Origin of the sequence: Streptomyces chrestomyceticus JCM 4735 (genome assembly GCF_003865135.1) — a bacterium.
Taxonomy (GTDB): domain Bacteria; phylum Actinomycetota; class Actinomycetes; order Streptomycetales; family Streptomycetaceae; genus Streptomyces; species Streptomyces chrestomyceticus.
In genome coordinates this window covers 6,796,333-7,025,717 of the sequence record NZ_BHZC01000001.1, presented here as the reverse complement: position 1 = coordinate 7,025,717, position 229,385 = coordinate 6,796,333, and the positions used below count along the sequence as shown (strand labels likewise).

The 229,385-nt window shown below is 72.3% G+C and carries 205 protein-coding genes, 2 pseudogenes, 1 CRISPR repeat array and 2 riboswitches (2 of these 210 only partly in view); of the genes and pseudogenes, 83 read left to right on the top strand and 124 right to left on the bottom strand.

Annotation, left to right across the window (positions count from 1 at the left end; genetic code table 11):
- The 10 genes from EJG53_RS43430 to hisI form a co-directional block, all read right to left on the bottom strand.
- Positions 1-269 carry the beginning of a DsbA family protein gene (locus EJG53_RS43430; RefSeq protein WP_125047628.1) on the bottom strand. The gene continues 859 nt to the left of window position 1, outside the view, so only the first 269 of its 1,128 coding nucleotides appear in the window; the start codon lies at positions 267-269; its stop codon lies beyond the left edge, outside the window.
- 139 nt (positions 270-408) lie between these two features.
- Positions 409-1,227, bottom strand: a complete 819-nt coding sequence (gene trpA, locus EJG53_RS30800) for a tryptophan synthase subunit alpha (protein ID WP_125047626.1) — start codon at positions 1,225-1,227, stop codon at positions 409-411.
- On the bottom strand, positions 1,227-2,531 hold the full coding sequence (gene trpB, locus EJG53_RS30795) for a tryptophan synthase subunit beta (protein ID WP_125047624.1): 1,305 nt from the start codon (positions 2,529-2,531) through the stop codon (positions 1,227-1,229). Before trpB ends, trpA begins: the two co-directional genes overlap by 1 nt.
- Positions 2,532-2,880: 349 nt before the next feature.
- Positions 2,881-3,114, bottom strand: coding sequence for a tryptophan biosynthesis modulator TrpM (gene trpM / locus EJG53_RS30790; protein WP_125047623.1), 234 nt, complete (start codon positions 3,112-3,114; stop codon positions 2,881-2,883).
- Between the two features lie 7 nt (positions 3,115-3,121).
- Complete coding sequence (gene trpC / locus EJG53_RS30785) at positions 3,122-3,931, bottom strand: indole-3-glycerol phosphate synthase TrpC (protein ID WP_125047621.1); 810 nt, start codon at positions 3,929-3,931, stop codon at positions 3,122-3,124.
- 321 nt (positions 3,932-4,252) lie between these two features.
- Positions 4,253-4,615, bottom strand: a complete 363-nt coding sequence (locus tag EJG53_RS41565) for a DUF2752 domain-containing protein (RefSeq protein ID WP_174856484.1) — start codon at positions 4,613-4,615, stop codon at positions 4,253-4,255.
- Positions 4,616-5,051: 436 nt separating this feature from the next.
- Positions 5,052-5,291 carry an HGxxPAAW family protein gene (locus tag EJG53_RS30775; RefSeq protein ID WP_125047617.1) on the bottom strand — a complete coding sequence of 80 codons (240 nt, stop codon included), beginning with the start codon at positions 5,289-5,291 and terminating at the stop codon, positions 5,052-5,054.
- An 87-nt stretch (positions 5,292-5,378) separates the two neighbouring features.
- Positions 5,379-6,041 carry a TIGR02234 family membrane protein gene (locus EJG53_RS30770; protein ID WP_371858746.1) on the bottom strand — a complete coding sequence of 221 codons (663 nt, stop codon included), beginning with the start codon at positions 6,039-6,041 and terminating at the stop codon, positions 5,379-5,381.
- Between the two features lie 60 nt (positions 6,042-6,101).
- Entirely contained in the window at positions 6,102-7,625 is a 1,524-nt protein-coding gene (locus tag EJG53_RS30765) for an anthranilate synthase component I (RefSeq protein ID WP_125047614.1), read from the bottom strand.
- Between the two features lie 10 nt (positions 7,626-7,635).
- Positions 7,636-8,001, bottom strand: coding sequence for a phosphoribosyl-AMP cyclohydrolase (gene hisI / locus EJG53_RS30760; RefSeq protein ID WP_125047613.1), 366 nt, complete (start codon positions 7,999-8,001; stop codon positions 7,636-7,638).
- Between the two features lie 353 nt (positions 8,002-8,354).
- Here hisI and EJG53_RS30755 point away from each other — a divergent pair, with 353 nt between their 5' ends.
- Complete coding sequence (locus EJG53_RS30755) at positions 8,355-8,987, top strand: TIGR03085 family metal-binding protein (RefSeq protein WP_125047611.1); 633 nt, start codon at positions 8,355-8,357, stop codon at positions 8,985-8,987.
- A 46-nt stretch (positions 8,988-9,033) separates the two neighbouring features.
- Here the strand turns inward: EJG53_RS30755 and EJG53_RS30750 are convergent, their stop codons facing one another.
- The 6 genes from EJG53_RS30750 to EJG53_RS30725 all read right to left on the bottom strand — a co-directional run bounded on the left by EJG53_RS30750 (position 9,034) and on the right by EJG53_RS30725 (position 14,729).
- Positions 9,034-10,290 carry an ATP-grasp domain-containing protein gene (locus tag EJG53_RS30750; protein WP_125047609.1) on the bottom strand — a complete coding sequence of 419 codons (1,257 nt, stop codon included), beginning with the start codon at positions 10,288-10,290 and terminating at the stop codon, positions 9,034-9,036.
- Positions 10,271-11,206: an EamA family transporter gene (locus EJG53_RS30745; protein WP_125047607.1), complete on the bottom strand. Its 936-nt coding sequence runs from the start codon at positions 11,204-11,206 to the stop codon at positions 10,271-10,273. Before EJG53_RS30745 ends, EJG53_RS30750 begins: the two co-directional genes overlap by 20 nt.
- 9 nt (positions 11,207-11,215) lie before the next feature.
- A complete protein-coding gene (locus tag EJG53_RS30740) occupies positions 11,216-11,914 on the bottom strand; it encodes a YggS family pyridoxal phosphate-dependent enzyme (protein ID WP_125047605.1) in 699 nt (232 codons plus the stop codon).
- The gene (locus EJG53_RS30735; protein ID WP_174856483.1) at positions 11,911-12,879 is read right to left on the bottom strand and encodes a PLP-dependent cysteine synthase family protein; all 969 of its coding nucleotides are present in this window, start codon (positions 12,877-12,879) and stop codon (positions 11,911-11,913) included. Before EJG53_RS30735 ends, EJG53_RS30740 begins: the two co-directional genes overlap by 4 nt.
- Positions 12,880-12,983: 104 nt before the next feature.
- Positions 12,984-13,550 carry a phosphoribosyltransferase family protein gene (locus EJG53_RS30730; protein WP_031003932.1) on the bottom strand — a complete coding sequence of 189 codons (567 nt, stop codon included), beginning with the start codon at positions 13,548-13,550 and terminating at the stop codon, positions 12,984-12,986.
- Positions 13,551-13,826: 276 nt separating this feature from the next.
- Positions 13,827-14,729 (bottom strand): LysR family transcriptional regulator, encoded by a 903-nt coding sequence (locus EJG53_RS30725; protein ID WP_125047601.1) that lies wholly within the window; start codon positions 14,727-14,729, stop codon positions 13,827-13,829.
- A gap of 95 nt (positions 14,730-14,824) precedes the next feature.
- Between EJG53_RS30725 and EJG53_RS30720 the strand changes: the two genes are divergently transcribed.
- From EJG53_RS30720 to EJG53_RS30710, 3 genes are read left to right on the top strand one after another with little or no spacing between them, the layout of a single operon-like run.
- On the top strand, positions 14,825-15,529 hold the full coding sequence (locus tag EJG53_RS30720) for a succinate dehydrogenase cytochrome b subunit (protein ID WP_125047599.1): 705 nt from the start codon (positions 14,825-14,827) through the stop codon (positions 15,527-15,529).
- Between the two features lies 1 nt (position 15,530).
- Positions 15,531-17,480 (top strand): fumarate reductase/succinate dehydrogenase flavoprotein subunit, encoded by a 1,950-nt coding sequence (locus EJG53_RS30715; protein WP_125047598.1) that lies wholly within the window; start codon positions 15,531-15,533, stop codon positions 17,478-17,480.
- Positions 17,477-18,223 carry a succinate dehydrogenase/fumarate reductase iron-sulfur subunit gene (locus EJG53_RS30710; RefSeq protein ID WP_125047597.1) on the top strand — a complete coding sequence of 249 codons (747 nt, stop codon included), beginning with the start codon at positions 17,477-17,479 and terminating at the stop codon, positions 18,221-18,223. Before EJG53_RS30715 ends, EJG53_RS30710 begins: the two co-directional genes overlap by 4 nt.
- A 16-nt stretch (positions 18,224-18,239) precedes the next feature.
- Here EJG53_RS30710 and EJG53_RS30705 read toward each other — a convergent pair whose 3' ends face one another.
- From EJG53_RS30705 to hisD, 11 genes are all read right to left on the bottom strand, one after another.
- Positions 18,240-19,007, bottom strand: coding sequence for a M23 family metallopeptidase (locus EJG53_RS30705; RefSeq protein ID WP_174856482.1), 768 nt, complete (start codon positions 19,005-19,007; stop codon positions 18,240-18,242).
- Positions 19,008-19,170: 163 nt separating this feature from the next.
- Positions 19,171-19,545: a hypothetical protein gene (locus tag EJG53_RS30700; protein WP_125047596.1), complete on the bottom strand. Its 375-nt coding sequence runs from the start codon at positions 19,543-19,545 to the stop codon at positions 19,171-19,173.
- Positions 19,542-19,760, bottom strand: a complete 219-nt coding sequence (locus tag EJG53_RS30695) for a hypothetical protein (protein ID WP_125047595.1) — start codon at positions 19,758-19,760, stop codon at positions 19,542-19,544. Before EJG53_RS30695 ends, EJG53_RS30700 begins: the two co-directional genes overlap by 4 nt.
- A 98-nt stretch (positions 19,761-19,858) precedes the next feature.
- Positions 19,859-20,614, bottom strand: a complete 756-nt coding sequence (hisF, locus tag EJG53_RS30690; protein WP_125047594.1) for an imidazole glycerol phosphate synthase subunit HisF — start codon at positions 20,612-20,614, stop codon at positions 19,859-19,861.
- Entirely contained in the window at positions 20,611-21,006 is a 396-nt protein-coding gene (locus tag EJG53_RS30685; RefSeq protein WP_031003947.1) for a RidA family protein, read from the bottom strand. Before EJG53_RS30685 ends, hisF begins: the two co-directional genes overlap by 4 nt.
- Entirely contained in the window at positions 21,003-21,728 is a 726-nt protein-coding gene (priA, locus tag EJG53_RS30680; protein ID WP_125047593.1) for a bifunctional 1-(5-phosphoribosyl)-5-((5-phosphoribosylamino)methylideneamino)imidazole-4-carboxamide isomerase/phosphoribosylanthranilate isomerase PriA, read from the bottom strand. Before priA ends, EJG53_RS30685 begins: the two co-directional genes overlap by 4 nt.
- Positions 21,729-21,739: 11 nt before the next feature.
- A complete protein-coding gene (gene hisH / locus EJG53_RS30675) occupies positions 21,740-22,393 on the bottom strand; it encodes an imidazole glycerol phosphate synthase subunit HisH (protein WP_125047592.1) in 654 nt (217 codons plus the stop codon).
- Entirely contained in the window at positions 22,384-22,548 is a 165-nt protein-coding gene (locus EJG53_RS41270) for a hypothetical protein (protein ID WP_030679859.1), read from the bottom strand. The genes hisH and EJG53_RS41270 overlap by 10 nt, the downstream gene beginning before the upstream one ends.
- Complete coding sequence (gene hisB / locus EJG53_RS30670; RefSeq protein WP_003984418.1) at positions 22,545-23,138, bottom strand: imidazoleglycerol-phosphate dehydratase HisB; 594 nt, start codon at positions 23,136-23,138, stop codon at positions 22,545-22,547. Before hisB ends, EJG53_RS41270 begins: the two co-directional genes overlap by 4 nt.
- Positions 23,135-24,250, bottom strand: a complete 1,116-nt coding sequence (locus tag EJG53_RS30665) for a histidinol-phosphate transaminase (RefSeq protein WP_125049703.1) — start codon at positions 24,248-24,250, stop codon at positions 23,135-23,137. The genes hisB and EJG53_RS30665 overlap by 4 nt, the downstream gene beginning before the upstream one ends.
- A gap of 8 nt (positions 24,251-24,258) precedes the next feature.
- Positions 24,259-25,581 carry a histidinol dehydrogenase gene (hisD, locus tag EJG53_RS30660; RefSeq protein ID WP_125047591.1) on the bottom strand — a complete coding sequence of 441 codons (1,323 nt, stop codon included), beginning with the start codon at positions 25,579-25,581 and terminating at the stop codon, positions 24,259-24,261.
- A 522-nt stretch (positions 25,582-26,103) separates the two neighbouring features.
- On the opposite strand from hisD, the gene EJG53_RS30655 reads away from it, so the two are divergent.
- The 3 genes from EJG53_RS30655 to ybaK all read left to right on the top strand — a co-directional run bounded on the left by EJG53_RS30655 (position 26,104) and on the right by ybaK (position 29,380).
- A complete protein-coding gene (locus EJG53_RS30655) occupies positions 26,104-27,669 on the top strand; it encodes an oxidoreductase (RefSeq protein ID WP_241267819.1) in 1,566 nt (521 codons plus the stop codon).
- A gap of 301 nt (positions 27,670-27,970) precedes the next feature.
- The gene (locus EJG53_RS30650) at positions 27,971-28,780 is read left to right on the top strand and encodes an LON peptidase substrate-binding domain-containing protein (RefSeq protein ID WP_125047589.1); all 810 of its coding nucleotides are present in this window, start codon (positions 27,971-27,973) and stop codon (positions 28,778-28,780) included.
- A 75-nt stretch (positions 28,781-28,855) separates the two neighbouring features.
- Positions 28,856-29,380: a Cys-tRNA(Pro) deacylase gene (gene ybaK / locus EJG53_RS30645; RefSeq protein WP_125047588.1), complete on the top strand. Its 525-nt coding sequence runs from the start codon at positions 28,856-28,858 to the stop codon at positions 29,378-29,380.
- 252 nt (positions 29,381-29,632) lie between these two features.
- On the opposite strand, the gene EJG53_RS30640 is transcribed toward ybaK, so the two are convergent.
- The 4 genes from EJG53_RS30640 to EJG53_RS30625 all read right to left on the bottom strand — a co-directional run bounded on the left by EJG53_RS30640 (position 29,633) and on the right by EJG53_RS30625 (position 33,908).
- Positions 29,633-30,217 (bottom strand): DUF2567 domain-containing protein, encoded by a 585-nt coding sequence (locus tag EJG53_RS30640; protein ID WP_174856481.1) that lies wholly within the window; start codon positions 30,215-30,217, stop codon positions 29,633-29,635.
- A gap of 265 nt (positions 30,218-30,482) precedes the next feature.
- Positions 30,483-31,280: an ABC transporter permease gene (locus EJG53_RS30635; protein WP_244955693.1), complete on the bottom strand. Its 798-nt coding sequence runs from the start codon at positions 31,278-31,280 to the stop codon at positions 30,483-30,485.
- Between the two features lie 74 nt (positions 31,281-31,354).
- Complete coding sequence (locus EJG53_RS30630) at positions 31,355-32,362, bottom strand: ABC transporter ATP-binding protein (RefSeq protein ID WP_125049701.1); 1,008 nt, start codon at positions 32,360-32,362, stop codon at positions 31,355-31,357.
- 205 nt (positions 32,363-32,567) lie between these two features.
- Positions 32,568-33,908 carry an NYN domain-containing protein gene (locus tag EJG53_RS30625; RefSeq protein WP_125047587.1) on the bottom strand — a complete coding sequence of 447 codons (1,341 nt, stop codon included), beginning with the start codon at positions 33,906-33,908 and terminating at the stop codon, positions 32,568-32,570.
- A gap of 273 nt (positions 33,909-34,181) precedes the next feature.
- On the opposite strand from EJG53_RS30625, the gene EJG53_RS41265 reads away from it, so the two are divergent.
- On the top strand, positions 34,182-34,358 hold the full coding sequence (locus EJG53_RS41265) for a hypothetical protein (RefSeq protein WP_167515193.1): 177 nt from the start codon (positions 34,182-34,184) through the stop codon (positions 34,356-34,358).
- Between the two features lie 226 nt (positions 34,359-34,584).
- On the opposite strand, the gene dnaE is transcribed toward EJG53_RS41265, so the two are convergent.
- A complete protein-coding gene (gene dnaE / locus EJG53_RS30620; RefSeq protein WP_125047586.1) occupies positions 34,585-38,127 on the bottom strand; it encodes a DNA polymerase III subunit alpha in 3,543 nt (1,180 codons plus the stop codon).
- Positions 38,128-38,373: 246 nt separating this feature from the next.
- Here dnaE and EJG53_RS30615 point away from each other — a divergent pair, with 246 nt between their 5' ends.
- The 5 genes from EJG53_RS30615 (at position 38,374) to EJG53_RS30595 (ending at position 44,155) form a co-directional block, all read left to right on the top strand.
- Positions 38,374-39,717: a DUF2252 domain-containing protein gene (locus EJG53_RS30615; protein ID WP_125047585.1), complete on the top strand. Its 1,344-nt coding sequence runs from the start codon at positions 38,374-38,376 to the stop codon at positions 39,715-39,717.
- Positions 39,718-39,804: 87 nt separating this feature from the next.
- On the top strand, positions 39,805-40,464 hold the full coding sequence (locus tag EJG53_RS30610) for a hypothetical protein (RefSeq protein ID WP_125047584.1): 660 nt from the start codon (positions 39,805-39,807) through the stop codon (positions 40,462-40,464).
- A 61-nt stretch (positions 40,465-40,525) separates the two neighbouring features.
- Positions 40,526-41,368, top strand: coding sequence for a thioredoxin domain-containing protein (locus tag EJG53_RS30605; protein ID WP_125047583.1), 843 nt, complete (start codon positions 40,526-40,528; stop codon positions 41,366-41,368).
- 170 nt (positions 41,369-41,538) lie between these two features.
- Complete coding sequence (locus tag EJG53_RS30600) at positions 41,539-42,393, top strand: thioredoxin domain-containing protein (RefSeq protein WP_125047582.1); 855 nt, start codon at positions 41,539-41,541, stop codon at positions 42,391-42,393.
- A 106-nt stretch (positions 42,394-42,499) separates the two neighbouring features.
- The gene (locus EJG53_RS30595) at positions 42,500-44,155 is read left to right on the top strand and encodes an alkaline phosphatase D family protein (RefSeq protein ID WP_125047581.1); all 1,656 of its coding nucleotides are present in this window, start codon (positions 42,500-42,502) and stop codon (positions 44,153-44,155) included.
- A gap of 34 nt (positions 44,156-44,189) precedes the next feature.
- Here EJG53_RS30595 and EJG53_RS30590 read toward each other — a convergent pair whose 3' ends face one another.
- Positions 44,190-44,804 carry a dienelactone hydrolase family protein gene (locus EJG53_RS30590; protein ID WP_125047580.1) on the bottom strand — a complete coding sequence of 205 codons (615 nt, stop codon included), beginning with the start codon at positions 44,802-44,804 and terminating at the stop codon, positions 44,190-44,192.
- A 105-nt stretch (positions 44,805-44,909) separates the two neighbouring features.
- Here EJG53_RS30590 and EJG53_RS30585 point away from each other — a divergent pair, with 105 nt between their 5' ends.
- A complete protein-coding gene (locus EJG53_RS30585) occupies positions 44,910-46,031 on the top strand; it encodes a mechanosensitive ion channel family protein (protein WP_241267695.1) in 1,122 nt (373 codons plus the stop codon).
- Positions 46,032-46,143: 112 nt separating this feature from the next.
- Here EJG53_RS30585 and EJG53_RS30580 read toward each other — a convergent pair whose 3' ends face one another.
- From EJG53_RS30580 to EJG53_RS41260, 4 genes are all read right to left on the bottom strand, one after another.
- Positions 46,144-47,745: a Na+/H+ antiporter gene (locus EJG53_RS30580; protein WP_031003976.1), complete on the bottom strand. Its 1,602-nt coding sequence runs from the start codon at positions 47,743-47,745 to the stop codon at positions 46,144-46,146.
- Between the two features lie 163 nt (positions 47,746-47,908).
- Positions 47,909-48,850, bottom strand: coding sequence for an RluA family pseudouridine synthase (locus tag EJG53_RS30575; protein ID WP_125047578.1), 942 nt, complete (start codon positions 48,848-48,850; stop codon positions 47,909-47,911).
- Between the two features lie 80 nt (positions 48,851-48,930).
- On the bottom strand, positions 48,931-49,602 hold the full coding sequence (gene lspA, locus EJG53_RS30570; RefSeq protein WP_125047577.1) for a signal peptidase II: 672 nt from the start codon (positions 49,600-49,602) through the stop codon (positions 48,931-48,933).
- A 394-nt stretch (positions 49,603-49,996) separates the two neighbouring features.
- Positions 49,997-50,836, bottom strand: coding sequence for a TraR/DksA family transcriptional regulator (locus EJG53_RS41260; RefSeq protein WP_167515192.1), 840 nt, complete (start codon positions 50,834-50,836; stop codon positions 49,997-49,999).
- Positions 50,837-51,452: 616 nt separating this feature from the next.
- Here EJG53_RS41260 and ileS point away from each other — a divergent pair.
- Positions 51,453-54,593 (top strand): isoleucine--tRNA ligase, encoded by a 3,141-nt coding sequence (gene ileS / locus EJG53_RS30550; protein WP_125047575.1) that lies wholly within the window; start codon positions 51,453-51,455, stop codon positions 54,591-54,593.
- Between the two features lie 429 nt (positions 54,594-55,022).
- Here the strand turns inward: ileS and EJG53_RS30545 are convergent, their stop codons facing one another.
- The 16 genes and pseudogenes from EJG53_RS30545 to rsmH all read right to left on the bottom strand — a co-directional run bounded on the left by EJG53_RS30545 (position 55,023) and on the right by rsmH (position 73,657).
- Entirely contained in the window at positions 55,023-56,153 is a 1,131-nt protein-coding gene (locus EJG53_RS30545; RefSeq protein ID WP_125047574.1) for a DivIVA domain-containing protein, read from the bottom strand.
- Between the two features lie 49 nt (positions 56,154-56,202).
- Positions 56,203-56,496: a YggT family protein gene (locus EJG53_RS30540; protein WP_030676138.1), complete on the bottom strand. Its 294-nt coding sequence runs from the start codon at positions 56,494-56,496 to the stop codon at positions 56,203-56,205.
- 70 nt (positions 56,497-56,566) lie between these two features.
- Positions 56,567-57,187 carry a cell division protein SepF gene (locus tag EJG53_RS30535; RefSeq protein WP_030024677.1) on the bottom strand — a complete coding sequence of 207 codons (621 nt, stop codon included), beginning with the start codon at positions 57,185-57,187 and terminating at the stop codon, positions 56,567-56,569.
- Positions 57,188-57,311: 124 nt separating this feature from the next.
- A complete protein-coding gene (locus tag EJG53_RS30530; RefSeq protein WP_125047573.1) occupies positions 57,312-58,043 on the bottom strand; it encodes a YggS family pyridoxal phosphate-dependent enzyme in 732 nt (243 codons plus the stop codon).
- 3 nt (positions 58,044-58,046) lie between these two features.
- Complete coding sequence (pgeF, locus tag EJG53_RS30525; RefSeq protein ID WP_371858745.1) at positions 58,047-58,796, bottom strand: peptidoglycan editing factor PgeF; 750 nt, start codon at positions 58,794-58,796, stop codon at positions 58,047-58,049.
- 13 nt (positions 58,797-58,809) lie between these two features.
- Positions 58,810-60,039 carry a cell division protein FtsZ gene (gene ftsZ / locus EJG53_RS30520; protein WP_030024674.1) on the bottom strand — a complete coding sequence of 410 codons (1,230 nt, stop codon included), beginning with the start codon at positions 60,037-60,039 and terminating at the stop codon, positions 58,810-58,812.
- A gap of 274 nt (positions 60,040-60,313) precedes the next feature.
- Entirely contained in the window at positions 60,314-61,195 is an 882-nt protein-coding gene (locus tag EJG53_RS30515) for a cell division protein FtsQ/DivIB (protein WP_218041935.1), read from the bottom strand.
- 65 nt (positions 61,196-61,260) lie between these two features.
- Positions 61,261-62,346 carry an undecaprenyldiphospho-muramoylpentapeptide beta-N-acetylglucosaminyltransferase gene (murG, locus tag EJG53_RS30510; RefSeq protein WP_031003984.1) on the bottom strand — a complete coding sequence of 362 codons (1,086 nt, stop codon included), beginning with the start codon at positions 62,344-62,346 and terminating at the stop codon, positions 61,261-61,263.
- Positions 62,347-62,352: 6 nt separating this feature from the next.
- On the bottom strand, positions 62,353-63,693 hold the full coding sequence (ftsW, locus tag EJG53_RS30505; RefSeq protein ID WP_031003985.1) for a putative lipid II flippase FtsW: 1,341 nt from the start codon (positions 63,691-63,693) through the stop codon (positions 62,353-62,355).
- Positions 63,694-63,754: 61 nt separating this feature from the next.
- Complete coding sequence (gene murD, locus EJG53_RS30500; RefSeq protein ID WP_125047571.1) at positions 63,755-65,173, bottom strand: UDP-N-acetylmuramoyl-L-alanine--D-glutamate ligase; 1,419 nt, start codon at positions 65,171-65,173, stop codon at positions 63,755-63,757.
- Entirely contained in the window at positions 65,170-66,234 is a 1,065-nt protein-coding gene (gene mraY / locus EJG53_RS30495; RefSeq protein WP_030024670.1) for a phospho-N-acetylmuramoyl-pentapeptide-transferase, read from the bottom strand. Before mraY ends, murD begins: the two co-directional genes overlap by 4 nt.
- Positions 66,231-67,664, bottom strand: a complete 1,434-nt coding sequence (locus EJG53_RS30490; protein WP_125047570.1) for a UDP-N-acetylmuramoyl-tripeptide--D-alanyl-D-alanine ligase — start codon at positions 67,662-67,664, stop codon at positions 66,231-66,233. The genes mraY and EJG53_RS30490 overlap by 4 nt, the downstream gene beginning before the upstream one ends.
- Positions 67,665-67,726: 62 nt before the next feature.
- A pseudogene (locus EJG53_RS30485) lies at positions 67,727-69,489 on the bottom strand (Mur ligase family protein).
- An 18-nt stretch (positions 69,490-69,507) separates the two neighbouring features.
- Positions 69,508-71,901: a peptidoglycan D,D-transpeptidase FtsI family protein gene (locus EJG53_RS30480; protein ID WP_244955409.1), complete on the bottom strand. Its 2,394-nt coding sequence runs from the start codon at positions 71,899-71,901 to the stop codon at positions 69,508-69,510.
- A gap of 119 nt (positions 71,902-72,020) precedes the next feature.
- Positions 72,021-72,701 carry a cell division protein FtsL gene (locus tag EJG53_RS42870; RefSeq protein WP_244955408.1) on the bottom strand — a complete coding sequence of 227 codons (681 nt, stop codon included), beginning with the start codon at positions 72,699-72,701 and terminating at the stop codon, positions 72,021-72,023.
- Complete coding sequence (gene rsmH, locus EJG53_RS30470; protein WP_125047568.1) at positions 72,698-73,657, bottom strand: 16S rRNA (cytosine(1402)-N(4))-methyltransferase RsmH; 960 nt, start codon at positions 73,655-73,657, stop codon at positions 72,698-72,700. The genes EJG53_RS42870 and rsmH overlap by 4 nt, the downstream gene beginning before the upstream one ends.
- A 505-nt stretch (positions 73,658-74,162) precedes the next feature.
- Between rsmH and EJG53_RS30465 the strand changes: the two genes are divergently transcribed.
- From EJG53_RS30465 to EJG53_RS30450, 4 genes are all read left to right on the top strand, one after another.
- The gene (locus tag EJG53_RS30465; protein WP_125047567.1) at positions 74,163-74,720 is read left to right on the top strand and encodes a beta-class carbonic anhydrase; all 558 of its coding nucleotides are present in this window, start codon (positions 74,163-74,165) and stop codon (positions 74,718-74,720) included.
- 413 nt (positions 74,721-75,133) lie between these two features.
- A complete protein-coding gene (locus tag EJG53_RS30460) occupies positions 75,134-76,192 on the top strand; it encodes an AAA family ATPase (RefSeq protein ID WP_244955407.1) in 1,059 nt (352 codons plus the stop codon).
- The gene (locus EJG53_RS30455) at positions 76,192-77,625 is read left to right on the top strand and encodes a DUF58 domain-containing protein (RefSeq protein ID WP_125047566.1); all 1,434 of its coding nucleotides are present in this window, start codon (positions 76,192-76,194) and stop codon (positions 77,623-77,625) included. The genes EJG53_RS30460 and EJG53_RS30455 overlap by 1 nt, the downstream gene beginning before the upstream one ends.
- Positions 77,622-80,189: a transglutaminase TgpA family protein gene (locus EJG53_RS30450; protein WP_125047565.1), complete on the top strand. Its 2,568-nt coding sequence runs from the start codon at positions 77,622-77,624 to the stop codon at positions 80,187-80,189. The genes EJG53_RS30455 and EJG53_RS30450 overlap by 4 nt, the downstream gene beginning before the upstream one ends.
- A 709-nt stretch (positions 80,190-80,898) precedes the next feature.
- Here EJG53_RS30450 and EJG53_RS30445 read toward each other — a convergent pair.
- The 3 genes from EJG53_RS30445 to EJG53_RS30435 form a co-directional block, all read right to left on the bottom strand.
- Positions 80,899-81,312, bottom strand: a complete 414-nt coding sequence (locus EJG53_RS30445; RefSeq protein ID WP_031003996.1) for a DUF3040 domain-containing protein — start codon at positions 81,310-81,312, stop codon at positions 80,899-80,901.
- 256 nt (positions 81,313-81,568) lie between these two features.
- Positions 81,569-82,324, bottom strand: coding sequence for a methyltransferase (locus tag EJG53_RS30440; RefSeq protein ID WP_125047564.1), 756 nt, complete (start codon positions 82,322-82,324; stop codon positions 81,569-81,571).
- Between the two features lie 101 nt (positions 82,325-82,425).
- Positions 82,426-82,911 (bottom strand): SAV_6107 family HEPN domain-containing protein, encoded by a 486-nt coding sequence (locus tag EJG53_RS30435; protein WP_125047563.1) that lies wholly within the window; start codon positions 82,909-82,911, stop codon positions 82,426-82,428.
- 227 nt (positions 82,912-83,138) lie between these two features.
- On the opposite strand from EJG53_RS30435, the gene EJG53_RS30430 reads away from it, so the two are divergent.
- The 5 genes from EJG53_RS30430 (at position 83,139) to EJG53_RS30410 (ending at position 89,459) form a co-directional block, all read left to right on the top strand.
- Positions 83,139-83,966 carry an ATP-binding cassette domain-containing protein gene (locus tag EJG53_RS30430; protein WP_125047562.1) on the top strand — a complete coding sequence of 276 codons (828 nt, stop codon included), beginning with the start codon at positions 83,139-83,141 and terminating at the stop codon, positions 83,964-83,966.
- On the top strand, positions 83,938-86,145 hold the full coding sequence (locus EJG53_RS30425; protein WP_125047561.1) for a YhgE/Pip domain-containing protein: 2,208 nt from the start codon (positions 83,938-83,940) through the stop codon (positions 86,143-86,145). Before EJG53_RS30430 ends, EJG53_RS30425 begins: the two co-directional genes overlap by 29 nt.
- Positions 86,146-86,180: 35 nt before the next feature.
- Positions 86,181-86,792: a TetR/AcrR family transcriptional regulator gene (locus EJG53_RS30420; protein WP_125047560.1), complete on the top strand. Its 612-nt coding sequence runs from the start codon at positions 86,181-86,183 to the stop codon at positions 86,790-86,792.
- A gap of 395 nt (positions 86,793-87,187) precedes the next feature.
- Positions 87,188-87,808 carry a DUF4126 domain-containing protein gene (locus EJG53_RS30415; protein ID WP_125047559.1) on the top strand — a complete coding sequence of 207 codons (621 nt, stop codon included), beginning with the start codon at positions 87,188-87,190 and terminating at the stop codon, positions 87,806-87,808.
- 112 nt (positions 87,809-87,920) lie between these two features.
- The gene (locus tag EJG53_RS30410) at positions 87,921-89,459 is read left to right on the top strand and encodes a phytoene desaturase family protein (RefSeq protein WP_125047558.1); all 1,539 of its coding nucleotides are present in this window, start codon (positions 87,921-87,923) and stop codon (positions 89,457-89,459) included.
- A 127-nt stretch (positions 89,460-89,586) separates the two neighbouring features.
- Here EJG53_RS30410 and EJG53_RS30405 read toward each other — a convergent pair whose 3' ends face one another.
- From EJG53_RS30405 to EJG53_RS30385, 5 genes are all read right to left on the bottom strand, one after another.
- Positions 89,587-90,705, bottom strand: a complete 1,119-nt coding sequence (locus EJG53_RS30405) for a hypothetical protein (protein ID WP_125047557.1) — start codon at positions 90,703-90,705, stop codon at positions 89,587-89,589.
- A gap of 53 nt (positions 90,706-90,758) precedes the next feature.
- On the bottom strand, positions 90,759-91,676 hold the full coding sequence (gene metF, locus EJG53_RS30400) for a methylenetetrahydrofolate reductase [NAD(P)H] (protein ID WP_031004008.1): 918 nt from the start codon (positions 91,674-91,676) through the stop codon (positions 90,759-90,761).
- 210 nt (positions 91,677-91,886) lie between these two features.
- A complete protein-coding gene (thiE, locus tag EJG53_RS30395) occupies positions 91,887-92,537 on the bottom strand; it encodes a thiamine phosphate synthase (protein WP_125047556.1) in 651 nt (216 codons plus the stop codon).
- A 156-nt stretch (positions 92,538-92,693) separates the two neighbouring features.
- Positions 92,694-93,059, bottom strand: coding sequence for an Rv2175c family DNA-binding protein (locus tag EJG53_RS30390; protein WP_030679750.1), 366 nt, complete (start codon positions 93,057-93,059; stop codon positions 92,694-92,696).
- A 178-nt stretch (positions 93,060-93,237) separates the two neighbouring features.
- Positions 93,238-94,518 (bottom strand): NAD(P)/FAD-dependent oxidoreductase, encoded by a 1,281-nt coding sequence (locus EJG53_RS30385; RefSeq protein ID WP_125047555.1) that lies wholly within the window; start codon positions 94,516-94,518, stop codon positions 93,238-93,240.
- A gap of 156 nt (positions 94,519-94,674) precedes the next feature.
- A riboswitch (TPP riboswitch) is annotated at positions 94,675-94,790 on the top strand.
- On the opposite strand from EJG53_RS30385, the gene thiO reads away from it, so the two are divergent.
- The 6 genes from thiO to EJG53_RS30355 all read left to right on the top strand — a co-directional run bounded on the left by thiO (position 94,788) and on the right by EJG53_RS30355 (position 100,815).
- Positions 94,788-96,092 (top strand): glycine oxidase ThiO, encoded by a 1,305-nt coding sequence (gene thiO, locus EJG53_RS30380; protein WP_174856480.1) that lies wholly within the window; start codon positions 94,788-94,790, stop codon positions 96,090-96,092. Its footprint overlaps the riboswitch before it by 3 nt.
- Positions 96,089-96,307, top strand: a complete 219-nt coding sequence (gene thiS, locus EJG53_RS30375; protein ID WP_030020888.1) for a sulfur carrier protein ThiS — start codon at positions 96,089-96,091, stop codon at positions 96,305-96,307. The genes thiO and thiS overlap by 4 nt, the downstream gene beginning before the upstream one ends.
- Before the next feature lie 10 nt (positions 96,308-96,317).
- Positions 96,318-97,112 carry a thiazole synthase gene (locus EJG53_RS30370; protein WP_125047554.1) on the top strand — a complete coding sequence of 265 codons (795 nt, stop codon included), beginning with the start codon at positions 96,318-96,320 and terminating at the stop codon, positions 97,110-97,112.
- A 196-nt stretch (positions 97,113-97,308) separates the two neighbouring features.
- Positions 97,309-99,297: a Stk1 family PASTA domain-containing Ser/Thr kinase gene (gene pknB / locus EJG53_RS30365; RefSeq protein WP_244955406.1), complete on the top strand. Its 1,989-nt coding sequence runs from the start codon at positions 97,309-97,311 to the stop codon at positions 99,295-99,297.
- Positions 99,298-99,417: 120 nt separating this feature from the next.
- The gene (locus EJG53_RS30360) at positions 99,418-100,317 is read left to right on the top strand and encodes a deoxyribonuclease IV (protein WP_125049696.1); all 900 of its coding nucleotides are present in this window, start codon (positions 99,418-99,420) and stop codon (positions 100,315-100,317) included.
- Between the two features lie 21 nt (positions 100,318-100,338).
- Entirely contained in the window at positions 100,339-100,815 is a 477-nt protein-coding gene (locus EJG53_RS30355) for a DUF4396 domain-containing protein (protein WP_125047552.1), read from the top strand.
- 49 nt (positions 100,816-100,864) lie between these two features.
- Here the strand turns inward: EJG53_RS30355 and EJG53_RS30350 are convergent, their stop codons facing one another.
- Entirely contained in the window at positions 100,865-101,488 is a 624-nt protein-coding gene (locus EJG53_RS30350; protein WP_371858744.1) for a sulfite oxidase-like oxidoreductase, read from the bottom strand.
- A 155-nt stretch (positions 101,489-101,643) separates the two neighbouring features.
- On the opposite strand from EJG53_RS30350, the gene bfr reads away from it, so the two are divergent.
- Positions 101,644-102,123, top strand: coding sequence for a bacterioferritin (gene bfr, locus EJG53_RS30345; RefSeq protein WP_030020883.1), 480 nt, complete (start codon positions 101,644-101,646; stop codon positions 102,121-102,123).
- Positions 102,124-102,217: 94 nt separating this feature from the next.
- On the opposite strand, the gene EJG53_RS30340 is transcribed toward bfr, so the two are convergent.
- From EJG53_RS30340 to EJG53_RS30330, 3 genes are all read right to left on the bottom strand, one after another.
- On the bottom strand, positions 102,218-102,541 hold the full coding sequence (locus EJG53_RS30340) for a (2Fe-2S)-binding protein (protein WP_125047550.1): 324 nt from the start codon (positions 102,539-102,541) through the stop codon (positions 102,218-102,220).
- A gap of 144 nt (positions 102,542-102,685) precedes the next feature.
- A complete protein-coding gene (locus EJG53_RS30335) occupies positions 102,686-104,035 on the bottom strand; it encodes a class II 3-deoxy-7-phosphoheptulonate synthase (RefSeq protein WP_125047549.1) in 1,350 nt (449 codons plus the stop codon).
- Between the two features lie 119 nt (positions 104,036-104,154).
- Entirely contained in the window at positions 104,155-105,537 is a 1,383-nt protein-coding gene (locus tag EJG53_RS30330; RefSeq protein ID WP_125047548.1) for an aminotransferase-like domain-containing protein, read from the bottom strand.
- A gap of 136 nt (positions 105,538-105,673) precedes the next feature.
- Here EJG53_RS30330 and EJG53_RS30325 point away from each other — a divergent pair, with 136 nt between their 5' ends.
- Entirely contained in the window at positions 105,674-106,495 is an 822-nt protein-coding gene (locus EJG53_RS30325; protein ID WP_244955405.1) for an alpha/beta fold hydrolase, read from the top strand.
- Between the two features lie 166 nt (positions 106,496-106,661).
- A complete protein-coding gene (locus EJG53_RS30320; protein WP_125047546.1) occupies positions 106,662-108,617 on the top strand; it encodes an anthranilate synthase family protein in 1,956 nt (651 codons plus the stop codon).
- Here EJG53_RS30320 and EJG53_RS30315 read toward each other — a convergent pair.
- The 5 genes from EJG53_RS30315 to EJG53_RS30295 all read right to left on the bottom strand — a co-directional run bounded on the left by EJG53_RS30315 (position 108,583) and on the right by EJG53_RS30295 (position 113,909).
- Positions 108,583-109,599, bottom strand: a complete 1,017-nt coding sequence (locus EJG53_RS30315; RefSeq protein ID WP_125047545.1) for a 2-hydroxyacid dehydrogenase — start codon at positions 109,597-109,599, stop codon at positions 108,583-108,585. The two genes, EJG53_RS30320 and EJG53_RS30315, sit on opposite strands and share 35 nt — an antisense overlap.
- Positions 109,600-109,840: 241 nt before the next feature.
- Positions 109,841-110,869 carry a 6-phosphofructokinase gene (locus EJG53_RS30310; RefSeq protein ID WP_125047544.1) on the bottom strand — a complete coding sequence of 343 codons (1,029 nt, stop codon included), beginning with the start codon at positions 110,867-110,869 and terminating at the stop codon, positions 109,841-109,843.
- A 232-nt stretch (positions 110,870-111,101) separates the two neighbouring features.
- Complete coding sequence (locus EJG53_RS30305) at positions 111,102-111,746, bottom strand: response regulator (protein WP_241267844.1); 645 nt, start codon at positions 111,744-111,746, stop codon at positions 111,102-111,104.
- A gap of 23 nt (positions 111,747-111,769) precedes the next feature.
- Positions 111,770-113,005: a MacS family sensor histidine kinase gene (macS, locus tag EJG53_RS30300; protein ID WP_125049695.1), complete on the bottom strand. Its 1,236-nt coding sequence runs from the start codon at positions 113,003-113,005 to the stop codon at positions 111,770-111,772.
- Positions 113,006-113,111: 106 nt separating this feature from the next.
- Positions 113,112-113,909, bottom strand: coding sequence for a lysophospholipid acyltransferase family protein (locus EJG53_RS30295; protein WP_167515191.1), 798 nt, complete (start codon positions 113,907-113,909; stop codon positions 113,112-113,114).
- 225 nt (positions 113,910-114,134) lie between these two features.
- On the opposite strand from EJG53_RS30295, the gene EJG53_RS30290 reads away from it, so the two are divergent.
- The 3 genes from EJG53_RS30290 (at position 114,135) to EJG53_RS30280 (ending at position 117,025) form a co-directional block, all read left to right on the top strand.
- Entirely contained in the window at positions 114,135-114,932 is a 798-nt protein-coding gene (locus EJG53_RS30290; protein WP_125047541.1) for an alpha/beta hydrolase, read from the top strand.
- Positions 114,919-115,611 (top strand): hypothetical protein, encoded by a 693-nt coding sequence (locus EJG53_RS30285; protein ID WP_125047540.1) that lies wholly within the window; start codon positions 114,919-114,921, stop codon positions 115,609-115,611. Before EJG53_RS30290 ends, EJG53_RS30285 begins: the two co-directional genes overlap by 14 nt.
- A 226-nt stretch (positions 115,612-115,837) precedes the next feature.
- Positions 115,838-117,025: an SGNH/GDSL hydrolase family protein gene (locus tag EJG53_RS30280; RefSeq protein ID WP_125047539.1), complete on the top strand. Its 1,188-nt coding sequence runs from the start codon at positions 115,838-115,840 to the stop codon at positions 117,023-117,025.
- Between the two features lie 19 nt (positions 117,026-117,044).
- Here the strand turns inward: EJG53_RS30280 and EJG53_RS30275 are convergent, their stop codons facing one another.
- From EJG53_RS30275 to EJG53_RS30250, 6 genes are all read right to left on the bottom strand, one after another.
- Positions 117,045-117,794: an endonuclease/exonuclease/phosphatase family protein gene (locus EJG53_RS30275; protein WP_125047538.1), complete on the bottom strand. Its 750-nt coding sequence runs from the start codon at positions 117,792-117,794 to the stop codon at positions 117,045-117,047.
- A gap of 6 nt (positions 117,795-117,800) precedes the next feature.
- Positions 117,801-118,742 carry an ROK family glucokinase gene (locus EJG53_RS30270; RefSeq protein WP_125047537.1) on the bottom strand — a complete coding sequence of 314 codons (942 nt, stop codon included), beginning with the start codon at positions 118,740-118,742 and terminating at the stop codon, positions 117,801-117,803.
- 100 nt (positions 118,743-118,842) lie between these two features.
- A complete protein-coding gene (locus EJG53_RS30265; protein ID WP_125047536.1) occupies positions 118,843-119,382 on the bottom strand; it encodes a DUF5304 domain-containing protein in 540 nt (179 codons plus the stop codon).
- Between the two features lie 266 nt (positions 119,383-119,648).
- On the bottom strand, positions 119,649-120,857 hold the full coding sequence (locus tag EJG53_RS30260; RefSeq protein WP_125047535.1) for an ArsA family ATPase: 1,209 nt from the start codon (positions 120,855-120,857) through the stop codon (positions 119,649-119,651).
- A gap of 2 nt (positions 120,858-120,859) precedes the next feature.
- Positions 120,860-121,333, bottom strand: a complete 474-nt coding sequence (locus EJG53_RS30255; RefSeq protein WP_125047534.1) for an SRPBCC family protein — start codon at positions 121,331-121,333, stop codon at positions 120,860-120,862.
- A gap of 174 nt (positions 121,334-121,507) precedes the next feature.
- Positions 121,508-122,284, bottom strand: coding sequence for a metallophosphoesterase family protein (locus EJG53_RS30250; protein ID WP_125047533.1), 777 nt, complete (start codon positions 122,282-122,284; stop codon positions 121,508-121,510).
- Between the two features lie 312 nt (positions 122,285-122,596).
- Between EJG53_RS30250 and EJG53_RS30245 the strand changes: the two genes are divergently transcribed.
- Positions 122,597-124,393, top strand: coding sequence for an AMP-dependent synthetase/ligase (locus EJG53_RS30245; protein WP_125047532.1), 1,797 nt, complete (start codon positions 122,597-122,599; stop codon positions 124,391-124,393).
- A 120-nt stretch (positions 124,394-124,513) separates the two neighbouring features.
- On the opposite strand, the gene EJG53_RS30240 is transcribed toward EJG53_RS30245, so the two are convergent.
- Entirely contained in the window at positions 124,514-125,656 is a 1,143-nt protein-coding gene (locus EJG53_RS30240) for a glycosyltransferase family 4 protein (protein ID WP_031004070.1), read from the bottom strand.
- A gap of 177 nt (positions 125,657-125,833) precedes the next feature.
- Here EJG53_RS30240 and EJG53_RS30235 point away from each other — a divergent pair, with 177 nt between their 5' ends.
- A complete protein-coding gene (locus EJG53_RS30235) occupies positions 125,834-127,093 on the top strand; it encodes a glycosyltransferase family 87 protein (protein ID WP_125047531.1) in 1,260 nt (419 codons plus the stop codon).
- On the opposite strand, the gene EJG53_RS30230 is transcribed toward EJG53_RS30235, so the two are convergent.
- From EJG53_RS30230 to EJG53_RS30210, 5 genes are all read right to left on the bottom strand, one after another.
- Positions 127,050-128,327 (bottom strand): hypothetical protein, encoded by a 1,278-nt coding sequence (locus EJG53_RS30230; protein WP_125047530.1) that lies wholly within the window; start codon positions 128,325-128,327, stop codon positions 127,050-127,052. The two genes, EJG53_RS30235 and EJG53_RS30230, sit on opposite strands and share 44 nt — an antisense overlap.
- Before the next feature lie 40 nt (positions 128,328-128,367).
- Complete coding sequence (locus EJG53_RS30225; protein WP_125047529.1) at positions 128,368-129,396, bottom strand: C40 family peptidase; 1,029 nt, start codon at positions 129,394-129,396, stop codon at positions 128,368-128,370.
- 261 nt (positions 129,397-129,657) lie between these two features.
- Entirely contained in the window at positions 129,658-130,707 is a 1,050-nt protein-coding gene (locus EJG53_RS30220) for a C40 family peptidase (RefSeq protein WP_031004078.1), read from the bottom strand.
- Positions 130,708-131,125: 418 nt separating this feature from the next.
- Positions 131,126-132,502: an NYN domain-containing protein gene (locus EJG53_RS30215; RefSeq protein WP_125047528.1), complete on the bottom strand. Its 1,377-nt coding sequence runs from the start codon at positions 132,500-132,502 to the stop codon at positions 131,126-131,128.
- 31 nt (positions 132,503-132,533) lie between these two features.
- Entirely contained in the window at positions 132,534-132,773 is a 240-nt protein-coding gene (locus EJG53_RS30210; protein WP_031004082.1) for a hypothetical protein, read from the bottom strand.
- A 273-nt stretch (positions 132,774-133,046) separates the two neighbouring features.
- On the opposite strand from EJG53_RS30210, the gene EJG53_RS30205 reads away from it, so the two are divergent.
- Positions 133,047-133,766 carry a rhomboid family intramembrane serine protease gene (locus EJG53_RS30205; RefSeq protein ID WP_125049694.1) on the top strand — a complete coding sequence of 240 codons (720 nt, stop codon included), beginning with the start codon at positions 133,047-133,049 and terminating at the stop codon, positions 133,764-133,766.
- On the top strand, positions 133,763-134,044 hold the full coding sequence (locus EJG53_RS30200) for an Lrp/AsnC ligand binding domain-containing protein (protein WP_031004087.1): 282 nt from the start codon (positions 133,763-133,765) through the stop codon (positions 134,042-134,044). The genes EJG53_RS30205 and EJG53_RS30200 overlap by 4 nt, the downstream gene beginning before the upstream one ends.
- 75 nt (positions 134,045-134,119) lie before the next feature.
- Here the strand turns inward: EJG53_RS30200 and EJG53_RS30195 are convergent, their stop codons facing one another.
- The 6 genes from EJG53_RS30195 to ctaE all read right to left on the bottom strand — a co-directional run bounded on the left by EJG53_RS30195 (position 134,120) and on the right by ctaE (position 141,315).
- Complete coding sequence (locus EJG53_RS30195) at positions 134,120-135,523, bottom strand: aminotransferase class V-fold PLP-dependent enzyme (protein ID WP_125047527.1); 1,404 nt, start codon at positions 135,521-135,523, stop codon at positions 134,120-134,122.
- 174 nt (positions 135,524-135,697) lie between these two features.
- A riboswitch (SAM riboswitch) is annotated at positions 135,698-135,815 on the bottom strand.
- 85 nt (positions 135,816-135,900) lie between these two features.
- Positions 135,901-136,965 (bottom strand): anthranilate phosphoribosyltransferase, encoded by a 1,065-nt coding sequence (trpD, locus tag EJG53_RS30190; protein WP_125047526.1) that lies wholly within the window; start codon positions 136,963-136,965, stop codon positions 135,901-135,903.
- 145 nt (positions 136,966-137,110) lie between these two features.
- Positions 137,111-138,748, bottom strand: a complete 1,638-nt coding sequence (gene qcrB / locus EJG53_RS30185; RefSeq protein WP_125047525.1) for a cytochrome bc1 complex cytochrome b subunit — start codon at positions 138,746-138,748, stop codon at positions 137,111-137,113.
- Positions 138,745-139,809 carry a cytochrome bc1 complex Rieske iron-sulfur subunit gene (gene qcrA / locus EJG53_RS30180; RefSeq protein WP_125047524.1) on the bottom strand — a complete coding sequence of 355 codons (1,065 nt, stop codon included), beginning with the start codon at positions 139,807-139,809 and terminating at the stop codon, positions 138,745-138,747. The genes qcrB and qcrA overlap by 4 nt, the downstream gene beginning before the upstream one ends.
- Positions 139,806-140,615 carry a cytochrome bc1 complex diheme cytochrome c subunit gene (qcrC, locus tag EJG53_RS30175; RefSeq protein ID WP_030020851.1) on the bottom strand — a complete coding sequence of 270 codons (810 nt, stop codon included), beginning with the start codon at positions 140,613-140,615 and terminating at the stop codon, positions 139,806-139,808. Before qcrC ends, qcrA begins: the two co-directional genes overlap by 4 nt.
- Positions 140,616-140,694: 79 nt before the next feature.
- Positions 140,695-141,315, bottom strand: coding sequence for an aa3-type cytochrome oxidase subunit III (ctaE, locus tag EJG53_RS30170; protein ID WP_031004096.1), 621 nt, complete (start codon positions 141,313-141,315; stop codon positions 140,695-140,697).
- 298 nt (positions 141,316-141,613) lie between these two features.
- Here ctaE and EJG53_RS30165 point away from each other — a divergent pair, with 298 nt between their 5' ends.
- Complete coding sequence (locus tag EJG53_RS30165) at positions 141,614-142,015, top strand: hypothetical protein (RefSeq protein ID WP_031004098.1); 402 nt, start codon at positions 141,614-141,616, stop codon at positions 142,013-142,015.
- A 31-nt stretch (positions 142,016-142,046) separates the two neighbouring features.
- Here EJG53_RS30165 and EJG53_RS30160 read toward each other — a convergent pair whose 3' ends face one another.
- The 4 genes from EJG53_RS30160 to ctaC form a co-directional block, all read right to left on the bottom strand.
- Positions 142,047-143,321 carry a L,D-transpeptidase gene (locus EJG53_RS30160; RefSeq protein ID WP_125047523.1) on the bottom strand — a complete coding sequence of 425 codons (1,275 nt, stop codon included), beginning with the start codon at positions 143,319-143,321 and terminating at the stop codon, positions 142,047-142,049.
- 110 nt (positions 143,322-143,431) lie between these two features.
- Entirely contained in the window at positions 143,432-143,830 is a 399-nt protein-coding gene (locus EJG53_RS30155; RefSeq protein WP_125047522.1) for a cytochrome c oxidase subunit 4, read from the bottom strand.
- Complete coding sequence (ctaD, locus tag EJG53_RS30150; RefSeq protein ID WP_125047521.1) at positions 143,827-145,557, bottom strand: aa3-type cytochrome oxidase subunit I; 1,731 nt, start codon at positions 145,555-145,557, stop codon at positions 143,827-143,829. The genes EJG53_RS30155 and ctaD overlap by 4 nt, the downstream gene beginning before the upstream one ends.
- The gene (gene ctaC, locus EJG53_RS30145) at positions 145,554-146,516 is read right to left on the bottom strand and encodes an aa3-type cytochrome oxidase subunit II (protein WP_030022068.1); all 963 of its coding nucleotides are present in this window, start codon (positions 146,514-146,516) and stop codon (positions 145,554-145,556) included. The genes ctaD and ctaC overlap by 4 nt, the downstream gene beginning before the upstream one ends.
- A 279-nt stretch (positions 146,517-146,795) precedes the next feature.
- Between ctaC and EJG53_RS30140 the strand changes: the two genes are divergently transcribed.
- Complete coding sequence (locus EJG53_RS30140) at positions 146,796-148,184, top strand: cysteine desulfurase/sulfurtransferase TusA family protein (RefSeq protein ID WP_125047520.1); 1,389 nt, start codon at positions 146,796-146,798, stop codon at positions 148,182-148,184.
- Positions 148,185-148,272: 88 nt separating this feature from the next.
- Here EJG53_RS30140 and EJG53_RS30135 read toward each other — a convergent pair whose 3' ends face one another.
- A complete protein-coding gene (locus EJG53_RS30135) occupies positions 148,273-149,247 on the bottom strand; it encodes a carbohydrate kinase family protein (protein ID WP_031004109.1) in 975 nt (324 codons plus the stop codon).
- Between the two features lie 141 nt (positions 149,248-149,388).
- Between EJG53_RS30135 and EJG53_RS30130 the strand changes: the two genes are divergently transcribed.
- Positions 149,389-149,610, top strand: a complete 222-nt coding sequence (locus EJG53_RS30130) for a hypothetical protein (RefSeq protein WP_125047519.1) — start codon at positions 149,389-149,391, stop codon at positions 149,608-149,610.
- 122 nt (positions 149,611-149,732) lie between these two features.
- Entirely contained in the window at positions 149,733-151,271 is a 1,539-nt protein-coding gene (locus EJG53_RS30125; protein WP_125047518.1) for a hypothetical protein, read from the top strand.
- Between the two features lie 86 nt (positions 151,272-151,357).
- Here EJG53_RS30125 and EJG53_RS30120 read toward each other — a convergent pair whose 3' ends face one another.
- Positions 151,358-151,711, bottom strand: coding sequence for a HesB/IscA family protein (locus EJG53_RS30120; protein WP_031004115.1), 354 nt, complete (start codon positions 151,709-151,711; stop codon positions 151,358-151,360).
- A 291-nt stretch (positions 151,712-152,002) separates the two neighbouring features.
- Here EJG53_RS30120 and nadA point away from each other — a divergent pair, with 291 nt between their 5' ends.
- A complete protein-coding gene (gene nadA / locus EJG53_RS30115) occupies positions 152,003-153,190 on the top strand; it encodes a quinolinate synthase NadA (RefSeq protein ID WP_125047517.1) in 1,188 nt (395 codons plus the stop codon).
- Positions 153,191-153,280: 90 nt separating this feature from the next.
- Here nadA and EJG53_RS30110 read toward each other — a convergent pair whose 3' ends face one another.
- The 6 genes from EJG53_RS30110 to EJG53_RS30085 form a co-directional block, all read right to left on the bottom strand.
- The gene (locus EJG53_RS30110) at positions 153,281-153,829 is read right to left on the bottom strand and encodes a Uma2 family endonuclease (RefSeq protein ID WP_371858817.1); all 549 of its coding nucleotides are present in this window, start codon (positions 153,827-153,829) and stop codon (positions 153,281-153,283) included.
- 279 nt (positions 153,830-154,108) lie between these two features.
- Complete coding sequence (locus EJG53_RS30105; protein ID WP_125047515.1) at positions 154,109-157,282, bottom strand: efflux RND transporter permease subunit; 3,174 nt, start codon at positions 157,280-157,282, stop codon at positions 154,109-154,111.
- A 254-nt stretch (positions 157,283-157,536) separates the two neighbouring features.
- On the bottom strand, positions 157,537-158,223 hold the full coding sequence (locus EJG53_RS30100) for a response regulator (RefSeq protein ID WP_125047514.1): 687 nt from the start codon (positions 158,221-158,223) through the stop codon (positions 157,537-157,539).
- Entirely contained in the window at positions 158,220-159,524 is a 1,305-nt protein-coding gene (locus EJG53_RS30095) for a sensor histidine kinase (protein ID WP_125047513.1), read from the bottom strand. Before EJG53_RS30095 ends, EJG53_RS30100 begins: the two co-directional genes overlap by 4 nt.
- A gap of 91 nt (positions 159,525-159,615) precedes the next feature.
- Entirely contained in the window at positions 159,616-159,894 is a 279-nt protein-coding gene (pspAA, locus tag EJG53_RS30090; protein ID WP_125047512.1) for a PspA-associated protein PspAA, read from the bottom strand.
- 93 nt (positions 159,895-159,987) lie between these two features.
- Positions 159,988-160,788 (bottom strand): PspA/IM30 family protein, encoded by an 801-nt coding sequence (locus tag EJG53_RS30085; protein WP_078624462.1) that lies wholly within the window; start codon positions 160,786-160,788, stop codon positions 159,988-159,990.
- A gap of 305 nt (positions 160,789-161,093) precedes the next feature.
- On the opposite strand from EJG53_RS30085, the gene EJG53_RS30080 reads away from it, so the two are divergent.
- The gene (locus tag EJG53_RS30080) at positions 161,094-161,690 is read left to right on the top strand and encodes a DUF3043 domain-containing protein (RefSeq protein WP_031004128.1); all 597 of its coding nucleotides are present in this window, start codon (positions 161,094-161,096) and stop codon (positions 161,688-161,690) included.
- A 41-nt stretch (positions 161,691-161,731) separates the two neighbouring features.
- On the top strand, positions 161,732-162,514 hold the full coding sequence (locus tag EJG53_RS30075; RefSeq protein WP_244955691.1) for a class I SAM-dependent methyltransferase: 783 nt from the start codon (positions 161,732-161,734) through the stop codon (positions 162,512-162,514).
- Between the two features lie 169 nt (positions 162,515-162,683).
- On the opposite strand, the gene EJG53_RS30070 is transcribed toward EJG53_RS30075, so the two are convergent.
- A complete protein-coding gene (locus tag EJG53_RS30070) occupies positions 162,684-162,899 on the bottom strand; it encodes a hypothetical protein (RefSeq protein WP_125047511.1) in 216 nt (71 codons plus the stop codon).
- A gap of 229 nt (positions 162,900-163,128) precedes the next feature.
- On the opposite strand from EJG53_RS30070, the gene EJG53_RS30065 reads away from it, so the two are divergent.
- Positions 163,129-164,232, top strand: a complete 1,104-nt coding sequence (locus EJG53_RS30065; protein WP_125047510.1) for a S1C family serine protease — start codon at positions 163,129-163,131, stop codon at positions 164,230-164,232.
- Between the two features lie 141 nt (positions 164,233-164,373).
- The gene (locus tag EJG53_RS30060; RefSeq protein ID WP_125047509.1) at positions 164,374-165,039 is read left to right on the top strand and encodes a rhodanese-like domain-containing protein; all 666 of its coding nucleotides are present in this window, start codon (positions 164,374-164,376) and stop codon (positions 165,037-165,039) included.
- Positions 165,040-165,094: 55 nt separating this feature from the next.
- On the opposite strand, the gene EJG53_RS30055 is transcribed toward EJG53_RS30060, so the two are convergent.
- The gene (locus EJG53_RS30055) at positions 165,095-165,301 is read right to left on the bottom strand and encodes a hypothetical protein (protein WP_031004133.1); all 207 of its coding nucleotides are present in this window, start codon (positions 165,299-165,301) and stop codon (positions 165,095-165,097) included.
- 229 nt (positions 165,302-165,530) lie between these two features.
- On the opposite strand from EJG53_RS30055, the gene EJG53_RS30050 reads away from it, so the two are divergent.
- From EJG53_RS30050 to EJG53_RS30025, 6 genes are all read left to right on the top strand, one after another.
- The gene (locus EJG53_RS30050) at positions 165,531-166,796 is read left to right on the top strand and encodes a bifunctional adenosylcobinamide kinase/adenosylcobinamide-phosphate guanylyltransferase (RefSeq protein ID WP_125047508.1); all 1,266 of its coding nucleotides are present in this window, start codon (positions 165,531-165,533) and stop codon (positions 166,794-166,796) included.
- 62 nt (positions 166,797-166,858) lie between these two features.
- Complete coding sequence (locus EJG53_RS30045; protein ID WP_174856478.1) at positions 166,859-167,626, top strand: class I SAM-dependent methyltransferase; 768 nt, start codon at positions 166,859-166,861, stop codon at positions 167,624-167,626.
- Between the two features lie 10 nt (positions 167,627-167,636).
- A complete protein-coding gene (gene cobT, locus EJG53_RS30040; protein ID WP_125047507.1) occupies positions 167,637-168,683 on the top strand; it encodes a nicotinate-nucleotide--dimethylbenzimidazole phosphoribosyltransferase in 1,047 nt (348 codons plus the stop codon).
- A gap of 89 nt (positions 168,684-168,772) precedes the next feature.
- Positions 168,773-170,542 carry a phosphatidylglycerol lysyltransferase domain-containing protein gene (locus tag EJG53_RS30035; RefSeq protein ID WP_125047506.1) on the top strand — a complete coding sequence of 590 codons (1,770 nt, stop codon included), beginning with the start codon at positions 168,773-168,775 and terminating at the stop codon, positions 170,540-170,542.
- Positions 170,539-171,237 carry a hypothetical protein gene (locus EJG53_RS41560; RefSeq protein ID WP_154806416.1) on the top strand — a complete coding sequence of 233 codons (699 nt, stop codon included), beginning with the start codon at positions 170,539-170,541 and terminating at the stop codon, positions 171,235-171,237. Before EJG53_RS30035 ends, EJG53_RS41560 begins: the two co-directional genes overlap by 4 nt.
- Positions 171,238-171,375: 138 nt before the next feature.
- Positions 171,376-171,651 (top strand): hypothetical protein, encoded by a 276-nt coding sequence (locus tag EJG53_RS30025; protein ID WP_125047505.1) that lies wholly within the window; start codon positions 171,376-171,378, stop codon positions 171,649-171,651.
- A 61-nt stretch (positions 171,652-171,712) separates the two neighbouring features.
- Here the strand turns inward: EJG53_RS30025 and EJG53_RS30020 are convergent, their stop codons facing one another.
- On the bottom strand, positions 171,713-172,450 hold the full coding sequence (locus EJG53_RS30020; protein ID WP_125047504.1) for a hypothetical protein: 738 nt from the start codon (positions 172,448-172,450) through the stop codon (positions 171,713-171,715).
- A 78-nt stretch (positions 172,451-172,528) separates the two neighbouring features.
- On the opposite strand from EJG53_RS30020, the gene EJG53_RS30015 reads away from it, so the two are divergent.
- Positions 172,529-173,344, top strand: coding sequence for an adenosylcobinamide-GDP ribazoletransferase (locus tag EJG53_RS30015; RefSeq protein WP_125047503.1), 816 nt, complete (start codon positions 172,529-172,531; stop codon positions 173,342-173,344).
- A 66-nt stretch (positions 173,345-173,410) separates the two neighbouring features.
- On the opposite strand, the gene EJG53_RS30010 is transcribed toward EJG53_RS30015, so the two are convergent.
- From EJG53_RS30010 to EJG53_RS29990, 5 genes are all read right to left on the bottom strand, one after another.
- Entirely contained in the window at positions 173,411-174,298 is an 888-nt protein-coding gene (locus tag EJG53_RS30010) for an endo alpha-1,4 polygalactosaminidase (protein WP_244955404.1), read from the bottom strand.
- Positions 174,295-174,990, bottom strand: a complete 696-nt coding sequence (locus EJG53_RS30005; RefSeq protein ID WP_125047502.1) for a spherulation-specific family 4 protein — start codon at positions 174,988-174,990, stop codon at positions 174,295-174,297. Before EJG53_RS30005 ends, EJG53_RS30010 begins: the two co-directional genes overlap by 4 nt.
- Before the next feature lie 139 nt (positions 174,991-175,129).
- Positions 175,130-176,596, bottom strand: coding sequence for a hypothetical protein (locus tag EJG53_RS30000; RefSeq protein WP_125047501.1), 1,467 nt, complete (start codon positions 176,594-176,596; stop codon positions 175,130-175,132).
- On the bottom strand, positions 176,593-178,089 hold the full coding sequence (gene pelF / locus EJG53_RS29995) for a GT4 family glycosyltransferase PelF (RefSeq protein WP_125049691.1): 1,497 nt from the start codon (positions 178,087-178,089) through the stop codon (positions 176,593-176,595). Before pelF ends, EJG53_RS30000 begins: the two co-directional genes overlap by 4 nt.
- A gap of 606 nt (positions 178,090-178,695) precedes the next feature.
- Positions 178,696-180,789, bottom strand: a complete 2,094-nt coding sequence (locus EJG53_RS29990; RefSeq protein ID WP_125047500.1) for a hypothetical protein — start codon at positions 180,787-180,789, stop codon at positions 178,696-178,698.
- 364 nt (positions 180,790-181,153) lie between these two features.
- On the opposite strand from EJG53_RS29990, the gene EJG53_RS29985 reads away from it, so the two are divergent.
- The 6 genes and pseudogenes from EJG53_RS29985 (at position 181,154) to EJG53_RS29960 (ending at position 191,246) form a co-directional block, all read left to right on the top strand.
- Positions 181,154-182,701, top strand: a complete 1,548-nt coding sequence (locus EJG53_RS29985) for a leucyl aminopeptidase (RefSeq protein WP_125047499.1) — start codon at positions 181,154-181,156, stop codon at positions 182,699-182,701.
- A gap of 327 nt (positions 182,702-183,028) precedes the next feature.
- Entirely contained in the window at positions 183,029-184,417 is a 1,389-nt protein-coding gene (gene lpdA / locus EJG53_RS29980) for a dihydrolipoyl dehydrogenase (protein WP_167515190.1), read from the top strand.
- 54 nt (positions 184,418-184,471) lie between these two features.
- Positions 184,472-186,257: pseudogene (gene sucB, locus EJG53_RS29975) on the top strand (2-oxoglutarate dehydrogenase, E2 component, dihydrolipoamide succinyltransferase).
- Between the two features lie 176 nt (positions 186,258-186,433).
- Entirely contained in the window at positions 186,434-187,057 is a 624-nt protein-coding gene (locus EJG53_RS29970) for a GntR family transcriptional regulator (protein WP_030022023.1), read from the top strand.
- 218 nt (positions 187,058-187,275) lie between these two features.
- Complete coding sequence (aceE, locus tag EJG53_RS29965; protein WP_125047497.1) at positions 187,276-189,936, top strand: pyruvate dehydrogenase (acetyl-transferring), homodimeric type; 2,661 nt, start codon at positions 187,276-187,278, stop codon at positions 189,934-189,936.
- A gap of 317 nt (positions 189,937-190,253) precedes the next feature.
- Complete coding sequence (locus EJG53_RS29960; protein WP_125047496.1) at positions 190,254-191,246, top strand: helix-turn-helix transcriptional regulator; 993 nt, start codon at positions 190,254-190,256, stop codon at positions 191,244-191,246.
- Between the two features lie 64 nt (positions 191,247-191,310).
- Here the strand turns inward: EJG53_RS29960 and EJG53_RS29955 are convergent, their stop codons facing one another.
- On the bottom strand, positions 191,311-192,267 hold the full coding sequence (locus tag EJG53_RS29955) for an SDR family oxidoreductase (RefSeq protein WP_244955403.1): 957 nt from the start codon (positions 192,265-192,267) through the stop codon (positions 191,311-191,313).
- Positions 192,268-192,399: 132 nt separating this feature from the next.
- Here EJG53_RS29955 and EJG53_RS29950 point away from each other — a divergent pair, with 132 nt between their 5' ends.
- The 3 genes from EJG53_RS29950 (at position 192,400) to EJG53_RS29940 (ending at position 195,142) form a co-directional block, all read left to right on the top strand.
- Entirely contained in the window at positions 192,400-192,918 is a 519-nt protein-coding gene (locus EJG53_RS29950) for a DUF4240 domain-containing protein (RefSeq protein ID WP_125049689.1), read from the top strand.
- A 73-nt stretch (positions 192,919-192,991) separates the two neighbouring features.
- Positions 192,992-193,327: a CRISPR direct-repeat array (repeat unit 29 nt; unit sequence GTGGTCCCCGCGTGGGCGGGGGTGTTCCC).
- A 376-nt stretch (positions 193,328-193,703) separates the two neighbouring features.
- Positions 193,704-194,306 carry a TetR/AcrR family transcriptional regulator gene (locus EJG53_RS29945; protein WP_125047495.1) on the top strand — a complete coding sequence of 201 codons (603 nt, stop codon included), beginning with the start codon at positions 193,704-193,706 and terminating at the stop codon, positions 194,304-194,306.
- The gene (locus tag EJG53_RS29940; protein WP_125047494.1) at positions 194,303-195,142 is read left to right on the top strand and encodes an alpha/beta fold hydrolase; all 840 of its coding nucleotides are present in this window, start codon (positions 194,303-194,305) and stop codon (positions 195,140-195,142) included. Before EJG53_RS29945 ends, EJG53_RS29940 begins: the two co-directional genes overlap by 4 nt.
- 16 nt (positions 195,143-195,158) lie before the next feature.
- Here the strand turns inward: EJG53_RS29940 and EJG53_RS29935 are convergent, their stop codons facing one another.
- Complete coding sequence (locus EJG53_RS29935) at positions 195,159-195,650, bottom strand: GNAT family N-acetyltransferase (protein ID WP_125047493.1); 492 nt, start codon at positions 195,648-195,650, stop codon at positions 195,159-195,161.
- Positions 195,651-195,691: 41 nt separating this feature from the next.
- On the opposite strand from EJG53_RS29935, the gene EJG53_RS29930 reads away from it, so the two are divergent.
- Positions 195,692-196,627, top strand: a complete 936-nt coding sequence (locus tag EJG53_RS29930) for a TIGR01777 family oxidoreductase (protein WP_125047492.1) — start codon at positions 195,692-195,694, stop codon at positions 196,625-196,627.
- A 510-nt stretch (positions 196,628-197,137) separates the two neighbouring features.
- Positions 197,138-198,364: an FAD-dependent oxidoreductase gene (locus tag EJG53_RS29925; RefSeq protein WP_125047491.1), complete on the top strand. Its 1,227-nt coding sequence runs from the start codon at positions 197,138-197,140 to the stop codon at positions 198,362-198,364.
- Between the two features lie 122 nt (positions 198,365-198,486).
- On the opposite strand, the gene EJG53_RS29920 is transcribed toward EJG53_RS29925, so the two are convergent.
- Entirely contained in the window at positions 198,487-200,052 is a 1,566-nt protein-coding gene (locus EJG53_RS29920) for a regulator (RefSeq protein WP_125047490.1), read from the bottom strand.
- A 359-nt stretch (positions 200,053-200,411) separates the two neighbouring features.
- Here EJG53_RS29920 and lipB point away from each other — a divergent pair, with 359 nt between their 5' ends.
- The 4 genes from lipB (at position 200,412) to EJG53_RS29900 (ending at position 203,509) form a co-directional block, all read left to right on the top strand.
- Entirely contained in the window at positions 200,412-201,227 is an 816-nt protein-coding gene (gene lipB, locus EJG53_RS29915) for a lipoyl(octanoyl) transferase LipB (protein WP_125047489.1), read from the top strand.
- A 159-nt stretch (positions 201,228-201,386) separates the two neighbouring features.
- The gene (gene lipA, locus EJG53_RS29910) at positions 201,387-202,337 is read left to right on the top strand and encodes a lipoyl synthase (protein ID WP_031004193.1); all 951 of its coding nucleotides are present in this window, start codon (positions 201,387-201,389) and stop codon (positions 202,335-202,337) included.
- Positions 202,338-202,566: 229 nt separating this feature from the next.
- A complete protein-coding gene (locus EJG53_RS29905; protein WP_031004195.1) occupies positions 202,567-202,785 on the top strand; it encodes an SCO2195 family GlnR-regulated protein in 219 nt (72 codons plus the stop codon).
- A gap of 10 nt (positions 202,786-202,795) precedes the next feature.
- A complete protein-coding gene (locus tag EJG53_RS29900) occupies positions 202,796-203,509 on the top strand; it encodes a DUF4191 domain-containing protein (protein WP_125047488.1) in 714 nt (237 codons plus the stop codon).
- 168 nt (positions 203,510-203,677) lie between these two features.
- Here the strand turns inward: EJG53_RS29900 and EJG53_RS29895 are convergent, their stop codons facing one another.
- Positions 203,678-204,145 (bottom strand): RDD family protein, encoded by a 468-nt coding sequence (locus tag EJG53_RS29895; RefSeq protein ID WP_125047487.1) that lies wholly within the window; start codon positions 204,143-204,145, stop codon positions 203,678-203,680.
- Between the two features lie 399 nt (positions 204,146-204,544).
- On the opposite strand from EJG53_RS29895, the gene glnA reads away from it, so the two are divergent.
- On the top strand, positions 204,545-205,954 hold the full coding sequence (glnA, locus tag EJG53_RS29890) for a type I glutamate--ammonia ligase (RefSeq protein ID WP_030022007.1): 1,410 nt from the start codon (positions 204,545-204,547) through the stop codon (positions 205,952-205,954).
- Positions 205,955-206,137: 183 nt separating this feature from the next.
- Here the strand turns inward: glnA and EJG53_RS29885 are convergent, their stop codons facing one another.
- A complete protein-coding gene (locus EJG53_RS29885) occupies positions 206,138-206,764 on the bottom strand; it encodes a DUF5753 domain-containing protein (protein ID WP_125047486.1) in 627 nt (208 codons plus the stop codon).
- A 16-nt stretch (positions 206,765-206,780) separates the two neighbouring features.
- Complete coding sequence (locus EJG53_RS29880; protein ID WP_125047485.1) at positions 206,781-206,975, bottom strand: hypothetical protein; 195 nt, start codon at positions 206,973-206,975, stop codon at positions 206,781-206,783.
- Between the two features lie 255 nt (positions 206,976-207,230).
- Here EJG53_RS29880 and EJG53_RS29875 point away from each other — a divergent pair, with 255 nt between their 5' ends.
- The gene (locus EJG53_RS29875; RefSeq protein WP_125047484.1) at positions 207,231-208,130 is read left to right on the top strand and encodes a hypothetical protein; all 900 of its coding nucleotides are present in this window, start codon (positions 207,231-207,233) and stop codon (positions 208,128-208,130) included.
- Positions 208,131-208,428: 298 nt separating this feature from the next.
- Here EJG53_RS29875 and EJG53_RS29870 read toward each other — a convergent pair whose 3' ends face one another.
- A complete protein-coding gene (locus EJG53_RS29870) occupies positions 208,429-208,755 on the bottom strand; it encodes a hypothetical protein (RefSeq protein WP_244955402.1) in 327 nt (108 codons plus the stop codon).
- A 217-nt stretch (positions 208,756-208,972) separates the two neighbouring features.
- Positions 208,973-210,181, bottom strand: coding sequence for a helix-turn-helix domain-containing protein (locus EJG53_RS29860; protein ID WP_125047481.1), 1,209 nt, complete (start codon positions 210,179-210,181; stop codon positions 208,973-208,975).
- 346 nt (positions 210,182-210,527) lie between these two features.
- On the opposite strand from EJG53_RS29860, the gene EJG53_RS29855 reads away from it, so the two are divergent.
- On the top strand, positions 210,528-212,873 hold the full coding sequence (locus tag EJG53_RS29855; protein WP_359132179.1) for a terpene synthase family protein: 2,346 nt from the start codon (positions 210,528-210,530) through the stop codon (positions 212,871-212,873).
- 222 nt (positions 212,874-213,095) lie between these two features.
- Here the strand turns inward: EJG53_RS29855 and EJG53_RS42865 are convergent, their stop codons facing one another.
- From EJG53_RS42865 to EJG53_RS29830, 5 genes are all read right to left on the bottom strand, one after another.
- The gene (locus EJG53_RS42865; protein WP_244955401.1) at positions 213,096-213,455 is read right to left on the bottom strand and encodes a hypothetical protein; all 360 of its coding nucleotides are present in this window, start codon (positions 213,453-213,455) and stop codon (positions 213,096-213,098) included.
- Between the two features lie 192 nt (positions 213,456-213,647).
- Positions 213,648-214,259 (bottom strand): hypothetical protein, encoded by a 612-nt coding sequence (locus tag EJG53_RS29845; protein WP_174856477.1) that lies wholly within the window; start codon positions 214,257-214,259, stop codon positions 213,648-213,650.
- On the bottom strand, positions 214,256-215,896 hold the full coding sequence (locus EJG53_RS29840) for a sensor histidine kinase (protein WP_125047480.1): 1,641 nt from the start codon (positions 215,894-215,896) through the stop codon (positions 214,256-214,258). Before EJG53_RS29840 ends, EJG53_RS29845 begins: the two co-directional genes overlap by 4 nt.
- Complete coding sequence (locus EJG53_RS29835) at positions 215,893-216,618, bottom strand: response regulator transcription factor (RefSeq protein WP_125047479.1); 726 nt, start codon at positions 216,616-216,618, stop codon at positions 215,893-215,895. Before EJG53_RS29835 ends, EJG53_RS29840 begins: the two co-directional genes overlap by 4 nt.
- 171 nt (positions 216,619-216,789) lie before the next feature.
- Positions 216,790-218,343, bottom strand: a complete 1,554-nt coding sequence (locus EJG53_RS29830; RefSeq protein WP_125047478.1) for an AMP-binding protein — start codon at positions 218,341-218,343, stop codon at positions 216,790-216,792.
- Between the two features lie 348 nt (positions 218,344-218,691).
- Between EJG53_RS29830 and EJG53_RS29825 the strand changes: the two genes are divergently transcribed.
- On the top strand, positions 218,692-219,165 hold the full coding sequence (locus tag EJG53_RS29825; RefSeq protein ID WP_125047477.1) for a hypothetical protein: 474 nt from the start codon (positions 218,692-218,694) through the stop codon (positions 219,163-219,165).
- Positions 219,166-219,216: 51 nt separating this feature from the next.
- Here the strand turns inward: EJG53_RS29825 and EJG53_RS29820 are convergent, their stop codons facing one another.
- Positions 219,217-220,125, bottom strand: coding sequence for a Gfo/Idh/MocA family protein (locus tag EJG53_RS29820; protein WP_174856476.1), 909 nt, complete (start codon positions 220,123-220,125; stop codon positions 219,217-219,219).
- A 421-nt stretch (positions 220,126-220,546) separates the two neighbouring features.
- On the opposite strand from EJG53_RS29820, the gene EJG53_RS29815 reads away from it, so the two are divergent.
- The 4 genes from EJG53_RS29815 (at position 220,547) to EJG53_RS29800 (ending at position 223,522) form a co-directional block, all read left to right on the top strand.
- On the top strand, positions 220,547-221,476 hold the full coding sequence (locus EJG53_RS29815) for a trypsin-like serine peptidase (RefSeq protein ID WP_125047476.1): 930 nt from the start codon (positions 220,547-220,549) through the stop codon (positions 221,474-221,476).
- 46 nt (positions 221,477-221,522) lie between these two features.
- On the top strand, positions 221,523-221,786 hold the full coding sequence (locus EJG53_RS29810; protein WP_125047475.1) for a carboxypeptidase-like regulatory domain-containing protein: 264 nt from the start codon (positions 221,523-221,525) through the stop codon (positions 221,784-221,786).
- 118 nt (positions 221,787-221,904) lie between these two features.
- Positions 221,905-222,654 (top strand): rhomboid-like protein, encoded by a 750-nt coding sequence (locus tag EJG53_RS29805; protein WP_244955400.1) that lies wholly within the window; start codon positions 221,905-221,907, stop codon positions 222,652-222,654.
- A 244-nt stretch (positions 222,655-222,898) separates the two neighbouring features.
- Positions 222,899-223,522, top strand: coding sequence for a winged helix-turn-helix domain-containing protein (locus tag EJG53_RS29800; protein ID WP_125047474.1), 624 nt, complete (start codon positions 222,899-222,901; stop codon positions 223,520-223,522).
- On the opposite strand, the gene EJG53_RS29795 is transcribed toward EJG53_RS29800, so the two are convergent.
- Positions 223,498-224,367, bottom strand: coding sequence for a lysophospholipid acyltransferase family protein (locus EJG53_RS29795; RefSeq protein WP_174856475.1), 870 nt, complete (start codon positions 224,365-224,367; stop codon positions 223,498-223,500). The genes EJG53_RS29800 and EJG53_RS29795 overlap by 25 nt on opposite strands.
- A complete protein-coding gene (locus tag EJG53_RS29790; protein WP_125047473.1) occupies positions 224,364-225,197 on the bottom strand; it encodes a GNAT family N-acetyltransferase in 834 nt (277 codons plus the stop codon). The genes EJG53_RS29795 and EJG53_RS29790 overlap by 4 nt, the downstream gene beginning before the upstream one ends.
- A 238-nt stretch (positions 225,198-225,435) precedes the next feature.
- On the opposite strand from EJG53_RS29790, the gene EJG53_RS29785 reads away from it, so the two are divergent.
- The 4 genes from EJG53_RS29785 to EJG53_RS29770 form a co-directional block, all read left to right on the top strand.
- Positions 225,436-226,767 carry a sensor histidine kinase gene (locus EJG53_RS29785; protein WP_125047472.1) on the top strand — a complete coding sequence of 444 codons (1,332 nt, stop codon included), beginning with the start codon at positions 225,436-225,438 and terminating at the stop codon, positions 226,765-226,767.
- A complete protein-coding gene (locus EJG53_RS29780; RefSeq protein ID WP_125047471.1) occupies positions 226,731-227,378 on the top strand; it encodes a LuxR C-terminal-related transcriptional regulator in 648 nt (215 codons plus the stop codon). The genes EJG53_RS29785 and EJG53_RS29780 overlap by 37 nt, the downstream gene beginning before the upstream one ends.
- A 124-nt stretch (positions 227,379-227,502) precedes the next feature.
- Positions 227,503-227,748, top strand: coding sequence for a DUF397 domain-containing protein (locus tag EJG53_RS29775; protein ID WP_031004234.1), 246 nt, complete (start codon positions 227,503-227,505; stop codon positions 227,746-227,748).
- 115 nt (positions 227,749-227,863) lie between these two features.
- A protein-coding gene (locus EJG53_RS29770) for a hypothetical protein (RefSeq protein WP_125047470.1) crosses the window boundary here: on the top strand, positions 227,864-229,385 show its 5' portion. The gene runs 461 nt beyond the window's last position; 1,522 of the gene's 1,983 nt are visible here — the first part of the coding sequence; the start codon lies at positions 227,864-227,866; the stop codon falls past the right edge of the window.

Below are 229,385 nucleotides of genomic sequence, written 5' to 3'. Positions count from 1 at the left end.
GTGGACGGGGCCTCCTTCTTGCCGACCGGCACCGCGGGCTTGTCGCTGTCCTGGGTGCCCTTGGGCAGGGCCACCTTGTCGCTGCTGCCGGAGTCACCGCCCGAGGAGGCGGCCCAGACGCCGACGCCGCCGGCGACGGCCAGCACCGCCACCACCGCCCCGGCGACCTTCAACTGGCGGCCGCGCCGTTCGCGCGCCTTCTCCTTCTCGCGCTGGGCCTGCAGCCGCTCACGGGCGCTGCTCTTTTTGTCTTGATTGTTCTGGCTCACGCCCCTGAACAACGAAGCGGAGGGGCGCCCTCGCACCCCTCCGCCGCGTTCTTCGTCCTAACGAGGGACAGCCTCGCCGGGCACCGGCCCGGACCGGCACCGGCGCCCACTCAGACGTGCGACCGCACGCCGCCCGGGGTCACCCGCGCTTGCGTACGCCCGCCGCCAGGTCACCGGCCAGTGCGCGGACGCCCGCGAGGCCGGCCTCCAGGTCGTCCCCGGCCTCCAGCAGCCGCTTGACGAAGGCCGTCCCGACGATGACTCCGTCGGCGAACTGCGCGACCTCCGCGGCCTGTTCGGCGTTGGAGACGCCGAGGCCGACGCAGACCGGCAGGTCGGTGGTGGCCCGGGTGCGCGCGACCAGGCCCTGCGCCTCGCGGCCGACCGACTCACGGGTGCCGGTGACCCCCATCAGCGAGGCCGCGTACACGAAGCCGCTGCCCGCCTCGGTGATCTTCGCGAGGCGTTCGTCCCGGCTGCTCGGCGCGACCACGAACACGGTGGCCAGACCGTGCTGTTCGGCCGCCGCCCGCCACACCCCGGACTCCTCGACCGGCAGGTCGGGCAGGATGCACCCGGCGCCGCCCACGGCGGCCAGGTCGGCGGCGAAGCGCTCGACGCCGTACGCGTCCACCGGGTTCCAGTACGTCATGCACAGCACCGGCGCGCCGGTCGCCGCGTGCGCCTCGCCGACCGTACGGATGACGTCCTTGATCTTGACGCCGCCGCGCAGCGCGATGTCGTCGGCGGTCTGGATGACCGGGCCGTCCAGGACCGGGTCGCTGTGCGGCAGCCCGACCTCGACGACGTCGCAGCCGCCCTCGATCATCGCGGTGACGGCCCGTACGCCGCCGTCCACGGTCGGGAAGCCGGCCGGCAGGTAGCCGACCAGCGCGGCGCGGTTCTCCTCCTTGGCCGCGGCCAGGGTGCTGCTGAGCAGTCCGACGTGGCCCGCCATCACTTGCTCCCCTCGTCGTGCGCGCCGAGCGCGGTGTCGGTGGCGTCGGTGTCGTCGGCCTCCACCGCGTCGTCGGCGGGCGCCCCGTACAGCCCGAAGTAGCGGGCCGCGGTGCCCATGTCCTTGTCGCCGCGCCCGGACAGGTTGACCAGGATCAGCCCGTCCGTGCCCAGGTCCCGGCCGATCTCCAGGGCGCCGGCCAGCGCGTGGGCGCTCTCGATGGCCGGGATGATGCCCTCGGTCTGCGACAGCAGCCGCAGGGCCTGCATGGCCGCGTCGTCGGTGACGGCGCGGTATTCACCGCGGCCGGAGTCCTTGAGGTAGGAGTGCTCCGGGCCGATGCCCGGGTAGTCCAGCCCAGCCGAGATCGAGTACGGCTCGGTGATCTGTCCGTCCTCGTCCTGGAGGACGTAGGAGCGGGAGCCGTGCAGGATGCCGGGGGTGCCCTCGGTGAGGGTGGCGGCGTGTTCGCCGGTCTCGACGCCGTGGCCGCCGGGTTCGCAGCCGACGAGCCGTACGGAGGCGTCCGCCAGGAACGCGTGGAACAGGCCGATGGCGTTGGAGCCGCCGCCGACACAGGCCACCGCGGCGTCCGGGAGGCGCCCGGTGCGCTCCAGGATCTGGCGGCGGGCCTCGACGCCGATGACCCGGTGGAAGTCACGGACCAGGGCCGGGAAGGGGTGCGGTCCGGCGACCGTGCCGAAGAGGTAGTGGGTGCGGTCGACGTTGGCGACCCAGTCCCGGAACGCCTCGTTGATGGCGTCCTTGAGGGTGCGGCTGCCGGACTTGACGGCGATGACCTCGGCGCCGAGCATCCGCATCCGGGCGACGTTCAGGGCCTGCCGCTCGGTGTCGATCTCGCCCATGTAGATGGTGCATTCGAGGCCGAAGAGGGCGCAGGCGGTGGCGGTGGCCACGCCGTGCTGGCCGGCGCCGGTCTCGGCGATGACGCGGGTCTTGCCCATGCGCCGGGTGAGCAGCGCCTGGCCCAGCACGTTGTTGATCTTGTGCGAGCCGGTGTGGTTCAGATCCTCGCGCTTGAGGAAGATCCGGGCGCCGCCGGCGTGCTCGGCGAACCGCGGCACCTCGGTCAGGGCGCTGGGCCGGCCGGTGTAGTTGACCATCAGGTCGTTCAGCTCGGCGGCGAAGGCCGGGTCCGCCTTGGCCTTCTCGTACTCGGCGGCCACCTCGTCCACCGCGGCGACCAGCGCCTCGGGGATGAACTTGCCGCCGAAGTCGCCGAAGTAGCCTCCGGCGTTCGGGACCTGACCCTCCGGGTCCGGGATGAAGAAGTCAGAAGACATCCGACGTACTCCTCGATCGGGGCAACTGCCCCGGAAGTATGGATATGCGGGCATCACGGTATGCGGTGCGCCCCGCGCCCGACGCGCTCCTCGCGCGGCGCCGTGAAACGGCACGCGGCGACGGCGTGGAGACAGGACGGCGGAGGCGGAAGCGGAGCCGCGGAAGCACTGCGCACGCCACGGCCCGCAGGCAGCCGGTCCGTCCGGAACGCCCCGCCGGGCAGGCAGGGAGCAACGGTACGGAGCGGCACGGCACACAGGCCGGAAGGCGGCACATGGCGCGAACGAGCGGGCACCGGGGACGGAACCCCCGTACGGGTATTAATCACCCTCGCCCGGCAACGAGCGGCTACAGCGCGCCGTTACGACGCCATCGCCTGCCGTTGATCTGGCCCGGCTCCGCGCCGATGTGATACCTGACCCGCCGTCCGTGCACCCGGCGGGCGGGCGCCCGGCAGCCACGCGGGCGGCACCCGCGCCCCAGCGCCGCGTGCGGATCGCGCGCGGCACCGGCCGCGGCGAGCACGCCGTCCGGCCCCGGGAGGGTTCCCGGGCCGGGGCGGTGGAGGCGGGTGGTGGTCATGGGGGTGTCAGGCCCGCCCGTGCCGGATGGCGGGGTGCGAGCCGGCCGCGACCAGGTCGGCGACGGCGGTCTTCGGGTCCTTGCCGGTGACCAGCGACTCGCCGACCAGTACGGCGTCGGCGCCCTCGTTGGCGTAGGCGATCAGGTCGTGCGGCCCGCGCACACCCGACTCGGCGATCTTGACGATGTGGTCCGGGATCTCCGGCGCGATCCGCGCGAAGTTCCCCCGGTCGACCTCAAGGGTCTTCAGGTTGCGGGCGTTGACCCCGATGATCCGCGCACCGGCGTCCACCGCCCGCTGGACCTCTTCCTCGTCGTGCACCTCGACCAGCGGCGTCAGCCCGATCGACTCGGCGCGCTCGATCAGCGAGACCAGCGCCTCCTGCTCCAGCGCGGCGACGATCAGCAGCGCCAGGTCGGCGCCGTACGCGCGGGCCTCCCACAACTGGTAGGCGGTGACGATGAAGTCCTTGCGCAGGACGGGGATGTCGACCCGGGCCCGGACGGCCTCCAGGTCGGCGAGCGAACCGCCGAACTTCCGCTGCTCCGTCAGTACGGAGATGACCGCCGCGCCGCCCGCCTCGTAGTCGGCGGCGAGGCCGGCCGGGTCGGCGATGGCGGCGAGCGCGCCCTTCGACGGACTGGAGCGCTTGACCTCGCAGATCACCGTGACGCTGTCGCCCTTGAGGGCCGCTACTCCGTCCTTGGCCGGGCGCGCCTTGAGGGCCCGCTCCTTGAGCTCGTCGAGGCCGACGCGCGCCTGCCGCTCGGCAAGGTCGGCGCGGACTCCCTCGATGATCTCGTCGAGCACACTCACGCGAGCGGCCTCCTTCTTGAGCGGTGGAGGGTGACAGTCGCCCTCCGGGGCAGTGTCACCCCGTCAGGCTCTCCGATGGTATCCGGCGCGGGGCAAAGGTCTCACATCCGGTTGACGGCAGTCCCACCAGGTGGACGGAGACGCCTCGCCACGGACGGGAAACCCGCAGGTCAGACAGGCTTTCGACACCTCGGCGCACGGATCTCCGCGACCTTGATCCAGAGGCCGTGACGGGCTGTGCGTACCGCGTCCGGAGGCGGCACGGAAACGGAGGGAAACCGGAGGGAAACCCTCATGCCCGCCCCCGGCGGCCAGCGCCGGTCACGGAGTCAACCCCTCTCCGACCGGCAGATTGCGTACGGCCGTGAAGACGAGCAGCAGCCCGGCCAGCGCCCACCAGTGCGCCGCTCCGGGCCGTGGGCCCGCCGTCGGGAGCCCGCGTGCCGCCCGTACGGTCCAGGCCGCCCAGAAGAGCGCGAAAGCCGCGTAACCGGCGACTGCCAGCACATTGGCTCCGGCGGCCGTGGCGAGGTCGCCGTGCGCGACGGCGTGCGCGCTGCGCAGTCCGCCGCAGGCCGGGCAGTAGATGCCGGTGAGGGCGAGCAGGGGGCAGGCCGGGTAGTGACCGGGCTCGTTGGGGTCGACGAGCCCCACGAAGGCGAAGGAGGCGACGACGGCCGCCATGGCGCCGAGCGGCGCCGCCAGCCGCCGGACGAGGCCACGCGGCGCGGGCGGACGGACAGCAGCCGGGCGAGCAGCGGCTCGGCGGACAGCAGCCGGGCGAGCAGCGGTCGGGCGGGCAGCGGCTTGGCGGACAGCGGCCGGACGAGCAGGACCTGGACCGCCGGGCCCGGACACGGAGCCCGGCCCGCCGTCCGGTGCCACGGGTTCACTCACGAGGCGATTGTGCGGCCGCACCAGCGGGAACGCAGCGCGGCAGCCGCCGTACGGGTGACCGCTCAGACCACCCGGCCGCACCCGCCGCCCCACCCCGCCCGGACAAGCGAACGGCGCGGCCCCGGGCCACCGTACGGGGGCGCCACCAGAGCGCCTCTCCGTACGGGCCACGAGGCCGCGCCGTCGTAGGATCCGCTGTCGCCGGGCCGGGCCCGGCGGGGACTCAGCCCTCCTGGGGCCGGACCTCGGCCGGACCGTGGGAGGTCTTCTTGCCGCCCTGGCCCATCCCGGCCAGGCGCATCACGCCGCCCACGACGGCACCGAGGCCGATCAGGACCATGCCCGCCCAGAAGCCGGGCACGTTCGCCAGCACGGTGAAGGCGCCGGCGACGCAGAAGCCGATGAACGAGATGATGACGCCGGTCCAGGCGGCGGGAGTGTGTCCGTGGCCACTGCTCGACATGAGTGCTCCTCGTAGCTTTTTTCGCGCCTGAGTCGGGGCGCGGTGATCCCTCGTGGTCCATTGTCCCCGATGGCCGGGGTGCGGCCACTACCGGGTCGGGTCCTCGCCCCGGTCCAGGGACTTCCACATCTCTTCCGGGCGGTCCGGGTCGGCGGCGGCCGAGCGGCGCGGGCCGCGGGGAGCCGCGCCGGCGCGCTCGTAGCGCGCGGACATCGCGGGCCAGTGGCGCCCGTACAGCAGCGCCAGAACCCCCGCGACCAGCAGCAGCAGGCCGCCGACGACCGCCACCCAGGGCCAGAAGGTGTGCGAAACGTCCTGGACACCGGCGTCCGACAGTCCGGTCGCGGTGGCCGCCTTCTCGCGGAGTGCGGCGGTGTCGGAGATGCCGAGGTACGCGCCGACGACGGTGCCCGCGCCGCTGAGGGCGAGCAGCACGGCGACCGCCGTCCGGCCCGCCCCGCGGACGGCGAAGAGGGCGACCAGGGCGGCGAGCCCGACGATGGCGAGCGCCCCGGGCACGCCCGTGACGTCCTGCCCCGACGCGGTCTGCGGCAGTTGCCCCTGGGCGACGACGGCGGTGGCCTTCGCCCAGGTGCGGCCGGAGGCCAGCAGCACGACGGCGGCGCCGGCCGCGCCGGCGATCAGCGCGAGGGCCAGGCTGCGGCCGCTGCGTGCGGGCCTGGGCGGCGAGGCCGGCGAAGCCGCTGTCGCGCCGGTACGGGAAGGGTCTACGGCAGTCACACCCACCACTGTACGGAGGCGGCGCGCCCGCTTCCCCCGCGCGGTCCCCCAGCGCCGCGAACGCCCTGCTCAGACCCCCAGTCCGTTGGCCGTGTGCACGGCCCGCAGCACGGCGGCCGCCTTGTTGCGGCACTCCGTGTCCTCCGCCACCGGGTCGGAGTCCGCGACGACGCCCGCGCCGGCCTGGACGTACGCGGTGCCGTCCCGCAGCAGCGCGGTCCGGATCGCGATGGCGGTGTCGGAGTCGCCGGCGAAGTCCAGGTAGCCGACGCAGCCGCCGTACAGGCCGCGCCGGGTCGGCTCCAGCTCCTCGATGATCTGCATCGCGCGCGGCTTGGGGGCGCCGGAGAGGGTGCCCGCGGGGAAGCAGGCGGTGAGCACGTCGAAGGCGGTACGGCCGGGCGCCAGCCGCCCGGTCACGGTGGAGACGATGTGCATGACGTGGCTGTAGCGCTCGACGGACATGAAGTCGACGACCTCGACGCTGCCGGGTTCGCAGACCCGGCCCAGGTCGTTGCGGCCCAGGTCGACGAGCATCAGGTGTTCGGCGCGTTCCTTCGGGTCGGCCATCAGCTCGTCGGCGAGGGCCTGGTCCTCCGGGACGGTCGCGCCGCGCGGCCGCGTGCCCGCGATGGGATGCAGCGTGGCCTGCCCGTTCTCGACCTTGACCAGCGCCTCGGGGCTGGAGCCGACGATGTCGATGCCGTCCTCGAAGCGCAGCAGGTACATGTACGGGCTGGGGTTGGTGGCCCGCAGCACCCGGTAGACGTCCAACGCGGAGGCGGTGCAGGCGGTCTCGAACCGCTGCGAGGGCACGACCTGGAAGGCGTCGCCCGCGCGGATGCGCTCCTTCACGTCCTCGACCGCCTCCTGGTAGGCGGGACCGCCCCACCGCGCGGTGTACGGGGGCAGTTCGGAGGGCGGCAGGGCCGCGGCGCTCGCGGGGGCCGGGCGGGCCAGGTCGTAGGCCATCGCGTCCAGGCGGGCCACGGCGTCCGCGTACGCCTCGTCCACGCCGGTGTCCAGGTCGTTGTGGTTGATGGCGTTGGCGATCAGCAGGACCGTGCCGTTCCAGTGGTCCAGTACGGCCAGGTCGGAGGTGAGCAGCATGGTCAGCTCGGGCAGGCCGAGGTCGTCCGCGGTGCTGTCGCCGATCTTCTCCAGGCGGCGCACGATGTCGTAGCCGAGGTAGCCGACCATGCCGCCGGTGAAGGGCGGCAGGCCCTCGCCCTCGATCAGGTCGCGCGGGGTGTGCAGCGCCTCGACGGTGGCGCGGAGGGCGGCGAGCGGGTCGCCGCCGGAGGGCATGCCGACCGGCGGGGTGCCCAGCCAGTGGGCCTGCCCGTCGCGCACGGTCAGGGTGGCGGCGCTGCGGACGCCGATGAAGGAATACCGGGACCAGGTGCGGCCGTTCTCGGCCGATTCGAGCAGGAAGGTGCCCGGACGTTCGGCGGCCAGCTTGCGGTAGAGGCCCACCGGGGTGTCGCCGTCGGCGAGCAGCCGCCGGGTGACGGGGATGACCCGCCGGTCCTTGGCGAGCTTACGGAAGTTCTCCAGGTCTGGCGTGGCGGTGCCGGTGGTTCCCGAGGTCATGGCGCGGAGCCTACTGCCCTCCGGTGAGCACATCCTCATCGAAGCAGGTACGGGCTCCGGTGTGACAGGCCGCGCCGACCTGGTCGACCTTGACCAGGACGGTGTCCGCGTCGCAGTCCAGGGCGACGGACTTCACGTGCTGGACGTGTCCGGAGGTGTCGCCCTTGACCCAGTATTCCTGGCGGCTGCGGCTCCAGTACGTGCAGCGGCCGGTGGTGAGCGTGCGGTGCAGCGCCTCGTCGTCCATCCAGCCGAGCATCAGCACCTCGCCGGTGTCGTACTGCTGGGCGATGGCGGGGACCAGACCGTCGGCGTCGCGCTTGAGGCGGGCGGCGACGGCCGGGTCGAGCTGGGACTTCAGGACGCGGCTGCTCATGGGTCCATTGTGCCGTGCGCCGGGCGGCCGGTGCGCCGGGCGGTCCGCCCGTGGCTGCCGCGCCGGGGCTTCCCCGGCGGCGCGCGCGGTGCGGGTGGCGTACGGCATCCTGCCTCCATGACCCGCCAGCCGCCGCCTCCGGACGCCGACCGTACGGCGAAGGTCGCGGCTGCGGTGCTGTTCGCGATCTTCGCCGCCGGGGTGCTGGTCACGGTCGTCCTGCTGCTGCGGGGCTGAAGTACGGCGGGGACGCCCGGCGGCCGGCCGTACGACCGCGCATCCGGACATACCCGGCGCCGTGGCCGGAGCGCGGCGCCGTGGCACCGGCCGCACCCCGGTCGTAGGGTGGGCACATGTCGACCCATGCGAAGCGCGAACGGCTGCTGCTTGCCGACCTGTTGGAGAGTGCCGGGCCCGAGGGGCCGACGCTGTGCGAGGGCTGGACCGCTCGGGACCTCGCCGCACACGTCGTGGTGCGCGAGCGGCGGCCGGACGCCGCCGGCGGGCTGCTCCTCAAACCGCTGGCGAGCCACCTGGAGCGGGTGCAGCAGGAGTTCGCCGCGAAGCCGTTCGACGAGCTGTTGCGGCTGGTCAGGACCGGTCCGCCCAAGCTGTCGCCGTTCTCGCTCAAGCAGATCGACGAGGCGTCCAACACGGTCGAGTTCTTCGTCCACGCCGAGGACGTACGGCGGGCGCGGCCCGACTGGACGCCGCGCGAGCTGGACCCGGTGTTCTCGGACGCCCTGTGGTCGCGTCTGGAGAAGATGGCGCGGCTGCTGGGCCGCAAGTCGCCGGTGGGGCTGGTGCTGCGGCGGCCGGACGGCCGGACGGCTGTCGCCCACCGGGGCACGCCGGTCGTCACGGTCACCGGTGAGCCGGGCGAGCTGCTGCTGTTCACGTTCGGACGGCAGACGGTGGCGGATGTGCAGTTGGACGGGGAGAAGGACGCGGTGGCCAAGGTCCTGGAGGCCGGGCTCGGTCTGTAGGCGGGCGGCGCCCGGAGGCCGGTCAGGCGGCCTCCGGGCGCCGTGTTCACCGTTCCCTGACGACCTCGTAGAGCCCGCCCGTCTCCTGGAGTTCCAGCGCGCGCAGCCGCCGGTAGTCCGTCTCGATCTGCCGCTCGTCCTCGTGGAGGAGGTAGCAGACGCCGGGTGACGTCGCCGAGTCCACCGTGGGGCTGAGGAAGTCGCCGGCCCGGACGCCGAGGTGGTGGTCGGCGTACGAGGGCAGCTCGCGCAGCCGCTCGAAGCCGTCCAGGGACGTCAGCCGCCCCGCGAACGGGGAGATCAGCGAGACGTAGCGCAGTCCGGTGCGCGGCTCGGCCGGGACGGCGGTGCGGGCGGCGAAGGCCGCCGGGTCGCTGCCGGCCAGGGCGGTGAGTTCCACGTGGTTGGTGCCGAAACAGCGGCTGACCACGTGCGGCAGGATGCTGCCGGCCAGCCGGGCGCCGGTCTCGATCAGGACGGGCCCCTCGGCGGTCAGCATGACCTCCGAGTGCGCGGGCCCCCACCGCACGCCGAGCGCGTCCAGGACGCCCAGGAGGTACGGGGCGAGGGCGGCGGCAGCGGGGTCGTGCGCGGTCAGCGGCTCCTCGTAGTCGTAGATCGCCGCCCCGCTGCGGCCGCGCCGCTTGTGGTAGCGCCAGATCTCGGCGATGTGGTGGCGGCCGTCGACGCTGACGGTGTTGGCGAAGTACTCGGTGCCCGTCAGGCGTTCCTGGAGGACGACGGTCTTGTTGCGGTTTCCCTGGACGTTGGACGAGCTGAGGATGTGGCCGAAGGAGGTGCACAGTTCGACCGGGTCGGCACAGAAGAAGACATTGTCGGTGCCCGCGCTGTCGGCGGGTTTGACGACCAGCGGCCAGCGGCCGTGCGCCCGCGCCCAGCCGAGGGCGGTGTCGAAGCGGGAGGTGCGCAGGGTGTCCGGGGCGCGTAGCCCGTGGGCCCGTACGGCCATCGCCATGTCGTACTTGTCGCGCCGTACCCGCCGCTCGTCCGGGGCGTTGCCGGGCAGACCGAGGCGGCGGGCGAGGGTGTCGGCGAGGTCGACGCCGCTCTCGTTGCCGGGCAGGACGAAGGCGGGGGCGGCCGGGCGCACCGCGTCCAGCAGGGCCTCCAGGTCGCCGTCGTGCACCAGGCATTCGGTGAAGGCGTCCTGCGGGAAGGTCCGCAGGAGGTAGTACGGAAGGGTCGGGGCGCTCTGCACATGGACGCACTTGACGCCGAGTTCGGCGAGGGCGGCGGGCAGGAAACGGCCGGTGGAGTAGGCGTCAACGATCAGACACTGCATGGGTCCTGCTTTCCTGCGCCACCGCGGCCGGGGGCGCGCCCCGGCGGGCCAGCAGCCCGATCGCGATGAAGACGGTGATCACGGCGATGCCGAGGGTCGACGGCACCGAGAACGTCAGCCGGGAGTCGGCCAACTGGAGGAGGAGGGTCATGGCGGGCGCGAGCGCGCAGATCATGGAGGCGGTCATCGGGGTGACCTTCCGTACCCCGATCTGCACCAGGTAGGCGGGGATCGAGACGCCGATGACGGCCACCACCGCGCCGGGCACCAGCGCCCGGCCGAGCTGCTCGGCCCCGGAGAAGGACGCCAGCGTCCAGCCGACCGCCGCCACCAGGCCGAACCGCAGCCCCATGACGGTCGGTACGTCGACCCCGGCCGCGCCCAGGCGGGCGGAGAAGACGACGTTGGCGGCCCCGCCGGCGCCGGAGGCGACCGCGGCGCACAGGCCCAGTGTCATGGCCAGGGCGGCCCGGTCGCCGACGCCGCTGCGGCCGTCCAGCGACGCCCAGACCAGTCCGGCCAGGGTGAGCAGGATGCCGATCGCGGACAGCAGCTCGCCGGGCAGGACGCGGTCCCGCTTCCACCACAGGGCCTGGAGGAGGACGGTGAAGGCGGGGCCGATGGCGATGGACACGACGTTGGTGACGGCCGGCTCCATGAGCTTGAGGGCGTACAGGAGCGTCAGCCAGGTCACGGCGGTGGTGATGTTGAGGACGACGAGGTCGGCGGCGTGCGCCCGGACGACGGCCAGCAGCCGGGCCGGGCGCAGCCGGACGGCGGTGAGCAGGCAGAAGAACGCCCCGGTCAGGGTGAAGGCGACCGCGGCCACGCTCCCCGGGTCCACGTGCTGCAGGCGTTCGGAGGCGAAGACGTCCACCAGGGCGGAGAACAGGCTGAAGACGAACAGCGCGGTCACGGGACCTCCTCAGTGCCGCGGGCGCGGACCGAAGACCGCCTCGCCGACCCGCACCGTGGTCGCGCCTTCGGCCACCGCGGTCTCGAAGTCGGCGCTCATCCCCATACTGAGCTGCCGCAGGCCCGACGCGGCAGCCAGTGTGCGCAGCGTTCTGAAGTGCGGGCGCGGGTCGCCCCCGTAGGGCGGGATGCACATCAGGCCGACGACGGGGAGGCCGTAGGTGTCCACGCACTCCTTGACGAACGCGTCCGTCCCGGCGACGGGCACGCCGCTCTTGTGCGGTTCGTCGCCGACGTTGACCTGGACGAAGCAGTCCGGGCGGCGTCCGGTGCGGTCCATGGCTGCGGCCAGGGCCGCGGCCAGGCGCGGCCGGTCCACGCTGTGCAGCACGTCGAAGGCGCGGACGGCCGCCGCGGCCTTGTTGGTCTGGAGTGGACCGATGAGGTGGAGCAGGGTGCCGGGGTGGCGCTCGCGCAGCGGCGGCCACTTGCCCTGGACCTCCTGCACCCGGCTCTCGCCGAAGTGCCGGTGTCCGGCTTCCAGGGCGGCGGTGATCGCGGGCGCGCCGTGGAACTTGCTGACGGCGACGAACCGTACGTCCCGGGGCGGCACCCCGGCGCGCGTACAGGCCAGGTTCAGGCGGGCGGTGACGGCGGCCAGGCGCGCCGCGACGTCCGGTGCCGCCGTGGACAACCGCTCGGCGCTCATGAGTCCGTCTCCGCCCCGTACTGCTCGTACCGGCCGTCCCAGATGCTGAGGTACTTCCAGGCGGAGTCGAACAGCACGGTGACCACGATCTCTTCCGGCGGCAGGGTCCTGGCCAGCCGCTGGGCGGCGAAGATGTTGCCGCCGGCGGTGGGCCCGACGGGCAGTCCTTCCTCGGAGATGAGGCGTTTCATGGTGTTCCAGCCGTCGTCGCCGGTGATCAGTTCGACCTCGTCGACGAGTTCCTCGCGGAGGTTGGCCGGTACCTTCCCCGGGCCCAGACCCATCATGTTGTGGCTGTGGTGCTCGAAGGGCAGGCCGTGCCGCTTGGCGTACAGGGCGGCCGAGCGGTCCACCTCGACGGCCCAGGTGCGCAGGGCGGGGTGGGCGCTCTTGAGGATGTCGGCGATGCCGGTGAAGGTGCCGCCGGTGCCGATGGAGCAGATGAAGTGGCCGGGGGTCTCGCCCGCCGCGTGCAGGTCGGCGACGAGTTCGCGGCCGCAGGAGCGCCAGGCGCGCCAGTTGAGCTGGTTGGTGGACTGGTCGAGGAAGTGGCTGCCGAGGTGTTCGGCCACGTATCGCCGGGCGGTCTCCTCGCCCTCCAGCAGGAAGCCGTCGGCGGAGGTCTCGACGACCGTGCCGCCCCAGGACGCGATCTGTTTACGGCGTTCTTCGGTCATGCCTTCCGGCATGATGACGACAATGCGGTATCCGCGTTGGGCGCCGACCCGGGAGAGCGCGGCGCCGCCGTTTCCGGTCGAACATTCGACCAAGGTCATTCCGGGGCTGATCGTTCCGGCCCGCTCCAGTTCATCGATCATGTAGGAGAAGACCCGGTCCTTGTGACTTCCGGTGGGATTACGGAATTCACATTTCGCGAATATGCGGGCGGCTCCGGGTTCGGCAATATGGCGTAGTTCGTACAACGGTGTGCGGCCGGTCTCGGCGCCGGGGCTGGTGGTGCTCACACAGAACTCCTCGGGCGGGTGTGAACGGTGGTTTTCCGGCATGCGTACGGAGAACGGGGGCGCGCGCGGCGCGAGGGCGCGCGGCGGCGTTCCCCGTGCGGCGGTCAGCCCAGGACGGCGACGCGGCCGGACTCCGGGTCGACCGCGATGCGGATGACCGAGCGGACCTGGATGCCGAAGCGCTCGGCGACCCGCTGCCGGCCGCCGTTCTCCGGCTTCTCCACCGCCACCAGGACTTCCTCCACCCGGGCACCGGCCGCCCGGACGGCCTCGATCAGGGCGATCAGGGTGCCGCCCGTGCTGATGGTGTCGTCGACGATCGTCACCCGGTCGCCCGGCTCGACGCCGTTGACGTAGAGCGTGCCCGCGAAGTACTCGCTGTCCAGCGGCACCGAGATGCCGTGCCCGCTCAGGTCGTAGGTGTACCAGCGGGCGACGGCGAGCGGCAGCCCGACGGCCAGCGACACCGCGCTGCCGAGAATCGCGCCCTTGTCCTCCTCGACCAGGATCTTCCCGGTCTCGAAACTGCCCAGTTCGATCAGCCGGCTGGTCGCCTCCGCGAGCACTTCCGGGCGGAGTGCGGGCGACTGGTCGGTGAATTCATTGACGGTGGTGATATGCCGCCCCGATTTGACGGTCGGCGCACCCGCGTAAACCTCTTCCAGCAACATCGGCTTTCCTGTGCCTTTCCCCCGTGGCGCCCATTGCTGTGCCGTTGTTCGGCAAGTGCAGCTTTTTTACCGCCCTAAACGTAGAAAAGGCAATGGTCGCCCTGGATTGTGCCCGGAAACAGCCTGTTCTCGTTGGGACCACTGTGCCTCGCGCCGGTTCGCGCCCCCTGTCACCTGGGCGGCGCCCCGGGTGGGGGCGCTTAGCTTCTCGGCCGTGTGGCCGAAAAACGCCCTTTACCCGGGCCCCGGCGGGGTCGTCGGCGCGCCGTGTTCGCGTCAGCCGCCCGGCCGCTCCAGCCCCAGGTGTGTCAGCAGTATCCGCCGCAGCTCCCGGGCGGCCCGCGGCGGCGAGACGTCCCCCCGGTGCGCCACCGAGATCACCCGGTGCATGCCCCGGGTCGCGAAGCGGGTGACGCGCAGCCCCGAGCGTTCGGCGACCATGCTGGGCACGACCGCGACGCCCAGCCCGGCCCGTACGAAGCCCAGCACCGCGTCCATCTCGCCGCCCTCCACCGTGAACACCGGCTCGAATCCGGCCGCCCGGCACGCCGCCGTGGTGAACTCCCGCAGGTCGTAGCCGCGCCGGAACATCGCCAGCGGCCGGTCGCGCAGATCCTCCACGCGCATCCGCCGGCCGCCGCCCACCGGGGCCGGGCGGTCCGGCGCGGAGACCACGACCAGTTCCTCGCGCAGCAGTTCGGCGGTGGCCAGCGCCGGGGCCTGCTCGGGCAGGGGCGTGATGATGAGGGCGAGGTCCAGCTCACCGGCCGCCAGGACGCGTACGAGATCCTGCGAACCGTCCTCGTGGACGACCAGTTCCACTCCCGGATAGGCGGCGTGGAAGACGCTCAGCACGTCCGGGACCAGGCTCGCGCACAGGCTGGGCGGCGCGCCGAGCCGCAGCCGGCCGCGCCTGAGCTGCGCGACCTCCTGCACCTCGCGCCGGGCGGTCTCGGTGTCGGCGAGGATGCGCCGGGCCAGCGGCAGCAGGGTCCGGCCCGCGTCGGTGAGGGTGATGTGGCCGCGCGCCCGGTGGAACAGATCGGCGCCCAGTTCCCGTTCCAGGGCCTTGATCTGCTGCGAGAGGGAGGGCTGCGCGACGTGCTCGCGCTCGGCGGCGCGGGTGAAGTGGCGGGTGTCGGCGACCGCCACGAAGTAGCGGAGCTGCTGCGGCTGCATACGGCCGATGATAGGCGTCGATAGGGAGAGCCTATGGAGATGAGCCGGACCATGTCTTGGACTGATGGGCAGGCCGGTCCTTACCGTCGGGACCCATGGCACTGGACACCCGGACGGAACGACGGCCGTCCTTCGCGGGCCTGTTGTGGCGCTCGACCGTCGGCAAGAAGACCGCGATGGCGGTCAGCGGCGTGGTGATGCTGCTGTACCTGGTCGCGCACATGCTGGGCAACCTCAAGATTTTCTTCGGCTCCGACGAGTTCAACGGCTACGCGCACTGGCTGCGGACCGTCGGCGAGCCCTTCCTGCACCACGAGTGGTTCCTGTGGATCGCCCGGGTGGTGCTGCTGGCCGCCGTCGTCACGCACGGCGTGGCCGCCTTCCAGCTCAGCCGCCGCGACATCAGGGCGCGGCCGAGCAAGTACGTGCACAAGAAGCCGCGGCAGAGCTACGCGACCCGCACCATGCGCTGGGGCGGCGTCATCCTCGCCCTGTTCATCGTCTGGCACATCCTGGACCTGACGACGCTGACGGTGAACCCGCGGGCCGAGGCCGGGCACCCGTACCAGAACCTGATCGCCTCCTTCGACCGCTGGCCCGTCACCACGCTCTACATCGTGGCGATGCTCGCCCTCGGCCTGCACGTCCGGCACGGGTTCTGGAGCGCCGCGCAGACGCTGGGCGTCGGCAGCGCCGCCCGCGACCGGGTGCTCAAGACCGTCGCCAACCTCGTCGCCCTGGTGCTGACGGCGGGCTTCGTCGCCGTACCGGTGGCCGTCGTGACCGGAGCAGTGAGCTGACATGACCTCCTACACCGCGTACGCGACCGGGGAACCGGTCGCCGACACCAAGGCGCCCGAGGGCCCGGTCGCCGACCGCTGGGACACCCGCCGCTTCCAGGCCAAGCTGGTCAACCCGGCCAACCGCCGCAAGCACACCGTCATCGTCGTCGGCACCGGCCTGGCCGGCGGCTCGGCGGGCGCCACCCTCGCCGAGCAGGGCTACCACGTGGTCCAGTTCTGCTACCAGGACTCCCCGCGCCGCGCCCACTCCATCGCCGCGCAGGGCGGCATCAACGCCGCGAAGAACTACCGCAACGACGGCGACTCCGTGCACCGCCTGTTCTACGACACCGTCAAGGGCGGCGACTTCCGCGCCCGCGAGTCCAATGTGCACCGCCTCGCGCAGATCTCCGTCGAGATCATCGACCAGTGCGTGGCCCAGGGCGTGCCCTTCGCCCGGGAGTACGGCGGCCTGCTCGACACCCGTTCCTTCGGCGGCGTCCAGGTCTCCCGTACGTTCTACGCCCGGGGCCAGACCGGGCAGCAGTTGCTGCTCGGCGCCTACCAGGCGCTCTCCCGGCAGATCGCCGCCGGGAACGTGGAGATGCACCCGCGTACGGAGATGCTGGACCTGATCGTCGTCGACGGCCGGGCGCGCGGCATCGTGGCCCGCGACCTGATCAGCGGCCGGATCGACACGTACTTCGCGGACGCCGTGGTCCTCGCCTCCGGCGGCTACGGCAACGTCTTCTACCTGTCGACCAACGCCATGAACTCCAACGCCACCGCGATCTGGCGCGCCCACCGGCGCGGCGCCTACTTCGCCAACCCCTGCTTCACCCAGATCCACCCCACCTGCATCCCGCGCACCGGCGACCACCAGTCCAAGCTGACGCTGATGAGCGAGTCGCTGCGCAACGACGGCCGTATCTGGGTCCCGAAGGCCAAGGGCGACACCCGGCCGCCCGCCGAGATCCCCGAGGCGGAACGCGACTACTACCTGGAGCGGATCTACCCCTCCTTCGGCAACCTCGTCCCCCGCGACATCGCCTCCCGCGCCGCGAAGAACGTCTGCGACGAGGGGCGCGGCGTCGGTCCCGGAGGCCAGGGCGTCTACCTGGACTTCGCCGACGCCATCGCCCGGATGGGCCGCAAGGCCGTCGAGGACAAGTACGGCAACCTCTTCGACATGTACGAGCGGATCACCGCGGAGAACCCGTACGAGGTCCCGATGCGGATCTACCCCGCCGTGCACTACACGATGGGCGGTCTGTGGGTCGACTACGACCTCCAGACCACCGTCCCCGGCCTGTTCGCCATCGGGGAGGCCAACTTCTCCGACCACGGCGCCAACCGGCTCGGCGCGTCCGCCCTCATGCAGGGCCTCGCCGACGGCTACTTCGTCCTGCCGTCCACGATCAACGACTACCTGGCCCGCAACCCGCACCACGACGAGATCACCGCCGACCACCCCGCCGTCCAGGAAGCCCTCGCCGAGACGGAGGACCAGCTCAACCTCCTCCTGTCCGTCGACGGCGACCGCACGCCCGACTCCTTCCACCGCGAACTGGGCGAGCTGATGTGGGAGCTGTGCGGCATGGCCCGTACGGAGAGCGGCCTGCGCAAGGCGCTCGACCGCATCCCGCAGATCCGCGAGGAGTTCTGGCGCCGCATCAAGGTGCCCGGCACCGGCGAGGAGTTCAACCAGTCACTGGAGAAGGCCAACCGCATCGTCGACTACCTGGAACTGGCCGAGCTGATGTGCCTCGACGCGCTGCACCGCGCCGAGTCCTGCGGCGGTCACTTCCGCGAGGAGTCGCAGACCCCCGACGGCGAGGCCGCCCGCCGCGACGAGGAGTTCTCCTACGCCGCGGCCTGGGAGTTCACCGGCACCGGCACGGCTCCCGTCCTGCACAAGGAAGACCTGGTCTTCGAGTACGTCCACCCCACCCAGCGGAGCTACGCATGAAGCTCACCCTGCGCGTCTGGCGGCAGCGCGACGCCGACGCCGACGGCGGCATGTCCACCTACGACGTGGACGGCATCTCCCCCGACATGTCCTTCCTGGAGATGCTCGACACCCTCAACGAGGAACTCATCCTCAAGGGCGACGACCCCGTCGCCTTCGACCACGACTGCCGCGAGGGCATCTGCGGCGCGTGCAGCCTGGTCATCAACGGCGAGGCGCACGGCCCGGAGCGCACCACGTCCTGCCAGCTCCACATGCGCTCCTTCCGGGACGGCGACACCATCGACGTCGAGCCGTGGCGCGCGGCGGCCTTCCCCGTCGTACGGGACCTGGTCGTCGACCGGTCCGCGTTCGACCGGATCATCCAGTCCGGCGGCTACATCACCGCGCCGACCGGCGCCGCACCCGAGGCGCACGCCACGCCCGTACCGAAGCCGGACGCCGACTCCGCGTTCGAGCACGCGGAGTGCATCGGCTGCGGCGCGTGCGTGGCGGCCTGCCCGAACGGCTCGGCGATGCTGTTCACCTCGGCGAAGGTCAACCACCTCAACGTCCTCCCGCAGGGCACGCCCGAACGCGAGTCCCGGGTGCTGGACATGGTCACCACCATGGACGACGAGGGCTTCGGCGGCTGCACCCTCGCCGGCGAGTGCGCCACCGCCTGCCCGAAGGGCATCCCGCTGTTCAGCATCACCAGGATGAACCGGGAGTACGTACGGGCGGCCCGCAAGGGCGGGCGGTGACGCGGGTAGCCACCGCCTAGTCGAACGCCCCGTGCCGGCGCAGCCAGGCCATCGGGTCGACCGCCGACCCGTAGTCCGGGGTGGCCCGTACCTCGAAGTGCAGGTGCGGTCCGGTGACGTTGCCGGTGGCGCCGGACCGCCCGATGCGCTCACCGGCGCCGACGGTGGCGCCCACCGGCACCCGGATCTGCGACAGGTGCGCGTACTGCGTGTACGACCCGCTGTGGTGCCGGACGACGACCTCGTACCCGTACGCGCCGCCCCAGCCCGCCTTCACGACGGTCCCGCCGCGGGCGGCGCGGACGGCGGTGCCGACGGGTACGGCGAAGTCCTGCCCGGTGTGCCCGTTGGCCCAGTGGCCGCCGCCCGCCCCGAACCCGGCGGTGAGCGTGCCGCCTCTGACGGGCCGTACGGCGTCGCCGGACGCGGCGCGCACGGCGGGCCGCTCGGCGGTCCGGGAGGCGCGCCGCTGCGGGACCGCGGCCGGACCGCCGAGCTTCAGTTTCGTACCGACCTTGATCAGGTCCGGATCACCGCCGACCGCCGAGCGATTGCTCGCGTACAGCTTCGCCCAGCCGCCCTTGACGCCCTGCTTCGCGGCGATCTCGGAGAGGCTGTCACCGGGGGCGACGGTGTACGTCCCGCCGTCCGCGGCGGAGGCGACGGACGCGCCGACGACCGGCAGCGCGAGGGTGGCGGCCGCGGTCGAGGCGCGGGTGAGTAATCGCCCCGCACCACTGCGGCGACGGGGTGCTCGGTGACGGCCGGTCGGGGAGAACATCATCACGGGGCGTCCTTCCGGTGGGCATCCGGGATCCGAACGCCAGCACGGTAGGGAGGCCCCGTCCATGAACACAAGCACCACGGGGGAATCGGACAGCGGCTGTCCCGATAGGCCCGTTACGCGCGGCGGCCCACGCGGTCACTTACCGCGCTGGCCGCACCTCCTAAGACTTCCAGCTCCGCAGCCGCCGCGCGGCGTCGAGCAGGTCCGTCCGCTTCTCACGGAGGTCGCGTACCAGTTGCGACATCGCGCCTGGGGGCGGCGCAATATCCTCGCCGGAATCCTCCATGTACGTCCAGGCGCACGCAGCTCCGATGATGCCGTTGTAGTCCTCGAACGGCCGCAGGAGCACCATGGTTTCCAGTAGCGTGGCAGCTCGTGTCGGAGTCTCCTCGTAATAGACCTCGCCTGCGAACCTCTCGAACCGGTGCCTTTCCACGACGGCGTGCAGTGCGCCCCAGTCACGCAGACGCGGGTCGCTGGGGACGTGGCTGGCTTGGATGCCCAGGATCCAGCCGGCGTCGACGGTGAGGATCACCGGTCCCCCTCCTCAAAGGAGTCGATGAACTCGGGCGCCAAGATCGCGAACTTCTCGCTTGCACCCTCGACGAACTTCTGCCGTTGCCGCCGCCGCACCACGCTCTCGGTCAGTATCCCGTGTGCCAGCCGCTTGATCGCGACGCCCCGCTCCTTGGCCTCGGCACGCAGTTCGGACAGCTCTTCCTCGGTGAACTCAATCGTGATTCCAGGCATATGCGCAGGCTAGACCCGGCGCCACTTTGATCACTACCAGATTCACTACCAGGAGTGAACCGGACGTGCGCCGCCCCCCGTGCGCCCCCGCGCGCCCTTCACCGCACCGGATGCCCCGCCCCCCGCAGCGTCTCCTTCACCTCGCCGATCCGCAGATCACCGAAGTGGAAGACGGAGGCGGCCAGTACCGCGTCCGCGCCGGCCTCGACCGCCGGGGGGAAGTCGGCCAGGCGGCCCGCGCCGCCGCTGGCGATGACGGGGACGGTGACGTGCTTGCGGACGGCGGCGATCATCTCCGTGTCGTAGCCGTCCTTGGTGCCGTCGGCGTCCATGGAGTTCAGGAGGATCTCGCCGGCGCCCAGGTCCGCGGCGCGGTGCGCCCATTCGACGGCGTCGATGCCGGTGCCGCGGCGGCCGCCGTGCGTGGTGACCTCGAAGGAGCCGGTCTCCGTGCGGCGGGCGTCGACGGACAGGACCAGGACCTGGCTGCCGAAGCGTTCGGCGATCTCGCGGATCAGGTCGGGGCGGGCGATGGCGGCGGTGTTGACGCCGACCTTGTCGGCGCCGGCCCGCAGGAGTTTGTCCACGTCCTCCGGGGTACGGACGCCGCCGCCGACCGTGAGGGGGATGAAGACCTGTTCGGCGGTGCGGCGGACCACGTCGTAGGTGGTCTCGCGGTTGCCGGAGGAGGCCGTGATGTCGAGGAAGGTCAGCTCGTCGGCGCCCTCCTGGCCGTAGACCTTGGCCATCTCGACGGGGTCGCCGGCGTCGCGGAGGTTCTTGAAGTTGACGCCCTTGACGACCCGGCCGTTGTCCACGTCCAGGCAGGGGATGACTCGGACCGCCAGGGTCATGTGCTCGTGGCCTCTCTGAATGCTTCGAGTTCGACTTCGACCAGTACGCGCGAGTCGGCGAAGCCGGAGACCACGACCAGGGTCGCGGCGGGCCGTACGGCGTCGAAGAGTTCCTTGTGGGCGCGGGCCGCCTCGTCCACGTCCCGCGCGTGGGTCAGGTACATCCGGGTGCGGATGACCGAACCGGCCCCGAGCCCGAACGGCTCCAGGGCCACCAGCGCGTTGGAGAAGGCGACCTTCGTCTGTTCGTACGGGTCGCCCTCCCCGTACAGCACGCCGTCGACCAGTGGCATCGTGCCGGCGACCAGGACGCGGTCGCCGGCCGCCACGGCGCGCGCGAAGCCGATGATCTCTTCCCAGGGACTGTCGGTCTGCGCGCGCTCGATGGTCATGACGAAACGGCCTCCAATGCCTCTTCCAGGGTGAATGCCTTGGCGTAGAGCGCCTTGCCGACGATGGCGCCCTCGACGCCTTCCGGTACCAGGGTGGCGATCGCGCGGAGGTCGTCAAGGGAGGAGACGCCGCCGGACGCGACGACCGGCTTGTCGGTCGCGGCGCAGACGTTGCGCAGCAGTTCCAGGTTGGGGCCCTGGAGGGTGCCGTCCTTGTTGATGTCGGTGACGACGTAGCGGGCGCAGCCCTCGGAGTCCAGGCGCGCCAGCGTCTCGTAGAGGTCGCCGCCGTCGCGGGTCCAGCCGCGGCCGCGCAGCGTGGTGCCCCGGACGTCCAGGCCGACCGCGATCTTGTCGCCGTGCTCGGCGATGACCTTGGCGACCCACTCGGGGGTCTCCAGGGCCGCCGTACCGAGGTTGACCCGCTTGCAGCCGGTGGCCAGCGCGGCCTCCAGCGAGGCGTCGTCGCGGATGCCGCCGGAGAGTTCGACCTTGATGTCCATGCTCCGGGCGACCTCGGCGATCTGCGCGCGGTTGTCGCCGGTGCCGAACGCCGCGTCGAGGTCGACCAGGTGCAGCCACTCGGCGCCCGCCTGCTGCCAGGCCAGCGCGGCCTGCAACGGGTCGCCGTAGGACGTCTCGGAGCCGGACTCGCCGTGCACGAGGCGGACCGCCTGGCCGTCGCGGACATCGACGGCGGGGAGGAGTTCGAGCTTGCTCATCGCGGAGGGTCCTAGAGGGTCTTGGTCCAGTTGGACAGCAGCTTGGCGCCGGCGTCGCCGGACTTCTCGGGGTGGAACTGGGTGGCCCACAGCGGGCCGTTCTCGACGGCGGCCACGAACGGCTCGCCGTGCGTGGCCCAGGTGACCTGGGGCGCGCGCATGTTGGGGTTGCCGACTTCCAGCTCCCAGTCGCGTACGGCGTAGGAGTGCACGAAGTAGTAGCGCGCGTCGGCGGGCAGGCCGTCGAACAGTCGCGTGCCCTCCGGTGCCTGGACGGTGTTCCAGCCCATGTGCGGGACGACGTCGGCCTTGAGCGGGCCGACCGTGCCGGGCCACTCGTCCAGGCCCTCGGTCTCCACGCCGTGCTCGATGCCGCGCGAGAAGAGGATCTGCATGCCGACGCAGATACCCATGACGGGGCGCCCGCCGGACAGGCGGCGGCCGATGACCCAGTCGCCGCGCGCCTCGCGCAGACCCTTCATGCAGGCGGCGAAGGCGCCCACGCCGGGGACGAGCAGGCCGTCGGCGTTCATGGCCTTGTCGTAGTCACCGGTGATCTCCACGTCGGCGCCGACGTGGGCGAGGGCGCGCTCGGCGGAGCGGACGTTGCCGAAGCCGTAGTCGAAGACCACGACCTTCTTCGCGGGTGCGGTGCTCAATTCCACACATCCAGACGGAGAATGCCGGCGACCAGGCACATGGCCGAGCCGATGCCCAGCAGGACGAGGACGCTCTTGCCCATGCCCTGCTTCCAGAAGGAGTAGAGCCCGCCGAGCAGGAAGAGGCCGAGGACGATGAAGACGGTGGACAGGCCGTTCACAGCGCTCCCTTGGTGGACGGGAGGATGCCGGCGGCGCGCGGGTCGCGCTCGCTGGCGTAGCGCAGCGCGCGGGCCAGCGCCTTGAACTGGCACTCCACGATGTGGTGGGCGTTGCGCCCGTACGGGACGTGGACGTGCAGGGCGATCTGCGCCTGCGCGACGAAGGACTCCAGGATGTGCCGGGTCATCGTCGTGTCGTACGTGCCGATCATCGGCGCGATGTTCTCCGGCTCGGTGTGCACCAGGTAGGGGCGCCCGGAGAGGTCGACGGTCACCTGGGCCAGCGACTCGTCCAGCGGGACGGTGCAGTTGCCGAAGCGGTAGATGCCGACCTTGTCGCCGAGGGCCTGCTTGAAGGCGGCACCCAGCGCGAGGGCGGTGTCCTCGATGGTGTGGTGGGTGTCGATGTGCAGGTCGCCGTCGGTCTTGACCTTGAGGTCGAAGAGGCCGTGCCGGCCGAGCTGGTCGAGCATGTGGTCGTAGAAGCCGACCCCTGTCGACACGTCGACCTGCCCGGTGCCGTCGAGATCGATCTCGACCAGCACCGAGGTCTCCTTCGTGGTGCGCTCCACGCGCCCAACGCGGTTCATCGGTTCTCCTTCAGTACTGCACGGACCGCGTCGAGGAACGCGTCGTTCTCGGCGGGGGTTCCCGCGGTGACCCGCAGCCAGCCCGGTACGCCGTTGTCACGGACCAGGACGCCCTGGTCGAGGATGGCCCGCCAGGTGGCGTGCTGGTCCTCGAACCGCCCGAACTGGACGAAGTTGGCGTCCGAGTCGACCACCTCGCAGCCGATGGCGCGCAGCTCGTCCACCAGCCGGTCGCGCTCCTGCTTGAGCTGCTCGACGTACTTCAGGAGCGTGTCGGTGTGCTCCAGGGCGGCGAGCGCGGTGGCCTGGGTGACGGACGAGAGGTGGTACGGGAGGCGGACGAGCTGGACGGCGTCGACCACGGCGGGGTCGGCGGCCAGGTAGCCCAGGCGCAGGCCCGCGGCGCCGAACGCCTTGGACATGGTGCGCGAGACGACCAGGTTCGGGCGGCCCTCGATCAGCGGGAGGAGCGAGGGGCGGTGGCTGAACTCGCCGTACGCCTCGTCCACGACGACCAGCGCGCCGCCGGTGTCCGCGCGGGCCGCCTGCGCGGCCTCGTACAGCGCGAGAACCGTTTCGGCGGCGACGGCGGTGCCGGTGGGGTTGTTGGGCGAGCAGACGAAGACCACGTCGGGCCGCTGCTCGCCGATGGCGGCCACGGCCGCCTCGACGTCGATGGTGAAGTCGTCGTTGCGCGGGCCGGAGAGCCAGCCGGTGCCGGTGCCGCGCGAGATCAGGCCGTGCATCGAGTACGAGGGCTCGAAGCCGATGGCGGTGCGGCCCGGGCCGCCGAAGGTCTGGAGAAGCTGCTGGATGACCTCGTTGGAGCCGTTGGCGGCCCACACGTTGGCCGTCGTGACCTCGTGGCCGCCGGTGCGCGTCAGGTAGGCGGCCAGTTCGGTGCGCAGCTCGACCGCGTCCCGGTCGGGGTAGCGGTTCAGCTCGCGGGCCGCCTCGGTGACCCGCTCGGCGATCCGCCGCACCAGCGGCTCGGGCAGCGGGTACGGGTTCTCGTTGGTGTTCAGGCGTACGGGGACGTCAAGCTGGGGCGCGCCGTACGGGGACTTGCCGCGCAGCTCGTCCCGGATGGGGAGGTCGTCGATCTTCGTCACGTGCTCGCTCACTTGCCCTGCGGGATCTTCCAGTCGAACCTGGCCTTCAGCGCGGCGCCGTGGGCCGGGAGGTCCTCGGCCTCGGCGAGGGTCACCACATGGTGGGCGACCTCGGCCAGCGCGTCACGGCTGTAGTCCACGACGTGGATGCCGCGCAGGAACGACTGGACGGACAGGCCCGAGGAGTGGCAGGCGCAGCCGCCGGTGGGCAGCACGTGGTTGGAGCCGGCGCAGTAGTCGCCGAGCGAGACGGGCGCGTACGGGCCGACGAAGATCGCGCCGGCGTTGCGGACCCGGGCGGCGACGGCGGCCGCGTCGGCGGTCTGGATCTCCAGGTGCTCGGCGCCGTACGCGTCGACCACCTTCAGGCCCTCGTCCACACCGTCCACCAGCACGATCGCGGACTGCCGGCCGGCCAGCGCGGTGCTGATCCGCTCGGTGTGCTTGGTGGCGGCCACCTGGGTCTTCAGCTCGGTCTCGACAGCGGCGGCCAGTTCGGCCGAGTCGGTGACCAGGACGGCGGCGGCCAGCGTGTCGTGCTCGGCCTGGCTGATCAGGTCGGCGGCGACGTGCGCGGCGTCGGCGGTGGCGTCCGCGAGGACCGCGATCTCGGTGGGCCCGGCCTCGGCGTCGATGCCGATCCGGCCCTTGAGCAGGCGCTTGGCGGCGGCGACGTAGATGTTGCCGGGGCCGGTGACCAGGTTGACCGGGCGGCACTCCTCGGTGCCGTACGCGAACATGGCGATCGCCTGGGCGCCGCCGGCCGCGTACACCTCGTCCACGCCGAGCAGGGCGCAGGCGGCGAGGATCGTCGGGTGCGGCAGGCCGCCGAACTCCGCCTGCGGCGGGGAGGTGACGGCGACGCCGTCGACGCCCGCCTCCTGTGCGGGGACCACGTTCATGACCACGGAGGACGGGTAAACCGCCAGGCCACCGGGTACGTACAGGCCGACGCGCTCGACCGGGACCCAGCGCTCGGTGACCGTGCCGCCGGGGACGACCTTGGTGGTGACGTCCGTGCGGCGCTGCTCGCGGTGGACGATCCGGGCGCGCCGGATCGACTCCTCCAGGGCGGCCCGGACGGCCGGGTCCAGCTCCGCGAGCGCCCGCTGAAGCGCCTCGGCGGGCACCCGGACACGCTCGATGGCGACCCCGTCGAACCGATGGGCGTACTCGATCAGCGCGGCCGTCCCACGATGGCGTACGTCCTCGCAGATGGGCCGCACCTTCTCCAGGGCGGCTTCCACGTCGAACTCGGCACGGGGCAGCAGGTCGCGCAGGGCGCCGCCCTCGGGGAGGGCATCGCCGCGCAGATCGATTCGGGAGATCACCCCTCCAGTGTCTCAGACCCGTTCCCGGGCCCGAGCGCCCGTATCAGTCGGTGATACACAGCTCAGTCGGTGCGGTACGGCACCGGGAGCGCGCCGGGGCGGGGCCGGGATCGCGCCGGGGCGGGGCCGGGATCGCGCCGGGGCGGCGCCGAGAACGTCCCGGAGTCGCGCCGGGGTCCGGTCGCACGGCCGCGCACCCGGCCGGCCGCGAAACCGTCTCGAAGCGATCCTCACCGCGCGTGTTCAGGTGCTCACGCAGCGGGCATGGGGTTCGTACGGGCGTACGGGCAAAGGGAGTGACGGGGCGGACGCACGGGGGCCGGGGCGCGGAAGCGGCTCCCGGGAGCGGCTGCCAGGCCGGTCCGGCCCGTACGACGGCGCGCGGCAGCGGGCGGGCGGCGTGCAGAAACGGTTGGACGCGGACCCCGCGGACGCGGGACGGTACGGACCCGCTCGGGGGAGCGGCGAAAGGGGGAAGGCACGGTGGCCACGCCGGAGGAGGGCGACGCACCCGCGGCGCTGATGCTGAACCCTGCCGAGTGGAGCCTGTGGCAGGCGTTCCGCAACGGCAGCACCTGCGACCTGCGCACCGGCGACCCGGCCAGGGACGACCCGCACGGGCAGTTCCGGTGGGGCCCGGAGCGGCGGGTGCGCGCCCGTATCGTCGCGCTCCTGCTCCTGGAAGGACCGCCCGCGCAGCCCGGACGCGTCTCCGCGCTGAAACTGGCGGGCGCGTACATCACCGACACTCTCGACCTTGCGGGCGGCACGATCAAGCCATTCGTGGAGCTGCGCGACTGCCGCTTCCAGAACGAGGTCGTGCTGCCCGAGAGCCGCTTCACCACCCTGCGGATGGTCGGCTGCGCGATCCCCCGGATCGAGGCGGCCCGGCTGCACACCGAAGGCGACCTGCACCTGCCACGCTGCGTCGTCCGCTCCGGCATCCGTCTGACGGACGCGCACATCGGTACGGACCTGCTGCTCAACCAGACGGTGGTGCACAAGGACCGGCAGGGCCGCTCGGTCATGGCGGACGGGCTCACCGTCGCCCAGGACCTCCAGGCCGAGATGATGGAGTCCTACGGCGAGCTGTCGCTGCGCGGCGCGACGATCGGCGTGTCGCTGAGCCTGCGCGGCAGCCGGCTGAGCAACCCGTACGGGCGGCGCGCCCTGAACGCCCCCCAGATGACGGTCGAGCGCACCCTCTACCTGACCGGCGCCGGCCTGGCCAGCTCCCCGTTCTCCAGCACCACCGCCACACCCCCGTACGGCATCACCCACACCCCCACCCGCGGCACCCGGATGCAGCGCTTCGAGTGCGAGGGCGGCATGCGGCTGGACGACGGGCGCTTCGGCGACGCCGTCGACTTCGAGCAGGCCCGCTTCATCATGGAGGCCGACCAGGAGCTGTCGCTGCGCCGCATCCAGACGCCGGAGCTGCGCTTCCTGGGCGAGCGGCCGCAGCGCGGACGGGTCATCCTCTCCGGCGCGCGGGTCGTCAACCTGGTCGACAAGGCGGCGAGCTGGCCCGGTCTCGGCGGCCTGTGGATGGCGGGCTTCAACTACGAGACGCTCATCCCGCGCGGCCACTTCCCGCTGTCCCGGCGGCTGGAGTGGGTGGCCGCCGCCACGCCGGAGTACGCGCCGGAGCCCTACGAGATGCTCGCCACCGCCCTGCGCGGCAGCGGCGAGGACTCCGACGCCCGCGAGGTGCTGCTCGCCAAGCAGCGGCGGCGGCGCGAGACGCTGCCGCTGGCCGCCAAGCTGTGGGGCGTCCTCCAGGACTGGACGGTGGCGTACGGCTACCGGCCGGGGCGGGCCGCGGTGTGGATGGCGATCCTGTGGGCCCTCGGCACGGTCTACTTCGCCCAGTCCCCGCCCCCGGCCCTCAAACCCGGCGAGGCGCCGCCCTGGAACCCGTACCTCTACTCCCTCGACCTGCTGCTGCCGGTGATCGATCTCTACCAGGGCTCGTCGTGGAAGCCGGACGGCGGCTCCCAGTGGGTCGCCGCGGTCATGATCCTGGCCGGGTGGGTCCTGGCGACGACGGTCGCGGCGGGCGCGTCGCGGCTGCTGCGGCGGCAGTAGCGGGGGCGATACGGCGGGCGCGGGGAGCCGGGCCGGGACGCGGGAAGCCGGGCCGGGGCGTGGGGAACTGAGCCGAGGCGCAGGGGCGCGGGCCGGGGCGCAGGGGCGCGCGGAGCGGGGCGGGGCGTCGGAACCGGCGCGGTACCGCTCCGGCAGCGGCCCGGCACCGGTCCGGCACCCGCTCAGGGGCTGATCCGGGGCCGTACGCCACCGGGACAGGGGCCGCCCGCCCCTACCCCGCGCGCCCCGGATCGCGGGCCGCGAACCACTCCCGTCTCCACAGGCTCTAGGCTTACGGGCTGTGACCTCCGTGCGCCTACCGCTCTTCCCGCTGAACTCGGTGTTGTTCCCGGGACTCGTCCTCCCGCTCAACGTCTTCGAGGCGCGGTACCGGGCGATGATGCGCGACCTCCTCGCCCTGCCCGAGGACGAGCGCCGTTTCGGGGTCGTCGCGATCCGCGACGGCCGCGAGGTGGCGCCCTCCGCCCCCGGCCTGCCGGACAGCACCGCGCTGCCCGCCGACGGTCCCGGCGCCGGTTTCGGCCCCGACCCGATCAGCGCCTTCCACACCGTGGGGTGCGTGGCCGACGCGGCCACCATCCGCGAGAAGAGCGGCGCCCCCGGTTCGGCCCTGGCCTCCGACGAGGGCGCCGAGGCAGCCGCGGACGCGGCGCTCTCCCCCGGCGCCGGGGGGTACGAGGTGCTGGCCACCGGCACCACCCGCTTCAAGCTGCTGTCGGTGGACGCCTCGGGCCCGTACCTGATGGGCGAGGTGGAGGAGCTGGCGGAGACCGAGGGCGAGGGCGCCGGCGCGCTGGCCTCCGGTGTCGTACGGGCCTTCCGCACCTACCAGAAGCGGCTGGCCTGGGCGAACGAGCGCACCCTGTCCGGCGGCCAGGACCTGCCCGGCGAGCCGTCGGTGCTGTCGTACCTGGTGGCGGCCGCCGCCGTGCTCGACATCCCGGCCAAGCAGCGGCTCCTGGAGGCGCCGGACGTCGCCTCCCGGCTCACGCAGGAGCTGAAACTCCTTCGCCAGGAGACCGCGGTGATCGGTAAGCTCCCGTCGCTGCCCGCGGTGGACCTGACCCGCCACCCGACCAGCCCCAACTGAGCGCGGGGGCACCGCCCCTGCCGCCACCCCGTACCCGTACCGACGACCTTACGAGCGAGCCGAGGCGCGACGATCATGTCCAAGAAGCCGAAGCGGACCAAGCAGCCGAAGAACGGGAAGCAGCCGGCCGGCGGCACCCCGGCGACGGTCACCCTCACCGAGGCGGGCGTCGACTTCACCCTCCACGCGTACGAGCACGACCCGGCCGTCGCCTCCTACGGCGAGGAGGCCGCCGAGGCGCTCGGGGTCTCCCCCGACCAGGTCTTCAAGACACTGCTCGCCGAGGTGGACGGCGCGCTGACCGTCGCCGTCGTACCGGTCTCCGGATCCCTCGACCTCAAGGCCCTGGCCGCCGCGGCCGGCGGCAAGCGCGCCGCGATGGCCGACCCGGCCGCCGCGGAACGCAGCACCGGCTACGTACGCGGCGGGATCTCCCCGCTCGGCCAGCGCAAGCGCCTGCGTACGGTGCTCGACGCGTCGGCGGCCGCGCACGAGACGGTGTGCGTGTCGGCCGGCCGCCGCGGCCTGGAGGTCGAACTGGCCCCCGCCGACCTCCAGAAGCTCACGGAAGCGACGCTCGCGGAGATCGCGCGCGCCTGAGGGCAGTGCCCCACGCGCCGTACGCCCTGCCGCGCGCGGCCGGATGTGCCCCGTACGCCCCGCCCGTCACGACGCCGGGCCTTTACGCCTGCCCCGTCCTCCGCTACGACCCGTGGAGGAGGTACGCCCATGTCGAAGAAGACCCGTAAGCGGAAGTGGCGCATCAAGAAGGGCAAGGCCAACCACGGGCGCCGGCCCGCCTGAGGAGCGGACGGACCCGACGCGCGACGTGACCCCGTCAGCCGCCGGCTGTCAGCTCTCCGAAGGCGGCGGGGTCTGCGGATGCCGCGGGGCCTGCTGCCCTCCGGGGTACCACTCCGGCTGCGGCGGCTCCGGGTCGCGGGGGCCGAAGAGGCCGGTCAGCAGCAGATGCGCGACCATGGCGCCGGCCGGCCAGGCGATCAGCGCGCCCTTGGCCTGGAGGCGCAGCGGCGCGTCGAACGGGACGCCCTTGCCGGCCTCCTTCGCCAGCTCCCCCAGGTCCGACGTCGGGCCCAGCCAGATGCCGAACCGCCAGGCCACCACGGAGCCGAGCAGTCCGCCCACCACCAGCGCCACCACCAGCGGGATGCCCCCGCCCCGCCGGAAGAGGAACGCGCCCGCCGCGCACACCACCCCGAAGCCGAGGGCCAGCAGGATGAACGTGCCGTCCCCGCCGATGGCCTCCTCGCCCTCGACGTGCTGGAGGTAGACGTTGCCGCTGCCGTCCGCGATCAGCGGGACGCGCGGCGCCAGCCACGCCCACAGGGCGCCCAGCAGCACACCGCACACCGTCACCACGAGCGCGATCAGCGCGGCCTCGAACAGTTCACGGCGGAGCTCGGCCCGGTCCCGCACGGCGGACCCCCGGAGGTCGGATGGTCGGACGTCGCCCCGGACGGACTGGTCCAGGGGTTGTACGCGTGCCCGGTCGCCCGGTTGTCGTGCGGCTGGTTCTCGTGCGGCTGCGGCGTCTGCGGTGCGGTCACCCTGTCATCGTGCCAGGTGGGCACGGTGCCGCTGTCGGCAGGACGGCCGTGCGGCCGGTTCCGGCCGGTCTGCCCGGCACCGTCCGGGCGCCCTCCGGAAGCCCCGGGCCCCGGCGGGCCGTCCGCCGGATCCGTCACCGTACGGCTGCCCGGCGGTACGCCCAGGTCGCCACGGCCAGCGACAGGACGCCGACCGCCGCGCAGACCCCCAGGTCCGCGAGGACCGCCAGCCAGTCGGGACGGGCGTCGAAGCCGCGCGCCAGGGCCTCGACCCCGTACGTGGACGGCAGCAGGTCCCGCGCGTACGAGATCGGCGCGGGCAGCCGGGCGGCCGGCAGCACGCCCAGCAGCAGGGCCGCCGACATGCCCAACTGGCCGCAGAGGGTGGCCAGTTCCGGTCGCGGCGCGAGCAGGCCCAGCGCCGCGCCGAGCCCGGCGAGGGCCGCTCCGGCCAGCGGGATCACCGCGATCAGCACCCACAGGTTCGCCATCGGGAGCTGGAACAGCAGACAGCCGGTGACGGCCGTGACCACGGTCCCCGGCGCGGTGAACGAGGCGTACGCGGCGGCCGCGCCGAGCACCACGGCGGCGGGCGGCACCGGCAGCGTGGCGTAGTGGTCGAGGCCGCCGCTGGCGCGGAGCTGCCCGAAGTACTGGGCCAGCAGGTTCAGCGCCACGAACGCGACGACCAGCACGCTGGAGCCGGCCACGACGGCCCGCGCGGCGTCGCCGTCGTCGACCACCCCGCGCATCAGGACCATGATCCCGACGGACTGGAAGGTGGCCACGAACAGCAGCGGAATCCGGGCGACCCGGGCCCGGGACAGTTGGGCCCGGTACACGGCGGCGAGCGCGGGCAGCAGCCGGGCGGCGGGCGCCAGGGGCGCGGCGGACGGCAGGTCCGTACGGGGCCCGGCGGCGGCCGGTGCCACCGTCCGCGCCTGCGTCTCCGCCGTCGTCTCGGCCTGCTCCGCCGCCGTCGCCTGCGCCTCCGCGGGAACCACGCTCACGCCTTCACCAAGCCTTCCTCCGTACGGCCCCCCAGCGCGAGATACACATCTTCCAGGCTCGGCGTCGCGAGCGTGAAGTCGTCCAGCGCGGCGAAGGCCGGGCCGGCCGTCACGGCGGCCACCGCCTCCCGCGCCCGGTCCGGGTCCAGTCGCAGGGTCCAGCGCCGTCCGCTGGTCCGCGCGGCCTCGCCCAGGGCGGCCACCTCGGGCACGTCCAGCGGCGCCCGCTCCCGCCACACCAGCTCCAGCCGGACCTCCTCGCCCACCAGGTCCTTCAGCCCGCCGGGCGTGTCGCAGGCGATGACCTTGCCCCGGTCGATCACCGCGACCCGGTCCAGGACGCTCTCCGCCTCGATGACGTTGTGGGTCACGAGCAGCACGGTGGCGCCGCGCTCCGCCCGGCGCCGGTCCACGGCGGCCCACACGGCGCGGCGCGCCACCGGGTCCATGCCGGTGGTCGGCTCGTCCAGGACCAGCAACGGCCGCTCGCCGACCAGGACGGCGGCGAAGCACGCGAGGCGGCGCTGGCCCCCGGAGAGCCGCTTGAGCGGGCGCCCGGCGATATCGCCGAGCCCCAGTTCCTCGACGACGGCGTCGCGCTCGGCGCGGGCCTCCCGGGCGGGCAGGCCGCGCAGCCGGCCGGTGGTCTCCACGGCGAGGGCGACCGTCATCTCGTCCAGGGCGCTGGACTCCTGGCCCAGGTAGCCGAGCAGGCGGGCGGCGCGCTCCGGGTAGCGGACGAGGTCGTGGCCCAGCACGGTGACGCTGCCGGAGTCGGGGCGCAGCAGCCCGGTGAGCTGGCGGACCAGCGTCGACTTGCCGGCTCCGTTCGGCCCGAGCAGCCCGAAGATCTCCCCTTGGCGGACGTCCAGGCTGATGCCGTCACTGGCCCGTACGGCCGGTGCCCCCACCGCTCCCCGCCGCCCGCGTACCGCGGGGTACGTCTTGACCAGGTCGCGCACGGCACACACCGGCTCGCCGCACTCCACCCGCTTCGCACCCATCCTCACGAGCAACGAGCGTACGCGCTGCCGGGGCCGCGGCTGTCCGCACCCCCTGCCCGTGGCGGCCGCGGCGCCCCGCTCCGCCCGGCGGTGCGGCGGCTGCCGCCTCCGCCACGAGGACGTGGGCATCGCCCCCGGGCGAGGCGCCCAGCCGGGTGACCGGCGCCCGTTCCCCCGGCCCAGGGCGGGCCCACCGGGCTCGCCCCTACTCCCCCACCGGTACGTGCGACGCCGCCGTCCGGAGGTCGACTTCGCGCCAGAATCCGGCGCGGATCGCGTAGCGGTCGTGTTCGTCGATCTGGTCGTCCTTGTGGGCGAGCAGGCCGAAGCGGGCGGCATAGCGGAGAAGTTCGCCGTCGATGCGGTGCGGGATGCGGGGGTATTCCGTGGAGATCTGCTGGAGGTGGGCCGTGTCGGAGAGCCGTTCCGTCCAGCGGCGGGCGAAGACCTGGCCCACTTCGAAGGGGTCGCCGCTGACGGCCGTGATGTCCTCCTCCCGGTCGGCCCAGCGCTGCTCGGCGCTGGTGAGCTGGGCGAGGGTCGGGAGCGAGGCGGTTTCGGGCGGTTCGCCGACCGGGCCGCCACGCTCGACCCAGCCCTTGTCCGAGGACCAGCGCAGCGTCGCGCTGGGCACGGGCGCCGGGGCCGCGCCGGACCCGCCCGGTCCGGCGCCGGGGCCCCGGTTCAGGTCGGCGAGATCCTTCGGGGTCGGGACCGGGGTGCCCTTGCCGCCCGCCGGGCCGCCTTCGCCGTCCCGTTCGGCGGCGGCTCCCGGCCGGTCGCAGGCGCCCGCGGAGCCGGTCCGCTCCGAAGGGGCGGGCGCCGGGCGTGCAGCACCGTTCGCACCGTTGCGTTCCCGGGCGGCGGCCCGCTCCGCGTCGTGGGCGGCGGAGGCCGCGGCCGCGGCGGCCGCGACGGCGGACTCGGGCAGCGGCGCCGAGAGGATGGCGGCGATCTCGGGCCGCGGCACAGGGGGCGGCGCGCAGGGGCCGCCGAGTTCCTTCAGCCGTACGGCGCGGGTGATCCAGGAGCGGTCGAGCACCCGCCGCTCGTCGGCCTCGGCGACCAGGTCCTCCGACTGGTTGTAGTCGCCGTCGGCGGCCTGCACGGCCCACAGGTGCACGGCGACGCCGTGCTCCTTGGCCGACATCAGGCCGGGCAGCAGGTCACCGTCGCCGGTGACCAGGACGATGTCGGAGCAGGCGCGGTTACGGGCCAGTTCGGTCAACTCCGCGTGCATCGCGGCGTCGACGCCTTTCTGCGCCCAGCGGCCGTCGCTGCGGGTCAGCGCGCCCAGCCGGACGGTGACCCGGGACATGACGCGCAGCCGCCGGTGCTCGGGCTGCGGTACGCGGTCGGGCGCGCCGTCGAACCAGTAGATGCGCAGCAGCGGCCGTTCGGTGTCGGCTTCGGCGCGCTGGCGCAGGCCCTGGATGAGGGCGGCGTGATCAACGGTGATCCGGGACCGGGTGGGCTCTCCGGCGAGCAGGCTCGCGGCGGCGCCCAGCAAGTATCCGGCGTCCACCAGGACGACGCAGCGATCCACGTTCCACCCTCTTTCCTGAGGTGCTGAAGTCGGACGCCCCCCGGCTCGGCCTGTGGCACGAGGTTTCCTCCTGCTTTACCTTCGAGTCTGCCCGACCGTACGGGGGTTAACTGCCCGAACTCGATCATCGGCGTGGCGGATTCGGCGTCCAGGGCGAACACGGCACGTGACGCGGCGCATGACGCACGGTAATTGTCCGAAATGCGCGCGGCAACGGCCCGTGTAAGCCTGGTCACGGCCCCGATCCCAGGATCCCCCTCAGGAGGCACGGTCATGGCCAAGAACAAGAATCGCGACCGTAATCAGCAGCAGAAGGGCGCTCAGACCACCGAGCGCAACCGTCAGGACGCCGAGCGGTCGGCGATGGAGGCCCAGGCGACGGCCCAGTCCGTGGAGGCGACCCCGCGCGACGTCGCCCGTAAGCACCAGCGCCGTTTTGGTCACAACTGACCTTCGCCGTACAGCAGTAGAGGGGCGCACCCGTGCGGGGTGCGCCCCTCTCGCGCGCTGCACGCGCCGGCGCTCCGGCGGCTGCGGGAGAGCGGGAGCGAGCCGTCCCGGTCCGTGAAGCGGTGCCGCTCGCCGACCGGAAGCCCGTCCCCGCTACTCGCGTAGACATCCGCTTCCCGCGCGCCCTCGGTGCCCGGGACCGGAGCCCCGGGCACCGCTCACCGGCTCAGCCCGCCAGGCAGGACGGACCCAGCAGCACCTTCAGGTCACCGAAGAGCGACGGGTCCGGGGTCACCCGGTGCCGGTCCAGCCGGAGCACCGTCGTCTTGCGGGTCCCCTGGAGCTTGATCCGTACCTCGGTCGAGCCGCGGTGGCTGGTGAGCACCTCGCCCAGCTTCTCGACCAGCGGCGGGGTGACCTTGACCGTGGGGATGGTGATCGTCACGGGGGCGTTGGCGCCGGCCTCCGAGAGGTCGGGGACCATCATCTCCATGGCGACCAGCCGCGGGATGTCCTCGCGCTTGTCCAGGCGCCCCTTGACGAAGACGACGGTGTCCTCGACGAGTTGGGTGGAGACCAACTGGTAGGTCGCCGGGAAGAACATGCACTCGATGGAACCGGCCAGGTCCTCGACGGTGGCGATGGCCCAGGCGTTGCCCTGCTTGGTCATCTTGCGCTGGAGGCCGGAGATGATGCCGCCGATGGTGACGATCGAGCCGTCGGAGTAGTCACCGCCGGTGAGCTGGGAGATCGCCGCGTCCGCCTTGTCGGACAGCACGTGCTCCAGACCGAACAGCGGGTGGTCGGAGACGTACAGACCGAGCATCTCGCGCTCCTGGGCGAGCAGGTACGTCTTGTCCCACTCGATGTCGGAGAACTCGATGTCCAGACCGAAGCCGGGGCCGTCGTCGGCGCTGTCGTCGCCCATCCCGCCGAAGAGGTCGAACTGCCCCTCGGCCTCCTTGCGCTTGACCTGCACCACGTTGTCGATCATGGACTCGTAGTGCGCGGTCAGACCCTTGCGGGTGTGCCCCATCTCGTCGAAGGCGCCCGCCTTGATCAGCGATTCGGTGGTGCGCTTGTTGCACACGACCGCCTCGACCTTGTCGAGGTAGTCGGGGAAGGAGGTGTACTTCCCCTTGGCCTTGCGGCAGCGGATGATCGAGTCCACCACGTTCTGGCCGACGTTGCGGACGGCGGTGAGGCCGAAGAGGATCACGTCGTCGCCCTGGGCGGCGAAGTTCGCCAGCGACTCGTTCACGTTCGGCGGGAGCACCTTGATGCCCATGCGGCGGCACTCGTTGAGGTAGACCGCCGACTTGTCCTTGTCGTCGCGCACCGAGGTGAGCAGCGCGGACATGTACTCCGCCGGGTAGTTCGCCTTGAGGTAGGCGGTCCAGTACGTGACCAGTCCGTACGCGGAGGAGTGCGCCTTGTTGAACGCGTAGCCGGCGAACGGGACCAGGACGTCCCACAGGGCCTGGATCGCCTCGTCGCTGAAGCCGTTCTTGCGGGCACCGGCCTGGAAGAGGACGAAGTTCTTCTCCAGCTCCTCGGGCTTCTTCTTGCCCATCACGCGGCGCAGGACGTCCGCCTCGCCGAGGGAGTACCCGGCGACGATCTGGGCGGCCTTCTGGACCTGCTCCTGGTAGACGATCAGGCCGTAGGTCAGGCCCAGGACCTCCTTGAGCGGCTCCTCCAGCTCCTTGTGGATCGGGGTGATCTCCTGGCGGCCGTTCTTCCGCTCCGCGTAGTTGATGTGCGAGTTCATGCCCATCGGGCCCGGCCGGTACAGGGCCGACACGGCGGAAATGTCCTCGAAGTTGTCGGGCTGCATCTGGCGCAGCAGCGAACGCATCGGGCCGCCGTCGAACTGGAAGACGCCGAGGGTGTCACCGCGGCAGAGCAGCTCATAGGTCTTGGGGTCGTCCAGCGGGAGCTCCAGGAGCTCCAGCTTCTTGCCCTTGTTGGCCTCCACCATCTTGACTGCGTCGTCCATGATGGTGAGGTTGCGCAGGCCCAGGAAGTCCATCTTCAGCAGGCCGAGCGACTCGCACTGCGGGTAGTCCCACTGCGTGATGGTCACACCGTCGGTGTGCCGCGTCCAGAGCGGCGCGTGGTCGACGATCGGCTCGCTGGACATGATCACGCCGGCCGCGTGCACACCCATCTGCCGGACCAGGCCCTCGACGCCCTTGGCGGTGTCGATGACCTTCTTCACGTCGGGCTCGTTCTCGTACATCCCCCGGATCTCGGCGGCCTCGCTGTAGCGCGGGTGCTGGGGGTCGGTGATGCCGGAGAGGTCGATGCCCTTGCCGAGGACGTCGGCGGGCATGGCCTTGGTGAGGCGGTCGCCCATGGCGTACGGGTAGCCCAGCACCCGGGCCGAGTCCTTGATCGCGTTCTTGGCCTTGATCTTGCCGTACGTACCGATCATGGCGACCTTGTCGGCGCCGTACTTCTCCGTCACGTACCTGATCACTTCGACGCGCCTGCGCTCGTCGAAGTCGATGTCGACATCGGGCATGGAGACGCGCTCGGGGTTGAGGAACCGCTCGAAGATCAGTCCGTGGGTGATCGGGTCGAGGTCGGTGATGCCCAGGGCGTACGCGACGATCGAGCCGGCCGCGGAACCTCGGCCGGGGCCCACCGCGATGCCGTTGTTCTTCGCCCACATGATGAAGTCCGCGACCACGAGGAAGTACCCCGGGAACCCCATCTGCAGGATGATGTCCATCTCGTACTCGGCCTGCCGCTGCCGGTCCTCGGGGACCCCGTCGGGGTAGCGGCGGGCCATGCCGCGCCGGACCTCCTCCTTGAACCACGTGACCTCGGTGTAGCCCTCCGGTATGTCGAACTTCGGCATCAGGTCGCGCTTCTCGAACATGCCGGTGGTGTCGATCTGCTCGGCGACCAGGAGGGTGTTGCGGCAGCCCTCCTGCCAGGCGTCCGAGGAGTCGATGGCGTACATCTCGTCCGTGGACTTCAGGTAGTAGCCGGTGCCGTCGAACCGGAAGCGGTCGGGGTCCGAGAGGTTCTTGCCGGTCTGGATGCACAGCAGGGCGTCGTGGGCGGACGCCTCGTGCGCGTAGGTGTAGTGCGAGTCGTTGGTGACCAGCGGCGGGATGCCGAGCTTCTTGCCGATCTCCAGCAGGCCGTCGCGGACCCGGCGCTCGATCTCGATGCCGTGGTCCATCAGCTCCAGGAAGTAACGGTCCTTCCCGAAGATGTCCTGGTACTCGGAGGCGGCCTTCAGGGCCTCGTCGAACTGGCCGAGGCGCAGCCGGGTCTGCAGCTCACCGGAGGGGCAGCCGGTGGAGGCGATCAGGCCCTCGGACCACTGGGAGATCGTCTCCTTGTCCATCCGGGGCCACTTCTGCAGCCAGCCTTCCTTGTACGCGTCGGAGGAGAGCTTGAAGAGGTTGTGCAGCCCGGTCTTGTTCGCCGCCCAGATCGTCTTGTGGGTGTAACCGCCGGAACCGGAGACGTCGTCGCGCTTCTGGTGCGGCTGGCCCCACTGGATCTTGCGCTTGGTGCGCCGCGACTCGGGCGCCACGTACGCCTCGATACCGATGATCGGCGTGACGCCGGCCTTCTGGGCGGAGTGGAAGAAGTCGTAGGCGCCGTGGAGGTTGCCGTGGTCGGACATGGCGATGTGGGTCATCCCCATCTCCTTGCACGCCTCGAACATGTCCTTCAGCCGCGCGGCGCCGTCCAGCAGCGAGTACTGGGTGTGCACGTGCAGGTGCGTGAAGGGCGGCTTGGCCACGGCGGAAGACCTCCGGAGACTCGGTTACTGCGGGCACGCCGACGCCTCGGCCCGGGGGCCGGGCCACGGTGGGCGAGAACGGGGACGGTCTCGAAGTCTACGACTCTCCGCCGACAACATGGCGGGGGCGGCGGCGCCCCGCGGGGGTGGCCGCCGCCCCCGCGGGGCGGGCACTCGCGAGTAGCCTCGGCCGTTGGAAGAGGCGGCACACCCGTCCGCAGTACCTGCCCCAGGAGGCACCCCGCGATGTCGTCCCAGCTCGTCCCGGCGCCGGACGCCGCTCAGCGCGGCGAGGAGATCCTCGCCGTCTTCGACACCGCCTTCGGGGAGCTGCTCGCCGCCGACCCGGCGGCCTTCCGGGTCAAATTCCGGAAGATGGCCGCCTCCGCCTTCGCCTTCTACCGGGGCACGGCCTGCCTCTTCTACCACGACCTGCACGCCCAGGACGGCGGCCCGGGCAGCGGTCCGTACGAGGACGAGCGCACCGGCCAGGTGTGGATCCACGGCGATCTGCACGCCGAGAACTTCGGCACGTACATGGACGCCACCGGCCGGCTGATCTTCAACGTCAACGACTTCGACGAGGCGTACGTCGGCCCCTTCACCTGGGACCTCAAGCGCTTCGCCGCCTCCGTCGCCCTGATCGGCTACGCCAAGGCGCTGAGCGACGAGCAGATCAGCGAGCTGGTGGGGATCTACGCCGCCGCCTACCGCGAGCGCATCCACGCCCTGGCCACCGGCGCCAAGGACGACGACGTGCCGCCCTTCACCCTGGACACCGCCGAGGGGCCGCTGCTGGGCGCGCTGCGGGTGGCCCGCTCGCTGACCCGCTTCGGCCTGCTGGACTCGATGACCGAGATCCGCGACTTCGAGCGCCGCTTCACCTCGGGCGGCGGCACGGTCGAGCTGGACGCCGCGACCCGCTACAAGGTCCTGGCGGCCTTCGACGGCTATCTGGAGACGCTGCCCGACTCCAGCCTGACCCGCCCGGACTCCTACCGCGTCAAGGACGTGGTGGGGCGCCGCGGCATCGGCATCGGTTCGGCGGGCCTGCCCTCGTACAACATCCTGCTGGAGGGCAACAGCGACGCCCTGGAGAACGACGTCGTGATCTACATGAAGCAGGCGCAGACCCCGGCGGTCTCCCGGCACATCACCGATCCGCGGGTGCGCGGCTACTTCCGGCACGAGGGGCACCGCACGGTGATCTCGCAGCGGGCCCTCCAGGACCACGCCGACCCGTGGCTGGGCTGGACCGAGCTGGACGGCGCCGGCCAGTTGGTGGCCGAGATCTCCCCGTACGCGGTCGACCTGGACTGGTCGGACATCGACGACCTGGCGGAGATCGCGGCGGTCGTCGCGGACCTGGGCCGGGCGACCGCGGCGATGCACGCCGCAGCGGACGACGAGAGCGGCCACTCCCTGGTGCCGTTCTCCACCGAGCGCGCCATCGACGCCGCCATAGCCGCCGACGAGGACGGCTTCGGCCCGCTGCTGGTGGACTTCGCGCACGCGTACGGAGCCCGGGCCCGCGCCGACCACCAGACGTTCGTGGACCTCTTCCGCAACGGCCGCATACCCGGTCTGTGAGGCGCGCCACGGGGTGAGGAGGCGGAGAGGTGACGTATTCGCGCCTCTTAGTGCCGACTTACACCCGGCCATGGCAGACTCGCTGCAATGGACATCTCGGCGGCACACCTGCGGGCACTGCGCGCAGCGCTCTTCACGGCGCTGTGCGTGACGCTGTCCGCCGCGGGCCATGTGCTGCTGTCCCGGATGCCGCTGCCGCTGACCACCGTCGCCCTCCTGTCGGCCGCCGTGTTCGCCGTCGCGTACGCGCTGGCCGGCCGGGAGCGCGGCTACTGGCGCATCGCCGCCCTGCTCGTACCGCTGGAGCTGGCCGCCGACACGGTCTTCAGCGCCGGCCAGCACACCTGTTACGGGCGGGCCGGCGGCCCGGTCACCGGGCCGTTGCGGTCGCTGGGCGTGGACCTGCTGTGCGGCGGCGGTGACGTGGGCACTCCCCTGGCGCACCTGGCGCCGGAGGACCGGACGCCCGTCGCGACCTGGCTGCTGCTGCTCGCCGTGCACGTCGCCGTGGGGCTGCTCGCGGCGGCCTGGCTGCGGCGGGGCGAGGCGGCGCTGGCCCAGTTGCTGGGGGCGGTGACGGCGTTCGCGTTCCGGCCGCTGCTGCTGGCGGTGGCGGTGGTCCGGGCGCTGCCCGTACCGCACCGCCCGGCCGCCCGGCCCGCGCGTACGGAAGCCGCTCCGCGGGCCGTCCCGCTGCTCGTGCACTGCGTCGTACGGCGTGGACCGCCCTGTTCCCTCGCCGCGTAGCCTTCGGGCCGCGGCTTATGGACAGGCACCCGTTCACACCTTTTCCAGGAGCAGGACAGTCATGAGCAACCGCAACAGCCAGGCCAACAAGCAGGCAGCCCGCGAGCGGCTGCGCGTCGAGCGCGAGCGGCAGAAGAAGAAGGAGAAGGTCCGCCGGCAGTTGACCGTCGGCGGTTCGATCGTCGCCGTGCTGGCCGTCGCGGGCGGCATCGGCGTCGCCGTGGCCAACTCGGGCGGCGGCGACTCGGGCGGCGGCTCCGCCAAGTGGTCCGACGCGGCGAGCGCCAAGCTCGTCCAGCCGGCCAACACCTCCGGCAAGAACGGCACGGAGATCATCGTCGGCAAGAAGGACGCCAAGCACACGCTGTCGCTCTTCGAGGACGCCCGCTGCCCGGGCTGCGCGGGCTTCGAGCAGAACGTCGGCGAGACGATCCAGAAGGACCTGAAGGCCGGCAAGTACAAGGCCTCCATCCACCTGGGCACCTTCCTGGACAACAACCTCCAGGGCACCGGCTCCAAGAACGCGCTCAGCGCGATGGGCGCCGCGCTGAACGTGAGCCCGGACGCGTTCCTGAAGTTCAAGGAGGCGCTGTTCTCGAAGGAGTACCACCCGGAGGAGACCGGTCCGGACAAGTTCGCCGACAACAACTACCTGATCAAGGTCGCCGACACGGTGCCCGCGCTGAAGGGCAACGCCAAGTTCCAGGACGCGGTGAAGGCCGGTACGTACAACCGCTGGGCGATGGAGATGTCCGAGGCGTTCAACGGCTTCAAGGACGTCAAGAGCACGCCGACGGTCAAGATGGACGACACGGTGCTGGGCACCGACTCCGCGAACGGCAAGGTCGCGCCGTCCACGCCGGACGCCTTCACCGCCGAGGTCGACAAGGCCATGAAGGGCTGATCCGCCGCCCTTCCCGGAGCCCCGGACCGGCCTTCCGGCCCGGGGCTCCGCCGTACGCCGATGCCAAATCTTGACCCGTAAAATCGTCGTGCCCATGGCAGACTCCGGGCACGAAGCGGACCGTGCGCCGCCGGGCACGGGGCACTGGGGACAGGGAGTCGGTAAGCACCATGAGCGACCGCAACAGCCAGGCGAGCAAGCAGGCGGCCCGCGAGCGGATCCGTGCCGAGCGCGAGCGGCAGAAGAAGAAGGAGAAGATCCGCCGGCAGCTCGTGGTGGGGGCCTCGGTGCTCGGTGTCCTCGTCATAGCCGGCGGCATCGGCTTCGGGATCATGAAGGCGAACGAGCCCACCGGCTGGGAGGCGGCCAAGGAGGCCGACCTGGTCAAGCCCGCCAACACCAGCGGCAAGAACGGCACCGAGATCGTCATCGGCAAGCCGGAGGCGAAGGAGACCCTGGAGGTCTTCGAGGACATCCGCTGTCCGGCCTGTGCGGGCTTCGAGCAGAGCGCGGGCCCGGCCCTACTGAAGGGCATGGAGGACGGCCGCTACAAGATCCGCTTCACCATGTACACCTTCATCGACGGCGGGCAGGGCGGCGAGGGCTCCAAGAACGCGCTCAGCGCGCTCGGCGCGGCCCTGAACGTCAGCCCGGAGGCGTTCCTCAAGTACAAGACCGCGCTGTACGCGGAGAAGAACCACCCCGAAGAGGCCGACGACGCCTACGCCAAGGACAAGAAGCTGATCGAGGTCGCCGATCAGGTGCCCGAGCTGAAGGGCAACGAGAAGTTCCGGACGGCGGTCAAGAACGGTACGTACGACCGCTGGACCATGGAGATGACCGCGCTCTTCGGCCGCAAGGGCGTGACCGGGACGCCGGCGTTCCTGCACGGCGACAAGAAGCTGAAGCTGCCGCCGGTCCCGCAGAAGCAGATGACCAAGGAGCAGTACCAGGAGCTGGCCACGGCCAACTTCAACAAGATGATCGACGACGAGTTCGGGCCCGCGAAGGACGCGAAGAAGTAGCCGCGAGGGGCCTGGGCACCGGCCCGGCGGACAGCGGTTTACGGGAGGGCGAACTTCCTGCGCGAGCCCTCCCGTAGTGTCCTACGCGACAGTATGGTGATCGGCCGTGACCGATCATGACCAGATATCACGTCGCACCGCCGTCACGGCAGCGGCCGCCTCCGCCGCCCTGCTGCCCTTCGCCGCCCCCGCCCGCGCCGCTCAGACCGGTACGGACGCCCGGCCCCGTACGGACGCCCAGGTCTTCCGGCACGGCGTGGCCTCCGGCGACCCGCTCCCGGACGGCGTCCTGCTGTGGACCCGGGTCACGCCCGAGCCCGGCGCGGTGCCCGGCTCCGGCCGCGGCCCGGACACCGTGGTGGACTGGGAAGTGGCGACCGACCAGGACTTCGGCTCGGTGGTCGCGAGGGGAACCGCGACCACCACCGCCTCGGCCGACCACACCGTAAAAGTCGACGTACGCGGTCTGGCACCGGCCACCGCCTACTACTACCGCTTCACCGCCGCCGGCATCCACTCCCCCGTGGGCCGCACCCGCACCGCCCCCGCCCACGACGCGAAGGCCGGCAACATCCGCTTCGGCGTCGTCTCCTGCGCCAACTGGGAGGCGGGCTACTTCTCCGCGTACCGGCACCTGGCGGCCCGCCGCGACCTGGACGCGGTCCTGCACCTCGGCGACTACCTCTACGAGTACGCGACCGGCGGCTTCCCCGCCTCGAAGAAGGTCGTACGGCAGCACTCCCCCACCCACGAGATCATCACCCTCGCCGACTACCGCACCCGGCACGGCGTCCACAAGACCGACCCCGACCTCCGGGCCCTGCACGCCGCGCATCCGATGATCGCGATCTGGGACGACCACGAATTCGCCGACAACGCCTGGTCCGGCGGCGCCGTGAACCACACCCCCGGCACCGAGGGCGACTGGGCGGCGCGGATGGCCTCCGCCAAGCGCGCCTACTTCGAGTGGATGCCCGTACGGACCTCCGTCGCGGGCACCACCTACCGCCGGCTGCGCTTCGGCAAGCTCGCCGATCTGCACCTGCTCGATCTGCGTACGTTCCGGGACGAACAGGTCAAGCCGGGCAGTGGGAAGGTGGACGACCCGGACCGTACGATCACCGGGCGCGCCCAGTTGGGCTGGCTCAAGACCGGACTGGAACGCTCGGACACCGCCTGGCGGCTGGTCGGCACCTCCGTGATGATCTCCCAGGTCGCCTTCGGCTCCGTACCGGCCCACCTGCTGGCGCCGCTCGCCGAACTCCTCGGCCTGCCCAAGGAGGGCCTGGCCGTCAACACCGACCAGTGGGACGGCTACACCGACGACCGGCGCGAGCTGCTGACCCACCTGCGCGACCGCGGCATCGGCAACACCGTCTTCCTGACCGGCGACATCCACATGGCGTGGGCCAACGAGGTGCCGGTGAAGGCCGCGACCTACCCGGCCACGCCGCCGGTCGCCACCGAGTTCGTGGTCACCTCGGTCACCTCCGACAACGTGGACGACTTCCTGCACGTCGCCCCGCACACCGTCTCGCTGGCAGGCGTCGCCGCGGTCCGGGCCGCCAACCGCCATGTGAAGTGGCTGGACATGGACTCGCACGGCTACGGCGTCCTGGACGTCAGCGCCGAGCGCACGCAGATGGACTACTTCACCGTCTCCGACCGGACCGACCCGCACGCCACCACCGCACTGGCACGCTCCTACCGGACCCTGTCGGGCACCCAGCGGGTGGAGCGGGTCCGGCAGCCGGTGCGCTGACCCGCCCCGCGCCCCCGTAAAGCCACTAACAGCCTTACAGCGAGTCGAGGAAGCCGAGGGCGACCTTCCAGGCGCTCTCGGCGGCCTCCTCGTCGTAGTCCGGCAGGTCCGGGTCGGTGAACAGGTGCCCGGCGCCCGGGTAGCGGTAGACCTCCACGTCCGCGCCGGCCCGCCCCATCCGCAGGTACCAGGCGTTCAGCCAGTCGTGCGGCTCGAACGGGTCCGGATCGGCGACATGCAACTGGACGGGCAGCTCGTCGACCGCCGCGTCGTCGGCGAGGTCCGAGGTACCGTGCATCAGCAGCAGGCCGCGCGCCTTCTCGTCGCCCAGGGCGAGGTTCTGGGCGACCGCGCCGCCGAAGGAGAAGCCCGCGTAGACCACGCCCCGGTCGGAATACGGCGCGGCCGCGGTCACGGCACGGACCAGCAGTTCGTCCTTGCCGATCTCGTCCTTGATCGCCACGCCGTCCTCGACGGTGTCCGCGGTCCGCCCGTCGAAGAGGTCCGGCACGACGACCTCGTGACCGGCCGCGCGCAGCCGGTCGGCGGCGGCGTGCACCGCGGGCCGCAGGCCGCACACCGAGTGGAACAGGACAACCGTCGAGGGTTTCGCGGACGGCGCGGACGGCGAGGCGGACGAAGAGACCACTGAATTCACTTCCCTGTCATTGGATCGCACTTCCACCATCGTGCCAGTTACGGTCAGTAGGTACCGGCACGAAGCTGACCACACCTAGGAGGACCGGAAGTGTCCATGGAGGACGTGCTTCGTCCGCTCATCGTCGTAGGCGGCTCGATAGTCGTGACGCTCATCCTGGGCTGGCTGGCCGACCTGGCACTGCGCCGGGCCGACACGGCCCGCCCGGACACGCCACTGTGGGGCCTCCTGCGGCGCTGCCGCGTCCCCCTGCAGGTGGTGCTGGTGACCGCGCTGCTGCGCGGTCTCTACGACAGAACAGGGCTGGCGTTCATCGAGGACCACGAAGCGGGCCTCGGCCAGATCCTCTCCCTCGTCCTGATCGCGGCCACCGCCTGGCTCGCCGTCCGGGCGTCGGCGGCCATCGTGGAGTCCTCGTACTCCCGGTACGCGGCGGGCGCGCGGGACGCGGCCCGGGTCCGGCGGGTCCGTACCCAGGTCACCCTGATCCAGCGGGTGGTCACGGCGGTCGTCATCGTCGTCGCCGCGGCCTCGATGCTGCTGACCTTCCCGAAGATGCAGACGGTCGGCCAGTCCATGCTGGCCTCGGCGGGACTGGTCGGCATCGTGGCCGGTGTCGCCGCGCAGTCCACCCTCGGCAACCTCTTCGCCGGCCTGCAGATCGCCTTCGGTGACATGGTGCGCATCGGGGACACGGTGGTCGTGGACAAGGAGTGGGGCACGGTCGAGGAGATCACCCTGACCTTCCTGACCGTACGGACCTGGGACGAGCGGCGGATCACCATGCCCGTGTCCTACTTCACCAGCAAGCCGTTCGAGAACTGGTCGCGCGGCGGCGCGCAGATGACCGGCACGGTCTTCTTCCACCTCGACCACGCGGCCCCCGTGGAGAAGATGCGGGAGCGGCTGCACGAGATCCTGCAGAACAGCACCGACTGGGACGGCCGCGGCTGGAGCCTGGTGGTCACCGACACCACACCGACCACCATCCAGGTACGCGCCCTGGTCACCGCCCGCGACTCGGACTCCATCTGGTCGGTGCGCTGCGAGGTCCGCGAGCGGATGATCGACTGGCTGCGCGCGGAACACCCGTACGCGCTGCCGAGGGTGGTCACCGCCGCCGCTCCCGACAGCGGGGAGGACCCCGCCCGGCTGGCGCCGGCGGACGGGGAGCGGCGCCCGGGCACCCTGGACAAGGGACCGGGCCTGGACGGCTGACGGCGCGGGGGCGGGGTACGACCGCAGCGACCGCACCCCGCCCCTCGTGGCCTCACGGCCTTCCTGCTCGCCGCCTCCCGGCCTCACGGCCCCCGGCTTGCCCCTCCCGGCCCTACGGCAGCGGAGCACCCCGCAGACTGCGCATGTCCAGTTGGCGCAGCACCCGGTCCACGATCTCCGGGTCGGCGCCCGGCTCGCTGCGCGCCGCCAGCACCTCGTGGCGGGCGGCCGAGAGCATCTCGCTCTGGATGCTCTGCACCTTCTTCATCCGGGTGATGCGCTTCTCGAAGTGCTCCCGCCGGTCGTCGTCCACGATGTCCGGCGCGATGCGGGCGCCCATGTCGTAGGCGCGCCGGGCGAGCTGCTCGCTGATCTCCTCCGGCAGCTCCTCGACCTCCAGGATCTCCTTCAGGCGCCGCTTGGACGCCTTGATCACCCGGAGCGCCAGCTCGTGCTCCAGCTTCTCCTCGGCCTCCGAGTCGGCCTTCACCCGCAGCTTCTTGACCAGGGTCGGCAGCGACAGGCCCTGGACGACGAGGCCGGAGAGCACCACGGCGAAGGCGATGAACAGGATCTCGTCCCGGGCCGGGAAGTCCTTGCCGCCGTCGATCGTGTACGGGATGGCCAGGGCCAGTGCGACGGACGCCACACCGCGCATCCCGGACCACCACATGATCACGGTCTCCCGCCAGCTCAGCGGGATGTCCTCGTCGAAGTCGCGGCGCTTGTGCATCCGCTTGGCCAGCCAGGCGGCGGGCAGCAGCCACAGCAGCCGGACGCCCACCACGACCACCACGACGGCGGCGCCGATGCCGAGCATCTCGCCCCAGCGGCCGGAGGCCACCTTGATGACGTTGTGCAGCTCCAGGCCGATCAGCCCGAAGGCGACACCGGTGACGAGGGTGTCGACGATCTCCCAGAAGGTGTAGCCGGCCAGCCGGCCCATCACGTCGTCGGCGTCCACCGCGTACTCGGCGAGGAACAGCGCGGTGGTCAGCACCGCCAGCACCCCGGAGCCCTCGAACTCCTCGGCGAGGACGTACGCGACGAACGGCACCAGCAGCGTCAGGCCGATCTGCAGCGTCGGGTCGCCCAGCAGGCCCATCAGCTTGTTGGTGATCCAGCCCAGCACCAGGCCGACCGCTATCGCGACCACCGCGGACAGCACCAGCGAGCCGACCGCTGAGGGCACCGAGAAGGAGCCGCTGACGGCGGCGGCGAGCGCGACGTGGTAGAGCACGATCGCGGTGACGTCGTTGAACAGCCCCTCGCCCTCCAGGATGGAGACCATGCGGCGGGGCAGCCCCAGCTTGCCCGCGACGGCGGTCGCGGCGACCGGGTCGGGCGGTGCGACGAGCGCGCCGAGCACCACCGCGGCGGCGATCGGCATCCCGGGGACGACGGCGTGCGCCACGGCGGCGACGGCGGCCGTGGTCGCGAAGACCAGGGCCACCGCCAGCAGGAAGATGGGCCGGATGTTGGCCGTGAACTGCCGCCAGGAGGTGCGCTGCACGGCGGCGTAGAGCAGGGGTGGCAGCACCAGCGGGAGGATGAACTCCGGCGGTACCTCCACGTTCGGCACGAACGGCAGCAGTGCCAGCACCGCGCCCGCGAGCGTCATCAGGACCGGCGACGGCAGGCCCAGCCGGTCACCGACCGGGACCATGACCACGGCCCCGAGAAGTAGGACGAACATCAGGGCCAACTGGTCCACGGTGACTGCACTCCGGGGTCGGTATCGATCACGTTCCGCCCCAAGCCTGCCATGAAGCGCACAAAAACCGCTCGGACGAGCGGTCCGGCCGCTCGGCCGTCCGGCCTATCCGCGCACGGCGCGTACCGCCGTGTCCCGTACCGCCCCGGGCGGGGCGTCCGGCTCAGGCGCTCTCGGCCCGCACCCGGTCCAGGGCGCGCTGAAGATCCTCGGGGTAGGCGCTCTCGAACTCCACCCACTGCCCGTCGGCCGGGTGCTCGAAGCCCAGCCGCATCGCGTGCAGCCACTGCCGGGTGAGGCTCAGCCGCTTGGCGAGCGTCGGGTCGGCGCCGTAGGTCAGGTCGCCGACGCACGGGTGACGGTGCGCGGACATGTGGACCCGGATCTGGTGCGTACGCCCCGTCTCCAGCTTGATGTCCAGCAGGCTGGCCGCCCGGAACGCCTCGATCAGGTCGTAGTGCGTCACCGACGGCTTGCCGTCGGCCGTCACCGCCCACTTGTAGTCGTGCTGCGGGTGCCGGCCGATGGGCGCGTCGATGGTGCCGCTCATCGGGTCCGGGTGACCCTGCACCAGGGCGTGGTACCGCTTGTCGACCGTACGCTCCCGGAACTGCTGCTTGAGCAGGGTGTACGCGCGCTCGGACTTGGCCACCACCATCAGGCCGGAGGTGCCGACGTCGAGGCGGTGCACGATGCCCTGGCGCTCGGCGGCGCCGGAGGTCGAGATACGGAAGCCGGCGGCGGCCAGCCCGCCGATGACGGTGGTGCCCGTCCAGCCGGGGCTGGGGTGCGCGGCGACGCCGACCGGCTTGACGATCACGACGATGTCGTCGTCGTCGTGCACGATCTCCATGCCCTCGACCGGCTCGGCGACGATCTCCACCGGTGGCGCGGCCTGCGGCATCTCCACTTCCAGCCAGGCACCGCCGTGCACCCGCTCGGACTTCATGACTTCGGCGCCGTCCACCCGGACCTTCCCGCCGGCCGCCAGCTCGGCGGCCTTCGTACGGGAGAAGCCGAACATACGGGCCAGCGCGGCGTCGACGCGCTCGCCCTCCAGGCCGTCCGGTACGGGCAGGGTGCGGATCTCGGGAATCGTGCTCACATCACCGAGTATGTCAGCCCGCCGCGGCACTCCCGCCGGCCCCGGTCACCCGGGGCCCGCAGCCCGTACGGCACGGGGCCTCAGTCCTTGTGGACCGTGCCGTCCGGGTCCAGTCCGCGGAAGGACAGAATCACGATCAGGATGCCGCCGCAGACGATCGCGGAGTCCGCGAGGTTGAAGACCGCGAAGTGGGCGGGGGCGATGAAGTCCACCACCGCGCCCTCGAAGACGCCCGGCGTACGGAAGATCCGGTCGGTGAGGTTGCCGAAGGCGCCGCCCAGCAGCAGGCCGAGAGCGATGCCCCACGGCAGGCTGTAGAGCTTGCGGGCGATCCGGATGATCACCACGATCACGATCGCCGCGATGATGGTGAGGAAGATCGTCAGCGCCTCGCCGATGCTGAAGGCGGCACCTCGGTTGCGGATCACCTCCAGGCGCAGCAACGACCCGATCACCTCGATGGGGGCGTGGTGCTCCAGCTTCGCGACCACCAGCGCCTTGCTGCCCAGGTCGAGGAGGTAGACGACGGCCGCGACCAGGAACAGCGTGCCGATCCGCCGCTTGCCCCGGCCCTTGGCCCGCGCCGAGGTGGCACCGGCCTCGTCCTCGTCCAGGGTCTCGTCCCGGTGTTCGTCCCGCTCCCGCGGCGCCGTCCCGCCGGCCTTCCCCCCGGCTCCCGGCACCGCCGCCGTCCCCGGCTCGGAATCCGGCCCGGTCTCCGGCGTACCGGTGATGCGCTCCGCCTCTGCCACGTTGTGAGCCCCTCAGCCCGTCGAGTCCCGCACGCCAGGCCGCCCCCGGCTGAGAGCCTGTGTCTAAATCCCGGTCGGATCAGCGCACGTCGTCTGGTGCACTCCGCTGCGCTCCGTCTCGGCTCCTTCAACCACCCTTCGGAAGCCGAGCCGATCGCAAGGCGCCGGAGCGCCCTCGTAGCGGAGCTACGCGGGCGTTTCGGCAACGCCGCGAGCGTGCGTGCCAGACGGCGGGCGCCCGGCCGGGGTTTAGACACAGGCTCTGAGCACGAGGGTACGGCACAGGCGTACGGACACCGCGGGTACGGTCCCCTCGGCCTCGGGTGATTCATCCGGAGCCCGCCACCGGCCACTGGCCTCCGCCCCTACCACCACCCCCTGCCGGCACTCCTCCCTACCTCCTTTCCTGCCTCTGCTTGCACTCCACGCACAGCGTCGCCCGGGGGAACGCCTGCATCCGGGCCTTGCCGATCGGCTTGCCGCAGTTCTCGCACAGGCCGTACGTGCCCGCGTCCAGCCGCTCCAGGGCGCGCTCGGTCTGGAGCAGCATCTCGCGGGCGTTGGAGGCCAGCGCCATCTCGTGTTCGCGGGTGATGTTCTTGCTGCCGGTGTCGGCCTCGTCACCGGTGCCTTCACCGGTGTCCCGCATCAGCCCGGCGAGCGCGTCCTCGGACGCCTGGATCTCGGTACGCAGCCGGGCGACCTCGTCGTGCAGTTCCGTACGGGCCCCGGCGACCTCGGCCGGCGTCCAGGGGTCCTCGCCGGGCCGTACCGCCAGCTCGCCGGGGGCCGCGGCGCGCGCCTTGGGCACCGCGCCCGCCGTCCCGTCCTGCTCCGCCTCGGCGGCCGGTGCCCCGCCCGGAGTCTGCTTCTCCACCACCGTCTTGGCTCCCGTCTTCTTCGCGGGCACCGCCTTCTCGGCAGGTGCGGTCTTCTTGGCCGCCTTCTTCGCGGCGGCCTTCCGGGGCGCGGGCCCGCCGTCCGCGGGAGCCTCCCCGGCCTCCCGCCGCACCGCCTTCTTCCTCCCCGCGCCCTTGCCGCCCGGTGTCTTCTCGGCCGTCTTCCCGGCCGCGGGCGGGTGCTCCGGCTCCTCCTCCGGGGTGTGCGGCACGGCCTCCGCGCTCATCGCCGTGGCGGCGGACGCCCGCTTCTTCGCCGCGGGTCCGGGCTTGTCGGCCGCGGCCTTCCGGGCATCCGCCGTGCTCTTCTTCGCGGCGGTCTTCTTCGCCACCATGGCCGCGACCCCTTCACGTATGTGATCATGCTCGCGAATCGTGACCGGAACGATAAATCGCCTCAAGGCACGCGGCAACGGGACGCACCGCCCTTTCCCGCCCGGTCTCCCCCCACGGCAGCCGGGTCTCCATCCGTTGTGCCCCCCTGCCCGCCCGGTAATCCGCCAGCCCACGGCCCGCGCGGAGCCCGCCGCCGGGCGCCCCGCGCGCGGGCGCCGACTCCCGCGCCCTGCGTATCGCCATTCGGGTCACACCCTCGGCGCCCGCTACCTCACTCGGCGCAGCCGGTGAAACCGGTCGGTGCGCACCCCCTGTGCCCCGTACACTGGCCCCAGCGAAAGGCGTGGACGGGACGAGTAGCGTCGTACGCAGCGATGAGCGATCCGGGGACGGTGCGAGCCCGGAGGCGTGCGCGACGTGAAGATCACCCCAGAGCCGCCGGAAGAACGCCCACGGGCGGCCAGCAAGCGGCCCGCGGGTCAGTAGAACCGGCCTCGCGACCCCAATGAGGGGGCGGTGGAGCGCACACCGCCAAGGAGGGTGGTACCGCGGGAGCCCAGGCTCTCGTCCCTCCGGACGGAGAACGCAGCAGGTGTCCGCCGGAGGAACGCCCCGATGTCACAGCCTCAGTACCGCCAGGTACCCGCCCAGGTAGACCTGCCCGCCCTTGAGCACGCGGTGCTCGATTTCTGGCGCGAGCAGAAGATCTTCGCCCGTACCCTCCAGCAGTCCGAGGGACGCCCCGAGTGGGTCTTCTACGAGGGCCCGCCGACCGCCAACGGCATGCCCGGTGCCCACCACATCGAGGCCCGCGTCTTCAAGGACGTCTTCCCCCGCTTCCGCACCATGCGGGGTTACCACGTCGACCGCAAGGCCGGCTGGGACTGCCACGGCCTGCCGGTCGAGCTGGCCGTCGAGAAGGAACTGGGCTTCAACGGCAAGAAGGACATCGAGGCGTACGGCATCGCCGAGTTCAACGCCAAGTGCCGCGAGTCGGTGACCCGCCACACCGACGCGTTCGCCGACCTGACCACCCGGATGGGCTACTGGACGGACCTGGACGACCCGTACCGCACCATGGACCCCGACTACATCCAGTCGGTCTGGTGGTCCCTCAAGCAAATCTTCGACAAGGGCCTGCTGGCGCAGGACCACCGCGTCGCCCCCTGGTGCCCCCGCTGCGGCACCGGCCTGTCCGACCACGAGCTGGCCCAGGGCTACGAAACCGTCGTGGACCCCTCGGTCTTCGTCCGTCTCCCCCTCACCTCCGGCCCGCTGGCCGGCGAGGCGGCCCTCCTGATCTGGACGACCACCCCCTGGACCCTGGTCTCCAACACGGCGGTCGCCGCCCACCCCGACGTCACCTACGTCGTGGCCACCGACGGCCAGGAAAAGCTGGTCGTCGCCGAGCCCCTCCTCGAAAAGGCCCTCGGCGAAGGCTGGACCACGACCGGCCAGACCTTCACCGGCCGCGACATGGAGCGCTGGGCCTACCGCCGCCCCTTCGACCTGGTCGAGCTGGAAGACGCCAACTTCGTCGTCAACGCCGACTACGTCACCACCGAAGACGGTACGGGCCTGGTCCACCAGGCCCCGGCCTTCGGCGAGGACGACCTCAAGACCTGCCGCGGCTACGGCCTGCCGGTCGTCAACCCGGTGCGCCCCGACGGCACCTTCGAGGAGGGCCTCGCCCTCGTCGGCGGCCAGTTCTTCAAGAAGGCCGACGAACACCTCGTCGCCGACCTCGACGCGCGCGGCCTGCTCTTCCGGCACCTCGCCTACGAGCACAGCTACCCGCACTGCTGGCGCTGCCACACCGCGCTCCTCTACTACGCCCAGCCGTCCTGGTACATCCGCACCACCGCGGTCAAGGACGCCCTGCTGCGCGAGAACGAGCGCACCAACTGGTTCCCCGAGTCGGTCAAGCACGGCCGCTTCGGCGACTGGCTCAACAACAACATCGACTGGGCCCTCTCCCGCAACCGCTACTGGGGAACGCCTCTCCCCATCTGGCGCTGCGCCGAGGACCACCTGACCTGCGTGGGCTCCCTCGCCGAACTGACCGACCTCACCGGCACCGACCAGTCGGCCCTGGACCCGCACCGCCCCTACATCGACGCCGTCACCTTCCCCTGCCCCACCTGCCAGGGCATCGCGACACGCGTCCCCGAGGTCATCGACGCCTGGTACGACTCCGGCTCCATGCCCTTCGCGCAGTGGGGATACCCGTACAAGAACAAGGAACTGTTCGAGAAGCGCTACCCCGCACAGTTCATCTCCGAGGCCATCGACCAGACCCGCGGCTGGTTCTACACCCTCATGGCCGTAGGCACCCTCGTCTTCGACAAGTCCTCCTACGAGAACGTGGTCTGCCTGGGCCACATCCTCGCCGAGGACGGCCGCAAGATGTCCAAGCACCTGGGCAACACCCTCGACCCGATCCCGCTGATGGACCAGCACGGCGCCGACGCGGTCCGCTGGTTCATGGCAGCGGGCGGCTCCCCCTGGGCAGCCCGCCGGGTGGGCCACGGCACCATCCAGGAAGTGGTCCGCAAGACCCTCCTGACCTACTGGAACACGGTCGCCTTCCAGGCCCTGTACGCCCGCACCTCCAACTGGTCCCCGAGCGCCGAAGACCCTACCCCGGCCGACCGCCCCCTGCTGGACCGCTGGCTCCTGTCCGAACTCCACGCCCTCACCCGGGACGTCACCGACGCCCTCGAAACCTTCGACACCCAGCGCGCCGGCAAACTCCTCTCCTCCTTCGTCGACGACCTCTCCAACTGGTACGTACGCCGCTCCCGCCGCCGCTTCTGGCAGGGCGACAAGGCAGCGCTGCGCACCCTCCACGAGGTCATCGAGACCGTCACCCGGCTGATGGCCCCCATCACCCCGTTCATCACCGAACGCGTCTGGCAGGACCTGGTCGTCCCGGTCACCCCCGACGCCCCCGACTCGGTCCACCTCTCCACCTGGCCCGAGGCCGACCACTCCGCGATCGACCCGGAACTGTCGAAGCAGATGGTCCTGGTCCGCCGCCTGGTCGAACTGGGCCGCGCCACCCGCGCGGAGTCCGGCGTCAAGACCCGCCAGCCCCTCTCCCGCGCCCTGGTGGCAGCCTCCGGCTTCGAGTCACTCTCCCCCGAGCTGCGCACCCAGATCACCGAGGAACTGAACGTCTCCACCCTCGCCACCCTCTCCGAGGTGGGCGGCTCCCTGGTGGACACCACGGCCAAGGCCAACTTCCGGGCCCTGGGCAAGCGTTTCGGCAAGGGCGTCCAGGCCGTGGCCAAGGCCATCGCCGCCACCGACGCCGCGGCCCTCTCCCTCGCCCTGCGCGAAGGCACCGCGACCATCACCGTCGACGGCGAGACGCTCCCCCTCTCCCCCGACGAGGTCATCATCACCGAGACCCCGCGCGAGGGCTGGTCGGTGGCCTCCGACGCGGGCGCCACCGTAGCCCTCGACCTGGAAATCACCCCGGACCTCCGCCGAGCCGGCCTGGCCCGCGACGCCATCCGCCTCATCCAGGAGGCCCGCAAGAACAGCGGCCTGGACGTGGCCGACCGCATCACCCTCCGCTGGCAGACCCCCGACGAGGAAGTCCGCACAGCCCTGACCGACCACCAGTCCCTCATCGCGGACGAGGTCCTGGCCACCGACTTCGCCCAAGGCGAGGCCGACAACACCTACGGCCAGCAGTTCGAGGACGAGTCCCTCAACCTGACCTTCCGCCTCAAGAAGACCGAGGCGTAACCACCGAGCAGGTGTAGCAACACGACGGCCCCCGACGCACCAAGCGTCGGGGGCCGTTCCCGTCAGGGAAATCGGCGTTTCTAGGCCACACCAGCCCAATTCACACCGAAAGCCGCCGGACGGCCAGGGCTCGGGGTCCCGCAGGGGTCTCCCCGCAGGCAGCCGGGCCTCTGCGTCGCCGAATGAAGGCACGTTGCGGTCCACGGTGCCGAGGAGTGACCCCGGAGTGGCCCCGAGCCCCCACCCACCGAACCTCTCGCGCAAGACGCGCACCCCCACCGGACCAAAGGCGCGAAACGCGAACCCCCACAAGCAGCCAAGCCCGCAGGCCACAAAAAGAGCCGGACCCCCGGGGATACCCCCAGGGGCCCAGCCCTGATTGCCGACCACGCGCTACACGCGACGACTACGCGCGAAGCGCGACTCCGCTCAGTTGTCGTCCTCGTCGATGAGGAACCCACGCATCGGCGACGGCGCCTGCTGCATCGGCTGCTGTCCCTGCGGCCGCACCGGAGCCATCGGCTGCGTCATCGCCGGCGACATCTGCTGCTGCCCGCCGTACGACGGCGCACTGCCCGAGCCACCACCGTGACCGCCCATCGACTGCCCGCCACCCATGGAGTGGTTCCCACCCATGGATCCCGCACCGGCCGAAGCCATCGACGGCGACGGCGGCAGCGAGGCGGTCGCCGGCGTCCGCGGCGGCGCCAGCGAGTCGTCGGCCTGGTTCTCCAGCTGGCGCAGCTGGCTCTCCAGGTAGGACTTCAGCCGCGTACGGTACTCGCGCTCGAAGCCGCGCAGGTCCTCGACCTTGCGCTCCAGCGTGGCGCGGGCCGACTCCAGCGACCCCATCGCGACGCGGTGCTTCTCCTGCGCGTCCCGCTCCAGCGCATCCGCCTTGGCACGGGCGTCCCGCTCCAGACCCTCCGCACGCGAGCGCGCCTCGCCCACGATCTTGTTGGCCTCGGAACGGGCCTCCGCGATCGCCTGGTCGGCGGTCTGCTGCGCGAGCGAGAGCACGCGAGCGGCACTGTCACCGCCCGGGCCCTGCCCCGGCTGCGGCAGCTGCGGGCCGCCGTGGCCACCGGGACCGCCCATCGGGCCGCCCAGCGGACCGCCGGGGCCCATCGGGCCGGGGCCGTGCGGGCCCTGCGGGCCGGGACCGTGGCCACCGGGCCCGGCCGGGAGCTGCGGGGCTCCTCCGGTCAGCTGCGGCGGGCCGCCCAACTGCTGCTGTTGCTGCTGTTGCTGCGGCGGCACCGGCTGCGGTCCGGATATGGCGGCGGGCACCGGAGCCCCGGGCCGCCCCTGCTGGTGCTGCTGCCCCTGGTCCTGCTGCTGCTCCTGCTGCTTGCGCATGTTCTGCTGCTGCTGGTTCTGCGCGGCGGCTCGCGTCGCGGCGGCCAGCTTGGCGCGCAGGTCCTCGTTCTCGCGCAGCAGGCGGGTCAGTTCGGCTTCGACCTCATCGAGGAAGGCATCGACCTCGTCCTCGTCATAGCCTTCTCGGAGGCGGACGGTCGTGAACTGCTTGTTCCGCACGTCCTCGGGGGTCAACGGCATCTCTACTTCACCTCAACGTAGTCGTCGGCAATCGGCAAGACCGTATCGTTCACACCAACAACACCGATCTCACGACGGTGATCAGGATGTAGACGATGATCATCAATACGAAGAAGGACAGGTCGAGCGCCACGCCCCCGAGACGCAGCGGCGGAATGACCCGCCGCAAGAGCTTGAGTGGCGGATCAGTGACAGTGTAGGTGGCCTCCAGAACGACCACCATTGGCTTGCCGGGTTGCCATGAACGGGCGAACTGGAAGACATAGTCCATCACCAGCCGGAAGATCAACACGATGAGGAAGCAGTACAACGCGATGTAGATCACCTGTCCAGCGATGCTCATCCGCGGTGTCCTCTCCCCTTGCCATGCTGTCGTGTTGGGCGTTTCCGCCCGGTGTGCCCGGTATTGCGTCTCAGCTCTGGTTGAAGAACCCGCCCTCTGCGATGCGGGCCTTGTCCTCCGCCGTGACATCGACGTTAGCAGGCGACAACAGGAACACCTTCTGCGTCACCCGCTCGATGCTGCCGTGCAGGCCGAAGACGAGACCGGCAGCAAAGTCGACAAGTCGCTTCGCGTCCGTATCGTCCATCTCCGTGAGATTCATGATCACCGGAGTGCCCTCACGGAAGTGTTCCCCGATGGTACGGGCTTCGTTGTAGGTCCGGGGGTGCAGCGTCGTGATGCGGTACGGCTCCCGCTCGGACACAACCTTGGGCATGATCACCGGTGCGTTCTTCTCCAGATTCGGACGGTCGGGTGTGATGGACGCCACGGGGGCGATTCGGGCGGGTCGTCCGCTTTCGGCAGCCAGAGGGGCGGACTCACGCTGAGCGGGCGGCTGGGCGACTCGGACGGGTTCGTCCCGTTCCGGGTGCGGCTCGGTGGGTACTTGGGTCTGCTGTCGCCGCCCCCGTTCGGGCTCCGGGTCAAGCTCGGGCTCGAACTCGTCGTCGGGGTCGAACCCCCGGCCGTCGTACCCATCGTCCTCCACGAGGCCGAGGTAGACCGCCATCTTGCGCATCGCGCCGGCCATTCTCTGCGTCCTCCGCTCTGTGGTGGATCGGCTCCGTCACCAGGTGCCTTGAATCCACGCGGTCTGCCCTCCTTTTGGGGGCAATGACCATATTTTGTGCTGTGGTCCGACTTGCTTGGCGACGTTACCCGAGCCGTGGTCGGACTCCGAGTACCGCAGTGCCGACGCGCACATGTGTCGCCCCGGCAGCCACGGCTTCATCGAGGTCCGCGCTCATCCCTGCCGACACCATGTTCGCAGCAGGATGGTTCACGCGCAGGCCGGATGAGATTTCCATCAAACGCTCGAAAGCGGCACCGGGACGGCCGGCATAACGGCCGGTCAGCGGAGCCACCGTCATCAGGCCGTCCAGGCGCAGCCCTTCGGCGGCCGCGACGGCGTCGGCGAGCGCGGCGACCCCGGCCGGGGCGACCCCGCCGCGCTCGCCCGTCGTTCCCCGGGTGTCACCCGACTCGGCGTCAAGTGCCACCTGGAGCAGGCAGCCCAGCTCGCGGCCGGCCCGTACCGCTTCCTTCGAGAGTGCGGTGACCAGCCTGGCGCGGTCGACCGACTGCACAATATCGGCGTAATTGACTACAGACCGCACTTTGTTGGTCTGCAACTGACCGACGAAATGCCAGGTAAGGGACAGATCCGAGCAGGCCGCGGCCTTCGGTGCCGCGTCCTGGTCGCGGTTCTCCGCCACCTGTCCGACGCCGAGTTCCGCGAGCAGCCGCACGTCGCTCGCCGGGTAGGTCTTCGTGACCACGATGAGGGTCACGTCCTCCCGCGCGCGGCCGGCCTTGTCGCACGCGGTGGAGATTCGTTCCTCCACGCGCGCCAGGTTGTCCGCCAGTTCGGTTCTACGATCCGTCACAGCTCAGCATCCCAGCCATACATAGCTCGCGAGCCGCCCGGTGACGCGGTCCCGCCGGTACGAGAAGTGGTCCGCCGACTCCAGCGTGCAGATGTGGGAATGCTCACCCATCTGGACGCCGCACGCGGCGAGTTGGGCACGGACCCCGGCGGCCATGTCCACCGCGGGCGTGCCCCACGAGGTGGTGGCCCAGGCTTCGGGCACCACCGCGGCGACCTCGGCGCGCATCGCCTCGGGCACCTCGTAGCAGCGTCCGCAGACCGCGGGGCCGGTACGGGCGACGATACGGGCCGGGTCGGCGCCCAGCGCGGTCATCGCCTCGACGGTCGCCGGAACCACCCCGGCCACCAGCCCCGGACGCCCCGCGTGCGCGGCGCCGGTGACCCCGGCGACCGGGTCGGCGAGGAGCACCGGGGTGCAGTCCGCGGTCAGGACGGCGAGGGCCAGGCCCCGGCGGGCCGTCACCACCGCGTCCACGCGGGGGATCTCGGCGCCGTCGCGCCAGGGGCCGTCGACCACGGCCACGTCGCGGCCGTGCACCTGGTTCATCCACACGACCGAGGCCGGGTCCAGGCCCAGCGCCTTGGCCGCCAGTTCGCGGTTGGTCCGTACCGCGGCGGGGTCGTCACCGACCGCGCCCCCGAGGTTCAGCTCGGCATACGGAGCGGCGCTCACCCCGCCCCACCGGTCGGTGGAGGCGAAGTGCGCGCCGCTCGTGTCGTTCGTCAGCACCGGGTGCTGTTGCCCTATCACGTCGGGACTTCGGTCACTTCAGGAAGTCGGGGACGTCCAGTTCCTCGGCCGCGGTGTCCGAGTACGGACGGGCCGGCGGAACCTGCGGCGAGGCGGTCGGGGGCGGCGGCACCTCGCCGAGCGGGGACGGGTCGGCCGGGGCCGGCTCCTCGTCCCGTACCGGCACCGAGCCCAGGCTGCCGAAGGACGACGGCCGGGACTCGGCCTGCGGGGCCGGGCGGCTGGGGGCCGGTGCCGGTTCCTCGCGCTTGCCGTTGTTCTGGCTGCCGAGCACGGTCTGCTGACGGGCCGGCGGCTGGCCGCCGTCGAAGCCCGCGGCGATGACGGTCACCCGGACCTCGTCGCCGAGCGCGTCGTCGATGACCGCACCGAAGATGATGTTCGCCTCGGGGTGGGCCGCCTCGCTGACCAGTTGCGCGGCCTCGTTGATCTCGAAGAGACCGAGGTCCGAGCCGCCGGAGATGGAGAGCAGCACGCCGCGGGCGCCGTCGATGGACGCCTCCAGGAGGGGCGAGGAGATCGCCATCTCCGCGGCGGCCACCGCGCGGTCGTCGCCGCGCGCCGAGCCGATGCCCATGAGGGCCGAGCCGGCCTCGGACATCACGGACTTGACGTCGGCGAAGTCCAGGTTGATCAGGCCCGGGGTGGTGATCAGGTCGGTGATGCCCTGGACACCCGACAGCAGTACCTGGTCCGCGGACTTGAACGCGTCGAGCACGCTCACCTGGCGGTCCGAGATGGACAGCAGTCGGTCGTTGGGGATCACGATGAGGGTGTCGACCTCGTCGCGCAGGCCGGCGATGCCGTCCTCGGCCTGGTTCGCGCGGCGACGGCCCTCGAAGGTGAACGGGCGGGTGACCACACCGATCGTCAGGGCGCCGAGCGAGCGGGCGATGTTGGCGACGACGGGGGCGCCACCGGTGCCGGTGCCGCCGCCCTCTCCCGCGGTCACGAAGACCATGTCGGCCCCCTTGAGGACCTCCTCGATCTCCTCACGGTGGTCCTCGGCCGCCTTGCGGCCGACGTCTGGGTTGGCGCCTGCGCCCAGCCCACGGGTGAGTTCCCGGCCGACGTCCAGCTTGACGTCGGCGTCGCTCATCAGCAGGGCCTGTGCATCGGTGTTGATCGCGATGAACTCGACGCCCTTGAGCCCGACCTCGATCATCCGGTTGATGGCGTTCACGCCACCGCCGCCGATGCCGACGACCTTGATGACTGCGAGGTAGTTCTGCGGTGCTGCCACGTCGAAGGCCTCTCGCCTCGAGTTACGTGTCGCCGCCGCACCGGGGTGCGGACGTCGACTGATGCCGATGGGACGGTTCGTAGTGCCGACCCGAACCCTAACGCTGAAGTTTAGGGTTACCAGTGCCTGTGTTCCTGGGACTCTTTGGAACGAGACACTAAGTCGACAAGTGGCGCACGTTCAACGAACACGCCGAACCTCCCGTTTTTCTTTTCACCCTATGTGATCACCCATAGTGGTAGCCATCCAGGGTGCTGGCCTGCGGGTACACACGTCAACTCCCCGACACCGCGGGCGCGGTGGGGACACTCACGTCGAAGTGGCGCGCGTCACGCGCCGCTTTCAGGGCCGCGGCGAGCACCTTGGCCTTCGCCGTACTGCGTTCGTCACTCCCCCAAACGACGGTACGGCCGCCCGTCAGCTTCAGGGTGATGGCGTCGAAGGAGCGCACCTCGACGGTGCGAACGTCCTGGTGGAGCGCCTTCGGCAGGGCGGTGACGACGGTACCGGCCGCGCGCCGGAGCCGGTCGGCGCCGAACCGGCGCAGTCCGGGACTGTCACGTACGGCCATTTCCAGAAGCGGGACGCCCTTCGGGGCGGCGGCGACCGTGGCGAAACGCGTCCCTTCTGCGTCCACTTCGACGAACTTTCCGCCCGTTTGAATAATGAGTTCCGGCTGCCTTTCGGTCACTTTCAGGCTGACCGTGTGCGGCCAGGAGCGCCTGACCTGAACGGACTTGACGCGCGGAAGTTTCGCGCGCACCCGGTCGGCGACGGCCTTCTTGTCCACCGAGGCGAGCGGGGTGTCCATCGGCACCGCGGCGGCCCGTACGACCTCATCGACCGTCAGCACGCCCGTACCGCTCACCTTGACGGCTTCCGTGCGCAGCCAGGTGGAGCCGTACAGGGCCCAGGCGCCGAAACCGGCCAGCAGCACCGCGCCGGCCAGTGTGATGATCAGAGTGCGCCGGGACGGCACGGTGAAGGGGACCCGCAGGCCGGAGCGCCCGCCCGAGGGGCCGGATTCGCCCCGCTTTGCTGGCTTTTTTCCCCCTCCCCCGCTGCCGGACCCGGAGTTGCCGGCCTTCCCGGACGAGGGCGGGCCGGAGCGCGCGGACTTCTTCTCCCCGCGTCGGGCGGTCGTCGGTCCGGCCACGCTCCCTCTCCTTCCGGCCGCCACCCCGGGGTTCACACCCCGGGGCAGCACGGCCGTACCGTCCGTCAGCGGCCGGCGACCGCCTCGTACACCATCTTCACCAGCAGCTCGTCCGCGTCCCTGCGGCCGAACTCGGACGCCGCGCGGGACATCTCGTACAGCCGGTGCGGGTCGGCGAGCACCGGGAGCACCTGGCCCTGCACCCACTCCGGCGTGAGCTGCGCGTCGTCGATCAGCAGGCCGCCGCCGGCGTTGACCACCGGCTGGGCGTTCAGCCGCTGTTCGCCGTTGCCGATGGGCAGCGGGACGTAGGCGGCCGGAAGCCCGACGGCGGAGAGTTCGGCGACGGTCATCGCGCCCGCGCGGCAGAGCATCATGTCGGCCGCGGCGTACGCGAGGTCCATCCGGTCCACGTACGGTACCGGTACATACGGGGGCATTCCCGGCATGTTGTCCACATGCGGCATTTCGTTCTTCGGGCCGACCGCGTGCAGCACCTGGATGCCGGAGCGCTGGAGCGCCGGCACGGCGGCCTGGATGACCTCGTTGAGCCGCCGGGCGCCCTGCGAGCCGCCGGAGACCAGCAGCGTCGGCAGGTTGGGGTCCAGCCCGAAGGCGGCCCGCGCCTCGGGGCGGACCGCCGCCCGGTCCAGGGTCGCGATGGAGCGGCGCAGCGGGATGCCGACGTACCGGGCGTCCCGCAGCTTGCTGTCCGGGGTGCTGACCGCGACGTACTTGGCGTACCGCGAGCCGATCTTGTTGGCCAGCCCGGGGCGGGCGTTGGCCTCGTGCACGATGATCGGCACCCCGCGCCGCTTGGCGGCCAGGTAACCCGGCAGCGCGACATAGCCGCCAAAGCCGACCACGCAGTCCGCCTTCGTGCGCTCCAGGATCTGCTCGGCGGCCTTGATCGTGCCGCGCAGCCGCCCGGGGACGGTGATCAGTTCGGGCGTGGGCTTGCGCGGCAGCGGTACGGCCGGGATCAGCCCCAGCTCGTAGCCCCGCTCCGGCACCAGCCTGGTCTCCAGTCCCTTCTCCGTACCGAGTGCCGTGATCCCCACGGTCGGGTCCTGCCTGCGCAGGGCGTCCGCGAGGGCGAGCGCGGGCTCGATGTGGCCGGCGGTCCCCCCACCGGCGAGTACGACATGCACCGAAATTCACCGCTCTCCGGACGGTCGCTTCTTGACGCGCCGTCTCATCGTCTTCCGTCTCACCCCAGCCAGTTTCCTGCCGAAAACAGGCTGCCGCATGGCCAGTGCCGCCCGTGCAGCGGGCTCGTCACGCGCGAAGGCGATCAGCAGACCGATGGCGAACATCGTCGGCAGCAGGGCGGACCCTCCGAAGGAGAACAGCGGCAGCGGGACCCCGGCGATCGGCAACAGACCGAGCACCGCACCGATGTTGATCACGGCCTGGGCCGTGATCCAGGTGGTCACGCCTCCCGCTGCGTACCTCACGAAGGGATCCTCCGTGCGTCCGGCCACGCGGATACCCGCATAGCCTAGAGCCGCGAAGAGGGCGAGCACCGACAGCGTCCCCGCAAGCCCCAGTTCCTCCCCGGTGATGGCGAAGATGAAGTCGGTGTGCGGTTCAGGGAGTTCACCCCATTTTTCCATACTGGCGCCCAGTCCCGAACCGAAGAATCCGCCGGAGGCCAGCGCGTAGATGCCGTGCACGGCCTGCCAGCACTGGTCCTGCGGCCCGGGGTCGGTCGCGCCGATGCAGGCGAGCCGGGCCATCCGGTTGGCGCTGGTCTTGATCAGCAGCGCCCCTATGACGACGGCCGCGCCGAGCACGCCCACGAAGAGCCGGGTGGGGGCGCCGGCCAGCCACAGCAGGCCGAACAGGATCGCGGTCAGAATGATCGCGGTGCCCATGTCACCGCCCAGCATGATCAGCCCGAGCAGCAGGAAGGCCACCGGGATCAGCGGCACCAGCAGGTGCTTCCACTGGGCGAGCAGCTTCTTGTCCTGCTTGCGCGCCAGCAGGTCGGCGCCCCACAGGACCAGCGCCAGCTTGCCGAACTCGCTGGGCTGCATCTGGAAGGGGCCGCCCAGGTTGATCCAGTTCTGGTTGCCGTTGACCGCGACCCCTATCCCGGGGATCTGCACCAGGGTCATCAGGAAGACCGAGACGGCCAGCAGCGGATAGGCCAGCGTGCGGTGCAGCCGGACCGTCATCCGGGCCGCCACCAGCATCAGGATGCCGCCGAGCACCGCCGCGAACAACTGCTTGCGGAAGAAGTACGTCGGTGCCAGGCCGAGCTGGAGGGCCTTGATCTGGGAGGCCGAGTAGACCATCACCAGGCCGAGCACGGTGATCAGCAGGCTGCCGCCGACCACCAGGTAGTAGGCGGTCAGCGGCCGGTCCCAGCCCCGGCGGACCTGGGTGTACAGGCCCCGCGGGCCGCGGCCGGCGCCGCCGCGCGGCAGGCGCGGGCCGGAGCCGGGGCGCCGTGCCGGGCGCGGCGGCGCGGCCTTCGCCGATCGGGCCGTCATCCTCGTCCCCTCCACGGGTGCGCTGCGCCGTGCGTCCTCGACGGCGGCGGGGACGTACGGACTACTGTTCCTGTGCGGCCAGCGAGCGGACCGCGTCGGCGAAGGCCTCGCCCCGCTTGTTGTAGTTCAGGTACATGTCCATCGAGGCGCAGGCCGGGGCCAGCAGGACCGTATCGCCCGGCCGGGCCAGGCGCGCTGCCTCCCGTACGGCTTCGGACATCGCCCCAGTGTCGGTCCGGTCGAGGTCGACCACCGGGACATCCGGGGCGTGTCGCGCCAGGGCCTCCCGAATGAGCGCCCGGTCGGCGCCGATGAGGACCGCGCCGCGCAGCCGGCCGGCGGACTTCTGGACCAGCTCGTCGAAGGTGGCGCCCTTGGCGAGGCCGCCGGCGATCCAGACGATGTGCTCGTACGCCGCCAACGACGCCTCGGTGGCGTGGGTGTTGGTGGCCTTGGAGTCGTCCACGTACGCGACCCCGGAGACGTCCGCGACGTGCTCGATGCGGTGCGCGTCCGGGTGGAAGGCGCGCAGGCCGTCCCGTACGGACTGGGGGCGCACGCCGAAGGCGCGGGCCAGGGCCGCCGCGGCGAGCGCGTTGGCGATGTTGTGCGGGGCCGCGGGCGTCACGTCCGAGATCTCGGCGAGTTCCTGCGCGTGCTGCTGCCGGTTCTCGACGAAGGCCCGGTCGACGAGGATGCCCTCGACGACGCCGAGCTGGGAGGGGCCCGGGGTGCCGAGGGTGAAGCCGATGGCGCGGCAGCCCTCCTCGACGTCGGCCTCCCGCACCAGGTCCTCGGTCGCCCGGTCGGCGACGTTGTAGACGCAGGCCACGGTGTTGCCCTCGTAGATCCGGCCCTTGTCGGCGGCGTACGCCTCCATGGAGCCGTGCCAGTCGAGGTGGTCCGGGGCGAGGTTGAGGACCGCGGCGGAGTGGGCGCGTACGGAGGGCGCCCAGTGAAGCTGGTAGCTGGAGAGCTCGACGGCGAGGACGTCATACGGCTCGTCGGAGAGCACCACGTCCACCAGCGGCACCCCGATGTTGCCGACGGCCGCGGTACGCAGCCCCTCGGCCTCCAGGATGGCGGCCAGCATCCGTACGGTCGTGGTCTTGCCGTTGGTGCCGGTGATCGCGAGCCAGGGCGGAGAGTCCGGGCCGCGCATCCGCCAGGCCAGCTCCACGTCGCCCCACACGGGGACGCCGGCCGCCTCGGCGGCCTGGAAGAGCGGGCTGCTGGGCTTCCATCCGGGGGTGGTGACGACGAGGTCGGTGCCCTCGGGGAGCGTGTCGCCGTCGCCGAGGCGGACGGTGATGCCCAGCTCCTCCAGCGGCGCGGCCTGCGCCCGCTCCCGCTCGCCGTCGCCGCCGTTGACGACGGTGACGACGGCGCCGAGGCCGGCCAGGGCGCGGGCGGCGGGAACGCCGCTCACGCCGAGACCGGCCACGGTCACGTGCTGTCCGGCGAGGTCGAGGCCGGTCACTTGGCGGCCTGCCAGCCGCCGTAGAAGAGGCCCAGGCCGACGATCACGCACATGCCCTGGATGATCCAGAACCGGACCACGACAAGGACTTCGGACCACCCCTTGAGTTCGAAGTGGTGCTGGAGTGGCGCCATCCGGAAGACCCGCTTGCCGGTGAGCCGGAAGGACCCGACCTGGATGACCACGGACATGGTGATCAGGACGAAGAGGCCGCCGAGGACGGCCATCAGCAGCTCCGTACGGGAGCAGATCGCCAGACCGGCCAGCGCGCCGCCCAGGGCCAGCGAGCCGGTGTCACCCATGAAGATCTTGGCGGGCGAGGTGTTCCACCACAGGAAGCCGAAGCAGGCGCCCATCAGGGCGGAGGCGACGACCGCAAGGTCGAGCGGATCGCGTACCTCGTAACAGGCGGGCCCGGCGCTGATCGCGTTGGCGCAGGACTCCTGGTACTGCCAGATGCCGATGAAGGTGTACGCGCCGAAGACCATCACCGAGGCGCCGGTGGCCAGGCCGTCGAGGCCGTCGGTGAGGTTCACGCCGTTGGACATCGCCAGGATCATGAACAGTGCCCAGATGACGAAGAGCACCGGACCGATCTGCCAGCCGAAGTCCTGGGTGAAGGACAGCCGGTCGGAGGCCGGGGTCTGGCCGCGCAGGTCGGCGAACTGGAGCGAGAGCACCGCGAAGGCGATGCCGACGATCAACTGGCCGGCCATCTTCGCCTTGGCCCGCAGGCCCAGCGAACGCTGCTTGACGATCTTGATGTAGTCGTCGAGGAAGCCCACCAGGCCCATGCCGGCCATCAGGAACAGCACCAGCACACCGGAGAAGCTCGGGTTGCTGCTGGTGATGACCTTGGTCAGCGCGTAGGCGATGAGCGTGGCCAGGATGAAGGCGATGCCGCCCATGGTGGGCGTACCGCGCTTGCTGTGGTGGTCGCGCGGGCCGTCGTCACGGATGAACTGCCCGTAGCCCTTCCTGGCCAGCAGCTTGATCAGCAGCGGGGTGCCGATCAGCGTCAGGAAGAGTCCGATCATTCCGGAGAAGAGGATCTGCTTCATCGGGTGGCGGCTCCGCCCTCGACACCGGCGTCGCCCAGCAATGCCGCGGCGACCCGTTCCAGGCCGACCGACCTGGACGCCTTCACCAGCACGACGTCACCCGGCCGCAGCTCGCTGCGCAACAGGTCGACCGCCGCCTGCGCGTCGGACACGTGCACCGACTCCTCACCCCACGAACCCTCGTTCTTGGCGCCCATGTCGAGCCAGGCCGCTTCCCTGCCGCCGACCGCCACGAGCTTGCTGACGTTGAGCCGGACGACCAGGCGCCCGACCGCGTCGTGTTCGGCGAGTGACTCCCCGCCGAGCTCGGCCATCTCACCGAGCACCGCCCACGTACGGCCTCCCGTTTCCTTGGAGGCTTCGCCCATCGCCACGAGCGCGCGGAGCGCCGCCCGCATGGATTCCGGGTTCGCGTTGTAGGCGTCGTTGACGACCGTCACACCGTCCGCGCGCTCGGTGACCTCCATCCGCCAGCGGGAGAGCGTGCCGGCTTCGGAGAGCGCCACGGCGATCTCGTCCACGGGCATGCCCAACTCATGGGCGACGGCGGCCGCGGCAAGCGCGTTCGACACGTGGTGCTCACCGTACAGCCGCATGGTCACGTCGCTGCACCCGGAGGGTGTGTGAAGCGTGAAGGCGGGCTGTCCGAGCGCCGTGAGCCGGACATTCTCGGCCCGGACGTCGGCCTCTGCGGACTCGCCGAAGAAGACCGTACGGGCCTTCGTACGGGAGGCCATGGCACGGACGTACGGGTCGTCGGCGTTGAGCACGGCGACGCCGCCCTCGTCCGCGGTGGGCAGCGCCTCGACCAGTTCGCCCTTGGCCTGGGCGATCTGCTCGCGGCCGCCGAACTCGCCGATGTGCGCGGAGCCCACGTTGAGGACCACGCCGATGCGCGGCGGGACCAGCTCCGCGAGGTAGCGGATGTGGCCGACGCCGCGGGCGCCCATCTCCAGGACGAGGAACTTCGTGCCGTCGTCCGCGCGCAGCGCGGTCACCGGCAGCCCGATCTCGTTGTTGAGGTTGCCCACCGGGCACACGGTCGGCCCCCGGCGGGCCAGGAGCTGGCCGATGAGGTCCTTGGTGCTGGTCTTGCCGGCCGAGCCGGTGAGCCCGACGACGCAGGCGCCCAGCCTGCCGACGACGGTACGGGCCAGCGCCCCGAGGGCGGCGACCACGTCGTCCACGACGATCGCGGGGACGCCGACGGGGCGGGCGGCCAGGACCGCCGCCGCGCCCGCCTCGACGGCCCGCACGGCGTAGTCGTGGCCGTCCACGCGTTCGCCGGCGAAGGCCGCGAAGATGCTGCCGGGGCGCACCTCACGGGAGTCGAACACGACCGGGCCGGTGACCTGGGCCTCCGGGTCCGGTATGTCGTGCTGCTGCCCGCCGACGATGGTCGCGATCTCGGCGAGGGACAGGGAGATCACTTCTCACCCCCGGCCGTGGGCAGGTCGTGCCGTTCGAAGGGTTTTGCGCGCATGGCGGTGTGTCATCCCTGGTGGTTCGGCTGCTGCGAGTTCAACGAAGCCTCGATGGCCTCGCGCAGCACCTGACGGTCGTCGAAGGAGCGGACCACTCCGGCGATGTCCTGGCCCTGCTCGTGGCCCTTGCCCGCGACGATCACGGTGTCGCCGGGTTCGGCGCGGGCGACGGCGGCCGCGATGGCGGTGGCCCGCTCCTCCTCGACCAGCACGGTGCCGCGCTCGTGGACGGGCACCTCGGCGGCGCCCGCCAGCATGGTGGCGAGGATCGCGAGGGGGTCCTCGCCACGGGGGTTGTCGGAGGTCAGTACGGCGGTGTCGGCGAGGCGGGCGACCGCCGCGCCCATCGGCTTGCGCTTGTGCGGGTCGCGGTCGCCGCCGCAGCCCAGTACGGCGTGGATACGGCCCCCGGTGACCTTGCGCAGGGCGCGCAGGACCGATTCGACCGCGTCGGTCTTGTGGGCGTAGTCCACGACGGCGAGGTAGTCCTGGCCCGCGTCGATCCGCTCCAGGCGGCCGGGGACGCCGGGCACCGCGGCGACGCCGTCGGCGGCGGTCTGCGGGTCCACCCCGGCCACCACCAGCGCCGTGATCGCCGCGAGCGCGTTGGCGACGTTGAACGGGCCCGGGAGGGGCGAGGCGGCCCGTACGGACACGCCGTCGGGGCCCAGCGCGGTGAAGGTGGAGCCGAGCGCGCCGACCTCCACGTCGGCGGCGCGCCAGTCGGCGTCCGGGTGGCCCTCGGCGGAGAACGTGGTGACCGGCACCTCGGACTCGCCGGCGGCCAGCCGCTTGCCGTACTCGTCGTCGAGGTTGACCACGCCGGCCTTGCTGCGCGCCTTGGTGAACAACTGCGCCTTGGCCTGGAAGTAGTCCTCCATCCCGGAGTGGAACTCCATGTGCTCCGGGCTGAGGTTGTTGAAGATCGCGACGTCGAAGACGCAGCCGTCGACGCGGCCGAGGACCAGCGCGTGGCTGGAGACCTCCATCGTCACCGCCCGCACGTCGCGCTCACGCATGACGGCGAACAGCGCCTGGAGGTCGGTGGCCTCGGGCGTGGTGCGCTCCGACTTCAGGCGCTCGTCGCCGATCCGGGACTCGACCGTACCGATCAGGCCGGTCAGGCCCGCCCGGCGCCCGCCGCCGTCCCCCCGCAGCGCCGCTTCGCGCTGCTCCTCCTGGGCGGCCCGCTCGGCCGCGGCGCGCAGGCCGCCGTCGATGAGGTACGCGGTGGTGGTCTTGCCGGAGGTGCCGGTGATGCCGATCTGCAGGAGATCGCTGCCCGGGTCACCGTAGATCGAGACGGCCAGCGCCCCCATCCGGGCCCGCGGCTCGTCCACGACCAGGACGGGCAGGCCCGTCGCGGCGGCGCGCTCGCGGCCCGCCGGGTCGGTCAGGACCGCGGCGGCACCGAGGTCGGCTGCCTGGTTGGCGAAGTCGGCGCCGTGGAAGCGGGCGCCGGGCAGCGCGGCGTAGACGTCGCCGGGGCGCACGGCCCGGGAGTCGTGGGTGATGCCGGTGACGGCAGTGCCGGCAACGTCTGCCGCGGCCGGCACCGAGATGCCCAACTGCTCGGCGAGGTCCGCGAGAGGGGTGGCGCGGACCCGCTCTGGGCGGGGCGCTCCCGGAAACTTCCCGGGGCGTCCTTCTGGGCGTGGTGGGACTGATCAGCGTGTGACACGGCGGTGAGCGTACCGGGCGCGGCGGCCTCGGGGCGAAGTGAGGGGCGCGCGCCGGAGCGGTTCCCGGGGTCGGGGGTGATGGTCGTCACGGCGGTGCTGCCTCGTTTTCATTCGCCTGGCTTGAAGGTGACGGGCAGGCGCGGGGGCTGGGCGCCGCTCGGCGGGACCTGGAGCGTCTTGAGCGCGAACTCCATGACCTGCTGGTAGATCGGGCCGCACACCTGGCCGCCGAAGTAGCTCCCCCTGGTCGGATTCTGGACGGCGCAGTAGACGGTGACACGGGGCTGGTCGGCGGGCGCGAACCCGGCGAAGGAGGCGGTGTAGCCGTGGTAACGGCCGGTTCTCGGGTCCACCCGGTTGGACGTGCCGGTCTTGCCGCCGACGCGGTACCCGTCGATCTTCGCCTTGGCGCCGGTGCCCTCCTTGTCGTCGACCACCGATTCGAGCATGGTGGCCAGCGTCCTGGCGGTCTTCTCGCTCACCACCCGGCTCTTGTGCGGCTGCGGAGCGGGCCGGTAGCGGCCGTCCGGGCCCGTGGTGCCCCTTATGAGCGTGGGGGCGATGCGTTCGCCGCCGTTGGCGATGGCGGAGTAGACCGAGGCGGCCTGGACGGCGTTGAGCGACAGGCCCTGCCCGAAGGGGATCGTGTACTGCTGCGAGGTGCTCCACTTCTGCGGCGGGGCCAGCAGACCCGGTGTCTCGCCGGGGAAGCCGAGTCCGGTGGGCTGTCCGAGTCCGAACTTGCGCAGGTAGGAGTGGAGCACCCGGTTGGCCTCCGGGCGGGTCTTGCCGAGCTGTTCGGTGGCCAGGATGGTGCCGATGTTGCTGGATTTGGCCAGGACGCCGTTGAGGGTCAGGTGCCAGGTGGGGTGGTCGATGTCGTCCGCGAAGTTGCGGTCGCCGCGGTGCAGCCGGTTGGGGACGGTGACCCGGGTGGCGGGGGTCGCCACGCCCTCCTCCAGGACGGCGGCCATCGACATGAGCTTGCTGGTGGAGCCGGGTTCGAAGGCGTCGGTGAGGGCGGCGTTGCCGAGCGCTTCGGGGTCGGCCTTCGAGATGTCGTTGGGGTCGAAGCCGGGGGCGTTGGCCAGGGCCAGGATCTCGCCGGTCTTCGTGTCCTGCACGACGACGTAGCCCCGGTCGGCCTGTGACGCGGCGACCTGCTTGGTGATGGCCTGCTGGGCCATCCACTGGATGTCGCGGTCCAGGGTCAGCTCGACGTCGGTCCCCGGCACGGCCGGGTGTTCCTGGGCGCCCGCGGTGGGCACGCGCCGCCCGCCGGACTGGGCGTACACCAGCTTGCCGTCCTTGCCCGCCAGTTGCTTGTCGAGCCGGGCCTCCAGGCCGCCGCCGCCCCGGCCCTCGCTGTTGACGAAGCCGAGCACCCCGGAGGCGAGGTCCTTGTTCGGGTAGACGCGCTTGCTGTGCTTGTCCGCGAAGATCCCGACCAGGACGTTGGGGCGGCGCTCGCTCTTGGGCTGCTTGGCGGCCTTGGCGTCCAGTTGTCTGCGCAGGTCCTTGATCTGCTTCCAGACCTGCGGGGTCTGCTGCCGGGACAGCCGTACGTAGCGGGAGCCGGGCGTGGCGAGCTTCTTGGCCAGGGCGGCGCGGTCCTCGTGGAGGATCGGCGCGAGCAGGGCGGCGGCCTGCCGCGGGGCGTCCTGGATCTTGATCTTGTCGGGCGCGAGCAGGCTGGGGTCGGCGGTGATGTCGTACGCGTCGACCGTGGTGGCCAGGTCCACGCCGTCCCGGTCGGTGATCGCGCCCCGTTCGGCGGCCAGCTTGACCGGGACGTACCGGTTGACGTTGGCCTTGGCCGCGTACGCGCCGGCGTCCACGGCCTGCACCTGGAACAGCCGGACGACGAAGACCAGCAGGATCAGCGCCAGGCCGAGGGAGACCAGGCGCAGCCGGGGGCGCGGGCTGCCCAGGCGCAGGGTCGGCGTGCGGGGGCGGGGGGCGCGCTTGGTGGTGGTGGGGCGCGCGGAGGCGGGGCGCTTCTGGGGCGCGGGGCGGCTCTGGGCCGTCGCGCGCTGGGGGCGGCCGCCCCCGCCGCTTCCGCCGCTCCCGCCGCTTTGGCCCGGACCGCTGCGGCCACCGGCCGGGGTGGGGCGGGGGACGCGGCGGCGGGGGTCCGGGGAGCTGGTCGCCTTGGAGCCTGAGGCGGTACGGGAGGGGGAGCTGGCGGCCGGGCCTGCGCCGGAGCCGCTGCCGGGCTTACGGGGGGTCTGGGGGGTGGGCTTCGACCCGTTGGGCTTGGGGGCGGAGGGCTTGGAGCCAGTGGGCTTGGAGCCGGACGCCTGGGGGCCGGAGGGCTTCGCCGCGGAGGTTTTGGACGGGCCGGAGGGCTTGGCGCCGGTGGTCTTGGCGCCGGGGGCCTTGGGGCCGGAGGCTCTGGGTCCGGAAGCGCGGGGGCCGGACGCACCGGGGCCGGAACCTCTCGAACCGGAGCCCGAGCCGGAGCCGCCGCTGCCGGATCGCGGGCCTTTGGGGTCGGTCATGCGACGCCCTCCTCCGGTGCGTTCCTACGGGCGAAGGGGTCGCACCCGTAGGCGGACCCGGGCGCGGGCGCGACGGCCGCGGCTCCGGGCAAGGCTTCGGCGTTCTCGTACGTCACGGGTCACCTGCCGGAAGTCGTCGGGGCGGAGCCGGCTGCCGCGCCGGGGGCCGGACGCGCCGGTCCGGGCGCCTTCCGGCCATCGGCCCCCGGGGCGCCGGGCAGGGGGCGGCCGGGTGCGGAGAGGGCGGGGAACGGGTGGTCGGGCAGCGGCTGGTCGGGCAGCCCCGCGTCCGGGGCGACGGGTGCGGCGGTCGGCTGCGGCCCGGCGGACGGCCGGGGCCCGGGGACCGGCGCGGCGGCGTGGCCCAGCGCCGTCCGGGGCCCCGGCACGGTGAACCGCGACGGGGTGCGCGCGCTCATCGGGCCCGAGCCGCCCGGGGCCGCGCTCGGCTTGCCGCGTACCGTGCCGTCCGGCTCCAGGAAGGCCGGGCTGCCGCCCGGGACCATGCCCAGCTCGCGGGCGCGCTCGTCCAGCGCGCCCGGCGCCGAGTAGGCGTCCACCTCCTGCTGGAGGGCCTGCTGCTCGTCCGTCAGCTCGTTGGTGCGTTTCTCCAGCTTGCTCAGTTCGAAGGAGCCCTGGTTGAGCGCGGAATTGAGCAGCAGCAGCGTGATCAGGCCGGAGCCGAGGAGCACGACCACGAGGAGCACGAACGGCGTACGCGCCGCCGTGCCCCCCGCTCCGGAGGCGAACAGGCCCGAGAGCCGGCCCGCCCCCGGGCGCGTGCGCCCCGGCCGGTTCACGCGATGTCCTCGCGGATGCGTTCGGCACCGCGCAGCCGGGCGGGGGCCGCGCGCCGGTTCTCGGCGATCTCCTCCTCGGTCGGCAGCTCGGCGCCGCGGGTGAGCAGCTTCAGGCGCGGCTGGTACTGCTCGGGGACGACGGGCAGGCCGGGCGGCGCGGTGTTGGCCGCGCCCGCCGCGAAGACCTGCTTGACGATCCGGTCCTCCAGGGACTGGTACGACAGCACGGCGATCCGGCCGCCCACCGCGAGGGCCCGTACGGCGGCCGGCACGGCGTTCTCGACGGCGGCCAGTTCGGCGTTGACCTCGATGCGCAGCGCCTGGAACGTTCGCTTGGCGGGGTTGCCGCCGGTGCGCTTGGCGGCCTGCGGCAGGGCGTCGCGGATCAGCTCCACCAGGCGCGCGCTGTGGGTGAAGGGCTCCTTGGCGCGCTCCTTCACGACGGCCTCGACGATCCGCTTGGCCTGCTTCTCCTCGCCGTACGCGCGCAGGATGCGGACCAGCTCGCCGGGCGGGTAGGTGTTGAGGACCTCGGCGGCGCTCATGCCGGTCGTCTGGTCCATGCGCATGTCGAGCGGCGCGTCCTGCGCGTACGCGAAGCCGCGGTCGGCCTCGTCGAGCTGCATCGAGGAGACACCGAGGTCGAACAGGACGCCCTGGACGCGCGGGATGCCGAGGCGGGCCAGGACCTGCGGCAGCTCGTCGTAGACGGCGTGCACGAGGGTGGCGCGGTCCCCGTAGGGCGCCAGCCGCTCCCCCGCCAGCTTCAGGGCCGCCGGGTCGCGGTCGAGGGCGACCAGACGCGCTGCCGGGAACGTGGCGAGCAGCGCCTCGCTGTGCCCTCCGAGGCCGAGGGTGCAGTCGACGACGACCGCGCCGGGCTCGGCGAGCGCAGGGGCGAGCATGTCCAGACACCGCTGGAGCATGACGGGTACGTGGCGATCGTTGCTGCTCATGCGCCTTCCGATGGGGTGGGCGGCAGGTGGGTCCCCCCGGCCGCTGGCTGGGGGAATGCCGCACGTACCGCTTGGTCCCCGCCCGCTCTGAAGGGGAAGTGGCCCTCCGACGACGGGGAAGTGCCGTCGGCGGACCGGTTGGAGCGGGAGGAGGCCGAGCCGTACGTGCAGATCGCACGCGAAAGATTCGGGATCCAAGGAGAGCGTCACGCCTCCCACTTCGCGCCACTTTAGTCCACTGCCGCGCGGGGTCAATCAACCGGTTCCGCGCGTCCCGCACCGCCCGTCCGGGGGTTTTCGACGGATTTCCGAGCGGCTCCGGAGAGCCGTGGGACCACCCGGCCCGAGTAGCCGTCCGAGGTCCGCGACGCGGGCGAAAAGGCCGTTTTCACCCGATCGGCGGCACCCCGCGGGAGCGTGTGGAAAACCTCACAAGACGCCTCGGTGCCCCCTATGCCCCTTCCCACGTGCAGCCTTACCGGCCGATGCCCTTTACCGTGTTGCTATGTCGATACCTGCCTCGCAGCCGCTGCCCCCCTCCGCCGACAGCGCCGTGGCCCCCGCGGGCGGCACGGTCACCGACCGCCTCGTCGAGGCCAACACGAAATACGCCGCCGCCTTCACCGATCCGGGCATGGACGCCCGGCCCGTCCTCAAGGTCGCCGTCGTGGCGTGCATGGACGCGCGCCTCGACCTCCACGCCGCGCTGGGCCTGGAACTCGGCGACTGCCACACCATCCGCAACGCGGGCGGCGTCGTCACCGACGACATCATCCGCTCCCTGACGATCAGCCAGCGGGCGCTGGGCACCCGCTCGGTCGTCCTCATCCACCACACGGGCTGCGGGCTGCTCAACCTGACCGAGGACTTCCGCCACGACCTGGCGGCCGAGGTCGGACAGCGCCCCAACTGGGCGGTCGAGGCGTTCAAGGACCTCGACGAGGACGTCCGGCAGTCCATGCAGCGGGTCCGGACCTCGCCGTTCCTGCTGCACACCGACGATGTGCGGGGCTTCGTCTTCGATGTGACGACGGGTCTGCTGCGGGAGATCGACCCGCGGTAGGCACCGGAGTACGGGACGTCCACGGCCGCGGGGCCCTGCTCCGCGGCCGTGGCGCCGTGTCCGGGGCCGCGGTGGCGTGTCCGGGACCGCAGCGGCGGGTCAGGGGCCACAGCGGCGGGCCCGGGGCCGTGATGCCGTGTCCGTGTCCGGGGCCGTGCGCGGCCGGGATCGTGGTGGCGTGGCCGGAGCCGTGGTCGCGCGGCCGGGACCGTGGCCGCACGGCCCGTCGGGTGAGTTATCCACAGGCCATGACGCGAAGCGGTACGGGCGGCGAGAATGCGTGAGTGACGTCGTCGCGGCCGTGCGGCCGGGGCGGCGCAGGGCGGGGAGGGCCGGTCCGTACGGAGGACGTGTGCCCGCAATGGGGTATCCCGTGCTCCCCGGAGCGCGGGGCAAGGGCCGAGGAGGGCCGGGTGACGACCTATGACGAGCAGGCGAGCCTTGGAGGTCACCCCGCGCGGCCGGAGCCGGGCGCGCGGGGTGATCTGACCACCACGGCGGAGCGGGTCCGCAAGTCGGTGGAGGCCGTGATCGAGGGCAAGCCCGAGGTCGTGCGGCTCTCGCTGACCGTGCTGCTCGCGGAGGGCCATCTGCTCATCGAGGACGTGCCGGGCGTGGGCAAGACGATGCTCGCCAAGGCGCTGGCCCGGTCCATCGACTGCTCGGTGCGGCGCATCCAGTTCACCCCCGACCTGCTGCCGTCGGACATCACCGGCGTGAGCGTCTACGACCAGCAGCGGCGGGACTTCGAGTTCAAGCCCGGCGCGGTCTTCGCCCAGATCGTGATCGGTGACGAGATCAACCGCGCCTCGCCCAAGACCCAGTCCGCGCTGCTGGAGTCGATGGAGGAGCGCCAGGTCACGATGGACGGGCAGACCTACGAGCTGCCCGCGCCCTTCATGGTCGTCGCCACCCAGAACCCGGTCGAGATGGAGGGCACCTACCCCCTTCCGGAGGCGCAGCGGGACCGTTTCATGGCGCGGGTCTCGATCGGGTACCCGAGCCCGGAGGCCGAGCTGCAGATGCTGGACGTGCACGGCGCCGCCTCGCCCCTGGAGGAGCTCCAGCCGGTCGCGCACGCCGACGAGATACTGAAGCTGATCGACGCGGTGCGCGCGGTCCATGTCGCCGCGCCGGTCCGCAGATACGCGGTGGACCTGGTGGCCGCCACCCGCAGCCACCCCGAGCTGCGGCTGGGTGCCTCGCCCCGGGCGACGCTGCACCTGCTGCGCGCGGCGAAGGCGTCGGCGGCGCTGGCCGGCCGGGAGTACGCCCTCCCCGACGACGTGCAGGCGCTCGCGGTGGCGGTGCTGGCCCACCGGCTGCTGCCGACCGCCCAGGCCCAGTTGAACCGCCGTACGGCCGAGCAGGTCGTCGTCGAGATCCTGCGCCGTACACCGGTCCCCGACCCCTCGGCGCAGCAGTGGCCCCGGCCGCACGCGCAGCAGCCGCCCGGCGCCCGGGGGTACTGATGACGGGCGGGGGGACCGAGGAAGCTCCGGAGCCCGGCGGGCTGCGGGCCGCTCTCGCGGGGCTGACGACGCGCGGCCGGTCCTTCCTGGCGGCGGGTGTGGCCGCCGCCGTGTGCGCGTACGCCCTCGGGCAGACGGACCTGCTCCGGGTCGGACTGCTGCTGGCCGCGCTGCCCCTGGTGTGCGCGTTCGTGCTGCACCGCACCCGCTACCGGGTCGCGGGAAGCCGGACCCTCTCCCCCGCCCGGGTGCCGGCCGCCGCCGAGTCGCGGGTGCTGCTGCGGGTGGAGAACGTCTCGCGGCTGCCCACCGGTGTGCTGATGCTCCAGGACCGGGTGCCGTACGTGCTCGGGCCGCGGCCCCGGTTCGTCCTGGACCGGGTGGAGGCCGGCGGCCGCCGCGAGGTGTCCTACCGGGTCCGCTCCGACCTGCGGGGGCGGTATCCGCTGGGACCGCTCCAGCTCCGGCTGTCCGACCCGTTCGGCATGTGCGAGCTGACCCGTTCCTTCAGCGACGAGGACACCCTGACGGTGGTGCCGCGCGTCGAGCCGCTGCCGCCGGTGCGGCTGACCGGTGAGGCGTCCGGGTACGGCGACGGGCGGCAGCGGGCGCTCGCGCTGGCCGGCGAGGACGACGTGATCCCCCGCGGCTATCGCCACGGCGACGACCTGCGCCGCGTCCACTGGCGTTCCACCGCGCGCTACGGCGAGCTGATGGTCCGCCGGGAGGAACAGCCGCAGAAGGCGCGCTGCACGGTCCTCCTGGACACGCGGCGCACGGCCCACCAAGGGTCCGGACCGGACTCCGCGTTCGAGTGGGCGGTGTCGGGCGCCGCGTCGACGGCGGTCCACCTGCTGGAGCGCGGCTTCTCGGTGCGCTTCCTGACCGATACGGGCACGTCCGTACCAGGCCCGGACGGGGGCGGCGGCTGGGCGGGTGGCACCGAGTCCGCCGACACCGTGGGGCTGCTGCTGGACACCCTCGCCGTGGTGGAGCACTCCGCCGAACCGGGCCTGGCCCGGGCGTACGACGTGCTGCGCGGCGGCAACGAAGGGCTGCTGGTCGCCTTCTTCGGCGACCTGGACGAGGAACAGGCCGCGGTCGCCGGGCGGATGCGGCAGCGCAGCGGGGCGGCGGTCGCGTTCGTCCTGGACGGCGACGCCTGGTCGCGGGGCGCGGCCGGGCCGCGGACCGGCACCGGGCGCCCGCTTGCCGAGCGCCTGCGGATGCTCCGTGAGGCGGGCTGGAAGGCGCTGCCGGTCGCGCCGGGCGATGCGCTGCCGGCACTGTGGCGGCAGGCGGACCAGGTGGCGGGCGTACGCCAAGGTCCCTCGGGCGGTGGCGGGCCCGCCTCGGCGGACGCCCCTTCCACCGGACCCGGGCCCGGACCTGCCGGGCCGGTCGCGGCACCGGGAAGCGGAGTGACGACATGAGCGGGCGGGCGCGGCTGACGGTGTGCGCGGCGGTGGCGACGCTGTCCGCGTCCAGTGCGCTGCTGCCGCTGGTGGAACCGGTCGGCTGGATGATGCAGGCGGCCGTCCTGCTGGTGATCGTGTCCGGCGCGGGCGGACTGGCCCGCCGGGTGCCGCTGGCCCGGCCGCTGACCGTGGCGGCGCAGGCCGTGGTGGCACTGCTGCTGCTCACCGTGCTCTTCGTGCACGACCAGGCGATCGGCGGGGTGCTGCCTGGGCCCGACGCGTTCCGGGAGCTCGGCGAACTGACGCAGGAGGGCGTCGCCGACGTCAGCCGCTACGCCATACCGGCGCCGGTCACGGCCGGCATCCGCCTGCTGCTGGTCGGCGGGGTGCTGCTGGTCGGCCTCGTGGTGGACACGCTGGCCGTGACATACCGCAGCGCGGCGCCCGCCGGGCTGCCGCTGCTCGCGCTGTATTCGGTGGCGGCGGGTCTCTCCCAAGGCGGCGCGGGCTGGCTGTGGTTCCTGATCGCGGGAGCCGGCTATCTGCTGCTGCTCCTGGCCGAGGGGCGAGACCGGCTCTCGCAGTGGGGCCGGGTGTTCGGCGGCCGGGTCCCCGGCGGGCGGCCCCCGGTCGCCAAGGGGCAGAGCTACGCCTCCACCGCGAGCGGTCCGGCGTACGCCCCGGTCCGTACGGGCCGCCGGATCGGCGCGCTGGTGCTGGGCGTCGCCCTGGTGGTGCCCGCGGTGCTGCCGTCCCTCGGCGGCGGGCTGCTGGGCCCGGCCGTGGCCGGCCGCGGCACGGGCGGCGGCGGCACGATCTCCGCGGTGAACCCGCTGGTCTCCCTGCAGAACAGCCTGAACCAGCCGGAGGACCGGCAGGTCCTCAACTACCGCACCACCGCGTCGGACACCCGTGACCTGTATCTGCGGATCGTCGCGCTCGACCAGTTCGACGGTACGGCGTGGAAGCCGTCCGAGCGTGCCGTCAAGGACGTGCCCGACCGGCTGCCCGGCCCCGCGGGGCTGAGCCCGAAGGTGGATGTCACCACCGTCAACACCTCCGTCTCCGCCGCTCCTTGGTACGCGCAGAACTGGCTGCCGCTGCCCTACCCCGCCTCCCATGTGGACATCGCCGGACGCTGGCGCTTCGAACCGGAGGGCCGCACGCTGGTCGGCGACCGCGGGCAGAACACCCGCGGTGTGCAGTACCAGGTCGAGAGCCTGCTGGTGCGGCCCACCGCCCGGCAACTGGACACCGCGCCCGCGCCGCCCGCCGAACTGACGCGGGAGTACACGAAGGTGCCGGACTCGCTGCCCCCGGTGGTGCGCGAGACCGCGCGGCAGGTGACGCGGGACGCCGGGTCGGCGTACGACAAGGCGGTCCGCCTCCAGGACTGGTTCTCGCTCAACGGCGGCTTCACCTACAACACGGAGGTGCGGGCCGGCAGCGGCACGGAGGCCATCGCCCGGTTCCTGGAGCAGAAGGAGGGTTTCTGCGTGCACTTCGCCTTCTCGATGGCGGCGATGGCACGCACGCTGGGCATACCGGCCCGGGTCGCGGTCGGCTTCACCCCCGGCACCCGGCAGAGCGACGGCTCGACCTCGGTGGGCCTCAAGGACGCGCACGCCTGGCCCGAGCTGTACTTCGAGGGGACGGGGTGGACCCGCTTCGAGCCGACGCCGAGCCGTGGCACGCCGCCCGACTACACCCTCGCCGACACCCCGTCCACCGGCGGGTCGAACGTCCCGGCGCCGCAGCCGTCGCGTTCGGCGGCGGCACCCGTGGGGCCGTCGCCCTCGCAGAGCTGCGCTCCCGCCGAACGTCGCGTGGGCCCCTGCTGGACGCCGCCCGCGCAGTCGGCGAGCGGCCCGGCGGACGACGGTCCCTCGCCCTGGGAGGTCACGGCCGTCTGCGTCGGCGCGGTGGTCCTGCTCCTGCTGCCGGTACTGCCGCTGCTGTGGCGGCTACGGGCCCGCTCCCGGCGCCTGCGCGGTGCCCGTGCGGGCGGGGCCGGTCTGGGTGGGCGCCGCGCAGGCGGGGACGGCCCGGCCACGGCGCTCACGGCCCGTCCGGACGCGGTCGACGGCGTCACCTGGGATCACGACGGGCCGCCTGAACCGCAGAACAGCCCACGTCCCGGGCCGTACGGCACCGCCCGTACGCTCGCGGCCTGGCGGGAACTGGTCGACTCCGGCTGGGACTACGGCATCCTGCCGGACGAGTCCCTGACCCCGCGCAAGGCGGCGGAGCGCATCGTACGCATAGGTGAGCTGGACGGCACGGCGGCGGAAGCGGCCCACCGCGTCGCGGCCTCGGTGGAACAGGTCCTCTACGCACCGGACCCGCGTCCGGCGGCCGGCCTCGCCGACGAGGTGCAGCGCGTCCGCACCGGCCTGCGGGACAGCGCCTCCCGCCGCCTGCGCCTGCGCGCCCTCCTGGCACCCCGCTCCGCCGCCCGCGCCCTGTGGACCCTCTCGGCCCGCTGGTCGGACTTCCTCACCCGCTGCACGACGAGCCCACCGGTCACGGCGGTGCGCCGCGCGGCGGGTGCGGTGAGGTTCTCAAGGAGCAGGCCGTAGCCCCGGCCCCTGGGTGACGGACATGCGGCCGTCTTCGCTCTCACGATCGCAAAGAGCGAAGACGGCTGGGGAGGCCGACTCGCCGTTGGGCACCGCAACTCCGTCGCACTGCGGGCAGCTCGACGGTGGTGCGGGCCCGGGCCCTCCAGACTTCGTCCTCCGGTCCCGCACCCTCCCGTACGCGTTCGGCTGACACGTACGGGGTGGGTGGACGCCTGCCCCCACCGGCCGTCGATCGCCGTACGACGGAAGGGAGCGGGCTGGAGGACGAAGTCTGGAAGCCCGATCCCGTAGCCAGGCACAGCGAGCGCCACCCGGTACTGCCTGCCAGTCGGCCACAGAGACCGACCCGCCGTCGGGCGCCGAAACTTTGTCGCACTGCGGGCAGGCCGCCAGCGGCGCGGGCCCGGGCCCTACAGACTTCGTCCTCCGGTCCCGCACCCTCCCGTACGTCTTCGGCTGTCGCGGGGTGGGTGGGAGGACGCCTGCCCCCACCGGCCGTCCGTCGCTGTACGGCAGGAGGGGCCGGGCCGGAGGACGGAGTCTGGAGGGCCGGGGCCGGGCCCGGCTGCGGGGGCGCGGGCTGCCGGAGGGGCGGAGTCCGCTCGGCCCGGCGCGGGGGCGCTGCGCGCGAAAAAGCGGCCGCCCGGTATCGGGCGGCCGCATCGTGAGGCGGGGTCGCGGACGAGGAGGAAGTCCGCGGGGTGTTTCAGTGGCCCTGTTCGTCGCGGCGGCGTTGCCAGCGGCTTTCGATCCGGTCCATCATCGATCGGCGTTGCCTGGCCTGGCGGCGGGCGGCGGTGCCGCCGGGGCTCGCGCGGCCGCCTGCCGTGGTCTGCTGCTCGCCCGGCTTGGGGGCCTTGCGCCATCCGGTGACCGCGAGCACCGCGCAGCCCAGCATGACGAGGAAGCCCACCACGCTGACCCAGATCTGCTGAGCGACCATTCCGGCCATGAGGAGCGCGATACCTACCAGGAAGCCCGCGACCGCTTGGTAGACCCGTCGCCGGGTGTACGTACGCAGCCCGCTTCCCTCAAGCGCTGTCGCGAACTTGGGATCTTCGGCGTACAGCGCTCGCTCCATTTGCTCGAGCATTCGCTGCTCGTGCTCCGAGAGCGGCACGGAGTCCTCCTACTCGTCGGTCGCGGGGGCGACCGGGTGCGACCCTTTCAGGATAGGCAGGGAAACGCCCCCGTGAAACCCGCCCCTCTACGCCAATTCACTGTCCGGGCCGCCACGGCGGTCGGTGGTGCTTGCAGGCTGCATTCCCCACCCTCCGATCCGTCATGCCGGACGCTGTACCCCGATCATACGGGGCGAAGCGGCTGATCGGGTGGCCTGTGGCCGACTGCACGTGCGGGAAGGCGGACCGCCGGTGTCAGCCGCGCTCGGCGAGGACGTGCAGTTGGGTGGCGACCGAGTGGAAGGCGGGCTGCTCGGCGGCGGCTGCCTCCAGTTTGAGCAGGGCGTCCATGGCGCCGGGCTCGGTGTCCACGAGCACGCCGGGCACCAGGTCGGCGAAGACCCGTACGCCGTGCACCGCGCCGACCCGCAGGCCGGTGTCCGAGACCAGCCCGGTGAGCTGCTCGGCCGTGAAGCGCCGGGGCACCGGGTCGCCGTCGCCCCAGCGGCCCGCCGGGTCCGACAGGGCGTTCCTGGCCTCGGTGAAGTGGCCCGCCAGGGCGCGGGCGAGGACGGCGCCGCCGAGTCCGGCCGCGAGCAGGCTCAGGGTGCCGGCCGGGCGCAGCGCGCCGACGGCGTTGCGCACGCCCTCGGCCGGGTCGTCGACGTACTCCAGCACGCCGTGGCAGAGCACGGCGTCGTAGCCGCCGGGCTCGACCACGTCGAACAGCCCGTGGGCGTCGCCCTGCACCGCGCGCACCCGGTCGGCGACGCCCGCCTCGGCGGCCCGCCGCTCCAGGGCGAACAGGGCGTTGGGGCTGGGGTCCACGACCGTGACGCGGTGTCCGAGGCGCGCGACCGGCACGGCGAAGTTGCCCGTGCCGCCGCCGGTGTCCAGGACGTCGAGGGCGTCCCGCCCGGCGGCTTCGGCCCGGTGCTCCAGGGCGTCTTTGAGAACCTCCCAGACCACGGCGGTACGAAGGGATGCGCGCGGGCGCAGCGGGTCAGACACGGCGGGTGGCTCCTCGGCGGGGGCATGAACTGATGGGTCCCACCCTAATGGGACCTGCGGGGACGGCCCGGCAGCCCCGCTGCCGGGCCGTCCCCGCCCGCTCACCCCGCCCGCTGCGAGGGCAGCACCGGCTGGAGGAGCAGCATCCGTTCCACCAGGCGCAGGAACATCGCCACGTCGCGGATCAGGTCGTCGGCGTCGCGCGGGCCGGCCGCGCCGGCTATGCCGGCCTCGGCGCGGGCGCGGCGCTGGGCTCCGGAGGCGAACAGGGCGCTCCATTCGGCGAGTTCGGGAGCGACCTCGGGCAGTACCTCCCAGGCGCTGCGGATGCGCTGCCGGCGGCGGAGGCTGGTCTCGGGGCGGCCGCGAACGGCGAGGACGGCGGCGGCCGTGCGCAGCGCGGCGAGGTGGGCGGTGGCGTAGCGCTCGTTGGGGGTTTCCAGGTCGCGGGCTTCGTCGATGCCGCGCTGGGCCTGGGCGAGCAGGTCGAGGGCGGCGGGCGGCGCTGCCGCCCGGCGCAGGACGGGGTGGACATCGCCCGGAGGGCCGTACGCCGCGGAGCTGCCCGCGGCCGAACTGGCTGCCATGACGAACCTCCTGTCGTCGCATGACGGTTCAGGACCGTTATGGGGCCATCGTGCGGCACACCACTGACAATCGGCTCTGACCTGCTCTTTCCCCGGAAAGCCGGGGTAATGCGAAGAGATCCTTCCGTGCGGCGGAAAGCGGGCGGACCCCGCCGACCCCCTTGCGGTGACATGACAAGACTGCGCATACTTTTTTGCACTGACTGGTCAGTGCAAGGGAGGGGAACGTGCACAGCACCTCGCACGGGGCGGCCGTCACCGCCACGGGCTACGGCCTCCAGGGCCCGCGCGGCTGGGCCTTCCGGGACGTCGGCCTCGCGGCGCGGCCGGGTTCGCTGATCGCCGTGGAGGGCCCGTCCGGCTCCGGACGCACCTGCCTGCTGCTCGCGCTCACCGGCCGGATGGCGACCACCGCCGGTACGGCCGAGGTCGCGGGCCTGCCGCTGCCGAAGAAGAAGGCAGCGGTACGAGCGGTCACCGCTCTTGCGCACGTACCCGGTGTCACCGATCTCGAACCCGCGCTGACCGTGGCCGAGCATCTGCGCGAACGCGTCCTGCTGCAGCGCCGGTTCGGCGACTCCGCCACAGCCACCGCGAGGGGTCCCCTCAGCGCGCTGCTGCGCCCGCGCCGGGAGCGTACAGCAGCAGCCCGCGCCCGGATCGACGCGGCCCTGGAAGCGGCCGGCCTGGACCTGGCCACCCTGCCCAAGGGCGACCGGACGTCCGTACGCGACCTGGAACGGCCGGAGGCACTGCGCCTGTCGATGGCCCTGGCGCTGATCGGCCGGCCCCGCCTGCTGGCCGTCGACGACACCGACATGAAGCTCTCCGACGCCGAACGCGCGGACGTCTGGGCGACACTGCGCTCCCTCGCGGAGTCCGGCACGACCGTGCTCGCGGTGTGCAGCCAGGCACCGGACGGCGCGGTCGTGGTGCGCACCGCCCCGCGCGGCGGCGGACGGGACTCCGCAGCCGCCCCCGGCACCGACGGCACGGGCACCCGCGACGACGAGAAGGGGGCGGCGGATGCGCTCGCCGAGGCTGGCCGCGCTTGAGCTGAAGCGGTTCGGGAGGGGCAAGCTGCCGATGGCGGCGCTGATCGCCCTGCTCCTGCTGCCGCTCCTGTACGGCGCGCTGTACCTGTTCTCCTTCTGGGACCCGTACGGGCGCCTGGACAAGATCCCGGTCGCACTCGTCAACGAGGACGCGGGCGCCGAGGCCAAGGGCAAGAAGATCACGGCCGGCGACAGCATCGTGGACGGCCTGCGCGACAGTCACACCTTCGACTGGCACGAGGTGAGCGCCAAGGAGGCCGACCAGGGCGTCGAGGACGGCACGTACTACCTGTCGCTGACCGTTCCCGAGGACTTCAGCAAGCGGATCGCGTCCAGTGCGGGCGACCATCCGGAGACCGGCGCCCTCCGGGTCCGTACGAACGACGCGAACAACTACATCGTCGGCCAGATCTCCCGCACGGTCTTCTCCGAGGTGCGCTCGGCGGCCTCGGCGAAGTCCTCGCGCGGCTTCTACGACAACATCTTCGTCTCCTTCTCGACGCTGCACGACAAGACGCAGGAGGCCGCGGACGGCGCCGGGAAGCTCAAGGACGGCATCGGGCAGGCCCAGGACGGCACCGGCAAGCTCAAGGACGGGCTGGGTACCGCGAAGGACGGCAGCGGCACGCTGGCCGCCGGCCTGAAGGATCTCGACGCGGGCGCCGGCGAGCTCGCCACCGGCACCGCGGCCCTGTCCAAGGGCGCGTCCGCCGCGTCCCAGGGGGCGGACCGGCTGGCCTCCGGTTCCGGCCAGGTCGCACAGGGCACCCAGCAACTGGCCGACAAGGTCAACGGCGTGGTGGGCGAGGTGGGGCCCTTCATACGGGCGCACGGCAAGGAGATCGGGCGGATCGCCAAGGTGGTCGCCGACGGTGCGCAGGCCGTACGCGACAACCTGGACAAGCTGCCGCGCGCGGCCGACGCGGGCGCCCGGCTCTCCCGGGGGATGTCCGACCACCTCGCCGCGTTCTACCGGCAGCGGTGCGGCGAGGGGGCGCGGCCCGACCCCTCCTGCGCCGAGCTGAAGCAGCTCAAGGACCAGGCGGCGGCCGCCGCGGCCAAGGCCGAGGAGATCAGCGGCTACGTCCACGACCAGAAGAACCTCGACCAACTGGGCCGCGACCTCGACTCGCTGCACCGGCTGGCGGGCGAACTGGCGCGGCGCGGCCCGACCCTCGGCGCCGACATGGACGCCGCGGTCGCGAAGATCAACCAGCTCAACGCGGGTGCCCACCAGGTCTCCGCGGGCGCCGGCAAGCTGGCCGCCGGGACCGGGAAGCTGGCGGACGGCGCGGGGCAGGCGGCCGACGGGGCGCGGAAGCTGCACGACGGCGCGGGTCGCGCCGCGTCCGGCGCGGGCGACCTCGACCAGGGTGTCGGCAAGCTGAAGGACGGCGCACAGACCCTGTACGGCGGCATGTTCAAGCTTTCCGACGGTTCGGAGAAGCTGGCAGGCGGGCTGCATGACGGAGTGCGGCAAATCCCCGACTACGGCAAGCAGGACCGGGACGCCCGTACGCGCGTGATGTCCGACCCGGTACAGCTCGCCTCCCAGGCGGCGCACCGCGCGCCCAACTACGGCACCGGCTTCGCCCCGTACTTCATCCCGCTCTCCCTCTGGGTCGGCGCGATGGTCGCGTACATGCTGATCCCGCCGCTCAACCGGCGCGCGCTCGTCATGGGCGCGGGCGCCTGGCGGATCGCGGTCTCCGGATGGCTGCCGGTGTTCGCCCTCGGGGTGCTCCAGACGGCCGCGCTGATGTCCGTCCTGCACTACGGGCTCGGCCTTGAGATGGAGCGGCCGGCCGGCACGATCGGGTTCCTTCTGCTGGCCACGGCCTGCTTCGCGGCGATCGTGCAGTGGCTGAACGCCCGCTTCGGACCGGCCGGGCGCATCCTGGTGCTGGCGCTGCTGATGCTCCAGTTGACGTCGGCGGGCGGCACGTACCCGGTGCAGACCAGTCCCGGATTCTTCAACGCCATCCACCCGTACCTGCCGATGAGTTACATCGTCGAGGGGCTGCGGCGGCTCATCACGGGCGGCGACCTCGCGCCCGTGTGGCAGGGCAGTGCCGTCCTGCTCGCCTTCACCGCCGCCGCGCTCGCGCTGACCGCCTGGGCGGCGCGCGGGAAGCAGGTCCTCCGGATGAAGGACCTCCACCCGGAGCTGAGCCTGTGAGCGCGCGGGCCGCCGGGAGCGGCACAATCACCCCCATGGACAGCTCCAGCACGCGCCGCCAGACCACCCGGCGCAAGCTCTTCGAGGCCGCCGTCACGCTCATCGCCGAACAGGGCTTCTCGTCGACGACGGTGGACGAGATCGCCGAGCGCGCGGGTGTCGCGAAGGGCACCGTGTACTACAACTTCGCGAGCAAGAACGAACTCTTCGAGGAGCTGCTGCGGCACGGCATCGAGCTGCTGGCCACTTCCCTCCAGGAGGCGGCCGACGCGTCGGCGGCCCGGGGCGGCACCCGGGTGGACGCGCTGGACGCGATGATCCGGGCCGGGCTGGACTTCATCGCCCGCTACCCGGCGCTGACCCAGCTCTACGTCGCCGAGCTGTGGCGCACGAACCGGGCCTGGCAGTCGACGCTGATGGTGGTGCGGGAGCGGGCCATCACGGTCGTGGAGGGCGTGCTCCGGGAGGCGGTGGCGGGCGGCGAGCTGAGCGAGGACATCGACATCCCGCTGACGGCGTCCGCGCTGTTCGGGATGGTGCTGGTGGCGGCGCTGGACTGGCAGTCCTACCAGCCGCACCGGTCGATCGACGACGTGCACGCCTCGCTGTCCCGGCTCCTTCAGGGGCGGGTGAGCGGGCACCCGTAGGCGCGCGCGCCTGCCCGCGCCCCGGGGCGCACACAGCGGCGGCGGCCGGCCTCGTGAGCCGGCCGCCGCCGCTGTTCCGTACCAGGCGCGCTGCCCCGGACCGGATCGTTCCCCCGGCGATCCGTCCAGGACAGCGCTTCCCCCGTGGGGCCCCGTACCCCCGTACTTTCCCCCGTGGAGCCCCCTATCTTCCCCCGTACTCCCCCGTCACGTCCGGGCTGCCGTGCCGATTCCGCCGCCCCGTGCCGGCGGTGCCGGCCCGGCGTCCCTTCCGTGCTGCACACTCTTCCGTCCGCGCAGGTCGCGGCCCATCCGCGTACCTACTCATCTCGGCGACTGAGTACGGATACTCAAACCTGAGCACCGGCGCGCAGCGGCTGGTTACGATCTCCTGCGTGTCGGTACTCCCCCTTGTCTTCACCAGCGGCTGGGCCAGCGGAATCAACGCCTACGCCGTCGTCCTGCTCCTCGGCGTGCTCGGCGCCACCGGGGCCGCCGACGAGGTGCCCGCCGCGTTGCAGCGCACCGATGTGCTGATCGTGGCGGGGGTGCTCTTCCTGATCGAGGCGGTCGCGGACAAGATCCCGTACGTGGACTCGGTCTGGGACGCCGTGCACACGGTCGTCCGGCCGGTGTCCGGCGGGGTCGTGGCGGCGCTGCTGGCGGGCCACGACGGGTCGCTGCCCGAGCTGGCGGCGGGCGCGGTGGGCGGCACCAGCGCGCTGGTCAGCCATCTGGTCAAGGCGGGGACGCGGATGGCGGTCAACACCTCGCCGGAACCGGCCAGCAACTTCGTGCTGAGCACCCTGGAGGACCTCGGGGTCGCGGGCATCGTGGTCTTCGCGGTGTTCCATCCGGTGGCCGCGGCGATCGTCGCGGGGGTGCTGCTGGTCGGCGGGATCGTGCTGGTGGCGTTCCTGTGGTCGCGGGTACGGCGCTTCCTGCGGCGCAGGCGGCAGCGGCGGGAGGAGCGGCACCTGGCGGCAGAGCGGGAGGGTTCGGCGCCGGTGGGCTGAGCCGGGGAGGCCGCCGGACCGGACTGCCCGGCCGGCGCGGTACGGGCCCGGGTGCGGCCGTCGGTGCCGGGCGGGAGCGGCGTTGTCAGTGGTGCCGGATAAAGTCGCAGGCATGGCACGGATTGCGGTGATCGGCGCCGGGATGGGCGCGATGGCGGCCGCCGCCCGGCTGGCCGTCGCGGGCCACCGGGTGGCGGTGTACGAACGTGAGGCGACGTACGGCGGCGCGGTGCGCCGGTTCGAGCGCGCGGGCTTCGGCTTCGACACCGGGCCCGGGCTGCTGCATCTGCCCGCCGTCTACCGCGACCTGTTCGTCAAGACCGGCCGCGAGCCGCTGGAGAGCGTCGTCGAGCTGTCCCAGGTCGACCCGGCCGCCCGGCACGTCTTCGCCGACGGCACGGCCGTCTCCCTGCCGAACGCCTCCCGGGCCGGTGTCCTCGCGGCGCTGGACGGCGCGCTGGGCGCGGGCGCCGGAGAGCGCTGGAGCGCGTTCCTGGGCCGTGCCCGCGACGCCTGGGACCGTACCCGCCGCCCGCTGCTGGAGGAGCCGCTGTGGCCCGACTGGCAGGTGCTCGGGCGGAATCCGTATCCGGCGCTGCCGAAGCGCGGGCTGTTCGGGCGCCGTAAGCCGGTGCCGGACGCCTCCCTCGCCGACGTCGCCGCCCACGAGCTGAAGGACCCGCGGCTGGCCGCCCTCCTGGAGAGCTACGCCCTGGCGTACGGCTTCGACCCGCGCAGCGTCCCGGCGAGCGCCGCGATCCTGCCGTACATGGAGCAGACTTTCGGAAGTTGGTATCCGCGCGGCGGCATCCGGGCGCTGGCCGACGCGCTGTACGAGCGCTGCCTGGCGCGGAAGGTGGAGTTCACCTTCGGCGCCGAGGTGACGCGCGTCATCGAGGCGGACGGCCGGGCGGCGGGCGTGGAGTTGCGCGACGGCGGGAGTGCCGAGGCGGACACGGTCGTCGCGGGCGTGACTCCGCAGCGGCTGACGGCCCTGCTGAAGGGCGCGGAGCCGTGGGGCGCGGACGACGTACGGCCCGACGCCGACGCACACCGCCGGACGCCGGGACGGTTCACGGTCGCCCTCGCGCTGCGCGGGCCCCGCCCGGCGGACGCGGCGCACCGCACGGTGGTCCACGCGACCGACCGGGCGGCGGAGTTGGGCACGCTCTTCGGGCCGGCCCCCGGGGCGCTGTGCGAGCGTCCGACGGTGACCGTGCTGCGCCCGGACGATCCGACGTCCCGGCCGGACGACGGACACGAGGCCGTGACGCTGAGCGCCGCGATCGCGCCGTACGGAGAGCCGGCGGTGCCGACCGGCGAGGGCTCCGGGCCCACCGAGGAGACGGCCGCGCAGGCTGCGGCCGCCGACCGGCTGGTGGCGGCTGCCGAGGCGGCGATACCGGGGCTGCGGGAGCGGGTGCTGTGGCGGGCCGTGCTGCCGCCCGCCGAGGGCGCGGCGATACTGGGCCCGGCGCTGGCCGGGGCCGGGGGCCGCTTCCTGCGCCCCGGCAACCGCACGCGAATACCGGGGCTGTACGCCGTCGGCGGCTGGACGCATCCGGGCGGCGGACTGGCGCACGCCGGGATGTCGGGCGCGCTCGTCGCGGGCCTGATCGTGAACGGGGACGACTGGCGCGGCTCCGAGTGAGCCGACGGCGCCCGCGGGTGGACCGGCCGAGCCCGCAGGTGGGCCGACCGAGCCCGCAGGTGGGCCGACCGAGGCCGCTGGTGGACCGGCCGGGCCCGCGGGTGGGCGGGCGGCGCCCGCGGGCCGCTCAGTAGCGGTACTGCTGCCCGTCGTAGCCCTGGTTCTGCGGGGGCTGGTAGGGCGGGTGCGGCTGGTCGGCGGTGGGCTCGGTGCCACGCTGCTGGGGGACCCACACTCCGCCGGGCGGGGTGTCCCCGTACGAGGGCTGGGCCTGCGACGGGTCCTGCACACCGGTGTACTGCTGCGCCGGGTACGCCTGGGTGCCACCGAAGGCGTCGGGCTGGTCGTACGGGTCGTACTGCGCGGCGTACTGCTGCCCGCCGGCGTACGGGTCGGTGTAGGGGGCGGCGTAGGGCGCCTGCCCGCCTTGCTCCTGGCCGTGGAGCCCGTCCTGGCCGTGGCCCTGTCCCTGACCGTGGCTCTGCCCCTGGCCGTGGCCCGGGTCCGCGCCGTAAGCGCTGTAGTGGTCGGGGTAGGCGTCCTGCCCGGCCTGGGCGGCGGCGACGTACCCGCCGTCGTAGCCGTAGGTGTCCTGCCCGTATCCCCCGTAGCCGTCGTACGCGGCATAGCCGGGCTGCTCCGAGCGGGCGTCCGGGCTGTATATGCCGTACTGGCCGGTCTCCTCGGGGATCGGCTGCGGCGCGTACACCTCGGTGGAGTCGCCGCCTCCGTAGCCGTTCGGGGTGCTCTCGACGCCGGCGAAGGGGTCCGTGCCGTCGAACGCCGCCGCACCGTCGAACGCGGCCGTACCGGTCGGCGGCGTACCGCCGACCACTGCCCCGGCGTCCGCTTCCTCCGTCGCGGGCACCGCCTCCAGGCCGCTGACCTGGAGGGTCGGTCCGGCAGCCGCGGCCCGGCCGCCGCCCTTGGCCCGGCGCCGCCGGTTGTCGCCGCGCTTCCCGCTGTCGCCGCGCTTGCCGCCGTCCCCGCGCTTGCCGCGCAGCGCCCAGCCGGACTGGAAACCGCTCCGGAAGGACAGCGTGACGTAGGTCTGTCCGACGGCGAAGGCGATGGCGCCGGCCGCTATCACGATCACCGACGGGATGACGACCCCGACGACCACACCGAGGAAGCCGGTGAAGGCCAGCAGCCGCCACCGCAGTCTGGCCTTGTACTGGAGCAGCACTTCACTGAGGAGCCAGAGGGCGACACAGCCGAATGCGATGTAGAGGACCACCCAGCCCATGTACGCCCCTCTTCCGCCGCCCCACAGGCCGCCGTGGTGCGGCAAACCGCCCGTCAGGACTGCTGGTGCAGACCCAGATTCTCGTAGATTTCCAGCGTCGCCGTGGAGTGGTTCAGGGTAATGAAGTGCAACCCGGGACTTCCCTCGGCCATCAAGCGCGCACACAGCTCCGTCGCATACTCGATGCCAATGGAGCGTACAGCCGCCGGATCGTCCTTGACCGCGAGGATGCGCTCGGCCAGCTCGGGCGGGAAGGCGGCATTGCTGAGCTGTGCGAACCGCTCGATCTGGCGGACGTTGGTGACCGGCATGATCTCCGGGATGATGGGCGTCCCGCAACCCGCCGCGGCGACCCGGTCGCGCAGCCGGAGGTAGTCCTCGGCGTAGAAGAACATCTGGGTGATCGCGAAGTCCGCGCCGGCCCGGCACTTGTCCACGAAGTGCCGTACGTCGGTGTCCCAGTCCGTCGAGCGCGGGTGCATCTCCGGGAAGGCCGCGACGCCGACGCAGAAGTCGCCCGACTCCTTGATGAGACGGACCAGTTCGGCGGCGTACAGGACGCCTTCGGGGTGCTGGATCCAGTCGCCCATCGGGTCGCCGGGCGGGTCGCCGCGCAGCGCGAGCATGTTGCGGATACCGGCGTCGGCGTACTGCCCGATGATGTTGCGCAGGTCGGCGAGGGAGTGGTTGACGGCGGTCAGATGGGCGACCGGGGTGAGGGTGGTGTCGGTGGCGATCCGTTCGGTCGCCCGCACCGTGCCCTCGCGGGAGGTGCCGCCCGCCCCGTACGTCACGGAGACGAAGGTCGGCGCGACCGCCTCGATCCGGCGAATGGCGTTCCACAACGTCCGCTCGCCCTTCTCCGTCTTCGGGGCGGCGAACTCGAACGAATACGACTGCTTGCCGGAAGCGAGCAGGTCACGCACGGTCCGTGCGCGATCAGTCCTGGTGGAAGCTGTGCCTAGGGCCATACGTGCAGATTATCCACCGGTTTCCCGCGCACCAACCGGCTCCGGCGAAATGCCCGGATAGCCGCGTTCCGGTCCACACCGTGGACACCGTCCGGCCGTCGCCCGGCCATCTCCCGTCCAGCGAGTCCCGCGGCGGAGCCGTCGGCGGCCTGCGGCGGAGCGGACCGGCGACCAGCGGCGGAAGCGCTCCGGCGGCCTGCGGCGCGGCGGTCACTCCCCGCGGGCGCGTATCCGCTTCGCCAGGCCGGCGGCCGCGGCCCCCGGGTCCTCGGCCTCGGTGATCGCCCGGACGACGACCACCCGGCGGGCGCCCGCGTCCAGCACCTGGTCCAGGTTGGACGCGTCGATCCCCCCGATGGCGAACCAGGGGCGCTCGGGCCGCCGCGCGGCGGCGTAGCGGACCAGGCCGAGGCCGGGGGCGTGGCGGCCGGGCTTGGTCGGGGTGGGCCAGCAGGGTCCGGTGCAGAAGTAGTCCACGCCGGGCTCGGCCAGCGCGGCGTCCACCTCCGCCTCGGCGTGGGTGGACCGGCCGATCAGCACGTCGTCGCCGAGGACGGCGCGGGCGGCGGGCACCGGCAGGTCGCCCTGGCCCAGGTGCAGGACGTCCGAGCCGATGGCGTGGGCGACGTCGGCGCGGTCGTTGACCGCGAGCAGCTTGCCGTGCCGGCGGCAGGCGTCCGCGAAGATCTCCAGGTGGGCCAGCTCCTCGGCGGCCTCCATGCCCTTGTCGCGCAACTGCACGATGTCCACGCCCGACGCGAGCACCGCGTCCAGGAACGGCGCGAGGTCGCCCTGGCGCTTGCGGGCGTCCGTGCACAGGTAGAGCCGGGCGTCGGACAGGGCGTGGCGTGCGGTGCTCATCGGGCGGGTCCCCCCAGGTCTGCGGCGTACGGGCCGGGCCTTCCGGCCCGTACGCCAGTGGTGCGAAGACGGTCGCGGCCACGGGTGCGGTCGCGACGGTGGTACGGCTGCGGGACGCACTCGACGCACGGGTGCGCCCCGCAGCAGGGAGCGGGCCTAGACGGCGAGCGCCTGGGCCCGGCGCTTCACCTCCGTACCGCGATTCTCACGCAGGGCCTGGGCGGGGGTGCCGGGCAGCGTCTCGTCGGCGGTGAAGAGCCACTCCAGCATCTCCTCGTCGGCGAAGCCGTCGTCCCGCAGGAGCGTCAGCGTCCCGACGAGGCCCTTGACGACCTTGCCGTCCTTGATGAAGTCGGCCGGCACATGCAGGGCACGGTTCTCGCCACGGCGCACCGCGATGAGCTGGCCCTCCTTGACCAACTGCCGCACACGCGTCACCTCGACGCCGATCAGCTCGGCGATGTCGGGGAGGGTGAGCCAGGCGGGGACGAGTCCATCGATCTTTGCGTCAATCTCGGTCACGGGACAAGCCTGCCACCTCGCACTGACAGCCGGTAGCCGGGCATCCCCGTCGGCGCAGCCCACAGCACCCGAACGCGCCGCCGGAAACCCCGCCGGACGCACCGCCGGCCCCCTTCGCCAGGGTCACCGACCCGGCCTCACCGCGCCGGGTTTCCGCCTCGGGCCGCCCCCGCCCGCCTCAGACCACCGCCGACTTCAGCGGTACGGACGCGTCCGCCGCCATGCGCCGGTCCAGCACCGCGCCCCGCTCGATGAGCCGGCGGCCCTGGGCCAGGTCGCGGGGCCGGCCGACCGCCAGCAGCGCGACGAGCACGCCCTCGCGCAGCCAGACCACCGACCAGGCGGCGCTCTCCGGGTCACCGCGCCACACCGTCTCGTCGGCGCCCGCGTGGTGCCCGGCGTACTGCACGAAGCGGCCGAACTGCTCGGACCAGAAGTACGGGACCGGGTCGTAGACCGGCCCCTCGGCGGCGCCCCGGACGATGGTGGCGGCGACCGTGCGCGGCCCGTGCAGGGCGTTGTCCCAGTGGTGGACCAGCAGGCGGCTGCCGTAGCGGGCGGACGGGAAGGAGGCGCAGTCGCCGACCGCGTACACGTCGGGCAGCGAGGTGCGCAGCCGTTCGTCGGTCAGGACGGAGCGGTCCTCGGGCGACAGCTCGACGCCGGAACCGGCCAGCCAGGAGGTCACGGGGCGGGCGCCGATGCCGACGACGACCGCGTCGGCGGTGAGCACCGTGCCGTCGGCGAGCGTCACCGCGCCCTCGGTGACCGCGGCGACCCGGGCGCCGGTCCGCAGCCGGGCGCCGCTGTCCTCGTACCAGGCCGCCATGGGCGCGGCGACCTCGGCGGGCAGCGCGCCGGCCAGCGGCCGGTCGGCGGCCTCGACGACCGTCACCCGGCAGCCCGCCTCGCGCGCCGCCGTGGTGAACTCCGCGCCGATCCAGCCCGCGCCGACGACCACGACCTCGCGCTGTCCGGCCAGTACGGGCCGCAGCCGCTCGGCGTCGTCGAGGGTGCGCAGGACATGGACGTCCGGCAGCCCGTCGCAGCCGGGCAGGGTGACCGGTTCGGCGCCGGTGGCGATTACCAGGTGGTCGTACGGGAGCGGCCCGGCGTCCGTCTCCAGTACCCGCGAGCCGGCCGCGAGCCCTATGGCGCGGCGGCCCAGCAGCAGCTCGATGCCGAGCGCCTCGAAGTCCACGTCGAAGGCGGACCCGTCGGCCTTGCCGAGCAGCACCGCCTTGGACAGCGGCGGGCGGTCGTACGGCTGGTGCGGCTCTTCGCCGAGCACCGTGACCGCTCCGCGCCAGCCCTGTTCGCGCAGGGCGACGGCGGTCTGCACACCGGCCAGTCCGGCGCCGACGACGACGACGCGCCGGTTGCGTTCGGCCGCGCGCTCGGCGGCTTCGCGGTCCTGGCGCGCGCGGTCAGGGTCCTGGGGCTGGGTCTGCTCGCTCACCCGATCACTGTAAGACGGTGTGTCTCGCGACCTGGAGCACCGCGCAACGAGATCTATGACACAACGTCACGGCCCGTGACCCGCCGGCGCCGGCGCCCGCTCCCCGCACCCGGCGCTCCCTTACGGCGCGTCGGCGGCCCGTACTAGGGTTGCCGGTGAACGCACACGCGGGAGCCCGGACGCGACCGGGCTGAGAGGGAGGCTGAGGCGGCCTCCGACCGTACGAACCTGATCCGGGTCATGCCGGCGAAGGGAGGGGCTGGACGCCCATGCATCCACCCGTACAGAAACCGACGCCCCCCGGGGCGGCCGCCTCCGGCGCGAGCCCCGACGTGCTCGTCATCGGCGGCGGCATCATCGGCCTGGTCACCGCCTGGCGGGCGGCCCGGCTCGGGCTGCGGACGGCTGTCGCCGACCCGTCCCCCGGCGGCGGCGCCGCCCAGGTCGCGGCCGGGATGCTGGCCGCCGTCACCGAGCTGCACTACGGCGAGCAGACGCTGCTCGGCCTCAACCTCGCCTCCGCGCGCCGCTACCCGGAGTTCGCCGCCGAGCTGACGGAGGCGAGCGGTCTGGACCTCGGCTACCGCCGGTGCGGCACCCTGGCCGTCGCGCTGGACGCCGACGACCGCGCCCACCTGCGCGAACTGCACGCCCTCCAGCTCCGCAGCGGCCTGGAGTCCGAATGGCTGACGGGGCGCGAGTGCCGGCGCCTGGAGCCGTTGCTCGCGCCGGGCGTGCGCGGGGGCCTGCGCGTGGACGGGGACCACCAGGTCGACCCGCGCCGGCTGGCCGCCGCGCTGCTCGCCGCCTGCGAGCGGGCCGGGGTCGTCTTCCACCGCGCCGCCGCCGAGCGGCTGACCGTCGTACGGGGCCGCGCCACCGGCGCCGGTCTGGGCGACGGCAGCCGGGTCACGGCCGGGCAGGTGGTGCTCGCGGCGGGCAGCCGGAGCGGGCTGCTGGCGGGCGTCCCCGAGGACGTGCTGCCGCCGGTCCGCCCGGTCAAGGGCCAGGTGCTGCGGCTGCGGATGCCGGACGGCCTGCCCGGCGGCGTACCGTTTCTGTCCCGCACGGTACGGGCCGTGGTGCGCGGCGGCCCGCTCTACCTCGTACCCCGCGAGAACGGCGAGCTGGTCGTCGGCGCCACCAGCGAGGAGCTGGGCTGGGACACCACGGTCACCGCGGGCGGGGTCTACGAACTGCTGCGGGACGCCCATGAACTGGTCCCCGGCATCACCGAACTGCCCCTGGTCGAGTCTCGCGCCGGCTTGCGCCCCGGCTCGCCCGACAACGCGCCGCTGCTCGGCCCGACCGCGCTGCCCGGCCTGCTGGTGGCGACCGGCCACCACCGCAACGGGGTGCTGCTGACGCCGGTAACGGGCGACGTGATGGCGGCGGCACTGACCGGCGGCCCGCTGCCGGAGGAGGCCCGGGCGTTCACCCCGGACCGCTTCGCGCCGGGCGCGTCCGGCCGCCCGGCCTCGCCGGCCCCCGCGCCGCCGTCGCGTCCCACGCCGTCATCCGATCCCCGCCAGGCTCCCGCGACCGCCCCCGCCCCTCAGGAGCAGCCCGTATGACCGTCACCACCCCCATCACCGTCTCCGTGAACGGCGAGCCCAGGGAGTTCCCCGGCGGGCTCACCCTGGACCGGCTCGTCGCCGGTCTGACCACGGCACCGGGTGGCGTGGCCGCCGCCGTCAACGAGGCCGTGGTGCCGCGCGGCCAGTGGCCCGCCACCGCGCTCGGCGACGGCGACCGCGTCGAGGTCCTCACCGCAGTCCAGGGAGGCTGATCCGTACGTCATGGCCGACGATCTCCTCACCATCGCCGACACCGCCTTCGACTCCCGTCTGATCATGGGGACGGGCGGGGCGCCCAGCCTCGACGTCCTGGAGCGGGCGCTGCTCGCCTCCGGGACGGAGCTGACGACGGTCGCCATGCGCCGGCTGGACCCGACCGTGCAGGGCTCGGTGCTGTCCGTCCTGGAACGGCACGGCATCCGGGTGCTGCCGAACACCGCGGGCTGCTTCACCGCGGGCGAGGCGGTGCTGACCGCCCGGCTGGCCCGGGAGGCGCTGGGCACCGACTGGGTCAAGCTGGAGGTGGTCGCGGACGAGCGCACGCTGCTGCCCGACCCGGTCGAGCTGCTGGACGCCGCGGAGACCCTGGTGGACGACGGTTTCACCGTGCTGCCGTACACCAGCGACGACCCGGTGCTGGCCCGCAAGCTGGAGGACGTGGGCTGCGCCGCGATCATGCCGCTGGGCTCCCCCATCGGCTCCGGGCTCGGCATCCGCAACCCGCACAACTTCCAGTTGATCACCGAGCGGGCCGGGGTGCCGGTGATCCTGGACGCGGGCGCCGGCACCGCCTCCGACGCGGCCCTGGCCATGGAGCTGGGCTGCGCCGCGGTGATGCTGGCGTCGGCGGTGACCCGTGCGCAGGAGCCCGTCCTGATGGCGGAGGCGATGCGACACGCGGTCGAGGGCGGCCGGCTGGCGTACCGGGCCGGGCGCATCCCGCGCCGCCACTACGCGGCGGCCTCCTCACCGGCGGAGGGCGTCGCCGCGCTGGACCCGGAGCGCCCGGCCTTCTGAACCGACGCGGCTTCCCGAGGCACGGCGGGCGGCGCCCTTCATCGGCCGCCGCCCGCCGTCACCCGCCCCGCGAAACGGGCATCCCGCACATCCCGGCCCGGCCGGCGGCCCGCCCTGTCACTGTTCGGATGCAATGGCCCGCGGTTCCCGGGCAGGGCGTCCGGCACCGCCGCGGCGGCTCGTAGACTCGTCTGCCGTGGATACGACCCTTCAGGACCCGCTGGTCGGGCAGTTGCTCGACGGCCGGTACCAGGTGCAGGCGCGCGTCGCCGCCGGCGGCATGGCCACGGTCTACCGGGCCGTGGACACCCGGCTGGACCGGGTGCTCGCCCTGAAGGTCATGCACCCGTCACTGGCGGCCGACGCCGCGTTCGTCGACCGCTTCATCCGCGAGGCCAAGTCCGCCGCCCGGCTCGACCACCCCAACGTGGTGGGCGTCTACGACCAGGGCACCGACGGCACATACGTGTACCTGGCCATGGAGTACGTCGCCGGGTGCACGCTGCGTGACGTCCTGCGCGAGCGCGGCGCCCTCCAGCCGCGGGCGGCGCTGGACATCGCGGAGCCGATCCTGGCCGCGCTGGGCGCCGCCCACCGGGCCGGGCTGGTGCACCGCGACATGAAGCCGGAGAACGTCCTGATCGGCGACGACGGCCGGGTCAAGGTCGCCGACTTCGGCCTCGTACGGACCGTCGGCACCCACAGCACCGCCTCGACCGGCTCGGTCCTGGGCACGGTCTCCTACCTGGCGCCCGAGCAGATCGAGGACGGTACGGCCGGTCCGCCCGCGGACGTCTACGCGTGCGGTGTCGTGCTGTTCGAGATGCTGACCGGCGGCAAGCCGCACACCGGCGGCAGCGCGGCCCAGGTGCTCTACCAGCATCTCCACGAGGACGTGCCGGCCCCTTCCACGTACGCGCCCGAGCTGGCGCCGCAGCTCGACGACCTGGTCGCCGCGGCCACCGCGCGCCGCCCCGAGCTGCGCCCGCAGGACGCGGTGACGCTGCTCGCGCAGACCCGCACGGTACGGGCCGAGCTGACCGACGCGCAGTTGGACGCGGTGCCGCCGCAGGCCAACGAGGCACCGGCGGGCGGCGCGGCGGCGGGCTCCGAGGACCGTACGAGCGTGCTGCCCCGGGTCCCCGAGCAGCCGCCGCTGCCGCTGGAGGAGCCGCTGAACCACACCAGCAGGCTGGAGACCCCGCCGCCGGACCCGGCGTCGGCGGCCGAGCCGACCACCCGGCTGCGCCCGGCGGCGGCCGCCCCGCGGTCCGGGGTGTGGGCCGGGCTGCTGCGGACCCGGCGCCGGACGGCCTCGGTGATCGCGGCCGTGCTGCTCGTGCTGGTGGCGGGCGCGGGCGTCTGGTACATCAACTCAGGGCAGTTCACCACCGTCCCGGCCGTACTGGACATGACGCAGGAGAAGGCGGAGCAGACGCTGCGCGCCGAGGGCCTGGAGGTGGAGGTGAAACGCGCCTTCAGTCCGAACGTGGAGCGCGGCCACGTCATGGCCACGACCCCGGAGAACGGCAAGCGCATCCGCGGTACGGGCACGGTCACCATCACCCTGTCCAAGGGCCCGGAGATCGTCCAGGTGCCCGACCTGGCGGGCACGCCGATCGCCGACGCGAAGCGCAAGCTGCGTGACCTGGGGCTGACCGTCGGCACGGTGCACAAGAAGTTCTCCGACGAGGTCGCCAAGGGGTCGGTGATCAGCACCGACCCGGCGGCGGGCAGCAAGCGGCGCCCGGAGACCGCCGTCGCGCTCACGGTCAGCCGCGGCGCCGAGGTGGACGTGCCGGACGTGACCGGCCGGGACCGGGCGGACGCGGAGGCGACACTGCGCGGCGCGGGCTTCGAGGTGAAGTTCGCGGACAGCACGGTGCACTCCCCGCACGAGAAGGGCAAGGTCGCCCGGCAGGCGCCGGGGGCGGGCGGCACGCTGGGCCGCGGCGACACCGTGACGCTCACGCTCTCCGAGGGCCCCGAGATGGTCACCGTGCCGGACGTGACCGGCAAGACCGCCGACGACGCGCGGCAGGCGCTGTCCGACGCGGGCTTCGAGGTCGAGGTCAAGAAGCCGTTCCTGTTCCCGAGGGACAAGGTCGAGAGCCAGTCGGTCGCGGGCGGCGGGCAGGCGGCGAAGGGCAGCAAGATCACCATCCGGCTGGAGAGCGTGCTGTAGGAGCCGGTGCCACGGCGGCCACCGGGCCCGCTGTGAGCAAGGACGCCCGCCCGCACGCCGGGGCGGGCGTCCCGCACCTGGCACCCTTGACGGGTGAGCACCTCCCCTTCCCCGCAGAACATTCCGCAGGACGCCGAGCCGGACGCCCAGCAGCGCGCCCGTGAGCGCAACCCGGTCGGCGGCCATGTCCCGGTGGCCGGCGGCCTGGCCAAGGTCGGCGTCCCGTACGCCCGGGACATCGGCGGCGAGGCCGTGCAGGTCTTCGTCGCCAACCCGCGCGGCTGGGCGACGCCGCCCGGGAACCCGCAGCAGGACGAGGCGTTCCGGGAGGCGTGCGAGCGGGAGTCGTTCCCGGCGTACGTGCACGCCCCCTACCTGATCAACTTCGGCTCGCACAATCCGGAGACGGTCGAGAAGTCCGTGCTCTCGCTGCGCCACTCGCTGCGGCGCGGCCGGGCGATCGGCGCGCGGGGCGTGGTGGTGCACACCGGCTCGGCGACCGGCGGGCGGCCCCGCGCCGAGGCCCTGACGCAGGTACGTGAACGGATGCGTCCACTGCTGGAGGAGCTGACGCACGACGACGACCCGTGGCTGCTGCTGGAGCCGACGGCGGGTCAGGGCGCTTCGCTGTGCGCGCTGGCGGAGGACCTCGGCCCGTACTTCGACGCGCTGGACCGGCACCCGAAGCTGGGCATCTGCCTGGACACCTGCCACGCCTTCGCGGCCGGGCACGACATGGCGGCGCCCGGCGGCATGAAGGCGCTGCTGGACGAGCTGGTCGACGTGGCGGGCGAGGGGCGGCTGAAACTGATCCACGCCAACGACTCCAAGGACGTCGTCGGCGCGCACAAGGACCGCCACGAGAACATCGGCGCGGGGCACATCGGCGCCGACCCGTTCGGGGAGCTGTTCCGGCACCCGGCCACCCTGGGCGTACCGCTGGTGATCGAGACGCCGGGCGGCAAGGAGGGCCACGCGGCGGACGTGGCGCGCCTGAAGGATCTGCGGCACCCGGCCTGAGGTGGCACCCTGGGCGTACCGATGCACCAGGCACACGACGGGCACGAGCACGGCGGGCACGCGGCGGCGAGCTGGGGCGCCGCGGCCGGCGCCACGCTGCACTGCCTGACCGGCTGCGCCCTCGGCGAGATCCTGGGCATGGTCGTCGGCACCGCCCTGAGCTGGCACAACGCCCCGACGATGGTGCTCGCGGTGGTGCTCGCCTTCGTCTTCGGCTACGCCCTCACCCTGCGCGGTGTGCTCGGCTCCGGGCTCGGCCTGCGGACCGCCGTACGGGTCGCGCTCGCCGCCGACACGCTGTCCATCGCGGTCATGGAGCTGATCGACAACGGGGTGATCGCGCTGATCCCCGGGGCGCTGGACGCGGCGCTGTCCGACGCCCTGTTCTGGTGGACGCTGGCGCTGTCACTGGCCCTGGCGTTCGTCGTGACCACGCCGGTGAACCGGTGGATGATCTCCCGCGGCAAGGGACACGCCGTAGCACATCGGTACCACTGAGCGCGGCCCGGATTCCGGCCGTTCCCCTGCCGCCGGGCGGTCCGGCGCGCTACAGCTCCGGCCCGTCCCCCGGCTCCTCCTGGTACGAGTAGCGCTGTTCGCGCCACGGGTCGCCCAGGTTGTGGTAGCCGCGCTCCTCCCAGAAGCCGCGGCGGTCCGCTGTCATGTACTCGATGCCGCGCACCCACTTGGGGCCCTTCCAGGCGTACAGGTGCGGGACGATCAGGCGGACCGGGAAGCCGTGCTCGGCGGTGAGCAGCTCACCGGAGCGGTGGGTGGCGAACAGGGACTTGGCGTCGGCGAAATCGGCCAGCTTGAGGTTCGAGCTGAATCCGTATTCGGCCCACACCATCACATGGGTGACATCCGGGGCGGGCGGCGCGAGGTCGAGGATCGTCCGGGTGGAGACACCGCCCCATTCGGCGCCGAGCATGCTGAACTTCGTGACGCAGTGCATGTCGGCCACGACGGTCGTATGGGGCAGCGCGGAGAATTCCTCGTGCGTCCAGCAGTGCTTGTCGCCGTCCTCGGTGGCGCCGAACGCGCGGAACTCCCAGCGTTCGGGCCGGAACTTCGGCACCGGGCCGTAGTGCGTGACCGGCCATCCCCGTTGCAGCCGCTGCCCCGGAGGCAGCTGAGGATGCTCCGCTTCGCGGCTTTCGGGCTGACCCATGCTCTCCATGGTGTCAGACCCGCGGGCGTGCCGGTGACCAGGGCGACAGCGATTCGGGCAACTCGTACTAAGCGTGCACTTACTGGACGCCCAGCTCACGACGGTGCAAGGATGCGCGGCACCTGCCAGTACTCGCGTGGAAGGAGCCCGCTGTCATGCAGGGCGACCCCGAGGTCATCGAATTCCTCAACGAGCAGCTCACCGCCGAGCTGACCGCCATCAACCAGTACTTCCTGCACGCGAAGATGCAGGAGAACTTCGGCTGGACCAAGCTGGCCAAGTACACCCGGCACGAGTCGTTCGACGAGATGAAGCATGCGGAGATCCTCACGGACCGCATCCTCTTCCTGGACGGCCTGCCCAACTACCAGCGGCTCTTCCACGTCCGGGTGGGCCAGACCGTCACCGAGATGTTCCAGGCGGACCGGCAGATCGAGGTGGAGGCCATCGACCGCCTCAAGCGGGGCATCGACGTGATGCGGACCAAGGGGGACATCACCTCGGCCAACATCTTCGAGTCCATCCTGGCCGACGAGGAGCACCACATCGACTATCTGGACACCCAGCTCGACCTGATCGAGAAGCTCGGCGAGCCGCTGTACCTCGCCCAGGTGATCGAGCAGCCGGAGGGCTGAGGCGGTCCGCTCAAGCGAACCGTTCCTTCAGCCGGGCCGTACGGAGGGTGCTGCGGGCAGCGCGCCGCGTCGGCGCGCTTTTTCCGGGGTGGCTTCAGGCTGCTTCCGGCAGGGCGCCGGGCGCCGCGTCGGGGGCCGGCTGCGGTGTGATGTCGTACGGGCCGCGCGTCCCGGCGGCCGTCTCCGGGGCCGCCTCGCCGGGCGGCTCGGCGCCGAGCGGTTCGGGGGCGCCCCGGTCGATCAGTTCACGCCGGGGGCAGGTGCCCCGGCCGAGCAGCGCCTGGATGCGGCGGACGCAGCCGCCGCAGTCGGTGCCGGCCTTGCTGGCGGAGGCGATCTGGCGCGGGGTGCAGGCACCGGACGCCGCGTGCTCACGGACCTGCTGCTCCGTGATGCCGAAGCACGAGCAGACGTACACGCGGATCACCTCCGTCGACCTGTTCCGCAGTGAGGTTACCCTTACCTTACCCGGGACGAAAGACCGCTCACAACGCCGATGGGGCGCGGATCCTGTGATCCGCGCCCCATCGGCGTGTGCGTACGGCCCGGCCGGGCCGGTGCCTCACTGGTCCCGGTACATCTCCGCCACCAGGAACGCCAGGTCAAGCGACTGGCTGCGGTTGAGCCGCGGGTCGCAGGCGGTCTCGTAGCGCTGGTGCAGGTCGTCGACGAAGATCTCGTCGCCGCCGCCCACGCACTCGGTGACATCGTCGCCGGTCAGCTCGACGTGGATGCCGCCGGGGTGCGTACCCAGGCTCTTGTGCACCTCGAAGAAGCCCTTGACCTCGTCCAGCACGTCGTCGAAGCGCCGGGTCTTGTGCCCGGAGGCGGCCTCGAAGGTGTTGCCGTGCATCGGGTCGCAGATCCAGGCGACCTGCGCGCCGGAGGCGGTGACCTTCTCCACCAGCTCGGGCAGCTTGTCGCGGATCTTGTCCGCGCCCATGCGGGTGATGAAGGTCAGCCGGCCCGGCTCCCGCTCCGGGTCGAGCCGCTCGATGAGCGTGAGCGCGTCCTCGGCGGTGGTCGTCGGGCCCAGCTTGACGCCGATCGGGTTGCGGATACGGGAGGCGAACTCGATGTGCGCGCCGTCCAGTTGCCGGGTGCGCTCGCCGATCCAGACCATGTGGCCGGAGACGTCGTAGAGGTTGCCGGTACGCGAGTCGGTACGGGTCAGCGCGGACTCGTAGTCCAGCACGAGCGCCTCGTGGGAGGCGTAGAACTCGACCGTCTTGAACTCCTCCGGGTCCACCCCGCAGGCGTTCATGAAGTTCATCGCCCGGTCGATCTCGCGCGCCAGCGCCTCGTACCGCTGCCCGGACGGGGAGGACTTCACGAAGTCCTGGTTCCAGGCGTGCACCTGGCGCAGGTCGGCGTAGCCGCCGGTGGTGAAGGCGCGTACCAGGTTCAGCGTCGCGGCGGAGGCGTGGTACATCCGCTTCAGGCGCTGCGGGTCCGGGATGCGGGCCGCCTCGGTGAACTCGAAGCCGTTGACGGAGTCGCCGCGGTAGGTCGGCAGCGTCACCCCGTCGCGGGTCTCGGTGGGCTTGGAGCGCGGCTTGCTGTACTGACCCGCGATCCGGCCGACCTTGACGACCGGGACCGACCCGGCGTACGTGAGGACCGCGCCCATCTGGAGCAGGGTCTTGAGCTTGTTGCGGATGTGCTCGGCGGAGACGGCATCGAACGCTTCCGCGCAGTCGCCGCCCTGCAGCAGGAACGCCTCGCCGCGGGCGACCGCTCCCAGACGCTCGCGGAGCTGGTCGCACTCGCCGGCGAAGACGAGCGGCGGATAGGACTCCAGCTCGGCGATCACATCGCGCAGAGCCTCTTGGTCCGGCCATTCAGGCTGCTGCGCCGCGGGCAGGTCTCGCCAGGTGTTGCCACCGGCGTGGATTTCAGCGTTCACGGTCACGCGTCAACTTTACGGGGTCCGGACAGGGGTCCATCTCGCCGACCGGGATGTGAGACGAAGGTCCTACTCCAGTGGACCGCCGGGGGCTCGCGCCCGGTCCGGCGGTGCGCCCGCGCGCGTCAGTCCGGTACGGAGTCCTCCGGGGCGCCGCGGGCGATGGCGGCCAGCGTGCCCAGTGCGTACGCCAGATCGTCGGTGGCCGGGGCGGCGAGAGCGACGCGGACGGCGTTGGGGGCGGGCGCGGCGCCGTGCGCGCCCTCCGCGCCGACGGCGAACGCGGCAGCCGGAGTGACGGCGATGCCGTGCCGGGCGGCGGCCGCGAGGAACGTCTCGGCGCGCCACCCCTCGGGCAGCTCCCACCAGGCGAAGTAGGAGGCCGGGTCGGCCCGCACCCGGAAGCCGTCGAGATGCTCGCGCAGCAGTGCCTGCCGGGCGGCGGCGTCCCGGCGCTTGGCCTCGACGACCGTCGTCACCACGCCGTCCAGCAGCCAGCGGGCGGTGGCGTTCAGGGCGAAGCCGCCGGCCGTCCAGCCGCCGGAGCGCAGGGCGGCGGCGACCCGGTCGGCGGACGCGGGCGGCGCGAGGACCAGGCCGGTGGTCAGGCCGGGCGCCAGGCGCTTGGAGAGGCTGTCGACCAGGAGGGTGCGCTCGGGGGCCAGGGCGGCCAGCGGCGGAAGTCCGGCCTGCCGGCCGTCGTCCAGGAGGAAGGACCAGACGGCGTCCTCGACGGCCCACAGGTCCAGGGCGCGCAGCGTCCCGGCCAGCTCGGCCCGGCGCTCGGCGGGCATGGTCACGCCGAGCGGGTTGTGCAGCGTGGGCTGGAGGTAGACGGCGTGCAGCGGGGCGGTGCGGTGGGCCGCCCGTACGGCGTCGGGATGTAGCCCGTACGCGTCGCCCGCGAGCGGTACGAGGGTGACGCCGAGGCGGGCGGCGACGGACTTGACTAGCGGATAGGTGAGCGCTTCGACGCCGAGACGGCCGCCGGGCGGGACCAGCGCGGCGAGCGCGCCCGCGATGGCCTGGCGGCCGTTGCCCGCGAACAGCAGGCCCGCGGGGTCGGGGCGGAAGTCGCCGCGGGCGAGGAGGGCGGCGAAGGCGTCACGGGCGGGAGGCGAGCCGGTGGCCGGGGCGACGGCCAGGGCCGCGCTCAGCACGTCCGGGCGCAGCAGGGGCTCCAGGCTGCGGGCCAGGAGGGCGGCCTGCCCGGGGACCTCGGGGTAGTTGAGTTCGAGGTTGACGCGGGTGCGGCGGGCGGGGTCGGCGGGTTCGGCGAGGGCGGGTCCCGGGGCGTGCTGCGCGGCGCGTACGAACGTACCGCGGCCGACCTCGCCGACGGTCAGCCCGCGGCGGGCCAGTTCGCGGTAGACGCGGGCGGCGGTGGAGTCGGCGATGCGGTGGGCGCGGGCGAAGGCGCGCTGGGTGGCGAGCCGGTCGCCGGGACGCAAGCGCCCGGCGGCGATGTCGGCCGCGACGGTGTCGGCGATGCGCTGGTAGTCCTCCACGGGCCCTCCCGGCCGTCACTCAAGGCGTCACTATTGCACCGAGTGCAATGTTTTCATTGCACCGAGATGATGCGCGCCCTAGCATCGAGCCGTCAACCGGCCGGCCGCCATGAACACCCACGAACAGGGGCGAGTTGTGCTGCGTACCGCTGCCGTCAACGGCATCACCACCACGTACGAGGACACCGGCGAGGCGGCCGGAGAAACGATCCTGCTGATCCATGGGCACCCCTTCGACCACACGATGTGGGCCCCGCAGACCGCCGCGCTGGCCGCCGCCGGCCACCGCGTCCTCGTGCCGGACCTGCGCGGCTACGGCACCACTCAGGCCGTCCCGGGCACGACCCGCCTGGAGACCTTCGCCGCGGACCTCGCCGCACTCCTGGACCACCTCGGGGTGACGGACCGGATCGTCCTCGGCGGCCTGTCCATGGGCGGCCAGATCGCCATGGAGTGTGCCCGCCGCTTCCCGGAACGGCTGCGCGCCCTCGTCCTCGCCGACACCTTCGCGCAAGCCGAGACCCCCGAGGGCCGCCGGGCCCGCAACGCCATGGCCGACCGGCTGCTGCGCGAGGGCATGAGCGGCTACACGGAAGAAGTCCTCGACAAGATGATCGCGCCGCGCACCATCGCCGCCCGGCCCGCCGTCGCGGAGCACGTACACCGCATGATGCTCGGTGCACCGCCCGAGGGAGCGGCCGCCGCACTCAGGGGCCGCGCCGAACGCCCCGACTACACGGACACGTTGGCTCGCCTCACCGTCCCGGCTCTGGTGGCCGTCGGCCGCGACGACACCTACACCCCCGTCTCCGACGCCGAGTTCCTGCGCGATCGCATCCCGGACGCGCGCCTGACCGTGATCGAGGACGCCGCCCACCTGCCCAACCTCGAACAGCCGGACGTCTTCAACACCGCGCTGACCGCCTTTCTCGCGGCGCTCCCGGAGCGGGTCGGGTAGGGTGACGCCCATGTACGCGCAACCGGCCATGAACATGAACTGGTGGTGGACCGCTCATCCGGCGGCCCACTGATCGCGCGTAACCACTGACATCGCGAAGGCCGCCCCGAGGGGCGGCCTTCCGCGTTGTACGGGCCGTTCCTCCCACCCGGAAGGAACCGCCGACATGCCTCGCTCCACCACCGACACCGGCACCCCCCACGCCGGCACCGCCGACGTCCTGCGACGTCTGCTGTCCCCCGGCTGCCCGCCGTTCGCCCTGCTGCACCGCCGTACGCCCGGCCGTCCCGCCGCCGACACCGTCGAGGTGCTGGTCGGCAAGGTGACGGAGGTGTCGCGGCTGGCCGGCATCCCGCTCGGCGACGGGGTGCCGGACGGCGGCGCCGCGGTCACCGACGCGCTCGCGCTCGTCCCGTTCCGGCAGATCCGCGAGCGCGGGTTCGACGTCCGCGACGACGGCACCCCCCTGGCGGTGCTGCGCCCGGACGAGGCGTACGAGCTGCCGCTGGCCGAGGTGCTGGCGGAACTGCCCGCCCACCCGGTGCGGGTGGCGGACGGCGCCTTCGACGTATCCGACGACGCGTACGCCGGGATCGTCGAGCGCGTCCTGCGCGACGAGATCGGGACCGGCGAGGGCGCCAACTTCGTCATCCGGCGCACCTTCCAGGGCGACATCCCGGACTTCGGCACGGCCGACGCACTGGCCCTGTTCCGGCGGCTGCTGGCCGGTGAGCGCGGCGCGTACTGGACGTACGTCGTGCACCGGCCGGGCGTGCGCACGCTGGTCGGCGCCAGCCCCGAGGTGCACGTAAGGATGTCCGGCGGGACGGTCGTGATGAACCCGATCAGCGGCACCTACCGCTACCCGGCCGGGGGCCCGAGCGCGGAGCACCTGCTGGAGTTCCTGGGCGACCGCAAGGAGGTGGAGGAGCTGTCCATGGTCGTGGACGAGGAGCTGAAGATGATGTGCACCGTCGGCGACATGGGCGGTGTGGTGGTCGGGCCGCGCCTCAAGGAGATGGCGCACCTCGCGCACACGGAGTACGAGCTGCGCGGCCGCTCCTCGCTCGATGTACGGGAGGTGCTGAAGGAGACGATGTTCGCCGCGACCGTCGTCGGCTCGCCGGTGCAGAACGCCTGCCGGGTGATCGAACGCCACGAGGTGGGCGGGCGCGGCTACTACGCGGGGGCTCTGGCCCTGATCGGGCGGGACGCGGGCGGCGCGCAGACGCTGGACTCGCCGATCCTGATCCGTACCGCCGACATCGACGCGGACGGCGCGCTGCGGGTGCCGGTCGGCGCGACCCTCGTACGAGCCTCCGATCCGCGCGCCGAGGTCGCCGAGACGCACGCCAAGGCCGCCGGGGTGCTGACCGCGCTCGGTGTGCGCCCTGCTCCGGACCGTACGGAGGAGAGCGCCGGGCGGCCCCGGCTGGCGGACAACCCTCGGGTGCGGGCCGCGCTCGACGCCCGCCGCGCGGACCTCGCGCCCTTCTGGCTGCGGATGCAGAGCACCGCGCCGACCGCCGCGCTGACCGGCCACGCGCTGGTGATCGACGCGGAGGACACCTTCACCGCGATGCTGGCGCACCTGCTGCGCACCTCGGGGCTGACGGTGACCGTGCGCCGGTACGACGAGCCGGGGCTGCCGGAGGCCGCGGCGGCCCACGAGGGGCCGGTCGTGCTCGGTCCCGGCCCCGGCGACCCGTCGGACGCCGCCGACCCGAAGATGCGGCTGCTGCGCGCGCTGACCGCGCGGCTGGTCCGCGACCACCGGCACGGGCTGCTCGGCGTCTGCCTCGGGCACGAGCTGATCGCCGCGGAGCTGGGCCTGGAGATCGTGCGCAAGGAGGTGCCGTTCCAGGGCGCGCAGGAACGCATCGACTTCTTCGGCCGCCCGGAGACCGTCGGCTTCTACAACACCTTCACGGCCCGCTGCGACGAGACGGCGGTGGCCGAACTGGCCATGCACCGGGTCGAGCTGAGCCGGGACGCGGACTCCGGCGAGGTGCACGCGCTGCGCGGCCCCGGCTTCGCGGGGGTGCAGTTCCACCCGGAGTCCGTGCTGACGCTGGACGGGGCGGCGATCACCGCGCAGTTGCTGGCCGCTGTCCTGGTGTGACGAGGAGGTTCTCGTTGACGCGGCCGGCCAGGTAGTCCTCGACGTTGCGTACGGTGGCGTCGAGGATCTGGCCGACCGCGTCCCCGGTGAAGTAGGCCTGGTGCGAGGTGACCAGCACGTTCCCGAAGGTCATCAGGCGGGCGAGGGTGTCGTCGTGGACGACTTCCAGGGACTTGTCGAAGAAGAAGAGCCCCGCCTCCTCCTCGTAGACGTCGAGGCCAACACCGCCGAGCCGGCCGGCCTTGAGGGTCTCCACCAGCGCCGCGGTGTCGACGAGGCCGCCGCGGCTGGAGTTGACCAGGATCGCGTCGTCCTTCATGGCGGCCAGCGCGGCGGCGTCGACGAGGTGGCGGGTCGACTCCACGAGCGGCACGTGCAGGCTGATCAGATCGGACTCGGCGAACAGCCGGTCCTGGCCGACGTAGGTCATGCCCAGCTCGGCGCAGCGGGGGTTCTCGGCGAGGTCCCAGCCCAGCAGCTTCATGCCGAAGCCGTGGGCGATCCGGGTGAACGCCTCGCCGATCTTGCCGGTGCCGAGCACGCCGACGGTACGGCCGTGCAGGTCACGGCCCATCAGCCCGTCGAGCCGGAAGTCGAAGTTCCGGGTGCGGTTGGCGGCCCGTACGATCCGGCGGTCGACGGCCAGGGCCAGCGCCCAGGCGAACTCCGCGACCGAGTACGGCGAGTAGGAGGAGACCCGGCCGACGGTCAGCCCGAGGTCGGCCGCGGCCTCCAGATCGATGTTGTTGTAGCCGGTGGCGCGCTGGGCGATCATCTTCGTGCCGCCGACCGCCAGCGCCTGGAGCACCTCGGCGTTCAGGTCGGCGTTGACGCTGACGCTGACGACCTCGTGGCCCGCGGCGATGGGGGCAGTGTCGCGGTTGAGGAAGACGTCGAGGCAGCGGACCTGGTGGCGGCCGCCGAAGGCCCGTACCAGCAGCGGCCGCTCGTCCGTCTGCACGCCGAACGCGATGATCTCCACGGTGTCTCCCGACGTCGCCCGTCCTGCGGTCCGGTCACCGCCGCCCGTTTCAGGACATTTGCGATGACAGGGCCGAATATACGGCGCCGGGCGCGTACCGGCCGCCCGTCCGACGCGTACGGCGACGAGCGGGCCCGGAGGGAGACGTACAGGCGCGTACGGCGGCGTGCGGACATCCACGACGGCGTGCGACGGGACCCGCCAGCTCCCCGGCCCGGCCGCACGCCCCCGCGAGCCGGACTCAGCCGAAGAAGACCCCGGCCTCCGCGTACAGCTTCGGATCGACGGTCTTGATCTTCGCGGTCGCCTCCGCCAGCGGCACCCGGACGATGTCCGTGCCGCGCAGCGCGACCATCGTGCCGAAGTCGCCGTCCCGCACCGCGTCGATCGCGTGCAGGCCGAAGCGGGTGGCCAGCCAGCGGTCGAAGGCGCTGGGCGTACCGCCGCGCTGGGTGTGGCCGAGCACCGTCGTCCGGGCCTCCTTGCCCGTACGGTCCTCGATCTCCTTGGCCAGCCACTCGCCCACGCCCGACAGCCGCACGTGCCCGAACGAGTCCGTCGAACCGTCCTTGAGGACCATCTGGCCGTCCTTGGGCATGGCCCCCTCGGCGACCACCACGATCGGCGCGTACCGCACCTTGAAGCGGGACTCGATCCAGGCGCAGACCTGGTCGACGTCGAAGCGCTGCTCGGGGATGAGGATGACGTTGGCACCGCCGGCCAGGCCGGAGTGCAGCGCGATCCAGCCCGCGTGCCGGCCCATGACCTCGACGACCAGGACCCGCATGTGCGACTCGGCGGTGGTGTGCAGCCGGTCGATGGCCTCGGTGGCGACGCCGACGGCGGTGTCGAAGCCGAAGGTGTAGTCGGTGGCGGACAGGTCGTTGTCGATCGTCTTGGGCACGCCGACGCAGGGCACGCCGTACTCGCCGGAGAGCCGGGCCGCGACGCCGAGGGTGTCCTCGCCGCCGATCGTGATCAGCGCCTCGACCTCCTCCTTGGCGAGGGTGTCCTTGATCCGGCGGATGCCGTCCTGCTGCTTGAAGGGGTTGGTCCGCGAGGAGCCGAGGACCGTGCCGCCGCGGGGCAGGATGCCGCGTACGGCGGGGATGTCGAGCGGTACCGTGTCGCCTTCCAGGGGCCCGCGCCAGCCGTCCCGGAAGCCGACGAAGTCGTAGCCGTACTCCTGGACGCCCTTGCGCACCACGCCTCGGATGACCGCGTTGAGACCGGGGCAGTCACCGCCGCCGGTCAGTACTCCGACCCGCATCGCTTCTTCACCTTCATCCCGTGAGGGGCCGCGCACCCGCCGGTGGCCGCGCGCGGCCGTGCTGTGCCGACGCCGGTCACGCTAATGGTGATGTGCGTCACCCCGGGATGGGAAGGAAAGCGAATTCCCCGGAAATGCCGGGGACTTGACGCGATGCGTTCACTCGTACGAGCGCATTGCGCATCCGTGGCCGGTGCCCTTGTGGACTCCCGGACGGCCGAAGCCGGGGTCCCTAGACCTCGTCCAGGCCCCGTTCTATCGCATACCGGACCAGTTCGACCCGGTTGTGCAACTGGAGCTTGCCCAGGGTGTTCTGCACATGGTTCTGGACCGTGCGGTGCGAGATGACCAGCCGGTCGGCGATCTGCTTGTACGACAGACCCTTGGCGACCAGGCGCAGCACCTCGGTCTCCCGCTCGGTCAGCCGCGGCGCGCCCGGCTCGTCCTCGGCGGCCGGGGCGGGCTCGGTCGCCAGCCGGCGGTACTCCCCCAGCACCAGCCCGGCCAGGCCCGGTGTGAACACCGGATCGCCGGCCGCCGTACGGCGCACCGCGTCCAGCAGCTCCTCGGTACTGGCCGACTTGAGCAGATAGCCCGTCGCGCCGGACTTGACGGCCTCCAGCACGTCGGCGTGCTCGCCGCTGGCGGAGAGCACCAGCACCCGCAGGGCGGGGTGGGCGCCGACCACTTCCCGGCAGACCTCCACGCCGGGCAGACCCGGCAGATTCAGGTCCAGGACGAGGACGTCGGGCGCGGCGGCCTGCGCGCGGCGCACCGCCTGCGGGCCGTCCCCGGCCGTCGCCACCACGTCGTACCCGGCCTCGGCCAGGTCGCGGGCGACCGCGTCCCGCCACATCGGGTGGTCGTCGACCACCATCACCTTCACGTCCCGCGGCTCGCTCACGCCGTGCTCCTCCCCCGTTTCCGGCCCTCGGGCACCTGGCCCTTGGGGACTTTCAGCTCCACTTCCGTGCCCTGGCCGGGGACCGAGATCCAGTCGGCGCTGCCGCCCAGGTCCCGCAGCCGGCCGCGGATCGACAGGGCCACCCCCAGCCGGCCCTCGCGCTCGGCGTCCGCGAGGCGGCCTTCGGGGATGCCGGGACCGTCGTCCCGCACCGTCACGACCACCTCGTCCGGCTCGTCCTCCACCAGGATCCACGCCTGTGCCTCGGCACCCGCGTGCACCCTGACATTGTCCAACGCGGCACTGACAGCGGCCGCCAGCTCCGCCGCGGCAGCCGCCGGCAGCACGACCGGCCCGCCCGGCTCGGAGAACGTGACGCGCGCGCCGGCGTGCGGCGCGAGCAGGGCCCGTACGTCGCAGGGCCCGGCATCGGGGCCGTCCTCGGCGCACGGCACCGGCGCGGCCAGTGCCTCCTGCGGGGTGCGGACCGCGTCCTCCCCGGCGTCGGGAACGGCCGTACCGGGCCGCGGGACCAGCCCGCTGGAGACGAGCGTGCGCAGCGCGACCTCCTGCTCCCCCGCCATCCGGCCCAGCTCGGCGGCCTCGCCGCCGATCGCGGCACCGCGCCGCTGCACCATCGCCAGGACCTGCAGGACGCTGTCGTGGATGTCCCGGGCCAGCCGCTCCCGCTCCCGGGTGGCGGCCTCGATCTGGAGGGCGCGGGCGAGGGTGCGCTCACTGGCGCGGGCCACCTCGACCACGTAGCCGATGGCGACGCTCGCCACCCACACCAGGACGACGTTGTGGATGGTGTCGCGGGCGAGCTCCTGGCGTTCGACCAGATTGACGACGGCGACCAGCGCGGAGGCCACCGCGGCCCAGCGCCAGCCGCCCTTGATGGCGAAGCCGAGCACCGCGCCCGCCGTCCAGATGGAGGGCAGGGTCGCCGCGCCGTCCATGATCCGCTCATGGCTGTCCGCCACCAGGGTGAGCAGGATGCCGCCGAGCGCGAAGGACAGGTCACCGATGAGGAAGGCGCGGGTGCAGCGCTCCGCCGAGGTCGTGCGGCGCCAGGTGAAGGCCATCCACACGGTCAGCGCCGTCATGTAGGCGGCGGCGACGAGGGGGTGCGCGTACTTCTTGTACGAGAACACGAACAGGACCAGGACGTAGGCCAGGGTCAGGACGCGGTAACCGGTCAGCGCCCGCCACAGCGGGAGCTCCACCGACATCCGGACCGCCCGCTGCGGCCGCCCCTTGCCCTTGCCCGCCGCCGCGCCGGCCGCGGGCCGTATCTCTGCCTCTGCCATTTCGCCCCCACCCTGTGCCGGGGCGCGCCTACGCCCCGGTGCCGGTCCTGCCCTGCCCCTTGCGGATCTTGGCGGCCATACCGGTCTTTTCGGCCTTCTCAGCCTTTTCGGCTTTTTCGGCTTTTTCGGCCTTCTCCGCCTCGGCCTTCTTCTTGGCCGCCTCCGCGATCTGCCGCTTGGCGGCGGTCGCGTAGATGTCCACGTACTCCTGGCCCGACAGCTTCATGATCTCGTACATGACCTCGTCGGTCACCGAGCGCAGGATGAAGCGGTCGCCCTCCATGCCGTGGTACCGGCTGAAGTCCAGCGGCTTGCCGATCCGGATACCGGGCCGGATCATCTTCGGCATCACCTTGCCGGGCGGCTGCACCTTCTCCGTGTCGATCATCGCGACGGGGATGACCGGGGCGCCGGTGGCCAGCGCCACCCGGGCCAGGCCGCCGGGCTTGCCCCGGTAGAGCCGGCCGTCCGGCGAGCGGGTGCCCTCCGGGTAGATGCCGAACAGCTCACCGCGCTCCAGCACCTCGATGCCGCTCTTGATCGCCGCCTCGCCCGCGCCCCGCGCGCCCGAGCGGTCCACCGGAAGCTGGCCCACCCCCTTGAAGAAGGCGGCGGTCAGCTTGCCTTTGACGCCCGGGGAGGTGAAGTACTCGGCCTTGGCGATGAAGGTCACCTTGCGGTCGAGCACCGCGGGCAGGAAGAAGGAGTCCGAGAAGGACAGATGGTTGCTCGCCAGGATCGCGGGGCCCGTCGCGGGGATGTTCTCCAGGCCCTCCACCCAGGGACGGAAAGCCAGCTTCAGCGATCCGCCGATGGAAAACTTCATTGCGCCGTAGATCAACCCACTGCCTCCTGTGTGTGACGCAAAGACCTTAACCTGCCCCGGCGCCCCCCTCTTCTCGGCGGCCCGCCCGGCCGGGCCCGGGGGCGCTCCCCGGCGGTGACCGGGGTAGGGGGCCGATGGACCTATCCGCCCGGCGCCGCTCCGCGTAGGCTTTCGGTAACCCGCGTATCCCGTTGCCGCCCGGCCCTCACCGATCGGAGTTCCCCGGTGCCGCTGCTCCCCGGAGCCGAGCCGTTCCGCCGCGACGGCGGCCGGACCGGCGTCCTCGTCTGCCACGGTTTCACCGGCTCCCCCCAGTCCGTACGCCCCTGGGCCGAGTACCTGGCCGACCGCGGCCTGACGGTCTCGGTCCCGTTGCTGCCCGGCCACGGCACCCGCTGGCAGGACATGCAGCTCACCACCTGGCAGGACTGGTACGCCGAGGTCGACCGCGAGCTGCGGTCGCTGTCCGAACGGTGCGAGCGGGTCTTCGTGTGCGGCCTGTCGATGGGCGGCGCGCTGGCGCTGCGGCTGGCCGAGCGGCACGGCGCCGCGATCAGCGGCCTGGCGCTGGTCAACCCGGGCAACAAGGTGCACGACGCGGCCGCCCCGCTGCTGCCGGTGCTGCGGCACGTCGTCCGGACGACCAAGGGGCTGGCCGACGACATCGCCAAGCCCGGCTCCCACGAGATCGGCTACGACCGGGTGCCGCTGCACGCCGCGCACTCGCTGCGCCGCTTCTTCCAGTTGGTCGACGCCGAACTGCCCCAGGTGACCCAGCCGTTGCTGGTGATGACCAGCCCGCAGGACCACGTCGTACCGCCGGTCGACTCCGAGCGCATCCTCGGCCGGGTGTCCTCGGAGGACGTACGGCAGGTGCTGCTGGAGCGCAGCTACCACGTCGCCACGCTCGACCACGACGCCGAGCGGATCTGCCAGGAGACCTACGACTTCATCGCCCGACTGGCGCCGGACGTGCGCACGGGCGTGGAGAGTGAGGAGACGGCGCCCGGTGGAGGAGCGTAGCCCCCGCGACCCCCGCGACCCGCTGGACGAGGAAGCCGCCTGGGCCGAGATCGTGGCCGGGTACGGCAAGGCGCCGGCCTTCCCGGACGAGGACGGGCCGGTGGCCAGTCCGGGCCCGGAGGCGGCGGACGGGCCGTCCGGCGGCGCCACGGGCACCGGACCGGACCGCGTCGGCCTCGGCAAGACCGGCGAGGACCGGGCCGACGGCAAGCCCCCCGAGAAGCCCGGCCAGGGCTCCACGGACCGCACCGACCGGGACGACGGCGGCCTGACGGTCGAGGAGCGCCCGCGCAGCGAGCCCTCCCCGGGGTCGCCGGACCGGCCCGGCGGCAACGGCGTGGGCAGCTTCGTGGTCTTCGCACCCGGCGTGGGGCCGCGCGACTGGTCGGCGGCCGAGGCGTCCGACGACGACCTCGCCGGGACGGACGAAGGGCACTTCGTGCCGCCCGAGCCGCCTCCGCTGCCCAAGGCCGACGTGACGGCCAAGTTCGCCTGGATCGCGGTGCTCGGCGGGCCGCTGCTGCTGGTGCTGATGGTGCTGTTGCAGCAGCCCGTCACCTGGTGGATCACCCTGCTGGGCATCGGCGGCTTCCTGGGCGGCTTCGCCACGCTCGTGGCCCGGATGAAGCACGACGACGAGGACGACGAGGAGCTGCCGGGCGGCGGCGCGGTCGTATGACCGCATGGGCGGCCGGTCTTCGGGCCCTGCCGTCCCCCGCGTGACCAGGGGTTCACCCTCGCGCGCCGGGTGTCCTGCCCGGCGTTGACGCTGCGAACGGGGAGGATCACGCCGAGTATCCGGCCGTGTTCCCGGGAGGACCCCCGTGCGCCATCCGCTCTCGTCGTCATGCTCACGTCCACGTCGTCGGGCCCGGGTGGCGGCGGCCGCCGCGACGGCCGCCGCGGTGACGGGCCTGCTGGCCACCGTGCCGGCCGCCGCCAGCCCACCGCAGCGGCAGGCTCCCGGTCCGGCTGCGGTGGTCTCCGTCGGCGACTCCTACATCTCCGGCGAGGCCGGGCGCTGGGCCGGCAACTCCGACGCCAACCCGGCCAACTTTCCCCGTATCGACGCACTCGGCCCCACCGCGTACTACGACAACGCGGGCCGCACCGCCGAGCGCGTCCCGAAGTGCCACCGCTCGCGCTCCGCCGAGATCCACCTCGGGCTGCCCGGCACCGAGAGCGAGAACCTGGCCTGCTCCGGCGCCCGCACCGACTCCTTCCGGGCCCCGAAGGGCGTCGCCAAGCCCGGCCTGGACTTCTCGGACGCGGCCGGTGTGCCCGGCCAGGCCCGGCAACTGGAGGAGTACGCCCGCGAGCACCCCGTACGGCTGGTCGCCGTCTCGATCGGCGGCAACGACTTCCGCTTCGGTGACGTGGTCACGTCCTGCGTCCTGGCGTACCTGAACCCGCTGCCGAAGGCGTGCAGCCAGGACCCGGCCAACCGGGCCCGGTTCACCGACCAGGCGGTGGAGCGGCGGGCCGACGACATCGCGGGCGGGCTGCGCAACGTCAGGCAGGCGATGCTGCGGGCCGGGCACGACACCGACGACTACGACGTGATCGTGCAGAACTACCCGGCGCCCATCCCGCACGGCCGTGGCTTCCGCTACCCGGCGCCGCTGGGCGCGCGCCAGACCCTGGGCGGCTGCGCGTTCAACGACCGGGACGCCGACTGGGCGGTGGACAGCGTGCTGCCGGCCGTCGGCCGGGCCGTGCAGCGGGGCATCACCAAGAGCGGGCTGGGCAACGTCCGCTTCCTCGACCTCACGCACAGCTTCGACGGGCACCGGCTGTGCGAGCGCGGTGTCGGACTGGTCGACCCGGTGCGCGGCACGGTGAGCCGGTGGACCGACCCGGGGGCGGCCGACAAGACCGAGTGGATCAGTTGGGTGCGGACGGTCACCGCGGTGCTGCCACCGTTCCAGGTGCAGGAGGCGCTGCACCCGAACCACTGGGGCCAGCTCGCCCTGCGGAACTGCCTGCGGCAGGCGTACGCCTCGCTGGACCAGACCCGCAAGAACCGGCTGGCCTGCACCGGCGGCGGTCCCGGCCTCAACGGGCGCGGGGAACCGAGGATGCGGCTGTCCTGAGCGCCGCCGGGTCCGGGCCTTACGCGGCGGCCGGCACCCGGAGGGCGGCCAGCACCGGCAGGTGGTCCGTGGCGGCCGGCAGATCGCTGTGCGCGAGGCCCGGCAGGTCGCGCGGTACGCCGCAGCCCAGTACCTCGACGCCTTCGGTCGTGAAGACGGCGTCGATGCGCTGGTGCGGGTCGTGGGGCGTGGAGGTGTACTCGCCGCCCCACGGCGCCGCCGTCCAGGCGTCGGTGAGCGAGCCCGCCAGCCGCCGGAAGGCACGCCCGTCCGGCCGGTCGTTGAGGTCACCGGCCGCGACGGCGTACGGGGTGTCCAGCGCGCGCAGCCGCTCCAGCAGCAGGCCCGCCTGGGCGTACCGCTCGTCGGCCCGGAGGCTGAGGTGGCAGCTCAGCAGGCCGACCCTGGCGCCCCCGGTCCGTACCACCGCGGTCGCGAAACCGCGCTGGTGCAGGCCGGGGGTGCGGGGCAGCAGGACGTCCTCGGTGCGCTCCACGTGGGCGCGCAGCGAGGACAGGATCATCGGGCCGGCGGCGGTGGCGCCGCCCGTCACGTACACCAGGTCCGTCGCCCGGCACAGCTTCGCCACGCTCTTGCGCCAGCGGAAGAACCGCGGCGCCTCCTGCACGAACACCAGGTCCGGGGCGCAGGCCCGGATCACCCGGGCCAGCGCCGCGCGGTCGTCGCGCAGGGAGCGGACGTTGTAGCTGAGCACACGGAGCACGGCCGAGCCCGGCTCGGTGCGGGAGGCGGGCAGTGCGGCCGGCACCGGGGGTCAGCCCTGGCGTGCCAGGTCGGCGGCGCCGACCAGTCCGGCCTTGCCGCCGAGCTGGGCGGCGAGCACCTGGGCGTGCGGCCGCCACTGGTTGCCCACCAGCCAGCGGCGGAAGGACTTGCGGATCGGGTCGAGGACCAGTTCGCCCTCGTCCGAGACGCCGCCGCCGACGATGAAGGCGGACGGGTCGAAGAGCGAGGCCAGGTCGGCGAGGCCGGCGCCGGCCCAGCGGGCCAGTTCGCGGAAGGAGTCGACGGCGACCGGGTCGCCCTGGCGGGCGGCCTCGCTGATGTGCCGGCCCTCGATGCCCTCGGAGGTGCCGTCGCCCATGGAGAGCAGCACCTCGGCGTTCTCGGGGGTGGCGAAGGCGCGCTGGCGGGCGTAGCGCAGCAGGGCGCGGCCCGAGGCGTACTGCTCCCAGCAGCCCTGGCTGCCGCAGCCGCACAGCAGGCCGTCCGGTACGACACGGATGTGGCCGAACTCGGCGGCGACGCCGAACCGGCCGCGGCGCAGCTTGTTGCCGATGATGATGCCGCCGCCCAGGCCGGTGCCCAGGGTGATGCAGATGACGTCGCTGTGGCCCTGGCCGGCGCCGAAGCGGTACTCGCCCCAGGCCGCCGCATTGGCGTCGTTCTCGACGACGACGGGCAGGCCGACGCGCTGCTCGACCTTGTCCTTCAGCGGCTCGTGGCGCCAGTCGATGTTGGGCGCGAACAGGACGGTGGCCCGCTTCTCGTCCACGTAACCGGCGGCGCCGATGCCGACGGCCTCGACCTGGTGGTCGGCGCCGACGGTGCGCACGGCGTCGGCGATGGCCTCCGTCAGCTCGTCGGTGGCCTGCGGGGTCGGCACCTTGCACGTTTCGAGGATCGTGCCCTCTTCGTCGACCACGCCGGCCGCGATCTTCGTGCCGCCGATGTCGACGCCGATGGTGAGTCCCATGTGTCCCTCAGTTATTGGTCGTACCCCGCCGCGTACAACCGTACCGGAGTACGGGGCGGCGCCCGTGCCCTCCGGCTGCTCTCCGGCCGCGCGGGGCAGGTCAGTCGAGGTCGATCCGCTCGGTGCCCGCCGGGCCGTCGTCGTCCCGGCGGGCGCCCGGGTCGTCCCGCTTGTCGCGGGTGCCGTCGCCCTGGCGGCCGGCGCCCGGCCCGGCGGCCTCCCGCGGGTCGGCCTGCGCGGCCTCGTCGGCGGCCTGGCGGGTCCAGCGGCGCTCGCTGCTCTCGACGGCCGAGCGGTAGGCGGCCAGCAGCTCGGACCCGGCGGCGGCGAGGTGGTCGAAGACGTCCGGGTTGCGTTCGACGACCGGCTCGACGACGGCCTTGGCCTGCCGGAAGAGCTGCTGCACGGCGCCCTGCGCGGCCATCCCGGCGAGCGCGCCCGGCAACTGGATGCCGGCGAGCTTGTCGGTGACGGCCTCCGCGAGGCGGCGCAGTTCCTCGGCGGCGCTGCCCGGCGGCGGGCCGTACTGCGCGCGGCGGCGGGCCTTCTCGGCCGCCAGGTCCTCGGCGCAGGCCGTTTCCCAGGCATCGGCGTCGAACCGGTCCGTACGGTCGGCGGGGCGCTCGGTGGCATCGCTCATGGCGGACTCACTCCTGCGGCGAGGCGGATCTGGACCCGCGTGGGCGGCGGGTGCGCGGCGGTGCTGCTTCTCCCGACGTTACCCGAACGGCGGTGTGCCGTTCAGAGCCTGTGTCATACCCCCGGTCGGATCAGCGCACGTCGTCTGGTGCGTGCGATCGCAAGGCGCCGGAGCGCCTTCGTAGCGGAGCTACGTGGGCGTTTCGGCAACGCAGCGAGCGTGCGTGCCAGACGACGTGCGCCCGGCCGGGGGTATGACACAGGCTCTCAGTTACCGCGGGGCCAGAGATCGGGGTCGGGGGTGAAGCGGATGTGCAGCGCGCCGTCGCGCAGCCCGGCGCCGGAGACCGAGCAGCGGCGCAGGGCGGAGGGCAGGGTGCGTATCCGCCGGTAGCGGCCGGCGGTGACGACGACCTCGTCGCCGCGCCGCAGCAGGCCGAGCCCGTCGCGTTCGGCGCCCGGCAGCGGCACCCGCCACACCAGGATGCCGTCCGAGGCGAGCCGGTCCTCCACCGTCCAGGGGTCGTCGGCGCCGCCGGGCGCGGCCGGTTCCCCGACCGTGCCGCGGAGCAGCTCGGCCAGATCCTCGGTGCCCTCGGGGTCGCGGCCCAGGTGCGGCACCTCGACGACCGGCGCTTCGGGGAACTCCTCGCGCAGCGCCTTGAGCGCGCTCTGCTGCTGGCCGGAGAGCGCGGCCAGGAACGGGTCGGCCGACCCGGTGGGCAGCAGCCGGTTCGCGACGACGGCGTCGGTGCGGTGCCCGTACAGGGCGAGGCCCGAGCGCACCTCCCGCAGGTCCGCGACGGCGGCCGGTCCCGGCTCGGTGACGATCCGTACGGTCGTGCCCGGGTCGTCGATGATCCGCTGTACGGCGGCGAGCTCGTGCTCCCAGCGTTCCGCGGCCTCGTACAGCTTCTGGGTGGGCATCTGCACGCCCGCCAACTGGGCCAGCACCGGCCGCAGCGCGCGGGCGGCCTGGCGTTCGGGCGGCAGCAGGCGGCGGAGGTAGCGGCGGGCCTGTTCGGGCAGGGCGAGCAGGGCGACGGTGTCGGCGGCGGGCGGCATGTCGACGACGACCGTCTGCGGGCCGTCCGGCCCGCCGGCCGCTTCGTGGGCCGCGCGCAGCTCGTGGAGCAGCGCGAACGCCTCCGCGCCGGGCAGTTCGGTCAGTTCGTCCTCGTCCAGGGGCGCGGCGCCCAGCAGGTCGAGGGCGGCGCCCGCGCGCTCCTGGAAGGCGAGCGCCTCCCGGCGGAAGTGGTCGCCGGCGTCGACGCACCGGGCGTGCAGGCCGGGGACGACGGGCACCGGACCGTCGCCGGGGCGGCCGAGGCGGGTACCCAGGACGCGTCCCGCCGCGCCGCCTCGGGCGGTGAGCAGCAGGACGCGCTCACCGCGCCGGGCACCGGCCAGGGCGGTGGCGGCGGCGAGGGTGGTACGGCCGGCGCCGCCGGGGCCGGTGACGAGGACGGTACGCATGGTCAGTGGCTCGTGGCCTCGCCGGCGGGGGCCGCGGGGCCGCTCTCGACGCGCTTCTTCAGCCCGTCCAGCGCGCGGTCGATGATGACCTTCTCCGCCTTGCGCTTGATCATGCCGAGCATCGGGATCTTGACGTCCACGGTGAGCTGGTACGTCACCTCGGTGTGCGCGCCGCCGGCCAGCGGGACCAGCCGGTAGGAGCCGTCGAGCGTCCGCAGCATCTGGGACTTCACCAGCGACCAGCTCACCTCGTGGTCGCTGGTCCAGGTGTAGGCGAGGGTGTGGTCGTCCTTGATCGCACCGGCGTCCAGCAGCAGACGGACCTGTTCGGCGCGGCCCTGGTCGTCCTTGCTGAGGATCTCGGCTTCCTTGACCTCGCCGGTCCAGTCCGGATAGCGGTCGAAGTCGGCGATCACTCCCATCACCTCGGCGGGTGCCGCCTCGATCGTGATGCTAGAGCTGGTGTGTTCGGCCATCGCCGTGACTCCTCCATGCCGATTCGTGCCGGTCCGCCAGACGCGTATCCCTGCTGCTGAAGGCTACCGCGCGGGGAAAGCGCGCCGGACCGGCGTCCCGGCCGATCCGGTCGGCCCCGGAGGCGGCCCCCGGCAGGGCCTTCGGGGTAGGCCCTGAAGGTGCGCGGAAGGCCGTCACCACTCCAGGACGTACGGCGCTCCCGTCGCGTTGAAGTGCCCCACGTTGACGCACTCGGTGGCGCCGACGCGTACCCGCCGGGCCAGGGGCTGATGCACATGGCCGAAGAGCGCGTAGCGGGGCCGGGTGCGGCGGATCGCGTCCAGGAGGGCGGCGCTGCCGCGTTCGAAGCGGCGGGCGACGACGTCGTAGCAGAGCTCCGGCACGTCCGGCGGGATGTGGGTGCACAGCACGTCCACCTCGCCGACGGCCTCGACCTTGGCCGCGTACTCCTCGTCGCTGATCTCGTACGGGGTGCGCATCGGGGTCCGCAGGCCGCCGCCGACGAAGCCGAAGACCCGGCCGCCGATCTCCACCCGCTCGCCGTCCAGGACGGTGGTGCCGGGTGCGGCGTACTCGGGCCACAGGTGGGGCAGGTCGACGTTGCCGTACGTGGCGTACGTCCGCTCGGGGAAGGCGGCGAACAGTTCGGCGTACTGCCGGCGGACGGCTTCCTCGATCACCGCCATCCGGCCGCCGCCCTCGCGCTCGATGTCGCCCCACAGGCGGCGGCCCAGCGCGCGGGCCTCCTCGAAGCGGCGGGCGGTGCGCAGCTCGACCAGCTCGTGGGCGTTCTCGGTGCCGAAGAGGTCGGGGAAGATGCCTCGGGAGTGGTCGGCGTAGTCGAGGAAGAGCACCAGGTCACCCAGGCAGACCAGGGCGTCGGCCCCGTCGCCCGCCGTGGCGAGGTCCCGCCCGTTGCCGTGTACATCGCTGACCACATGGACTCGCATGCCGGTCACCCTAGATCGAAAGGCGGGCGGCCGGGAGGGGGATCGGAGGTGCCGCCGGGAGAGGGGTCCGACCTGCGGTTACTTCCGGGTCACCGAAAGCCTGGTCTAGTCTGCGCGAAGCAGTCCCAAGGCGTGCCCGGACGCGTGTCACGCAGCGTGTGACGCATCGAACATCTGGGCGTAACCCCCTATCCCAAAAGCAATACCGGTGGGTAACGTCCGGGCAGTCCACCACCCCCCCCTGCCTGATCATGGACCGCAGCCGGCCACCACACAGCGTCGTGAGGCCGGCGCCAATGAGGAGCAGCAGTCTTGCGCGAGTTCAGCCTTCCGGCCCTGTACGAGGTCCCCGCGGACGGCAACCTGACGGATCTGATCCGCCGCAATGCCGCGCAGCACCCCGATGTCGCCGTCATGGGCCGCAAGGTCGACGGCCGGTGGCAGGACGTGACGGCCACCGTCTTCCTCGCCGAGGTACGGGCCGCCGCCAAGGGCCTGATGGCGGCCGGCATCCGGCCCGGCGACCGGATCGGCCTGATGTCGCGCACCCGGTACGAGTGGACCCTGCTGGACTTCGCGATCTGGAGCGCGGGCGCGGTCACCGTCCCGGTCTACGAGACCAGCTCCGCCGAACAGGTGCAGTGGATCCTCGGCGACTCCGGCGCGGTGGCCTGCGTGGTCGAGTCCCCCGCGCAGGAGGCCGCCGTCGAGTCCGTACGGGACCGGCTGCCCGCGCTGGAGAACATCTGGCAGATCGAGCGGGACGCGATCGCCCGGCTGCGCGCGGCCGGCGCCAACGTCACCGACGCGGAGGTGGACGAGCGCAGCGCCCTCGCCGACGCCGACTCGCCCGCCACCATCGTGTACACCTCCGGCACCACCGGCCGGCCCAAGGGCTGTGTGCTCACCCACCGCAGCTTCTTCGCCGAGTGCGGCAACGTCGTCGAGCGCCTCAAACCCCTCTTCCGCACCGGCCACTCCTCGGTGCTGCTCTTCCTGCCGGTGGCCCATGTCTTCGGACGGCTGGTGCAGGTGGCCTCGGTCATGGCCCCCATCAAGCTCGGCCACGCCCCCGACATCAAGAACCTCACCGACGACCTCGCCTCGTTCCGCCCGACGCTGATCCTCGGCGTCCCCCGGGTCTTCGAGAAGGTCTACAACTCGGCGCGGGCCAAGGCGCAGTCCGAGGGCAAGGGCAAGATCTTCGACCGGGCCGCCGAGACGGCCATCGCCTACAGCCGCGCGCTCGACACCCAGGCCGGGCCCGCCCTCGGCCTGCGGCTCAAGCACAAGCTCTTCGACAAGCTGGTCTTCGGCAAGCTGCGCGCCGTGCTCGGCGGCCGGGCCACCCACGCCATCTCGGGCGGCGCGCCGCTGGGCGAGCGCCTGGGCCACTTCTACCGGGGCATCGGCTTCACCGCCCTGGAGGGCTACGGCCTGACGGAGTCCTGCGCGGCCACCGCCTTCAACCCGTGGGACCGGCAGAAGATCGGTACGGTCGGCCAGCCGCTGCCCGGCTCGGTGGTGCGCATCGCCGACGACGGCGAGGTGCTGCTGCACGGCGAGCACCTGTTCACCGAGTACTGGAACAACGAGGCCGCGACCAAGGAAGCGCTCTCCGACGGCTGGTTCCACACCGGTGACATCGGCACCCTCGACGAGGACGGCTACCTCGCGATCACCGGCCGCAAGAAGGAGATCCTGGTGACGGCGGGCGGCAAGAACGTCGCCCCGGCCGTCATCGAGGACCGCATCCGCGCGCACGCGCTGATCGCCGAGTGCATGGTCGTCGGCGACGGCCGTCCCTTCGTCGGCGCGCTGGTCACCCTCGACGAGGAGTTCCTGCCGCGCTGGGCCGCCGAGCATGGCCGCCCGGCCGGGCAGAGCGTCACCGAGCTGAGCAAGGACCCGGAGCTGCTGGCCGCGGTGCAGCGGGCGGTGGACGACGGCAACGCGGCCGTCTCCAAGGCCGAGTCGGTACGCAAGTTCCGTATCCTGCCGACGCAGTTCACCGAGGACTCCGGGCATGTGACGCCGTCGCTGAAGCTCAAGCGCAATGTGGTGGCGAAGGACTTCGCCGAGGAGATCGAGGCGATCTACCGCGCGTGACGCGGGGACGTACCGACACCGTTCCGGACGCCGGGCGGGCCGTGCACTGCGGCCGCCCGGCGTTCGCGCTTCCGGGGTTCGCGCCTCAGGGGTTCGCGCTTCCGGCGTTCGCGCGTCCTGCTACAGCAGCTCCTTGAGCCGCTCCGCCAGCAGGTCCCAGCGCCACTTCTCCTCCACCCAGGCGCGCCCGCGCTCGCCCATGCGGCGGCGGGCGGCGGGGTCCTTCAGGAGTGCGACGACGCGTTCGGCGGTGACCGTCGGGGAGCCGCCCGGGACCACGTACCCCGTCTCGCCGTCCAGCACGGCGTCCGGCGCGCCGCCGGAGTCCCCCGCCACGACCGGCAGTCCGGTGGCGGACGCCTCCAGGTAGACGATGCCCAGGCCCTCCACGTCCAGCCCGCCACGCCGGGTGCGGCACGGCATGGCGAAGACGTCGCCCGCGCCGTAGTGGGCGGGAAGTTCCTCCCACGGCACGGCCCCGGTGAAGCGCACCGCGTCGGCGACGCCCTTCTCCTGGGCGAGCGCGTGCAACTGCTTCTCGTACGGGCCGCCGCCGACGATCAGCAGCACCGCGTCCGGCACGTCGGCCAGAATCCGCGGCATCGCCTCGATCAGGGTGTCCTGGCCCTTGCGCGGCACCAGCCGGGACACGCAGACGACGACCGGCCGCTCGGCGAGCCCGAGGCGGGCCCGTACCTCGTCGCCGCCCGAACCGGGGTGGAAGGTCTTCTCGTCCACGCCGGGCGGCAGTTGCGTCATCCGTCCGGCGGCGGCCGGCGTCAGCGCGGCGGCGATCCGCGAGCGGGTGTACTCACCGAGATAGGTGATCGTGTCGGTGCCCTCACCGATCCGCCGCAGCAGTTGACGTGAGGCGGGCAGTTGCGCCCAGCCCGCCTCGTGCCCGTGCGTGGTGGCCACGATCCGGCGCGCGCCCGCCCGGCGCAGCGCGGGCGCCATCAGGCCGAGCGGCGCCGCGGCGCCGAACCACACCGAGGAGCAGCCGTGCCGGCGCAGCAGCGCGGCGGCCGTGCGGGTCACCCGGGGCGTCGGCAGCAGCATCGTCGTCCGGTCGCGGACGACCGGGAAGGGCTGCTCGGCGTCGAAGCGGGCGGTGGCCTCGATGCCCTCCTTGGTCCGCTTCCAGGTGGAGGCGTAGACCACGACCCGGTCCGGGTCCAGGCGCAGCGCCATGCTGTGCAGGAAGGCCTGGATGCCGCCGGGGCGGGGCGGGAAGTCGTTCGTGACGATCAGCGTCTTGTCCATTGCCCTGGCACAGTACCGGGTCACCGGACACGGCCGGCGGGGACCGCCCCGGCACGCGCGTGACTCGTCTACGGTCGTGACACGGCCCCGTCCAACGGGACAGAGTGGGACAAGACGCAGGCACGCAGACAGGGGCAGACCGACGCGGACGGCGGCGGACGACGGGACGAGGTGGCGATGGGCGGGGCCGGCGGCCGGCAGCCGAGGGACACGGTGCGCGCGCTGGGCCCGCCGGTGGCGGTCTGGGCCGCGACCCGGGCGGTCCTGCTGCTGTGCGTGTTCAAGGTGCTGGTGCTGCCCGGCCCGGACGTCACCAGCGACATCTCGGGCATCTACGCCGACTGGTCCGAGATCCTGAAGACCGGCGCGTTCCCGCAGGACGACGTGGCCTGGCAGTACCCGCCGGCCGCCGCGCTCGCCGTCCTCTCCCCCGGCCTGCTGCCCTTCCTGGACTACGCCTCGGCGTTCTTCCTCCTGGCGTGCGCCGCCGACGCGGTCACCTTCGCGCTGCTCCTGTACGCGGGCCGCCGTCCGGGCAAACGTCTCACCGGTGCCTGGGTCTGGACCGCGGGGGTCGCCCTGCTCGGCCCGACCGCGTACGCCCGGTACGACCTGATGGTCACCGCCGTGGCCGTCGCCGCGCTCTTCGCCGCCGCCCGGCACCCGCGCGTCTCCGGCGCCCTGATCGCCTTCGGCGCCCTGCTGAAGGTCTGGCCGGTGCTGTTGCTGACCGGCGCTCCCCTGCGAGGCCGCCGCGCGCGGCAGCTATGGGGCGCGACGGCCCTCGGCGCGCTGGCGGTCATCGCGCTCTGCGCCGCCTGGGCCCCTGGCGGGTTGGCCTTCCTCACCTTCCAGCGCGACCGGGGTACGGAGGTGGAGTCGCTCGGCGCGCTCGTCTTCCATCTCGCCCGGCAGTTCGGCTGGGACGGCAAGGTGCTGCTGCACTACGGCTCGGTGGAGTTCGTCGGCCCGTACGTGCCGCTGGTCAGTTCCCTGGCGCTGCTCCTGACCCTGGCGGCCTTCGGCTGGCTGCTGCTGTGGCGGCTGCGCGCGCGGCGGTTCACGTCCGCCACACTCGCCGACGCCGCCTTCACCGCCGTCCTGCTCTTCGTCACCACCAGCCGGGTGATCAGCCCGCAGTACATGATCTGGCTGGTGGGAGTGGCGGCCGTGTGCCTGACGCTGCGGGCGAGCCGGATGGGACGGCCCGCCGTCCTGGTCCTGCTCGCGACCGGCGCGACGCTGTGGGAGTTCCCCGTCCGGTTCGTGGACGTCGTGGCCAGCGAGGGGAGCGGTGTCGTCCTGCTGGCCGTGCGCAACGCCCTGCTCGTGGCCGCCTCACTGTCCGCCTGCCGCCGGCTGTGGCGCGCGACGGTCACCGGACCGGAGCACGTCACCGCAACTGCCGCACCACGTACGCCTGCCACCGCCGGGTGAACTCCGCCGGGCTCAGGCCCAGTTGGTCACGCATCGCCCGTCCGGCACTCTCGGGGCCGCCCCGGCCCGCCGCCCGGTAGAACGCGCCGAGCCGCTGCTCGCCCCAGTCGTCGGCGATCATGCGGCAGGCCAGCCAGCCGCCCTCGTACGCGCGGGCCAGCTCCCGCGCGCCGCGGCTGAAGCGGAAGTCGCCGTCGGCCGGGAGCCGGGACGGCGGGGCGCCCTTGGCCACGGCGTGCGCGAGTTCGGGGGCGGTGGCGGCGGCCGGGTGGCTGCCGCCCCGGTAGGCGGCCCAGTCGGCGAAGCCCTCGGAGAGCCAGAGCGGGGTGGCGGAGGTGGTGGCCGTGCGCGTCGCGACGTGGGTGGCCTCGTGGGTCAGTACGGTCTGGCGCCCGGCGGCGGACAGTTCGCCGTACGCCTCCGGGTTGACGACGACCCGGTCGGCCGGCGCCGCCGGGGCCGGGCCCGACTCGCCGGTCGTGACGGCCGCTATGCCCCGGTAGCCGGAGGGGTCGTCGGCGTTCAGCAGCTCCGCCATCCCGTCCAGCGACTGCGGCGCCTCGACGACCACCCGCCCGGCCCACTTCCCGGTCCACGCCGCGCCGACGGCGGGCACGGCGTCGTCCGTGCGGTCCGCCAGTTCGCGCAGTGCCGCGGTGCCGCGACGGACCCCGAGGACCAGGCTGTGGCGTCCCTTGACGACCTGGACCGGCCCCTGGTCCCACAGTTGGCGCGCGCTGCGCCGCCCGCTCCCGGCGCCGTCCGAGTCGGAGCTGATCAGCCACCGGCCGCCGCGGTCGGTGAGCGTCAGGTACTGCACGGAGGTGACCGGCGCGTCGTCGTACCCGCTCAGCCGGTAGCGCAGCCGTACCTCGGCGGCCACCCGGCGGCCCTCCGCCCCGACCACCGCCGGCAGGCCGAACGCGTCGGTCTTCACCAGCTCGTACGACCAGGCGCCCAGCGGGACCTGCGCGAGGTGGGCGAACACCGCCCGCTGCCGGTCGCGGTACGCGGCCGCGTGCGGGTCGACCGAGGCGAGGAAGGCCCCGGCGTCCCGGTCGCGCACGGCCGCCGCGCGCCGGTCCAGCATCCGCTGGATGCCCGGCGGGGCGTCCCGCACGCCCGCCGGGTCCTGGCAGCCCGCGAGCAGCGGCAGCAGCGCCAGCGGCAGGGCCGCGCAGAGCGCCGTCCTGATCCGCCGGGCCGTCCGCCGTTCCGTCCGTCGCTCCGCCACGCGGTTGATCGTAAGCACCGTGCCCGCGTACGGACAGCGGTCAGGGTCGGGTTACGGACGAGATGGGCATCATGCCGACGGGGTCCGAGCGCACCCGGGCCCCCGGATACGGCGCGTGCACCACCTGTCCGTTGCCCACATACATACCGACATGACTGGCGTCGTCCCGGTAGATGACCAGGTCCCCGGGCCTGGCCTGACTGACCTGAACCTGCCGCCCCGCGCCGCGCTGGGCTTGCGAGGTGCGCGGGATGGAGACTCCGGCCCGCGCGTAGGCCCACTGCATCAGCCCGGAGCAGTCGAAGGCGGACGGGCCGGACCTTCCCCAGGCGTACGGGGACCCGATCGCCCCGCGCACCGCCTGCACGGCGGCTCCGGCCCGGCCGGAGGCGGGTGCGGGGCCGGACACGTCGGGCAGTGACCGTCCGACGCCGCGGTTGGCCCGGTCGTAGGCGGTCCGGTCCGCGTGGGTCAGCGAGTTCAGCAGGCGCCGCGCCGAGGCCAGCTTCCCCTCGACGTCCTTCTTGTGGCGCACGACGTCCTGCCGGCTCGCCTCCAGGGCCGCCAGCTTCCCGGTCGCCTCGCGGCGCTCCTGCTCCAGGCCGCGCTGGGCGTTCTGGAGTTCGCGCAGTTCCCCGGCCTGTCTGCCGTGGATGCGGTCCAGGGCAGCGGCCTTGTCGAGGTAGTGCGCCGGGTCCTCGGACAGCAGCAGCTTCAGCGCCGGGTCCAGGCCGCCGGAGCGGTACTGGGCGGAGGCGACGGCGCCGAGCCGGCCTCGCAGCCGGTTGACGTGTTCCTGGCCACGGGCCACCCGGTCCTGGAGGGCCGCCACGTCGGCCCGCAGTTCGCGCGCCCGCTCGTTGGCCCCGTTGTACTGCTCGGTGGCCTTCTCGGCCTGCTCGTAGAGGGCGTCGACGCGCGAGGTGACCTCGGCGGGCGCCGGGGCCGGGACGGCGCTCGCCGCTCCGGCGGACAGCGCCGCGGCGGCGGTGACCGCGGCGGCGGACAGGACCGTGGCCCTGGTCGCACCGGCCAGGCCGGACTGTGAGACACGGCGGTGGGACGCCACGTGAGGCCGCACTCCCTTCCGTGCAGCCCCTGCCGCCCTGGACGGGCGGACGCGGACCGGCGGCTGCGAGGGCAGACAGTAACGGCGCCGGTGGCCCGCGGCCAAAGACCCGCAACACCCCCACCGGTAGGGAAAAAGCCGCCCCGCCGGTGACTGCGCAGGTCACCGGCGGGGCGGGAAGTCAGCGGCGGGCACCGCAATTCGCCCGATCGGGCGGCATGTCCGGCAGTGTCCCGCGCGCGGGGAGCGGCCGGCGGAACGTCAGACGCGGACGCCGAACTGGAAGGGCATGTTGTTGATCGACTCGTAGCGCACGGACGCGCCCGGCTTCGGCGCGTGCAGCACCTGGCCGTTGCCCGCGTACAGGCCGATGTGGTGCAGGTCGCCGTAGAAGAGCACCAGGTCGCCCGGCTTGAGCGCGCTCTGCGAGCCGATCCGGGTACCGGCGTTGGCCTGCGCCTGCGAGGTGCGCGGCAGTCCCTGGCCGGCCTGCTGGTACGCCCAGGAGGTCAGGCCCGAGCAGTCGAAGGAGGAGGGGCCGGTGGCGCCCCACACGTAGGGCGAGCCGATCTTGGAGGCGGCGGCGGCCAGGGCGGCGGCGCCGCGCTGCGAGGCCGGCACGTCGTTGCCCAGGTCGGGGCGCTCGTTGCCACGGCTGGAACGGCCCTGGCTCTGTCCCTGCTTCTTCTCCTCCTCCTTCCGCAGCTCTTCCTTCTCCTTGGCGGTCAGCGTGTTGAGCAGCTCCTGCGCCTTGGCGAGCTTGCCCTTGATCTCGTCCTTCTTGTCACCCAGTGCCTTACGGGTGTCCGAGAGGTCCTTGATCTTGCCCGCGGCCTCCGCGCGCTCCTGCGCGAGCCGGCGCTGCTTGTCGGCGATGGTCTTGAGCTGCTCGGCCTGCTTGCCGCTCAACTGGTCGAGGGTGGCGGCCTTGTCGAGGTAGGTGTCCGGGTCGCCGGAGAGGAAAAGCTGCACGGACGGGTCGATGCTGCCGCTGCGGTACTGGCCGGAGGCGACGGCGCCGAGGCCCTTGCGGAGCTCGTTCAGCTCGCCCTGGCCGCGGGCGACCTTGTCCTGGAGGGCGTCGACCTCCTTCTGGAGCTTCTCCTGGTCCTCCTTGGCCCCGTTGTACTTCTCGGTGGCCTGCTCCGCCTGCTCGTAGAGCTTGTCGACCTCGGACTTGACGTCTTCCTTCTTCGGCTTCGGGTCGGCATGGGCGGCCTGGGACGAGAGGGCGACGGCCGCCGCTGCGGTCGCGGTGAGGACGGTCACGCGCGTGCGGCTCGGCTGCTTGGGTCGACGGTGGGACGCCACGGAGGCGAGCTCCTTCTTCCTTCAGCCGCCTACCGGGCGTGGGGGGTACGGGACCCCGGCTCCGCGCGTGAACACCGCGGACTCGGCGGTTCCTTCACTGTTCATCCCGGATGGATGATCAACTGCATGAAGGGTTGAGGCCTGACCTTAGTAACCGAGTTGTGATCGCTTCAAATCCTCACCGGAAAAAACTGCTGGATGCTCCTCATCCTTTACCAACATCACACAGGCAGTAATGACCACTTGACGCTCAGACACGAACGACAGGCATGAAACGCCTCGTTGATGGGTACACTTTTACCTCCGTCCCGGCCGCCACGGCGACCGCCGGCACCCCCTCGGGCACCCCGGCCAGACTGCCCTACGCACCCCGCCGCGAAGCACGTTCCGGACAAGTCGTACGGACGGAACGTACGACTCACGTACGGGCAAGTCGCTTCAGCAGCAAGGCCGATGCGACCGGCCGCGCCCCCGCCTTGGCCACCCCGTCGGCCACCTCGCGGTCCGTGGAGACCACCACCACCGGACGGCCGGGCGGCTCGGCCCGGACGAGCTGACGGATCAGCTCGTCCGCCGTCACACCCGGCTTGCTGAAGAGGACCCTTACCCCGCGCGGCGGAGCGAGCAGCACCGGAGCGGCCAGCTCGGCACCGTCGAAGACACACGTCATCTCCGCGCCGGTCTGGGCGGCCAGCACCGCGAGGCCGCCCAGCAGCCGCAGCCGCTGCTTGTCCAACGGCATCGTGGGATAACCGGTCTTGGTGACGTTGTAACCGTCCACCACCAGATGGGCCTGCGGCAGCGCCAGCAACTGGTCCAGCAGGGCGGGGTCGGTCTCCGACAGCGCGCGCGTGGCGATGTCCTTGGGCGTCATCTTGCCGGGGGCCACCGCGTCGACCGTGTCCGCCGGGTGGGTGTCGGCGGGCGGCAGCGCCAGCTCCCGGCGCAGCCCCTGGGCCGCGTCCAGGACGGTGTCCAGCAGCAGCCGCAGCCGCATGTCCTCGACGCTGCGCCCCTCACGCGTGGCGCGGCGGCTGGCCTCCAGCGACGCCTCGACCTCGGCGATACGGGCCTTGAGGCGGCGCGCCTCACTGTCGGCCACGGTCTTCTCCTGCGCGGCGGCGGCCCGTACGGACTCCACCTCGGCAGCGGCCTTGCGTGCCGCCGCCTCGCCCCGCTTGACGTCACTGAGCGCGCTGCGCAGCTTGCGCTGCAACGACTCGTTCTCCTTGCGCAGCGCGTCCAGGTCGCCGCGGGTGCGCTCGGCGTCGGCGCGGGCCTGCGCGCGGGCCTGCGCCAGCTCCTCGCGCAGCGCGGCCAGCTCGCGTTCGGCCTCCTCGCCGGCCTGCTCCGCGCGGGCGCGCTGCGCCTCCTCGCCGGCCGCCGCGACCAGCTTGACCCAGCCCTCGGGGCGCAGCACATAGGCCGCCGCCGCGACATCGAGCGGGTCGGCGGCGGCGGGCGGGGTGCCGTTGTCCAGCGCTTCGGCCAGTTCCGGCTGGGCCTCGCGCAGCCGGCCCGCGATCCGTTGCCGGAAGACCGCGTCGTTCTCCAGCGCGGCCGCCATCGCGTTGCCCGCGAACTTGGCCCGGCGGCTGGGGGTGAACCGGGCGTACTGGCGCAGCGGCGGCGGAAGTTCGGCGACCGTCAGGCCGCCGAAGGACTCCGCGGTGAGCGCCACGACCCGGCGCCGCACGCCCTCGGGCAGGGGACGGTCGAGCACCTCGTCCGCCTCGGCCGCACCGGCCTCGGCTCCGTGCTCCGCCCCCGCAGGCCCTTCTGGACGCTCCACCACTGCTGCATCGCTCCGATCTCAGGCGCTCGACTCAGGCACTGGCGCCCGGCCGGTCGACCAGCTCGATCTGGTCGACCGCGTTGCACCAGCGGCAGCGCACGGACTCGATGCTCTCACTGAGCACCTCGCGTTCCTCCACCTTCGGCTCCCCGGCGAGGTCGAGGTGGAGGTACTCCACGACCTCGGAGCGGCGGGTCACGTCGAAGCGCGTCAGGTTGCCGCACAGGGTGCAGCGCCACCGGGTCCCGTCCGTCGGCAGGGGAACAGCCATGGTGTCGTCCTCTTTCGTCGCGCTCGGGCGAGCGGGGCTCGTGCTGTCGTTCGGGGGCTTCCCGCGGTGCGCCGTCGGACTGCGGAAGTACGCGGGGTACTGACCGTTACCCTACGGCCTGATGCCCTTACGGCGCGGCCCTGCCCGGGAGGCGGGACGCGGCGAGGCACTCTGTCCTGATTGCCCGCATTACGCCATGATCACTTCATGACGGCCCCGTTCCTGACCCCCCGGACGCCCCGCGCCCGCTCGGTGCTGACCGTGTTCTCCCGCATGACGAACGTGCTGATCGCGCTGTGCTGTGTGGTCTTCGTCGTCGGGCCCGCCTCCGGCCTCAACGGCATATACGGAACCGGTGACGCCGTCGTCCAGGCGCAGACCGCGTACTTCGAACGCTGGGGTGTCATCCCGCGTGAGCTGTGGAGCGGCTCGCCCGGCCCGCTGCTCACCCCGCTGACCGCCCTGTTCGTGCACGGTAGCTGGCTGCACCTGCTGGGCAACGTCCTCTTCCTGTACGTCTTCGGCGGGATGGCCGAGGACCGCATGGGCCGGCTGCCGTTCACCCTCTTCTACCTCGTGACCGGCTACCTGGCCCTGATGGGCTACGCGGCCGCGCACGCCTCCTCGGGACAGACCCTGGTCGGCGCCTCCGGGGCGATCTCCGGGGTGCTGGGGGCGTTCCTCTACCTCTTCCCCAAGGCCCGGGTCACCAGCATCTACCCGTTCCTCTTCTTCCTGCCGCTGCGGTTCCCGGCGTGGATCGTGCTGCTGTTCTGGTTCGTCCTCCAGTGGATCGCCGCGCAGCGCGACCCCAGCTCCCCGGGCGTGGCCTACCTGGCCCATGTCGTGGGCTTCGCGGTGGGCTTCCTGTACGCCTGGGTGCGGTACCGGCCCAGCCCCGCTCCGCCCGGGGAAACGGCCGCGGCCACCGGTAGGGTGGACTCCGCCGGAACGGCGAAGCAGCAGGCGGCCGAGGGAGAGAGCCAACCGTGATCACTTCGATCGTGCTCATCAAGACCAGCGTGGACCAGATCCCGGAGATCGCGGAGAAGATCGCCGCGCTGGAGGGCGTCAGCGAGGTCTACTCGGTCACCGGTGCGCACGACCTGATCGCGCTGGTGCGGGTGGCCAAGCACGACGACCTGGCGGACGTGATCCCGGGCCGGATCAGCAAGGTGCCCGGCGTCGCCTCCACCGAGACGCACATCGCGTTCCGTACGTACTCCCAGCACGACCTGGAAGCGGCCTTCGCCATCGGCCTCGACGCCTGAGCAACCCCTCCACGTACCGCACACCCACGCCGCGGCGCCCGGACAGCGGAGCGCCGCGGCGGGGCGGTCCTGGGGTTACGCGGCCGCCGCGGTGTCCGGCACGCAGCGGCCGTCCTCGGTGCGGTAGCTCCACCGCGCGCCCTGCGTGACCAGTTCCTTGACGGCCCGGACGAAACGCTCCACGTGCTCGTCGGGCGTACCGGCCCCGAAGCTCACCCGGATGGCGTTCAGGCTCTGCTCCCCCGGTGCCCCTTCGGGAGCACCGCACTGGCCCGGGGCCTCGGACTCGGCGCCCAGCAGGGTCCGTACGAGGGGGTGCGCGCAGAACAGCCCGTCGCGCACGCCGATGCCGTACTCCGCGGAGAGCGCCGCCGCGAAGTGCGAGCTGTTCCAGCCGTCGACGACGAAGGACAGCACGCCCACCCGCGGGGCGTCGTCCCCGAACAGCGAGAGCACCGTGACCTCGGGCACCTCGGCGAGACCCGCCCGCACCCGCTCGACCAACTGCTGCTCCCGGGCGACCAGGCCCTCGAAGCCCGCCTCGGTGAGCGCCTTGCAGGCGGCGGCGATGGCGTAGACACCGATGACGTTGGGCGATCCGGCCTCGTGACGGGCGGCGGTGGTGTGCCAGTCGACGTCCACCCCGCCGTCAGTGCGGCGCGCGACCGTACGGCTGGCGCCGCCGCCCGCGAGGTACGGCTCCGCCGCCTGGAGCCAGTCCGCGCGCCCGGCCAGCACCCCGGCCCCGAAGGGCGCGTACAGCTTGTGGCCGGAGAAGGCGACCCAGTCCACGTCCAGTTCCGCGATGTCGACCGGGTGGTGCGGGGCGAGCTGGGCGGCGTCGAGCACGATCCGCGCGCCGTGCGCGTGCGCCGCGGCGGCCAGCTCCCGTACGGGCCACAGCTCACCGGTCACATTGGAAGCACCGGTCACGCAGACCAGGGCGTTGTTGTACGGCTCCCGCTCCGCCAGCGCCCGCTCCAGCGTGTCCACCGCCTGCCCCGGCGTGCGGGGTGCGTCGAGGTACGTCACCTCGACGTCGGCGCGCTGCTCCCAGGGCAGCAGCGAGGCGTGGTGCTCGGTCTCGAAGACGAACACCCGGGTGCCGGCCGGCAGCACGGCGGCCAGCAGGTTCAGCGAGTCGGTGGTGGAGCGGGTGAAGACCACCTGGTCTCCCTCCCGGCACCCGAGGAAGTCCGCCACCGCAACCCGGCTGTTCTCGAACAGGTCGGTGGACAACTGCGAGAGGTAGCCCGCCCCTCGGTGCACGCTGCCGTAGTACGGGGCGTACGCGGCCACGTCGTCCCAGACGCGCTGGAGCGCCGGGGCACTGGCGGCGATGTCCAGTGCCGCGTACTCGACCTCGCCGCCGGTGACGAGCGGGACCAGCACGTCGCGGCCCAGCACGGGCAGCGGGGCGCAGGCGGCGTCGGCGGCGGAATCGGTGGCGGCAGGGGTGGCAGCGACGGAAACAGGCATGGCGAACTCCCGTGGAAGCAGGGTGACTTCGCTGCGGGGCCCACACGCCGAAGCGGGGCCGGACCGGCAGCGGTGAAAGAAAAAAGGGGGTGCGGAAAACGGGGCCGAACGGCCCTAACGCATTCGCTGCGACACGGGAGATCTCCCTCAAGGACCAGGATCCCTGGCACGAGGGATCCGCGCTTGCCGCAGACCTCGCTGCCTGCGACCTGGTCATCACCCGGGGCACCCCGCCACGGACGGAGGGTTGCCGGACAGCGGGCCGGGGCCGTAGTCGCTGTCACTCGTGACCTGGGCAGAATCATGCCACACGATCGGGAACGCGCAAGGCCCGGTCCGTATCCCGGACCGGGCCCCGCCGCACACGCCCCGCGCCGTCACGCGTTGCTGGCCGCCACCCACCGCTCCAGCGCCCGGCGGGCCGCCCCCGAGTCGACGGCCTCGGCGGCCCGCTCGATGCCCGCCGCGATCTGCTCGTTCAGCGGCGCCGCGGTCGGCTCCAGGGCCACCAGCGCCGCCGCCGAGTTGAGCAGCACCGCGTCCCGCACCGGGCCGGTCTCGCCGCCCAGCAGGCGGCGCGCCACATCCGCGTTGTACGAGGCGTCGGCGCCGCGCAGCGCCTCCACGGGCACCAGGTCGATCCCTACGTCCCGAGGGTCGAAGGTCTCCTCGCGTACGCCGCCGTCCCGGACGACCCAGACCTTCGACGTGGCGGTGGTCGTCAGTTCGTCCAGCCCGTCGTCGCCCCGGAAGACCAGCGCGCTGGAGCCGCGTTCGGCCAGCACCCCGGCCAGGATCGGCGCCATCCGCGCGTCGGCGACGCCGGTGGCCTGCGCCCGTACCTTCGCCGGGTTGGTCAGCGGGCCCAGCACGTTGAACGTCGTACGGATGCCCAGTTCGCGCCGGGCGGGCGCCACGTGCCGCAGCGACGGGTGGAACTTGACCGCGAAGCAGAAGGTGATGCCGGCCTCCTCGGCGACCTCGACGACCCGGCGCGGGGTCAGGTCCAGGTTGACGCCCAGCTTCTCCAGCACGTCGGAGGCGCCGCTGGCCGACGAGGCGGCGCGGTTGCCGTGCTTGACGACCTTCGCGCCGGTGCCGGCCACCACGATCGAGGACATCGTGGAGATGTTGACGGTCTTGGCGCCGTCGCCGCCGGTGCCGACGATGTCCACGCTCGGGCCCGGCACCTCGATGAGGTTGGCGTGCGCGTACATCGCCCGGACCAGACCGGTGATCTCGGCGACCGTCTCGCCCTTGGCGCGCAGCGCCACCGCGAACCCCGCGATCTGCGCGTCGGTGGCCTCGCCGCGCATGATCCGGTCCATCGCCCACGCGGTGTCGTCGGCGCTCAGGTCGCGGCCCTGGAGGAGTGCGTCCAGTACGCCCGGCCAGGTGCGGACCGCCACGCTGTCGCCGCCGTTCGGGGTCGCAACGTTCATGGTCCACACTCCTGGATTCGTGTCCTGCTGGTGCCGAAACCCTATCCGGCGGCCGGACATGCCGGAGGGCCCCGTCCATTGTCTGGAGGGGCCCTCTGGGTGGCGTACTTACGCGGGGGTACTGCCGTGGGTCACACGGCGGGGATCAGTGGTGGCCGTGGCCGCTGGTGATCTCCTTGTACTCCTCCGGGGTCGGCTTCGGGATGACGTTGTCCTCGCCGTAGTAGCCCTTGGAGAGCTTGGCGCGGAGCTTGGTCGTCCGCTTGACCTTCCGCTCGACACCGTTCTCGTCGACCTCGGGGCCGATCTCGAACGGCTTGGGCTGCTCGTGCTGGGTGAGGGTGTGGAGCTGCTCCTGGTTGAGCGGCTCGTGCACCTCGATGAACTCACCGTGCGGCAGCCGCTTGATGATGCCGGACTCGCGTCCGTGCAGCACCTTGTCGCGGTCGCGGCGCTGGAGGCCCAGGCAGATCCGCTTGGTGACGATGAAGGCCAGCACCGGGCCGACGAAGAAGCCGATCCGGACGAACCAGGTCAGCGAGTTCAGCGACAGGTGGAAGTGGGTGGCCCACAGGTCGTTGCCGCCGCCGATCAGCATGATGAGGTAGGCGGTCAGCCACGCCACGCCGAAGCCGGTACGGGTCGGGGCGTTGCGCGGGCGGTCCAGGATGTGGTGCTCGCGCTTGTCGCCGGTGACCCAGGACTCGACGAACGGGTAGACCGCGATCGCCACCAGCACCAGCGGGAAGATGAGGATCGGGATCAGCACACCGAAGTTGATGGTGTGGCCCCAGATGTCCCACTCCCAGCCGGGCATCACACGGACCAGACCCTCGGCGAAGCCCATGTACCAGTCGGGCTGGGCGCCGGTGGACACCTGGTCGGGCCGGTACGGGCCGATGGCCCACACCGGGTTGATGCTGGCGACCGCCGCGATCACCGAGATCACGCCGAAGACCAGGAAGAAGAAGCCTCCGGCCTTGGCCATGTAGACCGGCAGCAGCGGCATGCCGACGACGTTCTTGTTGGTCTTGCCGGCACCCGGGAACTGCGTGTGCTTGTGGTAGAAGACCAGGATCAGGTGCGCCACCAGCAGACCCAGCATGATGCCGGGCAGCAGCAGGACGTGCACCGTGAAGAACCTCGGGATGATGTCGTGCCCCGGGAACTCCCCGCCGAAGATGAACATCTGCAGGTACGAGCCGACCAGCGGCATCGCCAGGATGACACCCTCGATGAACCGGACGCCGGTGCCGGAGAGCAGGTCGTCCGGCAGCGAGTAGCCGGTGAAGCCGGTGAACATGCCGAGCACCAGCAGCAGGAAGCCGAACAGCCAGTTGACCTCGCGCGGCTTGCGGAAGGCGCCGGTGAAGAACACCCGCATCATGTGCACCATCATGGCGCCCAGGAAGACCAGGGCCGCCCAGTGGTGGATCTGCCGGATGAGCAGACCGCCGCGCACGTCGAAGCTGATGTCCAGCGTCGACTCGAACGCCTGCGTCATCCGGATCCCGTGCATGGGCACGTACGAGCCGTGGTAGGTCACCTCGGCCATGCTCGGGTGGAAGAACAGCGTCAGGTAGACGCCGGTCAGGATGATGATGATGAAGCTGTAGAGGCAGATCTCGCCCAGCATGAAGGACCAGTGGTCCGGGAAGATCTTGCGCATGTTGGCCTTGGCGAGGCTGTAGATGCCCAGCCGGCCGTCCGCCCAGTCGGCGATCCGCTCACCCCGCGGCGCCTGGCCGCGGCGCGTGGTGGTCGCGCTCGTCTCGTTACTCATCCGCGCTCCCAGAAGCTCGGGCCGACGGGCTCCGCGAAGTCGCTGACGGCTTCGAGGAAGCCGTCCTTGACCGTGATGTGCAGCTGCGGCAGGGCGTGGCCGGCCGGGCCGAAGATGACCCGGCCGCCGTCGGCCAGGTCGAAGGTCGACTGGTGGCAGGGGCACAGCACGTGGTGCGTCTGCTGCTCGTAGAGGCTGATCGGGCAGCCCACGTGGGTGCAGATCTTCGAGTAGGCGACGATGCCCTCGTGCGACCAGTCCAGTTCCCGCTTGTCCTTGATGTTCTGCGGCTGGATCCGCACGAGCATCAGGGCGTCCTTGGCGATCTTCTGGTTGAACTCGTGGTCGTCCTCCTCCAGGCCCTCGGGCTTGGCGAAGGTCAGCGAGCCGACCGCGATGTCCTCGGGACGCAGCGGGAGGTTGGTCGACTGGTTGACGAGGCGGATGCCCTTCTTCCAGCCGGTCGTGCGGAGCTTCTTCTCCGGCAGCGGACCGAGGTCGCGCAGCAGCACCACACCGGAGAGCGGCACCAGGGCCAGCGCGCCGAACATGGTGTTGCGGACCAGCTTGCGGCGGCCGATCGCGGATTCCTTCGCGCCTGCGCGGAAGTCCTCCATGACCTTGGCCTTGACCTCGGGGGCCGCCTCGATCGGGTGCCGGTCGTCGGCGACCTCCTCGTCCGACATCAGCGTGCGGGCCCAGTGGACCGCGCCGGCGCCGATGCAGAAGAGCGCCACACCGAGCGTCAGGCCGAGCCAGAAGTTCAGCGCGCTGACGTGGCCGAACGGCCAGATATAGGTGATCTCGTCGACCGGGAAGATCACGTAGGCGGCGATGAAGCCGACCGTCGCGAGCATCGACAGGGTGAAGAGGAAGGCGACCGCGCGCTCGGAGCGCTTGGCGGCCCGCTCGTCGATGTCCTGGATGCGGGGCTCGTGGGGCGGCAGCCCCGGGTCGGCGAACGGGTTGTCCGCCGGCTCGACCGCGCCGCCGTGAGCCGTGTCCCGCTCACCGGGGAGGTTCTTTTCTGGCACGTCTTCGTGTCGTCCAGTCTCACTCATGACTTCTTGGCCTTCGTAGTCCGGGCTGCGACCCAGATGGCGACCGCGATCAGCGCGCCCAGGCCGGCGATCCAACCGAAGAGGCCCTCACTGACCGGGCCGAGACCGCCCAGGCCCAGACCACCGGGGCTGGGGGTGTCGTCGCTGTTGACCGCGCCGAGGTAGGACACGATGTCCTTCTTGTTCTGCGGGGACAGCGAACCGTCACCGAAGGAAGGCATGTTCTGCGGGCCGGTCTCCATGGCCTCGTAGATGTGCTTCGGGTCCACGCCTTCGAGCGTCGGTGCGAACTTGCCGTTGGTCAGGGCGCCGCCCTTACCGGTGAAGTTGTGGCACTGCGCGCAGTTCGTACGGAACAGCTCACCGCCCTTGGCGATGTCCGCGCCGTCCTTGCTGTACTGCTCCTTGCCCGGCACGCTGGGACCGGCACCCAGCGACGCGACGTACGCCGCGAGCTGGTCGATCTCGGCCTGGCTGTAGATGTTCTTCTTCCGCGGCACCTGGGCGCCGGGCTGCTGCGCCGGCATCCGGCCGGTACCGACCTGGAAGTCGACGGCGGCGGCGCCCACGCCGACCAGGCTCGGGCCGTCGGAGGTGCCCTGACCGCCGGTGCCGTGGCAGCTTGCGCAGCCGACGGCGAAGAGCTTCTTGCCCTCCTTGATGGCAAGAGACTGGGCGGTGTCATCGGCCTGAGCCTTGTCCGCAGGCGCGAACGCGGCGTACAGCCCCCCAGTGACCGCCAGCGCGAAGAGTAGGACGACGAGCGCCGCCAGCGGATGGCGCCGTCGTGCGGAGAGCTTTTTCACGGATTACCCCGGTGTCAGGATCTTCTGCGTCGATGCTTTGGCTATGTCTGTCTGATGCGCGGTCGCGGTGCGTGACCGGTCAGCGGATCAGGTAGATCGTGGCGAAGAGGCCGATCCAGACGACATCGACGAAGTGCCAGTAGTAGGACACGACGATGGCCGCGGTGGCCTGTTCGTGGGTGAACCTCTTGGCCGCGTACGTCCTGCCCAGGACCAGCAGGAAGGCGATCAGGCCGCCTGTCACGTGCAGTCCGTGGAAGCCGGTGGTCAGGTAGAACACCGAGCCGTACGGGCCAGACGAGAGCGAGAGGCCCTCTTCCTTGACCAGATCGGTGTACTCGAAGACCTGACCGCCGATGAAGATCGCACCCATGATGAAGGTGACCACGAACCAGGTCCGGAGCTTCTTGACATCGCCGCGCTCGGCCGCGAACACGCCGAGCTGGCAGGTCAGGGAGCTGAGCACCAGGATCGTGGTGTTCGTCGCGGAGAACGGAAGATTCAGCGCATCGGCGGATTCCTTCCAATACTCGGTCCCGGTCACCGATCGAAGGGTGAAGTACATCGCGAAGAGGGCCGCGAAGAACATCAGCTCGGAACTCAGCCAGATGATGGTTCCGACGCTGGTGAGGTTCGGCCGATTGACCGACGGGTGCGCGTGCCCGGTTTCTACTGTCGTTGCTGTCGCCACGACCGACATTATGTCGGTCGCTTATCCCGCCCTCACTCCGGGGGGTGCCGTTCGGTGTGTCAAGGGCGTATGCCCTGCTCGTACGGCCCACACCGGCAGTCGCCCGAAGGGAGGACCCGGGGCCCGCCGTACGGCCCCGTGCCCCCGCTCCGACCAGTCCTGACGGCCCGTCGGCCAGATCTTGGATCGTGCCGAACCCTCCTGCGTGCCGCCGTACGGGCAGTAGCATCCGCGCTGGAGGCACTTCCCGGCGGCGTCCGGGTGAAGCCCCGCCCGAAGCCGTACCGCCGAGAAGCGTGGAGGAACGATGCAGGCGACTGCCACGGTGCTGGTCTACAGCGACAACGCCGACACCCGCGAACAGGTACGGCTCGCGACGGGCCGGCGGCCCGCCGCCGACGTGCCGCCGGTGGAGATCGTGGAGTGCGCGACCCTGCCCGCCGTCCTGGCGGCCCTGGAACAGGGCGGCATCGACGCGTGCGTCCTGGACGGCGAGACGGCGCCCGCGGGCGGTATGGGCGTCTGCCGGCAGATCAAGGACGAGATCTTCCGCTGCCCGCCGGTGCTGCTGCTCATCGGCCGCCCGCAGGACGCCTGGCTGGCGACCTGGAGCCGCGCGGACGCCGCCGTGACGCACCCTGTGGACCCCGTGGAGTTCACGGACGCCCTGGCCGGGCTGCTGCGCCGCAGGCTGCTCACGGAGGCATGAGCGGCCTCCTGAGGGCCCTTCTGAGGGGCCTTCAGACCTGCGGGCGCAGCCGGGCGGCATTCTCGGGTCCCGGCCGCTGATCCTGCTCGCCTGTGGTGCTGGGCTTGTTCTTGTCCAGCGCGCTGCCCTCGCGCCACTGCTTCCACGGCATGTTCCAGTCGCCGAAGCCGTTGTCGAACGGCGTCATGGTCTCGCCGCCGCTGTTGACGACCTTGACGATGTCGCCGACCCGCACGGTGTCGAAGAACCACTTGGCGTTGTCGGTGGACATGCCGGTGCAGCCGTGGCTGACGTTGTCGGCGCCCTGCGACCCCACGGACCAGGGCGCCGCGTGCACGTACTCGCCGCTCCAGGTCACCCGGGTGGCCCAGTAGACCGGCAGGTCGTAGGAGTCCGAGCTGCCCGACGGGATGCCGATGCTCTCCCCCCGCATCCGGACGAAGCCCTCCTTGCCCAGGACGACCTTGGTGCCGTTGCGGGTGGAGTAGCCGGGCTTGCCGGTGGTGACGGGGATCGTGTTGATCTCCTCGCCGTTGCGGGTGACCGTCATGGTGTGCGCCGCGGCGTCCGTGACGGCCTCCACCCGGTCCCCCGTGCGCAGCTTCACCGGCTTGGCGGCGCCCCCGTACAGCCCGCCGGTGATCTTCAGGCCCTCCAGGTTGCTGCGCACCTCGATGTCGGCGTGCGTGGGCCAGTACTCGCGCGGGCGGAAGTGCAGCGTCTTGCTGTCGACCCAGTGCCAGGAGCCCTCCACGCGCGGCGTGGAGCGGACCTTGAGGGCGCCTTCCACGATCGCCCTGGCCTTGGGGTCCTTGACGGGCTTGCTGAGCGCCGCGGTGACGGGCTGGCCGACCCCGTACGTGCCGTTCTCGGGCCCGAGCGTGACGTTCACCCGGTCGCCGGTGTCCTTGGTGTCGATCTGGAGGACCTTGCGGCCCGGCGCGCCGTCCTCGTCCTCGGTGCTCACCCGCACGGTGTAGCGGGTGCCGGCGGCCAGCGGGACGGTGGTGCGCCACTGCCGGCCGTCGGCGGCCAGTTCGCCCCTGATGTAGCGGCCGGAGGCGTCGGTGGCGGTCACGTCCGTGATCCGGGCCTCGTCACCGGTGGTGGAGACCTCCAGTGGCTTGTCCGGGTCCGCCTTGTGGCCGTCTTCCGGCGCGTTGGCCGAGATCTGCCCGGCGGCGTCGTACGGCGCGGCCGAGAGCGGGTCCGACGACGAACCGCCGCAGGCGGTGGCGCCTGCCGCCAGGGGCGCCAGCAGGAAGGCGCAGCCGAGCGCCGTCCGGTGTCGTGGTCTGTGGCTCATGACCCCAAAGTAGGAAAATCCCCCGGCCGCGGCGCGCTGGAGGACTGCAAACGGGCGGGCCCGGACACCTGGAGAGGTGTCCGGGCCCGCCCGGTGTACGGGAGCCGCCGTTACTGCGTGCGGTTCTCGCCGCGGTAGTACTCGAAGACCCAGCCGAACAGGCCGATCAGGATGACCGGGGCCGAGAAGTACAGCAGCCACCAGCCGAAGACCACGCCCAGGAAGGCCAGCGCGCCGCCGACGCCCAGGGACAGCGGCTGCCAACTGTGCGGGCTGAAGAAGCCCAGCTCGCCGGCGTCGTCGGAGACCTCGGCCTCGTCGTTGTCCTGCGCTCCGGCGTCCACCCGGCGCGCGGTGAACGCCAGGTAGTAGCCGATCATGATGCACAGGCCGAAGGCGAGGAACAGCGCGGTGGTGCCCGCCGGCTCCTTCGACCAGACGCCGTAGACGATCGCCATGGCGAGGACGAAGACGGCGAGCCAGATGAACATCTTGCCCTGGATCTTCACTTGCCGACCTCCTTGCCGCCGAACAGCGCCGTGTCCTTCTGGCCCTCGTTCTCGACGGCTTCCAGCGCCGCGATCTCAGGGTGGTGCAGATCGAACGCCGGGGATTCGGAGCGGATGCGCGGCAGCGTGAGGAAGTTGTGCCGCGGCGGCGGGCAGGAGGTCGCCCACTCCAGCGAGCGGCCGTAGCCCCACGGGTCGTCGACCTCGACCTTCTTGCCGTACTTGGCCGTCTTCCAGACGTTGTACATGAACGGCAGCATCGACAGACCCAGCAGGAACGAGGCGATCGTCGAGATCGTGTTCAGCGTGGTGAAGCCGTCCGCGTTCAGGTAGTCCGCGTAACGCCGCGGCATGCCCTCGGCGCCCAGCCAGTGCTGGACGAGGAAGGTGCCGTGGAAGCCGACGAACAGCGTCCAGAACGTGATCTTGCCGAGGCGCTCGTCCAGCATCTTGCCGGTGAACTTCGGCCACCAGAAGTGGAAGCCGGCGAACATCGCGAAGACGACGGTGCCGAAGATGACGTAGTGGAAGTGGGCCACGACGAAGTACGAGTCCGAGACGTGGAAGTCCATCGGCGGCGAGGCCAGGATGACGCCGGTCAGACCACCGAAGGTGAAGGTGATCAGGAAGCCGACGGCCCAGAGCATCGGGGTCTCGAAGGACAGCGAGCCCTTCCACATCGTGCCGATCCAGTTGAAGAACTTCACACCGGTCGGTACCGCGATGAGGAATGTCATGAACGAGAAGAACGGCAACAGCACGCCGCCCGTCACGTACATGTGGTGCGCCCAGACGGTGACCGAAAGGCCCGCGATCGAAATCGTCGCCGCGATCAGACCGATGTAACCGAACATCGGCTTCCGGGAGAAGACCGGAATGACCTCGGAGATGATGCCGAAGAACGGCAGCGCGATGATGTACACCTCGGGGTGGCCGAAGAACCAGAAGAGGTGCTGCCACAGCAATGCGCCGCCATTGGCCGCATCGAATACATGCGCCCCGAATTTACGGTCCGCCTCCAGGGCGAACAGCGCGGCGGCCAGGACCGGGAAGGCCAGCAGGACCAGCACACCGGTCAGCAGGACGTTCCAGGTGAAGATCGGCATCCGGAACATCGTCATGCCGGGGGCGCGCATGCAGATGATCGTGGTGATGAAGTTGACCGAGCCGAGGATCGTGCCGAAGCCGGAGAAGGCCAGACCCATGATCCACATGTCGGCGCCGACGCCCGGCGAGCGGACCGCGTCCGACAGCGGGGAGTAGGCGAACCAGCCGAAGTCGGCCGCACCCTGCGGGGTGAGGAAGCCGGCCACCGCGATCAGCGAGCCGAAGAGGTACAGCCAGTACGCGAACATGTTCAGCCGCGGGAACGCCACGTCGGGCGCGCCGATCTGCAGCGGCATGATCCAGTTCGCGAAGCCGGAGAACAGCGGCGTCGCGAACATCAGCAGCATGATCGTGCCGTGCATCGTGAACGCCTGGTTGAACTGCTCGTTCGACATGATCTGCGTGCCGGGACGAGCGAGCTCGGCGCGCATCAGCAGCGCCATCAGGCCGCCGATGCAGAAGAACGCGAACGAGGTGACCAGGTAGAGCGTGCCGATGGTCTTGTGGTCAGTGGTGGTCAGCCAGCTCACCACGACGGAGCCGGGAGACTTCTTTCGTGCGGGTGGTGCTGCCGGAGCCGTTGCGGCGGCGGCACCCTGAGGTTCGTTGAGGATGCTCACTTGTTGTTGGTCTCCGCGTTCCTGGCGTGATCCGTCTGCTTGATGCCCGACGGCAGGTAACCGGTCTGGCCCTTCTTCGCCAGGTCCTTCAGGTGCTCCCGGTACTTCTCGGGGGAGACGACCTTGACGTTGAAGAGCATCCGGGAGTGGTCGACGCCGCAGAGCTCGGCGCACTTGCCCATGAAGGTGCCCTCCTTGTTGGGAGTCACCTCGAAGACGTTGGTGTGGCCGGGAATGACGTCCTGCTTCATCAGGAACGGCACCACCCAGAACGAGTGGATGACATCACGCGACGTCAGGACGAACTGAACCGTCTCGCCCTTGGGCAGCCACAGGGTCGGACCCGGGTTGCCGGTCTGCGGGTTCCGCGTTCCCGGAATGCCCTCGTCGTACACGCCGTCGGCGCCGGCGGGGACGTTCTTCTTCCACTTGTCCGGGATCGCGTCGAGTTCCTTGGAGTTGATGTTCGTGGTGTCGGCCTTGCCGTCCACGTTCTCCAGGTAGTTGAACGCCCAGCTCCACTGATAGCCCACCACGTTGATGACGTGGTCGGGCTTCTTCGAAGTCTTGAGGAGTTCGCTCTCATCGCGCGCGGTGAAGTAGAAGAGCACCGCGATGATGATGAACGGAACGATGGTGTACAACGCCTCGATGGGCATGTTGTACCGCGTCTGTGCGGGGACCTCCACCTTGGTCCGGCTGCGGCGGTGGAAGATCCAGCTCCAGATGATCAGGCCCCACACCAGCACGCCCACTGCGAGGGCGGCGGCCCAGGAGCCCTGCCAAAGGGAGAGGATCCGCGGCGCCTCTTCAGTAGCCGGATTGGGCATGCCGAGGTTGGGAAAGTCCTTGTATGTGCAACCGGTCGCGGTTGCCAGGACCAGTCCCGCAGCCAGCACCTGCGGCAGCTTCCGCCGCATCGGGCGCCGCGACGAGCGGTCGGAGCCGTTGGGACTCACGTAGCGCCTTCCCGAGAGTCTCGCCCGCGAGACCGGCTGCGGCCGTCTCGCTGGTCGGTCGCCGGCCCTGGCACGGGCAGGGGTTTGGATGTTTATGCGGACCAAACCCTACTGGACGCTATTTGGGGTCGCGCGGGGAGGGTGCCCAACGCGCCGCACCGCTCCCCGAAGGGGTGGCTGCGGCATCCGGGGGAAACCCCCAGGGCCCCGGAATGCCGGGCTCCGGCGGCCATCTGACGCCACGCCCGGACACGCGTACGACGCGCTAGCGTCTGGGGCGTGTCCTACTTCGATGCCGCCTCGGCCGTTCCGCTGCACCCGGTCGCCCGGGAAGCCCTGCTCGCCTCCCTCGACGAGGGCTGGGCCGATCCGGCGCGCCCCTACCGGGAGGGCCGCCGCGCCCGGCTGCTGCTGGACGCCGCGCGGGAGGCCGCGGCGGAGGCCGTGGGCTGCCGCCCCGACGAGCTCGTTTTCACTCCATCGGGGACGCAGGCGGTGCATTCGGCCATGTCCGGCACGCTCGCCGCGCGTCGGCGTGTCGGCCGCCATCTGGTCCACTCGGCGGTGGAGCACTCCTCCGTCCTGCACGCCGCCGCGGTCCACGAGGCGGCGGGCGGCACGGTGTCCGAGGTCGGCGTGGACCGTACGGGCCGGGTGGCCGCCGGGGACCTCGCCGCCGCGCTGCGCCCGGACACCGCGCTGGCGGCCCTCCAGTCCGCCAACCACGAGGTGGGCACCGAGCAGCCGGTGGAGGAGGCCGCGGCGGCCTGCCGGGAGGCGGACGTACCGCTGCTGGTGGACGCCGCCCAGTCGCTCCCCTGGGGGCCGGTCGGCGGCGCCTGGTCACTGCTGACGGCCAGCGCGCACAAGTGGGGCGGGCCGCCCGGTGTGGGGCTGCTGGCCGTACGCAAGGGCACCCGGTTCGCGCCGCAGGGCCCGCAGGACGAGCGGGAGTCCGGCCGGGTGCCGGGCTTCGGGAACCTGCCCGCGGTGGTCGCGGCGGCGGCGTCGCTGCGCGCCGTACGGGCGGAGGCGGCGGCCGAGGCGGTCCGGCTGCGGGAGCTGGTGGACCGCGTCCGGGCGCGGGTGGCCGAGGCGGTGCCGGACGCCGAGGTCGTCGGCGACCCGGTGCGCCGCCTCCCCCACCTGGTCACTTTCTCGTGTCTCTATGTCGACGGGGAGACCCTGCTGCACGCGCTGGACCGGGCGGGTTTCTCCGTCTCGTCCGGCTCGTCCTGCACGTCCAGCACGCTGACGCCGAGCCATGTGCTGCGGGCGATGGGCGTGCTGTCGGAGGGCAACGTCCGGGTGTCGCTGCCGCCCGGCACCCCCGAGGGCGAGGTCGACCGCTTCCTGGACGTCCTTCCGGAGGCGGTCCGCTCCGTACGGGAGCAACTGGGCGCCCCGGCGGCCGCGCGGCCGGAGACCGCCCCCTCCCCCGCCGCGGAGCATGTCGTGGACGCCCTGGGCAAGCGCTGCCCGGTGCCCGTCATCGAGCTGGCGAAGGTGATCGGCGACGTGCCGGTGGGCGCCACGCTGACCGTCCTGGCGGACGACGAGGCGGCGCGGCTGGACATTCCCGCGTGGTGCGGGATGCGGGGGCAGGAGTACGTGGGCGAGCGGGCGGCCGGGCGGGGCACCGCGTACGTGGTGCGGCGCCTCGTGTGACCGGAGCCGGGCCGGAACCCGGGGCCGGACCGGAACCGGGTGCGGCGCGGCGGCCCTGCGCGGCCCGCCGCCCCGTACGGCAGCCCGGTCAGGCCAGGTGACCCCGGATGTCGGCGGCGGCATCGTGCCCGTACGCCTTGGTGAAGCGGTCCATGAAGTGGCTGCGGTGCAGCTCGTACTCCTGGGTGCCGACGGTCTCGATGACCAGCGTCGCCAGCATGCAGCCGACCTGCGCGGCGCGCTCCAGGCCGACGCCCCAGGCGAGACCGGACAGGAAGCCCGCGCGGAACGCGTCGCCCACGCCGGTCGGGTCGGCCTTGGCCTTCTCCTCGGCGGTGCCGACGACGATGTCCGGCTCACCGGCCCGCTCGATGCGGACGCCGTCGGCGCCCAGCGTCGTCACCCGGGTGCCGACCTTGGCCAGGATCTCCTCGGCGGTCCAGCCCGTCTTGGACTCGATCAGGCGCGCCTCGTACTCGTTGTTGAACAGGTAGGCGGCGCCGTCCATGAGGGTGCGGATGCCGTCGCCGTCCATCCGGGCGATCTGCTGGGAGAAGTCGGCCGCGAAGGGGATGCCTCGGGTACGGCACTCCTCGGTGTGGCGGACCATGGCCTCCGGGTCGTCCGCGCCGATCAGGACGAGGTCCAGGCCGCCGACGCGCTCGGCGACGGCGTGCAGCTCGATCAGCCGCGCCTCGCTCATCGCGCCGGTGTAGAAGGAGCCGATCTGGTTGTGGTCGGCGTCGGTGGTGCACACGAAGCGGGCGGTGTGCTTGACCTCGGAGATGCGGACCGAGCGGGTGTCCACACCGTGCCGGTCGAGCCAGGCCCGGTACTCCTCGAAGTCGTTGCCGGCGGCGCCGACCAGGATCGGCGCGGTGCCGAGCTGGCCCATGCCGTAGCAGATGTTGGGGCCCACGCCTCCGCGCCGGACGTCGAGTTCGTCGACCAGGAAGGAGAGGGAGATCGTGTGCAACTGGTCGGCGACCAGCTGATCGGCGAAACGGCCGGGAAAGGTCATCAGGTGGTCGGTGGCGATGGAGCCGGTGACTGCGATACGCACGACGGGTCTGCTCCTGCGGGAGGCGGAAGGACGAGGCGGACGTTGGTCAACGGTACCGGCTGTCCTGATCTCGGCCCACCAGCAGAAACTACCCAATAGTAGGGCTTTCTTCGCGCAGCGCAGGATGCCTACGGTGCGTGTATGACCAAGTATGTGAAGGGCGTCACACCCCATTCGTCCGCAGTTCGTCCCGCGCTCGAACCGGAGTCCATGGCTCAGTTGCTGGGCGACTGCGCGCGGATGGCACCGCACTGGCACAGCGGCCGCCAGGAACCGGCGCCGCCCGCCCGCGAACTGCACGGCATCAGCGTTCCCGCCTCCTCCGCGGCCCTGGTCAAGGGCATGTCCGAGTACGGGGACTGAGCGCCCTCCCGGGCCCGGCCGCCGGGCCCGGGGAACCGCGGACGCCCCGGCACCGTCCAACCCGCGTCCTCCCCACGGAGGAGGACACGTCAGTTGTTCAGCGGAGCCGAAGGAGCGATGCGGTGAGCACCGAGGACACTCCCCCCGCGGCCGGCGGGGAGAATTCCAGCGACGACACCCCGGAGACGACCGCCCGGCGCCGGCGCAGCCCGCTGATCGCGGCCTCGGTGGCCGCGGCCGTGCTGCTGGCCGGCGGCGGCGCGGCCTACTGGGCCTCCACCGCTTCCGGCGGCGGGGAGAGCGGCGCCGGCGCGCGCCCGGAAGGCGGCCCGCCGCCGCTCGCCCTGGACGGCCACGCGCAGGAAACGGGCTCGCACAACGGGATCGCGCCCGGCGAGCCCGACCCACGGGGCGCGGGCTACCGGGCGGCGGCCGAGCTGCCCGAAGGCCCCTCCTCCGCCCCGGTCTACCAGCCGCGCGGCGAGGTCTCGCAGGAGGCCGTGGCCCGGCTGGCGAAGGCCCTGGACCTGCCCGGCAAGGTGCGTTCGGACGGCGACTCCTGGAAGGTCGGCGGCCTGACGCGGGACGCGCGCAGCCCCGTCCTGGAGGTGGCCAAGGGCGGTTCGGGCGCGTGGACGTACTCGCAGTACGGCACACCCGGCGGCACCGGCTGCGCGGAGACCGCGCCGAAGGGCGGCGGCAACGGCTCGCAGGCGAGCGGGCCCGGCTGCCCCGGAGGCGGCGACACCTCCGCCCAGAACGACAGCGGCACCAAGGACGCCGTCTCCCCGGAGAAGGCGAAGCAGGCGGCGCGGCCGGTGCTGGAGGCGCTCGGCCAGAAGGACGCCCGACTGGACGCGAGCGGCCTGTCCGGCGCGGTACGGACCGTCAGCGCCAATCCGGTGATCGGCGGGCTGCCCACGTACGGCTGGCAGAGCGACATCCGGATCGGCTCGGACGGCCAGGTCGTCGGCGGCAGCGGGCAGTTGGCCCGGCCGGTCAAGGGCGACACGTACCCGGTGCAGAGCGCCGAGAAGACGCTGGAGCGGCTCAACGCCGCGCACCGCGGCGCGAACTCCGGCACCGGCGGGTGCGCGACGGCCGAGCCGCAGAAGAAGCAGGGCACCGACGCCACGAGCGTCGAGCCGTGCGCGGACAACGCCGCCGCACGCAAGCCCGCCGACGTGACCGGCGCGGTCTTCGGGCTCTCGGCCCAATACGTCAACGGCCGCCAGGCGCTGGTGCCCTCGTGGCTCTACAAGGTCCAGCGCGCCGGCGGCGGCACGGTCACGCACCCCGCCGTCGACCCGAAGTACGTCAAGAACGGCGACGGCGGCACCCCGTCCAGTCCCGCCCAGCCGCCCAACAGCGGGAAGCCCTCGGGCAAGGCCGGGGCGATGGGCCTGGAGTCGTACGAGGTCAGCGCGGACGGCAAGTCGCTCAAGCTGCACTTCTGGGGCGGCGTGTGCAGCACGTACTCGGCGACCGCCGAGCAGACCGGCAAGAGCGTCAAGGCCGAGGTCATCGGCAAGGACAAGAAGCCGAACCAGATCTGCGTGAAGATGGCGAAGCAGTTCACGCAGACGGTGCCGCTGGAGAAGCCGCTGGCCGGGCGGGACGTGATCGACGCGTCGACGGGCAAGGAGGTCCCGGCGAAGTAGCCGTACGTACGCCGGGCACGGACACGACAACGGCGGCGCCCCCCGCGAAGGGGGCGCCGCCGTCGTACGTCCGGCCGACCGCCTGGTCAGCTAAAGGAGTCGCCGCAGGCGCAGGAGCCCGTGGCGTTCGGGTTGTCGATCGTGAAGCCCTGCTTCTCGATGGTGTCGACGAAGTCGATGGAGGCGCCGCCCAGGTACGGGGCGCTCATCCGGTCGGTGACGACCTTGACGCCGTCGAAGTCCTTGACGACATCGCCGTCCAGCGACCGCTCGTCGAAGAAGAGCTGGTAGCGCAGTCCGGAGCAGCCGCCGGGCTGGACGGCCACCCGCAGCGCGAGGTCGTCGCGGCCTTCCTGTTCCAGCAGGGCCTTCACCTTCGACGCGGCCGCGTCGGACAGGATGATGCCGTCGCTGACGGTGGTCTCGTCCTGAACGCTCATCTAGATCTCTCCCGGGTTGGTACGGACCGCTTGCCCTCGGCTGCAACCGACGGGGCCCGGAATTCATTCCGGCTGGCGCGACGTGTTCTCTTTCTTTCGTCTTTCATGCTCGCACACTGCGCAACCGTCGCGGGCGGTCCGGGCACGGGGATGCGTCACATCGACGCGATGCCCATCGTCAAAGTGACGTGAAGCGGCTATGATAGATAACGTCAAATAGACGAAAAGGGTTCGGTGCCAGCACCGGCTCCACAGGAGCGGATCCGCCGCGCCCGCATACGAGAAGAGAGGGTGCGTGCCGTGACCACCGCCCAGCCCCTGGACGTCCAGCCGACCCCGCTCGCGCTGCTCCTCCTCGGCCGCGAGGCCGACCCCAAGAGCGAGCGCGGCGTGGACTGCCCCGGCGACCTGCCGGCCCCGTCCGACCCCGGTCTCGTCGAGCGGGCCCGGGCCGCCAAGGCGAAGCTCGGCGACCGGGTCTTCGTCCTCGGGCACCACTACCAGCGCGACGAGGTCATCGAGTTCGCGGACGTGACCGGCGACTCCTTCAAGCTGGCGCGCGACGCGGCGGCCCGGCCGGACGCCGAGTACATCGTCTTCTGCGGTGTGCACTTCATGGCCGAGTCCGCCGACATCCTGACCTCCGACGACCAGCAGGTCGTGCTGCCCGACCTGGCCGCCGGCTGCTCCATGGCCGACATGGCGACGGCCGAGCAGGTCGCGGAGTGCTGGGACGTACTCACCGAGGCCGGCGTGGCCGAGCAGGTCGTGCCCGTCTCGTACATGAACTCCTCCGCCGACATCAAGGCTTTCACCGGCAAGCACGGCGGCACGATCTGCACCTCCTCCAACGCCAAGCGCGCGCTGGACTGGGCCTTCGAACAGGGCGAGAAGGTCCTGTTCCTGCCCGACCAGCACCTGGGCCGCAACACCGCCGTCCGCGACATGGGCATGTCCCTGGACGACTGCGTCGTCTACAACCCCCACAAGCCGAACGGCGGCCTCACCGCCGAGCAGCTCCGCGCGGCGAAGATGATCCTGTGGCGCGGCCACTGCTCCGTCCACGGCCGGTTCTCCCTCGCCTCCGTCGAGGACGTACGGGCCCGGATACCCGGCGTGAACGTCCTGGTCCACCCCGAGTGCAAGCACGAGGTCGTCGCCGCCGCCGACTACGTGGGCTCCACCGAATACATCATCAAGGCCCTGGAGGCCGCCCCGCCCGGCTCCAAGTGGGCCATCGGCACCGAACTCAACCTCGTCCGCCGCCTGGCCAACCGCTTCGCCGCCGAGGACAAGGAGATCGTCTTCCTCGACAAGACGGTCTGCTTCTGCTCCACCATGAACCGCATCGACCTCCCCCACCTGGTCTGGACCCTCGAATCCCTCGCCGAGGGCAAGGTCGTCAACCGCATCCAGGTGGACCGCGAAACGGAAAGCTTCGCGAAGCTGGCGCTGGAGCGGATGCTGGCGCTGCCGTAGCGCGCCTTGGGCGCGCAGGAATGTGGCCCATGGGCCCGCACTGGGCGAGGAGGCCGGTGCGGGCCGCGGCAGTGCAGGAGTTCGCCCAGGTCAGGGCACGAGGCCGTCGAGGTCGATGTCGGCAGGGAACGGGACGGAGACCTTCAGCCGGCCCCGGTGGATGCCGGTGGCCACATAGGCGCCGGTCATGCCGTCGAGCTCGTAGGTGTGCACGGCGGGGACGCCGCCCTCGTCCTCGATACGCCAGAAGTGGGAGATCTTGGCCTGTGCGTACTTGAAGGGCTTCAGGGACCTGTCACGGTCCGCGGATTCCTCCGAGACGACTTCGACGACCAGGGCAACGTCTTCGGGCGCGTACCAGGTCCGGTCGGGATCGTACGTGGCGGTGGCGACCAGGACGTCCGGCTCGGGGCGGCTCTTCTTGTCGAGCCGGACGGTCATCTCCCGCTCGGTCTCGAACCCGGCAGGGGCGAATTGCCGCAGCGCGAAAGTCAGGTTCTCCACGAGCCGAGAGTGCCAGGACCGCTGCGGCGACATCATGAAGATCAGGGCTCCGTCGATGAGTTCGGTGTGCCGCGGTGCCTGGGGAAGGTGGTCGAGGTCGTCGGCTTCCCAGCCACTGGGCCTCGGCGGGATCATCCAGTCGGGGAGTTCGGCGGTCACGGCTTCCTCCAGGCGCCTCGAAAACGGCGGTCAGGGGCCTTGATCCCGGATCGCGGACGCGGTCGGACGGCTGAGGCCAGCTTAGTTGACGCGGCCCGCCCGCATCCCCGCAGAGGGGCGCGAAGAGCACGGTTCAGCACATGAGTGAACCTTCCCGACCACCGCCTGGACCGCCTTCATCGCAACGCTCAAGACGGCCTGACGCGCGTCAGCCCGTCCCGGATTCCTCCTGGGACGGGCTGACGTGCGTGCGGATCAGACTCCCGCCGTCTCCGGCGTGCGGGCTTCGTCGGCTGCTTCGGCCCGGCGAGCCGTCCGCTTCGCGGCCCGCCGTTCCTTCCGCAGCTCGATCATCGCGTACAGCGTCGGTACGAGCAGCAGCGTCAGCAGGGTCGACGTGATCAGGCCGCCGATGACGACGACGGCCAGCGGCTGGGAGATGAAGCCGCCGTCGCCGGTGATGGAGAGGGCCATCGGGAGCAGGGCCATGATCGTGGCGAGGGCCGTCATCAGGATCGGGCGGAGGCGGTGGCGGCCGCCCTCGACGACGGCTTCGACGACGCCGTAGCCCTGGGCGCGGTACTGGTTGATCAGGTCGATCAGCACGATCGCGTTGGTGACGACGATGCCGATGAGCATCAGCATCCCGATCATCGCCGGGACGCCCATCGGGGTGCCGGTGGCGACCAGCAGGCCGATCGCGCCGGTCGCCGCGAAGGGGATCGAGATGAGCAGGATCAGCGGCTGGACCAGGGACCGGAAGGTTCCCACCAGGAGCATGAAGACGATGGCAATGGCGGCGAGCATGGCCAGGCCGAGCGAGGAGAACGCGTCGGACTGGTCGGCGGAGACGCCGCCGATCTCGGCGGTGGCGCCCTCCGGCAGCTTCAGGGCCTTGATCCTGGACTGGAGCTGGGCGGTGACCGCGCCGGTGTTGTCGCCGGTCGGCTTGGCGGTGACGGTGGCGGAGCGGGCGCCGTCGATGCGGGTGCTCTGGACGGGACCCGCGATCGTACGGATCGTGGCGAGGTCACCGAGCTTCGCCGGGCCGGCCGGGGTCGGGACGGGGAGGTCGCGCAGCGCCGCCTCGGAGGTGACCGGGTGGGCGGACTTGACCACCACGTCCCGCTCCGCGTCGCCGATCATCGCCTTGCCGCTGGTGGTACCGCGTACCGCCTGGGCGACGACCTGGCCGAGGGCGGCCTGGCTGTAACCGGCGGCCGCCGCCTTCTCGTTGGCCTGGACGGAGATGCGGGGCACGCTCTGCGCGAGATCGCTCTGCACGTCGGTGACGTGGTCGAGGCCGGCGACGGTGTCCCGTACCTGCTCGGACGCCTTCTTCAGGACGTCCGCGTCGGCGGCCTTGACGACCACGCTCAGGTCCTGGTTGCCGAAGCCGCCGCCTCCGGAGGAGACGGTGGTCTCGCCGATGTCCTCGCCGAGCTTGTCGAGTGCGGTGCGGAGCTTGTCGGTGACCTTCCCGGAGTCCGCCGCGTCCTTCAGCTTCAGTTGGTACGAGGCCTGGTTGGCGCCGCTGCCGCCGCCGAAGGCCGCCATGAAGCCGGAGGAGCCGACGGTGACCTGGTAGTCCGCGATCTCGTCGAGGCCGCCGAGGACCTGCTCCACCTTCTTGGCCTGGGCGTCGGCCGCGGCGAGGCTCGTACCGGGCTTCAGTTCCTGCTTGACGCTGAGGGTGTCCTGGTCGCCCTGGTCGAAGAAGTTGGTCTTGAGGAGGGGTGCCATGCCGAACGTGCCGAGGAGGACGACGACGGCGATGACGAGGCTGGTCACCCGGCGGCGGGTGGCGAAGCGCAGGACGGGCACGTACAGGCGCTGGAGCGGGCTGCCGCTCTCCTTGGCCTCGGCGGCCCGGCGCAGTTCCTCGGGGTCGGTGCCCTCGGGTATCTCCGGGGCGCGCAGGAACCAGTACGAGAGGACCGGGACGACGGTCAGGGAGACGAGGAGGGAGGCCAGGAGGGCGACCGTCACGGTGATGGAGAAGGACCCGAACAGGGCACCGACCATGCCGCCGACCACGCCGATGGGCAGGAAGACCGCCACCGTGGTCAGGGTGGAGGAGGTGATCGCGCCGGAGACCTCGCGGACGGCGCTCAGGATCGCCGCGCGGCGCTCCTCGCCGTAGCCGAGGTGGCGCTTGATGTTCTCCAGGACGACGATCGAGTCGTCCACGACGCGTCCGACGGCGATGGTCAGCGCGCCGAGGGTGAGCATGTTCAGCGACAGGTCGCCGGTCCACAGCACGATCAGCGTGATGACGACGGACAGCGGGATGGAGACCGCGGTGACCAGGGTCGAGCGCAGGCTGAGCAGGAAGACCAGGATCACGATCACGGCCATGGCCAGGCCGAGCAGTCCTTCGGTGGTCAGCGACTCGATGGACTTCGAGACCGCCGGGCCCTGGTCGGAGACGACCGTGACCTCGGTGCCCTTGCCGAGCGCCGTACGGATCTCCGGCAGCTTGTCCCGGACGGCCTCGGAGATGTCGACGGCGCTGCCGTCCTGGCCCATGGTCACCATGACGGCCAGGCTGGGCTTGCCGTTGGTGCGGGTGAGGGAGGTGGGGGTGGACGCCTCTTCCTTGACGGTGGCGACGTCTCCGAGGCGTACCGGCTTGCCCGCCGCGGCCCCGCCGGAGCCGCCCGCGCCACCGGACCCGCCGGGGCCCGCCGCCGGGGTCAGGGGCAGGTCGCGGATCTGCTGTACGGAGGTGAAGCCGGAGCCGACCTGGACGGTGTTGCTGCGGCCCTTCTCGGCGAACGAACCGGCGGGCACGGACGCGCCGCCCGCCTCCAGGGCCTGGCCGAGCGCCGCGGCCGTCGTCCCGGCCTGTGCGAGCTTGGCGTCGTCGGGGGTGACGGCGACCACGCGGTCGCGGACGCCGTCCACGGTGACCTGGCCGACGCCCTCGATGTTCTTCAGGCCGGGCACCACGCTGCGGTCGAGCCGATCGGCCAGCGCCTGGTCGTCCTTGCCGCCGGACACGGCGAGCACGACGGCCGGGATGTCGTCCGTCGAACCGGCCACGACCTGCGGGTCCACGTCCTTCGGCAGCTTGGCGCGGGCCCGGTTGACGGCCTGCTGCACGTCGGCGACCAGCCGCTTGGAGTCGTTGCCGTAGTCGAACCGGGCCATGATGACGGCGGAGCCCTCGCTCGCCGTCGAGGTGACGCCCTTGATGCCGTCGACCGCCTGGATTCCGTCCTCCAGCGGTTCGATCACCTGCTTCTCGACGACGTCGGGCGAGGCGCCCTGGTAGGGCGCCAGCACGGACACCATGGGCAGTTCGATGGTGGGCAGGAGCTGCTGTTTGAGCTGGGGGATCGCGATGGCGCCGAAGGCGATCGCGACGATCGACATCAGCGCTGTCAGGCCCCGTTGTACGAGGCTGAGTCGGGACAGCCAGGACATGGGTGGGGTCTCTCTTCTGTTCTGTACGGCGGGCGGGACGACGACGGTTCGGGACGACTCTGTACGGCGGTGCGTACGGCGTCGTGCACGGCGTTCCTCGGGCGGGCGTCATGAACCCGACTAAACGATCCGCCAAGCCCCACCGGCTTTTCCTCGCTCCCAGGTCGGTTTCCGCCCCACCCGCCGTACAGCGTTCGGAGTACGGCGGTCTCCACCCCCTGCTGCACCCGTGGGCGGACCGGCCCCGCCGTCCCCTACTGCGCCCGCGGGCGCACCAACCCCGACTCGTACGCGATGACCACCAACTGCGCCCGGTCGCGCGCGCCGAGCTTGGCCATGGCCCGGTTGACATGCGTCTTGACGGTCAGCGGGCTGACCGCGAGCTGCTCCGCGATCCCGTCGTTGGACAGCCCGCCCGCGACCAGCGACAGCACCTCGCGCTCCCGCCCGGTCAGCGTGTCCAGCCCGGCGGTCCCGGGCCGCCCGGGACCGCCCTCGGCCGGCCCCTCCCCCTGCGCGAGGAACTTGGCGATCAGCCCTTTCGTGGCGGCCGGCGACAGCAGCGCCTCCCCGGCCGCCGCGATCCGGATGGCGCTGAGCAGTTCGTCCGGCTCGGCCCCCTTCCCGAGGAACCCGCTCGCCCCGGCCCGCAGCGCCTGCACCACGTAGTCGTCGACCTCGAAGGTCGTCAGGATGACCACCCGCACGGCGGTCAGCTCCGGGTCCGCACTGATCATGCGGGTGGCGGCGAGCCCGTCCACGCCCGGCATCCGGATGTCCATCAGCACCACGTCGGCCTGGGTGGCCCGGGTCAGCTCGTACGCCTCGGCCCCGTCGGACGCCTCCCCCACCACCTCCATGTCGGCCTCGGAGTCGACAAGGATGCGGAACGCGCTGCGCAGCAGGGCCTGGTCGTCGGCGAGCAGTACTTTGATGGTCATCCGGTGTCCCTCGTACGGCAGATGCGGGTGGGCGCTTCGGCCCGGGTGGGCTGGGGGGTCTGGAGGGGGAGCCGTACGCGTACCTGGAAGCCGCCGGCCGGGCGGGGGCCGGTCTCGGCGGTGCCGCGGAGGGCGGCCACCCGCTCGCGCATGCCGATCAGGCCGTGGCCGCCGCCGGGTTCCCGGGCGTCGGAGGGCGGGCCGGGGGTGCCGCCGTCGTCGAGGACCGTGACGGTCAGGGTGCCGGCGTCCCGCTCGATGCGGACCGTCGCGCGGGCGCCCGTACCGGCGTGCTTGTGCACGTTGGTCAGCGCTTCCTGGACGATGCGGTACGCGGTGAGGTCGATGGCGGCGGGCAGCGCGTCCGCCGGTTCCGGGACGTCGAGGGTGACGGGCAGGCCGGCGCGGACGAAGCCGTCCACGAGGTGGTCCAGCACGCCGAGGCCCGGCGCGGGTTCGGTGGGCGCCCGCGGGTCGTCGGACTGGCGCAGCAGGCCGACGGTGGCGCGCAGTTCGCCGAGGGCGGAGCGGGACGCCTCGCGTACGTGCGCCAGCGCCTGCTTGGCCTGGTCGGGGCGGCTGTCCATGACGTGCGAGGCGACGCCGGCCTGCACGTTGACCAGGGCGATGTGGTGCGCGACCACGTCGTGCAGTTCGCGGGCGATGCGCATCCGCTCCTCGGCGACGCGGCGCCGGGCCTCCTCCTCGCGGGTACGTTCGGCGCGTTCGGCCCGTTCCTCTATGGCGGTCACGAAGGCGCGCCGGCTGCGGACCGCGTCGCCGGCCGCGGCGGCCATGCCGGTCCACGCGAAGATCGCGAGGTTCTCCTGCGCGTACCAGGGGCGGTCCCCGAAGAGCATCGCGGCGGCGGTCAGGCCGAGGACGGTCAGCGCGCCGACGCGCCAGGTGGTGGAGCGGTCCGTGCGGGCGGCGAGGGTGCACAGCGCGATGACCACGGAGCAGAAGACCGGGGCGCGGGGCACCCCGCTCTCCAGGAGCAGTTCGAGGACGGTGCACAGGCAGGTGGCCGCCAGCACGCTGCGCGGAAAGCGGCGGCGCCACACCAGGGCGCCGCCCGCGACGACGGCGAGCACCACGGTGGTGACGGTCAGGTCGCGGTGGCCGAACCGGGGCCCGAACGGGCCGTGCGGGCCGTGCGGCTCGGCCACCGCGCCGACCAGGATCGCCACCACGACGGCGAGGGCCAGCGCGCCGTCGAACGCGTACGGATGGGCGCGTGTCCAGGCGAGCGGGCCGCCGCCCGGACGCGGGCCGGGCTGCCCGGGAGCGTGGGGAGTCACGGGAAAACGGTAGCGCCCCGGTCCCGTGCGGGATCCGGGGCGCTGCCTGCGCTGGAGGTGGTACGGGCCGCCCGGCGGACCGGGCGGCGGATCAGCCCGGGATCAGGCCGTCGTCGCTGAGCATCTGCCTGACCTCGTCGAGGGTGGCGTCCTCGGCGGGCAGGATCAGCTCGGACGGTTCCAGGGAGTCGTCCGGCAGTGGGGAGCCGAGGCGGCGCACCGCGTCCAGAAGGGCGCTCAGGGTGCGCCGGAAGCCGGGCTCGTCGCCGCTCTCCATCTCGTCGAGCAGCTCGTCGTCCAGCTTGTTCAGCTCGACGAAGTGCGCGTCGTCGAGCTTCACCTGCCCCTCCCCCATGATCCGTACGATCACGACGGTCTCCTTCTGCTCCGGTGCGGCGGCCCGGTCCGGTGCGAGGACCGGGCCGGGTGCGGCGGTCCCGACGAGGCTAGCCGCCGCCGGCCGTCACTGCTTGTCGAAACGCGGCTGACCGGGCTGCGCCTGCGGGGCCTGCTGCCCCTGGCCCGCCTGGCCGCCCTCGATGGCCTGCTTGTCGGCGCCCGGGCCGGCCAGCTCGGCCTTCATCCGCTGGAGCTCCAGCTCGACGTCGCTGCCGCCGGAGAGCCGGTCCAGTTCGGCGGTGATGTCGTCCTTGGCCATGCCGGTCGGGTCGTCGAGCGCGCCGGAGGCCAGCAGCTCGTCGATGGCGCCGGCCCTGGCCTGCATCTGAGCGGTCTTGTCCTCCGCGCGCTCGATGGCCATGCCGACGTCGCCCATCTCCTCGGAGATGCCGGAGAACGCCTCGCCGATCCGGGTCTGGGCCTGGGCGGCGGTGTACGTGGCCTTGATCGTCTCCTTCTTCGTACGGAAGGCGTCGACCTTGGCCTGGAGGCGCTGGGCGGCGAGGGTGAGCTTCTCCTCCTCGCCCTGCAGCGTCTGGTGCTGCGTCTGCAGGTCCGTGACCTGCTGCTGGAGGGCGGCCCGGCGGGACAGCGCCTCGCGGGCGAGGTCCTCGCGGCCGAGCGAGAGGGCCTTGCGGCCCTGGTCCTCCAGCTTCGAGGACTGGTTCTGGAGCTGGTTGAGCTGCAGCTCCAGACGCTTGCGGGAGGTCGCCACGTCGGCGACGCCGCGGCGTACCTTCTGGAGCAGCTCAAGCTGCTTCTGGTACGAGTAGTCAAGGGTCTCGCGCGGATCCTCGGCCCGGTCCAGGGCCTTGTTGGCCTTCGCGCGGAAGATCATCCCCATCCGCTTCATGACACCGCTCATGGGCCTCGCGCGCCCCCTTCTGACCGAGTTACATCGGGCTTCGGCTCCAGCACATCTACAGACCCCACAGTACGGGCCTCGGTTCCATTACCGCACTGTTCGGCCCCGGATGCGCTCCTCCTGCAGGACGATCAGGATGCCGCCGCCATCCGGCGCAAGGAGTAGGGACCGTCCCGGGAACCCACGTCACGTGCCTTTCGCTCCGTAATGTCCCCTGTGCGGCAGCACCCGGAGATCCGCGCCGTTGCCGGATCGTTCCCCATGCCGCTGTGGTCCATGCGCGGCCAACCCGTACTCTTGCGTGTGTGTTCCGAAGCCGTTCGAAGGATGAGCAGGCCGCGACCACCAAGGTGACCGCGTCCGAGCCGAAGCAGCCCCGCGACCCGCAGGCCCCCAAGGGCCGCCCGACGCCGAAGCGGAGCCAGGCGCAGTCGCAGCGCCGTACGCGCGCGCAGACGCCGGCCAACCGCAAGGAGGCGGCGAAGGCGTCGCGTGAGGCGCGCCGCGCCGACATGGCCCGGCAGCGCGAGGCGCTGGCCAACGGTGACGAGCGGTTCCTGCCGATCCGGGACAAGGGCCCGGTGCGGCGGTTCGCCCGCGACTTCGTCGACTCGCGCTGGTGCGTGGCGGAGTTCTTCCTGCCGATGGCCGTGATCATCCTGGTGCTGACGATGCTGCGCCAGCCCGCGATCCAGAACATCGCGCTGCTGCTGTGGCTGTTCATCATCGTGCTGATCGTCGTCGACTCGTTCGTGCTGTGGTTCTCCCTGAACAAGCGCCTCAAGCAGCGCTTCCCGAACGAGAACCACAAGGGCGTCAAGCCCTACGCCCTGATGCGCACCCTCCAGATGCGTCGGCTGCGTCTGCCGAAGCCGCAGGTCAAGCGCGGAGAGCGGCCCTGAACGCAACCCCTCCGGGCTTCTCGCCCGGTGCCGAGCGGTGGCTGGGCGGGCTGGACGGCCTGCGCAACACCGTCCGCCAGGAGCTGGTCGCCCGCCAGTTGGAGGAACAGATCGCGGCCCGCTTCCCGGTGGGGCAGCGGCTGCGGGTGCTCGACGTGGGCGCGGGCCAGGGCACCCAGGCGCTGCGCCTGGCCCGGGGCGGCCACAAGGTCACCGGCCTGGAGTCCGACCCGGCGATGCTGGCGGCGGCCCGTACCGCGCTGGCGGAGGAGCCGGCCGGCATCCAGGAGCGCATGGAGCTGATCGAGGGCGACGGCCGGGACACCGGTGTGCTCTTCACGCCCGGCGCCTTCGACGTGGTGCTCTGCCACGGCGTGCTGATGTACGTGGCGGAGCCGGACCCGATGCTGGCCGGGCTGGCCCGGGTCCTGGCGCCCGGCGGGCTGCTGTCCCTGGTGGTGCGCAACGCGGACGCGCTCGCGATGCGGCCCGGCCTGGCCGGTGACTGGGAGGGCGCCCTGGGCGCCTTCGACACGGCCGAGTACGTCAACCGCATCGGCCTCACGGCGCGCGCCGACCGGCTGGCGGCGCTGACCGCGACGCTCGACGGGATCGGCGCGCCGTTGGAGACCTGGTACGGCGTACGGGTCTTCACCGACCTCGCGGCGGACGACGCGCCGCTGCCCGCCGACGGCGAGCTGGAACGGCTGCTGGCCGCCGAGTCCCGGGCCGGACGCACCGACCCGTACCGGGCGGTGGCGGCCCTGCTGCACCTGTGCGGCGTACGGGGCGGGACGGGCGGCGAGGGGCGCCAGGGCGGCTGAGGGTCTGGTCAGCGCCGGCGGCTGAGCGACTGGCCTCCGTACCCCTGACCGCCGGGCTCGACCGTGACGACGTTCGCGCCGCCGTAGGCCGCGTAGGAGGGGCCCGCGGCCGCGGGGTCCGCGAAACCGCACTTCCCGCATTCGTAGCGGTAGGTTCCGGTTCGCGAACTCAGGCGGCTGCGAGCCGCTGGACGACGGAGGCATTGCCCGCGGCCTGCTGAAGCCGCACGACCTGCGCCGCGGTGAGCGGCCTCGACTCCGCTCTCGGCTCCGGCCTCGGCTCCGCGACGGCCTTCTGGGCAGTCGGCGTGTGAGCCGCGTCCCTCGCCGGCCGTACGGGCCGGCCGGCGGCGCCGCGCTGGTCCCGCTCTCGCTCTGCGTGCATACGTCCACTCCGCCGGGGTCCAAGGGGCGCCTTACGCCGATGTCCTCGGCCTCCTTGTCTACGACAGGCGGGCGCCGCGTGTGAAGAGCCATAGGGGCAGCCCTGCCGCCCTTGCGTGCCAAAGGAGCGGCAGGAAGAGGAGCTGTACGGGGCGCCGGCGGCGGCGCGGTTTCTCGCCACGGCATCCGATCAGGAGGCGGACCGGGCGCCCTGACGGGACACTTCAGCCATGACGCCTTCACTGACTTCCCGCCACCGGGCGGCGGTCGCCGCGGCCGCCGCCCTGTGCGCGGCCGCGCTGGTGGCCGGCTGCTCCGGCTCCGACTCCTCCGGGCCCGGCAAGGACGTCTCCTCGTCGGGCTCCGCGGCCGCCGCCACCTCCCCCGCCAAGGCGGCGGCCCCCAGCGTCAGCACCGACCTCCAAGACGCGTACCAGAAAGTGGTCAAGGACGTCCTGCCGTCGGTCGTCCAGATCACCACCGGGGAGGGGCTGGGCTCCGGGGTGGTGTACGACGCGCGCGGCCATGTCGTGACCAACGCGCACGTCGTCGGCGAGGACAAGAAGTTCAAGGTCACCACGGCGCGCGGCAGCCGCTCCCTGGACGCGTCGCTGGTCGCCTCCTACCCGGAGCAGGACCTCGCCGTCATCAAGATCGACAATGCGCCGAAGGACCTGAAGCCCGCGACGTTCGGCGACTCCGCCAAGGTCGAGATCGGGCAGATCGTGCTCGCCATGGGCAGCCCGCTGGGGCTGTCCGGCAGCGTCACGCAGGGCATCGTCTCGGCGACCGGACGCACCGTCAGCGAGCCCAGCAGCGGCGGCGGCACGGGCGCGACCATCGCGAACATGGTGCAGACCTCCGCCGCCATCAACCCCGGCAACAGCGGCGGCGCGCTGGTCAACCTTTCCGACCAGGTCATCGGCATCCCGACGCTGGCCGCCACGGACCCGCAGATGGGCGAGGGCGCGGCGCCCGGCATCGGCTTCGCGATCCCGGCGTCCACCGTCCGCAACATCGCCGACCAGATCGTCAAGAGCGGCAAGGTCAGCAACTCGGGCCGGGCGGCGCTCGGCATCACCGGCCGCACCCTGGTCGGCCAGGACTTCGAGGGCGCCGGGGTGAGCGTCGCGAGCGTCAAGGAGGGCGGTCCGGCGGACAAGGCGGGCATCGAGGCCGGTGACGTCGTCGTGAAGTTCGACGGGACGGACGTCCGGACGATGCAGGACCTGTCGGAGGCGCTGGCCGGGCACAAGCCGGGCGACACGGTGGACGTCACCGTCGACCGGGACGGCTCACGGAAGACGGTGAAGGTGACGCTGGGGACGATCTGAGGCACTGAGCACGCACTCGACCGTCTGCTGTTGCCGGTCCAGCAACGTTCCTTGCCGTTTTGCAGCGCGTGCGCGCACTCTGCGTCCGGAAATCAGCACGCCGGAATGCGCGATCGCCTTGCAGTGCGGAGGAGACAGCAGATGGAAGACCGCCATGTCGTCATCATTCCGATCGAGATCGACGAGGAGAAGGAGAGCGCGTATCTCGACGCCTGGCAGCACGCGGCGGAGGTGATGGCCGAGCAGCCCGGGTTCGTCCGGACGTACATGTTCCGCACGATCGTCCCGGGGAGCACCTTCCGCCTCGTCAACGTGGCGGAATGGGAGTCCACCGCCCACTGGGAAGCGGCGATGAACGTCTGCCCGATGCTGGGGCAGCAGATAGCCGTCGCCCATGCCTCGAACTACGAGGCGGTCCGGACGGTCCTGCCCGCCACGCCGCAGAGCCCGGACTCCGGCGACGGTCACCCGCCCGCCGGCCTGTCTCCTGCCGAGACCCACCGCCGCGTCGTGGACGGGGAACTCACGCTGGTCGACGTCCGGGAAGACGACGAATGGGCGGCGCGCCACCCGGCCGGCGCCGTCCACGCCGCGCTCGGCACGCTGCCGGCCGCGCTGTCGGATCTGCCCGACGGCCCGCTGGCCTTCGTGTGCCGCACGGGCACCCGCAGCGTGCAGGGCGGCGCGCAGGCGCTCCGCGCGGGCCGGTCCTCCGTCTACACCGTGGCAGGCGGCCTGGAAGCGTGGGAGACCGCAGGGCTTCCGGTTGTCGTCCCCGGCCACGAGGGGACGGAGAACGGCGCCTAGGCGCGACCGGCGGGGCGCCGGCCGGGCCGTGGCCCGGCCGGCGCCGGTACGCGGCTCAGCCCGCGTCGGCGTGCAGGCTCATCGCGTAGATCTCGCTGCCGTCCTCGAAGAGCGTCACCCTGTCGGCGCCCCCTTCGAGGAGGTCCTTCCACACCTCGCCGATCCAGGACTCCGCGTCCCCCTGGGTCGTGAAGTCCTCGGGCTGCACCGCGGGCTCCGTCTCCGTACCGTCGGCCTTCTCGAACCGCCACGTCCACACCATGTCCGCCTCCTGGGTCCCACCGAGTGCCTGCTGGTTCGCGTACCGCTGCCGCCCCGCGGCGTGCCGTGGCGCGGCCCTGCTGCTGTCCTCCGGACGAGCGCCGTACGAGCGGCGTATTCCCCGCGAACGCGCGGCGTACGTCCCGCGTACGTGCTGTTCCGCAGCCTAACGGCCGTGTCGAGACGGGCCCCCGCGCGCCCGGTCGGCACCGGCGGGGGAAAATCGGCGGGTGGAACTGACTCTCCTCGGCACCGGAGCCCCCCGCGGGCTGCCGCGCCCCGGCTGCCCCTGCGCCGCCTGTGCCTCCGCCGTCGGCGACGAGGCGCGGGCGGCCACCGCGCTGCTCGTCGACGGGGCGCTGCTGCTGGATCTGACGCCGGGTCCGGCCTTCGCGGCCGCCCGCGCCGGGCACTCGCTCACCGCCGTACGGCAGGTGCTGCTCTCGCACCCGCACGACGGTCCGGCCATGGAGGTGCCCGCCGGGCTGCCGCAGCCGGGGCGGGTCGCGGACGGCCGGGAGCTGGCGCTGCTGGACGGGCACCGGGTGCGGGCCGTCGCCGTGGACGTGCCGGGCACCGGTTACGAGGTCGGCGGCGCCGACGGCGAGCGGCTGCTGTACCTGCCGCCGGGCGCCGCGCCGGCCGGTGCGGCCGAGGGCGAGGGCGGCCGCGGTGTCCGCCCGTACGACATGGTCCTGCTGGACGTCCTGGGGCGGCCGGACGCGCTGGCGCGGCTGCGGGCGAGCGGCGCGGTGGACGCGGCGACGGACGTGCTGGGCGTCCATCTGGACCACACCGTGCCGCCCGGCCCCGAGCTGCACCGGCGGCTGGCGGCGGCGGGGGCGCGCACCGTGCCGGACGGCACGTCGCTGCTGGTCGGCGAGTACCACGCGGTGCCCGACCTGCCGCGCCGCACACTGGTGCTGGGCGGCGCGCGCAGCGGCAAGTCGGCGGAGGCCGAGCGGCGGCTGGCCGCCTTCCCCGACGTGCTGTACGTCGCGACCGGCGGCACCCGGGACGGGGACACCGAGTGGGCGGCGCGGGTCTCGGCCCACCGGGAGCGCCGTCCGGCGTCCTGGCGTACGACGGAGACCTGCGACCTGCTGCCGCTCCTGGAAGGCGGCGCCCGGCCGGAGGACCGGACGGGCGGGCCCGCCGCGCAGGCCGCCCCGGACGACTCGCCGCTGCTGATCGACTGCCTCGCCCTGTGGCTGACGCACGTCATGGACGAGGTCGGCGCGTGGGACGACGGGAAGTGGGCGGCGGGCGGTGAGCGGGAGCTGCGCGCGCGGGTGGACGAGCTGGTCGCGGCGGTGCGCGGGACCCGGCGTCCGGTGGTGGCGGTGAGCAACGAGGTCGGTTCCGGGGTGGTGCCGGCGACCGCGTCCGGCCGCCGGTTCCGCGACGAACTGGGGCGGCTGAACGCGATGTTCGGCGCCGAGTGCGAACACGTCCTGCTGGTCGTCGCCGGGCAGGCGCTTGCGCTGCGCGGATGACACGGGCCGGGCCGCGCCCGTGTCCGCTTGCCCGGGCCCGCCGGGGCGGGTGATCTGGTCCGGTGACCGATACGCCTGGTCCGGCGACCAGCACCTCGCGCCGTCTCGACGCCGCCGTACGCGCCTACGTACGGCGGCACCCCTTCGCCACGGTCGTGGCGCTCGGCGAGGGGCCGGGCAGCGGCGCCTTCTGGCGGCTGGACGACGGGCGGCTGGACTGGCTGGCCGTGGAGCCGCCGGAGACCGCCGCGGTCCGCCGGATGCTGCTGCCGGACGGGCCCCGGCGGCGGACCCTCGCGCATCCGCCGGCCGATCCCGGCTGGCTGGAGGCGGTCCGCGCGCCGGAGCGCGGGGTGGTGGTGGCCGCGCGCGGGCTGCTGATGTTCCTGCGGCCGTCCGAGGTCCGTGCGCTGATCGCGGCGTGCGCGGAGCGGCTGCCCGAGGGCGCACTGGTCTTCGACGCGGTGCCCCGCTGGTGCGTGGGCCGGGACCGGCCGCGTACGGGCGTGCGTACGGCGCCCGGCGCTCCGCCGCTGCGCTGGGGCATGAACGCCGCCGACCGGTCCAGGGTGGCCAGCGCGCACCCGAACATCGTCGCGGTGCGCGAGGTGCCGCCGCCCGGCCGCGGACCGCTCGCCGGGCGCCTGACGCGGTGGCGGGAGCACGTACCGCTGCTGCACACCCCCGCCCGTACGGTCACCGAGATCCGCTTCGGCACACTGCGGACCGCCCCGGGCCCCGGCCCCGGAGGCGGCCGGACCGGCACGGGCCCCGGCACCCGCGGCTCCCCGGCCGACCCGGAGCGGGCCGCCGGGCGCCGTTCCCGGTAATCTGCGCCGAATGAGCGCCCTGAACCTCGATGACTTCGCCCACCTGATCGAGCGCCCCGACGGCGGTGCCCGCCGCGATGCCGAGGAGCGCCGGCAGCGGCTGGCGGTGCCGCCCGGGGCCCTGGGGCGGCTGGACGAGCTGGGCGAGTGGCTGGCCGCCGCGCAGCAGCAGGTGCCGGTACGGCCGATCGAGCGGCCGCGCGCGGTGCTGTTCGCGGGTGACCACGGGGTGGCGTCGCTGGACGTCTCGGGCCGCCCGGCCGGTACCGCGCACCAGCTCGTACGGGACGTGCTGGACGGGGCGAGCCCGGCGGCGGTGCTGGCGCGCCGGGCCGGTGTCCCGGTGCGGGTCGTGGACATAGCGGTGGACTGCGACCCGGCGGAGCTGCCGGAGGACGTCACCCGGCACCGGGTGCGGCGCGGCTCGGGCCGGATCGACATCGAGGACGCCCTGACGGCCGAAGAGACCGAGCGGGCCTTCCGGGCGGGCATGGCGGTCGCCGACGAGGAGGCGGACGCCGGTACGGACCTGGTCGCGCTCGGCGACCTGAGCGTGGGCGGCACCACCCCGGCGAGCGCGCTGATCGCCGCGCTGTGCGGCACCGACGCCTCGGTGGTCACCGGGCGCGGCGGCGCGGGCATCGACGACCTGGCGTGGATGCGCAAGTGCGCGGCGATCCGTGACGCGCTGCGCCGGGCCCGGCCGGTCCTCGGCGACCAGTTGGAGCTGCTGGCCGCCACCGGCGGCGCCGACCTGGCCGCGATCACCGGTTTCCTGCTGCAGAGCGCGGTCCGGCGCACCCCGGTGATCCTGGACGGGGTGGTCTCGGCGGCCTGCGCGCTGGTGGCGCAGCGGGTGGCGTTCCGGGCTCCGGACTGGTGGCTGGCCGGGCAGGTGAGCGGCGAGCCGGCGCAGTCCAAGGCACTGGACCGGATCGCGCTCAACCCTTTGCTCGATCACGGCGTCACTGCTGGCGAGGGGACGGGATCGCTGCTCGCTCTGCCACTGGTGCAGGCGGCCGCGGCCCTGGCGGCAGACCTGCCCGTACGTGACTGAGGGACGCCGGCCGGCAACGGCTCGCGGCCCTGGAGTGACCGGATTCCAGCGAATCCGGGCATCGGCGCGCCCCCATATGATCAAGTTTCATGGGAGAAGTCCGTTTGAGCCCGGATGAGGACCGCACCCGCGGTCGGTGGTCACGACGCGGCGCCGCGTACGCCGTCTGGTACCTGCGTGCCGTCACCTTCATCAATTTCCTCAGCGCCGTGTGGGTGTCGGTCGGACAGGACATCCGCCGGCACAACGTCGATGAGTTCTTCACCCCGTACCTGCTCACCGCGGGTTTCGCGTCCGGGGTCTTCTCGCTGTTCTTCGCGGTCACCATGCGCCGCCGCAAACGCGCCGCGTGGATACTGAACCTGATCCTGTCCGGGCTCTTCCTGGCGCTGTTCGCGCTCGCGATGGCGGTGGCGCCGGAGTTCCGGCAGCACGGGCAGAACTGGTTCTCCTTCGTCGTGACGCTGTTGTTCGTCGTCTCGCTGCTGGTGGGCCGCAAGGAGTTCTACGCCAAGGGCGACCGCTCCAACCCCAGGCTGGCCGCGGCCGTCGCGCTCGGCGGCCTGCTGGTGACCTCGCTGCTCGCGGCGCTGCTGGTGACCGTCGCCAACACCGCGCAGGACAGCCACCGGGCGACGTTCCTGGACCGCTGGCGCTACGGCGTCATGCGGCTGGTCTCCATCGCCGCCGAGGAGGACCGTTTCCCCGGCATCGCCACGCCGAACTGGGCCAACGTCGTCATCAACGTCATGAGCACGGTCCTGCTGCTGCTCGTGCTGTGGGCCGCCTTCCGCTCCGTACGCAGCACCGACCCGATCACCCCCGAGGACGAGGAGCGGCTGCGCGATCTGCTGGCCCGCCAGGGTGACCGGGACTCGCTGGGCTACTTCGCGCTGCGCCGCGACAAGAGCGTCATCTGGTCCCCCACCGGCAAGGCCGCCGTCACCTACCGCGTCGTCGGCGGGGTCTCGCTCGCCTCCGCCGACCCGATCGGCGACCCGGAGGCCTGGCCCGGCGCCATCGACCTGTGGCTCGCCGAGGCCCGCTCGCACGGCTGGGCGCCGGCCGTGATGGGCGCGAGCGAGGAGGGCGGCACGATCTACGCCCGGCACGGCCTGGACGCGCTGGAGCTGGGCGACGAGGCGATCGTGGACACCGGCGAGTTCACGCTGGAGGGGCGCGCCATGCGCACCGTCCGGCAGGCGTACAACCGCGTCAAGCGGGCCGGCTACACCGTCCGCATCCGCCGCCACGAGGACATTCCCGAGGCCGAGATGGACCGGCTGCTGAAGCTGGCCGACGACTGGCGGGACGGCGAGACCGAGCGCGGCTTCTCCATGGCGCTGGGGCGCCTCGGCGACCCCGGTGACGGCCGCTGCGTGATGCTCGAATGCACCGACGCCGACGGGGAGCTGCGCGCGCTGCTCAGCTTCGTCCCGTGGGGCGCCAGGGGGCTGTCGCTGGACCTGATGCGCCGCGACCGGGACTCCGAGAACGGGCTGATGGAGTTCATGGTGCTGGAACTGATCCAGCGGGCGAAAGAGGTGGACGTCACTCAGGTGTCGCTGAACTTCGCGATGTTCCGCTCCGTCTTCGAACGCGGTTCGCGGCTCGGCGCGGGTCCGGTGCTGCGCCTGTGGCGCTCGCTGCTCAGCTTCTTCTCCCGGTGGTGGCAGATCGAATCGCTCTATCGCGCCAACGCGAAATACCGGCCCATCTGGGAGCCCCGGTACATGCTCTTCGAAAAGAGCACCGATCTGCTGCGTATCGGCCTCGCCAGCGCCCGCGCCGAAGGCTTCCTGGAGGCTCCCGGGCTACCGAAGTGGCTCAACCGCAAACACCTGGAGACCAAGAGATGAGCGAGCCGGTCCTGCGCCGCGCCGTGCGTGCCGAGTGGGGCCTGCTGTTCCGTACCGTGTGGTCGGGGCTGCGCACGAAGAAGCTGCTGGCGATCCCGATGACGATCGCCGCCATCCTGCTCACCTCGCTCTTCCAGATCGTCCAGAACCAGTCCTGGGGCTATCAGTTCATCCAGAACATCGGCTCGGTGCAGGCCGACGAGCACCTGTGGCTGGCGCTGCTGCGGACGCCGCTGTCGCTGTTCGTGCCCGCCCTGGACCTGCCGGTGTGGGGTGCGCTGGCGCAGCTTCTGCTCGTCTTCGGGATCTGCGAGATCTGCCTGGGCCGGGGCCGGACGCTGCTGATCGCGTACGCGGCCACGCTGGCCGGGACGATGTACGCGCGGATCGGCATCTGGCTGGGCCCGGACAACCCGATCGGCCTGCCGCCGACGGACGCGTTCGTGCACGACACCGGCCCGTCGGCGGCCGTGGTCGGCCTGGGGATCTTCGTGTGCTGGGTCTACCGGGCGTGGTTCACGTGTGCGCTGGTGGTGCTCTCGATGGTCTACGAGGTGGTGTTCATCAAGAACAACCTGGCGGGCCGGGAGCACATCGCCGCGGTCGTGGCGGTGCTGGCGCTGTGCGGGGTGTGGGAGGTGCTGCACCGGCGCCGCAAGCCGCGGGGCGAACAGCGGGCCAGAACCGCCGCGTAACCGTCACCGGGCGTCGGCCCCCTGTCACCGGAATGGCGGCGGTCAGGAGGGCCGGCGGGCCTCCGCGGTGCGTTGATGGGCGAGGGGACTGCCGTCCCCCGCGTCATGTACTCGGGGAACCTCCCGAAAGGAACCGCGATGCCCCAGCGTCTCGCTGCCGCCCTCGGATGTATCGCCCTCGCCCTCGGCGGCGCCGTGGCCATGGCCCCGGCCGCCCAGGCCACGCCGCAGGCTTGCTACTACTACGTGCTGGAGCAGCACCCCGGCGCGAACGAAGAGGTGGCCGAACGGGCCTGCCGCACCGGAGGCAAGGGCGGCACGGAGCACTTCCGCGCCTGCTACCTCGAACTGCGACGGGACTACGTCCCCCCGGTCGTGGCTCGCGACGCCTGCCGGCGCGCGGCCGAGCGGTAACGGCACCCGGCGGGCCCGCCGCCCCGGGCCCGCCGGAGGTCCCCGCAGCCGCGCCCCGGGCTCAATGGGTCGGTGTCCCGCCGATCACATGGTTCACCCGGCGGCGCAGCCCGCTCCAGCGCCGGTCGTGCCGGAAGGCGCGGACCTTCGCCTTGGCGCGGGCCTTGGGGCGCCGCCGGTAGAAGCGTTTCGCCCACGGCGAGTTCGGCCGGGCCAGCCGTACCGCGCCGAACAGCGCGACGAACGGTACGAACACCCCGATCACCGCCATCCGGCCCTTCCCCTTGAAGAGCGCCACCAGCGCGAAGAGGAAGTTGACCCCCACCGTCCGGACCACCCGGAAGCGGTTGTGGAACTCGTCGGGCCCCAGTTCGTTCACCCCGAACGGCAGCGCGCCGCCCAGGATCAGCGCCACCAGCGCGGCCGTGACGATCACGATCTCCACGCTCTTGGTGCCCTGCTCGCTCCAGTACACGTCGTCCAGGTGCAGGATCAGCGCGAACTCGTCCAGCACCAGCCCGACGCCCATCCCGAACAGCACCGCCGCTATCCCGGACCCGTAGCCGTGCCGTCCGCCGGCCAGCGCGGTGAACCCGCCGACCACCATGAGCACCACGCCCGGCACGACGTGGTGGATGTGCAGGCCGCCCGGCGAGATGTTCCGGAAGGGGCCCTTCCCGGCCCGGATCAGCCGGGTGATCATCCGGGTCACGACGAAGGTCAGCACGAAGGAGACGAGCGCGAGCAGCAGCGGCAGCTTCCCCGGCTCGACGATGTTGCGGAACCACCAGTGACCCATGCCACGTACTCCCCATTTGTCGCGTATAGGGGCAATTTAGCGCTGTCCGGTCCGCGGCAGCCGGGTTAGCCTGCCGCGATGAACGACGCCGCCGCCCCGTCCGGCCCCTCGCCTTCCCCCACCCTCGGGGACGCCATGCGCTTCGCCTTCGGCACGCTGACCGTGCTGCCCGTACGGCTCCGCCGCTGGGACCGGCCGGCCTCACGCGGCGGCATGCTGTGCGCGCCGGTCGCCGGGCTGGTGATCGGCCTGGCCGCGGCGGCCCTGGGCACCGGGCTCCTCCTCCTGGGCAGCGGCCCCCTGCTCGCCGCCGTCGCCACCGCGGCCGTCCCCGCCGTCCTCACCCGCGGCCTCCACCTGGACGGGCTCGCCGACACCGCCGACGGCCTGGGCAGCGGCAAGCCCGCCGAGGACGCGCTGCGCATCATGAAGCAGTCCGACATCGGCCCGTTCGGCGTCATCACCCTGCTCTTCACCCTGCTCGCCCAGGTGGCCGCCCTCGCCCAGTTGTACGGACGCGGCTGGGCCGAGGGCGCGACGGCGGCCGTCGTCGCGGCCGTGACCGCCCGCTGCGCCCTCACCCTCGCCGCCCGCCACGGCGTGCCCGCGGCCCGCCCCGAAGGGCTGGGCGCCGCCGTGGCCGGCACGGTGCCGCTCCCCGCCGCGGCCACCGCGGCCGCCCTCGTCGTCGCTCTCTCCGCAGCCCTCGGCAGCACCCACTCCGGCGGCCACGGCGCCCTCCACACCGCCCTGGCCGCCCTCCTCGCCCTCGCCGTCGGCGAGGCGGCCCTGCGCCGCTGCCGCTACCGTTTCGGCGGCATCACCGGGGACGTCTTCGGCGCCGTCGCGGAGACGACGGGGCTGGCGGCGGTGGTGGTGCTGGCGCTGGGGTGACGGGGCACGGCAAAGCCCCCGTGACCGTGTCGGACGCCGGGGGCCGGGGTGCCGCGTGCGGGAAGGTCAGCAGGCCTTCCGCCAAGCGTCCAGATGCAGGCGCTTCTGGAGGGAGCTGAGACCGAGGCGGTTCGTCGAGGCGCAGAACTTGGCGGCCGGGAGTTCGTACTCGACGTGGAAGACGGCCTTGCCCGCCTTGATGAACGGGGTCATCTTCGCGCACTCGTCGTACTGGGCGCACTGCTCGTTGACGGCGAAGTCGAAGTCGCCGACGAGCTGGGGGATCTGGTCGAGGTCGTTCTTGAGGCCGACGGACATGCCCCGGTCGTGGGCCAGCTTGGCGATCATGCGATTGAAGGCGAGCTGGTCCGCCGCCTCCAGGTCGAAGCCGGTGTCGTTCTTGTAGCCGTCGACGTTGTCCGGCTCGACCGCGTCGAAGCCCTTCTCACGGCACATGTCGAAGCGCTTGGCCATCAGCGGGCGCAGCACGTCCAGGCGCCGGATGTCGAGCCACTTCTCGCCCTCCCAGCCGTTCTCCTCCCCGATGACGTCCTTGGGGAAGCGGGACGCGTCCGGACGGAAGTCCTCGTACGCGCCGACGCTGATGTAGCAGATGGCCTTGCGGCCCCGCTTGTGGAGGTCGGCGACCGTGGCGGCCTTCTCCCGGAAGCCGTCGATGTCGTAGACGGGCGCGTCCACGGAGAGGTCGAGCTTGCCGGTGAGCTGCCACTGCCAGTCGACGCCCGGCTTCGGGTGCCAGACGGGACGCGGCGCGCCGCCCCCGGGGCTGCTGGGTGCGCCGGGGCTGCTCGGGCTGCCGGAGCCGGTGCCGGAGCTCGCGCTGGGGCCGGGCTTGTCGTGCGGGCCGGGCGGGGTCTGCGAACAGGCCGTGCTGACGAACAGGAGCGCGCCGAGGAGGAGCAGGAGTCTCTTGCGGTGATGCGGGGGGTTCATCGGGGTGTCTCCAAGTAGGGCGGAAGTGCGTCCCAGGGGTGCGGCGCGGTGCCGGGGACGGCGCAGTGCACGGCGGCCCCGCGTCGCCGGGCCAGCTCGGCGGCGGCCTCCGCGCGGGTCTCGGGAAGGCCGTGGATGAGGTGGCAGAACCGTTCGGGCGGGTGGTGGGCGGTCCACGGCGGGACCTCGGCGGTCTCGTACGCGGCCCAGGTGTCCTCGAAGGTGACCAGGAGGTCGGCGAAGTCCAGGTAGCCCGGGTGCGGATGGACGCCGTGGTTGAGGACGACGGTACGGGCCCCGGCGGCGCGCGCGGCGACCGTCAGGCGGCTGTAGTGCGTGAGGAGCCCGGCGCCGGACGCGGCCTGGTCGAGGAACACGCCGTCGGCCCCGTACCAGTCGCGGTGCCGCAGCAGGTCCTGGACGACGGCGGCGTGCGGGCGGCGGCCGTAGTCGGTGTCCGCGTAACCGAGGACCCGTACGCCCGCGGCCCGCAGTTGTCCGGCGACCTCGGCGAAGCCCGGGTCGGCGGCGGCGCCCGGTCCGCTGGCCGGATTGAGCACCACGCCGTACAGATCGGATGCTGCGGCGACCAGCCGCCGCCAGGCGTCGGGGCGTTCGGCGGGATGTTCGTAGAGCGGAACCAGCAGTTGGCGGGAGGGCGGACGGAGCGGCCCCGGGAACGGCCGGGTCATGGTTCGGGGCTCCTGTCGGAAATGGGACGAGATGCTGAGGATACGAGGGTGAGCGAGGGTATGCGGACCCGGCATCGGTTACTGGCCAAGTGGAGGGCTGTGCGGGTGGGTTCGGGGCCCGGTCCCGGACCCACCGTCCTCAGCGGTGCGCCGTGGCCCGCCCCAGCAGCGCCGACCCCGTGACGGCCAGGACGAGCGCGGCGGCGCCGCAGACCGTCAGTTGGGTGACGGCCGGGGACAGCGGGCCGGTCACCAGGACCACGGTCTGGGCGGCCGCGGCCAGTCCGCACACCGCCGCCGCGACCGGCACCGCCCCGAACGCCTGGAGGAGCAGCGCGGTCCACAGCACGACGCCCAGGCACAGCAGCCCCAGGCCGTGCGCCGCGTCCATCGGCGGCCCCTGCCGCCACAGCAGGCTGCCGACGCCGCCGAGGAGGGCGAGCACGGCGAGGTAGGAGGCCAGGCACCGGGCCAGCGCGCCGGAGGTGGCGCGCCAGAACCCGGCCGGGGTGGTGCTCGCGCGCAGCCCGGCGACGGCCTGGCTGCGGTAGCGGTACAGCAGCCATTCGGCCGGGCCCATGCTGAGCGTCAGGGCCACCGCGGCGGGTGCCGCGACCTCGGCGTGGGCCCCGTACCGCAGTACGTCGCCGAGCGCCGTGAGCAGCACCAGCACCCCGATGGCCAGCCCGAACACCCCGTACGGCACGGACGCCACGGCCCTCGGCGCCGGCCCGTCCTGCCGCGGCTCGCGGCGGCAGCGCAGCACGGTGACGGCGGCCAGCGCGACGGCCGCGCCCAGCGACAGGACGAGCAGGGCGGCCCGTACGGCGTCCGGCGGCACGTACACCGCCATCAGCGCGGCGCCGAGCGCGACCGGGGCCAGGGCGCACAGCAGCCACCGCTCCCGGCCGAAGACGAGCAGGGTGGTGGCCGCGCCGAGGTAGGCCGCCTGCCCGGCGGCGAAGGCGACCGCGCCGGGCGCGTCCGCGTCGGCGGCCCCGGCGATCCAGGCGACCGCCGCACCGGCCAGCGCGCCGAGCGGCGCGCCGACGGCGAGGGCGCGGGCGGCGGCCCGCCGTGCGCCCAGGCCGAGCCAGGAGTACGCGCGATGGGCCAGCGCCTGGTTCCAGACCCAGCCGGCCAGGGCGCCGGCCAGCAGCGGCATCGTTCCGGCGGGCAGTCCGAGGGAGTCCGGCGGGCCGGACAGCAGGTGGGAGCCGACGACGTAGGCGAGTCCGGGAAGGGCGAAGACCAGGGCGCGCAGCAGGCAGCCGAGCAGGCTGACCCGCCAGGGGTCGGTGACCGGGCGGTCCGGTTCGGGGTAGCTGCGCGGGACCCGTGCGTACAGCTCCTCGGCGAGGGCGAAGGAGTTCTCGCGCCCGTAGGTGAGTCTGATCTGGTCGTCGCTCATGCCGTCGGACTCGATGACGGCGGCGATCTCGTCGGGGTGCACGGCGGCGGCGATCAGGTCGCCCATCCGCGCGGCGAGTTCGTCGACCGGGTCGGGGGCGGCCCAGTGCGGGCGCCGGGGCCGCGGCACGTCCGGCAGGTCGTCCGTCCGGTCCTTGCCGCCCTCCCCCGGCACCAGCCACAGGGAACCGCTCACCAGCCGGCCCCGTCGGCGGCGAGGGGGGTGTTCCAGGGCCCGCGCAACTGGAGGGTCCACTCGTCCCGCTGCTCGGCGGCCTGCCGGTCCGCGCCGTCGAGTTCGCGGTAGATGGTGCGGAAGCCGTCGACGGAGCGGCGCAGCGTGAACTGGTCGATGACCCGCTGCCGGGCCCGGCTGCCGAGTTCGGCGCGCTTCTCCCAGCCGCCCTTGAGCAGTTCCAGGGTGGCCTTGGCCATCGCTTCGGGTTCGCGGGGCGGTACGACGAGCCCGGTGTCACCGACCGCCTCGCGCACCCCGCCGACGTCGGTCGAGACGGTCGAGCGGCCGCAGGACATGGCCTCTATCAGGCTGAACGGGAAGCCCTCGGAGATGCTGGAGAGCATGACGACGCTGCCGGCCGCGTAGGCGCGGGCCACGTCGTCGATGCGCCCCTCCCAGCTCAGCCCGTCGGTCACGCCGAGCGAGGCGGCCAGCTTCTCGCAGCGGGTCTTGTACGCCTCGCCGCCGGCCGGCACCCCGCCGAACAGCCGCAGCCGCAGGTCGGGGACCTCGGCGCGGCACAGCGCGTAGGCGCGGATGAGGGTTTCCAGGTCCTTGATCGGGTCGATCCGCCCGGCCCAGCTCAGCGTCGGCGCGTCCGGCTCCTGTTCGGCGTGCGGGAACTGCTGGACGTCGACGCCGTTGTAGACGGTACGGATCTTCTCGGGCGGGGTGCCGCCGCGCTCCTCCCAGCGCTTGTTGTACTTGTTGCACGGCGTGACGAGGTCGGCGGCCCGGTAGCTCTCGATGGTGAGCTGCCGGTAGAAGCCGAGCATCAGGGCCTTGACGGGCCAGCGCTGGGCGTCGGAGCGGTAGCCGAGGTAGCGCTCGCGCAGGTAGATGCCGTGCTCGGTGAGGAGGAACGGTACGCCGTCGAACTCCTTGGCGGCGAGCGCGGGCAGGCAGGCCAGCCCGTTGCTGACCGCGTGCGCCACGCTGTCCTCCGGCACCCGTACGGACAGCGGCCGCAGCGCGTGTTCGAGCAGGTCGGTGGCGGTGAGCGCGTCGTGCACGGTGGGGTTGGCCGCGCGCGTGGCGACGTGCGGCAGGGTCCAGATCCACATCAGGGAGCGCAGCGCGGACTCGGTGCGCAGCGCGGCGCTCAGGCGCCCCTCGCGGGCCAGCGCGGCCAGTGCGTACAGCTCGGTGCCGAAGTCGGTGCAGGACTGCGGGTCCAGCATGGACAGCAGGAAGCGCTCGTAGGTGTCGATGAAGCGGCGACGGTCGCGCCCGCGGAGGAGCCCGGCGGTACGCCGTCCCGGCGGCGGGCCCCACATGGGCACGGAGGAGCGCGCGTAGACGTTGTCGGGCAGGTCCCAGGTCACCGGCTCACGGCCGCTGCCGGTCAGCGCGATGACGTTGAAACGGACTTCGGGCATGCCCCGTACGAGCTGGTCGCACCAGGTGGAGACACCGCCGTGGACGTGCGGGTAGGTGCCTTCGGTGAGCATGGTGACGTGCCGGCCGGGCTGCGGCCCGTCGTCGGGCTGCCGATGTGAGCTGCCGACCTCGTACAGGGTTGCGTTCATGGCGAAATCCCCCCGGGAGTGAGTGCTGAGTGGAGCGGTACGGAACGCGCGGGCGCGGGTGCCGCGGGCACCGTGCGGGCGCGTCGCGCGGCCGGCGGCCGTGCCGGCCCGGTGCGGTGTGCGCGTGCGGAGGTGCTGGGGACGTGCACGTGCTGACGTGCGGGGGCGTGCGGGGACCTACAGGGACGTGCGGATGCGGGCGTGGGGGCGTGCGGTGCTGCGGGGGCGGGGGTGCGGTGGGCCGGCGCCGGTGTGCGGGCACGGCCGCGGGACACCGTGCGGACGCGTCCGTACCTGCGCGTCCGGGGCGTGGAGAGCTGTGGTGTGCGGTGCTGTGGTGCGGGAGCGGCCGGGCGCGGGCTTGCGGCGCGCGGACGCGGCCGCCGTGGGCCTCGGGGACGGCGGCGGGCCGGCAGGGGTCGGTGCGGGACAACGGCGGTGGTGGTGGTGAGGGGATGCGGCGGTCGCCGGCCGCCCGGTCCCGGCGCGCCCGGCCGGGTGCGCGGGCCGGGCGGCGCCGGAGACGTGTCAGGCGGTCGTCGGAAGCTTGAGCGTGATGGCCGCTCCGGGCGACTGCGCTGTGGCCCACTCCGATACCCGTCCGGCGTAGCGTTCGCCGAATTCCGCGGTCCCGTCGGCGAGTTGCTTTCTGGTTCCGTCGAGCATCGTAGCCGCAGCCGCCACCCCGGCCGGCGACGTGACGGTGACAGTGTCACCGATTCTGTACGCCGTCACCGAACCGGCGTCCAGGGCCCGCTGCCAGGCCGCACGCTGCTGCATCTCGCGTCCGATGTCCCGGTGACGCTGGTTGACGACCGGGGTGCCGTCCTCGAAGAACCCCCGATAGTCGGCCAGAACTTTGTCCAGAACCGGGTAGGCGATCCGGTCCTCGGCGAGGTTCGACTGGTGGATGTAGTGCGGCCGCGGATCGTTGGCCAGAGCATGCCCGAGGGCGGTCCGCGCCTCCTGCGGGACGATGTACGAGGCGTAGCCGGTGTCGGTCGGCAACGGCTCCGGCATGCAGGTCGAGTTGGGGTCGGTCTCACAGATCCCGCTGCCGCCGTCGGCCTTGCTGGTGTAGATCCAGTTGTACTCGTCGACCTCTTCGGCCGCCTTGCCCACGTTGTAGTACACGTTCATCGGGTAGCGCGGCACGGTCAGCGCCGCCCCGGCCGGGCGCTGCGCGGACTCCCGCGAGTTGTCGCTGGCCAGCCACTTGACGCCGGTGGCGGCGAGCGCGGGCCCGAGATTGGGGTTGTCCAGCGGCTGCTGCGGCAGGGTCTTCAGGCCGGAGTGCTCGCCGGTGACCAGCTCCGAGGAGTCCACGTCCAGGCCCTTGGCCACGCCCCAGGCGTGGTTCTTCTCGATCTCGGCGGTGATCTCGCTGAGGCTGGTCCACCGGGTCTTGCCGAACAGGTCCTTGGCACAGCGCCAGGGCACGGTCGAGGTGTCCTGGACACAGCCGAGGAAGGGGTGCGTCCAGGTGTGGTTGACCCAGCGGTACGCGTCCTTGTCGGCGAGCAGCCGGTCGGCGAGCGCGTCCTCCCCGCCGTGCTCCGTCTTCCACTCCTCGCCGGAGCCCGCGTTGTAGACCATGTCGAGCCGGTAGCCGCTGTCGCGCTGCCACTCGGCGGCGTACTCGGCGTCCGCCTCGCTCATCCGGATGGGGGTGGTGTCCGGGACGCCGGAGGGGCAGTCGAAGTCGCCGGGGGTGCAGTTGTTCTCGACGTCCCAGCGGGCGTCCGGGGCGAAGATGTCGTCGACCTGGACGGAGAAGTAGTTCCGGCTCTGCCCCAGGTGGACGCCCTGGGTGAGCCAGTCCACGATGCCGCGGGCGAGCAGCCGGAACTGCTGCTGGTAGCGGTTCTGCGCGAAGGTGACGACCAGTTCGCGGCGGCCGTCGCGGGCGTACTCGCCGATCAGCGAGCCGCGCGCGGAGGTGCCCGGCACCGCCGCGTCCAGGTACGACGTGAACGTGGCCCCGGCGGGCGGATTCGCGAGCGGCTGCGCGACATAGCCGTAGCTCTCGGAGACCTGCGGGTCGGCGTCCTCGAAGGGCACCGCGCCCTTGAGGTAGCCGAAGGGGCCCGCCTTGCCCGCCGCGGTGGTGCGGGTGGCGAAGCCGTCCAGCACCCCGGCGTAGCCGCCGTCGTCGGGCGTGCGCAGGCCGACGTCGGGCCGGGCGTAGGTGTACGCGTCCACCTGCGGGATCTTGTACGCGGTCTCGTACGCCTTCAGGGCGGCCAGCTCGGTGGACGCGGCGGTGCCGAACGGGTTGTCGTTCGGCAGCACGACGCCCTGGAACTTGGCGCGCGGCCGGCCGTCCACGGTGTCGCTGAGGAACGCCGCGTCGATCACCGGGCGGCCGGGGCTCGTCAGGTCGACGGTGGTGTACGGGACACCCTGGCCGCGCAGTTCGGCGGCGATCGCCTCGGTGGACTCACCGCCGTCGCTCACGACCAGGACCCGCAGGTCGATCCGGGGCACCGGGTCCGCCGGCGCGGGCGCGTTCCGCGCGGCGGCGGGGGTGCTCACCACCAGCGGCAGTGCCGTGATCATCGCTGCGGCGAGTGCGGTCAAAACCTTGGCCGGTCTGGTGGCCGGCCTGCCGTTGCTGCCCATGGGCGCAGTCCCTTCCCCCCGGAAGTCCCCCTGCCTCCGGAAGCGGTACCGGGCAGGCTCGTGCACATCATGCGAAGGTTCGCGTCCGTCTATCCCGCAGTCGCCACTACTGTGACGCACGTCTCATTCGGCGCACGGAGATTGACGGCGGGGCCCGGCGTACGGGCGGCCCCGGCGGCCCGCGGAACCGCCAACTCCCCCGGCGCACCGAGGCGTTGGGGCTCCTGCGACAGGTGGTGAAGATGTGACAGGCCGGGCGGATACGGCATCAAGCGGTTACGTCCGGCGCCCCCGAGCGTAGGCTCGGCCGCAGCAGCGCCCTCGGCGCGAACGGACAACCGGACGGAACAGGACTCTCATCACCGTGACTGCACTGACCCTCAGCACATCCTCCGCCGCGACGTTGCGTGCGGACACCGTTGTCGTCGGCGTGGCCAAGGGCGCCAAGGGCGTCGTACTGGCCCCCGGCGCCGAAGCCGTGGACAAGGCGTTCGACGGCGGGCTCGCCGCCGTCCTGGAGACCCTCGGCGCGAGCGGTGCCGAGGGCGAGGTCACCAAGCTGCCGGCCGGCTCCGGCCTGAAGGCGGCGGTCGTCCTGGCGGTCGGCCTGGGCGACGCCCCGGCCGAGGACGGGGAGTACGACCCCGAGGTGCTGCGCCGCGGCGCCGGCGCCGCCGCCCGCGCCCTGGCCGGCACCAAGAAGGCCGCCTTCGCGCTGCCCGCCGGGGACGCCGGGGACACCGCGGCGGTCGCCGAGGGCGCGCTGCTCGGCGCGTACGCCTTCACCGCGTACCGCAGCGGCGGCGACGCGACGACCGCCCGCGGCGGCAAGAAGGCCGAAGGCAACGGCAAGGCGCCGCTGGCCGAGATCGCGATCCTCGGCGGCAAGCCGCGCGACAAGGCCTACAAGGCCGCCGCCGAGCGCGCCGAGACGCTGGCCGCCGAGGTCAACCGCGCCCGCGACCTGATCAACACCCCCTCCAACGACCTCACCCCGAAGTCCTTCGCCGCGCAGGCCCAGGCCGCCGCGAAGGAGTTCGGCCTCAAGGTCGAGGTGCTGGACGAGAAGGCCCTGAAGAAGGGCGGCTACGGCGGCCTGATGGGCGTCGGCCAGGGCTCGGAGAACCCGCCGCGGCTGGTGCGGATCGCCTACACCCACCCGAAGGCCGAAAAGACCCTGGCGCTCGTCGGCAAGGGCATCACCTACGACTCGGGCGGCATCTCCCTGAAGCCGGCCGGCTTCAACGAGACCATGAAGTGCGACATGAGCGGTGCCGCCGCGGTGTTCGCCGCGGTCGTGGCCGCCGCCCGGCTGGGCCTGCGGGTCAACGTCACCGGCTGGCTGGCGCTCGCCGAGAACATGCCCTCGGGCAACGCGATGCGCCCCGGCGACGTGCTGACCATGTACAACGGCAAGACCGTCGAGGTGCTGAACACCGACGCCGAGGGCCGTCTGGTGCTGGCCGACGCGCTGACCCGCGCCTCGGAGGAGCGGCCCGACGCGATCGTGGACGTCGCGACGCTGACCGGCGCGATGGTGATGGCGCTGGGCAACCGGACCTTCGGGATCATGTCCAACGACGATGCCTTCCGGGCGAGCCTGCACGAGATCGCGGAGGCGGCCGGCGAGCCGTCCTGGCCGATGCCGATGCCGTCCGAGCTGCGCCGGAGCATGGACTCCCCGGTCGCCGACCTGAAGAACGTCGGCGAGCGCGCGGGCAGCGGCCTGCTGGCCGGTGTCTTCCTGAAGGAGTTCGTGGGCGAGGGCATCACCTGGGCGCACCTGGACATCGCCGGCCCGGCCTTCCACGAGAGCGCGCCGTTCGGTTACACCCCCAAGGGTGGCACCGGCTCCGCGGTGCGCACCCTGGTGCGGCTGGCCGAGCGGACCGCGGACGGCGACCTCGGCTGACCGTGCCGCGGTTACGTTTGTGGCGTTCGCGACGTTTTGCCGGTACGGCCCCGGGCCCGGCGCCCGGGGCCGTACGCGCGTGTTCGCCCTCGACGAAATCCGTACGCCCGTACGCCTGAGTAACCGTACGCGCAACCCCTCGGAACGGCCGTCGTGCCGTCCCATGGCCCGGCCCGCCGTCCCGGTCGCGTTCAACAAGTGCGAAGATGGGTTCTTGGCAGGACAGGGCCCCCCTTACCCAGGGCCGATCCAAGAAGCGGCCGATCAACAGCCGCCGCCCGGTCACCGACGACCGGCTCCGGCGTACCCATGCATGGAGGACGTGACGTGGCGAACGACGCCAGCACCGTTTTCGACCTAGTGATCCTCGGAGGCGGTAGCGGTGGTTACGCCGCTGCCCTGCGCGGGGCGCAGCTTGGCCTGGACGTCGCCCTGATCGAGAAGAACAAGCTCGGCGGCACCTGCCTGCACAACGGCTGCATCCCCACCAAGGCCCTGCTGCACGCCGGCGAGATCGCGGACCAGGCCCGCGAAGCCGCGCAGTTCGGTGTCAAGGCCACCCTCGACGGCATCGACATCGAGGGCGTCCACAAGTACAAGGACGAGGTCATCTCGGGCCTGTACAAGGGGCTGCAGGGCCTGGTCGCCTCCCGCAAGGTGACCTACATCGAGGGTGAGGGCCGGCTGTCCTCCCCCACCTCCGTCGACGTCAACGGCCAGCGGGTCCAGGGTCGCCACATCCTGCTGGCGACCGGCTCCGTGCCGAAGTCCCTGCCGGGCCTGACCATCGACGGCGACCGGATCATCTCCTCGGACCACGCGCTGAAGCTGGACCGGGTGCCGAAGTCCGCGATCGTGCTGGGCGGCGGCGTCATCGGCGTCGAGTTCGCCTCCGCGTGGAAGTCCTTCGGCACCGACGTGACCATCGTCGAGGGCCTCAAGCACCTCGTCCCGGTCGAGGACGAGAACAGCTCCAAGCTGCTGGAGCGGGCCTTCCGCAAGCGCGGCATCAAGTTCAACCTGGGCACCTTCTTCGACAAGGCCGAGTACACCCAGGACGGCGTCAAGGTCACGCTGGCCGACGGCAAGTCCTTCGAGGCCGAGGTGCTGCTGGTCGCCATCGGCCGCGGCCCGGTCTCCCAGGGCCTGGGCTACGAGGAGGCCGGGGTCGCCATGGACCGCGGCTACGTCCTGGTCGACGAGTACATGCAGACCAACGTGCCGACGATCTCGGCCGTCGGTGACCTCGTCCCCACCCTCCAGCTCGCGCACGTCGGCTTCGCCGAGGGCATCCTGGTGGCGGAGCGGCTGGCCGGCGTCAAGACCGTGCCGATCGACTACGACGGCGTGCCGCGCGTGACGTACTGCCACCCGGAGGTCGCTTCGGTGGGCATCACCGAGGCGAAGGCCAAGGAGCTGTACGGTGCCGACAAGGTCGTCGCGCTGAAGTACAACCTCGCGGGCAACGGCAAGAGCAAGATCCTCAAGACCGCGGGCGAGATCAAGCTCGTCCAGGTCAAGGACGGTGCCGTGGTCGGCGTCCACATGGTCGGTGACCGCATGGGCGAGCAGGTCGGCGAGGCCCAGCTGGTCTACAACTGGGAGGCCCTGCCGGCCGAGGTTGCGCAGCTCATCCACGCGCACCCGACGCAGAACGAGGCGCTCGGCGAGGCCCACCTGGCCCTGGCCGGCAAGCCTCTGCACTCCCACGACTGATCCCGGTCCGGGCGCGACCACATCCGCACTTTTCTGTAAGGAGCAAGAGAAACCATGGCGGTTTCCGTAACCCTTCCGGCGCTCGGCGAGAGCGTCACCGAGGGCACCGTCACCCGCTGGCTGAAGGCCGAGGGTGAGCGCGTAGAGGCCGACGAGCCCCTGCTGGAGGTGTCGACCGACAAGGTCGACACCGAGATCCCCGCCCCGCCGCCGGCGTGCTGGCCTCCATCAAGGTGGCCGAGGACGAGACCGTCGAGGTCGGCGCCGAGCTGGCCATCATCGACGACGGCAGCGGTGCCCCCGCGGCCGAGTCCGCCCCGGCCCAGGCCGAGGCGCCCGCCGCCGAGCCCGAGCCCGCCGCGGCTCCGGCCCAGGAGGCCCCCGCCCAGGAAGCCCCGAAGCAGGAGGCCCCCGCGGCCCCGGCCGGTGGCGCCCAGGGCACGGACGTCGTCCTCCCCGCGCTCGGCGAGAGCGTGACCGAGGGCACCGTCACCCGCTGGCTCAAGGAGGTCGGCGAGGAGGTGGCCGAGGACGAGCCGCTGCTGGAGGTGTCGACCGACAAGGTCGACACCGAGATCCCCGCCCCCACCGCCGGCACCCTGCTGGAGATTCTGGTGGGCGAGGACGAGACCGCCGAGGTCGGCGCCAAGCTCGCCGTCATCGGTGCGAAGGGTGCCGCTCCGGCCCAGGCCGAGGCCCCCGCCGCCCCGGCTCCCGCCCAGGAGGCTCCGAAGCAGGAAGCCCCCAAGCAGGAGGCGCCGCAGCAGGAGGCCCCGGCCCCGCAGGCCCCCTCGGCGCCCGCGCCGCAGCAGGTCACCACCCCCGCCCGGACCCGGCCCCGGCCGCTCCGGCCCCGGCGCCGGCTCCGGCCGCCGCGCCCGTCACCCCGGCCCCGGCCGCGGGTGAGGCGGACGCCGCCTACGTCACCCCCCTGGTCCGCAAGCTGGCCCAGGAGAACAGCGTGGACCTGGGCTCGGTCAAGGGCACCGGTGTCGGCGGCCGTATCCGCAAGCAGGACGTCATCGCCGCCGCCGAGGCCGCCAAGCAGGCCGCCCCGGCCGCTGCCGCCGCCCCGGCCGCCGCCGCTTCGAAGGCCCCGGCCATCGAGGCGTCGCCGCTGCGCGGTCAGACCGTCAAGATGCCGCGGATGCGCAAGGTCATCGGCGACAACATGATGAAGGCCCTGCACGGCCAGGCGCAGCTCACCTCCGTGGTCGAGGTGGACATCACCAAGATCATGCGGATGCGCAACAAGGCCAAGGACGCCTTCGCGCAGCGTGAGGGCGTCAAGCTCTCCCCGATGCCGTTCTTCGTCAAGGCCGCCGTCCAGGCGCTGAAGGCCCACCCGGTCGTCAACGCCCGGATCAACGAGGACGAGGGCACGATCACCTACTTCGACACCGAGAACGTCGGTATCGCGGTGGACGCGGAGAAGGGCCTGATGACCCCGGTCATCAAGGGTGCGGGCGACCTGAACATCGCCGGCATCGCCCGGAAGACCGCGGAGCTGGCCGGCAAGGTCCGCACCAACAAGATCAGCCCGGACGACATGTCGGGCGCGACCTTCACGATCAGCAACACCGGCTCGCGCGGTGCGCTGTTCGACACGGTCATCGTGCCGCCGAACCAGGTCGGCATCCTGGGCATCGGTGCCACCGTCAAGCGCCCGGTGGTCGTCGACCACCCGGAGCTGGGTGAGACCATCGCCGTGCGCCACATGACCTACCTGGCGCTCTCCTACGACCACCGCCTGGTGGACGGTGCCGACGCGGCCCGTTACCTGACGACGGTCAAGCAGATCCTGGAGGCCGGCGAGTTCGAGACCGAGATCGGTCTCTGAACGCGGTAGCCACCGCGTAGGTGTGCAGGGTCGGCCCCGGTTCGTACAAGTTCGTACGAGCCGGGGCCGACCCGTTTTCGTTGCACGGATAATGGCCGTCCTGCGGTGGTCCCCCGTACCGCCTTCCGGTGCCGGGCCCCGGCCGCCGTCTGCCGCACGCTCTGAAGGAGCACGTCATGACCCCGCCCGTCGTCCATTCGCTCCGCGAGCAGATCCGCGAGCACATCCTGGAGGGGATCGTCAGCGGCCGCTGGCAGCCCGGTGAGCGGATCGTGGAACGGCGGATCGCGGTCGAGCTGGAAGTCAGCCAGACGCCCGTACGGGAGGCGCTGCGCGAGCTGGAGTCGCTCCAGCTCATCGAGTCGGCGCCGAACAAGGGCGTACGGGTACGGAATCTGACCGCCGACGACCTCAAGGAGAGCTACCCGGTACGGGCCGGGCTGGAGCAGGTGGCCGCGGAGCTGGCCGCCGGGCGGCTGGCCGAGGACTGCGCGGCGCTGGACCGCGAGGTGGCGGCGCTGTGCGAGGCGGACCGGCACGGCGACGGCGAGGCGCAGGTGCGGCACACCGTGGCCTTCCACCGCGAGATCGTGCGCGCCGCCCGTAACGCCGTCCTGCTGCACACCTGGGAGTCGCTGGGCGTCGAGGTGTGGACGACGCTGTCGATCCGCTGGTTCAGCCCGGAGCCGCGCTCGCACGCGCGGGACCACCAGGAGATCGTGGACGCGTTCCGGCGGCGCGACCCGAGGATCGGCGAGCTGCTGAAGACGCACGTGCTGAGCTGCGCGCCCCGGGTCTGACGCGCAGGCCGGGGACCCCGCTTCCCTTCGATTCGGAGCCGCAGGCAGCCTGGCACCCCGTGCCTAAAAGGCTGGCACCCCGTGCCGACCTGCGGTTTTTCCTTCAACTTGCGTTGATCGATCATCGATCAGAGGCGTATCGTCGTCCGTGGGGCGCGACACCCCTGCCTGCCAAGCACTCATCGCACCTCCCTCCTCCGTCCGGAAAGGGGCCACCCATGCCCGATCCCGTACGTATGCCGTACAGCCAGCTCGACCAGGTCCCGGACCGCGACCCGGAGGAGACGGCCGAGTGGCGCGCGTCCCTGGACGCCGTCACCAAGGCGGCCGGTCCGCACCGCGCCGCCTACCTGATGCGCCGCGCCGTGGAGCACACCGGTGCCCCGGGCCTCGCGCCGCTCGAAACCGACTACGTCAACACCATCCCGACCGCCGCCGAGCCCGAGTTCCCGGGTGACGAGGCGATGGAGGCCCGGATCACGGCGTGGAACCGCTGGAACGCGGCCGCCATGGTCACCCGCGGCTCCCGCCTCGGCCTCGGCGGCCACATCGCCACCTTCGCCTCGGCGGCCTGGCTCTACGAGACCGGCTTCCAGCACTTCTTCCGCGGCAAGGAAGCCGACGGGTCGGGCGACCAGCTCTACATCCAGGGCCACGCCTCCCCCGGCATCTACGCCCGCGCCTTCCTCGAAGGCCGCCTCACCGAGGACCAGCTCGACCGCTTCCGCCAGGAGGCGGCCGGCGACGGCCTGCCCTCGTACCCGCACCCGCGGCGCCTGCCCTGGCTGTGGGAGTTCCCCACCGTCTCCATGGGCCTCGGCCCGCTCTCCGCGATCTACCAGGCGCGCTTCAACCGCTACCTGGAGCACCGCGGCATCAAGGACACCTCGGACTCCCACGTATGGGCGTTCCTCGGTGACGGCGAGATGGACGAGCCCGAGTCGACGGCCGCACTGGCGCTGGCCGGCCGCGAGGGCCTGGACAACCTGACCTTCGTCATCAACTGCAACCTCCAGCGCCTCGACGGCCCGGTCCGCCCCAACTTCAAGATCGTGCAGGAGCTGGAGGCCCAGTTCCGCGCCGCGGGCTGGAACGTCATCAAGTCCCTCTGGGGCCAGGCGTGGGACGAGGTCTTCGCCCAGGACACGGACGGCGCGCTGCTGCGCCGCCTGCGCGAGACCCCGGACGCGCAGTTCCAGACGTACGCCACCCGCGACGTCGCCTACCTGCGCGAGCACTTCTTCGGCGCGGACCCGTCGCTGGGCCGTATCGCCCAGGGCCTGTCGGACGCCAAGCTGCTGGAGCTGTTCCAGACTTCCCGCGCGGGCCACGAGCCGCGCAAGGTGTACGCCGCGTACAAGGCCGCCGTCGAGCACAAGGGCGCGCCCACCGTCATCCTGGCGCAGACCGTCAAGGGCTACACCCTCGGCGAGGGCTTCGAGTCCCGTAACGCCAACCACCAGATGAAGAAGCTCACCGGCGAGCAGTTCCGCACCATGCGCGACCTGCTGGAGCTGCCGATCCCGGACAGCGCCCTGGACGCCGACGTGGTGCCTTACGCCCACCCCGGCGCCAACTCGCCCGAGATGGAGTACCTGCGCGAGCGCCGCGCCGCCCTCGGCGGTCCGGCCCCCGCCCGCAAGGTCGTCGCCAAGCCGCTGCCGATGCCCGCCGACAAGGCGTTCGACGCCCTGAAGAAGGGCTCGGGCTCGCAGGAGATCGCCACCACCATGGCGTTCGTCCGCCTGGTCAAGGACCTGATGCGGGACAAGGAGACCGGCAAGCGCTGGGTGCCGGTCGTGCCCGACGAGGCCCGTACCTTCGGCATGGAGTCGCTGTTCCCGTCCGCCGGGCTCTACTCCCCCGTCGGCCAGACCTACGACCCGGTCGACCGCGACCAGCTCCTGTACTACAAGGAAGCCAAGGACGGCCAGATCCTCAACGAGGGCATCACTGAGGCCGGTTCGCTGGCCGACTTCACCGCGGCGGCGACCTCGTACGCCACCCACGGCGAGCCGATGATCCCGTTCTACATCTTCTACTCGATGTTCGGCTGGCAGCGCACCGCCGACCAGTTCTGGGCGCTCGCCGACCAACTAGGCCGCGGCTTCGTCATCGGCGCCACGGCCGGCCGGACGACGATGACCGGTGAGGGCCTCCAGCACGCGGACGGCCACTCGCATCTGATCGCCTCCACCAACCCGGCGGCGCTCTCCTACGACCCGGCGTTCGCGTACGAGGTCGCGGTGATCGTCAAGGAGGGCCTGCGCCGGATGTACGGTCCGGACGCCGAGGACGTCTTCTACTACCTCACGGTCTACAACGAGACCAAGGTGCAGCCCGCCATGCCGGAGGGCGTCGAGGAGGGCATCCTCAAGGGCCTCTACCGCTTCAAGGAGGCCGAGCCCGCCGCTGCCGACGCGCCGCGCCTCCAGTTGCTGGCCTCCGGCACCGCCATCCACTGGATCCTGGAGGCCCAGGAGATCCTGGCCCGCGACTGGGGCGTGGCGGCGGACATCTGGTCGGCGCCGTCCTGGACGGAGCTGCGCCGCGACGCGCTGGAGTGCGACGCCGCGCGTCTGGAGGGCGAGGACCGTATCCCGTACGTGACCCGCGCGCTGGCCGGTGCCCCCGGCCCGGTCGTGGCGGTCAGCGACTGGATGCGTGCCGTTCCGGACCAGATCGCCCCCTGGGTCGAGCAGGACTGGACCTCCATCGGCACCGACGGCTTCGGCCTCTCCGACACCCGCGAGGCCGCCCGCCGCCACTTCGGCGTCGACGCCCAGTCGGTGGTCGTGCAGGCCCTGGCCGCACTGTCCCGCCGCGGCGACGTGAAGGCGGAGACGGTCAAGGAGGCCAAGGAGCGGTACGGGCTGTAGGCCATGGCGGGTACGGCGGCCTCCCGCCGTACCCGGTGGGCGGTCCGCCGCCGCGCCCGCACCACCTCCCACCGGGCCCGCGCCTGCCGCGCCGGGCCCGCACCCCGCGCCGGACCCCGGTCCGGCGCCCCCGCTCCCGTGCGGAGACCACCTCAACCGCGCCCGGGGTCTCCGCACGGGATCTTCTTCGCGCACGGGGCCTTTGTCGCGCACGGGATCTTCGTCGCGCACGGGATCTTCGTCGTGCACGGGGCCTTTGTCGCGCACGGGACACCGGCCGTGCGCCGGGCCGCTCCTCCGCGCGGCATGATGCAGACATGCGCGCTGCCCGGCTGATCAGAATGGTGCTGCTGCTCCAGTCCCGCCCGTCGATGACCGGCGCCGAACTGGCGCGGGAGCTGGAGGTGTCGGAGCGCACGGTCGCCCGCGACGTGCTCTCCCTCTCCGAGGCCGGGGTGCCCGTCTACGCGGACCGCGGCCGGGCCGGCGGCTACCGCCTCATCGGCGGCTACCGCACCCGGCTGACCGGCCTCGGCCGCAGCGAGGCCGAGGCGCTGTTCCTGTCCGGTGTGCCCGCCGCACTGCGCGACATGGGCCTCGCCGACGCCGCCTCCGCCGCCCGGCTCAAGGTCTCCGCCGCGCTGCTGCCCGAACTCCGGGACGCCGCCGACGGCGCCGCCCAGCGTTTCCACCTCGACGCCCCCGCCTGGTACCGCGAACCGGCCACCCCCGAGCTGCTGCCCGCCGTCGCGGACGCGGTCTGGGACGACCGGCGCATCGCCACCCGCTACCGCCGCAAGGACACCGAGGTGGAGCGCGAGCTGGAGCCGTACGGCCTGGTGCTCAAGGCGGGCGTCTGGTACCTGGCGGCACGGGCCGGTACGGAGGCCGGTACGGAGCCCGGTGCGGACATGCGCGTGTACCGCGTCGACCGCTTCACCTCCGTCACGCCCCTCGACGACCGCTTCACCCGCGGCCCGGACTTCGACCTGCCCGCCTTCTGGGCGGAACGCGCCGCCCAGTTCGCACGCTCGATCCTGCGGGACGAGGTGGTCGTACGGCTGACCCCCGACGGCGCCCGGCACCTGCGGCACGTGACCGACCGCGCCGGCGCCGAGGAGGCCCTGGCCGCGGCGGGCGAGCCCGACGAGCAGGGCCGGATCACGGTCACCCTGCCCGTCGAATCCCTGGACGTCGCCTACAGCCAGTTGCTGGGCCTCGGCCCGGAGGCGGAGGTACTCGCTCCGCCGGAGCTGCGGGAACGGTTCGCCGCGGCGGCTGGCCGTATGCGGGGGCTGTACGGGCGATAGGGGCTTTACGGCCACTCGTAGGCCGCGGCTGCCCGTACCCCCGTACCCGTCCTGCCCGTCCCCCCTACCGATACCCGCTCGTGTCCGCCGGCTTCCCCTCCTGCTCGACCTCGGTGATGTAGCGCCAGGCGTCCGGCGCCGACCCGTCCACGTCCGTGAAGCCGTACACCTTCGCCAGCCCACCGCTGGACAGCGTCTGCCCGTTGAACCGGGCCACGTCCGGGTCGGCGGCCAGCGCCGCCAGCGCCCGCCCCACGAACACCGGCGTCTCGGAGATCGCGAAGTGCGGGTTCTGCTCGCAGCCCGCCCGCCAGTTCTCCTCGGTGACCTTGAAGTGGGTGTCCAGCATGGCTTCCGACCGCAGCCAGCCCGGCGTCAGGCACACCGCCGTGCACCCGTACTCCGGCAGTTCCGTGGCGAGGCCCTTCGTCATCCGGATCGGGCCGCTCTTGGCCAGGTCGTAGTAGAAGGGCTCCCGGTAGCGCCGGTTGAACTCCTCCGTACCGTCCGTCACCTCCACCAGCAGCCCGCCGGGCCGACGGATCAGCAGCGGCAGCGCGTACCTGCTGGTGACGATGTGGCTCTCCACCCCGAGCCGCAGCACCCGCAGCCCCTTCTCCAGGTCGTGCTCCCACATCTTCTTTCCCCACTCGACATTCACGTCCCCGCCCCACAGGTCGTTGACGAGGAGGTCCAGCCGCCCCTGCTCGCGGTCGATGCGCTCGGTCAGCGCCCGTACCGCCGCCGGGTCCAGATGGTCCGTCGGTACGGCGATGCCCGTCCCGCCCGCCGCCGTCACCAGCTCCGCGGTCTCCTCGATCGTCTCCGTCGCCCGGCCGACCTCGCTGACGTGTTCCCTGGTCGTACGGCCGGTGACATAGACCGTGGCGCCGCCCCGGCCCAGCTCCACCGCCATCGCCCGGCCCGCGCCGCGCGTCGCGCCGGCGACCAGCGCGATCTTCCCGGTGAGCGGCCCCTGCGGGCTGCCTGCCTCGGCCATGGTGAGTTCTCCTTCTGTCATGCCACGACCCTCCCGCCGAAACCCGACACCTTGTGTCCGCTTTTCCGCGCGAGCGGCCGCGGATAACGACACCGTCGCATCTGGGGTACTCCGCGTGCGGCGCCGTGCCCCAGGAACGATGCTGGACCCGTGATGGACGAGACGGAGTTCTGGCAGCTGATCGACAGCTCCCGCGAGGCCGCCGAAGGCGACCCGGAGGAGCAGGCGGACGCCCTCGTCGAACGACTGGTCGCCCTCGACCCCGACTCGGTCGTGGACTTCGCCCGGCACTTCGAGTCCCGGGACCGCCGCGCCTACACCTGGGACCTGTGGGCCGCGGCCGGCATCCTGCTCGGCGGCGCGAGCGACGACGCCTTCGACAACTTCCGGAGCTGGCTGATCGGCCAGGGCCGGGAGGTCTTCGAAGGCGCCCTGCACGACCCCGACCACCTCGCCGACCTGCTGGACGCGTTCGACGACGAGGTGGACGGCGACGCGGAGGAACTCGGCTACGCGGCGGACGAGGCGTACGAACAACTCACCGGCGCCGAAATGCCCGACCTCGGCCTACCACCCCAGCCCCGCGAACCTCTCGGCACCTACTTGGACCTTGACGACGATCGAGTCCTGGCGGAACGGTTTCCTGCGTTGTGGGATCGGTATGGGACCTGATGCCCACCGGTCGGCAACGATGAGAGTGAGTAAAAACCGCCGCGTCGGCTGACAGAATCGCTGGTCGCGGGCTGTGGTCCCCGCGTGGGCGGGGGTGTTCCCCGTGAGACCGGACCGCACTGCGCTGACCTGCGAGTGGTCCCCGCGTGGGCGGGGGTGTTCCCTGGCTCCGGATTCTGGAAGTCGTCGCGGGTGCGTGGTCCCCGCGTGGGCGGGGGTGTTCCCCTTATGCTGCGCCCGGCTTACCCGGGGAGACCCGTGGTCCCCGCGTGGGCGGGGGTGTTCCCGTCTCGTGCGGGTCGACCCTGTCGAGCACGTAGTGGTCCCCGCGTGGGCGGGGGTGTTCCCTTCAGCGGCCGGGCTGTTGCGATCTTTGAGTTGTGGTCCCCGCGTGGGCGGGGGTGTTCCCCTCGGCGTCGTCGTGAATGCCATCACCCCCAGGTGGTCCCCGCGTGAGCGGTGTTCCCTTCCGGTCGAGTTCGGCATGGGCGATGTGCCCGTGGTCCCCGCGCGGGCGGGGCTGTTCCCTCCGATCTGTACGCGCGGCTGTCCGCCGCATCGTGGCCCCCGCATACGCGGGGCCGTTCTCTCGCCGCGCCACAACACAAGCCGCGAGCGCCGCGTGCCGCCTTCACGGCGGGGCGCGGCGCTCTTTCCGTGGGGCCCGAGCCGGCCCACGGCGGCCTGCTGCCTAAATCTCTTGTCGCACCTAGAGCCCGTAGGCTATACCTAGGAGCCTTAGTTATAGCCTAAAGTGACTAGGCAATGACACGGAGGACAGCCACATGGCACGAGCCGGACTAACAGCGGACCGAGTGACGCTCGCGGCGGCCGAGCTGGCGGACGAGGCCGGGCTCGACCAAGTCACCATGTCGCAGGTGGCACGGCGGCTCGGTGTGAAGGACGCGAGTCTGTATACGCACGTCCGCAGCCTGGAAGACCTGCGCGGACGGATCGCACTGCTCGCGGCGGACGAGAAGACCATCCGTATCGCGGAGGCGACCGCCGGGCTCGCGGGCCAGGACGCGCTGGTCGCGTTCGCCGACGCCTGGCGGGAGTACGCGGCCGCGCACCCGGGCCGCTACATGGCGACGCAGCTTCCGCTGAAAATCGACCCGGAACTGGCCGCGAACGCCCCCGGCCCGCGGCGCGCGGTCGAGCTGACCTACGGCATATTGCGCGGCTACGGCCTGACCGAACCCGACCTGACCGACGCGGTCCGCCTGCTGCGCAGTACGTTCCACGGCTTCGTCGCGCTGGAAGCCGCCGGCGGCTTCGCGCACGAACGGTCGCCGCAGGACTCCTGGGTCCGTGCCCTCGACGCCCTCCACACCGCCCTGACGCACTGGCCCGCGCCCCGCGAAGCCGGAGAAGGAGACCCGACATGAACGGCCCGACCACCGGCAGCCTGCGCGTGAACGGCGCGAACCTGCACTACGAAGTACGCGGCCAGGGTCCGCTGCTGCTGCTCATACCCGGCGGAGCGGGCGGCGCGGCCTCTCTCGACGGCATCGCCGACGGCCTGGCCGCCACGTACACCGTCGCGGCCTACGACCCGCGCGGCATGTCCCGGAGCGTGCTGGACGACCCAGAAGCCGAACAGCACGTGGCCGAGCACGCCGACGACGCGTTCCGCATGCTGGAGCTGCTGTCGCCCGACGAACCCGCCCGGATACTCGGCATCAGCTCGGGCGCGATCACCGCCCTGCACCTGCTCACCACCCGCCCCGAACGCCTCACCCGCGTCGTGGCGCACGAGCCGCCGGTGGTGGAGGTCCTGCCGGACGCCGCCGAACACCGCGCGCTCGTCGCCCGCGTACAGGAGACGTTCCGTACCCAGGGGCTCATGCCGGCGATGGCCGAGTTCGCCGTGGGCCTCAAGGCGGACGGCGGCGACACCGCGCCGCCTCAACCGGAGATGCGGCTTCCGCCGCAGGCCGCGGCACGGGCCGAGCAGACCATGGCCAACCTGCCGTACTTCGTCGGCCGGATCGTGGCCCCCTTCATGTCCTACGCCCCGGACACCGCACGCCTGGCGGCCCTGACCGACCGGCTCGTCCTGGCCGGTGGCGAGGACTCCCGCGGCGAGCTGTCCTACCGGCCGGCCGCCCACCTTGCCGAACGCTTCGGCACGGAACTCCTGCACTTCCCCGGCGGACACACCGGTACGACCACACACCCCGCCGAGTTCGCCGACGCCCTCTTGAAGGCGCTCACCCCGTAAAGGCCGTCTCGGCCGCTCAGCTCAGCTTCTTGCCCATCAGCACGTCATCGACGTACGTGCCCTCCAGCAGGAACTCCTCGGGCAGGATGCCCTCGACCACGAAGCCCGCCGACTCGTAGAGCCTGCGTGCAGGAACGTTGTGCCCGAGGACGCGCAGGGTGATCCGGCGGGCGCCCTCGTCCGCCGCCTGCGCGCACGCCGCGTCCAGCAGCGTACGGGCGATGCCCCGGCCGCGCGCCCAGGTGTCCACGGCCAGGCCCTGAATCTGCCGGACGTGCGCGTTGCAGGGCAGCGCCGTCGGCGGCACCAGCCGCAGATAGCCCGCCACCTGCCCCGCGATCTCCGCCACGAGCAGGTCCTCGGGACGGTGCCGGTCGTCGAAGAACCGGCCGTACGGTGACTGCGGCCGGGGCGTCACGGCGTGCAGCGTCGACCACGTACGGCGGTCGATGACCGCGAGCGGCTCTTCGTCGGCGAAGACGGCAGTACGGACGAGCGATTCGGACATGCGTGCCACTGTGCCATGCATACGCGTCCGGGCACGGCAGTATGGCTGTCATGCGGATCGCGATCACCGGCTCGACCGGTCTCATCGGAACGGCACTCCTGCGCTCCCTGCGCGCGACGAGCGCCACCCGCCCGCCGGAAGCCGGGACACGGCAGCCCGAGATCGTCCGGCTCGTCCGGCGCCCGCCGCGCGGCGCCGACGAGGTGCGCTGGGACCCCGAACGCCAGACGGTGGACGCCGCCGGGCTCGCGGGCTGCGACGCCGTCGTGCACCTCGCGGGTGCCGGGGTGGGCGACCACCGCTGGACCGACGCGTACAAGCGCACGATCCGGAACAGCCGCGTCCTCGGCACGGCGGCGCTCGCCGAGGCCATCGCCTCCCTGGACACCCCGCCGCGCGTCTTCGTCTGCGGCAGCGCCATCGGCTACTACGGGGACACCGGCGACCGGCGGACGGACGAGTCGGCGCCGCCCGGCGACGACTTCCTGGCCCGCGTCTGTGTCGACTGGGAGGAGGCCGCCGCCCCGGCCGTCGAAGCCGGCATCCGGACGGTCTTCCCCCGCACCGGGCTGGTCGTGGGCCGCCAGGGCGGCGCCTGGGGACGGCTGTTCCCGCTGTTCAAGCTGGGCCTGGGCGGACGGCTCGGCAGCGGCCGGCAGTACTGGAGCTTCATCTCCCTGCACGACCACATCGCCGCCCTCCGGCACCTCATCGACACCGAGGAACTGAGCGGCCCGGTCAACTTCACCGCACCCGAGCCGGTCACCAACCGCGAGGTCACGGCGGCGATGGGCCGCGTACTGCACCGCCCCACGCCTTTCCCCGTCCCGGCCCCCGCCCTGCGGATCGCCCTGGGCGAGTTCGCCGACAACGTCCTGGCCAGCCAACGCATCATCCCCCAACGCCTCCTGGACACCGGCTTCACGTTCACCCACCCCACGGTGGACGGTGCGATCCGCTCGGCACTCACTCCCTGATTCTCCGCCCCGAGCGGCACCCACGTCTTTTCTCTTTCTCCCCCACCGGGGCGCGGCCCGCCACGAGACCGAGGGGCCGGGGCTCCGGGGTGGGTTCCAGGACGTAAAGCGAAGCAGTCCAGGAACCCACCCCGGAGCCCCGGCCCCGCCCGCCACCACCCACACCACCGGCGGGCCCCGCCCCACACCCCGTCCCGCCGAAGGCGACACCACGACACACCCGCAGCCGAAGTCCCCGCCCCGCCGGAGGCGCCCCGCCCCGCCCTGGGTGCCGACCCACCACCCCGACGCCGACGGCGCTGCACCCGGCAACGACCAGCACCCTCCCACCCCCTCGCGGCACTCCGTGCCGCATCGTGCCGCATCGTGCCCCCGTGCGCGGTCTACGCGCGATCGCGCCCCCGCCGCCGCGTTTCTTATGGTTCCAACCTCACGAACTCGGCATCCCGCGCGCCGGTTCGGGGCAAGAGCCCCTCAGCGCCGGCACCGGGACCGACCTCGGGAGGGCACGTGCTGCGCACCGCATCGACCGTGGACGTCGTCATCGTCGGGGCCGGCCTCGCCGGTCTCGCCGCCGCCCACCATCTGACCAGCGCGGGAGCCACGGTCACCGTGCTGGAGGCCGCCCCGCACACCGGCGGCCGGACCACTACCGACCATCTGGACGGCTTCCGGCTGGACCGCACCGGCCAACTACTCGTCACCTCGTACCCCGAACTGCGCACCACCCCCGGCCTCAACGGCTTGGTCCTGCGTCACTTCGCCCCCGGGCTCTGCCTCCACAACGGCCAGCGGACGCACCGCGTCGGTGCTCCCCGGAGCACGAGGGGCGCACTTTCCGCCGCGCGCGCCCTTTCGCGCTCCGAGCGGCGCGCCGACCGGCCGGTCGCCGAGGCACTGGCCGCCCGTCCGCCCTTCCCGCCGTACATCCCCGACGGGTTCCTGCGCCCCCTCCTGTCCGCCCTCCTCTGCGATCCCGGGCTCTCCGGCTCCAGCCGCAGCGCCGCCCGGGCCCTGCGGGCCTTCGCCCGCGGACGGCTGTGCCTGCCCGCCGGCGGCGCCTCGGCGCTGCCCGAACTCCTCGCCGCCTCCCTTCCCCCCGGCACCGTGCGCACCTCCGTACGCGCCGTCTCCGTCTCGACCACCAGCGTCACCACCGCGGGCCACGGGCGCTTCCCCTGCCGCTCGGTGCTCGTGGCCACCGGAGCGCGCGACGCGGAAGAGCTGCTCCCGGGGCTGCGCATCCCCGATTTCCACCCGGTCACCATCGTGCACCACACCACTGACAGTCCCCCGGTCCGCGAACCGGTGTTCTTCCTGCCCGCCGACGGCCCGGTCGCGCACACCTACGTCGCCAGCGAGACCGACCCGTCCCGCGCCCCCGCGGGCCGCGCCCTGATCACCACGACCGTGCTGGGCGCCCCGGCGACGCTGCCCGCCCGCGCGCTGGACAAGACCGTCCGTCCCCAGCTCGACCGGATCTACGGCACCTCCACCGACGCCTGGGAGCTGCTGGCCGCCCACCACGACCCGGAGGCGGTGCCGGCCATGCCCGTACCGCACGACCCGGACCGGTCCGTCCGCCTGCTGGCCGGGCTGTACGTGTGCGGCGACCACCGGGACACCGGCACCGTCCAGGGCGCCCTGCGCTCCGGCCGCCGGGCCGCCCGCGCCGCCCTCGACGACCTCCGCCTGCCCCCGTTCCGCGAGCCCTGCGAACTGTCCGCAGCGGCCTGACCCTGCCCACAAACCTGATCCACCGGCCGGCCGGGCCACACACACCCACAGGGCCCGGCCGGACCCACCGCCCCCGGAGGGGCAGGCCGCGATCCGCGCCCCGCCCCCACGGTTCCCGCCCGTCACCCCTTCATGGCCGCCACCCGGTCCCGGTACCCCCGTACCGCCGCCGCGTCCCGGTACGGCTCCAGTCGGCGCTCGAACTCGCGGACGTACTCGTGCGCCCGTACGGACCGCATCTCGGACGCCTGGAGCGCCGCCTCCGCGCCCAGCGCGCACGCCTGCTCCAGCTCGCCCAGACCGAGCCGCGCCGTCGCCAGCACCACCCGGCAGAACAGCCGGCTGCGGGCGAACCCGGCGCCACGGAGTTGGAGCGAGCGCTCCGCGTGCTGTGCGGCGGCCCGGTACTGCTGGAGGTCGCGGTGGCAGTGCGCCAGCTCGTCGGCGAGCTGCGCCTCGTCGAAGAACCGCGCCCAGTAGGGCGTGTCGTCCCCGGGGCGCGCCGTCTCCAGCGCCCGTTCCGCCCGCGCGAGCGAGGCCGTGCACGCCCGTACCTCGGTCAGTACGCCGTGTCCGCGCGCCTCCGCCGAGTGCAGCAGGGCCTGGACGACGGGCGGCGCGTTGCTGCCGACGCCCTGCTGGGCGACCCGGGCCAGTTGGACGGCCTCCCGCCCGTGCCCCAGGTAGACGGCCTGCCGACTCATGGTCACCAGGACGTACGCGCCGTACGCGCGGTCCCCGGCCGCCTGCGCCAGCCGCAGCGCCTGGACGAAGTACCGCTGCGCCAGGCCGTGCGCGGCGATGTCGTACGACGTCCAGCCGGCCAGCCGCGTCAGGTCGGCGGCGGCCGCGAACAGCCGCCGCCCGGCCGCCTCGCCGTACGTGCCGCGGAGCATCGGTTCGACCTCGTGCTCCAGGTAGCGCACCAGCGCTTGGCGCGCGTGCCCGCCGCCGTACGCGTGATCCAGCGCCCGGAACAGTTCGCCGACCGACCGGAGCGCCTTGATGTCACCGGCGGACACCCGGTAGGCGTGCGCCCGGTCGGAGCGTTCCGTGCGCTCAGGGCGCTCGGGGCGCTCCGTACGCCCGGCGCGTTCGGCGGCTCCCGCGCGCTCCGCCCGTTCGGGATGGCCGGCGCGGTCCTGGCCGGGCCGGTCCATCTGCCGCTGCCGGGGCACCGACACCTGCATCCGGCCCGGCGCGGTCAGCCGGCCCGCGGGCTCGGCCGCGTCACCGTGCGCGACCCGCTCGTCGGCCCGTCCGATCAGCCAGTCGCGGCTGGGCACCACCAGCCCGGCCGGGGTGAAGGCGATCTTGCGCAGCTCCGCATGGCTGCCGGAGTCCTTGCGCCACAGACCGCTGACGATGTCCACCGCCTCGCTCGGCGTGGACGCGAACTCCAGCCCGGCGTACACCGGCGCGCAGGCGTCCAGGCCGAGATCCTGGGCCGACAGCCGGCGTCCCAGTCTGCGCGTGAAGACCTCGGCGATCAGTGCGGGCGTGGTGCCTCTGGGCTGCTGCCCGCGTAGCCAGCGCGTCACCGACGTCTTGTCGTACCGGAGGTCGAGCCCGTGCTCCAGGCCGAGCTGGTCGACCCGGCGGGCCAGCCCGGCGTTGGAGAATCCCGCCTCCGCGATGAGCGCGGCGAGCTGTCGGTTGGGCGTGCGCTGTGGGGGTCGTTCCGTCATCAGCTTTACCGGTCTCCTGCCTTCCGGGCCGAGCTGCCCGGGTTCGGCTGACCCTGTCCGGCGCTGCTCCCTGCCCTCGTGGAACGGCGTGAATGTAACGGCCTTCAGCGGCTTTCTCGCCGCCTTCGCCACGCGTTCATCCGATCGTGTGAGCAGGGCTCGCACTGTCCTCCACGCGTCTCCGGGCGGACCCGCCCCGGTTCCGCAACGGCGGCCCCGGGAGTGCCCCGGGGCTCACGAAGCACTCCCGTGCGCCCGCGCATCAGGCCCCCGCCCCGGGCGCGTGCGGGCGCCGTCCGCCCCCGCCGTACAGTTGGCGTGGGCGCGAAGGACGTATCAAAGTTCGAAGAGGAGCTGCCGTGACTGCGATCTCTCGGGGGGACACCCCCGTACCCGAGGGGCTGCGATTTGAACAGCTGGGCTTCGGCGCCGACGCCGTCGACTACGAGACGGCCTGGCAGGAGCAGCGCAGGGTGCACGCCGCCCGGTTCGCCGACGAGATCCCGGACACCTGCCTGCTGCTGGAGCACCTGCCCGTCTACACGGCGGGCCGGCGCACGGACGACAGCGAGCGCCCCCTGGACGGCACTCCGGTCATCGACGTCGACCGCGGCGGAAAGATCACCTGGCACGGTCCGGGCCAGTTGGTCGGCTACCCGATCCAGAAGCTTCCGCGCCCGGTCGACGTCGTCGCCCACGTACGGCGTCTCGAAGAGGCCATCATCCGCACCTGCGCCGAGTTCGGCGTGGAGACCACCCGGGTCGAGGGCCGCAGCGGCGTGTGGGTGCTGGGCGACCCGGTCGCCGACCGCCCCCACCTGGGCGGTCTCTCCCTCGACTTCGATCCCCGTACGGCCGACGAGGAGTTCGACCCCCGGCTGAACGGCCCGGAGTACGCCCCGTCCAACGCCGGCCAGCGCCGCGAGGACCGGAAACTGGCCGCGATCGGCATCCGCGTCGCCAAGGGCGTCACGATGCACGGCTTCGCGATCAACGTGAACCCGGACAACACCTCGTTCGACAAGATCGTGCCCTGCGGCATCCGGGACGCCGGGGTGACCTCCCTCGCCAATGAACTCGGCCGGGAGATCACCATCGCCGACGTCCTGCCCGTCGTCGAGAAGCATCTGCGCGACGTGCTGGAGAACGCCGTGCTGCTCCCCCGGGCGGTCTGAGCCGGTCCACGGACCGGACCGGCCGGTCTCCCGGGAGCGGCGGAACCGACCGCACGGAATGCGCCCCTGCCATACGGGGTTGGCCTGCACGTAAAGACGTGCGAATTGACGGGCGTACCCTGGTGTACGCCGAAGAAACGAAGTCGTAGGGAGCCGGACGTGTCCGCTGTCGCACCCGACGGACGCAAGATGTTGCGCCTGGAGGTCCGGAACAGCCAGACCCCCATCGAGCGCAAGCCCGAGTGGATCAAGACCCGGGCGAAGATGGGCCCCGAGTACAACCACCTGCAGGGCCTGGTCAAGAAGGAGGGCCTGCACACGGTCTGCCAGGAGGCAGGCTGTCCCAACATCTACGAATGCTGGGAGGACCGCGAGGCGACCTTCCTCATCGGCGGTGACCAGTGCACCCGCCGTTGCGACTTCTGCCAGATCGACACGGGCAAGCCGCAGGAACTGGACCGCGACGAGCCGCGCCGGGTGGCCGAATCCGTCCTGACGATGGGGCTGAAGTACGCCACGATCACCGGCGTCGCGCGCGACGACCTGGACGACGGCGGCGCCTGGCTGTACGCGGAGACCGTCCGCCAGATCCACGCCGCGATGCCCGACACCGGCGTCGAACTGCTCATCCCCGACTTCAACGCGGTCCCCGAGCAGCTCGCCGAGGTCTTCTCCTCGCGCCCCGAGGTGCTCGCGCACAACGTCGAGACGGTGCCGCGGATCTTCAAGCGGATCCGCCCCGGCTTCCGTTACGAGCGGTCCCTCGAAGTCATCACCAAGGCCCGCGAGGCCGGCCTGGTCACCAAGTCCAACCTGATCCTGGGCATGGGCGAGGAGCGCGCGGAGATCAGCCAGGCGCTCCAGGACCTGCACGACGCGGGCTGCGAGCTGATCACGATCACCCAGTACCTGCGCCCGTCGGTGCGGCACCATCCCATCGAGCGCTGGGTCAAGCCCGCCGAGTTCGTGGAGCTGAAGGAAGAGGCCGAGGAGATCGGTTACGCCGGCGTCATGTCCGGCCCGCTGGTCCGCTCCTCCTACCGCGCCGGCCGGCTGTACCAGCAGGCGATCGAGCGCCGCCAGGTCCAGGAGTCGGCGCAGGCCGTCTGAAGCCTCACCGGGCCGTCCTGCCCCTAACAGGGCCGTACGGCCCATGGACCGGACTGTGAAACGTGGCACAGAGTGTCATGACGCGGCCCGTACTTCCCCAGGCAGGGGCGGTGCGGGCCGCGTCAACGTTTCATCGGTGTTTGACCGGCGGGTCATCAGTTGGTAACACCGATCTGTAACGATGGCTTCACAGAACGCGTCCACCATTCCTCCAGAAGGGGAACCCGCCATGCAGGCCGCGCCCGCTCGCGCCACCGCCGTTCTCCCCCTCCCGTCGGTCACCGACGCCCTGCGCGCGGTGGAGTCCGTACTGATGCGCGGAGGCCAGCGCACCGCCCGCCGGAACGCGTGGACATCGGTGCTGGAGGACCGCCGCCGCGCCAGGGACCGGCGCGAGGCCCAGCACGTACTGGAGGCCGCGGCGACCGAGGGTCCGAACGCCACGTAAACTGCGCCCCATGGCGAGGAAGGCACAAGCAGACAGCGCTGAGGGCGCTGCGAACCCCGGGCGACTGAAGCAGATCGCCCAGACCTACAAGATGACCCGTCGGGTCGACCCCAAGGTCGGTCTTGTCGTCGCCGGCGTGGGCATCGTCGTTTTCGGCGTTCTCCTCGTCCTCGGCTTCCTGATCGGCCACCCCGTCTACCTGGGCATCCTGGGATTCGTCCTGGCCTTCCTCGCGATGGCGATCATCTTCGGCCGCCGTGCCGAGCGGGCCGCCTTCGGACAGATGGAGGGCCAGCCCGGCGCGGCGGCGGCCGTACTGGACAACGTGGGCCGCGGCTGGACCGTCACCCCGGCGGTGGCGATGAACCGCCAGCAGGACGTCGTGCACCGCGCCGTCGGCAAGGCGGGCATCGTCCTGGTCGGCGAGGGCAACCCGAACCGCGTACGCGGCCTGCTGGCCGCCGAGAAGAAGCGGATGGCCCGGATCGTCGCCGACGCCCCGGTCCACGACTTCGTGGTCGGCGACGGCGAGGGCCAGGTCCCGCTCAAGAAGATCCGTACGACCCTCCTGAAGCTCCCGCGCACCCTGCAGGGCGCCCAGGTCACGGCCACCAACGACCGCCTGCGCGCGCTGGGCGACCTGATGAGCAACATGCCGGTGCCGAAGGGGCCGATGCCGAAGGGCATGCGGATGCCGAAGGGCGGCGGCGGCAAGATGCGCTGAGGCGCGACCGCGCGTGTGGCGCGTGCCGCGCGCAGCCGCGTCACCGGAACGGCCGAGGGGCCCAGGACCTTGTGGTCCTGGGCCCCTCGGGGTTTCGGGAGACTCGTGGGGATCCTGGGGTGCCCGTACGGAGGTACGCCCCGTACGTCCCGCCCGTCTCGCCTCGCCTCAGATCCGCACCTGTACGGCGCGGGCCAGCCGGTCGTGGAGGCCGCGGCCGTCGCGGTCCCAGATGACCGCCGGGATGACCACGGCCAGCAGCACCGTCCGCAGTACCACGCGCAGCAGGGGCAGCCGTCCGCCGCCCTCCGCGACCACCCGCAGGCCCAGCAGCCGCTTGCCCGGCGTGAAGCCCACGGTCCCGACCGTCAGCACGCTGAGCACCACGAAGACGGCCAGCGCCCAGTTGCTCGTCGACTCGGCCCGGCCGTGGCTGAGCAGCCCGTACGCGACGAGCGTGCACAGGGCCCAGTCGATGAAGAGGGCGGCGAACCGCCGGCCGGGACGCGCGATCGAGCCCGGTCCCTCCTCGGGCAGCCCGAGCTGCTGTCCCCGGTAGCCGAACTCGACACCCATGTCCTCGGCCGCCGCGCGGGGCCCGGAGATCCACGATCCGATTGCTTGCCTGTTGTCCACCCGTCCACGGTACTGCGACCGCATACGTTCGCCCGCTCGCGGGGCGCCGCCGAGGGCGCCGGAGGGCCGTACCGGGGACCACCGCGCGACGCCCCCGCCACACGGCGCGACGCATACGGCTCCGCCCGGCCCCGCCCCCTTCTCACCGCACGCAGCCGTGCTCAGCCAGGTTTCGGCCGGCGTCCGGCCTCCCCCGGAATGATCAATTCCACCACCCCTTGCCCCCGCACATCACCGCTCCATACGGGCCGCGCGGCGGTTAACCTCGGCGAAACAAATGGGTCATGCTTGGGAAATCCCGCCTGCCTATGGTCGGGCAAGCGCGCCACCGCACATGGTGCGCTCCGCGTAGCAATCCCGCGTCCGCCGACCGCCGGTGACCGGGCTAGGAGGAGTTGGATGTTCCAGAACGCCGATGAGGCCAAGAAGTTCATCGCGGACGAGGACGTCAAGTTCGTCGACGTCCGGTTCTGCGACCTGCCCGGTGTGATGCAGCACTTCACGGTTCCGGCGGAGGCGTTCGACCCGACCGAGGAGCTCGCCTTCGACGGCTCCTCGATCCGCGGCTTCCAGGCCATCCACGAGTCCGACATGGCCCTGCGCGCCGACCTCTCCACCGCCCGCGTGGACCCGTTCCGCCGCGACAAGACCCTCAACATCAACTTCTTCATCCACGACCCGATCACCGGCGAGCAGTACAGCCGTGACCCGCGCAACGTGGCGAAGAAGGCCGAGGCGTACCTCGCCTCCACCGGCATCGCCGACACCGCGTTCTTCGGCCCGGAGGCGGAGTTCTACGTCTTCGACAACGTCCGCTTCGAGACGTCGGCGAACCAGTCCTTCTACCACATCGACTCCGAGGCCGGCGCCTGGAACACCGGCTCCGAGGTCAACAACCGCGGTTACAAGGTCCGCTACAAGGGCGGCTACTTCCCGGCTCCCCCGGTCGACCACTTCGCCGACCTGCGCGCCGAGATCTCCCTGGAGCTGGACGCGGCCGGCCTGAAGGTCGAGCGCCAGCACCACGAGGTCGGCACGGCCGGCCAGGCGGAGATCAACTACAAGTTCAACACGCTCCTCGCCGCCGCCGACGACCTGATGCTCTTCAAGTACATCGTGAAGAACGTCGCCTGGCGCAACGGCAAGACCGCCACCTTCATGCCCAAGCCGATCTTCGGCGACAACGGCTCCGGCATGCACGTCCACCAGTCCCTGTGGACCGGCGGCGAGCCCCTCTTCTACGACGAGCAGGGCTACGCGGGCCTCTCGGACACCGCCCGCTACTACATCGGCGGCATCCTCAAGCACGCCCCCTCGCTCCTCGCCTTCACCAACCCGACGGTGAACTCCTACCACCGCCTGGTCCCCGGCTTCGAGGCCCCGGTCAACCTGGTCTACTCGCAGCGCAACCGCTCCGCCGCGATGCGCATCCCGATCACGGGTTCCAACCCGAAGGCCAAGCGCGTCGAGTTCCGCGCCCCGGACCCGTCCTCGAACCCGTACCTCGCCTTCTCCGCCCTCCTCCTCGCGGGCCTGGACGGCGTCAAGAACAAGATCGAGCCCGCCGAGCCGATCGACAAGGACCTCTACGAGCTCGCCCCCGAGGAACACGCGGGCGTCCCCCAGGTCCCCACCAGCCTCCCGGCCGTCCTCGACGCCCTGGAAGCCGACAACGAGTACCTCCAGCAGGGCGGCGTCTTCACCTCCGACCTCATCGAGACCTGGATCGACTACAAGCGCACCAACGAAATCGCCCCGATCCAGCTCCGCCCGCACCCGCACGAGTTCGAGCTGTACTTCGATCTCTAAAGGACGGGGTCGGGAAATCCGGGAAGACGAGCCGGAAGCAGAACGTGAACTGCGGAATGGGCGCCGCCCTGGCGGCTCTCTGACGTAATCCCAGGCCGAGGGCCGCTACTCCGAATTCGGGTAGCGGCCCTCGCTGGTTCTTCGTCCAGACTCCGTGTGCGGCGGCTGCCTTCTTGCCGCCGGTCAGCCGCCCGTGCGGAGCGGAGCACGGGTCCAGAAGGAGCGGGCCTTTCGTAGAAGCTCCTTGGCGGCATCTTCATAGACAGCTCCGCGGCGCAACAGATCGAACGCTTTCCGGTAGAGATCGAGTTCGCCTTGCTCAGTGACGTCCACGGTGGAGGAGACCAGCTCCACGTGGGCCCTGTCCGGGTGGCCGTAGATGTTGAAGGCGTGGACAGGGAACATGTCCACCGGCGCGGCTGCGGGCAAGATGCCCAGGCTGAGGGAGGGGAGGTCGATGTCGCGGAGAAGACGGTCGATCTGTGCTCCCATGACATCGGGCCCGCCGACGTTCGTATAGAGCGCCTGCTCGCCAAGGATCACGTCGTAGTGGTGGTCGCTGTCGTGCAGCACCTCCTGCCGCCGCATGCGCTTGGCGACCCCGGCTGGGACATCGTCCGGTACGCCGAGAAAGTCAACGACCTGCCTCAGGATCACGGTGGCGTATGCCTCGGTCTGGAGAGTTCCCCAGACCATCGTGGGCACGTATGCCAAGCCCTCTCGCGTGTCCTGGTACCAGCCGATCACGTCGTCCTGCACCGCTTCCGTGCCGGCGGACAGGCGCTCTTTCCACGGAACTGAACTCGTCACGAGGCCCCCTTTCAGGTCATGCTGCCGGGCGGCTTTCGTTCGGCCGCGACGCGCGGCAAGACAAAGTCTCCACCAACTCCTCGGGAATGGCGACAGAACCGGCAAGCAAGCCCCAAGCGCCGTGGATAGCGTGGGCGATCTTGAGTGATGTGGCCTGGTCGACAATGGCCGGCCGAGCCGGGGCCCCTTCGTCGGCCAGGTCGGCGAGCATTATGCCGTCTTGCCACTTCCTGGGAATCTACGACGCTCGAATCGCCGAACGGCGGTTCGCTTCCTTCTCAGGCACAAGACGTGGGTGTAGCGTATCCGTGGCGCTGCTGCGGCAGTGCGTCTCGCTACATCCGGTCTCGGCGCCGGAGCGAGCAACGGGCTCTTGAGAGTCACCCGCAGTTGGCAGTCAGTACGCATCAGGACATCCGTTCTGTCTCTCCTGTCGTCGCCGGGCGGCACGCGGAAGGGGCAACGCATGTCCAGGTCACGCAATACCACCCGGCTGGCCAAGAAGATCCGCGACCAGTCGTCACTGAAACTCCCGACTGCTTCCAGGCTGGCGCAGCAGGCCAATGTCTACCTTGGTTCCTCGATCAAGGACTCCTCCAACCCACACCAGCGCCGCCTGGAAGCACACATGGCCCATGTGCTGGCTAGCAACTTCCAGGATCGTCAGCTCAATGGCGCTCTTCTTGGTGTGCGAAAGGCAGAGCCAGAAGGACAGAGCCTGAGGCTGACCTTGGAGCCCGGCATGGCGGACGAGGTTATCCGTGAGCTCCTCCCCCGTTTCGACCATGTTTACGGTGGCGTCCGTGGGATCCCTGGCCTGCGCGTCCAGGGCAGCGGCAGGCAGTTTGTTCTCCGCGACGCGGACAGCTCGGCGTACGTCACTGTGACGCGTACCGACGGTGCCCCCACCCGTCTGCCGTCCGCACGCGACGGCGAGGTGCTTCTGTGGAAGAGAGTTCCTGGTGGCCTCTCTCGCGATGAGAGGCAGGAGGCTGACGCGTGGGCGAACCGCAGAGCGCTCGTAAATCTGCGAATCCGCGACGTGCTGCTGAGTCGGATTCTGCGCCGGCCCCAGCTAGTCAACAGGACAGCCGAACCACATGGGTTCGCCAACTGCTACACGCATCACTCCGGCGATCTCGTCATCGAATGGTGCTGCGGTGACACCGTAGAAACTCTCTGCGGGAACCTCCTGGCTCACGGCTTCGCCGATGGTTTGCCGCGGGAAAAGGCCATCGAGTTGGTCTCTCGGCACTCTGCCCATCTCGGTGATCGCACAGTCATCTTGAACCGCCACAGTTCGTGCCTCTACGGTCGCGAGGCGGAGGAAGTCGCACAGCACATCAGGAAGCGTTACGAGTCATGAGCGTGTCCGTGGTGCTGCTCGTGGTGTCAGCATGCGTGATTCTGGGCGTCATCGCTCGCTGCGGGCGGGACGTGGCGGTTCTTCGACGACTGGAGCGACTCACAGAAGACTGTGACCCAGGGCAACGATTTGAGATCTGCCGCATCCTCGCCGCTTCACTGGGAGAAGCCGAGAGAGCGGCTCCGCACCCGGAGCTACCGCCTAGCGAGTCAGGGGCGCAGTGAGGTCTCTGGCTCAGGGCGGGCAGCGAAGGAGTTCGCCCCCGGCCACGTGGCCGGGGGCACCACCATGTGTACGGCTATCGGTGATACAGGTTTTTCAGCACGCCCTTACGGCACTCCGGGGCGTCCAGGGGTGGTAGATGTCCGTCGAGCGCGTGGCACAAGGCAGCGTGCAGTAGTTCGCCTTCGGCGGGCGTCATGATGAGCTCGACGAGCACGTCGGCATCGTCCCGGGAAAGGCACAGCGGCAGGGCCAAGCAGTCGTCTTCGGTGCGGCGGATTGCTCGGCCGGAGGCTCGTCCGATCGCCCAGTCGCTCTTTGAGCGACTGCGCGGCGTAGGCGTATTCACCAAGCCACCCCTGATTCCGGCTGAGAAGGAACTGAGGATGCGCAGTCGGGGCACGCGAAGATGTTCCAACCCGGACCGCTGGCTGCCTCGACCATGGCAATGAGGACGGGACTCTCGGTGACGCGCTCGCAGCGGCAGCATTCACGTACGAGCTGATGTGTGCTGCGGTTAGGGACAGGGTCAGGCATACAAGCTCCAAGTGCCAGGTGACATTCAGTCAGTCACATGGTGGCCAGCCGGCCCCCTGCCGAGTTTCACGAGCTGTGAAACATCAGGTGATGCCGGCCCATGCGGCGAAGCCGGAGAGTGCGTGTTTGCTGTAGCGCTCCAGTTCGATCAGGGTCCGGACCGTCTCGCGCACCTGCGGATGGTTGCGCGTCTGCTGCGGTGCGACTCGTCGTGCCGCCTGGAGAGCGCTGAATGCCTTTTCGCGCTGTCCGTGATCGAGCAACCCCTTTGCAGCGTCGATGTACCAGTGGCCGGCCCTTACGGGCGCAACCGCGCTCGGCAGGTGCGTGGTTCGCGTCAGGCGAATGACTTCGGGACCGTCGTACGTCTCCACGGCAACACCGAGGCGATGTATCGCGATGTTGGTCGGTCCGAATTCCAAGCCGTAGTGGTTGGCATCCTCGCCCAGCAGCCTGGCGGCGTCGGCGGCCGCGTCCAGGTGTTCGTGTGCGCCACTCGCATCGGAGGTTCGTGCGGCGAATATCGCCGCGCGGAGGTGGGAGGCGCCGTGCACGCTGAGCGTGGCCGGGTCCATGTGCGCGATGTCCTCGCCGAGGTCATGACGTACGCGGTCCAGCAATTTCCTGCCTTGGCTGTACGCGGCCTCGTGGAGGAACAGCGTCGAGCGCTGCCACTGTGTGCGGGCGATCCGCAGGTGATCGTCGGACTCGCGCGCTGCCCACTGGACTCGGTCCATGGCTTGGGAGCGCAGGTCGAAGAGGCCGAGTACGTACGCGATGGCCGTCACGCTGGAGTACGCCTCGGCAAGCAGGCCGAAACCTCGTCGGCGGTCCGCGCCGACCGCCGTGTGACAGGCGACCGCCAATTCGTCGAGCAGCGCGGGAAGGGCTTCGCCGAGCTGTCCGTACCGCGCCTTGCGGCCCAAGGCGGAGATGCGTGCGACATCGGCGGCGAGCGCGTCGAGGGAGCGGGCCGGCAGGTCCTCTTCGGGTAAGTCCCAGCTCAGCATGGAGCGTTGAATGCCGGGAATCGTCGTGTGGACGCGTCCCCGGTGGGGGTCTTCGTAGGGCTGGCCGGTGAGCTGGCCCAGCCGTACGTTCAACGCCCGGGCGGCCCCGGCGGTGAAGGAGGGCGAGGCCGGCTTGTGGCCCCGTTCCACCTGCGCCACCAGGGACTTCGAGCACGGAATGCGCTGAGCCAGCAGCGACTGTGTCAGGCCACGGGCTTTGCGGGCCCGGGCGATGTTCCGTCCGATGCGGGGCGCGGTGTCCGAGTCGTGTCCGTAGGTCATCGGCTGACTCCGGTGGTCGGTGGTCGATGTCGAGATTACGCCGCCCGGAGTCGGCGCCAGCCGGGCGGAGCGTATGGGGAGGGGTCAGTGGCGTGGCGGTAGGGCTTCGGTGATTAGCCGTCGATCGCACGGTAATCGGATATGCGTGCGATGGGGTTGTCGGGGGACACGGCCGGAATCATATGTGCTTTCAGCCTGTCAAGAGGGTGGATAAGTGGCGGGTGGGGTGGGTAGTGCTGTGGCCGCTGGGCGGGTGGTGTGGGGAGGTGGGTGGGGGCCTGCCTGCGGGGTGTGGGGGCGCGCGTCCTGTTGGATGAGGAGAGTTGGACGACGAAAGGATTTTGCAGTGGCGGGGCAGCCGTTTGAATTGCCGGGGTTCTACCTGCCGTATCCGGCGCGGTTGAATGCGCATCTGGAGAAGGCGCGTGGGCATTCGAAGGAGTGGGCCCGCGGGATGGGGATGCTGGAGGGGTCGGGGATCTGGGAGGAGGGGGATCTGGATGCGCATGATTACGCGTTGCTGTGCGCGTATACGCATCCGGACTGCTCGGCGGATGTGCTGTCCCTGGTGACGGACTGGTATGTGTGGGTCTTCTTCTTCGACGATCATTTTTTGGAGGCGTTCAAGCGGACGCAGGACCGGGTCGGCGGGAAGGCGTATCTGGACCGGCTGCCGCTGTTCATGCCGATGGAGCTGGACGCGGCGGTGCCGGAGCCGACCAATCCGGTGGAGGCGGGGCTGGCGGATCTGTGGGCGCGGACGGTGCCTTCGATGTCCGAGGCGTGGCGGGCGCGGTTCCGGGAGAACACCGAGCATCTGCTGAACGAGTCGCTGTGGGAGCTTTCGAACATCAACGCGGGGCGGTTGCCGAATCCCGTCGAATACATCGAGATGCGCCGGAAGGTCGGCGGTGCGCCGTGGTCGGCGGGGCTGGTGGAGTTCGCGGCGGGGGCCGAGGTACCGGCGACGGTGGCCCGGTCGCGGCCGCTGCGGGTGCTGAAGGATTCGTTCTCGGACGCGGTGCATCTGCGGAACGATCTGTTCTCGTACCAGCGGGAGACCGAGGAGGAAGGGGAACTCAGCAATGGGGTGCTGGTGCTGGAGAACTTCCTCGGCTGCGGAACCCAGGAGGCGGCGGACGCTGTCAATGATCTGATCACCTCTCGGGTGCAGCAGTTCGAGAACACGGTGGTGACGGAGCTGCCGGTGCTGTTCGCGGAGAAGGGGCTGAGTCCGCGGGAGTGTGCGGACGTGCTGGCTTATGCCAAGGGACTGCAGGACTGGCAGGCGGGTGGGCATGAATGGCATATGAGGTCGAGTCGGTATATGAATGGGGGCGGGGGGTCAGTAGACAAAGGTTCCGGTGGCTGGTCGCCGTTTGTATTTGGAGGGGTCGGGACTTCGGGGGTTGATGTCCGGCGGGCGATGGCGGTCTCGGGGGCCAAGCGGCTGCGGAACTTCACGCATCAGCCGTACCGGAAGGTGGGGCCCTCGCAGTTGCCGGACTTCTATATGCCGTTCGCGACCACGCTGAGCCCGCATCTGGACGGGGCCCGGGTGAACGCGGTGGAATGGGCGGAGCGGATGGGGATGCTGCGGCCGCAGGTGGGGGTGCCGCTGTCGGACATCTGGAGCGCCGATAAGGTCGCGGATTACGACTTTCCGCTGTGCGCTGCCGGGCTGCACCCCGACGCGACGCCGGAAGAACTGGACCTGGGGTCGCAGTGGCTGACCTGGGGGACGTACGGGGACGATTACTACCCCGTGGTGTTCGGGGCGACGCGGGACATCGCCGGGGCCAAGGCGTGCAATGCGCGACTTTCGGCGTTGATGCCCGTGGAGGACGTGGCGGAGGGCGCGGCCGTTCCGGAGCCGGCGAATGCGATGGAACGCGGGCTGGCGGATCTGTGGCGTCGTACGACGGAGTCGATGGACGCCCCGGCGCGGCAGATGTTCCGGGATTCCGTCGAGGTGATGACGGCCGGGTGGATCTGGGAGCTGGAGAACCAGGCGCTGCATCACATTCCCGACCCGGTGGACTACATCGAGATGCGGCGGGCGACGTTCGGCTCCGACATGACGATGAGTCTGAGTCGTATCGGGCACGGGCGGCGGGTTCCGGAGGAGGTGTACCGGAGTGGTCCGATGCTTTCCCTGGAGAACGCGGCGGCCGACTACGCGACGCTGCTGAACGACGTGTTCTCGTACCAGAAGGAGATCGAGTACGAGGGCGAAGTGCACAACGGGGTTCTGGTGGTGCAGAACTTCTTCGACTGCGACTACCCGACGGCCCTCGCGATCGTCCATGACCTCATGACGTCCCGCATGCGGGAGTTCCAGCATGTGGCGGCAGATGAACTTCCGGTGCTGTACGACGATTTCGACCTGTCGGACGAGGCGCGGGAAGTGCTGAACGGGTATGTGAAGGAGCTGGAGAACTGGATGTCCGGGATTCTCACCTGGCACCAGGGGTGCCGGCGGTATGGCGAGGAGGATCTGCGGCGTCATAAGGGGGGATCAGGGGCGTCGCCGGAGCGCGGCGTTGCGGGTGGTGTTGGTGTGAGGGGCGGTACGGCGACTGGTGGTACGGGGGTCGGTGGGTGGAGTGGTCGGCCCACCGGGCTGGGGACCTCGGCGGCTCGGGTGGTGCCCCGGACCGCGGGCGGGATGGCACAAGCGCGGGGCCGGTAGCGCTGAACTGCGCTTTTGGGCATGGCTGTGGCCCCTCCCGGTCAGGCCGGGAGGGGCCGGTCAGGTCAGGACGTCAGGAGTGGAGTAGGAGCGGCTCGAAGCGGCTGAAGGAGGCCCGGAGCAGGTCGGGGGTACGCGGCGGATGCCGGGCCGTGGGCGGTCAGGGGCGGTGGGAGTCGTCGCTCGTGTTCGCGCGCAGGCGGCGGCGCGTCGCCTGCCGGTTCAGCGGGCGTTCTCAGTGATCAGGGAACGGACCAGGCGGCAGGTCGTGTTGGAGGGCGGGTGCACTCCGATCCGGGCCGCGGTGGTGCGGATGGTGCGGTTGCGGGCCCGTTCCGGGGTGTAGACACCGCCGTCGAGCAGGGCTATCGCCAGGCGCATGGCTTTGAGGCGGCGGTTGTGGGCTTCGTACCACTCGCGCGGGAGGCCGGCGGGCAGCGGCTTCTTGACCATCGGCGTACGGCGGACCACCCGGCGCGCGGCGGTCTTTCCGTACGCGGCCGTCGTGGCCTTCCCGGCCCTCGTGGCCGGTGTGTTCTTCTTCGCGACCGCGGTGCTCGTGGACAGTGTGGCTACGGCCATCGGCAACCTCCTGGGACAGCGGAGAAGCAGTCCTGGACTGCTTCCTTACTGCCTCCGATTTTAGTGCCGACCACTGACAAAGCCGCCTGGTCAGGGAGTACTTCGGGGGCGAGGGGCCGGGGGCCCGGGAGGCTCATGGGGTGGGGGGCGGGGAGGTTTCCGGAGGGGCGTCCGGGAGGTGTACGGGGAGGCTTACGGAGTGCTTTCCGGGGTGGGGCTCTGCCCGGTGTCGGGGCCGGCGGCCGGCAGGGCGAGTCCGTTGCTGGAACAGCGCACCGTCCACGGGCGCCCCTGGCTCTCCGGCTCGTACATCCGGACGTCGACCTGGGTGGCCGGGCGGCCGCCGGGGAGGGCGGCGTGGGCCGCGGTGCACGCGATCTGGTGGATCGCCGCCGCCTCCATCCGGGACACCGGGGTCGGCAGGTGGACGCTGACCGCGCCGGTCGCGGGGACGGCGGTGAGCCGGCCGGGCATCGGCGGCACCACGCTGACCAGCCCGCGCGCCTTTTCGGCGGCGGTGGGCCCCTTCATCAGCAGGTCCAGGGCTTCCTGGGGGCCGACCGGGCCGTCGGCCGGGCGGGCGGCGGCGTGGATGCCGAGCGGGGAGAGGAAGAAGATCCGGGCGGTGTAGGTGTCGGTGCCCGGCTGCCGGATGCCCTGGGCGGGGGCGCCTGCCTGGACGTAGCCGGTGGGGGCGATGCCGCAGCCGGTGAGGAAGAGGGCCGGGACGAGGAGGATCGTGACGAAGAGCGCCAAGTAGGAGGCCGGGGCCGTGGCCGCCGCCGCTCGGGTCGGGCTCCTCATGAACGGTCCTCGGGGGTGGGAGGGGTGGGGGCGGAAGTACCCGGGGGCGCTGGCGGGTCCAGTGGCAGTTCCACCGTGAAGACCGCTCCCCCGCCCGGCCCGTTGGCCGCGTGCAGTGTGCCTCCGTGCAGCCGTACGTTCTCCATCGCGATGGCCAGGCCCAGGCCGCTGCCGGCGGAGCGGGCGCGGGCGGCGTCGGCCTTGTAGAAGCGGTCGAAGACGTGCGGGAGCGCCTCCGGGTCGATGCCGGGGCCCTGGTCGGCCACGTCGATACGGAGCCGTCCCGGCATCGTGTGCGCCGTCAGCCGTACGGGGGCGCCGCCGTGCCGCAGCGCATTGCCGACCAGGTTGGCCACGACCACGTCGATACGGCGGGGGTCGAGGCGGACCCGCAGGCCCTCCGGGAGGGCGGTCTCGACCTGGTCCTGCCAGCCGCGCAACTGGAGCGTCTTGCGCAGGGCGACGGCGACGTCGATCTCGTCGAGGAGCAGGTCGGCGGCGCCCGCGTCGAAGCGCGAGACCTCGATCAGGTCTTCCACCATGCGGGCGAGCTTGGTGGTCTCGTCGCTGATGAGACGTACCGCGTCGGCGGTGTCCGGGTCCAGCCGGGCCGCGTCCTCGTCCAGGACCTCGGTGACGGCGGTCATGGCGGCCAGGGGGGTGCGCAGTTCGTGGGAGACGTCGGCGGCGAAGCGCCGCGCGTTGGCCTCCATGCGCCGCAGTTCGGCGTCGTCCTTCTCCAGGGCGCGGGCCATCTCGTTGAAGGTGACGGTGAGGTCGGCGAGTTCGTCGCGGCCGGTCACCGGGGAGCGGGTGTCCAGTTCGCCGGAGGTGATGCGTTCGGCGGCTTCACGCAGGCGGCGTACCGGCCGCAGGACGCGGCGGGCGGCGAACAGCGCGGGGACGACGGCCAGCGCGAGCGCGGGCAGTGCGCCGGCCTGGGCGGCGGTGACCAGGGCGGCGATGTCGGCCTGCTCGTCGGTGAGGGCGAACTCGGCGTAGACGATGAGGCCGGAGGACTTGGGGGTGCCGGAGGGGGAGGGCGAGGGCGAGGAGGGGGAAGGCGTCGTCTCGGAACCGCGTCCCTGGGCGCCCGGGTCCGTGAAGTCCACCGGCATGCCGATCGCGAGCCAGGGCCGCCCGCCCCGGTCGACGCGTTGGAAGATGGGCGCGTGGTGCTCCCGTACGGCGGCGCGCAGGCCGTCGGAGACCGCGCTCCCGGGCGCCCGCGGTGCCCCGCGCTCCCCCTGGCCGTCCCCCGCACCCCACGGCCCCGGCACCACCGGCCCGTCCTTGTACTGCGCGTACGTGTGCCAGTTCCGGGAGCCGCCCGCCCGGTCGAGCTGGACGACGAGGTTCTGCAGGTCCTCGCGCTGCGGCGGGAACGGCAGGTCGGGGCCGAGGGACTGCAACTGGGCGCGCAGGTCGTGCACGGCGGTGTTCTGCGTGCGGGCCAGGATCGCCGTACGGGCCTGCCGGAAGGTGAGCGCCGCGGTGATCAGCGCACTGAGCGCGGAGACGACGAGAAAGCCGACGATGAGGCGGGTGCGCAGCCCGCGCAACCGGGTGTACGCGGCGGTCAGCCGCTCCCTGCCCCGTGCCGGCGTGGTGCCGCGCCGGCACGGCCCGGTGCTCACAGCGGTCCGAAGCGGTAGCCGAACCCCCGTACCGTCTGGACGTACGTGGGCGCGCGCGAGTCGTCCTCGATCCTGGCGCGCAGCCGCATCACGCACGCGTCCACCAGCCGTACGTCCCCGTAGAAGCTGTGCTCCCAGACCTGTTCGAGGAGCTGCTGGCGGCTGAAGACCTGGCCGGGCGCATCGGAGAGGAAGAGCAGCAGCTTCAGTTCGGAGGGGGCGAGGACGAGGGGGTGGCCGTTCTTGGTGACCAGGAGGGCGGCGCGGTCGATGGTCAGCGCGCCGTACGTCGTGGCGGAGGGGCGGGACGGCGAAGCGGCGGCTCCAGGCGCGCCGGCAGCGGCGCCTCCCCCGGGCTCCCCCGCCACCCGCCGCAGCACCGCCCGCATCCGCGCCTGGAGCACCTCGCCCCCGGCGGGTTTGACCACGTAGTCGTCCGCGCCGGCCTCCAGCCCCACCACCATGTCGATGTCGTCGCCGCGCGCGGACAGGATGATGATCGGGATCTGCTGCGTCTCACGGATGCGGCGGCACACCTCCAGGCCGCTCATGCCGGGCAGCATCAGGTCCAGCAGCACCAGCTCCGGCCGGAAGCGGTCCAGCGCGAGGAGCCCGGTCTCGCCGCTGGCCGCCGTCTCGACCTCGTGCCCGCGCCGGCGCAGCGCGAGGTGGACGCCCTTGCGTACGGCGGGGTCGTCCTCGATGAGCAGCACACGGGTCATGGGGCGGGTTCTCCGAAGCGGGGGCCGGGCGGACGCTCGTCGAAAGCGTACGGCGGGGGCAGGGGCTGACCATGGTGCGCGCCGTTCGTGATGTCGTGTCTCGCATTGTGTGAGGAATTGATGACGGATGCCGCGCCCCGGGCCCGGCTCCGCCCCCCGGCCCCGTCCCCGCTACCCCTCCACCACCTCCGCCTTCAGCCTCTTCTTGTCCGGCTTGCCGACGGATGTGAGCGGGATCGTGTCCACCTGGTGCACACCGCGCGGCGCGTACATCGCGCCCTTGTGCGCCACCACGAAGTCGGTGATCGCGGCGGGATCGACCGTGCGCCCCGGCGTGGGGACGACGGCGACGTGCACCTCTTCCACCTCGTCGGCGGTCCGGACACCGAAGGCCGCGCAGTGCGCGACGTCCGGGTGGGTGTGCAGCAGGTCCTCCAGCTCACCCGGGTAGACGTGGCCGCCCACCACGATGACCATGTCCTTGACCCGGTCCATCAGGTAGAGGTAGCCCGCGTCGTCCAGGTAGCCGACGTCGCCGGTGCGTATCCAGCCGTCGCGGATGACCTGCGCGGTCAGTTCGGGCTTCTTCCAGTAGCCGGTCATCATGCCCTCGGAGCGGACGTACACCTCGCCGCCGGTGTCCGGCGGGAGGCGGTGGCCGTCCTCGTCGCGGATCTCGACGGTCACGCCGGGTACGGGCCGGCCGACGGTGATCTGGCCGCCCTGCCCGGTCCGGCCGTGCTCCTCGGGGCTCATCTCGGTGAGCAGCAGGGCCTCGGACTGGCCGTACCAGCCGTAGAGGACCGGGCCGAGGAGGTCGAGGCCCTGCCGCAGCCGGGACGGGGAGGCCGGGCAGCCGCCATAGGTGATGCGGGTGAGGCTGCTGAGGTCGGTGGTGGCCAGATCGGGGTGGTCGAGCAAGTGGTAGAGGAGGGGCGGCAGCAGCCACATGTGGGTGATGCGTTCGCGGGCGACCGCGGCGAGGACCGCACCGGCGTCGAAGCCCTCCTGGAGGACGACGCTGCCCCCGGCGGCCAGCGTCATGTCGGACAACTGCCCTGCCAGATGGGCGAGCGAGGTGCAGACCAGCAGGCGGGCCGGGTCGCCGACGGACGCGAAGGGGTACGCGACCGCCTGCGCGTACGGGCGGTGCGCCATCTGGATGCCCTTGGGGACGCCGGTCGTGCCGCCCGTGTAACGGATGCACCAGTCGTCGTCGGGACGGGCGGCGCTCTCGACCGTACGGCCCGAGGGGCGGGCGGCGGCCGCGGCGCTCAGGTCCTCGGCGTCCAGGCCGGCGAGGTCGCCGGGATCACCGGGGGCGAGCAGCAGGACGTCCGGCGCGGTGCCGTCCAGATGGGAGAGCAGTTCCGCGGCGGGTTCGGCCGATTCCGGACCGACGAGGAGCAGGACGGTCTCGGCGCTCTCCACGACGCGCGCCTGGGTTTCCGGGGCCTGGCCCTCGTACAGCAGGACGATCCTGGCGCCCAGCAGGTTGACCGCGTACCGGGCGGACAGCGCTTCCGGCCGGTTGCCGGACAGCATCGAGACGGTGTGGCCGCGCCCGATGCCGCGGCCGGCCAGTTCCGCCGCCGTGCGGTGCACGCTGTCGTGGAACTCCGCGGCGGTGACGTCCCGCCCCTCGGAGGTGGTCAGCACCCGGCGTTCCGGGTGGTCCGCCAGTTCCTGGAGGATGTTTTCGACGTAACTCGTGAACGCTGCCATGAACAGCGCCTCCTTGTCGTACGGCGCACCGGCGCGCGGCCGGGGAGCGGCGCGGAGTGCGTACGGATGGGGAATGCGTGCGGAGGGGGAGCGCGAAGGGCGCGAGCACGACGTTAGGCGGGATCTCTCATGCCTTCCAAGACCAATTCCGGCATGTAGCGATAGCCGGGGAGGCATGAGGGGGAGGGCGGTGCGGCGGTACGGAAATCCGCCGTCGCCACGCGTTGTCATACCTTCGGCCATTTCTTTCTCCCCCGTTGCGGTGAGGAAAGGAGCGGGCCCGCCGATTAGCGTGGACGGCTCGTCATTCCCATTCCGTATCGCGTCATCGCGGGAAGAGAGCTTTTCGTGCGTTCCAACATGCTGTTCGGAGGCGTGTACGGAACGGTGCTCGCCAGTGCGCTGCTGGCGGCCCTGCAGAGCGAGGGAACGCCGTTCACGCCCGTCTACGACGCGCTGTGGGTCCTGGTCACGGCCGCCACCGCGGCGCTCGCGCACGGCTACGCCCACCACATGTCCACCCACCGCGGCAACAGCGCGGGCCACCGCTGGTACGCGCTGGGGCACCGGCTGATCGACGAGTGGCCGCTCGTCGTCGCCTCGCTGCCCACCGTGATGCTGCTGCTGGCCGCCGGGGGCTGGGGCTGGCCCGAAGGGCCCACCACGGCGGCCGGGCTGGCGCTCAACGCGACGCTGCTGTTCGGCTGGGGCACTGCCGCCGCGCTGCGGATGGGCTACCGCAGGCGCGGGGCCGCGCTCATCGGGGTCGCCGATGCCGCGCTCGGGCTGCTGATCGCGGTGGCGAACGCGCTGATCAAGTGAGGGGCGCCGGGATCTCACCCGGTCCTCAGGCCCCGGGCCCTCACCCACCCCTCAGGAGCCTCCCGAACCCACCCCCAACGACGTCTCCGCCGCCGCCAGCACCTCCGTCACCCGCAGGCCGAACCGTACGTCGCAGGGGTGCCGTTCACCGGTGCGTACGGCGGTGAGCAGCGCGTCCACAGCGCGCTCGTACGCCACGTCCGGGCCGTCCTGGCGGCCCGGGAGCGAGGTGGTGCCCGAGGTGCCGTGCAGCGTGACGGAGACTCCGGAGGCCGCGCGCGGGGCGGTCAGGCTGACGGTCGCCGAACTGGCCGCGCCGCCCGCGTGCCGCAGCGTGAGCAGCACGGTGTCGCCGGGGCCCCGGGCGGCCGTGACGTGTTCCGCGTCCCCGAGGACGGGCAGCAGGAGGGACAGCACATGCGGGCCGACGTCCCACAGGGCGCCCTTCTCGCGGCGCCAGGGGGAGTCCACGTACGGGCTGTCGCTGTCGGCCGCGAAGACCGAGCCGAGCCAGTCGGCGTGCGCGGTGAACCAGCCACCGGCCGCGGCCGCCCGGTCGGTCCACTCCCCCTCCGCGACGCCGAAGCGCGCGGTGAAGAACACGACGGAGGCGACGCCTGCGCGGTCGGCGGCGTCGGCCACCGCGCGCGCTTCGGCGACGGTGGTGGCGACGGGCTTGTCCAGGAGCAGGTGCCGGCCGGCTTCGGCGGCCCGTACGGCGAGGTCCGCCTGGACGGACGGCGGCAGCGCGACGGCGACGGCGTCGGTATCGGCGAACAGGTCCTCGGGGGTCGCGTACGGGCGGGCGCCGTGGCTCGCGGCCAGTTCGGCGGCGGCTTCCGGGCGGCGTCCCCAGACGCCCGTGAAGGAGACGCCGGAGTGGGCGGCGAGGGCGGGGGCGTGCACGCGCTGTGCCCAGGGTCCGGTGCCGAGGAGTCCGATGCGCAAGGTCGTCGTCATGCCCGCCAGTGTGCCTGGCCGCGCAAGGGCGCCTCCGTACGGCGGCGTGTCGCGCGAGGCCGGTACGTACCCCTGGCGCCGGGCTGCCCCGCACGCCATACCCCGGCCCTCCCGCATCCGCGCCCCCCGCGCCCGCGCGCGCACGTCGCGCGCATCGTGGCGCGCCGCGCACCGGCCCGCAAGGTCCGGCCGTGCCCGTTCTCCATGCGGAAGTTCTCTGTGGCCGGGGCGTCCCGTTTTCGGTGGGAATCTCGTGCTGATGGCGGGGCAGTTCGGGACAGATGACGTAGCAGAGGGCCATCCGCAAGAATTCGCCGCATCTTTCGTTGTCCGGCTCCCGGGACCGCAGTACAAGGAGAGGACTCCTTCGAGGAGAACTCCCACAGTGCACCGCGAGACCCGAGAGGCCCGGTGACCAGCAATGCCGATCGAGTTCCACACCGCTGTCTCGAACGAGCCGGAGGAACAGCAAGTCGTCTTCACCGCTGAGGAGTTGGCCGTACAGCAGCCGTCCGAGGGGCCGCAGGGCGACGCGGCCAGGCCGACGGGCGAAGGTCTGGAGAACGTACGCGGCTACAACCGTCCCGAGGGTTCGCCCGAGCAGCTCTGGCAGCCCCCGACCGCGGCGCTGCCGGACATCGGCGAGGCGTCCTTCGGCCCGCCCCCGGTCGCCGCCGAGACCGTGCACGGCCCGGACGACCGGGTGCAGATCACCGACACGTCCGTGTACCCGTGGCGGGTGCACTGCTCGCTGCTGATCACCGCGGCGGACAACTCCCGCTGGATCGGCACCGGCTGGTTCATCGGCCCGCACACGCTGGCCACCGCGGGACACGTCGTCTACATCAAGAACAGCGGCGTCGCCGGACGCGACGGCTGGGTCAAGAGCATCAACGTGATGCCGGGCCGCAACGGCAACACCCTCCCGTACGGCGTCGTCACCAGCACCAGCTTCCGTACCGTCAACGGCTGGGCCAACAACGGCGACGAGAACTACGACTACGGCGCCATCATCCTGCCCAACAACCTGGGCAACACCACCGGCTGGTTCGGCTTCGGCGTGTGGTCCGACGCGGACCTGCTCAAGACCGTCGGCAACATCTCCGGGTATCCGGGCGACAAGCCGGCCGGTACGCAGTGGTACGACGCGCGCGGCGTCGCCTCCGTCGGTCCGCGCAAGGTGTACTACGACATCGACACGGCGGGCGGCCAGAGCGGCAGCTCCGTCTACCACTTCTACAACGGCGGCCGCTACGGCATCGCGATCCACGCGTACGGCGGCGCGGTCACCAACTCGGGCACGCGGATCACCACGCCGGTGTACAACAACTACGTGGCGTGGAAGGCGTGACCGACCGGCTGTAGGCATCCGGCGGCAGGAGACGAGAGGGCCCGGTATGGCGGTGATCTCCGGAGTCGTGGTGGACGCGGACGGCCGGCCCGTCCCGGACGCCCGGGTGTACCTCGCCGCGGGGCCCGGGTCCTTCCCGGACGTGGCCGCGCTCACGGACGACGAGGGGCGCTTCACCCTCGCCGCCGGCACCGACGGCGGCTACACCGTCGAGTGCCGGTCGGAGCGGGGCGGCGTGTCCCAGGTCGCCGGGACCGCGGTCACGGTGCGGGGCGGGTCGGCGGGCCCGGTCGAGATCCGCCTCGCCTGAACCAGGGCCGCGGCAGCGGCAGGCGGCACCGGCCGGTCCACGGGCCGGACACCGGACGGCCGCCGGCTGGACCAGGCCCGGGGGCCGGTACGGCCCGTGGCCAGGGATGATGGAGGGCATGAAAGCGCCCTCCGCCTACGCTCCCTGGCTCACCCCGCTGTACGTCGGCGTCGTCCAGCTCGGCGCGTACGCCACCGCGCGGCTGCCCGCGCAGGAGCGCGCCGAGCTGCTGCGCGCGCACTCCACCAACGTCGACAACCTGCGGGCGGGCCGCTGGCGGACGCTGGCCACCAGCGCCGTGTTCGTGGAGAGCCCGCTGCCCGTCCCGTACGGACTCGCGCTGCTCGCGGCGCTCGGCACGGCCGAGGCGGCGTGGGGCACCCGGCGCGCCGCCGGGATGTTCGCCGCCGGGCACATCGGCGCGAGCCTGCTCGTGTACGGCGGGCTGCGGGCCGCCAGGGCGCTGTCCCACAAGGCGGTCACGCCCGACACCGAGCGGGCGGTGGACGTGGGCGCGAGTTACGGCTTCTACGCCACGGTGGGCGCGCTCGCCGTCTCCGTACCGCACCGGGGCGCGCGGGCGGCAGCCACGGCGGGGGTGCTGGCGCTGGGCGTCGGCCCGGTGCTGAACCGGCGGCGGGACTTCACGGACGCGGGGCATCTGGCGGCGCTGCTGCTGGGCATGGGCGCGGGCGCCGCGTTCAAGATCCGCCACCGGGCGGCCGTTCCTCTGCGCCTTCCGTCCAGCACCGCCCCGCGCAGCCGCAGTACGGCCGGGCCGCGCAACCGCCGTACGCCCGCCCTGCTCCGCCGACGTACAGCCGCCCCGCGCCGCCGTCCGTTTCGCGCCGGTCCGCAGGCCACGTGAAGGACAGATCAGCGGCTGTCTGATTGAATGGGGTCATGGCCAGCCTTACCGACACCGCGACGGGTCGCAGCGACCTTGAGCCCTTCTGGCCGTCCCGGCAGGGACATCACTTCGACCGTCTGTGTTGCCGCGCGCACTGAGCGCGGGCCCGCACACGCCTCCCAGACGCCTTCCAGCGCGTCTCCAGCCCTGCCCGCGCGCACGACGTCCCCCGACGCCCCTCTGCGCGAAAGAGCTGACGATCATGACGAACGTCCGTACCCTGCCTGCCACTTCCGCCGCCGCCTCCACCTCCGCGACGGCCGCCGCCTCCCCCGTCCCCACCGTGCCCGGCCGGCAGCGACAGCGCCTGCGCGCCGTGGCGCCCGACGAGCTGCCGCCGGTCGCCGAGCTGCTCACCTCGGGCGCGACCTGGCTCCCCGCGCCGCAGCACAGCCTCCCGGCGCTCCCGGGGCAGCCGGCGATGGTCGGCTACCTCGTGCTCGTCCCGGCGGAACAGGTGCCGGCCGCGGCAGCCGCCGCGCCGCCCGTGACGGCCGGGGACCCGGCCACGGCCGGCGCCACGCCCGCCACGACCGGCGACGCCAACGTCCGCATCGACCCCGAGCAGCGGACCGTGCACGTGCACGGCCGGGCCCTGGACCTGACGTACCTGGAGTTCGAACTGCTCGCCCACCTCGTGGCGCACCCGCACCGGGTGCACACCCGCGACCAGTTGGTGACCACGGTGTGGGGGTACGGGCACGTCGGCGACGGCCGTACGGTCGATGTGCATGTCGCCCGGCTGCGCCGCAAGTTGGGCGCGGGCCTGCGCTCGTCGATCGTGACCGTACGGCGCGTCGGCTACAAGTACGTACCGAGCGCCTGACCGGCGCTCACGCGCTCCTCATGCCCCCGGGCCGGTGACCTGACGGTGCCGTTGACGGCCGCGCGGGCCAGCTCCGCCAGTGCGCGCCGGTCGTGCGCGCCCGAGTGCGGGAGCAGCGGCGGGTGCACGGTGACGCGGACCGTCAGGCCGCGTGCGCCGATCACCCGCCGCACGGAGGACAGGAATTCCTCGTCGCCGAGGAAGCCCGCGACCGTGCTGGCCAGCCCGTGCTGCTCGTACGCGATGGTCACCGGCCGTACGGGGGCGCCCGCGTCCAGCGCCGCCTGGAAGGTGGCCCGCCGGAAGGCGCCGTACCCCACCGAACACCAGGTGGTGGCCTGCGGGAACGCGGCCACCGACCGTCCGGAGCACAGCATTCCGGCCAGGGCGGCCACCGTCGCGGGCAGTTGCCGAGGGCTGTCGCGGTCGATGAAACGGGTTCCGGCGCGGCGGGCCAGGGTGCCGACCAGCGGCCAGTCGCCGACCTCGCGCTTGGCGAGCAGGGTCACCGGCTCGACGGCGAGGAGGGCGGGGATGTCCAGCCAGGAGATGTGGTTGGCGACGACGAGGGTGCCGCGAGGAGGGGACACGGCGGGGACCGAGAGGCCCGCCGCCGTCTCCCCCGCCGTCTCCACGACGAGCCGTACCCCGATCGAGCCGAGCACCGCACGCGCGTGGGCCCGCAGCCGCGCCGGTTCGGCCATCCGTTCACCGTCACGCAGCGCACGGCCGGCGGCGTGCGCGAAGGCGGCACAGCGCCGGGCCGTCTCCGTGAACGGAACGCGCGGCACGGCGTGCGCGGCACAGCCCGTGGTGCACTCGGACCGTACGTCCCAGGTACTCACGCCCGGCTCCCGGACGGCCCGGACGAGCCGGACGGCCCACCCGAATGATCGCCCAGGAAGAAGCGCCGGTACCGCTCGTTCAGGCGCTCCATGTCCAGCACCACGAAGAAGTCGGCGACGTCGAACTCCGGGTCGTGCGCGGGCGCTCCGCACACCCACGCGCCGATCCGCAGGTACCCCCGGAGCAGCGGCGGGAGCAGCGACAGGTCCGGCCGCGCGTCCGGGCCCGGCCCGGCGGGCCGCCACGGGCGGTGCGGGGTGACGCGCAGTCCGGGCGGCGCGGCGTACCGGGTGCGGCCCAGCTCCCACGTGGCGGCCGCCGCCGCGCCGCCGTCCCCCAGCGGTACGGAGGCGCAGCCCGCCAGGTAGCGGTGCCCGGAGAGCAGGGTGTAGCGGGCCAGCGCGGCCCACATCAGGTTGATGACAGCGCCGCCGCGGTGGTCGGGGTGGACGCAGGAGCGTCCGGCCTCGATGAGCGAGGGGCGCAGCGCGGCCAGCGCCGTCAGGTCGAACTCGCCGTCGGAGTAGAGGCGGTCGCCGCGTCCGGGCGGCACGAGCCGGTAGGTGCCGACCACGTCGCCGGTCGCGGTCTCGGTGACGATCAGGTGGTCCGCGAGGTCGTCGACGGGGTCGATGTCATGGCCCGCCAGGGGCGAGTGCAGGGTGGCGCCCAGCTCCTCGCCGAAGACCTGGTGGCGCAGGCGCTGGGCGGCGCGTATCTGGTCCGGTGTGCCGGCGATCGAGGTCACGTACGCGGCGGGCGGGGCGGCCGGGGTGGGGATCGGCGGGGTGGTCGGCGTGGCGGCGGACACGGTCGCGGGGACGCTCATGGGGCTCTCCGTCCGGGGAAGTCGAGACGTGGTGAGGCCGGCAGGGTCACGGATGCGGGAGGAGAAGTCGCGGACACGGACACGGAGGGTGCGGAGGGACGGGCCGCGGCTCCGCCCGGCCCTGGTGGTGCCAGGTACACCCCCGCCAGGGGGTGGCACCCAGTGACCTGGTCTTCTCCACCCGGCAGACTGTTCCCGCGCCCGACGTCCGGGCGCGTGAAGCGCAGGGAGCGTACGGATGAGGGTCCGCCGAACACTGGTTGCCGGAGCACGCGGGCTCGGGCTCGCCGCCGTATCGCTGGCGGGCTCGACCCTGCTCTTCTCCCTCACCCTCATCTCGCTCGTCCTGCTGCTGCTCGGCGTCGGCTGGCTGACCACTCCGCTCGTCGTGCAACTGACCCGCCGCTTCGCCGACCAGCGGCGCGTGTGGGCGCAGGACTGGGCGGGGATTCGCGTGCCGTCCGGCTACCGGCCGCCGCCCGCCCGGCAGCCCGGCCTGCCCGGTGTGGTGCAGCGCTGCCAGCACGTGCTGACCGACCCGACCACCTGGCGGGAAATGATGTGGCTGCCGGTGGACATGACGGCGGGGTTCTTCACGGCGCTGCTGCCGGCCCTGCTGATCGCATTCGGCGTCGAGGGGTTCGTCGCCCCGGCGGTGCTCTGGAACGGCGTACGGCCCGACAGCTTCACGTACGGCTTCCTGTCCGCCTCGGACGCGACGCAGGTGGCCCTCATGCCGGTACTGGGCGCGGCGGCGCTCGCCGCCGCCTTCTTCAGCCCGAAGCTGCCGGCCCTGCACTTCCGGCTCGCCGCGGTGTTCCTCACGCCGCCCAAGGCCGAGCTGGCGGCCCGCGTGGAACGGCTCACCGAGACCCGGCACGACGCGGTGGACGCCTCGGCGGCAGAGCTGCGCCGGATCGAACGCGACCTGCACGACGGCGCGCAGGCCCGGCTGGTCGCTATGGGCATGGACCTGGGCACGATCGAGGCGCTGATCGAGCGGGATCCGGCCCAGGCCAAGGAGCTGGTCGCCCGCGCCCGTACCTCCTCGGCGCAGGCACTGACCGAACTGCGCGACCTGGTACGCGGCATCCACCCGCCGGTCCTCGCGGAGCGCGGGCTGGACGACGCCGTACGGGCCCTGGCCCTGCGGATGCCGCTGCCGGTGGAGGTGACCGGGCGGCTCCCGGGCCGCCTGGAGGCGCCGGTGGAGTCGGCCGCGTACTTCTCGGTCAGCGAGCTGCTCACCAACACCGCCAAGCACGCGGACGCGGAGCGGGCGTGGGTGGACCTGGAGTACGCCGACGGGCGGCTGCGGGTCACCGTCGGCGACGACGGCCGGGGCGGCGTGGTCCTGCCGCCGGAGGGCGGCGCCGGGGCGGGCGGGCCCGGCCGGACCGCCACGGAGCTGCCCGCCCAGGGCGGTACCCACTCCGGCCTGCGCGGACTCGAACGCCGACTCGGTACATTCGACGGCATCTTGGCCGTCAGCAGTCCGGCGGGCGGCCCCACCCTGGTGACGCTGGAGATCCCGTGCGCGTTGTGCTCGCCGAAGACCTCTTCCTCCTGAGAGACGGTCTGATACGGATGCTGGAGGCGTTCGGCTTCGAGATCGCCGCCGCCGTCGACAACGGACCCGACCTGACGCGGGCACTGGCCGAGGAGCAGCCGGACGTCGCGGTCGTCGACGTCCGGCTGCCGCCCTCCCTCACCGACGAGGGCCTGCAGTGCGCGCTGGCCGCCCGTCGCGCCCGGCCCGGCCTGCCGGTGCTCGTCCTCTCCCAGCACGTGGAGCAGTTGTACGCGCGCGAGCTGCTGGCCGACGGCACCGGCGGCGTCGGCTATCTGCTCAAGGACCGGGTCTTCGACGCCGAGCAGTTCATCGACGCGGTACGGCGGGTGGCCGCCGGCGGTACGGCCATGGACCCGCAGGTGATCTCCCAGTTGCTGTCCCGGCGGTCGCAGGACCGGCCGCTGGCCCGGCTGACGCCCCGGGAGACCGAGGTGCTGGAGCTGATGGCCGAGGGGCGCTCCAACACGGCCATCGCGGCCAAGCTGGTCGTCACCGAACGGGCCGTCGCCAAGCACACCTCCAACATCTTCGGGAAGCTGGCGCTGCCGCCGTCCGACGACGACAACCGCCGGGTCCTGGCGGTGCTGGCCTACCTGGACCGCGGCTGAACCCACCCGCCCCATCCGGCTCCTGTAGCACACCTCCGAGGACCGCTGGAAGCTCATCCGGCCACCGCGTACGCTGACGATCCGTACGCAGACCCGTACGGACCGCGAGCGAGGAGTTCACCGCATGAGTGCCGCAGCAGACAAGGAGTGGCTCTACGCCCTCGACATCTCCGACGCCACCTGGCAGCGCGCCCCCGGCGAGTCCGAGGAGGCGGTGGAGATCGCCTTCCTGGAGCAGGGCGCGGTGGCCATGCGCAATTCCAAGGAGCCGGACGTGGTGCTGCGGTACACGGAGGCGGAGTGGCGGGCGTTCGTCCTGGGCGCCCGGGACGGGGAGTTCGACCTCGACCGCGCGCAGCCCCCGCAGTAGCGGGCCCGCGGCGGGCCGGGCCGGGCCCGTACCGGCGCGAACGGGCGCGCGCCTCGTCCGGGAGGGCGCGCGCCGGGCGTGGTGACCATCCCACGATTCACTCGTTTCACCGAAGGTGGAGCAGCAGCAGGCAACAGCAGCCCGTCCGGACGGCCCGCGCACCGGCGCCGGTGGCGCCCCGGCCGCCTTCGTCGGTGTCGACCAGGCCGAGGCGGCCCTGGTCGAGCACTATCCGCGGCTGACGCGCCTGGCCTACCTGGTCCTGCCGCCGACGCTGGGGCGCAACAGGCGGGTCCTGACGGCGCATTCGGTCGTCCAGCGCGCGCTGCCGCGCAAGGACACGCCCGCGCAGTTGCCCGCCCTGCCGTCCCAGCGCCGTCCCGGCCGCCCGATCACCGACCCCGGGTACGCGCTGGTGCGGCTGCGAGTGCTGCGCGCGGCCCTGGCGGCCGAACACCCCCGGGTACGTCTGCCCTTGCTGCGCCGCGAGGTGCCCGTACCCCCGATGCCGCCGCTGCTGCCGCAGGTCTGGGGCCTGCGGCTGTTCCCCCGTTCCGGCGGCATGGACGAACTCACCCTGTACCGCGCGCTGTCGGCGCTGCCCGCACCGGCCCGCGCGGCGTATGTGCTGCGCGCGCTGGAGGGGCTGGGTGAGGCGGACGTACGGGCGGTACTGGAAGCAGCCGGGGCCGAGGATGTGCCGCGCGCGCTCGCCGCGGCGGCCGGTGCGGCACCGGCGGCGGGCGGCCGGGACCGTGCGCTGCTGGAATCCGCCGAGTTCGACCCCTGCTCCCTCCAGGCCCGGCCCACCGACCTCCTGCGGCGCCGCAGGCACGCGCGCGCGGCGCTGACGGGGGCGGCGGTGCTGGTGTGCGGTGCGCTGCTGGCCCTGCCGGGCGGCGGGCGGGGCCCCGATGGCGCCGCGGCTCCCCCGTACGCCGAGAACGCGGCAGCGCAGGCCGCCCTGGACCCCGCCCAGGTGACGCGGGCCGCCGCCGGCACATGGCGGAACGCGACGCGGCGGGACCTGTCGGCGTGGCCCGCCCGGGGAGACCGTACGCACGACCGGGCGCTGCTGCGGCGCGCGCTGGCCGTGTGGGCCAGGCCCGGCCCGGACGTGCAGGTCTCGGCCACCCCGGGCACCGCACAGGGCCCCGCGGCCGGTCCGCCACAGCTCCTCTACGCGGGTGTGGCGGACCGTGCCGCGGTGGTGCTGCTGTACGACGGGCTGCGCGTGGTGCGCTACGCGGAACCGGCGGACGGCCCCGACGGTCCGGGCGTCGCGGCGCTGGACTTCGCCCGTACGGACGGCGCGGACGACACCTCCCTCACGGCCCTGGTCCTCAGCCGCGCGGACAGCAACGTCCGCTATCTGGCCGCCCCCTGGACCGAGCACGCCGAGCTGGCCGACCTGCTGGACCCCACCGGCGCGGCCCGCCCCCTGCCCCTCGGCGAGGACGGCACGACCGGCCCCGTACCGACGCCCGCGCGGGCCACCACCTGCACGGCCTGGCAGGCCCTGCGGCTGGACGGCGGTCTCTACACCGACCTCGGCGAACTGCTCCCGGCCCGGCTGACGTCCGGCCCTCCGGACCGGCCCGGCACACCGGACGGGCCGCAGGCGCGTACGGCCTGGG

Coding starts and splice junctions, on each gene's coding strand:
- EJG53_RS30545 (WP_125047574.1), bottom strand. CDS start 56,153: ATGCCGTTGACCCCCGAGGACGTGCGGAACAAGCAGTTCACGACCGTC.
- EJG53_RS30250 (WP_125047533.1), bottom strand. CDS start 122,284: ATGCGAGTCCATGTGGTCAGCGATGTACACGGCAACGGGCGGGACCTC.
- EJG53_RS30695 (WP_125047595.1), bottom strand. CDS start 19,760: ATGCCTGGAATCACGATTGAGTTCACCGAGGAAGAGCTGTCCGAACTG.
- EJG53_RS30600 (WP_125047582.1), top strand. CDS start 41,539: ATGAGCGACCGCAACAGCCAGGCGAGCAAGCAGGCGGCCCGCGAGCGG.
- EJG53_RS30710 (WP_125047597.1), top strand. CDS start 17,477: ATGAAGCTCACCCTGCGCGTCTGGCGGCAGCGCGACGCCGACGCCGAC.
- EJG53_RS30655 (WP_241267819.1), top strand. CDS start 26,104: ATGCTGAACCCTGCCGAGTGGAGCCTGTGGCAGGCGTTCCGCAACGGC.
- EJG53_RS29860 (WP_125047481.1), bottom strand. CDS start 210,181: ATGACCTACGGACACGACTCGGACACCGCGCCCCGCATCGGACGGAAC.
- EJG53_RS29845 (WP_174856477.1), bottom strand. CDS start 214,259: ATGAGGAGCCCGACCCGAGCGGCGGCGGCCACGGCCCCGGCCTCCTAC.
- EJG53_RS30195 (WP_125047527.1), bottom strand. CDS start 135,523: ATGCCTGTTTCCGTCGCTGCCACCCCTGCCGCCACCGATTCCGCCGCC.
- EJG53_RS30715 (WP_125047598.1), top strand. CDS start 15,531: ATGACCTCCTACACCGCGTACGCGACCGGGGAACCGGTCGCCGACACC.
- EJG53_RS30110 (WP_371858817.1), bottom strand. CDS start 153,829: ATGATCCCGCCGAGGCCCAGTGGCTGGGAAGCCGACGACCTCGACCAC.
- EJG53_RS30730 (WP_031003932.1), bottom strand. CDS start 13,550: ATGTTGCTGGAAGAGGTTTACGCGGGTGCGCCGACCGTCAAATCGGGG.
- EJG53_RS41560 (WP_154806416.1), top strand. CDS start 170,539: ATGAGCGAGCCGGTCCTGCGCCGCGCCGTGCGTGCCGAGTGGGGCCTG.
- EJG53_RS30725 (WP_125047601.1), bottom strand. CDS start 14,729: ATGCAGCCGCAGCAGCTCCGCTACTTCGTGGCGGTCGCCGACACCCGC.
- EJG53_RS29815 (WP_125047476.1), top strand. CDS start 220,547: ATGCCGATCGAGTTCCACACCGCTGTCTCGAACGAGCCGGAGGAACAG.
- EJG53_RS30265 (WP_125047536.1), bottom strand. CDS start 119,382: ATGAGCGATGCCACCGAGCGCCCCGCCGACCGTACGGACCGGTTCGAC.
- EJG53_RS30405 (WP_125047557.1), bottom strand. CDS start 90,705: ATGGGCTGGGTGGTCCTCTACATCGCATTCGGCTGTGTCGCCCTCTGG.
- EJG53_RS30685 (WP_031003947.1), bottom strand. CDS start 21,006: ATGACCATCGAGCGCGCGCAGACCGACAGTCCCTGGGAAGAGATCATC.
- EJG53_RS29930 (WP_125047492.1), top strand. CDS start 195,692: ATGGCTGTCATGCGGATCGCGATCACCGGCTCGACCGGTCTCATCGGA.
- EJG53_RS30465 (WP_125047567.1), top strand. CDS start 74,163: ATGTCGATACCTGCCTCGCAGCCGCTGCCCCCCTCCGCCGACAGCGCC.
- EJG53_RS30005 (WP_125047502.1), bottom strand. CDS start 174,990: ATGACCCGGCCGTTCCCGGGGCCGCTCCGTCCGCCCTCCCGCCAACTG.
- mraY (WP_030024670.1), bottom strand. CDS start 66,234: ATGAAGCAGATCCTCTTCTCCGGAATGATCGGACTCTTCCTGACGCTG.
- EJG53_RS30355 (WP_125047552.1), top strand. CDS start 100,339: ATGCACCAGGCACACGACGGGCACGAGCACGGCGGGCACGCGGCGGCG.
- EJG53_RS42865 (WP_244955401.1), bottom strand. CDS start 213,455: ATGGCCGTAGCCACACTGTCCACGAGCACCGCGGTCGCGAAGAAGAAC.
- EJG53_RS30420 (WP_125047560.1), top strand. CDS start 86,181: ATGGACAGCTCCAGCACGCGCCGCCAGACCACCCGGCGCAAGCTCTTC.
- EJG53_RS29900 (WP_125047488.1), top strand. CDS start 202,796: ATGGCGAGGAAGGCACAAGCAGACAGCGCTGAGGGCGCTGCGAACCCC.
- EJG53_RS30720 (WP_125047599.1), top strand. CDS start 14,825: ATGGCACTGGACACCCGGACGGAACGACGGCCGTCCTTCGCGGGCCTG.
- EJG53_RS30740 (WP_125047605.1), bottom strand. CDS start 11,914: ATGAGCGCCGAGCGGTTGTCCACGGCGGCACCGGACGTCGCGGCGCGC.
- aceE (WP_125047497.1), top strand. CDS start 187,276: ATGCCCGATCCCGTACGTATGCCGTACAGCCAGCTCGACCAGGTCCCG.
- thiO (WP_174856480.1), top strand. CDS start 94,788: ATGCATCCACCCGTACAGAAACCGACGCCCCCCGGGGCGGCCGCCTCC.
- EJG53_RS30270 (WP_125047537.1), bottom strand. CDS start 118,742: ATGGGACTCACCATCGGCGTCGACATCGGCGGCACGAAGATCGCGGCC.
- hisB (WP_003984418.1), bottom strand. CDS start 23,138: ATGAACCGCGTTGGGCGCGTGGAGCGCACCACGAAGGAGACCTCGGTG.
- EJG53_RS30165 (WP_031004098.1), top strand. CDS start 141,614: ATGCAGGCGACTGCCACGGTGCTGGTCTACAGCGACAACGCCGACACC.
- EJG53_RS29955 (WP_244955403.1), bottom strand. CDS start 192,267: ATGACAGAAGGAGAACTCACCATGGCCGAGGCAGGCAGCCCGCAGGGG.
- EJG53_RS30035 (WP_125047506.1), top strand. CDS start 168,773: ATGGGAGAAGTCCGTTTGAGCCCGGATGAGGACCGCACCCGCGGTCGG.
- metF (WP_031004008.1), bottom strand. CDS start 91,676: ATGGCCCTAGGCACAGCTTCCACCAGGACTGATCGCGCACGGACCGTG.
- EJG53_RS29820 (WP_174856476.1), bottom strand. CDS start 220,125: ATGACGACGACCTTGCGCATCGGACTCCTCGGCACCGGACCCTGGGCA.
- EJG53_RS30585 (WP_241267695.1), top strand. CDS start 44,910: ATGGAGGACGTGCTTCGTCCGCTCATCGTCGTAGGCGGCTCGATAGTC.
- EJG53_RS30605 (WP_125047583.1), top strand. CDS start 40,526: ATGAGCAACCGCAACAGCCAGGCCAACAAGCAGGCAGCCCGCGAGCGG.
- trpA (WP_125047626.1), bottom strand. CDS start 1,227: ATGGCGGGCCACGTCGGACTGCTCAGCAGCACCCTGGCCGCGGCCAAG.
- EJG53_RS41565 (WP_174856484.1), bottom strand. CDS start 4,615: ATGGCGGCCGTCGTCGCCTCCTTCGCCTTCGTGGGGCTCGTCGACCCC.
- EJG53_RS30410 (WP_125047558.1), top strand. CDS start 87,921: ATGGCACGGATTGCGGTGATCGGCGCCGGGATGGGCGCGATGGCGGCC.
- EJG53_RS30205 (WP_125049694.1), top strand. CDS start 133,047: ATGACGAACGTGCTGATCGCGCTGTGCTGTGTGGTCTTCGTCGTCGGG.
- EJG53_RS30015 (WP_125047503.1), top strand. CDS start 172,529: ATGAACGACGCCGCCGCCCCGTCCGGCCCCTCGCCTTCCCCCACCCTC.
- EJG53_RS30255 (WP_125047534.1), bottom strand. CDS start 121,333: ATGGCCGAACACACCAGCTCTAGCATCACGATCGAGGCGGCACCCGCC.
- rsmH (WP_125047568.1), bottom strand. CDS start 73,657: ATGAGCAGCAACGATCGCCACGTACCCGTCATGCTCCAGCGGTGTCTG.
- EJG53_RS30615 (WP_125047585.1), top strand. CDS start 38,374: ATGTCGTCCCAGCTCGTCCCGGCGCCGGACGCCGCTCAGCGCGGCGAG.
- ybaK (WP_125047588.1), top strand. CDS start 28,856: ATGTCCAAGAAGCCGAAGCGGACCAAGCAGCCGAAGAACGGGAAGCAG.
- EJG53_RS29945 (WP_125047495.1), top strand. CDS start 193,704: ATGGCACGAGCCGGACTAACAGCGGACCGAGTGACGCTCGCGGCGGCC.
- EJG53_RS30310 (WP_125047544.1), bottom strand. CDS start 110,869: ATGCGGGTCGGAGTACTGACCGGCGGCGGTGACTGCCCCGGTCTCAAC.
- EJG53_RS29775 (WP_031004234.1), top strand. CDS start 227,503: ATGAGTGCCGCAGCAGACAAGGAGTGGCTCTACGCCCTCGACATCTCC.
- EJG53_RS41265 (WP_167515193.1), top strand. CDS start 34,182: ATGGCCAAGAACAAGAATCGCGACCGTAATCAGCAGCAGAAGGGCGCT.
- EJG53_RS30610 (WP_125047584.1), top strand. CDS start 39,805: ATGGACATCTCGGCGGCACACCTGCGGGCACTGCGCGCAGCGCTCTTC.
- ileS (WP_125047575.1), top strand. CDS start 51,453: ATGTCACAGCCTCAGTACCGCCAGGTACCCGCCCAGGTAGACCTGCCC.
- EJG53_RS29790 (WP_125047473.1), bottom strand. CDS start 225,197: ATGAGCGTCCCCGCGACCGTGTCCGCCGCCACGCCGACCACCCCGCCG.
- EJG53_RS30370 (WP_125047554.1), top strand. CDS start 96,318: ATGGCCGACGATCTCCTCACCATCGCCGACACCGCCTTCGACTCCCGT.
- EJG53_RS30235 (WP_125047531.1), top strand. CDS start 125,834: ATGGGCGGGGCCGGCGGCCGGCAGCCGAGGGACACGGTGCGCGCGCTG.
- EJG53_RS30450 (WP_125047565.1), top strand. CDS start 77,622: ATGAGCGGGCGGGCGCGGCTGACGGTGTGCGCGGCGGTGGCGACGCTG.
- ctaE (WP_031004096.1), bottom strand. CDS start 141,315: ATGTCGGTCGTGGCGACAGCAACGACAGTAGAAACCGGGCACGCGCAC.
- EJG53_RS29970 (WP_030022023.1), top strand. CDS start 186,434: ATGACCCCGCCCGTCGTCCATTCGCTCCGCGAGCAGATCCGCGAGCAC.
- EJG53_RS29835 (WP_125047479.1), bottom strand. CDS start 216,618: ATGACCCGTGTGCTGCTCATCGAGGACGACCCCGCCGTACGCAAGGGC.
- EJG53_RS29880 (WP_125047485.1), bottom strand. CDS start 206,975: ATGCTCGCCGACCTGGCCGACGAAGGGGCCCCGGCTCGGCCGGCCATT.
- EJG53_RS30105 (WP_125047515.1), bottom strand. CDS start 157,282: ATGTCCTGGCTGTCCCGACTCAGCCTCGTACAACGGGGCCTGACAGCG.
- trpM (WP_125047623.1), bottom strand. CDS start 3,114: ATGACCACCACCCGCCTCCACCGCCCCGGCCCGGGAACCCTCCCGGGG.
- EJG53_RS29875 (WP_125047484.1), top strand. CDS start 207,231: ATGTCCAGGTCACGCAATACCACCCGGCTGGCCAAGAAGATCCGCGAC.
- EJG53_RS30435 (WP_125047563.1), bottom strand. CDS start 82,911: ATGGCAGCCAGTTCGGCCGCGGGCAGCTCCGCGGCGTACGGCCCTCCG.
- EJG53_RS29800 (WP_125047474.1), top strand. CDS start 222,899: ATGACGAACGTCCGTACCCTGCCTGCCACTTCCGCCGCCGCCTCCACC.
- EJG53_RS30210 (WP_031004082.1), bottom strand. CDS start 132,773: ATGGCTGTTCCCCTGCCGACGGACGGGACCCGGTGGCGCTGCACCCTG.
- EJG53_RS29960 (WP_125047496.1), top strand. CDS start 190,254: ATGCGCGCTGCCCGGCTGATCAGAATGGTGCTGCTGCTCCAGTCCCGC.
- EJG53_RS30350 (WP_371858744.1), bottom strand. CDS start 101,488: ATGGGTCAGCCCGAAAGCCGCGAAGCGGAGCATCCTCAGCTGCCTCCG.
- EJG53_RS30535 (WP_030024677.1), bottom strand. CDS start 57,187: ATGGCCGGCGCGATGCGCAAGATGGCGGTCTACCTCGGCCTCGTGGAG.
- EJG53_RS30120 (WP_031004115.1), bottom strand. CDS start 151,711: ATGAGCGTTCAGGACGAGACCACCGTCAGCGACGGCATCATCCTGTCC.
- EJG53_RS30705 (WP_174856482.1), bottom strand. CDS start 19,007: ATGATGTTCTCCCCGACCGGCCGTCACCGAGCACCCCGTCGCCGCAGT.
- EJG53_RS30130 (WP_125047519.1), top strand. CDS start 149,389: ATGACCAAGTATGTGAAGGGCGTCACACCCCATTCGTCCGCAGTTCGT.
- hisI (WP_125047613.1), bottom strand. CDS start 8,001: ATGAGCAGCCGCGTCCTGAAGTCCCAGCTCGACCCGGCCGTCGCCGCC.
- priA (WP_125047593.1), bottom strand. CDS start 21,728: ATGAGCAAGCTCGAACTCCTCCCCGCCGTCGATGTCCGCGACGGCCAG.
- EJG53_RS30020 (WP_125047504.1), bottom strand. CDS start 172,450: ATGGGTCACTGGTGGTTCCGCAACATCGTCGAGCCGGGGAAGCTGCCG.
- EJG53_RS30100 (WP_125047514.1), bottom strand. CDS start 158,223: ATGACCATCAAAGTACTGCTCGCCGACGACCAGGCCCTGCTGCGCAGC.
- EJG53_RS30160 (WP_125047523.1), bottom strand. CDS start 143,321: ATGAGCCACAGACCACGACACCGGACGGCGCTCGGCTGCGCCTTCCTG.
- EJG53_RS30295 (WP_167515191.1), bottom strand. CDS start 113,909: ATGAAGTTTTCCATCGGCGGATCGCTGAAGCTGGCTTTCCGTCCCTGG.
- EJG53_RS30750 (WP_125047609.1), bottom strand. CDS start 10,290: ATGCAGTGTCTGATCGTTGACGCCTACTCCACCGGCCGTTTCCTGCCC.
- thiE (WP_125047556.1), bottom strand. CDS start 92,537: ATGAGCACCGCACGCCACGCCCTGTCCGACGCCCGGCTCTACCTGTGC.
- thiS (WP_030020888.1), top strand. CDS start 96,089: ATGACCGTCACCACCCCCATCACCGTCTCCGTGAACGGCGAGCCCAGG.
- EJG53_RS30775 (WP_125047617.1), bottom strand. CDS start 5,291: ATGTCGAGCAGTGGCCACGGACACACTCCCGCCGCCTGGACCGGCGTC.
- EJG53_RS29905 (WP_031004195.1), top strand. CDS start 202,567: ATGCAGGCCGCGCCCGCTCGCGCCACCGCCGTTCTCCCCCTCCCGTCG.
- EJG53_RS30240 (WP_031004070.1), bottom strand. CDS start 125,656: ATGGACAAGACGCTGATCGTCACGAACGACTTCCCGCCCCGCCCCGGC.
- EJG53_RS30070 (WP_125047511.1), bottom strand. CDS start 162,899: ATGCACGCAGAGCGAGAGCGGGACCAGCGCGGCGCCGCCGGCCGGCCC.
- EJG53_RS30085 (WP_078624462.1), bottom strand. CDS start 160,788: ATGAGCGGTGTCATGAAGCGGATGGGGATGATCTTCCGCGCGAAGGCC.
- EJG53_RS30630 (WP_125049701.1), bottom strand. CDS start 32,362: ATGGGTGCGAAGCGGGTGGAGTGCGGCGAGCCGGTGTGTGCCGTGCGC.
- trpD (WP_125047526.1), bottom strand. CDS start 136,965: ATGAACGTTGCGACCCCGAACGGCGGCGACAGCGTGGCGGTCCGCACC.
- qcrB (WP_125047525.1), bottom strand. CDS start 138,748: ATGAGTAACGAGACGAGCGCGACCACCACGCGCCGCGGCCAGGCGCCG.
- EJG53_RS30455 (WP_125047566.1), top strand. CDS start 76,192: ATGACGGGCGGGGGGACCGAGGAAGCTCCGGAGCCCGGCGGGCTGCGG.
- EJG53_RS30010 (WP_244955404.1), bottom strand. CDS start 174,298: ATGAACCCCCCGCATCACCGCAAGAGACTCCTGCTCCTCCTCGGCGCG.
- EJG53_RS29920 (WP_125047490.1), bottom strand. CDS start 200,052: ATGACGGAACGACCCCCACAGCGCACGCCCAACCGACAGCTCGCCGCG.
- trpB (WP_125047624.1), bottom strand. CDS start 2,531: ATGTCTTCTGACTTCTTCATCCCGGACCCGGAGGGTCAGGTCCCGAAC.
- EJG53_RS29785 (WP_125047472.1), top strand. CDS start 225,436: ATGAGGGTCCGCCGAACACTGGTTGCCGGAGCACGCGGGCTCGGGCTC.
- glnA (WP_030022007.1), top strand. CDS start 204,545: ATGTTCCAGAACGCCGATGAGGCCAAGAAGTTCATCGCGGACGAGGAC.
- macS (WP_125049695.1), bottom strand. CDS start 113,005: ATGTCGGTGGAGCTCCCGCTGTGGCGGGCGCTGACCGGTTACCGCGTC.
- EJG53_RS30425 (WP_125047561.1), top strand. CDS start 83,938: ATGCGCTCGCCGAGGCTGGCCGCGCTTGAGCTGAAGCGGTTCGGGAGG.
- EJG53_RS30765 (WP_125047614.1), bottom strand. CDS start 7,625: ATGACCTCGGGAACCACCGGCACCGCCACGCCAGACCTGGAGAACTTC.
- EJG53_RS30480 (WP_244955409.1), bottom strand. CDS start 71,901: ATGACCGACCCCAAAGGCCCGCGATCCGGCAGCGGCGGCTCCGGCTCG.
- EJG53_RS30065 (WP_125047510.1), top strand. CDS start 163,129: ATGACGCCTTCACTGACTTCCCGCCACCGGGCGGCGGTCGCCGCGGCC.
- EJG53_RS29810 (WP_125047475.1), top strand. CDS start 221,523: ATGGCGGTGATCTCCGGAGTCGTGGTGGACGCGGACGGCCGGCCCGTC.
- EJG53_RS29805 (WP_244955400.1), top strand. CDS start 221,905: ATGAAAGCGCCCTCCGCCTACGCTCCCTGGCTCACCCCGCTGTACGTC.
- EJG53_RS30060 (WP_125047509.1), top strand. CDS start 164,374: ATGGAAGACCGCCATGTCGTCATCATTCCGATCGAGATCGACGAGGAG.
- hisF (WP_125047594.1), bottom strand. CDS start 20,614: ATGACCCTGGCGGTCCGAGTCATCCCCTGCCTGGACGTGGACAACGGC.
- EJG53_RS30260 (WP_125047535.1), bottom strand. CDS start 120,857: ATGCGTACCGTCCTCGTCACCGGCCCCGGCGGCGCCGGCCGTACCACC.
- qcrA (WP_125047524.1), bottom strand. CDS start 139,809: ATGAGTGAGACTGGACGACACGAAGACGTGCCAGAAAAGAACCTCCCC.
- EJG53_RS29935 (WP_125047493.1), bottom strand. CDS start 195,650: ATGTCCGAATCGCTCGTCCGTACTGCCGTCTTCGCCGACGAAGAGCCG.
- EJG53_RS30055 (WP_031004133.1), bottom strand. CDS start 165,301: ATGGTGTGGACGTGGCGGTTCGAGAAGGCCGACGGTACGGAGACGGAG.
- cobT (WP_125047507.1), top strand. CDS start 167,637: ATGAGCGCCCTGAACCTCGATGACTTCGCCCACCTGATCGAGCGCCCC.
- bfr (WP_030020883.1), top strand. CDS start 101,644: ATGCAGGGCGACCCCGAGGTCATCGAATTCCTCAACGAGCAGCTCACC.
- ftsW (WP_031003985.1), bottom strand. CDS start 63,693: ATGACGGCCCGATCGGCGAAGGCCGCGCCGCCGCGCCCGGCACGGCGC.
- pelF (WP_125049691.1), bottom strand. CDS start 178,089: ATGCTCACCGAAGGCACCTACCCGCACGTCCACGGCGGTGTCTCCACC.
- EJG53_RS30025 (WP_125047505.1), top strand. CDS start 171,376: ATGCCCCAGCGTCTCGCTGCCGCCCTCGGATGTATCGCCCTCGCCCTC.
- EJG53_RS30540 (WP_030676138.1), bottom strand. CDS start 56,496: ATGAGCATCGCTGGACAGGTGATCTACATCGCGTTGTACTGCTTCCTC.
- EJG53_RS29990 (WP_125047500.1), bottom strand. CDS start 180,789: ATGGGCAGCAACGGCAGGCCGGCCACCAGACCGGCCAAGGTTTTGACC.
- EJG53_RS29950 (WP_125049689.1), top strand. CDS start 192,400: ATGGACGAGACGGAGTTCTGGCAGCTGATCGACAGCTCCCGCGAGGCC.
- EJG53_RS29830 (WP_125047478.1), bottom strand. CDS start 218,343: ATGGCAGCGTTCACGAGTTACGTCGAAAACATCCTCCAGGAACTGGCG.
- EJG53_RS30320 (WP_125047546.1), top strand. CDS start 106,662: ATGCCTCGCTCCACCACCGACACCGGCACCCCCCACGCCGGCACCGCC.
- EJG53_RS30755 (WP_125047611.1), top strand. CDS start 8,355: ATGTCGACCCATGCGAAGCGCGAACGGCTGCTGCTTGCCGACCTGTTG.
- EJG53_RS29940 (WP_125047494.1), top strand. CDS start 194,303: ATGAACGGCCCGACCACCGGCAGCCTGCGCGTGAACGGCGCGAACCTG.
- EJG53_RS41260 (WP_167515192.1), bottom strand. CDS start 50,836: ATGGTGGCGAAGAAGACCGCCGCGAAGAAGAGCACGGCGGATGCCCGG.
- EJG53_RS30305 (WP_241267844.1), bottom strand. CDS start 111,746: ATGGTGGTCGACGACCACCCGATGTGGCGGGACGCGGTCGCCCGCGAC.